The organism is Lysobacter capsici (genome assembly GCF_018732085.1).
In the GTDB taxonomy this organism is placed as follows: Bacteria; Pseudomonadota; Gammaproteobacteria; order Xanthomonadales; family Xanthomonadaceae; genus Lysobacter; species Lysobacter capsici_A.
Genome location: NZ_CP076103.1, coordinates 3,616,743 through 3,846,459, shown reverse-complemented (window position 1 = coordinate 3,846,459; position 229,717 = coordinate 3,616,743). Strand labels below are relative to the sequence as shown.

Here is a 229,717-nt window from a genome sequence, read left to right as displayed (position 1 = left end):
GCGCGATCACCTGGCTTGCGATGATCGCGCGCAACAAGGCGATCGATCGTCTGCGCGCCGCGCCGTCCTCGCTCAAGCGCGCGCCGATCGAGTTGATCGACGAAGTCGCCGACACCGCGCCGAGTCCGTCGGCGCAGGTCGAAAGCGCCGACGAAAACGAACGCCTGCGGCTGTGCATGGAGGAACTCGATGCGCGCCGGCGACAGCTGATCCGCACGGCGTTCTTCGACGGCGCCACCTACGAGGAACTGGCGCAGCGCAGCGGCTCGCCGCTGGGCAGCATCAAGAGCTGGATCCGGCGCGGCCTGATCCAACTTCGCGCCTGTCTGGAACGGTGAGGCGCAGCCATGACCATTCGTGAACACGATATCGATGGCGAGCCGCCGAGCGCGGATGTGCATGCCGGTGAGTACGTGCTGGGCGTATTGAATTTGCGCGAACGCCGGCTGGCGGAGGTGCGGATCGAGACCGAGCCTGCGTTCGCCCGGTTGGTCGCCGATTGGGAGCGCCGCCTCGCCGCGCTGCTCGCCGAGATCGACCCGGTCGCGGTGCCCGCGCATCTGTGGCCGCGCTTGCGTACGCGCCTGGGCTGGTCGCCGGTCCAGGGCGCCGCGCCGCGCGGGCTGTTCAACAGCGTCGGCTTCTGGCGCGCGACCGCCGCGCTCGCCGCCGCATTGGCGGTGGTCGCGCTGTTCGTCGGCCGCGGGCCGGCGCCGGTCCAGCCGCCGGTGATCGTGCAGCAACCGCCGGTGCAGCCGCCCGACGAAGCCGGGCTGACCCGTCCGGTCACCCTGCTGGCGCGCGACGACGGCAGCACCGGCTGGCTCGCCACGGTCGACCGCGGCCACGGCAAGGTGCTGATGGTGCCGGTGCCCGGTCCGGCCGACGCCCAGGGCCGGATCGCCGAGCTGTGGATCATCCCGAGCGGCGAAGCGCCGCGTTCGCTGGGCATGGTTTCCACCCAGGTCGCCCATTCGGTCGCGGTTCCGTCTGAGTTGATCGCCAAGCTGGTGGCCGGCGCGACCCTGGCCATCACCCTGGAACCGTCGGCCGGCGTGCCGCATGCCGCGCCGACCGGTCCGATCGTCGCCAAGGGCGGAATCTCGCTGTAATGGCCGCGATCGCGCGGCGCCGGGCCTGACGCCCGGCGCCGCCCACGGCAGACGCAGGCGGGGCTGCCGTTGCGGGTTCTGGCGATCGAGTGAAAAAGTTGTGACACAACCGTTGACAGCCGCGCCGCCGCAACGCAACATACGCCTCCTCGCAGCGGCGACGGTTCATCGAAACCGCAGCGATTGGCCCAGGTGGCGGAATTGGTAGACGCACTAGTTTCAGGTACTAGCGGGTAAAACCGTGGAGGTTCGAGTCCTCTCCTGGGCACCACTACATCGGTCATCGCCACGGCGATGATCCAACGAGAAACCCCGCTCACGCGGGGTTTTTTGTTGCCCGCGATTCCTGCGTCCGCATCGCGCCCGCCCACACAGTGCGCCCATCCGGGCGCCGCCGCCTGCCCGACTTTCAGCTGAAGACCGCGCCGCGCGAGCGCCGCTGATCGCGCCGTCGCGGGCAATAATTGACCGAATCACGCCTCAACAGCGGCTCCGGCGATCACCGACGATCGTGCCTCGGGGTCGGCGGCGTACCGCGAGCGTGCTGCGCCATGACCGACATTCTGCTGATCGAAGACGACGAACGCCTCGGCGCGCTGGTCGCGCATTACCTGGGCAAGCACGGTTACTGCGTCGCGGTCGAGGCCGACGGCGCGCGCGCGGTGCAGGCGATCCTCGATCGCGGGCCGGCGCTGGTGCTGCTGGACATTTCCCTGCCCGGGCAGGACGGCTTCGAGATCTGCCGCGCGGTGCGCGCGCGTTACGCCGGGGTCATCTGCATGTTGACCGCGCGCACCGACGATATCGATCAAGTGCTGGGCCTGGAACTGGGCGCCGACGATTACATCGGCAAGCCGATCGAGCCGCGGGTGCTGCTGGCGCGCTTGCGCGCGCACCTGCGCCGCGACAGCGCCGCGCGCCAGGGCGGCAACCTGCTGTGCTTCGGCCAGCTGCGCATCGATCGCGGCACCCGCGAGGCGACCTTGCACGCGCGGCGCATCGAACTGACCACCGCCGAGTTCGACCTGCTGGTGCTGCTGGCCGATCGCGCCGGCCACATCCTCAGCCGCGACGACCTGCTGCAGTCGCTGCGCGGGATCAATTTCGACGGCCTGGACCGTTCGATCGACGCGCGCATCTCGCGGCTGCGGCGCAAGCTCGGCGATCTGGCCGAAGAGCCCGAACGGATCAAGACCGTGCGCGGCAAGGGGTATCTGTTCAACCGGGCGGCCTGGGAGTGAGCGCCTGGCGCGGCTTTGCCTGGGGCGATCGCGCCCGGCGCTGGCTCGGCCCGGCATCGCCGCTGCGCCGCATGTTCGCCGCCGACGGCGCGGGCTCGGCCGGCAAGTCCCGGCACGGCCATTTCGGCCTGTTCGTGCGCTACTACCTGATCGTGCTGCTGATCTACGCCGCGGTCATCATCGGCGGCGTCTCGGCCTGGATCTACGTCACCGACGAAAACAGCCGCGACTACTCGCAAGCGCAGATGCGCGGCACCCACTACCTGATCGAACAGCGCTATCTGCACACCGACCCGGCGCAGTGGCCGGCGCTGACCGACGAGTTGCGCGCGCATTTCGCCTATCCGCTGAACCTGGTCCCGCTCGCCTCGTTGCGCGAGGGCTTGACCACCGCCGAATGGCAGCGCCTGCAACACGGCGCGCTGGTCATGGAGAGCGAAAACGAGGCCTACACCTACCAGCGGCTGCCGGGCACCGACCGGGTCGTGGCCTTGGGCGATTTCGACGACGTGATCGTGCAGGGCGTGCCCTGGCGCGACCTGGATTTCGTCGATTCGCTGGTGATGCTGGCGATGTATTTCCTCGCCATCGCCTTGCCCTTGTACTTCCTGGTCTACCGATTCTGGCGCGACCTGCGCAAGCTGCGCGCGACCGCCGAAGCGCTGAGCGCCGGCGACCTGGAGGCGCGCGCGCCCGAAGTGGTCACGCGCCTGGTCAATCCGCTCGGCCACGCGCTCAACCGGATGGCCGAGCAGGTGCAGCAGGTGCTGGAAAGCCAGCGCATCCTCGCCCAGGCGGTCGCGCACGAGATCCGCACGCCGCTCACGCGCATGCGTTTCGCCCTGGAAATGCTCGAGTCGGCCGACGACGAGCGCGAGCGCGCGACTCTGCAGCACGGGCTGGAGGCGGACATCCAGCGCCTGGAGCATCTGGCCGCGAACAGCGTCACCTATGCGCGGATCGGCCGCATGGTCGGGATCGAACGCGGCGAGATCGACCTGCGCGCGCTGTTCGCCGACCTGGCCGACATCTTCGCGCCGCCGGCGACGCTGCATCTGCGTTTCGACCGCGGCGCCGTCGACAGCGTCATGGCCAATCGCGACGCGCTGGAGCTGGCTTTGCGCAATCTGATCGCCAATGCGCTGCGGCATGCGCGTTCGGCGATCGAGGTCAGCGTCGTCCGGGAAGGCGACTGCACCGTGTTCCGCGTCGAAGACGACGGCGAGGGCGTGCATGAGGACTTGAGCCAGCAGGTGTTCCTGCCATTCACCCAATTGCGCAAGAACCCCGACGGTTTCGGCCTGGGCCTGGCGTTGGTGCGGGTGGTCGCGGAGAAACACGGCGGCCGCGCGACGGTAGTGCCTTCATCGCTGGGCGGCGCGTGTTTCCGGATCGAACTTCCGACCCATCCGCTGCATCCCGCGGCTTCGTGCTGAACCGCGCGGTCCGGCGCCGGCGCGGCCGCGCGCCGCGCAAGCCGGTTACACAGTGTTACGCACGGTCTAGAACCGTTGCGCAGGCGATCAACTACTGCAACTGAAGTCGCGTTGTCGCTGCCGCAGCATGGTGCCGTCCTCAATGACGGAAGCTGTCCATGCCGCACCCCGCCCGCCGCGCGATCCATCCTTGTTCATCGCGCCCGCGGGGCAGGGCATGAGCGGCCTGGCCGGGCTGTGGCGCGCTCACGACGATTGGAACGCCGAACGCCTGGAGCATTGCGCGCGCTCGATGATCCACGCGCTGCGCCATCGCGGCCCGCACGACTACGCCGTGTGGAGCGACGCCGCCGCGTCGATCGGCCTGAGCCATTGCCGTCACGCGAACGGCGCCGCCGCGCAGCCGGCCGCATCGGCCGACGGCCGCTATCTGCTGAGCTGCGACGGCAGCCTGTACAACCGCGAATCGCTGTATCACGAACTGGCCGCGCTCGACGAAGTCGCCGACGGCGCCTGCGATACCGCGCTGCTGCTGGCGGCGATCTCGCGCTGGGGCCTGCAACGCACGCTCAGCCGCTGCAACGGTGCCTTCGCTCTGTCGCTGTGGGACCGGCGCGAGCGCAAGCTGTGGCTGGCGCGCGATCGGGTCGGCGAACGGCCCATGTATTACGGTTGGGTCGGCGGCGATTTCGTGTATGCCTCCGAACTCAAGGCGCTGCACCGGCACCCGCGCTTCGATGCGGCGATCGACCGCGACGCGCTGACCCTGCTGTTGCGTTACGACTACATCCCCGCGCCGCACAGCATCCATCGCGGCGTGTTCAAGCTCGCGCCGGGAACGCTGCTGTGCCTGAGCCCGGCGGCGATGCGCGCCGGCGCGGCCGCGCACGATCCCGAGCGCGACACTTCGACCTATTGGTGCGCGCGCCAACGCATGACCGACGCGATCGGCCAGCGTGGTCCGATCGCGCTCGACGAAGCCGTGGATCAGCTCGAAATCCTGCTGCAGCAAGCGGTCGCCACGCGCATGCGCGCACCCGCGCCGGTCGGCGCGTTCCTGTCCGGCGGCACCGATTCCTCGTTGGTGACGGCGATGCTGCAGGCGCAATCGCCGGTGCCGGTCGACAGCTACACGATCGGCTTCGACGACGGCCGTCACGACGAAAGCGATTGGGCGCGCGCGGTGGCCCGGCATCTGGGCACTCGCCACACCGAGCACCGCGTCGACGGACGCGAGGCGCTGAGCATGATCGAGCGCCTGCCGCAGGTGTGGTGCGAGCCGTTCGCCGATTCCTCGCAGGTGCCCACGCTGATCGCCAGCGGCATCGTCGCCAAACGCTCGCCCATTGCCCTGACCGGCGACGGCGGCGACGAACTGTTCTTCGGCCACTGCGCCTACAGCCGCGCATTGCGCAACGCGCGCTGGAACGCGCGGGTGCCGGCATCGCTGCGTCGCTTCGCGCGCTCGCGCAACCGCGACGATGCCGAGCGCGCGCGCCTGGGCGGCCTGCGCGCGGTCTGGGCCGAACTGGACGCGGACGACGTCGAAGGCAGTTATCTGCAACGCGTCTCGCGCTGGCGCGACCCGGCCGCGGTCGTGCTCGGCGCGCGCGAGCCGCTCAGCGTGTTCCAGGACCGGCAACGGCATCTGCCGCTCGGCGACGCCGCCGACCGCGTGCAGTCCCTGGATTTCCGCATGGACCTGGCGCACGGCATCCTGACCAAGATCGATCGCGCCGGCATGGCCTGCGGGCTGGAAACGCGTTCGCCGCTGCTGGATCGGTCGGTGATCGAATTCGCCTGGTCGCTGCCGACTCAGCTCAAGCACCATCGCGGCGAACACAAGCGGGTGCTCAAGAAGCTGCTCGAACGCTATCTGCCGGCCGAGCTGATCTACCGGCCGAAGCACGGCTTCGGCGCGCCGGTCGCCGGCTGGCTGCGCGGGCCGCTACGCGAGTGGGCCGAAGCCTTGCTCGATGAATCGCGGCTGCGCCGCGAGGGCCTGTTCGATGCCGTGGCCATCCGTGCGCTGTGGAACGAATTTCTGGGCGGCCAGCGCAAATGGCATACGCATTTGTGGAACGTGCTGATGTTCCAGGCCTGGCTGGAGCGACGCCAGTCGGCGCTGACCGTGGTGCCGTTGCCGCTTGGGCCGCTCATACCGCTCGCAGGGCGTACTGAGGTATCGGCGGCGGCTCGTATCGACTTGCCCGAGATCGACGCCGCCTGAGCGGATGCGCGGGCCGGGGCGGTGGCCGACGCCCGGCCGGTTGCCGAAGCATTGCTTGGACCGCCGCGTGCCTGGCTCGTGCAGTTGGATGCATGCGGCGTAGCTGAATCCACGGTGCGCCCGCATCCGCTCCGTCTTGCCTCGTCGCCAGACCGATCGCGCATGGCCGGCTGCATACGACGCCTGTCGTGTCGTGCCGGTGTTGTGAGCGCCAATTTGGGTGCGGATCGAATCCGGCTTCAATGAATCCGCGCGCGACCAGTCGCTCCTGGATGGCTGCATGCCGTTCGCCGGCACGAAACGATTTACATATTTATTGCGCTCGAATGCGTTGAAGCTGTCGCATCGCGATGGTGCCTATTGCGCCTGATTACGTTTTGAAGGTCGGTCGGATGAGGCGGTATTTTTATAATTACGTATTTATTGTGCAATTTATGTGCGCTAAATGCGAGTTATTAGCCGTCGCTTGGCGCCGATATTTATTCGCGATCCATTTTGACGTTGTGAAGCGGGCTGGCGTGGTGCTAGCCTGATTTTAATTGGGGTATTCGGTGCGCGCCCGTGCCGCACTCGAAACAGTGGCCTGTAGCCGGTTCATGCGGTTCGAATGCATATGGGAGCAGTTCCATTTGTTTCGGCATCGCCACGCATCACGGCCGCCCAGGCAAGCGCTGCATTCAATAAGGAGATGGAATGAGCGGGATCAGTATCGATGGCGCGCGCGCGGCCGTGCTCGCGCTCGGCAACGTCGCAGTGCTCGTTTGCGGCCTGACCGCAGGTCAAGCATTCGCCCAGAACACCTGGGAGGTCAACGACAGCCAGGCCGGCAAGTACCTGGAGGAAATCCGTGATGGTCTCGGCACCAAGGGCTCGACCGACAAGGAAAATGTCAACGGCAAGTTGAACAACATGATGAAGATCGGCAGCGCCAAGAAAAGTGGCGACGCCGCTCCGGAGCCGACCGAGGTCCTGCAGAAGGACAAGCCCAGTATGGTTAAAAAGGAAGTGGCGGATCGCTGTCCCGCGAGTTCGACTACATCCGACAAGTCGCTTCAGGACTTGCACACCATCTGCGAGGAACTGGTCAAGACCGAGACCGCGCAATACAACTATTCGCTGGCGATGTACGAGATCTTCAAGAAGCGCAAGGAGCGGCTTGACGAGATCGAATCCAATCGCGGCAACCTGAGCGCGTCCGACCAGGGCAAATTGCAAGACAACACCAATGCCTTGCTGGCGCTGATGGCGCGCATGGAATTGGACATGAACCAGTACCGGTTCTACATGGAGGCTTACGCCGCGCGCACCACCTATCTGAAAACGGTACGCGATTTCGTCAGCAATCAAGTCGTCAATGGGAAAGGCAAGGACAATAGCGCGCTGGGTTCGATAGGTCGCGAGGCGATCGGCGCGGGCGTGCTGAAAACCGCATTGGATGAGATGAAGAGCGATCGTATCAAGTCCCCCTGGAAGTCCCGGGACTGATCATGGATATCTTGCATGTCGCGGGAGCAATCCCAGGTGCGCTGGCGGCCACCGGTTTCGAACAGATCGGCGAGTGGGCGTTTTTCAAGCTGATCTTCGAGTTCATCGACAACGAAATCGCGGTGCTTCAGGACAATATGCTGACGCGCATGGCGTTCTGGATCGGCTCGGTCGGAGCCACGTTGATGACGTTCTGGATCATCTTCAACGGCTTCCGCATTCTGACCGGCCAGTCGCGCGACTCGATGATGGGACTGGTGGTCACCACGCTGCGTTCGACCCTGATCATCGTGGCCGCGTCGACGCTGACGCTCGGCAACGCCAATATCTACAGTCTGTTGACCAGCGGACTTCAGGAAGAGGTTTCCTACTTCGTCACCGGCAAGCGCTCGTCGCCGGCGGATTCAATCGACAGCAATCTCGCCAAGATGCAGATCACCATGGCGGCCATCGAGACTTTGCCCGCGCTGGAAAACCAGAGCATCAAGAATGACATCGACAAGGCGGTGCTGATGACCGGCATCGGCGTGGCCGGTCCGGCGGTGATCGGCGGCGCCTTGCTGCTGATGTACAAGGTCGCGCTGGCCTTGTTCGTCGGCTTGGGGCCTTTGTTTATTCTCAGTCTGCTGTTCGAGCAGACCAAGAGCCTGTTCAGCCGATGGCTGTTCTACGGCATAGGCACGATGTTCTCGATGGCGGTGCTCAGTTTCATGGTGACGATCGCGATGAAGATCGTCGGCGCGGTAGCGCTGCAAACCGCGATGAAATACACCACGGCGCTGGCGCTCAACGGGATGGGCGTACCCGTGGACATGCCCAGCGTGAGCTCCCTGGCCATGCAGCAAGGCGGCCTCGGATTGGTGCTCACCGTACTTCTGGTCACCATTCCGCCGATGGCCGCCTCGTTCTTCCAGGGAGCGTTGGGTCAGTTTGGTGCCACTTCGGTGTTTGGCTCGGTGGGAGCGCGTGGGCAGGGTGGTGGCGGGGAACAATCAGGTGGGCGGACTAGCGAGGCGCATGGTAGTACTGCACCGCCTCGCAATGAGGGGAGTAGAGGTGGTCTTTCCGATACAGCTGAAGGAGCAAGACGCCCGGCGCAGTTGGGTGGTAATTATGGCTACGCCACAGCCCAGAACGCGCAGCCTCCGGCCAACGACAGGGTGAAGAAGGCGCTGGCAGTGGACGGAGAACAACCTGTTCAAGGTCCATCGAATCGGCCTCAACGACCAGATTCAAATCTGTCGTGAGAGAGCAGAGCGAGTATGGGAGATTTGCAAAGATGAGATCCTTGCTTTTGATTGGGTTGCTTGTAATTTACGCTCCAGCACTGGCTCAGTGCCCTGCGGGCATACCCGCGGGAAATAATCCTCTGTGTATTCCGCCCGACAACCCGAACTCTCCCTATTATCAGCCAGATTCTGGCTTACCCAACACGCCCAGTGTCCCAGCTCCAAAATGGGCAGATCGATGGGGGGCCATTGCAATGGATACCGCACGAGATAGCGTGGGTATTGGTGTCGCGGAAATGATGTCTAGCGAACGTAAGGCCAAAACGACGGCCTTGCAGGACTGTCGAAGAAAAGGTGGCACGCAATGCAAAGTCGCTTTGTCTTTCTACAACCAATGTGGAGTGCTGGTCTGGGCGGAGTCTGGCTATAACACTATGCGCGCTGGGACCGTCGAACAGGCAACCAAGTTAGGCATGGAAAAATGCAATAACGACGGTCTAAAAGACTGCAAGGTCTATTACTCAAGCTGCAGCTATCCCGTACGTGTCCGGTGAGATAGGTGTACCAGTTGCTGGCTATAGCAGCGATGTTGAGCTTGAGCGAGCTGGCGGCAGCGCAAGAATGTCCGGCGGGAATTCCTGCTGGAAACAATCCGCTTTGCATCCCGCCCGACAATCCAAGCTCTCCTTATTACCAGTCGGGTCTAAGCGCCCCGACTGCGCCTAGCGCACCGATTGTTCGCTGGGCAGATCGTTGGGGCGCTATCGCTATCGACAATCGCGACGGTGGTGCTGGGCTTGGTGTGGCTCAGATGAGTAGCTCAGAGCGCAAGGCTAAGCGTGTGGCTATGGATGAGTGCCTGGCTAAAGGAGGGCAGCGCTGTAAAGTCATTTTGACCTATCGCAATCAGTGCGGTGTCGTCGTGGCTGGTGACGCTGGCTGGAACTCAATGAGCGCCGAGTCCATCGACAAGGCTTCGGAGTTAGGAATTGAGAGGTGCGAGAAAGATGGCCTAAAAGGCTGTCGAGTCTATTATTCGAATTGCAGTTTTGCCGAGCGGGTTAGGTGATCGGCTTTGGGTATTGCGTTGTCGGATACGGCTGAGCACGCGACTGAGAATGGTAAAGGAATTTGTAGCAGCGCAAGAAGCTAAGGTTGCAAGGCGCGCTTCTTCGATCGCAAAATTTTTCAGGCAGTGACTAATTGGCGTGATATGCGGCGCGAAAAATGCGAGCTGGACATTTGATGAAACTCCTATTTTTGGCGATGTTTATGATAGCTAGTTCACCAGCAATGGCTCAATGCCCTGCCGGAATCCCAGTGGCGAATAATCCCTTGTGTATTCCATCCGACAATCCGAACTCGCCTTACTATCGAGACCCGGGGGGCGCGGCTGATTCAATAGCCGTTGAGCGTTGGGAGAATCGTTGGGGCGCATTCGCTATTGATCTAAAGGCGGGCCTGGGTGCTTCCAAGAGCATGCGTAGTAAGCGTGCTGCTCAAACCGCGGCAATGTCGGAATGCCGGAGAAAGGGTGGCACATCCTGCAAAGTGGAGCTCACCTACTTCAACCAATGTGGGGTGATTGTTGCTGGGGCAAAGACCTTTAGCACTTCAGCCGCTCCAAAAGTTGCGCGTGCGACTGAGATCGGTATGGATACATGTCGGAGGTCTGGGGACCAAGGTTGTTATGTATATTTTTCGGATTGCAGCCCTGCTGAGCTTGTAAGGTAATGAGAGGCTTTTTTTTAGTCAGCCTAATGCTGGCTGGGGTGCCGGTATTTGCGCAGTGCCCCGCGGGAATTCCTGCGGGCAACAACCCCTTGTGTATTCCACCCGGCAATCCAAACTCTCCTTACTATCAGTCAGGTGGTTCCACTGAAACCGTACCTGTTGGTCGATGGGAAAAACGTTGGGGCGCATTCGTCATTGATGACAAGGTCGGGCTGGGTGTCTCTAGAGACATGCCTAGCAAAAAAATAGCTCAGAGTGCGGCAATGCAGGATTGTCAAAGGAAGGGCGGCACGCAATGCAAAGTGCAACTGGTTTATTCAAACCAATGCGGTGTAATTATTGAAGGCGATAGGGGTTACAACACGGCAAGGGCCCCTACGGTGGAGAAGGCAACTGAAGCGGGTATGGAGGTCTGTAATCGTTCAGATAGGAATTGCCAGATTTATTTTTCCGACTGCACTCATGCGGTGCTGGTGAAGTAGGTGATATTAAGGCTGGTTAATTCGTTGCTGCTTTTTTGTTGCGCTGGGGCTGGGGTTACTGGCTTCGCGGTCGCTCAGGGCTGTCCGGCGGGAATTCCTGCGGGAAACAATCCGCTTTGCATCCCGCCCGACAATCCAAGCTCTCCTTATTATCAGTCGGATTCCAGCGCTTCGACTTCGTCTAGTACGCCAATTGTTCGTTGGGCAGATCGTTGGGGCGCAATTGCTGTAGACAATGCGAAAGACAGCGCTGGCATCGGTGTCGCCGTGGAGATGGCAAGTCAGCGTAAAGCGAAAGCGGCTGCCATGAACGACTGTCGTTCTAAAGGTGGGGCACAGCGCGAGGTTGTTTTTGTTTATTGCAACCAATGCGGCGTTCTTGTTGCAGGAAATGCGGGATATACGTCGATGAGGGCTGCGACGGCTGAGCGAGCCGCTGATCTGGGCTTAAAACAGGGTATTAGTGACGGGCTGGAGAACTGCAAGGTTTACTACTCCGGTTGTAGTTATCCGGTGCGGGTCAGGTGAGATAGATGTGCCGGCGTTCGGCTATCGCAGCGATATTGGGCTCGAGTGGATTGGTGGCGCTTCCAAGATAATTCTTGCTCGTTATCCGTGTTCAAAATCAGGTGCGGTATTCACAAGGAGAGTTGCATGAAACGTTCAATCGTGGCGTTCGGTCTGGTGGCGTTGTTCGCGGTCGCGCCGGCGATGGCGCAGGGCAAGCGCGGTGTGTACGAGGAAGTGCCGTACAACAACAATCCGGACAAGTTCTGCACGATCGGGTATCCGGCGCATAACTGGATGGCGATCAACGGCAAGATGGGGTTGTGGACGGTCATCAACCCGTATTACTCGGTCAATTACCAGTACATCAACACCTTCATGTACGTCTGCATGGCCGGCGGCCGGCCGATGGTGCCGAGCCATGGCGCGGGCAAGAAGGGCGGCGGTTCGTCGGACCCGGCAGCCACCTTCTGATGGCCACGCGATTCCACGGATGGGAGCGCGTCGATTGGGTCGGCACGCTGCAGCGGATTCGCTGGACGGGGGCGATGGCGTTCTGCGCGATGATGTCGGCGTTCGTGCTGGCGGTGTATTGGCTGAAGACCGGTATCGGTGCATTGCTGATGCTGGCGCAGGCCGCCGCGGCGTTAGCGGCGTTGCTGAGGCTGCGCGAAGCGGTGCTCGAAACCGGGCTGGTGTTCAAGGCGTGGCGCTACGTCAAGGCTTCCTGGAGCGGCGTACGGCGCGACGACATCCGGCAGCTGCGCGGTTACATATTGGCCTCGCTCGTGCCCGCGGTCGGCGCTTGGCCGGTGGTGTTCAGCATGGCCTGCCTGCCGTTCGTGATGCATTTGCCGGGCCTGGTGCCCGGCGGCGAAGTCTTGTTCGCGATCACGACCTTGCTGTTCGTGATGCACTTCGCCACCGGAGAGGTGAGCTATCGCCGCTTGGCCGGCGCGGTGGTCGACAGCCTCGATTCGCGTCATGTCTGCGCGGTGAAAGTCTGAGGCGGCGATACGGCGCCGTTGCGGCTATGGCGACATCGACGCGCTGACGATGCGCTCGTTTGCCACCGGTTTCCACAATCGACATAACGCCGGGCGCCATGCGTCCGGCGTTGTCGTGTCCGGGGTTCAGCGATACGCAAGGCCGACAGATCGCGCAGCGGTTCGAACGTGGTGCGTCGGCGGTGGGCAGGGCAGGTCGTGTTTCGCCGACTGAGTCCTGAGGTCGCTGCCTCCGCAACCCGTCATCGATTCGAAGCCACGTCCATACCCCGCAGTGACGTCCATCGCGATATCCGCCGCCATTGCGCGCAAACACGGCATTCGACAGGTCCGCGACAGGCCCGGCCGATACAACACGGCCACGGGCGCCGCCCGTTCGAATCACGACGAAGCGGGGATAGGAATGAACAGCAATCGTATGCATGGGCGTGCCGGTCGCGTCGTCTCGCGGCCGGGTCGCGTCCTCGGGGTGTCGCTGGTGGCCGGCGCCTGCGCGCTGGCGATGGGCGCGGCGTTGGCCGGACAGACTCTGGCGGTGGGCAAAGCCGTCGGCGCGGGCAAGATCGCGCTGGCCGCGGATGCGAAGCGCGCCGCGATCGATATCCGGGTGCGCGACAGCGTCACCGGTCGCGCGATTCAGGCCGATCTGAATGTCGCGCCGCTCGGCGATTCGGCCGCGCGCCAACGCCTGTCGCTGGCCGCGCAAGGCGGGCGGGTGAGCGGACTGACGAAGGGCGATTACCAACTGATCGCCAATGCGCCGGGTTATCAGGCCTTGAGCACGCGGGTGAGTTCCGACGGCGCGATCGGCCTGCCGACAACCTTGTGGCTGACGCCGCAGCGCGAATCCGAAGCGCTCGATCTGCTGGCCTTGAAAGCGGCCGAATGCGCCGACTGCTCGGTGTACAGCGGCTACGTCTACGACAGCCGCGACGGCAAGCCGCTGGTCGGCGTCGCGGTGCGCAGCGGCGACGGCGATCGCACCGTGACCAACGGCGAGGGCTATTTCGAACTGCGCAGCAAGCACCCGCGCGCCGCCGCGGATCAGGACGCGCTGCCGTCGACCACCACGCTCGAGATCAGTAGCGCCGGCTATCGCACGCATCGCCTGGTCGGCGTGTCGCGGGTCAACGACAGCGCCGACTTCCTGATCGATCTACAGCCCGGCAGCGGCCGGGTCGACGACAATCGCACTCACGTGCAGGTGTTGTCGAAGCAGCGCGCGCTCAAGGAGCGCGAGGACAACGCCGCGCGCCTGGACGCCGCCAACGCGTATCAGGCGCAAGCGCCCGGCGCGATGCCGAGCGCGGCGCAGGTCGGGGCGACCGCGGTCGCGGTGCCGTCGAGCATCCGCGTCGGCACCGGTTGCTCGGGGCGTTCGTGCTCCGGCGTGTCGGTGTACAGCCTGGAGGACTACGTCGCCAAGGGGCTGGACGAAGAGTGGATCGCGTCGTGGCACGCCAATTCGCTCGCGGCCGGCGCGGTCGCCTATCGCACTTATGGCGCGTACTACGTCGCCCATCCGATCAGCAGCCGCTACGACATCTGCAACACGACCTCGTGTCAGGTGTTCAATGCCGACTCGGTATCGGCGACGGTCGCGGCGGCCAAGGCGACCAAGGGCGTGGTCCTGAGCCGCGACGGCAAGAGCGCGGCCTTCAGCGAATACTCGTCGGAAAACAACGCCTGGGACGATCCCGGCGACAACCTGTCGTGCAGCAACAACGACCTGAGCTGCGGCAACGGCAACAACGGTTCGCCGCGCAACAACTGGCCGTGCCTGGGCGATTCGGTCGGCAGGGGCAAGGGCTGTTTCGGCCACGGCCGCGGCATGAGCCAGTGGGGCACGCAGCGCTGGGCCGCCAACAACGGCCGCGATTGGAAGTGGATCACCGATCACTACTTCAACAACAACAACAGCCCCGGCGGCATGCGCAACGCGTATCGCTCGAGCTCCAGCGGCAATCCCGATCCCGGCAGCATCAGCGGCACGGTCAACACCAACGGCACGCCGCTCAACGCGCGCTCCGGGCCGGGCACGAGCCATTCGGTGGTCGATACGCTGGCCGACAACACCAACGTGACGATCCAATGCCAGACCAGCGGCAGCTCGGTGACCGGCACCTACGGCACCAGCAGCGTGTGGAACCGCATCGGCAGCGGCCGCTTCATTCCCGACGCCTACACCTACACCGGATCGGACGGACGCGTCGCGCCGGATTGCTGAGTCGAGGTGGACGGGCGCGGCGGCGAGCGGTTAGCGGCGTCGCGCCCGTTTTTATTCGCCATGGTTCGTTCGCGCGGGTGATCTTTCGCCGTGGTCGTCATTGCCATCGCGCGGTCGCAAGCGTCACGCGGCCGTGACCGTCGTCGAGCTTCCAGCTGATGGATCGCATGACCCGAGCCTCGCGTTTCTGGCGAAATCTGTTCACATTCGCACCCTTCGCATCGCCATATCCGGAACGAAATCGCATGTTGTCCGACCCGGTCGCTGACTTACCATGGACTGCGTATCGACCTTTCAAGGCGCAGCTCATGGATCGTTTCTACAACCATCCCGGCGATGTGGTCCGGCAGGTGCTCGCCAGCACCGCGACCGGCGCGGCGGTGGACGTCGCCGATCCCGCGTCGGGCATGCGCATTCTCGCGCGCAGCGATCTGGATCGTGCGCAGGTCGCGGTGTTGTCGGGCGGCGGCGCGGGGCATGAGCCTTCGCATGCGGGGTTTATCGGTCGCGGCATGCTCAGCGCGGCGATCTCAGGCGAAATCTTCGCCTCGCCCAGTGTCGCCGCGGTGCTCGCCGCGATTCGCCACTGCACCGGCAGCGGCGGCAGTTTGTTGATCGTGAAGAACTACACCGGCGATCGCCTCAACTTCGGGCTCGCCGCCGAGCAGGCGCGCAGCGAAGGGCTGGACGTGCGCATGTGCATCGTCGCCGACGACATCGCGCTGCCCGATACCGCCCGGCCGCGCGGGATCGCGGGCACGGTGCTGGTGCATAAGTACGCCGGGTATCTCGCCTCGCAAGGGCTGGCCTTGAACGAGGTCGCGACGCGTACGCAGGTCCTTGCGGATCGTTTGTTGTCGTTGGGGTTGTCGCTGTCGAGTTGCACCCTGCCGGGCCACATGCCCGAGCCGCGCGGCGCCGAACTCGGGCTGGGCATTCACAACGAGCGCGGCGCGCGCGCGATCCGTCCGCGCGATGCGAACAGCGCGGTGGACATGGTGCTGACACTGCTGCTGGAACAGGCCGATCTGCGTTACGGCCCGGGTACGCCGTTGATCGTCATGCTCAACGATCTGGGCGGATGCTCGACCCAGGAACTGGCGCTGCTCGCCGATGAAGTGCTCAATCGTATCGGCCTGCCGCGCGTCGCCTTGATGGTGCGTCCGGCGCCTTTGATGACCTCGCTCGACATGCACGGTTTCTCGGTGACCTTGCTGCCGGCCGAAGCCGAATACCTCGATGCGTTGCGCGCGCCGGTCGAACCGCTGGCCTGGCCGGGGACCTATGTTCCGCGCGAACCGCGCGTGTTCGAAGTCGCGCTCGACGCCGCCGATCGCATCGCGCCCGGCACCCAGGACGATGCGGTCGCGGCGAAGATCGAGCGGGTGGTGTGGACCTTGCTCGATGCGGAAAAAACCTTGGACGAATTCGACGCGCGCATCGGCGACGGCGACGCCGGCAGCACCTTCGCGACCGGCGCGCGCGCAGTGCAGGCGCGATTGCAGCAAAATTCCCTGAGCACGGGTGAGGCCGCGCGGCTGTGCGACGAACTCGGGCGCCTGCTCGCGCATGCGATGGGCGGGTCCAGCGGCGTGCTGTTGTCGATCCTGTTCACCGCCACCGGGACCGCGCTCGCCGCCGGCCGCGACTGGCCGGCCGCCTTGGACGAAGGCATCGCGCGCATGCGGCATTACGGTGGCGCGGGGCCGGGCGATCGCACCATGCTCGATGCGCTGATCCCGGCGGTGCAGTCCTTGCCGCAGGGCTTCGTCGAAGCCGCGCGCGCGGCGCGCGAAGGCGCCGATCTCACCGCGACGATGGCCCGCGCCGGCGCGGGTCGCGCGTCCTACGTGCCCGAGCACGCGCTCACCGGCGCGATCGATCCGGGCGCCGAAGCGGTGGCGCGGGCGTTCGAGGCGTTGGCGGCGGTGAGCGATTGATGGTGATCGGGTGTCCGTCATGACGAAAACCCCGCCGGGGCGGGGCCTGTTATCCGACACTTTTGGCGCTGATCAGTTGACTTCTTTGCAGCTCGCAGCTTGGCACTGCATGATGATCGAGCGTCCAGTGGACAGGCGGCTTGTGCGATAAACACTCTCGCTGAAGAGTGACACGCCGCCAGCGTCGCAGCCGCGTTCTGCTATGTAGCGGCGGCTACTCATCTTCGGCTTGTTCCTGTTGCAGTTCTTCAGCGTAGTCCCGGCAGCCCTCGATAAAGGAATTCGAATTTCCCCCACAGTCGTCCGGATCATCGATGCCTTTTCGTTGCGCCCATTCGCGACCGGCATCATGCCCGGAGCCTCGGGATGATCCCCAGCCACTGAAGTACTGCGAGACCTGAGAGGGCGGGGGTGCCGCATAAGCAGGGCGTGTTGCGGCCGTGGATGGCTGCACGGAGTATTCGGTGACGAACACGCAACCGGCGCGCGGATAAGAGACATAGTGGCGCAAGCCGTCGGCCCCGTCGCATCGGTATATTTCGTGCGGGGGCGAGCCTATGGCCATGTTCGATGAAGACCGATAGCGCGGTTGTTCGATCTGCGCTGGAGCGACATATCGGTAGGCGGACGCGGGCGGCTGAATCTGCGTCGGTGCGGAGTAATACCGCGGCGCGCTGCGGACAGTGGGAGCGCTCGGAACGCGATAATAGCCGCGACCCGAGGGATAGGCGTCCTGTGTGCCCGACTTGCCGGTATAGGGGTTGTAGTTGCCCTTGGTCGAATAGTTATCGAACGAGCTGTTGTTGGGTGAGCTTCGGTAATGAGGCGCTACATAGGTGCCATTCTTGGTGAGGTGGCCTCGAACATACACTGGCCCGCCGGCATTGGCCGTTGCGCACAGCGTGGCGATAACCCCAGCGACGACGGCCTTGTTCATGACGCTTCCCCCATCCGCGGCTAGCCGGTGCAAGAACTGGGGAATGCATCTTCCGCCACCGTGGGCGCTCGCCGCGTGCGCGACCCGATAGCTATAACGTCGTTGCCGGGTGCAAGCGGCAATGATTGGGTCGGGACGGATTCGGCCGGATTCGCGCAGACACAAAAAAAAGGCCGGGAGCCCGTGATTCCACGGATTCCCAGCCTGTTTCGTTACTTGAAGCGATGGTGGAGCGGAGGGGGATCGAACCCCTGACCTTCGCGATGCGAACGCGACGCTCTCCCAGCTGAGCTACCGCCCCACATACTTCAAGGGGACGAAGTTTAGCGGGATGAAACCGCTTGCGCTAGCCCCGGCCGCTCGATGCGTTCGCCGGCGCGGCCAGCAACGGTGCGAGATCGGGTTCCAGCGCGACGCGGCGCCAGCCGGACAGGGCGTCGGGCCAGTCGCCGTGATCGAGCAGGGCTTCGAGCCAACGCCGCGAGGCGAGCACGCCGTCGGGCAGGCCGAGCGCGGCGCTGCGGCCGGCGACGGCATCCTGCAACAGGCGCAGGCGCTGTTTGTCGCGGGTTTCGGCGACGCCGGCGTCCGGGGTCTGGTCTTCGTCGGGCTGAACCGCGGCCAGCGCGGCCCAGATCGTCTCGCCGAGCTTGCGCGGCGCCTTGGGATGGGCGTCGAGCTGGCGCTGCAATGCGTCCAGGTCGGCCGGCGCCTGCCGCGCGATCGCTACCGCCAGTTCGTTGTCGAGAATCCAACTGCGCGGCTTGTCGCTGTCGCGCGCGTACACGTCGCGCCAGCGCAGCAGCCGCACCAGCCGGCGCTGCGCGGCCTGATCGAGGAACTGGGCGCTGCGCATCGACAGGTGCGGCCAGCGCTCGGGGCCTTCGTTCTCGGCGTTGATCACGGTGCGCGCGGCGTCTTCGGCCAGCCACTCGCGGCGGCCGAGCTGGCCGAGCATGCCGTCGAGCGCGTCGTGCATCGCGAACAGGTGCAGCACGTCGTCGGCGGCGTATTCCAGTTGCGACGGCGACAGCGGCCGGCGCATCCAGTCCGAGCGGGTTTCGCCCTTGGCCAGGGCCACGCCGGTCAATTGTTCGACCAGTTTCTGATAGCCCAGGCCGCTGCCGATGCCGGCCAGGGCCGCGGCCTGCTGGGTGTCGAACAAGGGCTTGGGCACCACGCCGCAGGCGTGCTTGAACGCGACCAGGTCCTCGCTCGGGCTGTGCACGATCTTGAGGATCCCGGTGTCGGCCAGGATCGGCGCCAGCGCGGCGGCGATGCCCGGACGCAGCGGGTCGACCAACAGAATGGTCGGTTCGGCCTCGCCCTCGCGTTCGATCGCGATCTGCACCAGGGCCAGTTGCGGCCAGTAGGTGCGTTCGCGGATGAATTCGGTATCCAGCCCGATGCGCGCGGGCTTGACCTCGAAATGCGCTTGCAGCGCGGCGGGCGTGGTGATCCAGTCGGGCATGGTCCGGTTCTTTCGGGTCGCGGCCGTAAGCTTGGGCCGGGCGGGCGACAATAGCTTAAAGGGCCGGGATTGGGGGGCGGGAATCGGGAATGGGGAATCGGGAATCGTAAAAGCGGCCCACGTCGCGGCGTCCGGCACGCGGCCTTGGCTTATTCCGATTCCCGATTCCCCATTCCCGATTCCCGGCCCGTAAGCGATATGCTGCATCGATCGCTCAGTTCATCCGGGAGAGGTTGCAGTTTGCGCGCACTGATGTGGACCAGCATCGTGGCCCTGGGGCTGTTGAGCGGTTGCGGCGACCGCGCCGGCAAGGCGGCCTCGACCGAGGCGGCCGCGCGCAAACCGATCGTGACCGTCAGCGCCGATCAGGCGGTGTCGCCGGTGCCGCCGTGGCGCGCGCCGGCGATCGCGGTGAGCCCGGACAACGCCGAGGACCTGCGCAAGCGCGCCGAAGCCGCGTTGAGCGCGGGCAAGCTGTACGCCGATGCCGATTCGGCGATCCCGCTGTTCGTGGCCTTGCGCGGGTTCGCGCCCAACGACCGTCGCATCGCCGCCGGCCTGGATCGGGCCATCGCGCTGCTGCTGATCGAGGGCGACGCCGCGCTGAAGAAGATCGACGACGAGCCGCTGTCGCTGCGCGACGCGCATCAGGTGGCGGCGGTGGCGCGCGCGGTCGCGCCGGAGCATCGCAAGGTCGAGGCCTATCTGGAACGCGTGGATCGCGCCGATCAGGCGCAGGAGGCCGATCGGCTGGGTGAGGAAGACCTCAACGCCGGACGGATCGGCGAGGGCGCCCAGGCCGGCCAGAACGGCGCGCTGGCGCGGTTCCGCGAGGCTTTGGAACTGCGGCCGGGCGACGTGCGCGCGCTGCAGGGCATCGCCGCGGCCGAGAGCGCGCTGATCCGCCGCGCCGAGGTCGCCGCCGACCGCGACGATTACGCCGGCGCCGAGCGCTGGCTGGCCAAGGCCGCGCTGGTGCGGCCCAAGCTGTCGACCGTATCGGATGCGCAAGGGCGCATCGCCGAGCAGCGTCGGGCGCGGATCGGCAGCCTGCGCGACCAGGGCATCGCCGCGCTGCCCAAGCTGCGCGGCATCGACGAAGCCCGCGGCCTGCTGGCGACCTTGCTGCGGATCGCGCCGGCCGGCGACCCGGCCGCGGCCGAACTGCGCGAGCGGATCGAACTGGCGACCCACTACGGCCTGTTCCGCCCCGGCCAAGTGTTCACCGATGCGATGAACTTCGGCGGCCGCGGCCCGGCGATGGTGGTGATTCCGCACGGCGCATTCCGGATGGGCGCGCCGGTCGGCGAGGCCGACTCCAGCGATGCCGAGCGGCCGCTGCGCAACATCCGCTTCGAGCGCGGCCTGGCGGTGTCGCGTTACGAAATCACCGTCGGCGAGTTCCGCCGCTTCATGAATTCCAGCAAGCACCGCGCGCGCGCCACCCGCCGCGGCTATTCGACCGCTTACGACGAACGCAGCGGCAATCTGGTCCGGCGCGGCGGCGTCGACTGGCAGTCCGATTACGCCGGCCAGCCGGCGGCCGACAATCTGCCGGTGGTCCACGTCAGCGCCAAGGACGCGGCGGCCTACGTGGAGTGGCTGTCGGCGATCACCGGCCAGCGCTACCGCCTGCCGAGCGAGGCCGAGTACGAATACGCGCTGCGCGCGGGCAAGCAAGGTCGCTATCCGTGGGGCGACGGCGCGCCGACCAACAAGATCGGCAATCTGACCGGCAGCCTCGACGTTTCGCCCAGCGGCCGGCATTGGCGCAACGCGTTCCAGGGCTACGGCGACGGCGCCTGGGGGCCGATGCCGGTCGGCAGCTATCTGCCTAATGCATTCGGTCTTCACGACATGGGCGGCAATGTCAGCGAATGGGTAGCCGATTGCTGGCACGACAACTACCGCCGCGCGCCGCGCGATGGCGCGGCCTGGTTCAATCCGGGCTGCCGCACGCGCGTGTTTCGCGGCGGTTCGTGGTCGAGCTCGCCCGCGCAGACACGCGCGGCGTGGCGTCAGGGCACCAGCGCCGACACCACCAACGGGCGTCTGGGTTTTCGCGTGGTGCGGGATATTTGAGATCGGCGGCCGGCGGTCCATGATGGGCCGCCCGCGGCGGGTCGGCGGCAAGGCGGGACAGGTTGGCGAAGCGAGGGCGGTGCGGTTCGCGCAGGCGGACGCGGCGCCCGATGGCAGGGCGATTGACGTCCGCGAGCAGGATTCGGGAGTGTGCAGATGAGTGTCTACGGCAACCAAGTGCAGGGCGGGCGGCGCGGCTTCGGCATCGGCGGCGGATTTCGCTGGCTGATCCTGCTGGCGTTCGGCATCTACGCGCTGGTGTCGTGGTTCGGCGGCGCCAAGACCGACCCCTACACCGGCGAGAAGGCGCATTACGGCGCCAGCGCCGACGAAGAGGTGCAACTGGGCGCGCAGGCGTTCCAGCAGGTGCTCAGCGACGCCAACGCGCAGCGCGCGCTGCTGCCGTCGAATTCGCCGCAGAGCCAGGACGTCAGCGAGATCGCCCAGCGCCTGATCGACAAGGTGCCGCAGGTGACCCAGACCTTGGCGCAACAGAATCAGCAGGCCGCGCCGGAGGACTACAAGAACTTCCAGTGGAGCGTGGCGGTGATCAATTCGCAGGAGGCCAATGCCTTCTGTCTGCCCGGCGGCAAGATGGCGGTGTACACCGGCCTGCTGCCGGTGACCCAGAACGACGATGCGCTGGCGGTGGTGATGGGGCACGAGATCGCCCATGCGCTGCTGCGCCACGGTTCGCAGCGCATGGCCCAGCAGAAGCTGGTGCAGATGGGCCAGATGGCCGCCGGCGTGGCGATGGGCGGGATGGACCCGCAACAGCAGCAGATGATCATGGGCGCGCTCGGCGCCGGCGCGCAGTACGGGCTGGTGCTGCCGTACGGGCGCAACCACGAGACCCAGGCCGACAAGGTCGGTCTGATGCTGGCCGCGGCGGCCTGCTACGACCCGCGTCAGGCGATACCGCTGTGGGAGCGCATGTCGCAGCTCGGCGGCGGCCAGCGCCCGCCCGAGTTCGCCTCGACCCATCCCGATCCGGCCAACCGCATCCAGACCCTGCAGGCGCTGATGCCGGCGGCGATGCAGTTCTACCAGGCCAATTGCGCGAACAAGCCGCTGGCTAGCCGCTGATCGCGCAGCTACGTTCCAGACTGTAGGAGCGGCGCGAGCCGCGACTGCGAATCCGCAGAGATGTCGTCGGCATGAAGGCGAGCAAGCCATCGACGCGCTACACACACAGCCGCGTTTCAACACGCGTGACCGCGTTTGCGACTGTAGGAGCGGCGTGAGCCGCGACCGCGCCCCACGCTTACGGCGTAATTGCGGATTCGCGGTCGCGGCTCGCGCCGCTCCTACAGTCGGGAACGAACCTGCGACGCGAATACGAAAAACCCGCCGGAAGGCGGGTTTGTTCGTTGCCGGAGCCGTAATCTTTTCCCGAATCCCGAATCCCGAATCCCGAATCCCGAATCCCGAATCCCGAATCCCGAATCAAAAACTCATGAACAACCCACCATTCACCGGAACATTCGCCCCGGTGATGAACCCCGCGTCGTCGGCGGTCAAAAACTCCACCGTGCGCGCGATCTCGCTGGGCTGGCCGAGCCGGCCGACCGGCACCGAATCGATGATCTTGCTGCGGATATCCTCGGGCACCGCCATCACCAGCGCGGTCTCGCAGTAACCGGGCGACACCGAATTGACGGTGACGCCCTTGCGCGCGACTTCGCGCGCCAGCGCCATGGTGAAGCCGTGCATGCCGGCCTTGGCCGCGGAGTAATTGGTCTGGCCGAACTGGCCGGTCTGGCCGTTGACCGAGCTGATGTTGACGATGCGGCCGAAGCCGCGCTCGGCCATGCCGTCGACCGCGTGCCGGCACAGGTTGAACACGCCGTCGAGGTTGACGCTGAGCACCTCGTCCCAGGCGCGCTTTTCCATCTTGCGCAGGCTGCCGTCGCGGGTGATGCCGGCGGCGTTGACCAGGATGTCGATCGCACCGTCGGCGCCGACGATGCGTTCGATCGCCGCGCCGCAATCGTCGAAGTCGGCGACGTTGGCCGCTTCGAAGCGGATATCGAAATCGCCGGTGAGTTGCGCGAATTCGGCGATGCGTTCGGCGCGCGTGCCCAGGTCCAGCGCGATCACGCGGCGGCCGGCGCGGGCCAGGGATTTGCAGATCTCGGTGCCGAGACCGCCGATGCCGCCGCTGACCACGGCGATGCGTTTGCTCATGGAATCGTGCCCCTGCCTGGATCGCGCGGATGCGATCGTGCTGATTGGATCGGAATGGGTTCGTGGCGCGCGAAGCGGCGCGGTCGATGCACGCGCCGCGAACCGTCCCCGCGGTTCGTCGACCGGATGTCGCCCGTTGCGCGCCGTTTCAGGCGCGCAAGAAAAAAGCGCGGGTCAACCGCGCTTGTCGGGCTCGCGCTTGTCCGGTTCGCGCTTGTCGCTCTTGGGCTTGGGCGTGGTTGGCTGGCCCACGCTGCCGGACAGGTTCTGCTGGAATTCCTTCCACAGGGTCATGTTGCGCTCGGTGAGCTGATTCATCATCGCCCACGGGGTCTGTCCGAGCATGCCGCCCATCTGGTTGCGGAACTGCTGTTGCTGGTCGAGAAAGACCTGCATCGAGCGTTCCAGGTAGTTGCCCATGAAGCCCTGCAGCGAGTCGCCGTAGAAACGGATGATCTGGCTGAGCAACTGGGTCGAGAGCACCGGTTCGCCGTCCTGTTCGTGCTCGGCGATGATCTGCAGAAGCACCTGACGGGTGAGGTCGTCGCCGGAGCGCGCATCGCGAACTTCGAACTCCTCGCCGTCGACGATGAGCTGGCGTACGTCCTCGATGGTGATGTAGCTGGAGATCTCGGTGTCGTAGAGACGACGGTTCGGGTACTTCTTGATGATGCGGGTCGAGGCCATGGAGCTTTGGCTCTAAAACGTGGTGCCTTGCAGCATGGCGCAGGCCGTGAGGCCTTGCAACTGGGGCGTGTCGCCGGACGCGGGCGCCGTGCCGCGCATGTCCGGCGGCAGCGCACGAAGCGATCCGGCGCGAGCGCCGGCGATCGCGCGATATCGCGAAAAACCAGCGGAAAAGCGCGGGCGACCCAAGCGCGCGGCGCGAGCGGAGCGCGCCGCGGAAGCGGCGGCGAGGGCGTGGTCGGAGCGTGAACCGGTCAGTGTCGGATGCGGCCGCGCGGGTGATGGCGGACGCCGATGCGCGAACGCCGGAGACCTGAACAGGGCCTCCGGCGCGACGCGTGCCGGGTTTACCAGCCCATGTACTGGCCGCCGTTGGCGGACAGGTTGGCGCCGGTGATCCAGCCGGCTTCGTCGGGCACGAAGAAGCTCACCGCGTAGGCGATTTCCTCCGGCGTGCCCAGGCGCCCGGTCGGGATCTGGGCGACGATCTTGTTGCGCACGTCCTCGGGCACGGCCATGACCATGTCGGTGGCGATATAGCCCGGCGACACGGTGTTGACGGTGATCCCGAACTTGGCGTTTTCCTGCGCCAGCGAAATGGTGAAGCCGTGCATGCCGGCCTTGGCCGCGGCGTAATTGGCCTGGCCGTACTGGCCTTTCTGACCGTTGATCGAGCTGATCTGCACGATCCGGCCCCACTTGCGCTCGCGCATGCCCTCGATCACCGGACGGGTGACGTTGAAGCAGGAATTGAGGTTGGTGCCGATGACGTCGCTCCACTGATCGGAGGTCATGCGGTGGAAAGTGGAGTCGCGGGTGATGCCGGCGTTGTTGACCAGGATGTCGACCGGGCCGAGCTGGCGTTCGATGTCGCGGATCAGTGTTTCCGCGTGTTCGGCCGAGGACACGTCGCCGTGGGCGATGGTCACGTCGATGCCCTGTTCCTTCAACTGCGCCTGCCAGGCGCGCCCCTTGGCTTCGTCCCGATAGTTGGTCGCGACCTTGTGCCCCATCTGGGCCAGGCGCTTGACGATCGAGGTGCCGATGCCACCGGTACCGCCGGTGACGAGTGCAACGCGTGACTGCATGCTGAGCTCTCCTTGACCGCGGGGGGCGGTCTCGGCCCGATTCTAGACAGCATTTGCGCCAGGATCGTTGTGCATCGCGGCGAGACCGGAAACGTGGTTCGGAATCTGTGCCGGATTGAACGAAACACGTGCGGCATCCAATGCTTCGGTGACACTCGCCACCGCATCGAGCGCCTGCGTCGACTGGCCCAGCGCCCGCCAGGCGGCGCGCAGCGCGGGCAGCGGGTCGGCCGGGTCGAGCGGCCGCGCGGCATCGGACTTGGACAGCTTGCGGCCGTGCGCGTCGAGCAGCAGCGGCAGATGCGCGTAGGCCGGCGTCGGCAGGCCGAGCGCGCGTTGCAGCAGGATCTGGCGGCCGGTCGAATCGAGCAGGTCGGCGCCGCGGACCACGTCGGTGATGCCCTGATCGGCGTCGTCGACCACCACCGCGAGTTGGTAGGCCCAGTAACCGTCGGCGCGGCGCAGCACGAAATCGCCGACTTCGCGGGCGAGGTCCTGCGCTCGCGGGCCCTGGATCGCATCATTGAAGGCGACGATGTCGCCGTCGTTCACGCGCAGCCGGATCGCGGCCTGCGGCGCGGCGGATTTGTGCTCGGCCGCTGAGGTCACGCAACGGCGATGGATGCCGCCGACCGCGGCCAGGTCGCTGCGGCTGCAACGGCAGACGAAGGCGCGGCCTTGGTCGATCAGACGGTCGAGGGCGTGCTGGTACAGCGCGTGACGTTGGCTTTGCCGGACCACGGTTTCGTCGCTGTCCAGGCCGAACGCGGCCAGCGCGCGCAACTGCCGTTCAGCCGCGCCCGGAACTTCGCGCGGCGGGTCGAGGTCTTCGATACGCACCAGCCAGTCGCCGCCGTGGTGACGCGCCAGCAGCCAACTGCCGAACGCGGCCAGCAGCGAGCCGGCATGCAGATCGCCGGTCGGCGAGGGCGCGAAACGGCCGCGGTAGCGGCGGGTGGCGGCGGCAGCATGTCCGGACAATGAACGAAGGCTCGGGCGGCGGTGTGGGTGGTGGCGATTCTCGTTGAATTAACGGCCGCTTCGCCACATTTACAGCTGACGACGCGGCGAATACGCCGCCACTGGACACGAAAACCGGACACGGAGGTTCGCCTGAAGCCGCGCGCGGTGCGCGGTACGACAAGCAAGCCACGACCATGTTCAAACGCATAGCGCTTTTCCTCGCCACCAATCTGGCCGTGCTGATCCTGCTCGGCATCGTGATGTCGGTGCTGCAGAACGTTTTCGGCATCCGCCTGGGCAACAACGGCGCGATCCTGGTGATGGCCGCGGTGTTCGGTTTCGGCGGCTCGCTGATTTCGCTGCTGAGCTCCAAGTGGATCGCCAAGCGCACCACCGGCGCCTACGTCATCACCCAGCCGCGCAACGCCGACGAGCAATGGCTGCTGGCGACCGTGCGCGCGCAGGCGCAGGCCGCCGGCATCGGCATGCCCGAGGTCGCGATCTACGATGCGCCGGAAATCAACGCCTTCGCCACCGGCGCCAATCGCAACAATTCGCTGGTCGCGGTGTCGACCGGGCTGCTGCGCGCGATGACCCGGGACGAGGCCGAGGCGGTGCTCGCCCACGAGGTCAGCCACGTCGCCAACGGCGACATGGTGACCATGGCGCTGATCCAGGGCGTGCTCAACACCTTCGTGCTGGTCGCCGCGCGCGTGGTCGGCGGCTGGATCGACGCGATGATGAGCGGCGGCCGCGAATCGCGCGGCCCGGGCTTGTTCTACTTCGTGACCGTGTTCGTGCTCGACATCGTGTTCGGCCTGCTCGCGAGCATGATCGCGATGGCGTTCTCGCGTTATCGCGAATTCCGCGCCGATGCGGGCGGCGCGCGTCTGGCCGGCCGGCCGAAGATGATCGCGGCGCTGAAACGTCTGTCCCAGACCTATGGCGAAAGCACGCTGCCCAAGCAGGTGCAGGCGTTCGGCATCAGCGGCGCGGTCGGCCATGGTCTGTCGCGTCTGATGCGCAGCCATCCGCCGTTGGAGGAGCGTATCGCGGCGCTGCAGAATGCGGTCGATGAGCCGGTGCGTGGTTCGGGGCGCGTGGTTACGCGCTGAGACAGGAGCAAGAGCAAATCCCCCCTGGCCCCCTTTTTCAAAGGGGGGAACAGCAAGAGCAGGGGTTTAACGAAGAGCCGGGGTGCAACGAAAAAGCCGCCAGATGGCGGCTTTTTCGTTGGCGAGTGCGAATTCCGAAGCAAAACGCATGAGCTCCTGATTGGCCGGGCTGTCTCGTTTCAAACTGTAGGAGCGGCGCGAGCCGCGACCGCGAATTCGCAATTACGTCGTCGGCGTGGATTCGCGGTCGCGGCTCGCGCCGCTCCTACAGTCGCAAACGCGGCCTACGAAGCGAATACAAAAAACCCGCCGGTCGGCGGGTTTTTTGTTGCCGAGGTTTTAGCCTTTCCCGATTCCCGATTCCCGATTCCCGATTCCCGATTCCCGGCTTTACCCCGAATCCCCAATCCCGAATCACGAATCACAAATCCCCAATCTCCAATCCCGAATCCCCGCCTCACTGGAAGTCGTAATCCATCTCCGGCCCCGCCGCGGCCAGGAAGTGGCCCTGGGCGTAGTCGATGCCGGCGGCGAACAGCAGGCTCATGCTGGCCGCGTCCTGGACGAATTCGGCCACGGTCTGGCGGCCCAGTTCGCGGGCTTTTTCGGCGATCTCGCGCACGCGCTGCTGGTGGTCGGGGTTGGAGGTGAGGTCTTCCATGTAGCTGCGGTCGATCTTGAGGAAGGCCGCATCGAAGTGGGTCAGCAACTGGAACGAGTTGAGGCCGGCGCCGAACTGCTCCAGGCCCACGCGCACGCCGTAGTGGTAGACGCGCGACTGGAACTCCTGCGCCGCGCGCAGGTTGGTGAACACCTTGGATTCGGACAACTGCAGCACCAGCAGCTTACCGTCGGCGCCGTGCTTGGCCAGTTGCTCGACGATGTGCTGTTGCAGGCTTTCGTCCTGCAGCGAGGCCTGGGTGATCTTGACCAGCAAGGTGGTCTGGCGGCCCTGGCGCATGCGCTCGCCGATCACCTGGATCGCCTTGCCCACGACCCAGCGGTCGATTTCCCACAGCAGGCCGTGTTCTTCGGCGATCTGCAGGAACGACAGCGGCTGCACCAGCTCGCTGCTGTCGTCCGGGCCCAGGCTCTGCATGCGCAGGTAGGCCTCGTACATCTCGATCGGTTCGCCGTGCAGGTTGATCAGCGGCTGGTAGTTCATGACGAAGCGGTCGGCATCGAGCGCGTCGCGGATGCGCGCGACCCAGGCGGCGATGCGCTCTTCCTCGGCGCGATCGACCGCGCCGGGATCGAACAGTTCGGTGCGGTTGCCGCCGATGTCGCTGGCCGACTGCAGGCACTGGCTGGCCTTGCCGAGCACGGCGGTGACGCTGGCGATCTTCTCGCCGATCTGCACGCCGCCGACGCTGGCGGTGGCGCTGAGCGAGAGGTGGTCGGTTTCCAGCACCCGCCCGGCGAAGGCTTCGCGCAGCTTGTCGGCCAGCTCGGAGGTGTGGGAGTGATCGCTGTGTAGGGTCAGCACCGCGAACTGGTGCTCGCCGAAGCGCGCGGCCACGTCGTCCGGGCCGATCGCCTCGCGCAGGCGCTCGCCGCAGGCCTTGATCAGCTGGTCGGCTTGGTCCAGGCCGATTTCCTGCAGCAACTGGTTGTAATGATCGGGCTCGATCAGCAGCAGGCCGTGATGGGCCGAGTTCTGCGCCGCGTCGGCGACCGCGTCCTCGAGCGAGCGCAGGAAGGTCGCGCGGTTGAACAGGCCGGTGACCTGATCGCGCTGGCGCATCGCTTCGACTTCGCGCGCCAGTTCCGGATCGATCTCCTGGCGGCGCAGCACCACCTGCAGGCATTGCTCGCCTTCATAGGTGGCCGCGGTGAATTCCATGACAGCCGGGAAGGCGTTGCCGTCGAGCGCGCGGGCCTGGGTCTCGTAGCTCGGCGGCGGCGCGTCGCCCTTGCTGAGCTGCTTGAGCAATTGCTTGAAGCCGTCGACCTGGCCGGGCGCGACCAGATCGAGCAGGGACATGCCCTCGATGTCCTCGAACGATTCGAAGCCGAAGATCTCCAGGTACGCGGCATTGGCGCGGATGTGCATGCCTTCGTGGATGTAGGCGATCGGATCGCGCGAGGAATCGATCAGCGCGTCGCAGCGGCGCTCGGTCTCGCGCACCTGGGCTTCCAGGCGGCGCAGCGAGCGGCGCGCTTCCAGGTCGGCCCATTCGGCGCGGACCACGTTCTGCAGATGCACGATGTTGGAGCGCAGGACCACGCCGCGCGCGCCGATCTCCATCACCGCGAGCAGGGCGGCTTCGTCGACGGTCTCCATCAGCACCAGCACCGGCAGGTCCTTGCCGCTGGCGTCGACGCTCTGCATCAGCTTGTGCATCGAGACGTTGCGCGAATTGCGCGCGGCCAGCACCAGATCCGGCGGATGCTGCAGGATCAGTGCGGTCAGTTCCTGTTCGTTTTCCGGCCGCGTGGGCCGTACCGCGATGCCGCTGTTGCGCAGCGCGCTGACGATGGCTTCGGCCGCCTCGACGCTGTCGTCGACGATCAGCAAGCGCAACACCATGTCTTTGCCGAATTGCATTGACCACCTCCGTGGGCCGGTTTTATGACACGAAGCGCCGGCCTCGTCCATGTAAGGACGAAAATGTGTGACCCGTTGTTGGGTTCGATCACGCGGCCGATGCGCTTTGCCGGCGCATGTGCTTGCGCCCGCGTGCGGTCATCGGACCACGCCCCCGATCAAACCCCAGACAGATTACAACCTTACAACGGACGCTTGCCCGGGTCGCCTGCCACTTCTCGCACCAGCTTGGGCACGAGGTAGCCGGAGATGCGCGCGGCGAGCCGGCGATGCAGCGCGCGCGCGGCGTCGTCGCCGATTTCGAAATGGGCCGAGCCGTGCACGCGATCGAGCTGATGCAGGTAGTAGGGCAGCACGCCGGCGGCGTAGCTGCGCTCGCTCAGCGCGGCCAATGCCTCGACGCTGTCGTTGACCCCACGCAGCAGTACCGCCTGATTGAGCAAGGTGGCGCCGCTTGCGCGCAGGCGCTGCATCGCGGCGTCGACGTCGGCGTCGAATTCGTTGGCGTGATTGGCATGCAGCACGATCGCCACCGGCCACGGCAGGGCGCGCAGCCATTGGGTCAGGGCGGCGTCGACCCGCTCGGGCAGTACCACCGGCAGGCGGGTGTGGATGCGCAGGCGCTTGAGGTGCCCGACCTGGGCCAGGGCGTGGCTGAGTTCGGCCAGCTTGGGGGTGGCGAGCGACCACGGATCGCCGCCCGACAGGATCACCTCGTCGATATCCGGATCGGCGGCGATCGCCGCCACCGCCTCGCGCCAGCCGGCCGCCGCGGCGGTTTCCTCGGCATAGGGAAAGTGGCGGCGGAAGCAGTAGCGGCAATGGACCGCGCAACTGCCGGTCGCGATCAGCAGGGCGCGGCCGCGGTACTTGCGGATCACCCCGGCGCCGGCCTTGGCCGCGCCGTCGCCGACCGCGTCCAGGCTGAAGCCCGGCATCGGCCGCATCTCGTCGTCCAGCGGCAGGACCTGGCGCAGCAACGGGTCGGTCGGATCGCCATGGCGCATGCGCGCGACGAAGCCGCGCGGCACCCGCAGCGGGAACTGGGCCGCGGCCGCGTCGCTGATCGCCAGGCCGGCCTCGCCCAGGCCGAGCAGGGCCAGCAGCTCGCGCGGGTCGCGGATGGCGTCGCGCCACAACGCCTGCCAGCGCGCGGGTGCGGCGGCCGTGGGGGCCGGGTGTAAGGCGAGTGGTGCAGCAGGTATCATGCAGGGCTAGCCTTCAGGGTTCCGAATGCCGTCATGGGTTCCGGCGCCCGGGTCCCGACCACGCGGAGTGCCGCTGCGGACGGGGCCGGCGCAGCCCGACATTCTAGCCTTCCGTCGCCGATCCGGCGGTCCGGGCGAGCCCGACCCCGGCGCTCCACCGACCCCGTCGCGCAGCCGCAGGCCGGTCCGGGCGGCGCCGCCACGACGGCCAGCGGCAGCCTGCGGACCCCACGGTCGCGGACCACCGGCACCCTCATCGCCTCAATACTTTCATTTCGCAGGAGTTTCAGCATGGCCAGCCTAGGCATGAACGACGTCAAGACCGGACAGAAGATCCTGGTCAACAACGACCCGTGCATCATCACCGAGACTGAGTACGTCAAGCCGGGCAAGGGCCAGGCGTTCACCCGCATCAAGTACCGCAGCATCAAGTCCGGCCGCGTGGTCGAAATGACCATGAAGGCCACCGACAACGTCGAGCAGGCCGACGTGGTCGACACCGACATGCAGTACCTGTACTCCGACGGCGAGTACTGGCATTTCATGAACCAGGAATCGTTCGAGCAGGTGCAGTCCGACAAGGCCGGCATGGGCGGCGCGGAGAAGTGGCTCAAGGGCGAGGAAGAGTGCGTGGTGACGCTGTGGAACGGCGTGCCGATCGCAGTCCAGCCGCCGAACTTCGTCGAGCTCAAGATCACCGAGACCGACCCGGGCGTGCGCGGCGATACCTCCGGCGGCGGCGGCAAGCCGGCGACCCTGGAAACCGGCGCGGTCGTGCGCGTGCCGCTGTTCGTCGGCCAGGACGAGACCATCAAGGTCGACACCCGTTCGGGCGAGTACGTCAGCCGCGTGAAGTGACGCATCGGCCCGTGGCCGCTTTGGCGGCCACGGCTTTGCCGATGCGTCATCCCCGCGAAAGCGAGGGGTGAGCGCAAGCGCTTGCGAGCCACCGGCTCGCGCTTGCGCGAACGCCCGGGCGACCAGCCCGGGCCGGGCGAGCGCGACATCCGCAGACCCGACGCAATGCCTTCGCTTCGAACCACCGGCTTTACCCGCGCCGCCGCGAATCACACTCCCGGCGTCGCCCAGCAGTAACCGGCGCATGCCAGCTTGATCGCCGGTCCGCCCGCGCCACGCGCCGGGCTTCCTTACACCCGCATCGAGACGCGCATGATGACCGAGAACGCCCCTGTTCCCTGCGACCTGTTGATCGAGGCAGGCTGGGTGGTACCGGTCGAACCGCATGCGGTCGTGCTCGAAGACCACGCCGTCGCGGTCAAGGCCGGCGTCATCGTCGACCTCCTGCCGATCGCCGACGCCCGCGCGCGCTACGCCGCCGCGGAAACCGTCAGCCGTCCCGAGTCGGCGCTGATCCCGGGCCTGGTCAACGCCCACACCCACAACCCGATGACCCTGCTGCGCGGGATCGCCGACGACCTGCCGCTGATGGAATGGCTGCAAGGCCACATCTGGCCGGTCGAGGCGGCGGTGATCGGGCCGCAGTTCGTCGAGGACGGCATCACCCTGGCGATCGCCGAGATGCTGCGCGGCGGCACCACCTGCGCCAACGAGAACTACTTCTTCCCCGACGTGCAGGCCGCGGTGTACAAGCGCCACGGCTTCCGCGCCCGGGTCGGCCTGCCGGTGATCGATTTCCCGACCGCCTGGGCCAAGACCTCCGACGAATACTTCGACCGCGCCGGCGAGGTCCACGACCTGTGGCGCGACGACGCGCTGGTCGCGACCGCGTTCGCGCCGCATGCGCCCTACACGGTCAGCGACGCCAACTTCGAACGCGTGCGCATGCTGGCCGATCAGCTCGACCTGCCGGTGCACCTGCACACCCACGAGACCGCGCAGGAAATCGCCGACTCGATCAAGCAGCACGGCCAGCGCCCGCTGGCGCGGCTGGACCGCCTGGGCCTGGTCACCGACCGCCTGATCGCGGTCCACATGACCCAGCTCACCGACGCCGAGATCGAGTTGTGCGCGCAGCGCGGCGTGAGCGTGGTGCATTGCCCCGAATCCAACCTCAAGCTGGCCTCGGGCTTCTGCCCGGCCTGCAAGCTGCACCACGCCGGGGTCAACCTGGCGATCGGCACCGACGGCTGCGCCAGCAACAACGACCTGGACATGTTCGGCGAAACCCGCACCGCGGCGATCCTGGCCAAGGCGGTCGCCGACGACGCCTCGGCGCTGGACGCGTTCGCCTCGCTGCGCGCGGCGACCCTGGGCGGGGCCAAGGCATTGGGCTTCGACGCCAAGGTCGGCTCGATCGAGATCGGCAAGCAGGCCGACCTGGTCTGCGTCGACCTGGGCCAGATCGAGACCCAGCCGGTGCATCACGTGGTCTCGCAGCTGATCTACGCGACCGGCCGGCATCAGGTCGGCGACGTGTGGATCGCCGGCCGCGCCAAGCTGCGCGAGCGCCGGCTGATCGACATGGACACCGCGGCGCTGATCGCCAACGCGCGTCAGTGGCGCGAGCGCATCGCCGCGATCAAGCGTTGAGCGCGGGCCGCGAAACACGGCACAAAACACAGGCCGCGCCGCTGCGTCATCGCGTCGCGTTAACACCGCCGCCGACGCGCTTGCCGCACACTATCGACCCCACCTCGACGCCTTGCGCGACCCCTGCGCAGGCGCTCGACGGACACCACGAGCAGGACTCATGAGCGCAGCCAGCAACGCATCGACTTCCTCCGGCGATTCGTCCGGCACCGGCGCGAGCCACGACAATTTCAGCCAGGCCGAACTCGACAAGTTCGGCGCCCTGGCCAACCGCTGGTGGGACCCGCAAGGTCCGCAGAAGCCGCTGCACGCGCTCAATCCGGTGCGCCTGGACTATGTCGCCCAGCGCGCGGCGTTGCGCGGCGCGCAGGTGCTCGACGTGGGCTGCGGCGGCGGACTGCTCAGTGAGGCGCTGGCCGGCGCCGGCGCGCAGGTCAGCGCGATCGACCTGGCGCCCGAGTTGATCAAGGTCGCCAAGCTGCATCGGCTGGAGACCGGCGTGGCGGTGGATTACCGGCTGCAGTCGGTCGAATCGCTGGCGCAAGAGCGGCCGGAAAGTTTCGATGCGATCACGTGCATGGAAATGCTCGAACACGTGCCCGATCCGACCGCGATCGTGCGCGCTTGCGCGAAGCTGCTCAAGCCCGGCGGCCGCCTGTTCGTGTCGACCCTCAACCGCACCCCGGCCGCGTTCGCGCTGGCCATCGTCGGCGCCGAGTACCTGACCCGGCTGGTGCCCAAGGGCACCCATCAATACCGCGACTTCATCAAGCCCTCCGAACTGGCCGCGTGGTTTCGCGAGACCGGCCTGCAGCTGGAAGACGTCAGCGGCCTGATGTACGAGCCGTGGCGCAACACCGCGCGGATCACCTCGCGCACCGAAATCAACTACCTGGCCTGCGCGTTCAAGCCGGAACTCAGCGCATGAGCGCGGCGATAGCGGCCGAAGCGGCGCAGGCGTTTCCCAAGGCGGTGCTGTTCGACCTGGACGGCACCTTGCTCGACAGCGCGCCGGACATGCTCGCGGTCGCCAACCTCATGCGCGCGCAGCACGGGCTCGGCCCGATGCCGCTCGACGACTTGCGCGCGCACGTGTCGAAGGGCTCGCGGGCGATGATCGGCGCGGCCTTCCCGCACGTCGAGGCGAGCGAGCGCGACGGCTGGGTGCAAGAGTTCCTCGACCTGTACGAACGCGAGCTCGGCCTGCACGGCGCCCCGTTCGACGGGGTCGAACCGATGCTGGCGGCGCTGGAAGCCGCGGGCCGGCCGTGGGGCATCGTCACCAACAAACCCGAATACCTGGCGCGCAAGCTGATGCCGCTGCTGGGCTGGGAAACCCGGTGCGCGGTGCTGATCGGCGGCGACACCCTGGCGGTGCGCAAGCCCGATCCGCTGCCGCTGACCGTCGCCGCGCAGCAGATCGGCGTCGATCCGGCCGATTGCGTGTACGTCGGCGACGACGAACGCGACATCCTCGCCGCGCGCGCCGCCGGCATGGCCTCGGTGGTCGCGCTGTGGGGGTATCGGCTGGCCGAGGACGACCCGATCGCGTGGCAGGGCGATGTCCTGATCGACGCGCCGTCGGAGCTGATCGAGGCAGGCGCATGGCCGGCGACGCGATGAGCGCGACCGCGGCGCCCGCCGGGGACGAGCAGGCGCTGCACGATTTCGCGGGCAAATGGCGCGCGCGCTGGCCGGAATGGTCGGTGGCCGAAGTGTTCGTGCCGCGCGCCCAGCGCGCCACCGCGGTGGCCTGGGCGGCGCTGCAACAGGAGCTCACCGATGCCGCCTGGGGCGGCAGCGACGCCTTGCCCGGCGAAGCCAAGCTGGGCTGGTGGATGGAGGAACTGCAAGGCTGGCGCCAGGGCCGCCGGCGTCACCCGCTGGGGCTGGCGCTGCAACGCCAGGCCGCGCCCTGGCAGGCCTTGGCCGCGGCGCTGCCGGCGCTGCGCGACAGCCGCGAGCGTCCCGGCGATCGCGGCGAAGCCTTCGATCATCTGTTGCCGGTGGCCGAGGCGATCGGCGCGATCGACGCGGCGCTGTTCGAACCGGTGCCCGGGCAGTTGGCCGAAGCCGCGGTCCCGGCGATCCAGTCGTCGTTGCTCGAAGCCCGGCTGGTGCTGCAGGGCGACGCGGCGGTGCCGCTGAGCGTGGTCGCGCGCGCGATGGCGCGGCCGGGCGAGGGCGCGGCGGCCGAATGGAGCCGCGAACTGCTGGCGCAATGGCCCGACCGCGGCGGCGCGACCGTGCCGCGCCGGCTGTGGACGGCGCTGGCGCACACCCGCCTGCAGCGCGGCGACGCGGCGCGGCCGCTGTCGCCGTGGACCGCGCTGCTGGCGGCCTGGCGCGGCGCCCGCAACTGACCGTTGCAGGGCCGGGCAGGGGGCCGCCGGCCCCCGGCCGCTAGAATGGCCTTCGTTGCGTTCCCCCCACGCGCCCCCATCTTCGTCGCCGTGACTACATCTCATCTGCCCCACCGCTCGACCCTTCCCGACGTCGCCTTCGACGCCGCCGCCGCCGCGCGTCCGCTCGACTGGGTCGGCATGGCGAACATCGCCCTGCCACTGCGCATCGCCACGGCCGACGGCGGCGCGATCCAGGTCGCCGCCTCGGTCGACGTATCGGTCGACCTGCGCGACGCCAACGCGCGCGGCATCCATATGTCGCGCATGTACCTGCAACTGCAGACCGCGTTCGCCAGCGAAAGCCTGACCCCGGCCGGCCTGCGCCGCGTGCTGCAGGGCCTGGTCGACGGCCAGGGCGGCATTTCCAGCGCCGCGCGGGTGGTCCTGCGTTACGAACAATTGCTGCTGCGTCCGGCCCTGGCCAGCCAGAACGCCGGCTGGAAGCGCTACCCGGTCGAGATCGACGCGCGCCTGATCGACGGCCACCTGCAACTGGGCCTGCGCTTCGCGGTCGAGTACTCCAGCACCTGCCCGGCGTCGGCGGCGCTGTCGCGCCAGCTCAATGCCGAACGCTTCGCCGCCGATTTCGCCGCGGTGCATCCGCTGTCGACCGCGGTGGTCAGCGACTGGCTCGCCTCCGAGCGCGGCCTGGCCGCGACCCCGCACGCACAGCGCAGCCGCGCCGACGTGCGCGTCGACCTGCGTCCGGCCTTCGACGAACTGCCGCTGACCGCGTTGATCGACGCGATCGAGCAGGCGCTCGGCACGCCGGTGCAGACCGCGGTCAAGCGCGAGGACGAGCAGGCCTTCGCCCGTCTCAACGCCGAGAACCTGATGTTCTGCGAAGACGCCGCGCGCCGCGTCGCCGCAGCATTGGCGCGCGATCCGCGGATCGAACGCTTCGATGCGCAGGTCTCGCACTTCGAAAGCCTGCACGCGCACGATGCGGTGGCCCGGGTCACCGGCGAGGGCGCGCGCGACTGATCCGCGCGTCCGGCGTTTCGCGCCGAAGGCTCGGCTTGGGGCCGGGCCGGTACGTCCGGCAACGAACAGTCGATCTTGCGTCGGCTTTGCTCTACGTGTCGGTTGGTACGGCGCAGCGTCTGTGCCTGGCCGAACCGCGCGCATCGGTGACGTGAATCGATAGCCGACGATGCCGCGCGAACGCGGCACAGCACGCAACCCGGCGCGAAGGCACCGGCCCATCACCCAAAGCGTGACGGCCCCCTCCATCGGAATGCGCGGCCCTTGGGCTATGCTCAGGTCAGCAGACTAGTGACCGGAAGGGGCATGGGGAAACCCTGGCGTCGTGGCTGGCAGAGCCTATTGGTTCTGCTGGGAATGTGGGTGGTGGCGGCGATCGCGTCGGCGCAGGCCGTAAGCCTGTCTTCGGTGGCTCAATCCGCATCGCAAGCCGCATCTTCCTCCTCCGGCCACCTTCCGTACGATCCCTCCGGTTACCGTCCCCCGTCGCTGAGCCTGGCGCGGCTGGGGCAGGACCCGGTGCCCGCGCGCGTGCTCGCGGGCGAATTCGACAGCCGCTTCGAAGCGGTGTCGGGGCACGAAATCTGGGCGCCCAAGCGCCAGCCGGTGTGGTGGCGGGTCACCCTCAACGAGGACGTGGCCGCGGTCGATTCGCCGCAGCTGACCATCAACCGCCCGTACCGGCGCGAGATCGAGTTGTGGCGTCCCGGCGACGACGTGCCGCTGCGCCGCTCGATCTACGGCCCCGACACCGACCTCAACCATTCCACCCGCATGATCGTGTTCCCGTTGCCGCACGGGCTGCACAAGGGCGATTCGCTGTACCTGCGCGTGCTCGCCACCGACGTGCTGCCCTCGGACGTGGTGATCCAGCCGCTGGCCAAGGTCCAGCGCGAGGACATGCTGCATGTCGGCCTGCGCAGCGTGGTGCTGACCGCGATGGGCGTGGTCGCGGTGCTCGCGTTCGGTTTCTGGGCCGGCCTGCGCGAACGCGGCTATGCCTACCTGGGCCTGACCTTGGTATTGCAGATCCTCACCCTGACCGCCGACGGCGGCGAGATGCGGGTGATCCCCTGGCTCAACCAGATCGCGCCCGACAGCCGCACCAACATCGTGCTCAACACCGCCGCGGTGCTCGCGAGCATCCGCTTCCTGGTGTTCTTCCTCGGCCTGCGCACCACCCAGCCGAAGGTCGCGCAGATCCTCGACTGGCTCAGCGTCTCGCTCGGCGGCCTGCTGCTGGTGTCGCTGTTCCGCACCTGGAAGTACAGCGCGCTGTACGGCAACCTCAACCTGCTGCTGGTGATCGCGCTGGTGCTGTACTGCGCCGCGGTCGCGGTGTGGCGGCGTCAGCGCGAAGCCTATTTCCTGCTGCTGGCGTGGTTGCCGCTGATGTCGCTGCTGGTCGCCCTGGTCGGCGCGCACCATCAGTGGTGGCCGGAGTACCACTGGCTCGAATACGCGTTCCCGGTCGGCCTGGCGTTCGGCGGCCTGGGGCTGCTGCTCGGCCTGACCTCGAAACTGCAACAGCTGCGCCGCGACCGCGACACCGCCAATCGCCTGGCCACCTACGACAGCCTGACCGGCGCGATGACCCGCGCGGCGATTTCGCAGAGCCTGCGCCAGGCGGTCGAGAGCGCGCAGCGCTCGCGCCGGCCGTTGTCGGTGGTGTTCTTCGACATCGATCACTTCAAGCGCATCAACGACGAACACGGCCACCGCGTCGGCGACGAAACCCTGCGCATCGTCTCGCTGCGCACGCGCAACCGCCTGCGCGCCTACGACCTGTTCGGCCGCTACGGCGGCGACGAGGTGCTGGTGGTGCTGGCCGATACGTTCCTGCGCGATGCGGTGCGGGTCGCCGAGCACCTGCGCGAATCGGTCAGCGGCAGCCCCTTGTCGATCGATGGCCGCCTGCTGCCGGTCAGCCTGAGCCTGGGCGTGGCCGAGCTGTTGCCCGGCGAAACGCCCGAGCAGTTGCTCGAACGCGCCGACGCGGCCTTGTACGCGAGCAAGTCGGCCGGTCGCGACCGGGTCACCGGACACAGCCCGGAAGCCGAGCGCGAGGTGGTGACGTGACCCCCGACGGCGCCGGATCGGTCGCGGTCGCCGCGGCGCAACTGCGTACCGGCGACCTGCTGCTGATCCGCCGGCGCGGCGCTCTGGCGGCATTGACCGCCTGGTTCGGTGACAGCGATTACGACCACGTCGCCCTGATCGGCCGCGCCGGCTGCGTGCTCGAATTCGCCGCCGACGGCGTGACCGAGCCGGGCTTGAACGATTACCTGCGCGCCTCCGACCTGCTCGTGGTCGACGCGCGCCGGCCGTTGGCCGGGCAGGGCGAGGTGTTGCAGGACAACGATCGCATCGCGGTGCTCGCGCATGCGCTGTCGCTGCGCCGGCCTCACTTCGCCGGCGATCCCTTGCGCGCGCTCGGCGTGCTCGCGGCGCTGCGCGAGCGCGAACTGCCGCCGCAGCCGCCGTTGCGGCGAGTGCTGCACGAAGCCTTGCTTCGCGTCGCGAGCAGCGGCGCGGAGGCGATGACCGCGAGCGAATTCGTCTACCGCTGTTTCGCCGAAAGTCCGGTGCAGCCGCGCGGGCGGCTCGCGCCGCAGTTGCTGCCGTCGTCGCCGCGCGCACTGGTGTTTCCGGCGATCGATTGGGCGGCGTTGTGGTCGCAGATCGCGCCGTGGTTGCCCGAAGAACGGCGCGATGTGCCGGATTTCGAAGGCGATGTGCCGATCGATGAGGCGGCGTTCGAACAAGCCTTGATCGCGGCGCGTTCGCGCCTGGGCCTGTTGTCCCGCGGCGCGGGGTTGCTGGCCGCGGCGCCGCGCGCGGCGAGTCCGAAATGGCTGCGATTGCGCGAACTGGAATTGTCGCCTTCGCAGCAGCCGTTGGGGCGGTTGTTTCAGGCGGCGGAGCCTGCCGGCTGAGGTTGGACGCGCGGTGGCGGGTCGTCTGGCTTCGGCGACAGGCGATCGCGCGTGCGGAAAGTCGCTTCGGGTGTCGGGGCTGAAGCCCCTCCCACAAAAGACCTCGCGGCTTGCGATTCAGTTCGAACGGCGTAGGCCTGCAACCATGCAGCGCACCCACAACGATGCAGCGCGGCTGCGAAGTCTTTTGTGGGAGAGGCTTCAGCCCCGACACGCCGCCTCACGCGGCAACGCGGATACCGATTCCCCGTGCGATCGCAACGGCATGGCGCCCCCGCAACGATGCAGCGCGACTGCGAAGTCTTTTGTGGGAGGGGCTTCAGCCCCGACTCGCCGCCTCAAGCGGCAACGCGGTTACCGATTCCCCGCGCGATCGCAACGGCATGGCGCACCCACAACGATGCAGCGCGACTGCGAAGTCTTTTGTGGGAGGGGGGCTTCAGCCCCGACTCGCCGCCTCAAGCGGCAACGCGGTTACCGATTACCCGCGCGATCGCAACGGCATGGCGCCCCCGCAACGATGCAGCGCGGCTGCGAAGTCTTTTGTGGGAGGGGCTTCAGCCCCGACCCGCCGCCTCACGCGGCAACGCGGTTACCGATTCCCGGCGCGATCGCAACGGCATGGCGCCCCCGCAACGATGCAGCGCGGCTGCGAAGTCTTTTGTGGGAGGGGCTTCAGCCCCGACTCTCCGCCTCAAGCGGCAACGCGGTTACCGATTTTCCGCGCGATCGCAACGACGCCAATCCGCTGACAACCCGACTCAAGGCTCGCTCTTGCCCGCCTGCGCCGCCTGCGCACGCTCCAGCACCAGCAGCGGATCGATCCGCACGTCGAACCAGTTCATCCCCCAATGCAGATGCGGCCCGGTCGCGCGGCCGGTGGCGCCGACCGCGCCGATCACTTGGCCCTGCGTGACCCGGTCGCCGACCTTCACGTCGATCCGCGACATGTGCAGGAAATTCGAACTCACGCCGTGGCCGTGATCGAGCAACACCGTGCCGCCGGTCAGGTACAGATCCGGGCCGACGAAGGTGATCACGCCCGCGGCCGGGGCCTTGATCGCGGTGCCGGTGGGCGCGGCAATGTCCATGCCCGAATGGCCGGAGCCTTTCTGGCCGTTGTAGACGCGCTGGTTGCCGAAGCGGCCGCTGATGCGGCCCTGCACCGGCCAGATGAAGGGCTGGGCGAAATCGGCGCGGTCGTCGTCGCGCGCGCGCGCGGCCACTACCTGCGCCTGCTCGCGTTCGATCCGCGCGGCGATCTCCGGCGGCGGATTGACCGTTTTGGGCGGCACGCCGTTGATGTATTCGGTCGGGAAATCGCGCTTGGTCACCGCGATGGTCGCGGTCTGCACGCGGCCCGGGGCGATCTCGACCTGCACGCTCAACGGCCCGGTCGCATCGCGGCCCACGCCGAACACCACGGTGCCGTAGGCAGTGGTGCGCAAGCGGCGCTCGCCGTAACGCACCACGCTGCCCGGCGGCACCTTGCCGATCACCAACCCACCTTGCGATACCGACGAAGGAAAAACGATTCTCGCATCGGCCGGGGTAGAACCCGCGACCGCAGACGTCTGCTGCGCAAACACGATCTGCACCGGCGACAACAGCATCGTCGCGGCAAGCGCCGCGAGCGCGGCGAAACCCAACCTCATCGTGCGAACGCCAATCGCTGTCCGTTAGGCGCGCCGACCAGGGACGTGCCGTCCCACGCGAGCACACCGTTGACCCAGGTCGACGCGATGCGGCTGTGGAAGGTGCGGCCCTCGAACGGCGACCAGCCGCACTTCGACAGCACGTCCTCGCGCTGCACCGTGTACGGGGTGTCGTCGATCAGCACCAGGTCGGCGGCATAGCCCTCGCGCAGGAAGCCGCGGTTTTCCACGTCGAACAGCTTGGCCGGCGCGTGGGCGAACTTGTCGACCACCTGGGCGGTGGTCAGGCGGCCTTCGTGGACCAGTTCCAGCGCGGCATTGAGCGCGAACTGCACCAGCGGCAGGCCGCTGGGCGCCGAGGTGTAGGGCCGGGCCTTTTCTTCCAGCGTGTGCGGCGCGTGGTCGGTGGCCAGCACGTCGATCACGTCTTCGGCGACCGCGCGGATCAGCGCCTCGCGGTCGGCCGGGTCCTTGATCGCCGGGTTGCACTTGATCAGGTGGCCGAGCTTTTCGTAGTCGTCGCGATCGAAGCGCAGGAAGTGGATGCAGGTCTCGGCGGTGATGCGCTTGCCTTCGATCGGGCCGGCCTGGAACAGCGCCAGTTCGTCGGCGGTGCTGATGTGCAGCACGTGCAGGCGGGTGTTGTGCCTGCGCGCCAGCGAGATCGCCAGTTCGGTCGATTTCTTGCACGCCTCGCGCGAGCGGATGTCGGGATGGAATTGGGCCGGGATGTCGTCGCCGTACTTCGCCTTGTACCGCGCCAGCTCGGCGTCGATCATCGGCGTGTCTTCGCAATGGGTGATGATCGGCGTGGGCACGTCGCGGAAGATCGCATCCAGGGTGACCGGATCGTCGACCAGCATGTTGCCGGTCGAGGCGCCCATGAACACTTTCACACCCGGCGCGGTGCGCGGGTCCAGCGACTGGATCGCGGCGAGGTTGTCATTGCTGGCGCCCAGATAGAAGCCGAAGTTGCCCCAGGCGCGTCCGGCCGCGCGGCGGTATTTGTCTTCCAGCGCGGCCGCGTCGAGCGTCGGCGGGCTGGTGTTGGGCATGTCCATGAACGTGGTCAGGCCGCCGGCCACCGCCGCGGCCGACTCGGTGGCCATGTCGGCCTTGTACTCCAGGCCCGGTTCGCGGAAATGCACCTGGTCGTCGATCATCCCCGGCAGCAGCCGGCGGCCGTGCGCGTCGATCACGGTTTCGCCGCCGCGCGCGGACAGGCCAGCGCCGATCTGGCCGATGCGGCCGTCCTCGATGCGCAGGTCGCCGTCGTATTCGCGCCCTTCGTTGACCAGGCGGGCGTTGACGATCAGTGTCGATGACATGAGTGGTTTCCAGGCTCGGAGGAGGGCGGGTCGGAGGATGGATCGAGCGGCGGCACCGGGTCGAAGCCGCCTGGATGCAGAGGATGGCAGCGGCCCAGTCGCTTGAGCGTGAGCCAGCTGCCTTTGAGCGCGCCAAAGCGCCCGATCGCCTCCATCGAATAAGCCGAACAGCTCGGATGGAAGCGGCAACGTTGGCCGAGCAGCGGGCTGATCCAGCGTTTGTAGCCGCGAAGCAGGGCGATGAGCAGGCGGTCGATCACGTTTCCTTAATGCCGGCATCGGTAGTGACGGATGCGGGGACTCGATGTCGCAAGCCCCGTTGCAGCCGCTATTTTACGCCGCGATCGGCCGGTTGTCGGTGTGGTTGCCGCAGGTGTCGCAGCAGGGTATAACAGCGCGCTTTCCCCAAACAAGGCAAGTGCAAGACGAAGGTCCGCAGCGGCTTGGAAGCCAAGCTGCCGTGCTGCGCGGACCGGGCGAAAACCGGCGATCGGCCGGATTTCACTTGCGGTCATCGAACGCATGTGCATTTGATGGCCGGGTGGGTCATGCTTGACCCGCGATGCTTCCGGATCGCATCCGGAGGCGCCCTCAGGGAATAGAAGGACAAGCCGCTCGTGGCAGTGAAAAAACCTGCGAAGAAGGCCGCCAAGGCCGCCAAGAAGACCGCCAAGCCGGCTGCGAAGAAGGCGGCCACGCCTGCGGCCAAGCCCGCGCCGAAGAAGGCTGTCTCCAAGAAGCCGGTGGCGAAGAAGGCGGCGGCCAAGCCGGCCCCCGCCAGCAAGTCCACGGCGGGCAAGGCGGCCAAACCGGCGCCGGCGGCAAAGAAAGTCACCCCGGCGCCCGCCAAGGCGGCCGCGGTGAAGAAGCCGGCGGCGGCGCCTGCGGCGAAGAAGCCAGCGGCGCCCGCGGCGAAGAAGCCAGTCCCCGCGCCGGCCAAGCCGGCGGCAGCGAACAAACCCACGGCGAGCAAGGCCAGCGGAACAAAGAAGCCCGAGCTTAAAAAAGTTGAAGTGAAAAAGCCCGAAGCTGTGAAGCCCGCAGCCAAGCCTGCCGACAAACAGCCCGTCCCGCCCAAGCCCGCCAAGGCTTCCGCGGGACCGGCCGACAGCATCATCTCCGACCAAAGCAAGAACACAGTGACCCAACCAGTATCCAGCAAGACACCCGCGGCCAAGCCCGCGACAACGACCCCCGCCCCGGCCACGCGCCCGGCCGGCAAGGTCGCCGTGGCCATTACGGCCAAGACCCAGCAGACGCCCGCGCCCAAGACCAAGGTCAAGGTCGTGGCCTACAAGAACGATCCCGCAACCGGTCGTCCGATCGTGCCGGACGGTTACAAGCCGACCTCGGACGAGGAGTACATGAGCCCGTTGCAGCTCGAGTACTTCCGTCAACGCCTGCTGCAATGGCGTACCGACCTGGTCGAGGAATCCAAGCAGACCATCGAGAACCTCAAGGACGAAGTGCGCGACGTCGGCGACGAAGCCGAACGCGCGACGCGTGAGACGGAGAACTCGCTCGAACTGCGTACCCGCGACCGCTATCGCAAGCTGATCAGCAAGATCGACAGCACGCTCAAGCGGGTGGATTCGGGCGATTACGGCTTCTGCGTCGACACCGGCGAAGAAATCGGCCTGGAACGCCTGGAAGCGCGTCTGACCGCCGAACGCACCATCGACGCGCAGGAGCGTTGGGAGCATTTGCAGAAGCAGATGGGCGATTGATCCCTCGCTTCGGTCCGCAATTCGGATCGATGCCTATGAGAGCCCCGCGCAAGCGGGGCTTTTTTGTTTCCGGGATGAACGAAAGGCGAATCCCCTCGGCCCCTTTTGAAGACCTGGAAGACAAGCAAGCCCGTGTTCGAAGTCAAACCAAGGCAGTGACAAGGCCGTATCCGACCCAAGCCGGCGCCAACCGATCCAGACATCGCCGACCAAAAGCCCCGGTTGAACCGACCGAAGCTTCCCCGGTTTTGCAAAAAAGGAGGGTAGGGGATTTGCTTCTTCCCGCCCGCCCTATAGCGTAGGCCGCACCCACGCCACGCGAACCCACCATGGAAGGCTTCCTGCTGCTGCTCATCCCGATACTGACGATCTGCCTCAATCTCGGCCTGTGGCGGCTGTCGCGCGGCTACACCCGTTTCGCCGGCGCGGCGATGTTCGTGCTGCTGAGCGGGCTGATCGCCTCGCCGCTGATCGGCGTGCTGTGCTGGCAGGCGAGTCAGCTCGAACGCAGCTTCGGCAACACCCAGGGCGACGCCCTGGTGTCGGTCGCCGCGGGCGCGTTCAACGTCGCGCTGGCACTGATCGGAGCGGTCGCCGCGGCCGTGCGCAAGCCGGCGGTCGCGCCGAAGCAAGCGCCGGAGAGTGAACGGGTCAGGTTGCGCAGCGATTGAGCCGTGGCTCGCCGCTGGGGCGACGCAAGTCGCGTGAGTTGAAGATGGCGGACAAGTTAAAGATTGCGCTTGGTTCGGCGCAGAGCGATCGCTCGACCGCCCAGATCGAGCCCGCGCACCGCTACTGCAAATCGCGCAGATCCAGCCGCCGCAGCTTCGGCGCCAGCTTCGCGGTCGCGCCGACCACGGCCAGGGTCATGCAGCCGCCGAAGATCACCGACGGCACCAGTCCCATCAGCCTGGCCGCCAGGCCCGATTCGAACGCGCCCAACTCGTTCGACGAGCCGATGAAGATGCCGTTGATCGACGACACCCGTCCGCGCATCTCGTCGGGCGTGGACAGTTGCAGGATGGTCGAGCGCAGCACCACCGACACGCCGTCGCACATGCCCGACAGCATCAGCATCGCCGCCGACAGCCAGAAATCGCGAGACAGCGCGAACCCGATGATGCACGCGCCGAACCCGGCCACCGCGTACAGCAGCAGGCGGCCGGCGTTCTTCTGCGGCGGCCGCCTCGCCAGCCAAAGGCCCATCAGCACCGCGCCCGCGGCCGGCGCCGCGCGCAGCACGCCGAGCGCTTCGGGCCCGTAATGCAGGACGTCGTGGATGAACGCCGGCAGCAGCGCCACCGCGCCGCCGAACAGCACCGAGAACATGTCCAGCGCCTGCGCGCCGAGCACGACCTGGTTGTTGAACACGAAGCGCAGGCCTTCGCCGATGCTCTTGAACACCGGCGCGCGCTCGGCCTGCGGCGCCGGTTCGCTGACCCGCAGGGTGATGATCGCGATCGCCGCGGCCAGGGCGAAACCCGCCGCGACCAGATAGGCCGAAGTCTTGCCGCCCCAGGCGATCAGCGCGCCGCCCATCGCCGGCCCGAGCACCAGCCCGGTCTGCATGACCACGCTGCTGACCCCGGCGCCGCGCGCGAAATGCTCGCGCTTGAGCACCCGCGCGAACAGCGACATGTACACCGGCGACAGGAACGCGCGGACCACGCCGTTGACCGCGATGGCCACGTAGATGGTCAAGGTGTCGAAGCCGAAGCCGCCGGTGGGCAACACGCCGCTGGCGACGCCGGCCAGCATCAGCGTGGTCACCAGCAAGCCGTTGCAGGCGAACATGCCGAGCTTGCGCCGCGGCAGGTGATCGACCGCGTAGCCGGCGAACAGGGCGAAACAGAAATACGGGATGACCTCGGTCAGGCCGATCAGGCCCAGCGCGAACGGGTCGCGGGTCAGTTCGTAGATGTGCCAGCCGACCGTGACCGCGACGATCTGGTACGACAGCATCGCCAGCAGCCGGTACACCAGCAGCCCGGCGAAACCGGGATTGCGCAGCAGGCGCAGGGCGCTGATCGGTGGTGGGTTGGCGGCAGACGCGCCGTCGGTGCCGGTCTCGCTGGCGTCGCCGGCGCTCACAGCCGGCGCTGCGCTTGCTCGCGGATGAAGGCCAGCAGCGAGGCCAGGCCGTTGCTGCGGGTCGGCGACAGGTGCTTGGCCAGGCCGATGTCGGCGATGTAGTCGGCCGGGCTGGCGACGATCTCGGTCGCGCTGCGGCCCGAATACACCCGCAGCGCGAGATAGATCAGGCCCGAGACGATGGCCGAATCGCTGATCGCGTGGAAGGTCAGCCGCTCGGCGTCGCCTTCGACCACGATCCACACCATCGACTGGCAGCCGAGCAGGCGATGCTCCTCGGTCTTCCACTCGACGGGCAGGTCGGGCAGCTTGCGGCCGAGGTCGATCAGGTATTGATAGCGCTCGGACCAGTCGCCGAAGAACGCGAATTCCTCGCGGATCGCGGCCTGGGCTTCGACGGCGGTGGCTTCGATCGGGAACGGCGAGGTGATCGTGGCCTCGCTCATCGCGAACGCTTCCAGCGCACGCCGGCCGGCGTGTCTTCCAGCAGGATGCCTTCGTCGGCGAGTTGCTGACGGATCGCATCGGCGCGGGCGAAGTCGCGGTCCTTCTTGGCTTGATTGCGTTCGTCGACCAGGGCCTGGATTCGGGCGTCGTCGTTGTCGCCGCTCGCTCCGGCGAACCAGGCCGCGGGGTCTTGCTGCAACAGGCCCAGCGCGAGACCGGCGCCGAGCAGCTCGCCCTTGAGGCGGGCCTGCTCGATCGGGTCGGTCGCCTTGCGCGCTTCGCCCGCGATGCGCGCGAGTTCGGCCAGCGCCTGCGGCGTGTTGAGATCGTCTTCCAGGGCGGCCTGGACCGGTTGCGGTATCGACAAGGGCAGTTCCAGCGTGCCGGCTTCGCGATCGAACACCGCGTAGGCGATGTCGCCCAGGTCGCGCAGGGTGCCGTACAGACGATCCAGCGTGCGTGCGCTCTGCTCGATCAACCCATCCGACCACTCCAGCGGCTGCCGGTAATGCGCCGACAGCAGCGCGTAACGCAGCGCCTCGGGCGGATGCTTGGCGACCAGGTCGTGGACCTTCTGGATATTGCCGATCGACTTCGACATCTTGCCGCCATCGAAATTGAGCATGCCGTTGTGCAGCCACCAGCGCGCGAACACCTTGCCGCCGTGCGCGCATTCGCTCTGCGCGATCTCGTTCTCGTGGTGCGGGAACTGCAGGTCGACGCCGCCGGCATGGATGTCGATCGTCTCGCCCAGGTGCGCGGCGGCCATCGCCGAGCATTCGATGTGCCAGCCCGGGCGGCCGCGGCCCCACGGCGACTCCCAGCCGGGGAGGTCGCCGGTGGAGGGCTTCCACAGGACGAAGTCGCCCGGATCGCGCTTGTACGGCGCGACCTCGACCCGCGCGCCGGCGCGCATGTCGTCGATGTCGCGGCGCGAGAGCTTGCCGTAGTCGGCATAGCTGCCGATCGAAAACAGGACGTGGTTGGCGGCTTCGTAGGCGTGACCGCTGTCGATCAAACGCTCGATCATCGCCACGATCTGGCCGATGTGGCCCGTCGCGGTCGGTTCCAGATCGGGCGCGCGCACGCCCAGCGCCGCCATGTCCTCGCGGTAGGCGGCGGCGAAGCGGTCGGTGATCGCCGCGATCGGCACGCCTTGTTCGGCGGCCGCGGCATTGATCTTGTCGTCCACGTCGGTGATGTTGCGCGCGTAGGCCAGGGCGCCATAACGTCGCCGCAGCAGGTCGGCGAGCACGCCGAACACCACCGGGCCGCGCGCGTTGCCGATATGCACGTAGTTGTAGACCGTGGGGCCGCAGACATACATCGTCGGGCGTGCCGGATCCAGCGGAACGAAGGCTTCGACCTGTCGCGACAGGCTGTTGTAGAGATGCAGGCTCATGGATAGGCGGCTTGGGGTCGGGTTCATTCTAGCGGGCCGCGCGGGCCCGCGTCCGCGATCGCGCGGTCGCGATGGCCGATCCGCGCAACACGGCGGCCGATTCGCCACGGCCGGCAACGCCCGACGTCCGATCGGGGCCGTGGCCGCGCCCGGGCGAAGCCGCGCAAGCGCGCGCGAAAGCCGAGCGCGCGGTCGCAATCACGCATGATCGGGGCGCTTGCAAGGCCTGGACGGACGGGGCCTAAAGGCGGGATTCAGGCCATTAGCGGACACTGCTCTTACACTTTATTCACGAATCCACTGCGCGAGCCCGATGAACCGAACCGTCCTGCAGGTCTCGATCCTGGTGCTGATCAGCGCCGCGGCCTCGCTGTGGACGGCTCCCGCGGCGGCGCAGCAGCACACCACCGTACTGCAGGCCGAGAACGTGCGGTTCGACTATGCCCAGGTGCTGCGGGTGACCCCGATCTACCAGACCCTGCGCGCGACCACGGTCGAGCAGCAGTGCGAACCCGAGCCGGCCGACAAGTCCGACTCGCGGCTGTCGCGGGTGGTCGGGGCGGTGCGCGAGGCGCTGGGCCGCGAGCGCGACCCCAAGCCCAGCACCGGCGAAAACTGCAAGCCGGTGCCGGTGGAACGCGAATTCCGCCGCCCGATCGCCTACGACGTGGACTACGTCTACAAGGGCAGCCGGTTCCGCTCGCGCCTGCCCGAGGACCCGGGCAACAAGCTCAAGGTCCGGGTCGCGGTGACCCCGGTGATCACCCCGATCAGCACCTCGCGTTGAGCGCCCGGCCGCATCCGGCGCCCGGCCCAGGTCGCGTTTCCCGATTTTGCGGCTTGCGCCGTGCCCCCGCCCATGCGAGCATTCGCGGCCTCATGAATCCGAACTACGCCGACGCCGACGTGTTGACCTCTGCCTACATGGCGGCGGGAATGACCTCGCGTGCTCGTCGACCGTTGCCCTGCCAATCCGCTGGGTGACGGCCCGCGCCGTCGTTCGTGTAACAAGCCGCACACACGAAAAGCCCAGCCTAGCGCTGGGCTTTTTTGTTTTTCGCCACGGGAATCGGGAATGGGGAATAGGGAATCGTCAAAGCCGTAGCGACGCTTCCCGGTTTCTCTCGCGACTTCCACGCCAACGCCGTCACCCGCTGTTCCCATTCCCGATTCCCCATTCCCGACTCCCGAAAAATGACCAAACACTTCCTCAACACCCAAGACTGGTCGCGCGCCGACCTCGACGCGCTGCTGGCGCAGGCCGCCGTGTTCAAGCGCAGCAAGCTCGGCGATGAGCTCAAGGGCAAGTCGATCGCGCTGGTGTTCTTCAACCCGTCGATGCGCACGCGCACCAGCTTCGAACTGGGCGCGTTCCAGCTCGGCGGGCATGCGGTGGTGTTGCAGCCGGGCAAGGACGCGTGGCCGATCGAGTTCGACCTGGGCACGGTGATGGACGGCGATACCGAGGAACACATCGCCGAAGTGGCCAAGGTGCTCGGCCGCTACGTCGACCTGATCGGCGTGCGCGCGTTCCCGAAGTTCGTCGACTGGGCCAACGACCGCCAGGACAAGGTCCTGGCCAGCTTCGCCAAGTACTCGCCGGTGCCGGTCATCAACATGGAGACCATCACCCATCCGTGCCAGGAACTGGCGCATGCGCTGGCTCTGCAGGAGCACTTCGGCACCTCCGACCTGCGCGGCAAGAAGTACGTGCTGACCTGGACCTACCACCCCAAGCCGCTCAACACCGCGGTGGCCAATTCGGCGCTGACCATCGCCACGCGTCTGGGCATGGACGTGACCCTGCTGTGCCCGACGCCCGAGTACATCCTCGACGAGCGCTACATGGGCTGGGCCGAGCAGAACGTCGCCGAAAGCGGCGGCTCGCTGCGCATCAGCCACGACATCGAAAGCGCCTACACCGGTGCCGACGTGGTCTACGCCAAGAGCTGGGGCGCGTTGCCGTACTTCGGCAACTGGGGCCCGGAAAAGCCGATCCGCGACCAGTACAAGCACTTCATCGTCGACGAAGCCAAGATGGCGCTGACCAACAACGGCGTCTTCAGCCACTGCCTGCCGCTGCGCCGCAACGTCAAGGCCACCGACGGCGTGATGGACTCGCCGCAGTGCATCGCGATCGACGAGGCCGAGAACCGCCTGCATGTGCAGAAGGCGATCATGGCCGCCTTGATAGGCGGCCGGGAATCGGGAATTGGGAGTCGGGAATCGTAAGAGCGCATCTCCTCGTTCGAACCATCATCAAGACATCACTTTCAATACGAGACGTCCCCACATGTCGCAGCAAACTGCTTCTTCGATTCCCGACTCCCGACTCCCGAATCCCGGCTCCAAAGCCATCGTCCTCGCCTTCTCCGGCGGCCTCGATACCAGCTTCTGCGTGCCTTACCTGCAAGAGCGCGGCTGGGCCGTGCATACCGTGTTCGCCGACACCGGCGGCGTCGACGCGGAAGAACGCGACTTCATCGAACAGCGCGCGGCCGAACTCGGCGTCGCCAGCCACGTCACCGTCGACGGCGGTCCGGCGATCTGGTCGGGCTTCGTCAAGCCCTTCGTCTGGGCCGGCGAGGGCTATCAGGGCCAGTACCCACTGTTGGTGTCGGACCGCTACCTGATTGTCGAGGCCGCGCTCAAGCGCGCCGACGAACTGGGCTGCAAGGTCATCGCGCACGGCTGCACCGGCATGGGCAACGATCAGGTGCGTTTCGACCTGGCGGTCAAGGCGCTGGGCGACTACGACATCGTCGCGCCGATCCGCGAAATCCAGAAGGAACACACCGAGGTCCGCGCCTACGAGCAGAAGTACCTGGAAGAACGCGGCTTCGGCGTGCGCGCCAAGCAAAAGGCCTACACGATCAACGAGAACCTGCTCGGGCTGACCATGTCCGGCGGCGAGATCGATCGTTGGCAGGCGCCGGGCGAGGGCGCGGTGGGCTGGTGCAAGCCGCGCTCGCAGTGGCCGAGCGAAGCGCTCAAGGTCACGATCACCTTCGAAAACGGCGAAGCGGTCGCGCTCGACGGCGAAAAGATCGAAGGCCACACGATGCTGGCCAAGCTCAACGGCCTGTTCGCGCAGTACGGCGTGGGACGCGGTCTCTATACCGGCGACACCACCATCGGCCTGAAGGGCCGCATCATCTATGAAGCGCCGGGCCTGTTCGCGCTGCTGACCGCGCACCGCGCGCTGGAAGAAGCGGTGCTCAGCAAGCACCAGAACCGCTTCAAGCCCGAGGTTGCGCGCAAGTGGGTCGAGCTGGTGTACGAAGGCTTCTTCCACGATCCGCTCAAGACCGACCTGGAAGCCTTCCTGGCCAGCTCGCAGTCCACGGTCAACGGCGAAGTCGTGCTGGAAACCAACGGCGGCGTGGTCAACGCGGTGGCGATCAGCTCGCCGCACATCCTCAACGCCAAGGGCGCGACCTACGCGCAGGCGGCGGACTGGGGCGTGGAAGAAGCCGAGGGTTTCATCAAATTGTTCGGGATGAGCAGCACGTTGTGGGCGGAGATCAACCGCAAGAATTGACCGAGCTTCGAGCCCCTCTCCCGCACAGCGGGAGAGGGGTTGGGGTGAGGGAGCGAGCGCCGAAGGCAGCAAGCTGCTTTTGCTTTTTTGCGTGTGATTAAAACACCCGCAAAAGCTCCCTCACCCTAGCCCTCTCCCGCTTCGCGGGAGAGGGGACTCGACGCTCCATCGCACCGCAGTACCTCACCGCAACCATCACCGCCCGACACGACGAGCCCCCCACTCATGCTCCCCGACGTCCTCAACCACCTGCAGGCCCTGGTGTCCTACGACACCCGCAACCCGCCGCGCGAAATCGGCACCGGCGGCATCTTCGATTACCTGCGCAGCCAGCTCGACGGCTTCCGCATCGAAGTGACCGACCACGGCGCCGGCGCGGTGTCGATGCTCGCCGTGCGCGGCAACCCGCGCCGCTTGTTCAACGTGCATCTGGACACCGTGCCGTCCTCGGAAGCCTGGAGCGCCGATCCGCACAAGCTGCGGGTCACCGACGACCGCGCGATCGGCCTGGGTTCGTGCGACATCAAGGGCGCGGCCGCGTGTCTGCTGGCCGCGGCCGCGCAAACCACCGGCGATGCCGCGTTCTTGTTCAGCACCGACGAAGAAGCCAACGATGCGCGCTGCATCGCCGGTTTCCTCGCCACCGATCATGGGTTCGCCGAAGCCATCGTCGCCGAACCCACGATGTGCGAAGCCGTCCTCGCGCACCGCGGCATCAGCTCGGTGCAGATGCGTTTTCGTGGCGTCGCCGGTCATGCCTCCGGCGCCAATGCGATGCAGTCCAGCGCCTTGCATCAGGCGATCCGCTGGGGCGGCAAGGCGCTCGATCATGTCGAATCCCAGGCGCATCAGCGTTTCGGCGGGCTCACCGGCCTGCGTTTCAACATCGGCAAGGTCGAAGGCGGGATCAAGGCCAACATGATCGCCTCCAGCGCCGATCTGCGTTTCGGCTTCCGTCCGCTGCCTTCGCAGTCGATCGAGAGCCTGCACGAAATCTTCGCCAACCTGGTCGATCCGAGCGTGATCGAGCGCTACGAAGAAACCTTCAACGGCCCGTCGCTGCCGGCCGGCGATGTCGCCCGCGCCGAGGAGCGTCGCCTGGAGGCGCGCGATCTGGCCGACGCGCTGAACCTGCCGATCGGCAACGCGGTCGACTTCTGGACCGAGGCCTCGCTGTTCTCGGCCGGCGGCCTGACTTCGATCGTGTACGGCCCCGGCGACATCGCGCAAGCGCACACCGCCGACGAATGGGTCGCACTGGAACAATTGCAGCGCTACGCCGACAGCGTCGCGCGCATCATGGGGAGCAACGGGTAATGAGCGTGTCGATGGACAATCACCTGCAGACGCGACAGACCATCGTGCGGCTGCTGTCGAGCATGGCCAGCGCCAAGGAGATTTCGCAGTACCTCAAGCGCTTTTCCCAGCTCGATTCCAAGCGCTTCGCGGTGGTCAAGGTCGGCGGCGCGGTGTTGCGCGACGATCTGGCCGCGCTGACCTCGTCGCTGGCGTTCCTGCAGGACGTGGGCCTGACCCCGATCGTGATCCACGGCGCCGGCCCGCAGCTCGACGAGGAATTGTCGGCCGCCGGTATCGTCAAGCAGACCGTCAACGGCCTGCGCGTGACCTCGCCCGAAGCGCTGGCGATCGTGCGCCGGGTGTTCCAGGCGCAGAACCTCAAGCTGGTCGAAGCGCTGCAATCGGGCGATGGTCGTGCCACCTCGATCATCTCGGGTGTGTTCGAGGCGGACTACCTGGACCGCGACACCTATGGGTTGGTCGGCGAAGTGAAGAAGGTCAACCTCGCGCCGATCGAAGCCAGCCTGCAGGCCGGCTCGATCCCGGTGATCGCCAGCCTGGGCGAAACCGCGGGCGGGCAGATCCTCAACGTCAACGCCGACTTCGCCGCCAACGAACTGGTGCAGGTGCTGCAGCCGTACAAGATCGTGTTCCTGACCGGCACCGGCGGCCTGCTCGACGACAACGGCCGGGTGATCGACTCGATCAACCTGTCGACCGAGTACGAGCATCTGATCGAGCAGCCGTGGATCAACGGCGGCATGCGGGTCAAGATCGAGCAGATCAAGGACTTGCTCGACAAGTTGCCGCTGACCTCGTCGGTGTCGATCACCAAGCCGGCCGAGCTGGCCAAGGAACTGTTCACCCACAAGGGCTCGGGCACGCTGGTGCGGCGCGGCGAGCGCGTGCAGCAGGCGCAACGTTGGGATCAGCTGGATCTGGCGCGGCTGCGTTCGCTGATCGAATCGGCGTTCGGCCGCAAGCTGGTCGACGACTACTTCGAACGCACGGTGCTCAAGCAGGCCTATGTCAGCGAGAACTATCGCGCCGCGGTGATCCTGATCGAAGCCGAGGGCCGCACCTACCTCGACAAGTTCGCGGTGCTCGACGATGCGCAGGGCGAAGGCCTCGGGCGCGCGGTGTGGCAGGTGATGCGCGAGCAGAACCCGAGCGTGTTCTGGCGTTCGCGTCACGGCAATTCGGTCAACCCGTTCTACTATTCTGAATCCGACGGCTGCCTCAAGCAGGAGAAGTGGAAGGTGTTCTGGTACGGCATGGACGGCTTCGACGAGATCGCCGCCTGCGTCGATTACTCCAGCCGCCGCGCACCGACCCTGGAGGACTGAGATGAGCGAGCAGGGCAGCAGCGCCTGGAACGCGCAGCCGCGGTTGCGCGGCGAACACGTCGCGATGGAACCGTTGACGCGCGCACACGCCGACGGCCTGCGTGCCGCGGTGGCCGATGGCGCACTCGCGCGGCTGTGGTACACCAACGCGCCCGACGCCGACGGCGTGGACGCGTATGTCGAATCGGCGCTGACGATGCAGGCCAAGGGCGTCGCCTGGGCGTTCGCGGTGCTCGATGCGAACGGCGAGGTGGTCGGCAGCACCCGCTACTACGACATGGACGCGAGCGTTCCGCGGGTCCAGATCGGCTATACCTTCTATGCGTCGCGGGTGCAGCGCACCGGGCTCAACACTCAGGCCAAGTTGCTGTTGCTGACCCATGCCTTCGAGCAACTGGGCTGCATCAGCGTCGGCTTCGAAACCAGCTGGTTCAACCTGGCTTCGCGCGCGGCGATCGCGCGCCTGGGCGCCAAGCAGGACGGCATCATCCGCAACCACCGCCGCCACGCCGACGGCAGCGCGCGCGACACCGTCGCGTTTTCGATCATCGATGGCGAATGGCCGGCGGTGAAGCTTAATCTTCAGTACAAGCTGCAACACCATGGAGCCGGACAAGATGGCTAAGAGCATAGGCATCGTGGGCGCGCGCGGACACGTCGGCGCCGACCTGATCCGCCTGATCGCCGCGCATCCGCAGTTCGAGCTGGCGTTCGTGTCCTCGCGCGAACTGGCCGGGCAGAAGCTGGCCGATCACATCCCGCAGTACGCGGCCAAGAATCCCGAGCTGCTTTACGGTTCGCCGAGCCACGAGGAATTGCCGGGCCTGGGCGCCGACGCGGTGGTGCTGGCGCTGCCCAACGGCAAGGCCGCCGATTGCGTGGCCGCGTTCGATGCGGCCGGCGCCGAGCCGGTCATCATCGACCTGTCGGCGGATTACCGCTTCGACGACCACTGGTACTACGGCCTGCCGGAACTGACCCGCGCGGGTTATCACGGCCAGCGCCGGATCAGCAATCCGGGCTGCTACGCCAGCGCGATGCAGCTGGCGATCGCGCCGCTGCTCAACGTGCTCGAAGGCCCGGTGCAATGCTTCGGCGTGTCGGGTTATTCGGGCGCGGGCACCAGCCCGTCGGACAAGAACGATCCCGAAAAACTGCGCGACAACCTGATGCCGTACGCGCTGACCGGGCATATGCACGAGCGCGAAGTCACCCGCCATCTGGGCCATCCGGTCGAGTTCATGCCGCACGTGGCCGCGCATTTCCGCGGGCTGACGATCACCTCCAACCTTCACCTTTCGCGGCGTTTCGACCGCGAGGAACTGGTCGAGCACTATCACCGCCATTACGACGGCGAACCGATGGTGCGGGTGCTGGACGAAGCGCCGTGGGTCAGCAAGATCGCCGGCAAGCATCATGTCGACATCGGCGGCTTCACGATGTCGGAAGACGGGCGCCGGGTGGTGGTGGTGTCGACGCTGGACAATCTGCTCAAGGGCGCGGCGACGCAGGCGTTGCAGAATTTGAACCTCGCCTTCGGGTTTGAAGAGCTGGCAGGTATTGAGATCGAGGCTGCCTAAGCCGTTTTTGCTCTCGTTTTTTTGCTGTTGCCCCTCGCTGTTGCCCTTTGCTGTTGCCCCCTTTGACAAAGGGGGCGAACGGCCGCGAAGCGGACATGGGGGATTTGCTTTTGCTTTTGCTTTTGCTGTTGCCTTTGCTGTTGCCGTGAAGAGCAAAAGCAAATCCCCCCTAACCCCCCTTTTTCAAAGGGGGGAACTGCGGTGCGGCGATCGGGTAGGGCATCGCTGGTCTGAAGTTTTGGAGTCGTCATGCGTCTATCGCGTTATCTGTTGCCCACGTTGAAGGAAAACCCCGCCGACGCGCAGATCGCCTCGCATCGCCTGATGCTGCGCGCCGGACTGATCCGCCAGGAAGCCGCCGGCATCTACTCGTGGCTGCCGGCCGGCCTGCGCGTGCTGCGCAAGATCGAAGCGATCGTGCGCGACGAGATGAACCGCGCCGGCGCGCTCGAACTGCTGATGCCGACCCTGCAACTGGCCGACCTGTGGCGCGAAAGCGGCCGCTACGACGCCTACGGCCCGGAAATGCTGCGGATCAAGGACCGGCACGAGCGCGAGCTGCTGTACGGGCCGACCAACGAGGACATGATCACCGCGATCTTCCGCAACAACGTCAAGTCGTATCGCGCGCTGCCGATGAACCTGTACCACGTGCAGTGGAAGTTCCGCGACGAGCAGCGCCCGCGCTTCGGCGTGATGCGCGGGCGCGAGTTCCTGATGAAGGACGCGTACTCCTTCGACCTGGACGAGGCCGCCGCGCGTCGCTCCTACCAGCGCATGTTCGTGGCCTACCTGCGCACCTTCGCGCGCATGGGCATCCGCGCGATCCCGATGCGCGCCGAAACCGGCCCGATCGGCGGCGACCTGTCGCACGAGTTCCTGGTGCTGGCCCAGACCGGCGAATCGGCGGTGTACTGCGACCGCGCCGTGCTCGACCTGCCGATTCCCGCCGCCGACACCGATTACGACGGCGACCTGAGCGGCATCGTCCAGCAATGGACCACGCCGTATGCCGCCACCGAAGACGTCCACGACATCGCGCGTTTCGAACGCGAAGTGCCGACCGAACAACGCGTGCAGACCCGCGGCATCGAAGTCGGCCAGGTGTTCTACTTCGGCACCAAGTACTCCGCGCCGATGAAGGCGCTGGTGACCACGCCCGAGGGCGAGGAGCGGCCGATCCACGGCGGCTCCTACGGCATCGGCGTGTCGCGCTTGCTTGGTGCGATCATCGAGGCGAGCCATGATGAGGCCGGCATCGTCTGGCCCGATACGGTCGCGCCGTTCAACGTCGGCATCGTCAATCTCGATCCAACCGACGCGGCGATCGATCCAATCTGCACCGATCTGCAAACCAAGCTGCAAGCGCACGGCCTGGATGCACTCCACGACGACACCGACGAACGCGCCGGCGTGAAGTTCGCCCGCATGGACCTGATCGGCCTGCCGTGGCAGATCGTGGTCGGCAAGCGCGGCCTGAGCCGCGGCGTGGTCGAACTCAAGCGCCGCGCCGGCGGCGAACGCCTGGAACTGTCGCCGGCCGATGCGATCGCGTATATCGCCGCACACGTTTCTCCCTTGTCCTGATTTCCTATCGAGTCTTCCCCATGTCCGATCTGCTTTGGCAAAAACCCGGCGTCAAGGTCGACGCGCGCATCCAGAATTTCCTCGCCGGCGAGGACGTGATTCTCGACCGCGAGTTCTTCGTGTTCGACATCCAGGCCAGCCGCGCGCATGCGCAGGGCCTGCAGCAGATCGGCATCCTGACCAGCGAAGAGCTCGACGGCCTGTCGCGCGAACTGGACGTGTTGGCCGACGATTTCAGCGCAGGCCGCTTCGTGCTCGATGAGCGCTTCGAAGACGGCCATTCGGCGATCGAAGGCCGATTGATCGAACGCCTGGGCGACGCCGGCCGCAAGATCCACACCGGCCGCAGCCGCAACGATCAGATCCTGGTCGCCACGCGTCTGTGGCTGAAAGATCGCCTGGGCAAGCTGCACGCGCTGTGCCGCGAAACCGCGCAAGTCGCCCTCGCACGCGCCGACGCCGAACGCGCGCTGCCGATGCCGGGTTACACCCACCTGCAGCGCGCGGTCGTGTCCAGCGCCGGCATGTGGTGGGCGGCCTGGGCCGAGGGCTTCATCGACAACGCGGTGCGCGCGCGTCAAACGCTGGACTGGGTCGACGCCAATCCGCTCGGCAGCGCCGCCGGTTACGGCGTCAACCTGCCGTTGGCGCGCGATCACACCACCGCCGCGCTCGGCTTCGGCCGCATGCAGGTGTCGGCGGCCTATGCGCAGTTGTCGCGCGGCAAGTTCGAACTCGGCGCGATCGATGCGCTGTCGACCGCGGTGCTCGACCTGCGCCGGCTGGCCTGGGACCTGAGCCTGTTCACCAGCGCCGAGTTCGGCTTCGTCGCCTTGCCGGCCGAGTACACCACCGGCAGCTCGATCATGCCGAACAAGCGCAATCCCGACGTGATCGAGCTGATGCGCGCCAGTTACGCCAGCATTGCCGCCGGCCGCAGCGAGATCGAGCACCTGCTGTCGTTGCCGTCGGGTTATCACCGCGACCTGCAATTCTCCAAGGGTGCGATCTTCCACGCTTTCGGCCGCGGGCTGGGCGCGCTGGAACTGCTGCCGGACCTGCTGCGCAACCTGGAATGGAAACCGGAGAAACTGCGCGCCGCGCTCGATCCGTCGATGTACTCGACCGATCTCGCCGTCGACCTCGCGCGTCAGGGCCTGCCGTTCCGCGAGGCCTACAAGCAGGCCGCCGATCCGGCGCGCTGGGCGCAAGGCGATCCCGAAGCCAGCCTGGCCGCGCGCGTGTCGCCCGGAGCGGCCGCCGATTTGCGCCTGGATGAGTTGCAACGACGCTGGCAGGACCTGACATGACAGGCGCCGAGATGCATGGCGCGGCAGACGATTTTCCGGCGCAACCGTTGCCCGCGTGGCGCCGCGCCGTGCTCAAGGTCGGCAGCAGTCTGCTCGCGGGGTTCGCCGACCAGAGCGGCGGCGGCCTCGATCCGCGGTATGCCGCCGGGCTGGCGCGCTTCATCGCCGACGCGCGCGCGCAGCAGCGCGAAGTGGTGCTGGTGTCGTCCGGCGCGGTCGCCGCCGGACGCAGCCGCATCGAGGCCGGCGGCAACGGCATCGTGCTGCGGCAGGCGCTGGCCTCGCTCGGTCAGGCGTCGCTGATCGCGTTCTGGCAGGGCCTGTCGCCGGTGCCGGTCGCGCAGGTGCTGCTGACCCACGACGATCTGCGCAACCGCCGCCGTTATCTCAATGCGCGCGCCTCGCTGCGCGAGCTGTTGCGGCTGGGCGCGCTGCCGGTCATCAACGAAAACGACACCGTCGCGGTCGATGAGCTCAAGCTCGGCGACAACGACAACCTCGCCGCAGCGGTGGCGTCGCTGGTCGACGCCGATCTGCTGCTGATCGCGACCGACATTGGCGGCCTTTACAGCGGCCATCCGCAGCGCGATCCCACTGCGCGGCCGATCTCGCAGGTCGCCGCGGTCACGCCCGAGTTGCTGCTCGCCGCCAGCGGCGGCGCCGGCGCGCTCGGCACCGGCGGCATGCGCACCAAACTCGAAGCCGCGGCGAAAGCCGCGACCGCCGGCGTCGCCACCGCCTTGTTCTGCGGCCGCGATGCGCAGGTGGTGGCCGCGCTCAGCGAAGGCCGCCTGCACGGAACATTGGTCGCCGCGCGTACCGATCGCCTGCGCGCGCGCAAGCAATGGCTGCGGCATGCGCCGGCCAACGGCTGCCTGCGCATCGACGCCGGCGCGATCGCCGCGCTGCACGAGCGCGGCGCCTCGCTGCTGCCGGGCGGCGTGGTCGCGGTCGAAGGCGAGTTCCGCCGCGGCGACGTGGTTGAACTGCGCGCGGCGGGCGAGGGCAGCGCGGTACTGGCGCGCGGCCTGGTGCAATACAACTCGGTCGAGGTCGGCCGGCTCAAGGGCCGCCACAGTCGCGATATCGAAGCGCTGATCGGATTCCGCTACGGCGAATCGCTGGTGCATCGCGACGATCTGGTGCTGCTCGAACGCGCAGACACGACGGCGGCTTCGCCCGGACCGACCCAACCCTTCGACGACGACGCATCCGATGCGCCGGTCGCACCGTCACCGGAGCTGTCGCAATGAGCGGCTATGTACGAGCTTTGGCGGAACAGGCGCGCGCGGCCTCGGCGGTGCTGGCGTCGGTGGACGGCGCCATGCGCCGCCGCCTGATCGAAGCGATGGCCGCGCAACTCGACGGATCGAGCGAGCGCGTGCTCGCGGCCAACGCCGAGGACCTGCGCCGCGGCATCGAGGCGAAGCTCAGCGATGCGATGCTGGACCGGCTCAAGCTCGACCCGGCGCGACTGGGCGCGATCGCCAACGCCTTGCGCGAAGTCGCCGCGCAGCCCGATCCGCTGGGCGAAGTGACGCGTCGCGAGCAACGCCCGAACGGTTTGCTGATCGAACGCCAGCGCGTGCCGCTGGGGTTGATCGCGATGATCTACGAAGCCCGCCCTAACGTCACCGCCGACGCCGCGGCGCTGTGCCTGAAGGCCGGCAACGCGGTGTTGCTGCGCGGCGGCTCGGAGGCGCGTGCGAGCAACGCCGCGATCGCCGCCTGCCTGCATGCGGCGCTGCGCGAACACGGCCTGCCCGAGGCGGCGGTGTCGCTGATCGAAGACACCGCGCGCGAACATGTGCTGGAACTGTTGCAGTTGTCCGACCTGATCGACCTGGCGATCCCGCGCGGCGGCGAAAGCCTGATCCGCTTCGTCGCCGAGCACGCACGCGTGCCGGTGATCAAGCACTACAAGGGCGTGTGTCATCTGTACGTCGACCGCGCCGCCGATCTCGATCTGGCGGTGAATCTGTTGATCGACGGCAAGACCTCGCGTCCCGGCGTGTGCAATGCGCTGGAAACCGTGCTGGTGCATCGCGACATCGCGCCCGCTTTCGTCCCGCGTGCTCTGGCGGCCCTGGCCGATCGCGGCGCGCAAGTGCGCGGCTGCGAACGCATCCGCGCTCTGGCCCACGAGGCCGGCATCGACGTCGCCGCCGCCGATGAAAGCGACTACGCCGCCGAATACCTCGACCTCATCATCGCCGCTCGTGTAGTCGACGACCTCGATGCCGCGCTGGCGCATATCGCCCGTTACGGCTCCGACCACACCGAAGTCATCGCGACCGCCGACACCGCGACCGCCGAGGCCTTCGTCCGCCGCACCCGCAGCTCGGCGGTAATGGTCAACGCCTCCTCGCGCTTCAACGACGGCGGCCAGCTTGGCCTGGGCGCCGAGATCGGCATCTCGACCACGCGCCTGCACGCCTACGGGCCGATGGGCGTGGAATCGTTGACCATCGAGCGCTTCGTGGTGCGCGGGGAAGGGCAGGTGCGGCATGCGGAGTCGCTGACCAACCGGAGTTGAGAACGACGAGCGGGTCTGATCCAGCCTGAGCGGTTTCTCCCCGCGACGTTCGCCTTGTAACCTGCGGCATCGCCCCCTGGTGCTATTGCGGCGAAGACAGGGATACCGCGACTCCGTGTCGAGCCGCGATGGCCTCGGGTTCCGCTTTCGCCTCCAGCTTGCGTCGTATGCGAGGTCACGCGGTCGCGGCTTGCGCCGCTCCTACAGGGAGCTTGCCGCGAATGTGCGTATCTCCCTGTAGGAGCGGCGCAAGCCGCGACCGCACTCCCTCCCGTTCGCGCCGTATGCCGCAGGCAAGCGCTTACCAACGGCTATACCTGTCGAACAACACGCGACCGACCGACAGCCGTCGGCCGTATTTCCAACAAGCAGGCACCGCCTGCGACACGTCATGCATCGAAACGCTCCGTCGAATCCACCGTTCGTCGGCGTCAGCGACTTCACCCCAGGACGGCTGTCCTCATGGCGATCGTTCGCGCGTTACGTCATTAAAGGCGCTATCGGAGCCCCGCCGGGGTGCGGCATCCGCGCCTGCACGGTGAGAATCCCCGGTCGGCTTTATCACTCGTTGGGGGCACGACATGCAGCCAGCCTTTCGATCTCGTGAAGCAAAAACACGGCGCTCCGACACGGGCATCCGCCGAGGCGGCATGGCCTGCCTCGCAATAGCGCTGTTGGCGCTGGCCGGATGCGCCACGGCGCCGAAGGTCGACCAGATCCCGCAGTTCCGCCAAGGCGTGGTGGTCGCCGATCAACAAACCACGCAAGCGTTCGTGGAGATCAATTCGTTCCTGCGCGAACGGCAGATCGACCGGGTGGTGCTGCAGCCGTCGATCAACGAAACCCAGTTCATCACCGTGCTGGCGCCGGAAGACGTCGAGAAATGGCATCGCGCCTTCGGGCTCATGGACACGTACGCACAGTCGCTTCAGGCCCTGCTGGACCCGAAGATCCGGGCGGGCGTGGAAGACGAACTCGTCGGCCTCGGGGAAGCGATCGGCACCGTGAGCGACGAGCAACTGCCCAGCGGCGTCGCGGCGGGCTTCTCGACGCTCGGCGGCCTGCTGGTGCAGATCAAGACCGAGCGCGACGCGATGGCGGCCATCCGCAAGGCCGATCCCGGCGTCCAGGCCGTGTTCAAGACCATGATGGCCGCCATCGGCGAAAACAAGGACGACGCCATTCGCGGCACGGTGCGAAGCTCCTGGCAGGTGGTCCTGGCCGGCAAGTCGGTGGCGTTCCTGCGCGCCAAGAGCGAGGCCGACAAACGCGCGATCAGCCTGAGTTACGTCGCCACGCTCGATCAGCGCGATGCGCGCGATCTGTCGCTGGTGTCGCTGCGTCGATCCCTCGGCCTGCTGGCCGACGCGCACGCGGAGCTGGCGGCCGGGCGCGCCAACGGGGCGCGCGATCTGCTGGGCATCTTGCAGGCGGAGCACGCACGCTGGGCCGATCGGCAAAAACAGATCGAACAAGCCCGCAGCGAAGAAGCGGCCAAGCATGACGGAGCATCGCAATGAACAACCCCGCAACGACCGCGCCCCAGATCAACACCGGCGTAAAGGGCCTGCACAAGGCGCTGATCGCGCAACAAGAAGCGCTGATGGATCGTCTGGGTACGGTGCAGTCGGCGGACGAAGCCGATGCCCTGGTTCGCGAAATGCACGAGATCAACTTCCGCGTGATGATCTGCGGCAGCCTGCTGTTCAAGCAAACCAGCGCCCAGATCGACACCGAAGTGGGCAGCGTGATCGCGGCGACCAGCGACCTCGAATCGGCCATCGCGACCGCGAACAAGATCACCGCGGTGATCAAAGCGGTCAGCAAGTTCCTGGGGCTGGTCGACAAGGTGCTGGACAAGATCAAGCTGGTTTGACTTCTGTGCGTCTCCCCCTGTAGGCGCGCCGTAAGTCGCGGCCGCGAACCCTCCAGATCGCACGCATGTGCGTCTCGCCCTGTAGGAGCGCCGCAAGTCGCGACCGCGAACCTTCCAGATCGCGCCGAGCGCCACGTTTGCGACACCGCCCACCCACGAACATCGACTAAGACTTGTCTGATTTACAGTCGCTGGCAGCCTGCGCAAAGTCGCAATCAAGGAGCGTCGAAACTCCCGCACACATAACGGTTCCCACCTTCGTTAATGGTGGGTTTTTCATGTCTGATGGTTAGGCATGGCGACGCGTTCACCTGCGTCGGGAGGGCGGCTAATACAACACCCGCAAGGGGAATACGCCCGCCGGTTATGTGCGGTTTCGAACCTCCCGACACCCGCCGGTCGCATATCGCGCCGCGCGGGTTCCCCATCGCAGGAAAGGAGTGCCGCGTATGCCCCGAAAACCCGACCCCACACCCCCGCAAGACGGGGTGGTGATGCCCGCCGACGCCTTCAAGGCGCTGTCGGCCTTCCACCAGGAACTGCACGGCATCGTGCGCACCTTGCAGCCCGACGTGCTGGCCGCCATCGGCTATCCCGCCAGTTCCAACCACCAGCTGCTCCGCGACATCTTCCAGGCCCTGGCCCAACGTCTGGCGCCGGTCGTGGACGCCTGCGTGCGGACACCCGGCGGCGGCGACTCGCACGGGCCGTCGCCTGGGCCGCGCCTGCACTGACGCGCATCGCCCCGGCTCACCCGCCGGGCAGGGCGGGGCGACGGCGGCCCGCCGAGCCCCACCCGTGAGCCGTTGGGCCTCGGCGGCGTCCCGCGCAGCCCCGATCGCAAAGCAAAAAGCCTTGCGCGCAAAGCCAAATGCCCGGGACGCAACCCGTTGCGCTCGGTCCTCCGCCCGATCGACCCCGACCGCAAGCCGCAACGCCCCAGCCGCCGCCTCGCCCATCCCGACCGCCGAGCCCAACCCCTTGCGCGCGCTCCGCCGACCCTTGCGCGCAACGGTCCAAAGCTTGTGATCGCAAGCCAATTTGCTCTGCGCGCAAGCCGTAAGGGCGGCGCGCAAGGCGCGATGGCTTGCGCTTGCACCGGTGAGCCTTGCGGCCCGAGCGCAGAGGCTTGCGATCGCAACACGATGCGCCTTGCGCGCAAGCGCGAAGCGTCGCGGCCGGGTAGGGCGATGTTGCGGTCGAAGGTTCAGGCATCGTGCGCAAAGCGCAGAGCCTCGCGATAGGGCTTCCCGGCTTTGCGCGTCGGGCTTCACGCGTCGCGCGCAACGCTTTGATCCTTGCGAGCCGACCGTCCCGGCCGGCGTCGACCCACTCCTTAGCCAAGGATGACCATAACCCAGAACCCGGTCGGCTCCATCTTCCAGCGAGGCGCTGGTTAACTGCGATCACGCACTAAACGCGTCGGACGCTCACCTGACTGACCGGGCGGCACCGACCTTCGACCTGCGCAGCCAACGCACCAGGCTGATCGAAGCGCAGCTTCGGGCACCCGATAACTTTCTGCGGTACCACGCACGCGATACGCTTTGGCTCTGGCAGAGCCCGTGCCGCCAAGTAAACGTCGGCCTGCCCGTAAAGGCACGAGATGGCCGACGACCGATGCTAGGGCCGGGCATGCGGGCGCAGGAAGGAGCGGCGTGGCAGCCAAATGCGATCGGTGGTTCTGGCAAGGCGCCTTGCGATCATCTTCGTTGTTCATGTGCGCAACGCCGCGATGGCGCCAAGCGGAAGGTGTGGGAATGGCGAAGTACATTTTTCTGACCTAAGCAAGGAGCCCACTGATGAACGACACAGCGCTCGGCGCGCGTTTCGCCGGCACCGATCCCCAGGCCAAGACCCGACAGGCCGCCGAGGCGGCGGTGCAGGCGCTCGACTCCCTGCATGCCGTGTCGCCCGGCGCCGCCGACTTGATCGGGCAGGCGGCCGCCGGTTACCTCGATGGCGTCGGCAAACTCGCTCTGCTCAGTCAGGCGATCTTGCTGAAGCAAATGACCGGCGGCGCGCCGCCCGATACGAGCAAGCAGCAGGCGATAGAAGACGCAATCGGCGTGCTCGCCACCGACCACCTCATGGGCATAGCCGCCGCCATCGCCGCGGCGGCGGGTGCAATCGCCGCCGGAACAAGCAGTTTCCCCGTCGATCAGATCGACCACAACATCGCCAAGTACGCCGAGTTCTTGCGCAAGGGCGGGGGCTGAGCGTCTGCGCTTGAGTGCGGTCTGCGAGCGCGAGTCGATACGTGGCGGGATGCTGAGATAGGCCCGGCGTGGAGCCGCAGTCGTCGGCTACACCATGGAGAGCGCGGGGGTTTAGGTGACCCAAAAACCCGATATAACCGTCCTTCGGAAGGGCCGGCATGGTGGAGCGTTGAGAATTGTCGTCGCCGTTGTTCTTCCGATAGTGACGACGGCCGCTTTCGATCAGTACCGGGCGTCGTGAGGGTAACCGGAACTCTTCCCCGGTTAAGAAATGCCTTCCTCATGCTACGAAGCTCGACCTGACTCTGTGCTCCGCACTGGCTTCGGGAGAAAACTAGATTGGCTCGCAGCGCCAACGTTCCTCTCGCCCTTTAGGCCTCGCAAATAGCAGGCCCAAGTTCACCAAGGTGTCTCCCAGTCAAAGCTCTTGATTCGGCGGCCGTCGAATGCAATTAAACTCCCGAACCAACGGCGCGTGCACTCTTTATATCCGCCTGTGGGCCAAGCGCTACGTTCCGCCGAGACGAACCAAAGGCAGCCAAGTTGATGTTCGACAAGCAAGCGCTCAAGCGTATCCCTGCGGATCGTGACTGAGTGGCCGCTCTCCTGTCCTTTATGGTGAACAATAACGGCCCTACCGACATGATCCACAGTTGTGTTAGGGGAGAGTGAAGTTGGCGGCGCCAAGCTCAATAAGCCAAGGAGACCCTGGCTTGGCAATCGTAGATTCACTCCGTCTGGGCGCGACGCATCCAAGTGACTCTCCCAAGAGTATTCCACCACTGGCTCAAGCGCGGATACGTCACCTGGCAGTCTCTTGCCAGGTGACCATTCAAGGCTGGGCCAAGTTGCTCGCCAACCGTACTCGCCGAGGTAAGGTCCGTCAGTCAGCTCGGACGGCTCCCAATGATGCGCGTTGCGATCCCTGGCCACCACCAAGGCGTCATATGTGGGCCGAAGTTCCTTCTGCGCCACGATAAGACAGTGAACGAACTGAAATCCCTCTCGCCGGAGTCCAATCTCCCGCCGTACGAAGTCCCGATCAGAGAATCGTTCCACCGCCCTTTGAAAGGAATGAAGAGTGACCCACTCCTCATTTCCGGGGGCTGTGCGAAAGATGGCATTCCTGGCGGAGTGCCAAGGATCGTTTTGTATCGCCCAAGTGGTGAGCTGATCGTCTGAGATCGAACGCATGTTGAAGTCGAGCTTCCACCACTTGCTTTCCGGCAAGGCTTGTATATCGGCATCTGCAGCTAGCGTGGGATCCAGGTCTCGCTGGAACGCCGTATCGGTCGGGTAGGAGTAACGTTTGGGTTGCTCGCCAGAATTGCCTTTGAGCCAATGCGTGTCACTCAGCCAAGCCAGAAGCTCGTATAGCGCGATCCACTGGTACTTCTTACCAACGCGCTCGATGCGCGCCCGTTGCCGGCCATGATCAGACGGTGTGCGGTCATCGCCGAATCGCTCCTTAGTCCAGCCTAAGCTATAGGCTCGCGCAGTCACCCATCGCTGTGCCCATCTAGGATCGAAGGTTGCTGGTTCACGATTGCCACGATTGCCAAGGAGGAAGTGGGATGCATCCTTTACATAGCGATTTCGTTCCTCATGAGTGAGCAGAGCGAGGAACGCATCCTCACACTCTTGCAATGTCTCTGTTGCCGCCTCTAAGCGCGTCTTCGTAATCTTGAAACCACCCTCGACGCTACCGAACCTGAAGCTCCAGACATCCTTGGTGGCCTTCTGAAGCGCCTCGAAAGCCAACTCGCGTTCGAGGTTAATGGTGGCCACCTCGACGACGAACAGATCGAATCGGTTGAGCTTCGAGAGCGGAGCTGGCTCATCAAGCTTGGTCGCTGAGAAATCGTTAACAGCAGACACAATTTCGTAGCGCCCAAAGTCGCCATGCTCTCCGCAGCTCCAAAGAATGCTGTGGTCGCCGAGCTTCTCTTTCCGCTTCTCCAGAACAGCTTGGCTTGGAGCGCGAAACGCCTTGGTTGGGAATGGGGGGCGAGCTTTCGCCATGTTCACTGCGGTAGGCAGTCGACCGCGAGCCTGCGCCACTTCAAGAACCCCAAGCGCGTAGTCGCGTGCGAGCAGGTGCTGCGGGGGCGCTCGATTGTTGAAGACCAGATCAAATGTCGTCACCGCCATCGTCTCGAGGATGGGGTCATCTCCGAGCTGGCAGGCCGCACCGTAGGACGCTGCTAGCAGGCGCTCCAGCACGTAGAGGTCGTCCACCTCCACCATCATCGTGAGCAAGTCGTGGTGTATCGATGGCACTTCCCGAAGGAGTCGGCACAAACCTCTCGTCGCGGTATCCCGGAGGTAGCGGCTAGTAGATGAGCAGAGCCAAGTCAGCGTGATTGCGACTAGCCGCAGCATCTTGGGTTCTGCGTGATCCAGCTTTCCACCGTTGGCCCACTTCAGAAGACGGTGGACAGGGTGTTCGTCGTCTTCTGCCGCGAAGGCGATCACCCGTGACCATTGCTGGTCGCGCCGATTGAGGCCCCAGCGCCACAGGTTTCGGTGCAACATGTTCGCATTCCACGGGTGCTCCGGGACTGCGGCAACTTCCAGCAGTAACCCGAGAGAATCACTGTCTAGTTTGTCGATCGAATTGAGGAGCGTAAGCGAACGATCTGTGAAGGTTAAGTGGCCCGCTTGCGATGTGATCGCTCGCCATCGGACGCTTTGTGTGAAGCCCTCTTGAATACCCCACTCGCGCCACCAACGGTCCGCTCCACCCGGCAGCGCGTCAACCAACTCCATGTCGAAAGTCTCGGGGATTTGGATCGATAGAGCTTCGAAGAGCCCTGACCACTCGTAACGCTTCGGGCTGGACATAAGCCATTCGAGTGGCCCACTCGCGGTAAAAAGGCTCGTGGCGTCTGTCGCGCCAGAGAGGGACGCTTGAACAAAAAGGTGATCCTGGAACCGCTGGAACGCGATTCTGGCCACATCATCCGGAGCCACAAAGGAACTGTTCTCCTGGGCATTTGGGTCAGGATCGAGTCGCACAATTCCGTTACGCACGAGGACCTCAAGCCACGTCATTCCTGCTGGTGGAGTCCGCGGCGCAAAGGTCTGGGTGACGATTAGATCGGCTTGGCTTCGCGGAACGTAGTCGAGCTTTGTGCGCGCCATCTCTTGAGCGAGCCTCTGCAGAGCGCGCCGCAGCTCGATCGAGAGATTGGCAGGCTCAGCAGATACCGGTAGCAGGTTGCCGCCGATGCTATCGAGATAAAATCCCAGAATGTTCAATGCTCCCCGCAAGCCCCGAGGGAACACAAAGACCCGCTTCAGGAGAAGGGCATCCGAAGCCGCTTTGAGAAAGAGGGGATGCGAGAATTCCGGAGCGAGCAGAGGGCCAGCAGGCCGAACTATTCCTCGACGATCCAGGTATTGAATCGCCGCAGCTTCCTGCTCCTCAAACTTAGTGAAGCCGTGAAGCTCGACCTTTGGATAGACATCCAAGATCGGCTTGGGGATCGCAAACGGTACGTACTCAGTCCGGCAGGCAACAATAACCGCGACGTTCGGGTACGGCGCAATGCTTTCGATGAAGCCTGCCAGATGACTCCGCCAGAGATTGGCCCCAGCGCCCTCGTTGACGGCATCGACGAGGATCAGCGTCCTAGAGCCGGTCGCTTCGCCAGCCGCATCTAATGCACCAAAGAGTTCATCCCGCGGCCATCCAGACAAGCCGAGCGACCGTTCACATTGGTCCCACGGGTTGCCTTGAGCGAATTGCTGGCCCAGGAAGAGTAGGGCAGGCCTCCCCTCCGCTACCGAACGGTTGGCTTCGGCAGCGAGCATATGGGACTTCCCCGTGCCAGCCTCCCCGGTGACGAGCAACATCCGGCTAGAATCCCCGCGGAAGGCAACGGACGCCAGAAGGCGGGCAAGGTCACTGAGCGCCTCCTGAGCCTTGCGAATGCTGTACTTAAAATGCGCCTGATGATCCGAATTGGACCGTAACTTTGCCTCGCTCTCCTGAGCGACGCGTTCCTGTTTGCGAAGCTCCTCGTCCAAGCCGTCTAGAAGCTGTTCGGCTGCTCGTGCGTCTGAGAGCCACTGCTCGACATCCCACTCCGTGGTCGTAGGCGCTCCGACAGCATCGGCTATCGCATGCACACGCTTCAGTGCGTGGTCAGCGCGCTCCGCGGCCTCCCGTACGTCATCGGACAGGGTCGCTGAGGTCCCCCCAACACGATGCTTCCAGGTAGCCTCGACAGTCCGAAGCAACCGGGCACGAAGGGTTGCCGTCCTCGCCAGACCATCGAAGGCTAGTGAGGCAGCGACGTCGACGTGGTGGTCAGGCGTGTATCGCTCGCCGAGATCGGCGCTTGCTATCCGAACTTGGTCGGCAAACCAGGGGAGGCCGAGCACGTCGGTCCCGAACCAATACCTCGCCAAGCCGGCAGCGCTTGGCTGTCCCAACCAGTCAATCAAGTCGGAGGCAGTGATCGGCTCGAACGAGACCTTGCGCCCCAGAGCTAGCGCGTCCGCCTCCCAGCGCTTCACGTGTTCATCCCACGTGGCCCACCCAGTCCGGCCCCGTCCCTTTACCCCGCCTTTGTCTGTCAGATCGCACGCAATTGCGATTTGGTAGACGTTGACCTCCGGGCGGTGTTTTAGCGTTGTCGCTATGCTTTCGTCGATCTGCGCCCAGTCGATGTCCCGAACGCGAAGGAAGTACTTGGCTTGGATACCGATGGACGAGCCGTCGTTCTTGAGCCACAGAGCCTCGACACCAGCGTCGCCACCTGCACCCTCGATCCGCCTAAACTCCTTGGCGTCCAGCGGTGGGCGGCGACGCGCCAGTTGGACAACAAGTTCTTCAAAACCGTTATTCTGAGACCCTCGATGCGGCCGAACAGAGATGAAATCTACCATTCCTCACCCTGGCGCGATTGTCCGTAGTAGGGGTTGATGCAAGATTAAATTGCTCGATCTCGAGGCCGATTCTGACACGCGTCGTCGGCAGTTCGCGCTGCGTCGAAAGTACTCACGGAGTCGAACGTGCCCTGGCTGGGAAACTCGGTCAGAGCATCTTCCGACGGTCAGGTTTGGGTTGGTAGCGGACATCAACATCAACTCAGTCTCCTCACCGGGTCCCATAGTCGCTATCGGCAATGAGCGAGCACCGCCAACCAAACCGAGAAGGCAATGTCCGACGTGTTCAACATCGACACTACGGCTTAGTCCGCTCAGGATCACGTTCCACGCCCGGCCGCCCCTTTCCGACCACCTCGACGCCCAGCACCCGCTTGAAATCGTGGGGCGACAGACTGTCGCCGGAGGGCAGCATCGCGCAGCTGCCGCAGGGCCCTTGCTCGCTGCCGATGCAGGTTCCTGAGCATTCGTAGATCGTCGAGCCGGTGGGCTCTTGCTTGCTCAGCTTGCAGGGATTGGACCCGCTGGGTGCGCATGCGCCGCTGCACCCGCAAGCCAGTGTCTGGATGGAGTTGTCGCGCGCGACGATCGTGAGCGCCGCCAGTTTTCCCGACGCGTCCGGCTTCTCTTTGAACTTGACGCCCTTGGGAATTCGAACGGCCTTCACGACCTGCGGCGTCTTGTCCGACACGGCGGCGGTTGGGCGCTCGGGTTTTGATGAAACCCCGGGGCTGGCCGCGGTCGACGCGCGTGTATCGCAGCCGAGCAACGCGATCGCCACCACCATCAACATCCATACTCGGTTCATGACCGTCCCTTGCCTGGGAAGATATTCTTTCCTACGAAGATTGGGCTGGGTAACGGACACGGGAGCGTCTTGAATCAGGCGCATGCCCGCTGCCGCCTGATAGTGCGGCAATGGGCGTCGGCACGCCTCGCGGTTGCTCATGTCCGGCGGGTCCACGCGTTGGTCCGTCGTGCCTGGCCCGATGTCGCGCCGCATCCGAACGGTTTCGCTCCGGCCATCCCCGGCTTCGTCGCATCGGTCCACTCCGGAGACTTCGGCCGGCGCGTTCGTAGCCCGGCCATGCGACCATTTCGCCCGTTCGCTCATCCATAGCGTTACGGCCGCCCTTCGCGGCCAGGGGAGAAAGGGATGCTTCGCGCTGTCGCGGTGTGTTGTGTGGTGCTGTCGTTGCTGTCCGGCCCGGCGTTCGCCGCCCCGGACTATCCATTTCCCACCGCTGCGGTCGAGAACCGCGCCGAGCTTGGCCGGGCGATGCCCAGGCTCGCCGAGCAGGTGCTCGCCGATTACGCCGATACGGACCGGGTGCGTTACCTGGGCAATGCCGCGCGCTTGCAGATCGTCGCGGGGCAGTACGCGCGGGCATTGGCGTCGATCGAGGAACTGCGCCGGTTGTCGCCGCTCGGCGGGCCGCCGCAGCAGCGCGCGATGATGGCGCAGTACGAGATCTATGCGGCCAGCAAGCAGTTGCAGGCGCGCGCGCGGGTCGATTTCGATACGGCGTTCCGGCGCAGTTTCCAGGCGGCGTTCGGCTCGATGGACGATCGCGCCGCGGCCATCGCGATACGCGGGTTCGGCGGCGATCAGTTCGATCTGGCATCCGAGCAGCAGGCGGTGGACGCCGCGCTGTCGGCGCAGAAGGACAAGCCGCGTATCGATCAGGCGGCGGCGTTGGCGCTGGTTCGCCTGTACATGATCGCCACGGTCTACGGCGACTTCAAGGCGCAGGCGGCGCAGTTGCTGGCGGCCGACGATGCGCGGCGTTACCTGATCCAGGGCGATGTGGCGGTACGCACGCCCGACGGTGCGACCGTGTGCGCGCTGATCGTACGCCAGCGCGCGGCGCCGGCCAGGCTCACCACCTTGCTCAACTTCACCATCTACGCCAACCCGGCGACGATGCTCAACGAAGCGCGGCGCAGTGCGTCGAACGGCTACGCGGGCGTGACCGGGCTCAGTCGCGGCAAGGGCTGCAGTCCGGATACGCCGGTGCCGTACGAGCACGACGGCGCGGATGCGGCGGCGTTGATCGACTGGATCGCGGCGCAGGACTGGAGCGACGGGCGGGTCGGCATGTACGGCGGCAGTTACGAGGGTTTCACGCAATGGGCCACGGCCAAACACCGGCCGAAAGCGCTCAAGGCGATGATGCCGTCGGTGACCGGCGCGCCCGGGATCGACGTGCCGATGGAAGGCGGCATCTTCTACGGCTTCCAGCATTACTGGCCGTTCTATGTCGCCAACAACAAGACGCTGGACAACGCACCGTTTCAGGACAACGCGCGTTGGCGGCGGATGTTCCGGCAGTGGTATGTCGAGGGCGGCGCGTATCGCGAACGCGACAAGCTCGATGGAACCCCCAATGTGTTGTATCGGCGCTGGCTCGATCATCCCGACTACGACGCGTATTGGCAGGGCATGATTCCGTATCGCGAGGAGTACGGCGCGATCGATATTCCGGTGTTGACCACCACCGGGTATTTCGACGGCGCGCAGATCGGCGCGCTGCATCATCTGCGCGAGCACTATCGCTATCGGCCCAAGGCCGAGCATTACCTGGTGATCGGGCCTTACGATCATTTCAGCGGCCAGCGCGGCACGGTGGTGGCCGGCAACACGGTGCGCGGGTATACGGTCGATCCGGTCGCGCAGATCGACATGGGCCAGTTGCGCTACCAGTGGTTCGATTATGTGTTCAAGGGCGCGCCCAAGCCGGCGTTGCTGAAGGATCGGATCAACTACGAGGTGATGGGCGCCAATGTCTGGAAGCACGCGCCGTCATTGACGGCGATGGGGCCGCGGCGGCTGCGCCTGCATTTCGGCGCGGCGCGCGAGGACGGCACCTGGGTGCTGAGCGAGAAGGCGTCCAGGAACGTGGCGCCGATCGTGCAGACCTTGAATCTGGCCGAACGCGGCGATGTCGATCGGATCAGCCCGGGCGGCAATGCGGTCGACAAGGCCATCGACACCGTCGGTAGCGTGGTGCTGGTCAGCGAGCCGTTCGCGCAGGCGGTGGAGTACAGCGGCTTGTTCGGCGGGCATCTGGAACTCAAGACCAACAAGCGCGATCTCGACCTGCATGTCGATCTGTACGAGCTCACCGCCAAAGGCGAGTACGTCGAGTTGGCGCGGTATCAGTCGCGCCTGAGTTATCAGGGGCATCCCGAGTATCGCCGGTTGCTCACGCCGGACCGGCGCGAGCGTTTCGATTTCAGCGCGGGCCGGCTGGGCAGCCGACAGTTCCAGCCCGGCAGTCGAGTGGTGGCGCTGCTGTGGCCGGGCAAGTCACCGCAGGATCAGATCAATTACGGCAGCGGCAAGGATGTCAGCGACGAGACGCTGGCGGATGCGGGGGAGCCGTTGCGGATCGAGTGGTTGGGTGGCAGTTGGTTGGAGGTGCCGTTGGCGAAGTAGCGTTCGGATCGCTCAGCCGGCGGTCTTCGGGGCCTCGCGTGAACGTCTCATTCTCTGCGGCATGCAGGGCGCAAAGTCGTGCATGTCGACTCTATCGACGGCAATGACGCCCAACAGGAGAGTGAGCAATGACTACGAATCTATTCGCCGAGTCCGGTTCCCCGGGCTCGGTGCAACAAAGCCAGAGCCTGGACGGCGACGGCGTGTCCGTTTCCGTGCTGGATTTTATTCCCGTGGCGCTTCATGCCGGTATTCGCGCGGCCACCAATACCACTGCGTTGCGCGACTACATCGAGGACGCCATCGCTTCGCGCGCCGACGATGTGCTGATGGAACTGGTGTTCCCGCCGGGCAGCTATTACCTCGGCTCCAATCCGATCCGCGTCAACCGCAGCAACATCGGCATTATCGGCCATTCCGCCGGCCTGTCCTCGGATTCGGCCACCGCGAACCACATCGAAATCGGCGACGGCGTCACCGCCCGGGCGAACATCAACGTGCGCGGACTGACCTTCGAGAAAACGGTGGTTTCCACGGGCGGCTATGCGGTCAGCATGGATCTTGTGACCAACGCCAGGGTCGAACGCTGCGTCTTCTACGGCAACAACAAGCTCTATGGCGGCGTGAAGTGCCATCGCACCATTCGCGTCAAGATCATCAACAACGACGGCGAAAACTTCGCGCCGAACGGCAAGGGCGTGCTTTGGACCGGTACTGCGTCCAGTCACAGCATCGACCTGCATGTCCGCGACAACGAGTTCTATACCATCGCGTCCGGCATTGGTCTGGATGTGCAGGATTATTGCGAAGGCTTGTATTGCCGGCAGAACACGTTCTTCGCCTGCGGGGCGGCTGGCGTTTCCATCGCCGGCGCGACCGAGGCGTCGACCCTGCTGTCGTACAAGATCGATCTCAATGACCTGGATTCGTGCGGGTTCGGCATCTACATCAACTATGCCGACAATATTTCCATCGGCGTCAACTGGTTCTCGGCCAATACCTCGGCGAGCATCCGCCTCGACAGCGGCGCTGCTGGCGTGGTGGTGACTGGCAACCAGATTTATGGCAACGGCCACGTCGGCATCCAGTGCGAGGCGGACGACGTCAACATCGTCGGTAACCTGATCACGGCATGCACGGATGGCGTGGTGCTCGGCGCTGCTTGCGTGGGCGCCACGCTCAGCGGCAACAGCATCAACGGCAATGCCGGTTATGGCGTCAACCTGCTGTCCAATCCGAACAGTGTCACCGCAGTGGGCAATACCGTCCGGGCCAACACCCTGGCCAACATCAGCAGCGGCGGTACCAACTTGAACGTTGCGAGCAATCTGACCACGTGAGAGCGGGGTGGGGGCGAGCCGGTCGCCCCCTTCTTTTGACGCGTGCGGTAACGCGGCGAGTTGGAGATTCGGGCTTCTTCGGTTGGTGTGGTGGTTGGATTTATGGTCAGTCCCGTGGCTTGAACTCCACCGGCACGATCACCACCGCGGCGATCGCCTTGCCGTTGCGCACCGCCGGCGCGAAACGCCAGGTGCGCACGGTGTTGACCGCGGCGCGGTCTAGGTCGCGGTAGCCGCTGCGCTTGACGATGGCGACGTTGAGCGCGCGGCCGTCGGCCGATACCTGCACTTTCAACTTCACCAGGCCGCCTTCGCGATGACGCTGCGCTTCCAGCGGGTACGGCGGTTTCGGGCTGAATCCCGGCAGCGGGCGCGGTTTGGCGTTGGCGGCGAGGGGCTTGGCGTTCGCGCGGGGTTTGCTGCGCCCGCGGTCGGCGTCGGCGTCGGCGCGCTCGGCTTCGGCTTTTTCCACCGCCGCAGCGATCGCCCTGGCGAGTTTGATCGGTTCGTCGGACAGGCGCGTCACCATCGCCTGGGTCTGCTCGGCGAGTTGCTCGGCGCTCAACGCGGGCCGGTCGATGCCGGGCGTGCCCTCGACATCCTGCATCGGCGCGCTGCTTTCCATCTGCCGGTAGGCCTGCGAGACCAGCAGCAACACGCCGACCACCAGCGCGATCGTCGCCAGCGCCAGCACCACCATCCAGCCGTTGCCGGGCGCGGCCTGACGGGTGAAGCGCGGCATCGGCGCGGTCGGCGGGAACGGCTGCGCGGGCAGGGTGGGCGTGACCGCGGTGACCGAAAGCGGCACGGCGTGGTTCGGGTCCATGTGCAGCACGCTGACGCGGCCGGCGTTGAGCGCCTGCGCCACCTGCGCATCGGCGCCGAGCCCGCGTGCGACTTCCTCCAGACCCACTTCGCGCTGTTGCCCGCGCCGCTCGCTGCTCTTGGCGGCGAAGCGCCAGCGGTTGTACTCGGCCCAGATCAGCAGCAGCGCGACCACCACGCCGGCGGTGGCGGGCAGGGCGAGCATCAGGAACGGGTCGACTTCGTGCTTGCGCAGGTACAACTCCGAGGCGACGCTGCGGATGCCGAGCAACCACATCACCAGGGTCACCACCGGCGTCCACAGATACAGGTACGCCAGCCAGAACGCGCCGGTGATCACGCCCCACATCGTGCGCGGCAGCGCGCGCTGCGCGCCGGGTTTCTGGATCAGGCGCGAGTCGTGCTTGTGCGCGTTCGGATGGATCTTGACCGGCCGGCCGGAGCCGCCTGCGCTGGCGGCATTGCGAATATCCGTATTCATCTGATCCGTACTCATCGGATGCCCCGATCCGGGCTGACCCAGGTCGCGCGGGTGCCGCGGCGCTTGAGCAGCGCCTTGGGCACGGCGGTGACCGTGGTCGCGAAGCTCAACAGCCAGTACGCCATCGGGTACCAGATCATCCAGTAGTAGTTGCGGCCCACCCCGGTTTCGTAGCGGCGGTCGATGATGATGCTGGCGGCGAACTGCAGCAGGCAGATCAGCGCCAGGATCACGCCGTGCCACGACGGCAACAGCGTGGTCACGCGCAACTGCACCGGCAGTTCGACGAACAGGCCGATCGCCCACAAGGCGATGATCAAGGCCATGGTGTAGGCCCAGATGACGCTCAGCACGTACTCGGCCAGCACCACCCACATGCGGCGCTTGCGCCACGAGAACAGGTCGCGAGTGTGGCGCATCAACACCTCGACGCCGCCCTGGGCCCAGCGCAGGCGCTGTTTCCACAGGCCCTTGAGGGTTTCGGGCATGAGGATGAAACACATCGCGTTGGGTTCGTAGCGGATGTCCCAGTGGTCCATCTGCAGGCGCCAGCTGATGTCGATGTCCTCCGTGACCATGCTGTCGGACCAGTAGCCGATCCGGTGCAGGGCGCTGCGCCGGAACGCGCAGATCACTCCGGACACGGTGAAGATGCGGCCGTACACGCGCTGCGCGCGCTTGATCATGCCGATGATCGAGGAGAACTCGCCGACCTGCAGGCGGCCGAGCAAGGTCGAACGGTTGCGGATGCGCGGGTTGCCGGTGACCGCGCCGACCCGCGCGCCCTGGCACAGGTGCCAGACCATCCAGTGGGTCGCGTATTCGTCGAGCAGCGCGTCGCCGTCGATGCAGACCAAGTACTCCGAACGCGCGGCGAGCGCGCCCATGCGCATCGCATTGGCCTTGCCGAGATTGCGGTCCAGATGCACCACGCGCAGTTGCGGGTGCTGCGCGGCGAGGCGGTTGAGCTTGTCGCCGGTGTCGTCGCGGCTGCCGTCGTTGATCGCGATCACTTCGAACTGCGGATAGCGCTGGGCCAGCGCGGCGGCGATGGTTTCGTGGACGTGATCGCCTTCGTTGTGGCACGGGATCAGGATCGACACGAACGGCGCGTCGTCCATCGCCGGCGGCGTGGTCCGCGGCAGCGAACCGCGTTCGCGGCGGAAGTAGTAGTACAGCCCGCCGGAAATCCAGAAGAACGACATCACGATCGGGTAGAAGAACGCGAACTGGAACAGCAAGGCGAGCAGCGGGCTGGCGGCTTGATTCATGACGGTCTCGGGACGATCGATCCGATGCGCTGGGCGGCGGGGGCGCCGCTCAGCGCTCGATGTAGGGGAAGCCGCGCGCGGACATGATTTCGCGCGCGTCGCGGGTCGAGGGCTGATCGTCGATGAAGTTGTCCGGGTACCAGGCCAGGTGGCGCGCACCGTCGGCCTGCAGGCGATGGGCCATGGCTTTCAGACGCGCGGCCGGGATTGGTTTGTCGCGCTGGCGCCAGTCGACCGTCTGCAGTTCGAAGATCGTGCGCGCCAGGCCGCGCGGCGACTGTTTGACCTGCGCGACCAGATGATCCATCCACGCCTGCGGATCGCGGCTGTTCTCCATCCACGGCATCGCCATCACCGCGGTGTAGTCGTAGGCGCGGTTGAACGCGGCCAGGTCCTGGGCGAACCAGGCCTCGCTCTTGGGATCGAGCACGGGCGCGGCGAACAGGTTGCGCACGGTGATCAGTTTCGGCCGCCACTTGCCGGCGGCGCGCGCGAGTTCCTGGGTGAAGTCGATCAGCGCGGCGGTGCGCGCGGCCGGATCGGCCGGCGCCTGGCCGCGCAGTTCGTCCTCGCGCAGCAAGGCGTCGTCGTGGAACAGCAGGCCTTCGGTGTAGCCGCTGATCGCGAGGTCTTCGTAGATGTCGGCGACGATGCGGCGGGTGTCGGGCTCGAATGGATTGAGGCGGAAGGTTTCCTTCGGATTGCTGGCCTTGATCGCCAGGCGATCGCGCAGGGCCGCGTCGGGCAATTCGTAACCAAGCACCGGCAACCACGCGAACACCTTGACGTGAGCGCGGGTCTTGAGCTGCCAGGCGACGCGGTTGTACAGGTCGGCGCGCATCGGCATGTGCCGGTTCGGGAAGTACAGCGCGTCGGCCGAGCCGTTGCCGTCGGGATCGGCGAAGGCCTGCAGGAAGATGTGGCTCGGGCCGATCTGCTTGACCCGCTCGATCAGCTTGTCGAGATTGCGCGCCTGCTGGGCCGGGTCGGCGTCGTACACGTAGTCCAGGTCGATCTGCAGCGCGCGCACGCCGTCGAGTTCTTCGTCGTGGCGCAGCTCATAGGCCAGGTCGTTGACGGTCGGGTTGTCGAACATCAGCAAACGCGCCAGCCCGTGCAGGTCGGCGCCGATCTTCTGGTGGCGGCCTTCCAGGTCGAAGGTCACGGTCATGCCGAGCTGGTCGGCGATCGCGTTGGTCTGGCTGTTGTAGGCCGCATACGGCCACACCACCGACTGCGGCGCGATGCCGAGTTCGCGCTTGATCTTGGCGGCGCTGTCGGTGAGGTCCTTGCGCACCCGCGCCAGGTACTGCGCTTCGGTTTCGTAACGCTGCGTCTTGCTGTCCCATTCGCGGGTGATCGCCGCGGGCATGGTGTTGCCCTGCGGGTTGGAGGTCACGCCGCGGTGCAGGTTGTCGCTGTGCGAGGCGATCTCGATCAGGCCCGAGGCCTGCATCTCGCGCAATTGGTCCCAGGTGACGAAATCGTCGTGGGTGAACATGCGCGGGCCGTAGTCGACCTGCTGCCCGCGCGGCAGATCGACCCAGCCGGTCACCACCGCCATCAGTGCCGGATAGCGGTAGGCGCGCAGCAGCGGGAAGACGTGGGTGTAGATGCTGCGCAGGCCGTCGTCGAAGGTCAGCAGCACGGCCTTGGGCGGCAGCGGCTTGCCGCCGCGCGAGGCGGCGATGACGTCGCTGAGCGGCACCGGGCGATAGCCGTGGCCGGACAGCCAGTCCAGGTGCGCGGCGAAGTTCTGGGTGCTGACCGCGTAGGCGTCGGGGTCGCCCTTGCGCGCGACGTCGTCGCGGATGTCGTGGTAGCTCAGCACGAGCAGTTCGCCGTTGCCCACCTCGACCCGGGTCATATCCGGCGCTTGCGCGGTCGTGCTGGCATCCGCGGCCCAGGCCGAACCCACGCTCGCCATCGCCAGCATCAACACAAAAATCATCCAGCGCCGCATCGCGCCGCCCGTCAAACCGCTCATTGCTCACCCCAACGGAAAGTCATATCGAAGCCCAGCCGGTCTTCGCGCACGCCGTCGTAGACGGGGCGCGACCAGTTGATGCCGTAGTCGAGCGTGCGGCCGGTGGCGAAACGCCACTCGTGTTCGTAACGCACTTGCGGCACCCAGTAGCTGCCGTAGCCCTGCTGCCAGTACGGCCCGGCCTGCACGGTCAGGCGCTGGCGGAAGTGGCGCTCGTAACGTCGCCAGGCCAAGTGATCGATGCGCAGGCCCAGGTTCACCGACGCGTCGCGGCTGGGATTGAAGTAGGGCACCTCGCTGTCGCGGCGGCTGGCGCGGCTGGTCGCCAGATCGGCCAGGCCGTCGATCAGCAGATGCGGCTGGGTGTACAGACGCTGCGCGCCGCTCAAGCCGAACGCGGTGCGGGTGTTGTCGTCGCTGTAGCGCAGTTGCTGCGCGCTCGCGCTCAGCGAGGTGCGTTCGCTCGGCGTGTAGCGCAGGCCCAGGCTCAGCGCGTCGGCGTCGATGCCGGCGCGGCGCGCCTGCAACGAAGCCTCCGGCGTGCCGCGATACCACGACGCGGTGCCGCGCCACAGATCGTTGAAGCGCCAGCCGGCATCGAGGTAGTAACCGGTGCGGTCGCTGCGGTCGAGCCAGCGATCGTTGGCGCGGTCGACGCCGAAGCCGACGGTCAGGCGATCGTAGGCGTACAGGCCGCCGACGCCGCTGCGGCGGTCGTGGACGCGGTCGGTGCCAAGCGCGCCGTTGGGATAGTCGGCCCAGGCGTCGCGCGCATGCGCGGTCAGGCGCCAGCGGTCGTGGATCAGCGGGCTCATGATTTCGAAACGGTGTTCTGCGTCGCGCGAGCCCAGCGGCGAGGCGGTCGCGCCGCCGCCGCGCGCGTCGCTGCGGCCGCCGGCGGTGCCGATCAGCCATTGCCAGCCCATGCGCTGGTCCCAGGATTCGGCCATCTGCTTGACCTGCACGTCGCGCGCGCGATTGGCCAGCAATTCGTCGTGGATCGGCCGGGCGAGGTCGACCCGGTCGTGTTCCAGGTACGCGCCGATCTGGCCGACGCGCGCGCCGACGTTGGTCGGCTCCATGGTGCTGGCCATCTGGAAACGTTCGAGCGCGCGATCGATCCAGCCGCGCTTTTGATAGGTCACGCCCAGGTCGCTCTGCAGGCCGGCGTTGCTCGGTCCGATCGCGGCCATTTCCTCAAGACGCCGCTGCGCGCCGACCGTGTCTTCGCCGTACAGGCGGATCATGGTCTGGTGGCTGTCGGCGTCGTAGTGGCGCCAGTTCTCGTGGCTTTCCTTGGCGCCCTTGACCCGCACGAACGCCGGCTCGGCGGCCTTGATCTTGTCCAGTTGCGCGTAGGCGTCGTCGAAGCGCTCGCTTTCGGAGTAGGCGTAGGCCAATTGCAGCTGCGAGTCGTTGTCGTCGGGCCATTCGCGCACGACGTGCTCGAGCACGCTCGCGGCTTCCTCGGGATGCTTGTCGGCGAGCAGCGAGGCGCCGACCTTGGCCAATGCGTACATCGGCAGTGGAATGTTTTCGGCCTGCAGCGCGCGATAGCGCTGTACGACCTCGGCGTGGCGCTCGAGATGGTTGAGCATCACCAGTTCGTCGAAACGCGTGCGCAGGTCGGCCTGTTGCTGCGCCGGGGTCTGGGGGGCGCGGTGCTGTTCGAGGATGCAGCGGGCGTCGCGCATCTCGGTCAGGCGCTGGGCTTCGTTCTCCGGAAACAGGGTACCCCACAGCACTCGGCGGGCCAGGCGGTCCGAGCTCAGGCGCTGGCGTTCGGCCTCGCTGAACAAGTTCGGCCGGGCCTGCGCGAGGTCCCAGGCGCGCTCGGCGCCGCCCAGGTCGGCCAGGGTCAGGACTTGCAGCCGGTACAGTTGCTCGTCGTCCGGACGCTGCGTTTGTGCACTTTCGATGCGCGCCAGCGCAGCCAACCACTGCCGATCCGAACGCAGGCGCTCGATCTCGGGCAGGGGGTCTGGGGTGGATTCGTGACGCGTAACGGCAAAAGCTGACGTGACAGGACAGGTTGCGGCTGCGGTCGCCAAAGCGATGGAGAGGGCAAGACGATGCTGTATCGGCATGGGCGACCGAGTTCCGTATGGCGGGGGAGGTTTCAGAGGGTGAAGCAGTGCCAAATGAAATGTGATTCACATCACATTGCTGGGTATTGACGCAAAAGCTGTGCCAAAGCCCTGTGAATACGACCCTGATCGCGTGTCACAAGTGCTTGTCTGAATTGGTTTTTTTGCGGAGTGAAGCGGTCGCCGGATGCTGCGTCGCGGTTTGACAAGCCTGATTTAGATCGATTCAAATCGAGATCAAGGGGCGGTGGTAACGTTTTCAGTACCACGGCGAATCACGGGCGGGATCGCCCGCGCGAACGGGAGCGGGCATGTCGGCAAACAGTAGCAATCGCCGTGGCGGCGGCGCGGGCAACGGCGCCTGGACCTCGGCCCTGGTCGGTCTGATCGGTGTGTGCATGGCCCAGGGCGCAGTCGCCAAGCCGGCGCGGACCTTCTGGACCTCGTTCGAAGCGGCCGATCCGCCGCTCGCGCTCGGTCCGGCCGACAGCCCGCGCCTGAGCGCCGACGGCGGCCCGCCCGCGGCCGCGGCCCTGACCGCCAAGCCCGAGGTCGGCTTCAACGGGCTGCGTTCGCTGCGTTATGAAGGGATCGGCGGCGGCGAGCAGCTGGCGCAGGTGTTCAATGTCGATATCGCGGTCGGCAAGGACAGCGAGTTGTCCTACAAGGTGTTCCCGCTGTCGGCGGCGAACCAGCCGAGCCGGCCCGGACAGCCCGCGGTGTCGGCGCTCGACAATCTGCGCAACGCCTCGACCTATGTCGCGATCGATCTGCTGTTCGACGACGGCAGCCGCCTGTCGCAGCGCGCGCCGCTGGACCGTCACGGCTTCGCCTTGACCGCGCGCGGCCAGGGCCAGGCGCGGCTGCTGTATCCGGATCAATGGAACGCGGTCGCCAGCCGCATCGGCGAAGTCGCGGCGGGGCGGCGCATCCGCCAGATCCTGGTCGTGCACGACGGCGATCGCGGCCTGGCCTATCGCGGTTATCTCGACGATCTGCGCATCGGCCCGGCCGCCACCACGCCGGTGTCGGACGCGCAGGCCGCGCAGCATCCCAGCGACTACGTCGACACCCGCCGCGGCAGCAATTCCAACAGCCGCTATTCGCGCGGCAATACCTTTCCCGCGGTCGCGCTGCCGCACGGGTTCAATTTCTGGACGCCGACCACCAACGCCGGTTCGAACTGGATCTACCAGTACCAGGAGCGCAACGGCGAGGACAACCGGCCGCGCATCGAAGCCTTCGCGCTGTCGCACGAACCCAGCCCGTGGATGGGCGACCGCCAGAGTTTCCACATCCTGCCGGCGCTCGGCGGCGGCGCGGTCGAACTCGATCGCGGCAAGCGCGCGTTGAGCTTCGGCCACGATCAGGAAACCGCGCGCCCGGATTACTACAAGGTGCGTTTCGACAACGGCCTGATCGCCGAACTGACCCCGACCGACCACGCCGCGGTGATGCGCTTCACCTATCCCGACGCGCAGGCGCGATTGCTGTTCGACCAGCGCGACGAACACGGCGACATCGTCGCGCACGTAGACGGCCGCGGCCTGAGCGGCTGGACCGAAAGCAAGAGCAAGCTGTCGACCGGCGCGAGCCGGCTGTATCTGTATGCGCGTTTCGATCAGCCCGCGCGCACGAGCAAGCGCGAAGCGCCCAGCGCCGGCCGCGATCGCGTCTCGGCCTGGTTCGACTTCGATCTGACGCAGGCGCGCGAACGCCAAGTCACCCTGCGCATCGCGACCTCGCTGATCTCGGTCGGGCAGGCGCAGCGCAATCTGGAGCTGGAAATCGCCCAGGACGACAGTTTCGATACCGTGCGCGAACGCGCGCGCGCGGCCTGGGACGCGAAGCTGGGTATCGTGCGCATCGACGGCGCGCCGGAACACGAACGCGCGACCTTGTATTCCAACCTGTATCGCTTGTTCCTGTACCCAAACAGCGGCTACGAGAACACCGGCAGCGCGCAAAGCCCGCGTTATCGGTACGCCAGCCCGTTCTCGCCCGCGGCCGGCGCGAGCAACGACGAACGCACGGGCGCCGCGGTCGTCGACGGCAAGGTCTACGTCAACAACGGCTTCTGGGACACTTACCGCACCGCGTGGCCGGCCTACGTGCTGCTCACGCCGAGCGCGGCCGGCGAGATGATCGACGGCTTCGTCCAGCAGTACCGCGACGGCGGCTGGATCGCGCGCTGGTCCTCGCCGGGCTATGCCGACCTGATGGTGGGCACCAGCTCCGATGTCGCCTTCGCCGACGCCTGGCTCAAGGGCGTGCGCAATTTCGATGTGCGCTCGTTCTATCAGTCGGCGATCCGCAACGCGTCCAGCGTCAGCACCGTGCCGGGCGCCGGACGCAAGGGCATCGAACGGGCGATCTTCAGCGGTTATGCCGACAGCACGGTCGACGAAGGCCTGTCGTGGTCGATGGACGGCTACATCAACGACTTCGCGATCGGCCGGCTGGCCTCGGCCCTGTCGCGCGAACCGGCCGGCGACGATCCCTACCGCGAGCATTACGCCGACGACGCGGTGTACTACCGCAACCGCGCGCTGGGCTACGTCAACCTGTTCAATCCAAGCGTGGGCTTCTTCGTCGGCCGCCATCGCGACGGCCGCTGGCGCTACACCGCCAGCGAATTCGACCCGACCCGCTGGGGCGGCGACTACACCGAAACCAATGCCTGGAACATGGCCTTCCACGCGCCGCAGGACGGCGCCGGCCTGGCCGCGCTGTACGGCGGCCGCACCGCGCTGGGCAACAAGCTCGATCAGTTCTTCGCCACGCCGGGCACGTTCGAGGTCGGCAGTTACGGCGGGGTGATCCACGAAATGATCGAAGCGCGCGACGTGCGCATGGGCCAGTACGGCCACAGCAATCAACCTTCGCACCATATTGCGTACATGTACGCCGCAGCCGGGCAGCCGTGGCGGATCCAGGAAAAGGTGCGCGACATTCTCGATCGCCTGTACGTCGGCGGCGAGATCGGCCAGGGCTATCCGGGCGACGAGGACAACGGCGAGATGTCGGCGTGGTGGTTGTTCAGCGCGGCGGGGTTCTATCCCTTGCGTATGGGCTCGCCCGAGTACGTGATCGGCGCGCCGCGCTTCGAGCACATGAGCATCCGTCTGGAAAACGGCAAGGAACTGAGGATCAACGCGCCCAAGGTGAGTGAGCGCAATCGCTATGTGCAGTCGCTCAAGGTCAACGGCCAGCCCTGGGATCGGCTGAGCCTGCCGCACGAGTTGTTGGCGCAGGGCGCGGTGCTGGATTTCCGCATGGGCCCGTCGCCGTCGAACTGGGCCAGCACGCCGCAGGCGCTGCCCGAATCGCTGAGTGCCGACGGCGAAACGCCGGCGCCGCTGCGCGATCTGAGCCGGCGCGACAACGCGACGGTGGCTGGACTCAACGCCAAGCAGGCGGCGGGTTTGTTCGACAACGATGCCACCACCTCGGTGCGTCTCAACGCGCCGATGCCGCTGCTGAGCTGGGGCTTCAAGACCGCGGCCACGGTGCGCCTGTATACGTTGACTTCGTCGAACAAGCACGGCGACCCGCAGGCCTGGGCCTTGCAGGGTTCCAATGACGGCGCGCAATGGATGACGCTGGATGAGCGTCGCGACGAGACGTTCGCCTGGCGCCGGCAGACGCGCGCGTTCGCGATCCACGAACCGCGGGCCTATACGCGTTATCGATTGCGCCTGGTCAATGACGGCGACGGGCAGGGTGGGATCGAGTTGGCCGAGGTGGAGTTGTTGGGTGAGGCGAATTGATCCGGGCGTCTGCCTGGTCGCGACGCAGTCTCGTACTCGCCCTGTAGGAGCGGCGCGAGCCGCGACCGCGACAACGCAGCTGCGGCGAGGGTTTCGTCGCAGTCGCGATCCCGCGGTCGCGACTTGCGGCGCTCCTACAGAAGCACATCGCGGCTTCGGGCTCGCCCTGTAGGAGCGGCGCGAGCCGCGACCGCGGCAACGCAGCTACGGCGAGGGTTTCGTCGCAGTCGCGATCCCGCGGTCGCGACTTGCGGCGCTCCTACAGAAGCGCATCGCGGCTTCGGGCTCGCCCTGTAGGAGCGGCGCGAGCCGCGACCGCGGCAACGCAGCTACGGCGAGGGTTTCGTCGCTGTCGCGATTCCGCGGTCGCGACTTGCGGCGCTCCTACAGAAGCGCACCGCGGCTTCGGGCTCGCCCTGTAGGAGCGGCGCGAGCCGCGACCGCGGCAATACAACTACGGCGAGGGTTTCGTCGCAGTCGCGATCCCTCGGTCGCGACTTGCGGCGCTCCTACAGAAGCACATCGCGGCTTCGGTCTCGCGTGTTGGGGCGTCGCGGATCGATGGGGCTGCAACGCAACGCAGCGCCGTCCGTCGGCCAACCAAGCAAGATGAATCGCGATCTGCATGTGCGCTCACTTCGGCTGTGACGCGCCGAGCGCTTTTACGAAAACCTCATGCCGATGTCGCAAATCGCGCCGGCCGCTCGCGCGAATCGTTCCCGTTGTGTCCCGGTATCGCCCCTGGATCGTCCTCGGAACCGGCTTCCGCGCGCGTTAGCTTCGGCGATGCAGTCGACCCATCCACGCAGAACGATTCTGCAAAGAGGCTCACCATGGAACTGGAAAGCAAAGGATCTGGTGGTGCGGCGTTGAGGCGCTACGCCGCGGCGCTGGTATCGGGCTTGTTGCTCGCCGCGCCGGTGGCGCAGGCGCAGAACTACGAGGGCTACTACGGCAACACCGAGTGGCGCGATATCGGCGAGGACGTGAAGACCGTGAAGTACTGCCCCGGCAACGGCTCGATCGCCGTGGGCACGCGCCGCAACAGCGACGCCGACCAGGTGCTGGTCACGCGCGTGACCGACACCGGCGTCACCGACAATGCGGGGCTCAACACCTGGCAGCGGGGTTACTACGTCGGCGGCGGCAAACACTCCGCCGGCTACGGCATCATCGAACTCACCGGCGGCGCGGGTTTCGCGGTCACCGGCAACCTGCGCACCGACGAGGGCAGTTATGCCTTCGTCATGCGCCTGGATTGCAAGGGCAATCCGGTGTGGACCACCTTGCTCGACAATCGCGACCCGGCCAGCCGCGCCACCGGCTACGACCTGATCCAGAGCGGATCGGTGATGCCGAGCAAGGCCGCCGCGGGCGGCGATATCGTCATGGTCGGCGAGGAAATTCAGAACGGCCGCACCGTCGGCCGCATCGCGCGGGTCGACCTGACCGGCAACGTGGTCTGGGACCATCAGTACGACGGTCACGAATGGCCGAGCCTGCAGTTCCGCGCGGTCACCGAAAACCTCGCCAACACCGGCGCCTGGACCGACCTGGTGATCGCCGGCACGGCCACCTCGGCCAACGGCGTGCGCAACGCGCTGATGTTCCGCGCCACCGGCGCCGGCGCGCCGGTGTGCAGCACGACCCTGGGCGACGACAAGGACCATCGCGACTTCTACGGGCTGACGCCGTTGCTCGGACGCAACTTCCTGGGCGAGACCGTACTGGTCGGCGCGGCGACGGGTTTCAGCGAAGGCGCGCCGTCGCAGCCGTACCTGGTGCGTTACTCGCGCGCGAGTTGCAGCCCGAAGGTGCAGTCGGTCTGGAACGATCGCGAGAAGCTCAGCTTCACCGCCTACGACGTGGTCGAGGCGGCGACGTTGGACGGCCTCAACGGTGCGCTCGCGGTCGCCGGCACGATCGGCGCCAGCCAGGGCTTCGTGCTCGCCGCCGATCCGGCGACGCTGCGCGAATACGGCGCGCTGACCCAGCGCCGCTACGGCGACAACTTCCGCGAAAGCCTGTACGCGATCGACCGCAAGGCCGACCGCTTCGTCATGGCCGGCACCACCGGCGCCGATTGGGCCGGCAACGGCGATCCGCAGGATCTGTATCTGGTGCAGGTCGATGCGGCGCTGCATACCCAGTGCGCGGACCTGTGGTATCCGCAGGCGGTCAACGTCGATCTGCCGCCCAAGGACCTGGCGCCGCAGTACCAGCGGGTGGACAAGTTCTTCGCCACCCAGACGCCGCCGGACAAGGCCAGCGAATGGGGCTATGCCTGCGAACTCGATCCGCCCGAAGGCTGTCCGGGCGTGATCAACAACGGCACGGTCATGCTCGGCGTACACCAGACCGGGTACTTGAACATCGAGTGTCCGGCGATTCCGATCTCCAGCGGTCTGTCCGGCACCACCCTGGTCGGCTTGCGTTTCATGCCCACCAACGGTGAAGCCTCCGCGCCCGGCGCGCCGTGCGAGGGCTGGGGCGTCGCCAATGCCGACCCGGCCGGGCCGGCCAGTGGCCATACCTCGCGCTGCAACGGCACGGTCAACATGGTGCTGAACTCGTTCACCACGCCGGTGACTGCGCCGTTCGACACGGCAACCTCGGTGGTTACCGTCGCCAACACGTTCCGGGTCACTCATCGGTTCACGCCCGCGCCGCAGACGCCGTATCTGTACCGCGTGGAGGTGTCGATCCAGAACGTCAGCAGCAAGGCGATCAAGGACCTTCGCTACACCCGCGGCATCGACTACGACGTGCCGCCGCGGACGTTCTCCGAGTACATCACCCTGGCCGGCGCCTCACCGTTGCTGTTCGCATGGAACACCAACGGCTTCACCTCGCTCGACCCGCTGGCGCTGCATCCCAGCAGCGGCGCGGTGACCGACAGCGGCCCGGGCGATCTGGGTTCGCACATGGACTTCCGGCTCGGTTCGCTGGCGCCGAGTGCGACACGCTCGTTCGTGACGTATTACGGCGCGGCGCCGACCGAACGCGATGCGTTGAACGCGTTGAGCCTGGTGAACGCGGGGCTGTATTCGCTCGGCGAGGCCAACTGGGACGGAATCAGTCCGTGGAATGCGCCGTTGCCGGGCTTCGACGGCCGCGACTTCGGCCGGCCGGGCACCTTCATGTACGGTTTGCAGACGCGTTAATCGTCGATCGTCATCGATGAGGACATCGGACCGCGCAGGCCATCGGCCTGCGCGGTTCGTTCATCGGTTGCATATCGCCGCAATCGCAGGTGGATCGCGCCGGCAAGCGCCACCGCCACGATCAGCGCGGCCAGCCACTTCGCGGCATGCATCTGGCCTTCGCGTTCGATCAGCCATCCGGCGAGCACCGTCGCCAACGGCATCGCGCCCATCGTCGCCGCCGAAAACCAGGTCATCTCGCGGCCCATGCGGCTCGCGTCGGCGTTGCGTTGCAGCCACGACAGCGACTGGATGCCATAGAAGTTGGACGCGCCCGCCAGCAGGCAGAACGCGAGCAGGGTCGCCGCGAGATCGGCGTTCCAGGCCAGCAGGCCGTAGGCGAGCGCGGCCAGTCCCCAGCAGGCGAGGATCTTGCGCAGCACGCCGCGCATCGCGGTGTCCGCGCCCGAAGCCAGGCCGGCGGCGATCGCGATGCCGACGAACTGGCCGGCGTAGATCAGGAAATAGCGCGGGTCCTGGCGTTCGACCAGCAGCACCGGCAGCAGGATCTGCACCGGTCCGAACACCAGCACGGTGCTGATCAACAGGTACAGGTAATAGCTGCGGGGGATTTGCGTCGATGCGACAAGATCGCGATCGGTCGCGACCGTTTCGGTTGGCGTCTCGCGGCGACGCACCGGCCCGCGCCGCCGCACCGCGGCGATCAGCAGCAACGACACCGCCACGCTGGCGGTATCGATCGCGAACGCCAGCGCCAGCCCGTGATCGCCGCTGGACGCCAGGATCAGGCTGCCCGCAAGCATCGGCAAGGCCATCGTCGCCAGACTGGAGGCGACCGCGAACACCGCATTGCCCGCGGCCAACAAGCCCTTGCGGATGTACAGGCCGAACGCGGCGCGTCCGGCCGGGTAGGCCACGGCCCACACCAGGCCGCTGATCAGCGCGAGCAGGTAGATCAACTCGATGCTGATCCAGCCGAACCAGGTGGTGATCGCGAGCGCGGCATTGATCGCGACGTACAGCGCGCGACACCACCACAGCACCCGCGCCGGATCGGCGCGGTCGAGCGCGCCGCGAAAGAAGAACAGCAGCAACAAGCTGGGCAGCGCCTCGATCGCGGCGGTCAGACCGAGGTCGAGCGCGCTGCCGGTCAGGCGCATGACCAGAAACGGCAGCGCGATCAGGGTGAAGCTCGCGCCGAAGGTGGTGATCAGATTGTCGAGCAGCAGCCAGCCGAAGCGCCGGTCACGCCTTCCGATCCGGCCGATCCGCAACAATGTGTGCAGGCGACCGGATACGGCCATGCGTGGCGCGCTCAGCACGGTGGCCGACACCGGCATGCGTGAATCTTCGATACGACCCGGAGAATCAGGACCGCGCGACCGCCGCGGCGCCCTGCGCGCGCCGCAGGAAGAACAATTCGTCCTGGCGTTCGACCGCCAGGCCGTAGGCGCTGGCGATCGCGCGCAACTTGCCCGCGTCCAGGCGCCACACCGGCTCGACGTCGTCCACGCCGATGTCGAGTGTCCACTGCATGCCCAGCCAATGGGTCAGCACGAAGCCGTCGGGTTTGAGCAGCCGCACCAGGGTTTCGAAATAGCGCTCCACATGGCGCTGGCAGCAGCCGAAACTGGCCAGATTGTTGTCGAGGATGGCGTCGAAACTCGCCGGTTCGAACTGTTCGGCGAAGGCCTGGCTGTGCTTGTTCAGCAGATGGACGCGGTAGTCCTGCAGGTGCAGCGCATTGCCGTGTTGCCATTCGTTGCGCGCCACCGTGACCGACTCGATCCGCCGCGCGCTGCCGGCGAGCAGGCGCGCGACCGAGGAATTGCCGGTGCCCACGTGCAGGATGTCGCGGCCGCGCAGATCGGCCGAGGCCAGCCAGCGGTTGATCGTGGCCTGATCCTCGGTCGGCTCGCACTCGGAGTAGTCCAGCACCGGCCAGCTCGCATGCTGGTCGGCGGCCTCGTGGGTGTCGACCCGCGGTTCGTGGCCGCAATCGATGCGCGCCGCGCCGATATCGAAACGCGGCCGGAACGAGAGCGAGGCGGAATGGGCTGCGGCGGCGCTGGCCGCGGCAGCGGTCGCGGAATCGTTCATGGGGGAGGGCATCCAGGGCGGGGCGCGGGGGAGAATCGAACACGATCGTGCGTGTTCGATTCTTCAACGATCCTCGCGCAGGTGTCGAGCGATGCGACGCATGACGATCGCGGAACTGCCCGGCATCGTCACAGAATAAATCCCTCGCGGCTTTCATTCTTTCTTGCGAAAACGCGGCTATGCATCGCGTTTCGTCATTCGACGGTTTCGCAAGCAACCTTTCGCAAACAAAACGTTCCACCCGTTCTCTCCCCCAATGAAGCACCTGGCGTGCGGGCCCGCGTGATGCGCGGCGACCCGTATCGACGCGTCCGGTCTGCCAATCAGACCCAGCGATCCGCGGCAACGCATCGGCTTGCGCCGGGCTTGCGCGTGTCGCGCTGCCGGATGCGCGTCCCTCATGCTGAGCCAGTTCGTCCTGACCCTGGTCGTGGGTTTTTCGACCCTCGTATTGCTGTGCTGCCTGCTGTTCCTCGCTGGCTGGGCCTTCTATCGGATGCTGCGGCGGCCTTCGTCGCCGACCCTCGCCGACTATCCCTTCGTCTCGATCCTGGTGCCGTTCTACAACGAGCCTGAAGCCTCGTTCCGCACCACGCTGGAAGCGATCGAATGCAGCGACTATCCCGGCCGGATCGAAGTGCTGCTGGTCGATGACGGGTCGACCAACACCACCGCGGCGAGCGTGGTCGAATGGTTGGCGCAGCCGCGGCGCAAGCACTACCGCCTGCTGTCGATCGAACGCAACGGCGGCGCCAAGGGCCTGGCCCTGGATGCGGCGCTGCCGTGGCTGGCGGCCGATTCTGACGTGGTCACGGTGATCGACAGCGACACGGTGATCGCGCCGTGTGCGCTGCGACGCGCGGTCGAGGCGCTGTACTCCTCGCCGCGCCACGCCGCCGCCTGCGGTCTGATCGTGCCGGCCGGTCGCCACGATTCGTGGCTGCACCGGCTGCAGTTCTACGAGCATGTCGGCGCGCTGGCGGCGATCCGTTACGTGCAGAGCAAGATCGGCGTGGTCAACGTGGTGGCCGGCGCATTCTCGTTGCACCGCACCTCGGTGATCCGCGAGCTCGGCGGCTGGGGCGAATGGCTGGTCGAGGACATCGCCTGGACCTGGCGCGCGCTCGCGCACGGCTATTCGATCGCCTACGCGCCCGATGCGGTCGCCTACACGATTTGCCCGACCACCTTGACCGGCCTGTTCCGCCAGCGCCGCCGCTGGGCGCGCGGACGCCTGGAATCGTTCCGCGTCGCCTGGCGCATCTCCTGGCCGCGCACGATGAAGATGTTGCCGTGGTGGCTGTTGTGGGCGCAGTCGGCGTTGGTGCCGACCTTGCTGCTGCTGATCGCCGGTGCGCTGCTGTATCGCAGCCACGCCCTGCTCGGCGTGGCCGCGCTCAACTGGCTGTTGATGGCGACGCTCAACTTCATTGCCGTGCTGCATGCGCGCATCCGGTTGCAGCTCGGTCCGCTGGATCTGGTGCTGGTCTCGATCTGCAACACCGTGATCGATGTGCTGCTGCTGCCGGCGAACGTGATCGGCCTGATCGACGAATTGCGTGGGCATCGCAAGACCTGGATGACGCGCTGAGGACGGACATGGACTGGCACCGATTCCTGCAAACCCGGCCGCAGGCGTACCTCGGGCGCGGCGAAACCGGCCGGCGCGCGCTGGCGCTGACCTTCGACGACGGCCCTGGCCAGGCGACGCCGGCACTGCTCGAACTGCTGCGCGCGTTGGAGGTCAGCGCCAGTTTTTTCTGCACCGGGCAGGCGGCGCGCGCGCATCCGCAGCTGATCGCGCGCATGCAGCGCGAAGGCCACGAGATCGGCAATCACTCGCTCACCCATGCCGATGCGCGCGGCTTCGCCGCGCAGGACTGGCTCGCGCGCGAGGTGCGGCCGGCGGCCGCCGCGTTGCGCGAAGCGGGGCTGGCGCAGGCGCCTGACTTGTTTCGTCCCGCGTACGGCGAGATCGACGAAGCCCAGTTCCAGGCGCTGGCGGGCGAGGGTTACGCCGTGGTCGGCTGGTCGGTCGATCCGCGCGACTGGCTGGAGCCGCAAGCGCCTGGCTATGTGTCGTGCGTGGTCGAGTCGGTGCTGGCGCGCATCCATCCGGGCGCGATCGTGTTGCTGCACGACGGCGACGACGAGCAGGGCACGGCGCGCGACGGCATCGTCGAGATCGTGCGCCGGCTGGTGCCGGCGCTGCGCGGGCAGGGTTACGAGTTCGTCACCGCGGGGCGGTTTCTTCGCGCCGACTAAGGTTCGAACGGTGGCAACGGGTCGATCACAATTGCTCGTAGTAGCGGTGGTAGCAGATCCACGCGGAGACGGCCGCCGCCGCAAACGGCAGGCTCAGCGCCTTGAATTCCCACGGCCGGCGCAACGCGTGGTCGGTCCAGTACAAAAGCACGCAGTGCAGGCCGTACAGCACGACCACGACGACACTCACCGCGGGCACGTAGTGGCCGACGATATGGGGCATATACAAGTCGTAGGTCGACGACAGGAACAGGCTTTCCAGCGCGCACAAACAGGCCATCGCCAGATTCAGCCGGAACATCAGCCGTGAGCTTGCCGGGTCGTGCCACATTGCGTTCATCGCGACCGCCTTGCTGTGACGATGCACCGAAAGGGTTTTGCGGGATCAGTCCTTGCGCACGCAGGCCTTGCAGGCTTGCGCATAGACCCGGGTCAACTCGCGTTTGAGTTGCGCCTGCGCTCGCGCGACTTCGGCGGCCCGCAGTTGTTGCGCGCTCAAGGGCGCGTGCGGGGCTTCGGGTCGAGGCCGCTGCGGCCCGGTCCGGGACGGATCGTGCCTGGGCAATTCCTGGAAAGAGGCCGGTCGCCGTGTCATGCGCCTGTCCATCTGGGAGGTCAGGCGAATCTAGCACTGCCCACGGATCGGTCCCAAATCGATGACGGGCGCTTGGTTGGCTGCGACTTTGCCTTAATCGGTCGGTTCGTCCGCGCGTCGGCGGAGGAATAGCGAGAAATGGGCGGCGGATCGGCCGGCTTGCGGCAGCGTGGCCCGAACAACAAAAAAGCCGGCGCAAGGCCGGCTTTTTGCTTTCAACGATTGGTCGGGGAGACAGGATTCGAACCTGCGACCTCTACGTCCCGAACGTAGCGCTCTACCAGACTGAGCTACACCCCGACTTCGTGAGCCGCAAATTCTAGCGGCGACCCCCGGGCCGGCGCAAGGGGTGTCGCAAAGAAATTTGCGATATCCCGGTCCCGGGCCGTCGCTGCGGCGTTTCGGGGCGGGTGGCGGCTGGAAGGGGAGAGCCACGGACAGCGGGCGGGCGCTAGACTATTACCAATGCTAAAGCGCCGCTTTACCTGTCTTGAGCATTGCTAACGCCGCCCCGGCCGCATTCGCCGTACGTAACTGGAGTTCTGCTTGATCAAGCCTCGCATCCCCGTCGGGGTCATGGAGCTGCTGCCCCGTGACCAGATCGCGTTCCAGCGCATGCTCGATACGATCCGCCGCAATTTCGAGCGTTTCGGCTTCCTGCCGGTGGAGACCCCGGTCATGGAGCTGACCGAGATGCTGCTGACCAAGAGCGGCGGCGAGACCGAGCGCCAGGTTTACTTTGTCGAATCCACCGGCACGCTGGAGAACAAGGCAGAGTCGGGCGACAGCAAATTGCCCTCGCTGGCGCTACGTTTCGACCTCACCGTGCCGTTGTCGCGCTATGTTGCCCAGTACGAGCACCAGCTCGTATTTCCCTTTCGCCGGTATCAGATGCAGCGCGTCTACCGGGGCGAAAAGAAACAAGAGGGCCGCTATCGCGAGTTTTATCAGTGCGATATCGACGTGGTCGGCAAGGATTCGCTCAGCGTGCGTTACGACGCCGAGTTGCCGGCGACGATCTACGCGGTGTTCTCCGAACTCGATATCGGTGCGTTCACCATCCAGCTCAACAACCGCAAGCTGCTGCGCGGCTTCTTCGAGGCCCAGGGCGTGGCTGACGGTGAGTTGCAGGCTTTGGTATTGCGCGAGGTCGACAAGCTCGACAAGCGCGGCGCCGACTACGTGCGCGAGACCCTGACCGGACCGGACTTCGGTCTGGCAGCCAATGCGGTCGCGACCATACTGGAATTCGTCGGCGTGCGTTCGACCTCGCACGCCGACGCACTGGCGCGGCTGGATGCGCTGGGCGAGGGCAACGACTCGCTGCGCGAAGGCGTGGCCGAGTTGCGCGAAGTATTGGAACTGATCCGCGCGCTGGGCGTGCCGGAGCAGAACTACGCGCTGAACTTCTCGATCGCGCGCGGCCTGGACTACTACACCGGCACGGTCTACGAGACCATTCTTAACGATTACCCGGGCCTGGGTTCGATCTGCTCGGGCGGCCGCTACGAAAACCTGGCCAGCAACTACACCAAGTCCAAGCTGCCGGGCGTCGGCATCTCGATCGGCCTGACCCGCTTGTTCTTTCAGCTGCAGAAGGCCGGCATCGTCAGCACCGCCGAAAGCACCGTGCAGGTGCTGATCACCCAGATGGAAGACGCGCACCTGCCGCAGTGCTTGGCCCTGGCCAATGAACTGCGCCACGGCGGCCTCAACACCGAAGTGGTGATGGAGGCGTCCAAGCTGAAGCAGCAGTTCAAGTACGCCGACCGCGCCGGCATCCGTTTCGTCGTCGTGCTTGGCGAGAACGAGATCGCCAAGGGCACGGCCACGGTCAAGGACCTGCGCCGCGAAGACCAGTTCGAAGTGCCGCGCGGCGAGTTGGCGCGGACGCTGCGGATCGAGCTGGAACAGTCGCGGGTGATGCCGCGAGCCGCGGCGGAGTGAGCATGCCGCGTGCGAACGGCATCGGCGGCGCGGATCGTTCGATCCCGATGCCGGCCGTTCGCGCGCATGGATCGCGGAGCCGGGCGCGGGAGTTCGCGTCCGCAGTCCGCTACACGGTTCGTCGCGCGCCGGAGCGGAATCCGGCGTCGTGGCGAACCGCTTTCACCCCGCGGCGCGCATCCGCCGTCGCGGTTCTCAATGTGTCATTGACGCACCGACTCCCGAGTACGCTCGGCCGGGCCTGACCGTTTCGCGGTGAAGCCCGCCGTTCAGATGATCGCCAGGGTGCGAGGCGAGGTTACAACTTGAACAAGATCCAACTCGATGGCCGTTCGCTCACGCGGTCGCAGCTCGTTGCCGTGGCTTACGGCGCACAGGTCGAACTGGCCGCGGCGCAACTGCCGGCGGTGGCCCGCGCGGCCGACTTCCTGGCCGAACAGGTCCGCCGCGAAGAACCGATCTACGGCGTGTCCACCGGTTTTGGCAGCAACGCCGACCGTCTGCTCGGAGCGCATCATCTGCGCGACCAGTTGCCCGGCGCGACGCCGGCGACGCAAACCCTGCACGAGGAATTGCAGCGCAACCTGATCGTCACCCACGCGGTCTGCGTCGGCGATCCGTTCGCGCCGGAGATCGTGCGCGCGATGCTGTGCATCCGCATCAACACCCTGATGCGCGGGCACTCGGGCATCCGCGTGCAGACCCTGCAAGCGCTGGCGCAGATGCTCAACGCCGGGATCGTGCCGGTGGTGCCGCAACTGGGTTCGGTCGGCGCCAGCGGCGACCTGGCGCCGTTGTCGCATCTGGCGATCGTGCTGCTCGGCGGCGGCGAAGCCTTCTTCGAAGGCGAGCGCATGCCGGGCGCGCAAGCGCTCGAGCGCGCCGGCCTGGCGCCGGTCAAGCTGTCGTACAAGGAAGGCCTGGCGCTAAATAACGGCACCGCGCAGATGCTGGCCTGCGGCGTGCTCGCACTGGCCAAGCTCGAAGATCTCGCCGATACCGCCGATCTGGCCGCGGCGATGACCATCGACGCCTTCGCCGGCCGCCTGGGCGCGTTCGCGCAGGAAGTGCATGCGCTGCGTCCGCATCCGGGGCAAGTCGAAGTGGCCGCGAACCTGCGCCGCCTGCTCGATGGCTCGACCCTGGCCGACATTCCGTATCACCTCGTGCCGCGGTTCCGCCCGTGGCTGCCGCAAAGCTGGGATACGCCGGCCGCGCAGCAGCTCAGCTTCGACATCGGCTGGGACTGGGTGCCGTTCACCCAGCGCCACGGCCGCGAGAAGTTCTACCAGCGCTTTCGCCCGTTCCGCGGCGGCAAGAAGCATCAGCCGCAGGACAGCTACTCGCTGCGCTGCATTCCGCAGGTGCATGGCGCGGTACGCGACGCGATCGCGCAGGCCGCGCGGGTGTTCGAGGTCGAACTCAATTCGCTGACCGACAACCCGATCGTGTTCCCGGATGCGCAGGCCGAGCACGTCGAGCAGCAGGTGATTTCGGCCGGCCATTTCCACGGCATGCCGCTGGCGCTGGCGATGAGCTACGTCAAGGCGGCGATCCCGGTGCTGGCGAGCATTTCCGAACGTCGCCTCAACAAGCTGGTCGATCCGGCCACCAACGACGGCCTGCCGGGGTTCCTGATCGGCAACGAGGATGCGACCGAGTCGGGTCACATGATCGTGCAGTACACCGCCGCGGCGATCGTCAACGATCTGGCCAGCCGTGCGCACCCGGCCTCGGTGTATTCGATTCCGACCAGCGCGAATGCCGAGGATCACGTGTCGATGGGCGCCAACGAGGCGCGTCACGTGCTGGCGATGGCCGACGATCTGGGCAAGGTGCTCGCGCTGGAGCTGTACACCGCCGCCCAGGCGCTGGACCTGCGTCGCGACATGATCAACGCCGCGCGCGATCTGGCCGATCGCGCCGATGCGAACGTGCTGGCCGGCAAGGTGTTCGGCGGCCCGGTCGCGGAGGCGGCCGACCGTGCCGGTTTCATCGCCGAGGTCGAAGGCCTGCGCGCCGAGTTGTCGGCGGCGCAGGAGTTCCGTCCGGGCCGCGCGGTCGCGATCGCGCACGCCAAGCTGCGTGAATCGATCCCGTTCCTGGATCGCGATCGCGCGCTCGACGGCGAAGTGGCGACGGCGGTGATGCTGGTGCGCGACGGCGTCGTGCTGTCGGCGGTGCGGGCCGGCTTGCAGGACTGACACCGACGCGAGTGCGACATCGAGTGCGACACACCTGTGCGCGCACGGCTCAAGCCGCCGCGCAGACCAAAGCCCCTCTCCCGCATGCGGGAGAGGGGTTGGGGTGAGGGCCGCCAAGCCCCGCCCGTGCCGATGGCGACGGTTTCCAATACGCTTGCGCTGTGTGCTTCCAGCCAACGACCGCCATGAACCTGATTGCCCATTCCGATCGCGCTTTCACTGTGCAGGCCATGCTGTCGCCGGCCGAATGCGAGGCCTTGGTGGCCCTGGCCGAACACCATGGCTTCGAATCCGCCGGCGTGCGCACCGCTGCCGGCGCGCAGAAGGCCATGCCGCATGTGCGCAACAACGAGCGGGTGGTGTTCGAATCGGTCGAGTGGGTCGATCGGTTGTGGCAGCGCCTGGCCCAGGTCGAGCTGCCGGAACTGGACGGCCAGGTCGCGGTCGGCCTGCCGCGCCTGCTGCGTTTCTACAAGTACTGGCCGGGCCAGCGTTTTCGCATGCACAAGGACGGCCCCTGGCTCGAAGACGGCCTTAGCAGCAAGCTGACCTTGCTTGTGTATCTCAACGACGGCTTCGTCGGCGGCGACACCGATTTCCGCCAGTTTCGGGTGACGCCGAAGACCGGCGATGCCTTGCTGTTCGTGCATGACACCTGGCACGAGGGTTCGGCGGTGGAGGAGGGGGTCAAGTACGCGTTGCGTTCGGATGTGATGTACGCGCCGCGGGCGTGATCCTCATCAACGCGACGGCTTAGTCCCGAGGTCTTTTGTGGGAGGGGCTTCAGCCCCGATGCTCTCTTCTCAGGTCGCGGTGACTGCTTGAACTTGCCGCAAGGACTCAGCGACCTGAGCGAAAAGCATCGGGGCTGAAGCCCCTCCCACAAAAGACCTCGGGCTTCGAAAGGGACTGGAAGGATCAAGGGAGCACAAAGCCGGAAGCTCAGAAACTCCTGCTAGGCGACCGCTCCGGTCGCCTGCGCCCCCCACACCCGCACGCAATCGCGCCCCTCGGCCTTGGCCAGATACAGCGCCTGGTCGGCGAACTGCAACGCCGCTTCCACACCCATGTCCGAATCGGGCGTGATTTCGTAGACGCCGATGCTCGCGGTGACCGGGATGTCGTGGCTGCGGCTGGGGCAGGGCTGCGAACTCAGCCGCGCGCGCAGTTCCTCGGCGACGCGCGCGCCGCTGCCCAGGTCGTGGTCGGGCAGCACGGCGACGAATTCCTCGCCGCCGAAACGCGCCAGCAACGCGTGCTGCGGAATCAGGCATTGCGCGATCAGCCCCGCCGCCCAGCGCAGGCATTCGTCGCCGACCAGGTGGCCGTGGTGATCGTTGATCTGCTTGAAGTGATCCAGGTCGATCATCATCAGCACCAACGGCCGGCTCTGCCGGCGCGAGCGATGCAGCAGCGCCTCGAACGCTTCGCGGAAATGGCTGCGGTTGTGCAGGCCGGTCAGGCCGTCGCGCTGCGCGGTCTCGCGCAGGCGCGCATGCACGTCCTCGAGTTGCGCCAGCGCGCTGCGCAGTTCGGTGGTGCGTTGCTCGACCTTGTGTTCGAGCTGATCCTTGGCCTCGCGCACCACCCGCTCGTTCTCGTTGCGCAGCGCCGCGTAGCGATAGCCCAGTGCGACCGAAAGCAGCAGCATTTCCAGGGCCGAACCGATCTGCACGCCGTATTCGGTGATGAAGATCTTCGGCAGCAGGTCGAACGCGATCGCCGCGAACATGCCGGTGCCCAGCAGGAACGCCGACCACGCGAGCAGGAACAGCCGCGCCGGTTTGTAGCCGCGGCGCAGCACGACGATGGTTTCCACCGCGATCCAGGCGATGCTCACGAACACCGCCGCCGAGGCGATCGGGGTGGCGATGCGGTACGGCACCTGGGTCGCGACGATGCCGAGCACGACGAAGAAGCCGATCATCGCCAGGCCGATCCGGTCGCCGAATCGCCATCGTTGCTGCAGGCCCAGGAAATTGCGCGCGAACTGCTGCATGCCGACCTGGGCCAGGCAGATCGACAGCGGCACCGAGTGGTCGGCCATCCACGGCGAGCGCGGCCACAGATATTCGAAGCCCAGGCCGTTGAGCGTCAGCAGCACCAGGCCGAACGCGCAGATATGGAACAGGTACCAGAAATAACTGGCATCGCGCAGAGTCAGCCACAGCACCAGGTTGTAGAAGAACAGCGCGAGCAGGATGCCGTAGTACAGGCCGATGCCGAGTTGGGCGTCGCGCGCCAGTTCGGTGAACGCGGTCGGGGTGTACAGGGTCAGCGGTACCTGCATCGAGCTTTCGCTGCGCACGCGCACGTAGATGTCGACCGGCTCGCCCTGCGGCAGGTCGATCCAGAAATTCGGGTGGCGGTAGCGGATCGCGCGCGCACTGAACGGCTGGCTGTCGCCGCCGACCTGATGGCTCGGCGCGCCGCCGTTGCGCGGCTGGGTGTAGACATCGAGCCGGTCGCTGAGCGCGAAGCCCTGCACCAGCAGCCAGCGCGGCACCTCGGCGCTGTGGTTGACGGTGGTGATGTGGAACCAGAACGCGCCGGGCTGGAAGCCGAACGAGCTGTTGCCGTTGGGCACCGGCTTGAATCCGCCCTGCGCCTGCAGCCGGCGGGCGGCGTCCAGGTCGAGCCGGCCGTCGCGGTCGTGGTAGTAGGCGGTGAACGGCGCCAGCGCGACCTCGCGGCTGGCGCCGTCCAGTTCCAGCGTGCTCTGCGCCGCGGCCGGCCAGGCGATTGCGCCCAGCGCCGCCAGCAGGATCAGCAGCAGCCACCGCCACCGGGCGCGCACGGTGGGGCGTGGCCGCGAGGAGGTGGCATCGGTCGGGCGCGCAGCGCGGCAAGGGTTCGTATTCATCTTCCGTGGCGATAGCGGACGCAGGCCATTGCGTCGCGGCGGGAGGGGGAGGGCGCTGGGGCGGGGCGTATGGCGAGAGGCATGCCTGACTTCTTAACGCAAATCCCGTCCCGGTGAGGCCGGCTTGACGACCGTTCGGCGGATCGTTAATGTATTAACGCGTTAGTACATTAACGCGTTCATTCAGCTTTCGCCCACCCGCACAGGTCCGGCCGACGCCCGGCCGACAACGATCACCACGTACAAAGGCACAGGTTTTCCACGATGAAGCGCCGCTCCACCGACACCGACCACAGCGAAGACGCGCTCGCCGACCTGGCCACCGCGCTCGCCGGCCTGCGCACGGCCGAGCAGGTCCGCGCCTTCCTCGAAGACCTGTGCACGCCGGCCGAGCTGGAAGCCATGAGCGACCGTTGGCGGGTCGTGCCCTTGCTCAGCGAGGGCGTGCCGTATCGCGAGATCCACGACCGCACCCAGGTCAGCGTGACCACGATCGGGCGGGTCGCGCGGGTGTTCGAACGCGGCGCCGGCGGCTACGCGGCGGCGCTGCACCGGCGCGCGGCGCGACATCGCTGATTCCGACAGCGTCGCTCCCTCCATCGCCGACCCCGATTCTCTCCGCGGATGCCGCGACCGGCCCACCGCACCGCCATCGCCCCGCACCGACTTCCTTTCGAGACTTTTCCATGAGCCCTCCCGCCAGCGCCGCCGCGCGTGACCGCTTGCGCATCGCGATCCAGAAATCCGGCCGTCTGGCCGAGCCGGCGCGCGCGCTGCTGGCCGCCTGCGGCCTGAGCTGGCGCGAAAGCCGCGACCGCCTGTTCTGCTACGGCGAAACCCTGCCGGTCGACCTGCTGCTGGTGCGCGACGACGACATCCCCGGTCTGATCGCCGACGGCGTCTGCGACCTGGGCGTGGTCGGCCGCAACGTATTGCTGGAGCAGGACGGCGATCGCCGCAGCCGCGGCCACGCCTCGGCGTTCCGCGAATGGCGTTCGCTCGGCTTCGGCGGTTGCCGGCTGGCGCTGGCGGTGCCCGACGCCTGGCAATGGGATGGCCCGCAGCAACTGGCCGGCAAGCGCATCGCCACCAGCTACCCGGCATTGCTGTCGCAATGGCTGGCTGAGCAGGGCGTGGATGCGCAGGTGGTGCTGCTGTCGGGTTCGGTCGAGATCGCGCCGCGGCTGGGCCAGGCCGAGGCGATCTGCGACCTGGTGTCGAGTGGCGCGACCCTGGTCGCCAATCAGCTCAAGCCGGTGCAGACCCTGATCGAAAGCGAAGCGGTGCTGGCCGGGCCGGTCGACAAGTTCGACGATGTGCGCGGCGAACTGGCCGACCTGCTGCTGCGCCGCCTCGACGGCGCGATGCGGGTGCGCAACAGCAAGCTGCTGATGTTCCAGGCCCCTCGCGCCTTGCTGGCCGAATTGCTGCCGATGCTGCCCGATGCCGAAGCGCCGACGGTGATGCGCTTGGACAACGGCGACGACATCGCCCTGCAGGCGCTGTGCCACGGCGCGGTGACCTGGCAGCGGCTGGAAGAACTCAAGCGCGCCGGCGCGCGCGGGCTGATGGTGCTGCCGGTGGAGGGCATGCTGGCATGAGCGGGTTGATGCAGCGCTACGACTGGAGCGCGCTGGACGAAGGCGAGCGCGAACGCATCCTGCGCCGGCCCGCGCAGGAGACCCGCGCGTCCACCGCCGACGCGGTCGCCGACATCCTCGCCACCGTGCGCCGCGACGGCGATGCCGCCTTGCGCGTCTACGCCGAACGTTTCGACGGCCGCGTGCCTGAGGCGTTCGCGGTCGGCATCGAAGAATTCGATGCGGCGCAGCGCGACCTCGCGCCCGCGTTGCGCGCGGCGATCGATGAAGCCGCCGAACGCATCGCCGCGTTTCATCGCGCCGGCATGACCCCGGCGTATGCGCTCGACACCGCCGACGGCGTGCGCTGCGAACGTATCCTGCGGCCGATCCAGCGGGTCGGCCTGTACGTGCCGGCCGGCTCGGCGCCGTTGCCGTCGACCGCGTTGATGCTCGGCGTGCCGGCGCAACTGGCCGGTTGTCGCGAAGTCATTCTGTGTACGCCGCCGCGCCGCGACGGCAGCGCCGATCCGGCGGTGCTGTATGCCGCGCGCCGCTGCGGCATCGAGCGCGTGTTCAAGCTCGGCGGCGCCCAGGCGATCGCGGCGATGGCCTTCGGCACCGAAAGCATCGGCAAGTGCGACAAATTGTTCGGGCCGGGCAACGCCTACGTCACCGAGGCCAAGCGCCAGGTCGCGCTGATCGAAGGCGGCGCGGCGATCGACATGCCGGCCGGGCCGTCGGAAGTGCTGGTGATCGCCGACCGCGGCGCGCGCGCCGATTTCGTCGCCGCCGATCTGTTGTCGCAGGCCGAGCACGGCGCGGATTCGCAGGTGATCCTGCTCAGCGACGACGACGCGCTGCTCGATGCGGTCGATCGCGAACTCGAACGCCAACTGACCGATCTGTCGCGCGCGCCGACCGCGCGCAGCGCCTTGCAGTCGTCGCGTTCGATCCGGGTCGATTCGATCGACCAAGCCCTGCAAGTCAGCAATCGCTACGCGCCCGAGCACCTGATTCTGGCCTTGCGCGATGCGCGCGCGGCCTTGCCGGCGGTGGACGCGGCCGGTTCGGTGTTCCTCGGCGACTGGGCGCCCGAAGCGCTGGGCGACTATTGCAGCGGCACCAATCATGTCCTGCCCACCAGCGGCGCGGCGCGCTATGCCGGCGGGCTCAACGTGGCGAGTTTCCAGATCGCGATCACCGTGCAGGAAGTGACGCCGCAGGGCTTGCAGGCGATCGGCCCGTGCGCAGTCGAACTGGCGAGCGCCGAAGGCCTGGACGCGCATCGCCAGGCGGTGCAGATCCGCCAGCGCGCGCTGGCCTCGCGCGCGTCCGTTCACGACGCGCAGTCGCACTGCGTGTGATCGTCGCGCCCCACCATTACGACCGCAACCCGAGCATCGTGCAGCAACCCGCAGGCAGGACGAGCAAGACCATGATCGACGACAACCCCATGCAACTGCTGCGCGAAGACTTGCGCGATTTCGCCGGTTACAGCTCGGCGCGCAGCGAAAAACGCGCCGGGCGGGTCTGGCTCAACGCCAACGAGGCCGCCTGGCCCAGCGTCGCCGACGGCGAGGGCGCGGTGCGCCGCTATCCCGATCCGCAGCCGCAGCGTCTGCGCGAAACCTTGGCCGAACTGTACGGTTGCGCGCCCGAGCAACTGCTGGCCGGACGCGGCAGCGACGAAGCGATCGATCTGCTGGTGCGCGCGTTCTGCCGCCCCGGCGGCGACGCGATCGTGATCACCCCGCCGACCTTCGGCATGTACGCGGTCAATGCGCGCCTGCACGGCACCCGCACGGTCGAGGTTGCCTTGCGCGATACGCCGGCCGGTTTCGTCTGCGATTTCGCCGCGGTCGCGCAGGCCGCCGAGGACGAAGGCGCCAAGCTGGTGTTCCTGTGTTCGCCGGGCAATCCCTCCGGCACGCTGTTGCCCTTGTCCGAGATCGACGCGCTGGCCGAACGCCTGCGCGGCCGCGCCCTGGTCGTGGTCGACGAAGCCTATATCGAGTACGCCGACGGCGAGTCGGCGACGGGCCTGCTCGCGCGCCGGCGCAATGTCGCGGTGCTGCGTACCTTGTCGAAAGCACATGCCTTGGCGGCGGCGCGGATCGGCAGCGTGATCGCCGACGCCGGCCTGATCGCGGTGCTGCAACGCTGCCAGGCGCCGTATCCGCTGCCGACCCCGTGCGTGCAACTGGCCTTGCGCGCCTTGGCCGACGTCCCGCGCAACACCACCAAGGCGCGGGTCACCACGGCGCGCAGCGAGCGCGAAAAACTGTTCGAAGCGCTGCGCGTGCTGCCGGGCCTGCGTCAGGTCTATCCGTCGCAGGCCAACTTCGTCCTGGCGCGTTTCGACGATGCGCAGGCCGCGTTCGACGGTCTGCTCGACGCCGGCGTGGTGGTGCGCGATTTCCGCGCCGCGCCGCGGTTGGGCGATGCGTTGCGCATCAGCCTGGGGACGCCGGAGCAGAACGCCGCGGTGGTCGAAGTATTGACCCGCCTGGCGCGCTTGCGCGGAGTCGCGGCATGAGCGCGCTCACGCCGATTCTGTTCGTCGATCGCGACGGCACCTTGATCGAGGAGCCGGCCGATTTCCAGATCGACAGCTTCGCCAAGCTGCGCTTCGTCCAAGGGGTGATCCCGGCGATGCTGAAGCTGCGCGATGCGGGCTATCAGTTCGTGATGGTCACCAACCAGGACGGCCTGGGCACCGACGCCTATCCGCGCTGGAGTTTCGACGGCCCGCACCAGTTGATGATGCAGGTGTTCGAAAGCCAGGGCATCGTGTTTCGCGAGGTGTTGATCGACACCAGTTTCCCGGCCGAAAACCTGCCTACGCGCAAGCCCGGCATCGGCCTGGCGCTGCCGTTGTTGAAGGATCGCAGTATCGATTGGGAACGCTCGGCGATGGTCGGCGATCGCGACACCGACAACGGCTTCGCCGCCAACCTGGGTATTCGCGCGTTCCAGTTGCGCACGCCGCAGTTCGGCGGCGAGTGGGATTGGGTCGGGATCGCGCATGCGTTGGCCGATCGGCCGCGCACTGCGCGCGTGCTGCGCAATACGCGCGAGACCCGGATCGAGGTCGTGGTCGATCTGGATCGTGCCAGCGAACCGCAGGTCCACACCGGCCTGGGCTTCTTCGATCACATGCTCGAACAGATCGGCAAGCACGGCGGTTTCGCCTTGCAGCTGCGCTGCGAAGGCGATCTGCATATCGACGAGCACCACACCATCGAGGACAGCGCGTTGGCGCTGGGGCAGGCCTTGCGCGAGGCGTTGGGCGACAAGCGCGGGATCGGGCGGTATGGGTTCGATCCGCGTGCGGTTTTTGATGATGGGGCGATAGAGGCGCGAGCCAAGAGCGAATCCCCCCTGGCCCCCCCTTTGCAAAGCGGGGAATCCGATCGGGTGGGTTCGTCTGCGCAGGACTCGTCTGCGGCAAATTCGATCGCGACAGATTCGATCTCGGCGGCGGCCGCGTCGGCGCACGAATTCGTGCTGCCGATGGACGAAACCCTCGCGCGCGCGGCGCTGGATTTCTCCGGGCGTCCTTATTTCGTGTTCAACGGCAGTTTCGCGCGCGAACGGGTCGGCGACTTCCCGACCGAGCTGGTGCCGCATTTCTTCCGCTCGCTGTGCGAAACCGCGGGCCTGAACCTGAACCTGAACGTGGAAGGTGATAACGATCACCACAAGATTGAGGCGTGCTTCAAATCGGTGGCGCGCGCGTTGCGTCAGGCCATCGCCCGTCAAGGCCGGGAACTGCCGAGTACCAAAGGAGTTTTGTGATGACGGTTGTAGCTGTCATCGATTCGGGTGGGGGGAACATCGGCTCGGTGCGTTATGCATTGGAGCGGCTGGGTGCGCGCTCGATTCTGAGCGTGGACCCCGCAACGATCGCCTCCGCCGATCGCGTGATCCTGCCGGGCGTGGGCGCCGCCGCCCCCGCGATGGCGCGATTGCACGCGCTGGGACTGGTCGATCCGATCCGCCGCTTGCAGCAGCCATTGCTCGGGATCTGCCTGGGCATGCAGTTGCTGTACGAATCCTCGGAAGAAGGCGAGGTCGAATGCCTCGGACTTCTGCCGGGCCGGATCACCCGACTGCAACCAGGTCCAGGAGTACGTGTGCCTCATATGGGATGGAATCTCCTTCAGAAGCATGAATCGCAGCCCGGCAGCGAGCCACTGCTGGCCGGCATCGGCGAGCGCGACCACGCCTACTTCGTCCACAGCTACGCCGCTCCGTTGACCGAACACACCCTGGCCAGCGCCGCGCATGGCACGCGCTTCACGGCCGTGGCCGGACGCGGACGCTGTTTCGGCGCCCAGTTCCACCCCGAGCGCTCGGCCGCCGTCGGCTCGCGCCTGCTCGCCAACTTCCTGGCGCTGGAGGCGTGAACATGGGCAACAGCACGCTGTACCCCGCGATCGACGTTCGCGACGGCCGGGTGGTGCGCCTGCACCAGGGCGACTACACCCAGGAAACCCGCTACGAGACCGAGCCCCTGGCGCTGGCCACGCGTTACGCCGAGGCCGGGGCCAAGTGGCTGCACCTGATCGACCTGGACGCCGCGCGCTACGGCGGCTACACCCTGGCGCCGCTGCTGCGCGCGATCACCACCTCCAGCTGGATGCGCGTGCAGACCGGCGGCGGGGTGCGCAGCGAGGCCGATGTCGAAGCGATCCTCGATGCCGGCGCCGACCGGGTCGTGGTCGGGTCGCTCGCGGTCAAGGACCCGGACCTGGTGATCGGCTGGCTCAAGCGCTTCGGCTCCGAACGCATCACCATCGCCCTGGACGTGCGCCAGACCGCCGACGGCGCCTGGGAACTGCCGGTCGCCGGCTGGACCGAGGACAGCGGCGTGCGCCTGGAAACCCTGCTCGAACGCTACGCCCAGGCCGGCCTGCGCCACCTGCTGTGTACCGACGTATCGCGCGACGGCACCATGACCGGGCCGAACCTCGATCTGTACCGGCACATCCATTCGATCGCTCCGGACGTGCAGTTGCAGGCGTCGGGCGGCATCCGCGACATCGCCGACATCGTCGCCGCCGACGGCGTGGGCTGCAGCGGCGCGGTGCTCGGCAAGGCGCTGATCGAAGGCCGTTTCCAATTGACCGATGCACTCAAACAGGTACGTCGATGTTGAATGCCGCAACCACCGATGATCATGGCGGCTCGTACCTGAGCCGCCGGATCGTGCCCTGCCTGGACGTGCGCGACGGCCGGGTGGTCAAGGGCGTGCGTTTTCGCGATCACGTCGACATGGGCGACATCGTCGAGCTGGCCTTGCGCTACCGCGACGACGGCGCCGACGAACTGGTGTTCTACGACATCACCGCCAGCCCGCAGGGCCGCAGCGTCGACCGCGGCTGGGTCGAGCGGGTCTCGCGCGCGATCGACATTCCGTTCTGCGTGGCCGGCGGCATCCGCTCGGTCGACGACGCGCGCGGCGTGCTCAACGCCGGCGCCGACAAGATTTCGATCAACACCCCGGCGCTGGAACGGCCCGAGCTGATCGGCGAAATCGCCGCCGAGTTCGGCGTGCAGTGCGTGGTGGTCGGCATCGACAGCCTGCGCGACCCCGACGGCGAATGGCGCGTGCGCCAGTACACCGGCGATCCTTCGCGCACGCAGGCCCTGGCCAAGCGCACTCTGGATTGGGTGATCGAGGCGCAACGGCTCGGCGCGGGCGAAATCGTGCTCAACTGCATGGGCAGCGACGGCGTGCGCAGCGGTTACGACATCGAGCAACTGCGCGCGGTGCGCGCGATCTGCGAGGTGCCGCTGGTGGCGTCCGGCGGCGCCGGCGCGATCGAGCATTTCGGCGCGGTGTTCCGCGAGGCCGATGTCGACGCGGCCTTGGCGGCGAGCGTGTTCCACTCCGGCAGCATCCGCATTCCGGTCCTCAAGGCAGCCTTGCGAGAACACGGTGTCACCGTCCGCGAACTCCACTGATCCGGCCGTCGCGACGGCGATCCCGGCGAGCGCGTCGTTGACGCCGCAGCAGATCGACGCCCTGGACTGGGACAAGCAGGACGGGCTGATCCCGGCCGTGGTCCAGGACGCGGCGTCGTTGCGCGTGCTAATGCTCGGCTACATGGACCGCGCCGCGCTGCGGGCCACTTTGGACAGCGGCCACGTCACCTTCTACAGCCGCAGCAAGCAGCGGCTGTGGACCAAGGGCGAAACCTCGGGGAATTTCTTGGACCTGGTATCGATCGAAACCGACTGCGACCGCGACACCCTGCTGGTGAGCGCGCAGCCGCACGGCCCGACCTGTCACCTCGGCCGCGACAGCTGCTTTCCCAATGCGCCCGACGTGTCTGACGCCTCTGCGGTGGCTGGCGTGTCTGGAGTGTCTGGAGTGCCGGGTGCATCCGATGATGCACTGGCATTCCTGGGCGAACTCGACGCACTCATCGCCACGCGCGAACGCGAGCGGCCGCAGGGCAGCTACACCACGGCGCTGTTCGACAAGGGCCTGCGCTCGATCGCGCAGAAAGTCGGCGAAGAAGGCGTGGAAACCGCGCTGGCCGCGGTCGCCCAGGACGATGCGGCCCTGTGCGGCGAAGCCGCCGACCTGCTGTTCCACCTGCAAGTCCTGCTGCGCGCGCGCGGCCTGTCGCTGGGCGATGCGGTCGCGGTGTTGCGCGAACGTCACGGCAAGCCGCATCGGGGATCGCAGCCGGCGGGTTGATCGCTGCGTCGGCGCCACGCCGTCGCCAGCTCCATGGGCAAACTGTAGGAGCGGCGCGAGCCGCGACCGCGAAACCGCGGCCACGACGCAACTCCCTTCCGGGTGAGCCATGGTTTCGCCGTAGCTGTCACGGCGCGGTCGCGACTTGCGGCGCTCCTACAGTCGGAAGTGCCAGATCGCAACGACGGGTAGGTCGCCCCCTGTAGGAGCGGCGCAAGCCGCGACCGCGAAACCACGACTACAGCGCAACTCCCATCCGCGCGGAACAAGGTTTCGCCGTAACCGTCATGGCGCGGTCGCGACTCGCGTCGCTCCTACAGTCTGAAACGCCAGATCGCGATGGCAATGGGTCGCCCCCTGTAGGAGCGGCGCAAGCCGCGACCGCGAAACCACAGCCACGACGCAACCCCATCCACGCCCTAGCCCACCACCGCCCGCGACCACCATCGCCAGGCCCACCAAGCGCCACCTCTGCCACACGCGATATGCACAGCCACCGCATAATGGCCCCCGACCCACGGAGCCCCACATGCGCCCATTCGCATCCGCCGCCTTGCTGCTGACCCTGATCGCCCCGGCCGTCGCGGCCCAGGCCGCCGCGCCGCCGTGCGAGGGCAGGGTGTTCGAGGACCGCAACGGCAACGGCCGCTACGATGCCGGCGAGCCGGGCCTGGCGAACCAGCGCGTGTCCGACGGCGAACGCATCGTCACGACCGACGCGCAGGGCCGCTACCAACTGCCCGCGGCCGACAAATCCAGCCAGTTCCTGATCAAGCCGGCCGGGTACACGACGCCGTCGCGGACCGACAGCGGCCTGCCGGATTACTGGCTCAACGTGCGCACCGCCGAGGGCCTAGCGCGCGATACCGCGAAGCTGAAATACGGCGGGATGCCCGAAGGTTCGCAGGCCTGTCGCGACTACCCGCTGGCGATCGAGCGCAAACCCCGTAATGCCGACCTCGACGTGCTGGTATTCGCCGATCCGCAGACCAAGAGCGCGGTGGATGTCGAATACTACCGCCGCGACATCGTCGATCCCCTGCGCGCGGCAAGCCGCGGCAAACACATCGCCGACCTCGGCCTGAGCCTGGGCGACATCACCCATGACGATCTGTCGCTGTATCCGAAGCTCAACGAAGTGACCGCGCGCCTGGGCGTGCCGTGGCTGCACGCGCCGGGCAATCACGACCTGGATTTCGACGCCACGGTCGACCAGGACTCGCTGCTGAGCTTCCGCCACGTCTACGGCCCCGACACCTTCGCCTGGGAAGAGCCGCAGGCGAATTTCGTGGTGTTCGACGATGTGGTCTACCAGCCCGGCAGCAAGCCCGATTACATCGGCGGTCTGCGCGCCGATCAGTTCGCATTTCTCGAGCGCTACCTGGCCGGCGCCGACAAGCGGCGGCTGCTGGTGCTGGCGATGCACATCCCGCTGTTCGATGCCGCGCCGGGGCGCGAAACCTTCCGCCACGCCGATCGCGATCGTCTGTTCGCGCTGCTGCGCGAATTCCCGCACGTGCTGGTGCTCAGCGGCCACAGCCATGCGCAGCGCCACGTCTATCACGACGCCGCCGTCGGCTGGCACGGCGCTACGCCGCTGCATGAGTACAACGTCGGCGCGGCCTGCGGCGCGTTCTGGTCCGGGGTCAAGGACGCGCAGGGCCTGCCCGACAGCACCATGAGCGACGGCACGCCGAACGGCTACGCGCGCCTGTTGGTGCGGGCGAATGCCGAGTACGCATTGAGCTGGCATCCGGCGCCGGGCGCGGGCAAGGCGCTGGCGTCCAACGCGATCGCCAACCAGTACCTGCGCCTGTACGCGCCGAAGACCTTGCGCCGCGGTTCGTATCCGATCCGCGGCATCTACGCCAACGTCTACATGGGCGAGGACGGCAGCCGGGTCGAGTACCGTCTCGACGACGGCGAGTGGAAACCGATGAAGCGCGTCGAACAGCCCGACCCGGCGCTGCTGGCCGAGAACGCGCGCGACGATGAAGCTGAGCGGCTGCGCGGCTACGATCGCGCCGCGATCGCCACGCCGACCCCGCATCTGTGGAACGCACCGCTGCCGACCGATGCCGCCGCCGGCGAGCATGCGATCGAGGTGCGGGTGTTCGATCGCTGGCAGGGCGAGCAGCGCCTGCGCACGTCGTACCGTCTGCTGGAGGCCGCGCCGTGAGCGCGGCGCGCAAGCGGGCGGTGAGTGCGGCACCCGACGGCAACCCAGGCGCAACGCACAAGAGCCGCGCGAGTGCGGCGTCCAAGAGTAAGGAGACTGCGGTGAGTGCGGCCGCGGACGAGCTGCCGGTGATCGTGTTCGAAGACGCCGCCGCGTTCGAACACTGGATACTCGCGCATCCCGAGGCCAAGGGCGTGTGGGCGAAGATCGCCAAGAAAGGCCAGGCCGTCGCGAGCATGAGCAACGATCAGGCGATCGAGGTGGCCTTGTGCATGGGCTGGATCGACGGCCAGCGCCGGGGTTTCGACGACTGCTTTTTCCTGCAGCGCTACACCCCGCGCCGGAAGAAGGGGTTGTGGTCGAAGATCAACATCGGCAAGGTCGAACGCCTGACCGCCGAAGGCCGCATGCACGAAGGCGGCCTGCGCGAAGTCGCCACGGCTAAGGCCGACGGCCGCTGGGACGCAGCTTACGACCCGGCTTCGACCGCCGAAGTACCCGACGACCTCGCCGCGGCTTTGACCGCGCAGCCCAAGGCGCGCGCGTTCTTCGAACAGATCGACCGCACCAACCGCTACGCCGTGCTGTGGCGGGTAATGACCGCGAAAACGGCCAAGACGCGTGCGAGCCGGATCGAGAAGGTGGTGGCGATGCTGGCGCGCGGGGAAAAGATTCACGGTTGATCGGCTGGTAGAGCGATAGCTTCGCGCTTGTTCCGGAACCACCGCGCGATCCGGTGGCCCTCACCCGCGCCTTCGGCGCGACCTCTCCCGCGAGCGGGAGAGGTGTTCGAATGTTCCCGAGCATCGAGGTTTGTTGCGGGAGGGGCTTCAGCCCCGACGCTTTCGCCTCGGATTGCGATTGAGCTTGGGTGTTCATGCGCGTGCTTGCGCGGCGGGCTGAGAGAAAAGCATCGGGGCTGAAGCTCCTCCCGCACAGGCCTGGATGACAAAGCCAATCCAAACACCTCTCCCGCTCGCGGGAGAGGTCGCGCCGAAGGCGCGGGTGAGGGCGGCCGATCGCGACTCTTGGCCACGACCATACGGACTCCCGCCGCCAGGAATTGACGCAGGCTTTACGCCGCCCGCTGCCGCGCGAATAGCGCCTTTACGCCCCCGATTCCTACAGTGGCTTCCAGGCGCACCGCTCCGAGTGCGCAGTGAGTCCCGACGTGTCGATCCTGATTGTGCGCGGCCCCAATGTCCAAGCCGGTACCGATGCCGCTGTCGATTCGATGGTGCCCCCGCTGTCCGGCGAAGTGCGCGCCGCGCTGGTCGAGCGCGCCGCCAGCGCCGGCAAGGCGATCTGCATGCGCAGCTGCCGCAACGAAAACGAACTGGTCGAATGCCTGCGCGGCATGCGCGCGGCCAACACCGAACTGCTGTTGCTCGATCCGGGCGATTGCCTGCCGGTAAGCGACAACCTGCGCGGCGCCCTGGCGCAGTTGCCGGTGCCGTACATCGAGGTCCACGACGACGACATGAGCGCGCCGGAACCGTCGATCGCGCCGCACTGCGGCCAGCGCCTGCGCCGCGTGCATGGGTATTGCGCGCAAAGCTACACCCTGGCCCTGGCGATCGCGCTGGAACACCTGGGCTGCGCCGACAGCGGCAACGACGTCCACGTCGGCACCTGAGCCGCGGCCGCAGCATGAGCGCGCATTACTTTTATTTTGCCGACTACGAAATCCTGGTCGGCGGCCGATTCATCGTGTGGGGACAGACCACGCTCGACTACGCGCCGGCTCAGGCCGGCGCGTTCGATCCGGCCGAACTGTTGAACCTGATCCGCCAGCGCGCCGCGAACGAGCACGGGGTGGAGCGTGACGAGGTGCGGGTGCGGAATTTGAGTCGGTTGTAGCCTTGGGTGTCGCTCGCGCGATGCGTGTGGGTCGATTTGCCTGTGTAATGGTTCGCAGTAGCTGAAAGTGCGCGGTCGCGGCTCGCGCCGCTCCTACAGGTAGCCCATGTAGGAGCGGCGCGAGCCGCGACCGCGAAATCTCAAATGCCGGCGGCCGTGTCGATCAGGCGATTCGCATCGGTCGTAAACGCTCGAACCACAAGGTCCGGATCGTCATCGATCGAACCGCGCCAACCAAACCGCGTGACTCGAACCGCGCAGCTCAAGCCTCGCGACTCAAACCACGCGATCTGGCTCAAATCACGCGACCTCAAACCGTAACCTGATCGAACCCCGTAACCCGCACATGCCCATGCGTGGCCTCGCCCTCGCGCGGCTGCGGATAATCGTCGAGACGATCCACCAGCACCGTGCCGACACCGGCGTCGCGCGCGGCATCGAGCTCCTCGACCACGTCCGACAGGAACACGATCTCATCGGCCGGCAGGCCGATCGCTTCGACGATGCGCGCATAGCTCGCCGCCTCGCGCTTGCCGCCGACCTCGGTATCGAACCAGCCGGAGAACAGCTCGGTCAGATCGCCGGCGTCGCTGTGGCCGAACAGCAGTCGCTGCGCGGGCACGCTGCCGGAGGAATACACGTACAGGCGCAAACCCGCGTCCTTCCACTGGCGCAGCGCGGGCGCCGCGTCGGGGTACATGTGCGAGGTGAAATCCGCGCTCTTGTAGCCGTCGGCCCAGATCATGCCCTGCAGCGCCTTGAGCGCGGTGTGCTTGCGGTCTTCATCGATCCAGCCCTGCAGCACCTCGACGATGACCGAGTCCTGGCAGGCGCCGCCGTTCTCCAGCGCGACCGTGTCCAGCCACTTGCGCACCGCCGGCTCGCGTCCGCGCGCGGCGACGAAACCGGGCAGGGCGCGGCGCGCGTACGGGAACAGCACGTCCTTGACGAAGGAGATCGAGCTGGTGGTGCCTTCGATGTCGGTGAGGATGGCGCGGATGGGCATGGGGTCGGGGGACGAGTCGAGGCGGGATGCCGATTGTCGCCTCTGCGGCGGCGCTCAGGCAAAAAAGCGCGGTGGATGATGGCGGGCAGGCTTCACATCGCGGCGCCGGTGGCGTTCTTGTCCTGCAGCGGGCCATTCCGGTCCGATCGGACCATTCGCATGACCCTCGAAGCGCTCGTTTTCATCGCCGACACCCCGGAAAACCGCTCCATCAACGAAAACGACGCGGTCGAGCTGATCGGCAAGTTCGGCATCGCGCCGGGCAAGGTCCTGATCAAGATCTCGCCCGACGACATCAGCCCCGAGCTGAAGCTGCACCTTCGCATGAACCGGGACGTGGCCGCCTGGCAACTCGACGACGTGACGAAGCTGCGCCGCTACGACCCGCTGGTGCTAGCCGACGTGATCGAGCTCAAGCGCCTGGGCGGCTGAGCCCGAACCGGTATTCGGCGCGAGCCAGGCGGCTCAGCCCGCCTGGCCTTTCTCGTAGCGCGGAAACTGCTGGGCGATGTCGGTGCCGGTGAAATGGCCGACCCAGCCGTCGGGCTCGGTGAAGAAACGGATCGCCACGAAGCTCGGTTCCGGGCCCATGTCGAACCAGTGCAGGGTGCTGTCGGGCACCGAGATCAGGTCGCCTTGCTCGCATTTGATCTCGTACACGTTCGGCTCGACGTGCAGGGTGAACAGGCCCGAGCCGGCGACGAAGAACCGCACTTCGTCTTCCTTGTGGTAGTGCTCGTCGAGGAACTTGCCGCGCATGGTGTCGCGCTGCGGGTTGTCCGGGGCGATGCTGACCACGTCGACGGTCTTGAAGCCGCGCTCGGCGATCAGCCGGTCGATGTCGGCGCGGTAGGCGGCCATGATCGTTTCGGGACTGTCGCCGGGCTTGACCGGCTGCGCGGCCTGCCACTGTTCGAAGCCCACGCCGATCCTGGCCAGCTCGCGCGCGATCTGCGCCTGGTCGGTGGTGCTCAGCCGGGGCGTGTCGGTCTGGTCTTCGGCGAAAATGCGCAGGCGGCTCATCGCTGCAGTCTCCGGAGTTCGAGTTCGCATCCGAGCAGGAATTCGAACGCCTCCAGATGGCGTCGCGCTTCGGCCATGTCGCGGCCCCAGGCGTATAAGCCGTGACCGTCGATCAGATAGCCCCACATCGGCTGCTGGTCGAGGGTCGCGTCGACCTGGGCGGCCAGGGTCGGCATGTCCTGGGTGTTGGGGTAGACCGGCAACTCCAGCGCCATTTCGTGGGTGGTGTTGCCGCTGAAGGCTTTCAACAGCTCGTAGCCTTCCAGATGCACGTGGCCCTGGCCGGCGTACAGGCGCGAGGCGACGGTCTGGGTCTGCGAATGGGTGTGCAGGACGCAGCCGATCTGCGGGTAGCGCTTGTACAGCTGGGTGTGCAACAGGGTCTCGGCCGAGGGCCGGTGGCTCGTCGCGACCGGCGTGCCGTCGAGGTCGACGACCATGATGTCGGCTTCGGTCAGGCGGCCCTTGTCGCGGCCGGACACGGTGATCGCGACGTGGCCGGCGTCGATGCGGGTCGAGAAATTGCTGCTCGTGGCCGGGGTCCAGCCGCGTTGCGCGAGTTCGCGCACGTTGACGATGATTTCCCCGGCGCAGTGCGACAGGCGTTGCGGGTCATAGGGCAGGGCGCTGTTCATGGGGCGAGTTTAGCGCCCCGGTGTGTCGCTTGCCTCGTTTTTGCGGCAACGCAGCGTTGCTTTGGGGGCCGGGAATCGGGAATCGGGAGTCGGGAATCGTAAGAGCAAGGCCAGCAGCGCAGCGGCGGGTCTAGCGATTCTCCCAGCCCCCATCCGATTCCCTATTCCCGATTCCCTATTCCCGGCTCTTACGCAGCTTGCTGTGCCGCACGCTGTAAGCGAAATAGATCGCGAAGCCGATCGCCGTCCACACGCCCATCAGCATCCAGTTGTGCGCGGTCATGGTCGACAGCAGGATCAGGCAGCTGACGATGCCGGCCAGGCAGACCGGCCAGGCGAAGGCGATCCGGAACGGGCGCGGCAGGTCGGGCTGGGTGCGGCGCAGGATCAGCACGCCGGCGCAGACCGCGGCGAACGCGATCAGGGTGCCCATCGAGGTCATGTCGCCGAGGATGTCGAGCGGGAACAGCGCCGCCAGCAGGGCGATGCCCACGCCGGTGATCACGGTATTGATGTGCGGGGTGCGGTACTTGGGGTGGATCTTGGTGAACACCGGCGGCAGCAGGCCGTCGCGCGCCATGATCATGAAGATGCGCGGCTGGCCGATGATCATCACCAGCACCACCGACGACAGCCCGACCAGGGCGCCGATCTCGACCACCAGGCGCAGCCAGCCCAGCGCCGGATGCGCGGCGATCGCGGTCACCACCGGCTCGTCGGTGCCCAGGGTGGTGTACGGCGCCAACCCGGTCATGACCGCGGCCATGCCGATGTAAAGCACGGTGCAGATCGCCAGCGAGGCGAGCATGCCGATCGGCATGTCCTTCTGCGGCTTGTGCGATTCCTGCGCCGCCACCGACACCGCCTCGAAGCCGATGTAGGCGAAGAACACCATCGACGCGCCGCGCAGCACGCCTTCCCAGCCGTACTTGCCCGGGCCCTGCGACTCGGGGATGAAGGGCGTCCACAGCTCGGGATTGACGTACTTCCAGCCGACCGCGATCACCAGCACGATCAGGCCCGATTTCAGGATCACCATCGCCATGTTCATGGCCGAGGACTTGCGGATGCCGACATAACACAGCCAGGTCAGCAGCAGCACGATCGCGGCCGCCGGCAGGTTGGCGATCGCGCCGGTCGGGCGCAGCTTGGCGTCCAGCGGCGCTTGCACCAGCGCCGCCGGCAGGGTTATGTCGAAATGTTGCAGCAGACTGAGGAAATACCCGGTCCAGCTGACCGCCACGGCGGATGCGGACACGCCGTATTCCAATATCAGCATCCAGCCGATGAACCAGGCCGCCAGCTCGCCCAGGGTCGCGTAGGTGTAGGTGTAGGCGCTGCCCGAGACCGGCACCATCGCCGCGAACTCGGCGTAGGCCAGCGCGCAGAAGGTGCAACAGATCGCGGCGAGAATGAACGACAGCATGATCGCCGGGCCGGCATGCTCGGCCGCGGCCTTGCCGGTGATGACGAAGATGCCGCCGCCGATCACCGCGCCGATGCCCAGCGCGGTCAGGCCCCACGGGCCGAGCGTGCGGTGCAGGCTCAGTCCCTCGGCCTCGGTGTGCGCGGCGTGCGGGTGTTTGGTCGCCCAGAGTTGTCCCAGCATGTGTTTCTTCCTGGTGCTGCTTGCGGCCCGCGTTGCGTATCTTCCAGCTCGTCATTCCCGCGAACGCGGGAATCTAGAGACTTCAATGCTCTGCCTGGATGAAGCCCTGGGTCCCCGCCTTCGCGGGGACGACGAACTCGGGCCGGCACGCTCGAAGTCGGATCGGATCGCAGTGGAGCGTTAGTACGGTGAAAAGGAAAAAGGCCGGCGGAAACTCCGCCGGCCTTGATGACTGCGTGCCGATCAAGCCGCCGCGTCGGCGGCCTTGCGCAGCTTGCTGTTGCGGTAGCCGTAGACCAGGTAGATCACCACGCCGATCACGGTCCAGCCCACCATCAGGCGCCAATGCTCGGCGAAGGCCTGCCAGAACAGGAACAGGCACGCGGCGGCGCCGAGCGGGCAGACGAACCACACGAACGGCACGCGGAACGGACGCTGCAGGTCCGGGCGGGTATAGCGCAGCACCAGCACGCCGATGCAGACCGTGGCGAAGGCGAGCAGGGTACCCATCGACACCAGTTCGCCGAGCACGCTGATCGGGAACAGCCCGGCCAGGGCGCAGGCGAAGATGCCGACGATGATCGTGCCGATGTACGGAGTCTGGAACTTCGGATGGACCTTGGAGAAGATCTTCGGGATCAGCCCGTCCTGCGACATCGTGAAGAAGATGCGCGGCTGGCCCATCAGCATGACCAGGATCACCGACGACAGGCCGGCCAGCGCGCCGATCACCACGATGAAGCGCAGCCAGTTCAGTTCGGTGTAGTTGCTCAGCGCGGTCGCGACCGGCTCGGGCGTGTTGAGGGTGCGGAAGTCGGCGATGCCGGTCAGGGTCAGCGAGACCAGGATGTACAGCACCGTGCAGATCGCCAGCGAGCCCAGGATGCCGATCGGCATGTCGCGCTGCGGGTTCTTGGCCTCGCCGGCGGCGGTGGAGACCGCGTCGAAACCGATGTAGGAGAAGAACACGATCGCCGCCGCGCGGGTGATGCCTTCCCAGCCGAACTTGCCCGGGCCTTCGTTCTCGGGGATGAAGGGCTGCCAGTTGTCGGGATTGATGTACTTCAGCGCGAACGCCAGGAACAGCAGGATCACGATCAGCTTGATGGTGACGATGATCGAGTTGACGAACGCCGACTGGGTCACGCCGACGTAGCACAGGCCGCTGAGCGCGGCGACGATGCACACCGCCGGCAGGTTGATGAGGGTGCCGGTGGCCTGGATGTGGCCGTTGACGAATTCATACGGCGCCGAGGCCAATGCCTTGGGCAAGGCCAGGTCGGTGCCTGTCCAGCCGCTCAATAAATGCAACAGCTCGCTGAAATACCCCGACCACCCGACCGATACGGTCGATGCGGCGAACAGGTATTCGAGCACCAGGTTCCAACCGATGAACCAGGCCACGCCCTCGCCGAGGGTCGCGTAGGAATAGGAGTAGGCGCTGCCCGAAACCGGCAGCATCGCCGCGAACTCGGCGTAGCACAGGCCGGCCAGGGCGCAGGCGAAGCCGGCGAGCATGAAGCTGATGACCACCGCCGGGCCGGCGTGCTGGGCCGCGGCCTGGCCGGTGAGGACGAAGATGCCGGCGCCGATCACGCCGCCGATGCCGAGCATCACCAAGTGTTTGGAGGTCAGCGCGCGCTTGAGTGAACCTTCGCCTTCGAGACTGCCGTGGATTTCCCCGGCGTCTACGTGCGGCGCGGCGTGCACCGGCTTGGTGATGAACAGGCCTCTCGACATCGAACTCCCCTCTCTCTCGTAAGAAGTGATCTGCGTGCCCGCCGTTCTGATGACGACGATGACCGACCCCGGAGCGGGGCGGCGGGCCACCTTAACCCAGGGTGGAAATCACCGGCAAGCTCACATCGTCATGGTTCTTGCCGCCATAATCGCGCCCCACACCGCCAGCCACACTGCAGTTTGCGCATGCCAGCGAAACATTCCGACGCCATCGGCGAACTTCGTTCCAATCTCATCGAATATGCGCGACGTTGGCCGGCGGAGGCGGAACATACGCTGCCGTTCCTGCAGTTGCTCGATGAAGCCGTGCGAGCTGGCGAGGGTTCGCCCGGTTCCGCCGACGGCGCGGATGACGCGGCGCAGCATGACGCGCCGCCGCCCGCCGACCCGTTTATGCGCGAACGCCTGGCCGGCCATTTCACCGGCGGCGCCTGGCTGATCGACCGCGCCGGCCGGCGGGTGCTGTTGACCCACCACCGCAAACTCGGCCGCTGGCTGCAACTGGGCGGCCACGCCGACGGCGACCGCGACCTGGCCCAGGTGGCGCTGCGCGAAGCCGAGGAAGAATCCGGCCTGACCGGCCTGTCGGTCGATCCGCAGCTGTTCGACCTGGACCGTCATTGGATCCCCGAACGCCGCGACGTGCCCGGTCACTGGCATTACGACCTGCGCTACGTGGTGCGCGCGGGCGACAACGAGGACTACGTGGTCAGCGAGGAATCGCTGGACCTGGCCTGGCGCGAGATTTCCGAATTGCTCGACGATCCGGGCAGCGACGCGTCGATGCGGCGGATGGCCGCGAAGTGGCTGGCGCGCGGCGAGTCGGGCGGTTGAGCCGGCGAGCGGGACGGTCTTGCTGTTTGGCTTTTTTGCCTCGACTCTGAAGTCGCGCAGCCCATCCAGGGGGGCGACGTTTCGTAACGGGAATCGTTGGTGTGCGGCGGGTCGGGCGGACGAGTCGGCGAGTGGGTACGGCCTTGCCGTCTAGCTTTGGTTCGACACCGAAGCCGCGCAGTCCATCCAGCGCTGCGAGACCACTAACTCGCGAGAACAACAACGCACCCGGAGGGCGGCGCACATGGCCTGCGCCGTAGCCGTAATTCGCGGTCGCGGCTTGCGCCGCTCCTACAGGTAGCCCATGCGGCTTTTGCTTGAGTCTGAAGTCGCGCGGTTCATCCAGCGCTGCGAGGCAACTCACTCGCGAGAACAACAGCACACCCTGAGGGCGGCGCACAGGGATGTGCGCCGTGCGCCACCGGGACAGGATGTCCCGTGTGGCGCATGCCCGCGTAAGCACCGCACGCGCGGGCTCTTGATTCAAGAAAAAGCGTTTTTCTTTGGTTACCTTTCTTTTGTCGCTTTTGACAAAAGAAAGTGACCCGCCGCTTTAGTGGCGGAAGCTTTTGATCCTGCTTGCAGCTTTGAAAGCTTCAAAGCTATAGAGCTTCTGAAGCCGAAGGCAAGATCAACGGCTTTCGTTCGCAAGCGGCCGAGTTACTTTCTTTTGTCAAAAGCGACAAAAGTCCGTCTGGATTCCCTTCGGTCAAAAGGTAACCAAAGAAAAACGCTTTTTTGTGGATCAAGTGCCCGCAAGTGCGGAGCCGACGCAGGCACGCGCCACACGGGACATCCTGTCCCGGTGGCGCGCGGCGCACATCCATGTGCGCCGCCCTCCGGGTGTGCTGTTACTAAACGCGAGTTACAAGCCTCGCAGCGCTGGATGAACTGCGAAGCTTCACGCTCAAGCCAAAGCCACATGGCCTACCTGTAGGAGCGGCGCAAGCCGCGACCGCGAAAACACGCCCGCGGCGCAGGTCTCGACGTTGCCGAAATGTCGCGGTCGCGACTCGCGTCGCTCCTACAGGAGCTGCGACGTCGCCACGCCGTCCCGTGCTTCGACAATGGCGTGCGACGCGCATCCCTGGGCGTTCGGCTTCGATCGACGATCGCCTGAACTCAAGCCCCGATCGCAGGATCGCTGAAACTCGCCGAACCGTTCTCCGCATGCCCGGCAAAGCGACGCAGGTAACCGGTGTCGGTGTCGCAGGTGACACTGAGGTCGTACCAATGCTGGCTCGCCGCGAGCGGCCAGTGATCGCTGAGCCGCGCGCCGGGCGCCAACGCGTACTGACGCGCGGCCGCGGTGCTGTAGCGGTTGGGCTTCAGGGTCAGGCGGCACGCGGCCTTGCCGGTGTTGACGAACTCCAGGACCAAACGTTCGCTCGCGGCATCGTGCCTCACCGACACTTCCGGATTGGCGCCGCTCGCGCTCAACGCCTTGTTGAGGTCGCCGCGGAACGCGCGCAGGAACCCGTTCGGACCGAACGCGGACAGGTCGTAGACGCCGCCGCTGTATTGCCGGGCGCTCCAGTAATCCGACAGTTCGGTGCCGGCGTCGAGCGTGTAGTACCACGGCCCGTCGGTGCGATTGCCGGCGTAGACGTTGTAGCAGGCGCCGGCGATGCCGTCGTTGCCGAAGTCCAGCCAGTAGCGGCCGCTGGAGGCTTCGATGCGGCCGTCCACGCGCAACTCGTACGGCAGCGCGCGCGCCGGGCGCTGGCCGCGCTCCTGGCGCGGCATGCGCGGCTGCGCGGGCGCGGTGGGTTTGGCGAGTTTGCAGCTGGCGTCGGCGTTGGCCATGCTCGATGCCGTGCCCGGCAGCGCCGGCCAGGCCGCATTGGGATTGGCGAAATCGAACGCCGTGCTCAGATCGCCGGCCACGGTGCGACGCCAGGCGCTGATGTTGGGCTCGGCGATGCCGAAGCGCGCTTCCAGGAAACGCAGCACCGAGGTGTGATCGAACACCTGCGAATTGACCCAGCCGCCCTTGCTCCACGGCGAGATCACGAACATCGGCACGCGCACGCCCAGGCCGACCGGAATGCCGTTGTAGTTCTCGGTCGCGGTGTCGACCGTGCTCTTGCCCAGGTTGGCGTTGATCGCCGGCAGCGGCGCGGGCAGGTGATCGAAGAACCCGCCGTTTTCGTCGTAGTTGATGATGAACACGGTCTTCGACCAGACCTCGGGATTGGCCACCAGCGCTTCGAGCAGGCGCGCGGTCAGCGATTCGCCGTAGGCCGGCGTCGCCGCCGGGTGTTCGCTCATGATGTAGGGCGGCACGATCCACGACACCGCCGGCAGCTTGTTCTCGCGCACGTCCTTGGCGAAATCGGCGATCAAGTATTCGCCGCGTGATTTGGTGGCGTTTTCCGCGGTCGAACCCGGCGACCAAGCGCGCCCGCGCTTGTACAACTCCGAATTCGTGTCGAGCTTGCGGAAGTTGGCGAAGTAGGCCAGCGAATTGTCGCCGTAGTTGTCGTGCTCCTGGTACACCCGCCAGGCGATGCCCTTGTTCTGCAGGCGTTCGGCGTAGGTGGTCCACTTGTGGCTGGCGAAGGTCGGCTTGTCGCGCGCCATGTCGGCGGTCCAGTTGCCGTCGTCGGCGTTGTTGACCGCCTGCGCGCCGAAATCGCCCACGGTCATGCCGCTGGTGCCGGCGAACAGGTGCATGCGGTTGGGATTGGTCGGGCCGTGATGCGAGCAGTAGTACGCATCGCACACGGTGAACGCGTCGGCCAAGGCGTAATAGAACGGCATGTCCTCGCGGGTGAAGTGGCCCATGCACATCGGGCCCTTGACCGAGATCCAGGCGTTGTAGTCCTTCCAGCGCGAATACGCGCCTTTCCAGCTGTGATCGATGTCGGCCAGGCAGTGCGCGGCGGTGCTCGTGGTGTCGAGGCGGAACGGCAGCACCACGTTGTTCGGGGTGGTCGCCGACTTGGGTTGTTCCCACACCGTCTTGCCGCCCGGCAGCGGGATCGGCCGCGGGTCGTCGAAACCGCGCACGCCGCGCAGCGCGCCCAGGTAATGATCGAAGGAGCGGTTTTCCTGCATCAGGATCACCACGTGCTGCACGTCCTGGATGGTGCCGGTCACGCGCGCGGCCGGCGTGGCCAGGGCGGCGCGGATCGAGGGCGGAAGCAGGCTCAGCGCGGCGGCGCCGCCGGCGAGCTTGAGGAAATCGCGACGGGTGGATTCGACCAAGGCACTGACTCCTGCAAAAGGCGGACTGCACGGCCGCGCTCGGCGGCGGCCGCAAACGGCAACGATGACGGTAGCCGATTGCAGCGGCGTTGCAGTCGGATTGGAACGGCAAGCGCTCGCGCAAAGCTGCGACCATCGGCACAGTTGGCGCAGGCTGGACGGCGCGCGTCGGGTCCCGATACTGTGATGCGCGGCGACCGCCGACACAGGAGCAAACCCCATGGCGATCGATTGGGCCGACCCGCAGCGCCCGGGATTCGTGCTGTTCTACGAAGATTACCGGCCGAGCAGCCGCGGCTCGGGCCAGTCGGAGGACGAGTCGTATCATCTCCTGGACGAGATCGAGACGATGATGAGCGAGGTGCTGGTGCATCCGAACAATTTCATCGGCTTGATCGACGCGGACGGGGAGACGCTGCAGTTCTACGTCAACGACGATTTGAGCGTGCTGATCGATTTCATCGTCAAGGACAGGCAGGGCTCGTTGCAGGTCGATGCGACCTTGGAACAGTGCCTGGCGCTGATAACGGGCACAGGTCCATCGCTGAAAGCCTTGACGATACCGGGCGCGGTGTTCACCGCCTGGTAGCGTTAGATTGAGGTCTTTTGTGGGAGGGGCTTCAGCCCCGACGCCTTTGGCTCAGCTTGCGACGAACCCTGCGGGCGACCGGATCGGAAAGCGTCGGGGCTGAAGCCCCTCCCACAAAAGACCTCGTGGCGTCGGTCGTTTGGTGCTCAATCGCGAAATCATTGAGGCTTTGCGATAGCGAGCATCAAACCATCGGTTGATAGCGCGAAATCGAGGTCTTTTGTGCGAGGGGCTTTAGCCCCGACGCCTTTGGCTCAGATTGAGACGAACCTTGCGAGCGACCGGATCGGAAAGCGTCGGGGCTCAAGCCCCTCCCACAAAAGACATCGGGGCTCAGGCGCTTCCCACAAAAGACTTCTGAGCTGAAACTCCTTCACACAAAAGATTGCGTGGCTTCAGTCGTTTGACGCTAAATCGCAAAGTCGTCGAGCCTTTGCGATTGCAGGCATGACGCCGTCGAACTCAACCGTTCAACCACAAGGTCATCAACCGCCGCGGATGCGCCACATAGCCCGCGCGCTCATAGATCCCGCGCGCAGCATGCGCATTGTCGTCGTTGACTTCCAGCCGCAGCGCATCCAGGCCTTCGGCGCGGCACAGCGCTTCGACTTCGGCCAAGGCGCGCTTGGCCAGGCCGCCGCCGCGATGCGCCGGCAGCACGAACAACTCATCGAGCAGGCCGAAGCGGCCGCCGAATTCTAGGCTGAAACAAAAGCCCAGCACGAAATAACCGGCGATCTCGCCCTCGCGCAGGATCAGTCGCAGGCGTCCCGCATTCGGATCGCCGACCAATGCCGACAAGGCGCGGCGCAGGGCCGGTTCGTTCCAGGGCAGATGTTCGACTTCGTAGAACGCCTGCAATATCGGGATCAGGCGCGGCAGATCGGCCTCGGACGCGGCGGCGAAGACGTAGCCGCCGGTGTCGGTAACAGGGGAATCGGTAGGGTTCATCGCAGGTCGGTCTCCTGGCCGTAGCGGTCCAGCCACGCGGCCGTGGCCGGGTCGCGTTGATGGCGCGCGCGCAGGCGCGCCCATTTTTCGCGTTCGTGCCGCAGGCGTTGTTCGGCCTGTTGCTCCAGGACGTGCATGGCGTCCTGGGTGGAGGGTTCGCCGCCGGAAAAACCACGCCAGCCTTCGTGCTCGGTCGCGAATGCACGCACGTCCGCCGGCAGTGCGCACCAACCCGGGCGGTGCACCTGCGGCAACGGCGACGGCATGCGGCAGGCCGCGGCCTGGCCGGATGCGTCGCGGTTATCGGGCGCGGAAGGCTGGCACCCGATCGACAGCGTCAGCGCCAGCGCACAAGCGCAAGCGCCGACGCTCCGTCGCCCATCAGTCCGCACGGCCGGCGAACTCGCCGGTCGCGGTGTTGACCAGCACGCGTTCGCCGTTGCTTATGTACTCGGGCACCATGATCTCCAGGCCGGTCGACAGCTTGGCCGGCTTGGGCCGCTTGGTCGCGGTGCCGCCCTTGAGCTCGGGCGGGGTTTCGATCACTTCGATCGCCACGCTGGCCGGCAACTGCAGGGCCACCGGCTGTTCGTCGATGATCTGCACATAGCAGCCGCTGAGGTCGTCGATGATGTAGCCCGCGTCGTCGCCGACCACGTCGGCGTCGAGCGTGTACGGCGTGTAGTCCTCGTCGTCGAGGAACACGAACGCATCGCCGTCCTTGTACGAATAGGTCACCTGGCGGCGGCTGAGTTCGACTTCCTTCAACTCGTCGTCGCCGCCGACGCTGAGGTCGTACTTGGTCCCGCCGGGCACCGAGTACATGGTGAAACGGAACTTGACGTTGCCGCCGCGGCCTTGCGGCGAGCTGCGTTCGATGTCGCGCACCTGGTACACGGTGTTGTTGTGCTCGATTACGTTACCTTTTTTTACGTCGTAGGCTTTCATGGGCTCTGGCCGGGAATGGGAAATCGGGAATGGGGAATCGGTAAATCAGTACGCGGCGAATCTGGGAGTGGAGACGAGACCGCTTTGGCGATTCCCGATTCCCCATTCCCGATTCCCGCCGTTACTTGGGCGCCAACCGGGTAGCGCCGTCCAGGCGGATCGTCTCGCCGTTGAGATAGCGATTGCCCAGGATGTAGGCGACCAGGTCGGCGAATTCTTCCGGCTGGCCCAGGCGCGAGGGGAACGGGATCGAGGCGCTGAGCGATTGCTGCACCGACTCGGGCATGCCGTCGACCATCGGCGTCCAGAAGATGCCCGGCGCGACCGTCATCACCCGGATGCCGAAGCGCGACAGTTCGCGCGCCATCGGCAGGGTCATCGCGACCACGCCGCCTTTGGACGCGGAGTACGCGGCCTGGCCGATCTGGCCCTCAAAGGCGGCGACCGAGGCGGTGTTGACGATGACGCCGCGCTCGCCGTCGTCGCCGGCCTGGTTGTGCTGCATCAGGTTGGCCGCGGCCTTGGCGACGTTGAAACTGCCGATCAGGTTGACCATGACCGTGGTCTGGAACTGCGCCAGCGGCATCGGCGATTCCTTGCCGAGCACGCGGCCGGCGCCGAGGATGCCGGCGCAGTTGATCGCCGCGTTGAGCCCGCCGAGGAAGTCCTGCGCGGCGGCGAGGTTGGCGACCACGCCGGCCTCGTCGGTGACGTCGGTCTTGAAATAGCGCGCCTTGTCGGCGCCGAGCGCGGCCACGGCCTGCGCACCCTTGTCGTCGTTGACGTCGAACAGCGCGACCTTGCCGCCGCGGGCGACGAGGTGCTGGGCCACGGCCAGGCCGAGGCCGGAGACGCCGCCGGTGATCACGGCGCGGGCGTTGTCGAGTTGCATGGGCGGTCCTGAAGGCGGAAAAGTCGCCATTCTAAAGGACCGGGCGGATCGCCGCCGGGCCGGGCGTGGTCGCCGCCGGCGGGCGCCCGGGCCGGTTTGCCGGTGCGTGTCGGTTGCGGTCGCCCCGGCCGCCGCGGCGGCCGGGGCAGGTCGGCTCAACGCGCCGTGGCGCGTTCGAACTGCGGATCGGAAAACAATTGCTGCAACAACTTCTGCACCGTGGCGGTGTAGTTGTCGAACGCGGCCGGAATGGCGATCGGCCCCATGAACGAGGAAGGCCAGTGGTGATCGGCGGTCAGGGTACGGTCGTAGACCTGCGCACCGTCGCGCTTTATCACGAAGCGTGCCTGCACGGTCGCCTGGCCGTCCCCGGCCGCGGCGCCGCCGCTGTTGAGCCGGTTCTGCAGCAACTCGCCGCTGATCTCGCTGGCGGCGTTGTCATCCAGGCGTCCGGCGGTCCTGAGTTCAGTGCTCAAGGCATCGCGCAGGTAGGTCGAGAACTTGCCATCTTCGCCGCCGCTGAGCGTCGAACCGCGCACGTTCAGCGGCTTGCTGTCGAGTTTGGGATCGGCGGAAAACCTGCCGACCCGCAGCGGCGCCGCATCGAGCTGACGGCTCAGTATTTCGGCATTGGCCAAGCCGGGCTGGTACTTGCTCGCGACCATGCTCACGCAGGCGCTTTGCAGCGCCAGCGTGGCGACCAGGGCCGACCGGACCAGCGCGTTCACCGGTTTATTCCGCGTCGAACGCATGCTTTTCCGACAGTTGCTTGAGGCCGTTCCAGACGATCTGGTCCATCACCTGATGCGCCGCTGCCTGCGGTGCCAGCGGGGTCAGGCCTGCCGGACCGGCCTTGTTGCCGACCGTCGTGTGGATGGCGTGCTTCACCGTGGTCTCAGTGGTCTTGCCATTGGCCGTGTAGCTGATGGTGGCGTTGTAGCCGTCGGTGACCAGCGACCCCGCCAGGCCGAAGGTCAAGCCGGTGCCGAAGCCCTTGGCCGCGGCGTTTTCCGTGATCGCCACGTTGTCGATCATCACCCGCAACTGACCGGCACCGGGCGTCGCGTCACCGCTGACCTGACTGAACAGCCCGGATTCGGTGGCCGCTGCCAGCGCGCGCGGCCGCAATTCGGCGGTTGCGCGGGCGTTGGCGTTGCCCTTGGTCCGGAACTCGGCCAGTACCTGCACCGGCTTGGGCGTCGCCGGCGCGGCGATGTCCTTCTTGGCGACCGTCGGCAGCGCCGGATCGACATACATCTTCATGCTCAGGCAGCCGGTCAGCGACATGCCGAGAGTGAGCGCCGCCAGCGCCGCGCGCATGGCGCGCGGTCGGATCGCGATAGACATTGGTTTGTATCCCCTGTTGATTGATTGCTTGATTTCCCCGGAACCGCCGTGAGCGGTCCGACGGGCTTTATAGCGTGACGCCGTTCCTTTTCCAATAAGCGACACGCCACAAATAAGCCCGCGCTTCGTACGCTCGCGGCGAAGCTCAGCGCAAGGCACCAATGCGGTGTTCAGACCGATGGGGTTGTGTGGCGGCGATAGCGGCCGCAGGCCTACAACGTGCGCAGATACCAGGTATTGCAGCCGCGCAATCCGCCGTAACCCATCGGCGCTTCCAGCAACTGGAAGCTGTTGCTTTCGAGCAGGCGCTGGGCATCGCTCATGCGGTCGAGGGTTTCGGCATAGCACTGGGCGAAGCCGAAGCCGCGCGCGGTCAGCAGGCAGCGTTCCAGCAGGGCCTGGCCTAACCCCAGCCCGCGCGAGGCCGGCGGCAGGTAGAACTTGCGCAGTTCGCACACCCGGTCTTCGCCGCCGAGCAGCGGCGCGACCCCGGCGCCGCCGGCAAGGCGGCCTTCGCGTTCGACCACGTAGTACGCGCTGCGCGGCAGGCTGTAGGCGCGCTGCATGGCGTCGACTTCGCTGTCGCTGACCGAGCCCGCGCCGAACTCGGCCATCACCTGGCGGATCAACGTGGCGACGGCGGCATCGTCGCGTGCTTGGATCGGACGCAGTACGACGCCGGGCGGCAGGGTCATGGCGGTTTCCTTATCGCGGTTGCCGCATCCTCGCTCAAGCCGACGCGCTTGCGAAGGGCGCCGCTGCGTCACTGCGCCGCAATCGAGGCCCGGACTTCGACGGCATTCGCATTCTGCGCATCGATGCGCCGCACTGGCCGGGCCTGCGTGGTTTTGACGTTCCGACCCGCAAGACGGTTATCGGCGGGGGCCGGCAACCGCCGCAACCGCGGGCGATGTCCGGCCACGCGCCGGCGCCGCGCATCAACCGCAGGACTACAGGGGGATGCTGGAATGATCAGGACATTCACACACGCTGCCCGGCCGTTGTCGGCCGCGCTGTTGTTGCTGGTGGCAGACGGCGCATCGGCTTACAAACTCTCCACCCATTCCAGCGCGGAAGAGCGGCGCCTAAGCGGAATCGCCACGGGCACCTGGGCGATGGTGGAGCGCGAGGCGGCTCGATTTTCGATCAGCACCTTCACCGAGCCGGTGCATGAAGAGATCACCAACCGCAGCTATGGCTGCAATATCGCCTGCGACGGCGGCGAGGCGCTCAATGCGCCCGCGGCGGTGTTGGCGGGCGTGCGATGGAACGACGATCCTCCCTTCGCGATGACCGTCAACCAGGCGCGCGGTATTCGCTGCAACACTCGCGATACGATCCGTTTCGAAACCCAGCCGGTGTGTTGGGTCGGGTTGTTTCTCGACGCCAACAAGGGCGCGAAGGCGGGCAAACGTTACGGTCCCGGCGATGCGATGCTGTACCGCACCCATTTCGGCGACCTGCAGTTCCTGCATGCGATGGCCGCGGGCAACGGCGAGCCGGCTTCCGTCACCAAGGAACGGATCATGGGGTGGTCCGAATTCGCATGGCGCGCGTCGCTGGGCGAGTACACCCTGGATACGCGCTTGAAGGAGATCCCGATACCGGTCATCCAGTCGTCGTTCGGCCGCAGCGAATGGCGGATTCTGGACTTGTACACCCAGGGCGCCGGCGGCGGTCTGCGCCGGGTGTATGAGGACGTGGCCTTCGGCTCGCTGTTGCATACCTTGCAGGACAGCTATGCGGCCGGGCACGCGCAACGCGAAGAAGCCAGTGGGGTCAGGAAATGTCCGCTGGCGAGCGGCGCGGTTCCGGCGCCGGGGGCCATCGCCGAGTTTCATGCCTACAACCAGCAGGATCACGGCCTGCATGCGGATGCCGATACCGGCGTGGCGTTCGCCCGATACCTGAACAATCCCGGAAATTCAGTCGATATCGGACGCGCGTTGGTCGATGCACGCCAGCGCAAACTGCCGTGGAGCGAGATGCAGCCGTTCTTCGATTGCGTGTTCACCCTGCAACGGCCCGATGCGCCGGCCGGTCCGGGCGATCACTTCGGCGGCGGCGCTTCTTCCAGTTGACGACGGGTTGGACGCGGCCGCAGTAGCGCGCCGCATCGCCGGTCAATCAATGCCGCGAGGCGACGATCTGCGCCGGGCTCACGCCCAGCACCCGGCGCATGCAGCGGGCCATGTGGCTCGCGTGCGAGAACCCGGCGTCCAGCGCGATCTCGCCCATGCGCCGTTCGCCGCGCAGCAACAGGCCGCGCGCGCGTTCGACCCGCCGCTCGAGCACGTAGCGATGCACCGGCAGGCCGGTGGCGTGCTTGAACAGCGGCTTGAAGTGCGACAGGCTGAAACCGGCCACCCGCGCGAGTTCGGCCAGCGACAGCGGCTGATCCAGATGCGCTTCGATGTAGTCGAGCACGTGGCGCAATCGCCACGTCGGCAGCGCGCGCGCCGGGCGTTCAGATGCGGGTGCGGCGCGGGTCTGCAAGGCGAGTAGGCGCGCGGCCAGCGCGCCGGCCAGGCTGTCGGTGAACAGGCGTCCGCTGGGATAGGCGTCGCGATCCTCGGCCTGCATCATCCAGCCGATGCGTTCGATCTGCGCGTCGCGCACATGGATCGACGGCGCCAGTCCGTCGTTGCGCGCGCTCGCGCCCATCGCCTCAATGGTCGAGTCCAGCAGCGACGGCGCCAGCCGCAGCAACAGCGAGGTCGCGGGCCGGGACACGATCCAGCGGGTCGACGAACCGGCCGGCACCACGCAGAACCGTCCGTGCAGGCGCAAACCCTGATGCTCGCGCCCATCGCGGCGATACGACACCGGCACCGGCTCGCCCAGATGCAGGCACAGCACGTGGCGGCTGTCGAGCGGCGAATCGAAATACCCGTTCGGCACCGGCGAGGTAAGCACGTCGAGCAGGGGCGCGCGGTCGGCGCCGACGATCGGCGGCGGTGGCGCGGTCGCGGGGCGGGGGTAGCAGGCGGGCCGGTCGCTCATCGCATGATGCTTGGCCTGCGCCGCGCCGGCGGCAAGTGACGAAAATCATACGCGCGTGTCCGGCGCCGGCCGTGGGTGCGCGCCGGTTTGCGGCCGCTTCGCCAGGATGCCTCCCGGGTCGTCATTCTCCGGGAGATTGGACATGCAACGCAGACACTTCATGGTCGCCGCGTCGTCGTTGTTGGCCGCGGGCGCGGTCGGTGCGCTGGGCGGCTGCACGGCGCCGCGCGATTCGCGCCGCGGCCTGGCCGCGACCGGCCCGGTGCGGCCGCTCGACGCCGCGGCGTACCGCGCCACGCGGCGTTTCGCGCCGTTGCCGTTCGGCCGCATCGCCTACATCGAACGCGGCGAGGGCGCGGCCGCCGTGTTCCTGCACGGCGCGCCGCTCAACGGCTATCAATGGCGCGGCGCGATCGATCGGCTGGCCGCGCATCGCCGCTGCATCGCGCCGGATTTCATGGGCCTGGGCTACTCGGAGATTCCCGCCGGACAATCGCTGGCCGCCGACGCCCAGGTCGCGATGCTCGCCGCGCTGCTGGACTCGCTGGCGATCGACGCGGCCGACCTCGTCGCCAGCGACAGCGGCGGGGCGGTCGCGCAGTTGTTCGCGGTGCGCTACCCGCAGCGGGTCCGCTCGATGCTGCTGAGCAATTGCGATGTCGAACCCGACAGCCCGCCGCCCAAGGTGATGCCGGCCATCGAGATGGCGCGCGCCGGCACCCTCGCCGACGCCACCGCGCAATGGCTTACCGACAAGGCCCTGGCGCGTTCGACCTTCGGCGCGGCGGTGTTCCGCGACCCGGCCGGGTTCGCCGACGAAACCATCGAGTACTACGTCAGCCCGCTGGTGGCCTCGCCGCTGCGGCGCGCGCAGTACCACGCCTTCCACATCGCGCTCGCGCCGAACCCGCTGGCCGGCATCGAGGCCTCGCTGCGACGCTGCCGCGCGCCGGTGCGGATCGTATGGGGCGCGAGCGACGACATCTTCGCCCAGTCCGACGCGGACTATCTCGACCGGCTGTTGCCGAACTCGCGCGGGATACGCCGCGTACCCGGGGCGAAGCTGTTCTTCCAGGAAGAGTTTCCCGAGGTGATCGCGCAGGAAGCCTTGCGGCTGTGGCGAGGCTGAGCCGGGCGCCAGGCGGCGGCGGGCGATCGAAAAGCGGGCGATTCGAAAGGGGACCGGTGGCCGCCCGGCAGCGGATAGCGCGTTGGTAGGGCGTTGGCGATGTGGCAGACAGGCACTAATAGTGCGTAGCAGTTGGCAGTTTCAACATCTGCAATTGCTCATTCAAGGTGCATAAGTGTGCCCTGTCCAATACTCGCCCCCTCTTCTATTCCCCCAGGAGCCGCCCCGCCATGATGAGCAGCGAAGACGAAGCCACCCGCCATGCGGCCGACAAGTACCAACTGCTGCTCGACCGTTACGCCTCGCGCCCGTTCTACATCCACGACAAGGCCAATGCCGACAAGATCAACGCCGCGCTGCCCGAGCCTGCGTTCAAGCACGGCACCAACTACACCGTCGGCGAGAAACAGCACAGCCTGTACCGCGTGCTGAGCAACGAGAGCGAGGAAAACGCGGGCGCGCGCGGCGCGCTGCTGGAAGAAATGCGCGGTTCGCTGAAACTGACCCGCGAAGGCATCAAGGGCGAGCTGTCCGGCCGCTACACGCCCCCGCACGACCGCGAGGCCGACGCCGCCACGCTGCTGGGCAGCAGCATGCTGTCCGGCCGGCCCGAAGCGCGCGCGGAAGGCAGCGCCTACACCCGCCTGCAGGCCTTGTCGGCCAACAACCTCAAGGCGATCGACGAGCAGATCGCCGAGTACAAGAAACTGCCGCAGATGCAGACCAAGGAATGCACCGACACCGTCAACGCCTTCATGGGCGACGTGTTCGGCCGCTACCAGGCGGGCATCGCCACCCACGCCACCAACAACCCGGTGCGCGACAACATCTCGTGCACCTCCGATCGCAACGCGCTGGAGCAGTTCGCCAGCGCGGTCAGCGGCGACAAGAGCGCCAGCGAGAAGCTCAGCCACACTTCGGCCACCAACACCCAGCACCTGCAGACCCACGACCTGGTGTTCTTCAACGTCTATCCCAAGACCAACGCCGCGATGCAGGAACAGCAGCAGCAATCCACCCGCTACCTGCGCGAGAAACCCGAAGTGCAAGGCTCGCCGTACTCGCCCAACGGCCAGTCCTTCACCTTGCCGATGAGCAAACTGGCCGGCGCTGAAAGCGAGCGACTGCAGGTGATGACCCTGCGCGACCCGGTCTATCCCTCCGGCGGCACCACCGAAGCCGACGCCAAGCGGCGCATGGAGCAGGGCGGCATCGCCACCGTCGGCGGCGGCGCGCAGGCGCCCGGCTTGGCCGAGCGCCGCATCGGTACGGTGGTCGACCGCTACGAAACAAACCGCAATCTGTTCGTTGGGCCGGACATCGAAAAGGCCCTGTACAAGAACGTCGAGCTGGGCATCTACAAGACCTTGCACGGTCTGCAAGATGCGGCCAAGGACAACCCTTCCGACGAGCGTTGCAAGGATTTCTTCCTCAAGCTCAAGACCGCCAACGAGGCCACCGGACCGGCCAAGGACAAGCAGGTCATGGACGTGATCAAGCTGTATCAGTATCCGCAGCTGATGGTCGCCGGCTCCGTGCCGGTGAAGGGCGCGGAGGTCTATCGCCCCAGTCGCGAATTGATCGAGCAATCGCAGCGCGGCGCGCTCAGCGTGGCGAGCAGCTCCAGTTCGCCCGCGGTGGCCACGGTGCACGACGCCAAGGGCCGCGCGGCCGTGCAGGCCGCGTTCGACGTCAAGCCGGGCAAGGAAATGATCGCCAAGAACCCCGGCAACGTCGCCACCTTGGTGAACTACGTCGATCACCTCGCCGGCGAACACGGCCCGGTCAAGAGCGCCAAGCTGGAAAACAAGAACCTGTTCAAGGTCACCTTCGACGACAAGCACACCCTCAGCATCAAGCCGACCGACATGAACGGCATCAAGCTCAAGATGGCGGCGATCACCCAGGCCGGCACATCCCAGCCGCAACAAGCCGAATCGAGTACCGCGCCCACGCAGCAGACGGCCTCGGCGTCGAGCACCGGCAACAAGTCCGGCAACGACGAGCACAAGGTCGCAGTGATACGTCACTGATCCAGGCTCACCGTCGGCGGCGCGGCGACTTCGCACTGGCCGTCGCGCCGCCGATCACAATGGATTGCGCCTGTCCACGGCGCAGGCCGTCGCGGTATCGTGCCGTCGCCAGCGCCACAGCCGTGGCCTCAGGGGAACGTCATGCACCGCATCACTGAGGCATTGCTGCTGTCGATCGCCATCGCCGCGCCCGCGTCGGCGACGGCGACGACGTCGGCCAGCGCCACCGCCCGATCGGTTTCGAGCGCGATCGTTTCGGGCACCAAGTACGGTGCGAACGAAGACAGCAAGGCCGGCAACGCGCAGATCCAATGCGTCCAGCGCATCCCCAACGACGCCCTGGCCGATGCCGTGCAGGGCGTCATCGGCTCGGCCTTGAGCCCGGCCGAACTGACCTATCTGGAAACCTTTTACGCCAGCGCGCTGGGCACCCGCTTCGTGAAGGCGATGGCCGACAATATCGATCCGATCAAGCCATTCACCGACGCGCAGTGGAAGCAGATCAAGGCCGTCGAGGATTCGCCGCAGCAGGCCAAGCTGCGCAAGGTCACCGCGGTGGAAAATCCCAAGGCCGCCGCGGCCATCGGCGGCGCGCTCAAGTCGTTGCTCGACAAGTGCTTCAATAAAACCTGACGACGCGCCCCGGCGCGCTGTCCAGATGAGGCGCGGCGCGACGCAACGCCGGCTGGACGAATGGACGCGAGAGCGCGCCGGCTCAAATCTCGAACCGATACGACAGCTTGACCAGCAACTGCTCGCTGTCGCGCAGTTCGAACGCGTCGCGGAACTGGCGGCGCGTGTCGAAGCCGCTGCCGTCTTCCAGCAGCGAGCCGCCGCGCACGTAGGCCACGTACAGGTACGACAGCGGCGCCAGTTCGTAGCGGTAGCGGATCTGAAACCCGAGATTGCGCAGGGCGAAATCGGCGAGCGGCGTATTCACCGCGATAGGTTCCCCGTCCGGCGCCACCCGCCAGGCCTTGCGCGCCTGCGCCTCCAGGCCGATCGCTTCCAGCCGCACCCGCAGTTCCTGCCGATCGTTGATCAACCACGCCGCGCCGGCATTGAGCATGAGCTGGTTGGAGCGGTAGGTGCCCAGCAATCCGGCCTCGCGCCGCCACAAGGTCCAGTCCGGGTGGTGCTCCACCCGCACCCCGCTGAACAGACTCAGCCGGTCGTTGATGTGATAACTCGGCTCGACATACACGCTGCGCAGGCCGCGATTCCAGCCGCTCAGGCCGTCGGCGTCGTACTGCATCTCCACATTGAACGCCCACGGGCTGTCGCCCTGGCGCGGACGGAAGCGTTCGAACACCCCGAACAGGCGCCGCGGCATGTCGACCACGCCCTTGCCGCGGGTGATCAGATCGTCGTGGCCCGGGCTGAGCGTGCCCACTTCGATGAACTGATTGCCGCCGTCGCGACGCTCGCTGCGCCGATTGACGGCGAGCGCGTCGGCGATGTGCACGCCGTTGTCGTTGACCCGATGCGATACCGAGTAATGCCAATCGTGCGCGGTGAACGGCGAATCCGGCGGCAGCGCGGTCACCCGCCGGCCGAGGTCGTAGCGCAGATAGTTGTAGTTGTTGCGTTCCAGATAGCCGAAGTCGTTGAGTTGCAGCTCGCCGCCCAGGTGCAGCGCATACAGCTGGTGGCGCCAGCCGTTGCCGCGGTCGTAGTCCACCCGCACTTGCGCGCCGCTGTCGCGCAGCCGGCGCCCGCGCTCGTCGACGCTGGAACCCACCACGGTGCTGCGCACGGCCCAGCGCTCGTTCGGGGTCCAGCGGTGATCGAATTCGTAGACGGTCGCCTCGCGATCGAGGAACGGCCGCTTCACCTGAGTGACCATCGCGCCGACGCCGTGACGCAGGAAGTCGCGGCTCGCGCGCACGGCGTAGAAGTCGCGCCCGACCGCGTCGGCCTCGCTCGCGGCGAACACGCCGTAGTTGACGCCGCCCGCGCTGCCGTTGAGCTTGACCGCCGCGGTGACATCGCCCGAGCCGATCGCATCGTCGCTCAGGCCGCCGACGCGGCGGGTGTAGATCAGCCGGTTGTTGGGATTGAGCGAGCCGAACGGAACCTCGAAGAAGCCTTGGTTCTCGGTGAAGAACGGGCGCTTGTCGTCGAAGAAGGTCTCGACCGCGCCGAAGTTGACCACCAGCCGGTCGCTTTCGACCTGGCCGAAGTCGGGATTGAGCGTGGCGCTGAGCTGGAAGCGGCCGTTGGGCTTCCAGAACAGGTCGGCGCCGGCGTCGAAATCCGAATCGCGTCCGACGAAATCGCGCACGCCGTTGACGTAGGGCGTGATGGTCAGCAGCGACTGCCCGTATTCGGGCACTTCGATCTTGTTCAACACCGACAGGAACCGGGTTTCGGTCAGGCTGACCGCGGGCCACGAGGCGCGCTCGCCGGTGGCGCCGATCACCCGGTCCAGGGCGATGCCGAGCAGGCGCTTGCCGTCGCGGCCGTCGCGCATCGGCGCGATATGCCAGGGGATCAGCATTTCCGCCGACCAGCCGGTTTCGTCCTCGCTGACCGCGTGATGCCAGTCGCCGTCCCAATCGTCGTTGAACTGGTTCTCGTTGCTGACGGTGGTGTCGACGATGCCGTCGGCGAGGGTCAAGGTGAAGTTGTAGCCGCCGCGGCCGTCGCCGTCGAAGTCGACGTACAGATTGACCCGGTCGACCGCGGCCTCGCTGTTGTCGCGCTGTGTGCGCTGGCGCGTGCGCGGCACCGAGGCGTCCTGCAGATTGCGGAAACCCACCGCCAGGCCCTGCGGCGTCGCCAGCACCCAGGCCTGGGTCGGTTGCGGCGCGGGCAGCCGCGACAGCGGTTGGGTCAGGCGGAAATCGGTGATGCTGCGCGCCTCCCGCCATTCGTCCGGATCGAGCCGGCCGTCGACGAGGATGGCGCAGCAGGCGGGTATCGGTGCAGCCATCAAGGTGGTGAAGATCAGCAGGGCGCGCATAGGGATCGGCATCGGAGACAGAAGGGGTGATGCGCGCGGTCGCAGGGACGCGTGCGGCGGGCGAACGGGCGACGGGGAGCGTGCGAACGAAGCGTGTGAGCGAGGATCGGCGAGCGGGAATCAGCGCGCGGCGGTCGGCGTCGACCGCGACGGCACCTCCGGTTCGACCAGCGGCAGGCTCAGCGACGAGGCGTCGAGCCGCACCGACACCCGCGTGCCCGGCGGATAACGCAAGGTGTAGCCGGGGTCGCTGGACAACAGCACCAGGCCGATGCGATGGCCGGCCTTGAAGCGGTAGTCGCCCGGTTGCAGCGTCCAGCGCAAGCGGTAGGACTCGCCGGCGCGAATCGCTTCGCTGCGCTCGCGGCCATGGCGATTGCGTACATCGATCCAGCCGCGCGTCACCACCTGGTACGGCGTCGACGCGGTCGTATACGCATAGATCGGCCGACAGCCCGAGTTGTTCGGCAGACTGTCGCCGAAGCACCAGGTCTGCGCGGTCGCGGCGAAACCGGTGACGCGCGTGTCCTCGCCGTAGTCCACCAGCAGCGCGGTGAGATAGGGCGAGGGGCCGTCGAGCGCGGCCTGCACGCTGACCTGCGCGGTGCCGGACAACTGGGCGTCGTCGGCGAGCGGTTCGCTCAGGAACAGCAATCGATTGGGATCGTCGCGATCGGGATGCGCGATCAGTTCGGCGGCGTTGCGCGAAGGCGCATCGACGAACGCGCCTTCTTCGGCGTGCGCGCCGCTGCGATGGTCGGGCGCGCGCCGCAGCGCATGCGCCGAACCCGCGTCCGCCTGCGCATGCAACTGCCAGGTGATCGCGCGCGCGCCCGGACGCGGCCACTGCGGGTAGGGCTGCCACTGGCCCGGCGCGGTTTCGAGCTGGACCTGTGGCCACGCATCGGTGCCGCTGTCGACGCCGTACAGTGCATGGTCCAGCCACGCCTGCACCGCATCCAGCCACGCTTGCCGGCGCACGTTGAGGATGTCGGCGTGACCGGCCTGATACAGCCACAACCGGCGATCGACCCGATGCCGCCCCAAGGCGTCCCACAACTGCGCGAACTGGCTGGTGCGCGCGTTCCAGTCGGACAGCCCGGCGATCTGGAACACGCTGATGCCGTGGCGCCTGAGCCGGTCGATATGTCGGGTGAAATCGCGCTGCGCCCAGAACCCGTTGTAGTCGCCGCTGACGCGATCCATGCGCTGCTCGATCGACGCGATCGCGGCCGCGCACTGCGCCGGCCGCGCGCGGGTCAGCACCACCTTCGCGTGCAGGTCGGCGTCCTCGCCGGGAAACCCATCGGGTTCGACCACGCCGCCGTTGGCGCGGTAATAGTCGTACCAGTTGGAGGTCACCACGTTGGCGACGACCGTCTTGAGCCCGACGACCCCGGTCTGCGCCACGCCCAGCGCCAGCGTGGCGTTGTAGGCGTTGCCGACCATCGCCACCGCGCCGGTCGACCATTCCGCCCGCGCTACGCGACCGTTGCCGTAGGTGGCGCGGGCGCGGCCGGTCAGCCAGTCGACCACCGCCTTCATCGCCTCGATCTCATCGGGCCCGGTCAGCGAAGGACAGCCTTCGGAATCGCCGGTGCCCAGGCTGCTCGCGGCGACCACGGCATAGCCGCGGGCGACGAAATAATTGTCGTAGTTGGAACGGGCGTAATCGACCGCGGGCTTGGCGTGGGTGGGCGGAGTCCACGGCGACAGCCGCGGCTCATCGACGATTTCGGTGGGGTGGTGCGGCGCTTCGATCAGGCCGCCGAAATACGGGCTGGCTTCCAGGATCACCGCCACTTTGTGAGCGCCATCGGACTGGCGCGGCCGGGTCACGAACACCGCGACCCGGTCGCGACGGCCGTCGCCGTCGCTGTCCACCGAAGTTTCCACATGCACCACTTCGCGGATCGCGTCGGCATAGGAATACTGCGGCTGGGTGCGGCCGTCGCGGACCACCGCCAGGGTGTCGGCGCGGGCCGGCACGACCGCGGCGGTGAGCGAGATGAGCAAGGCGAGCGAGGGCAGCAACCGCATGATCAAGTCCTTTTGATGGAGAAGCGCGGCGACGATTTAGGCAACCTTGACCAGCATCTTTCCGAGATTGCGGCCGCTGAGTACACCGAGGAACGCATCGACGATGCCATCGAAACCTTCGACCACGGTTTCCACCGGCAGCAGCCGGCCCGAGCGCAAGTGCGGCACGACGAAGTCCTGCAACTCCTCTTGCAGATGGCCGTAGTTGCGCACCAGGAAGCCCTGCAGGCGCAGGCTTCGCTCCACCACTTCGAACAGATTGCGCGGCGCCGGCGGCGGCTGCGTGCTGTATTGCGCGATCGCGCCCGACCAGGCGATGCGGCCGTGCGGACGCATCTGGCCGATCGCCGCTTCCAGATGATCGCCGCCGACGTTGTCCAGATACACGTCGATGCCGTCGGGCGCGGCCTGGGCCAGTTGCTCGGCGATGGGGCCGTCGCGGTAGTTGAAGGCCGCATCGAAGCCGAGCACGTCGCGCAACTGCGCGACCTTCGCCGCCGACCCCGCGCTGCCGATCACCCGGCCGGCGCCGAGCAGATGCGCCAACTGGCCGGCCATGCTGCCCACGCCGCCGGCCGCGGCCGAGATGTAGAGCGTTTCGCCCGCGCGCAACTCGGCGATGCGGGTCAAGCCGACATACGCGGTCAGACCGGTACCGCCGAGCACGCTCAACCAATGGCTCAGCGGCACGCCGTCGAGCGCCGGCAGAATCCGCACCTCGTCGTAGCCGACCCGCGCATGCGTGCGCCAGCCCTGGCGATGAAACACCAGATCGCCGACCGCCAATCGCGGTTCGCGCGAGGCGATCACCCGGCCTACCGAGCGGCCTTCGAGCGGCGTGTGCAGCGGCCACACCGCATCCATGCACTCGCGCATGTACGGATCGACCGAGAGGTACAGGTTCTCGACCAGCGCGGTACCCGCGCCGGGCTCGGGCAACGGCTGCTCGACCCAGGCGAAGTCGTCCGCGACCGGTTCGCCTTGCGGCCGGCGGACTTGATGCACCGCGCGCGATCCGGACTGACTGACGTGGGAAGGGCTCATGCAAAGGCTCCTGGCGAAAAGGTCATGGCTGGCTCGCGGCCAGGATCGTGCGTTGATGCGGGCGGAATCCGATCGCGATCCATACGCTGGCCAGCGCGAACGCCGCCATCGCCGCGCCGACGCAGAAGAACGCGCTGTCCAGCGACACCCGCGCGGCTTGGCCGAGCCACGGCATCAGCGCGATGGTGCCGATGCCGATCGCCAGCAGCCGCAGCGAGGCCATCTTCGCCTTGTCGCCGGGGTTCGCGTGTTGCTGCAGCGTGGTCAGCAGCCAGGTCAGGCTGTTGAGGTTGGCGAAACCGCCGACGAAGAACGCGAGAAAGTGCGCGAACGGATCGCGGCTGAGCGCCAGCAGCAACGCCGTGCCGGCCTGGACCAGCAGCCACAGCGGCAGCAGCGATTGCCGCACGGTGTGGCGGGTCAGGGTGGAGGCCACCAGCATGCCGATGCCGAAGGTCGCTTCCAGCGCGGCGATGTACCAGCTTTGCCCGCCGTAGGAGCGATGGACCAGCGGCACCACCAGGGTGCTCAGGCCATTGGCGAAGAAGAAATCCGCCGCGCACAGCGCGACCATGCCCAGCACCACGGTTTCGTTGCGGTACTGGGCGAGCATCTGCCGCCAGTCGCGCAGCGCATTGGGCAACAGCGAGCGCAGCCGGCTGCCGGCCAACAGCGCGCGGTTGGCGTCGGAGGCGTCCAGGCGGATCGATGCCATCACCGCCGCCGCCGCGCAGGCCATCGCCACGTCGACCAACAGCGCCCGCGCCGGCGGCGCGACGCTCAGGATCACCCCGAGCAGGGCCATGCCGGTCAGTGCGCCGGCCTGGATGGCCGCGCCGAGCAGGCCGTTGACCCGCACCCGCAAGGTGTCGTCGATATGGCGCGCGGAAAACTTGAACAACGCCGCGCGCTGCATGTTGTCGAACACCGCCAGCGCCAGCGCGGCCGCGCCAATGATCGGCACCGAAGCCGGCGTGCCGGCGATGTCGGCCAGCACGATCGCCAGCACCGTCGCGGCGCGGGCCAGACCGCAACCGACATAGACCCGCCGGGAATCGAGCGCGTCGACCAGCGGCCCGCAAAACGGCAGCACGCAGACCGCGCCGATGCCTTGCAAGGTCAGCACGATCGCGAACGCCTGCGCGCTGCCGGTCAGCGCGAACAGCATCTGCCCCAGCGCGAGCACGTACACGCCCATGCCGATGCTCGACAGCAGGATCGATACCAGCAGCGCGCGGGCCGGACGGTTGCGCCAGAGCATCAGCCCAGCCTGCGGTCGATGACGGTCTTGACCTTGCCGCTGACTGCGTCGCGGCGCAGCGCGCCTTCGGGATGGCATTCGACCACCAGCCCGAACACGCTGTCGCCGAAACCGAGCAGGGTGCGCAGCTGATGGAACTGCGCGATCAGGTGCGCGCGGATCTGATCCGGGTCGAGCGTGCGCGCCGATTCGATCCGTGCGATCAAGGCCTCGCGCCCGTCGCGCTTGTCGATCTCGACCTGCAACTGCGACACCTCGAAGGTCTCCAGCGCGTCGTGCAGTTCGCGGTGGCGCACGGTCGAGCCGAGGAACTTGATGATGCCGTCCGACCGCCCGAGGTACTCCATCACCCGACCCGACAGGCCGCAGGCGCAGTCGCGATGGAACACCCGGCCGATGTCGCCGATCCGGTAGCGCACCAGCGGCGCTTCGAACTTCTGCAGGCTGGTGATCAGCAAGTGACCGACCTCGCCGTCGGGCACGGCCTGGCCGTCGTCGTCGACCACTTCCAGCAGGTTGTAGTCGTCGCAGATGTGATGCAGCGTGCCGCGCATGTGCGGGCACTGGAAGCCGAGCTGGGCGCCGTCGTTGGCGGCGAGCACGCTCGCGACCACGTCCGTATCCAGATGCTCGCGCAGCCAGGCCTTGTCGGACTCGGCCATCGGCGTGCCGCCGTACAGCACCTTCTCGATGCGCAGCGCCGGGTCCTGCGCCTTGGCCTTGCGCAGCAGCGGCATCAGCAGGGTCGGCAGGCCGATCACGGTATTGGCGCCGAACCGGTGATGCAGCATCAACAAGTCGTCGACGGTGCAGGCCTGGGTGGTGGTGTAGCACTCCACCGCCATCTGCGAGAACTCGCAGCTGCTGGTGATCGAACCGCCGTACAGACTGCCGGCGAACAGCGTATTGATCACCCGGTCGCCCTTGCGCAGGCCCAGCACGGACCACAGCGGAATCGCCTCGCGCACCATGTTGGCCCAGTCGCCGCGCGAGTACACGATGTAGCGCGGATCGCCCGAGGTGGCGCCGCTGCGCAACACCTCGCCGCTCGGCGGCGCGTCGCTGTACAGGTTGCGGTTGAGCGGCAGCGTGTTGGCGTCGAGTTGCCGCTTCTCCAGGATCGGCAGTTGCGCCAGCTCGGCCACGCCGTGGATCTGCGGCAGATCGCGATAGTACGGCGTGCGCCGGGCCTGGCCGATCAGATAGCGCAGCTTGGCATCGAGACGCCCGCTGCCGTGCGCGTCGTCGGCTTCGCGCGCATCGGCCAGGCGGGTGCCGGCCAGGTGTTCGCGACGCACCAGCAGGCGCGTCCACGAGGCGCGCGCGTCCAGCGCCGCGACGCCACGCAGGAAGCTCGTCGCGTCCTGGCGCACCGGGACGCCCAGCCGGATCGTCAGGTTGTCCTCGTCTTGCGGATCGTCGCCGTAGAGGTCGGGTTCGTTCCAGACCGCCGCGCCCGATGCCGAGACCGGCACGAGATCGGGCACATGAATCGTCCGATGCTCGGACTGCGCGCGCTCGTCGAGCACCGATGCCTCCGGCAACGGAAACCCGTAGCCGCGCAGGATCGTGGTCAGGCCCTGCCAGAACGTATCGCGGCGCGAGCGGATCAGCACGTGGTTGCCCGCGGCCCAGGCGAACAGCAGCCCGCGCAAGGTGTTGGCGACGCGGTGGTCGTCGAGCACGATCGTGCCCACCGGCGACAACTGATCGACGTCGTTGCTGTCGATCAACGGCTGCCACGGGTACTGGCTCAGACCGCCGAACCACTGGTCGAGCGCCTCGGTCAGTTCGGCGCTCGCGAACAGGCCGCCGACCGAGCTCAGGTCATGCACGCGCAGCAACCGCGCGAGCGCCGAGTCCGGGTCGGTGAGCGCGCGTTCGGCGCGCTGGACCGCGAGCAGCAAGTCGGTGGGGTAATGGCGTGGCGATGGGGAAGGGCGGGTCACTGCGGCGCTCCGGCCTGGATCGAAATGGATTGGGCGCATTCGTGCAGGAAATGCCCCAGCGCTTGCGAATCGTGATGCGAGGCTTCGACGAACACCGGCGCCAGCCATTCCTGATAGGTGATGTGATCGGGCAACGGTTGCTCAGGCGCCAGTTGATGCAGGCGATCGACGCACGCGTGTTCGCGCAGCGGCGCCGGCACGTCGATGCGATGCCCGGCCTCGCGCGGCAGATGGTGGCCGGGAAACACCAGCCAGCCGTGGTATCGGCCCGAGCGCGGCAATGCCGGCGGGCGTTCCAGGCCCAGGCGGATGGCGATTTCGTGCGAGGGCAGGTGCAGGCCGCTATGGCGCTGGTGCGCATCGACCACGCCGGCGCCGCCCATGCGATTGGCGACTTCCAGGAATACCAGCTCGCCGTCGGCGGTCTCGAACATCTCCAGATGCAGGCAGCCTTCACGGATGTCCAACTGCGTGATCACCTGCTGGGCGAACTCGCGATAACGCGGATCGTCCGGCAACTGATACGAACCCAGCGGCACACCGTAGGCGAAGTCGACCGGCTTGTTGACGTAGCGGCTCACGACCAGATCGACCAGCACGCCGTCGCGGATCAGGCCATCGGCATGCAACAGCTCGCCTTCGATGTACTCCTCGAGTTGGTAGTCCTCGCGCTGCGCCAGCTCACGCCAGGCGACGATCGCGTCGGCCGCGCTGGCATGCACGCTGACGCCTTCGCTCGATGCGCCTTGCCGCGGCTTGACCACGGTCTTGCCCGACCAGGGCAGTTCGGCGGCATCGCCGGGCGCGGAAACGAAACGCGGATAGCGCAGTCCCGAGTCGGCCAGGGCCTGCTTCATCCGCACCTTGTCGCGCACCCGCTCGATCTGCGCCAGCGAGGCGCCGCTGAGCCCGAGGTGTTCGCGCACGTGCCAGGATTCGATCATGCCGAATTCCGACAGCGACAACAGCCGCTCGAAACCGTCCTCGCGCGAGGTGCGGGCCAGGATGCCGGCGACCAAGTCCTCGCCGGGATCCAGCACCAGGCGCGTGCAGCGCAAATCGGCGGGCAGGTCGGCCATGCGCGCCGGCTGGCCGATGTAGGTGACCTCGTGCCGTTGATGATCGATGCCCAAGTGGTAATGGATTTTCCGATACGGCACCTGGTGAATGATCAGGATCTTCATTGCCGGCACTCCAGCGCGGTGATGCCCCAGCTGAACCCCATGGCGCTGGTGGCGAGCAGGACCCGGTCGCCGCGCACCAGGCGGCGCGCGTCGACCAGATCGCGCAGCGCGATCAAGGTATCGGCCGAGCCCATGTGCGCGAGGCGGTGGTAGTTGAAGACGCTCTTCTCGCGCGGCAGCCCGATCGCCGCCAGCAGGCGTTCGTGCATGCTCTTGTCGCCGTGGTTGATCAGCAGATAGGCGAAGTCGTCGATCGTCAGGTCCAGCGCTTTCAGCGTGTCGTCGAGCAAGCCGACGAAGTTGTCGACATACGCCGCCGCCAGTCCCTCGCGATGCTCGCCGCGACGGATCACGATGCGTCCGTCGCGGCGTTCGCCGAAGTAATAGTCCGACCAGCTCGGATCGGTGCGCATCGCCGAATGCAGCAGGGCGAAGCTGCAGCGCTCGCCGCCGCCCAGCAGCATGGCGCCGCCGGCGTCGCCGAAATTGAACAGCGCCTTGGCCTGCGGATCGGCGTAGTCGACCATGCGGCTCAGGCGGTCGCCGAGCAGCACCAGCGCATAGCCGCCGTGTTCGCGCCCGCTGCCATCGCGCGCCGTTTCGTTTCGCGCCATCCGATCCAGCGCGATCTGCGCCGCGGCCATGCCGGCGTTGCAGAAGTTGGCGACCTCGAAGCAATGCGCCCGCTCGATGCCCAGTTCGTGCGCGACCTTGGCCGCCGGCGACCAGAACGGCGTCTCCCATTCGCCGGCGCCGGCGTAGATCACCTGGGTGATCGCCGCAGGGTCCACGCCGCTGCGCCGCATCACCGCGCGCGCCGCGTCCAGCGCCAGTTCCCAGGAGCGTTCGTCGTCGCCGAGCACGGGAAAACTGTCGCAATGGGTGATCTGCAGAATGTCGTCCACCGGCACGCCGCAGGCGGCGTGCATGCTCGACACCTCGGCGCGTGCGCTGGGATAACTCAGGTCGAAGTCGACGATTCCGTTCATCGGACGGGCCATGGCCTCAGTGCAGTTCGATGCTGATTCGATGCACGGTGCGGTCCACGCCCGGCTCGACGTCGGTCACCGCGTGCAGCGTGGTCTGGGTCTTCCAGGCGACCAGATCGTTGTTGCTCCACTCGTGGGTATAGACCCGCTGCGGCGCCTGGATGAGTTCGTCGATCAAGGCGAAGAACGCCGCGTTGTCGTTGGCGTCCAGGCCGATCACCGAGTCCAGGTACTCCGGCGCGCCGTACAGGTATTTGCGGCCGGTGTCGGGATCGACCTTGACCAGATCGTGTTCGACCTTCGGATGCTTGGTCTCGATCCAGGCCTTGAACTCGGCGACCGACAGGCCGACATGCTCGGCCTGGATGCGCAACCGCTTGGATACCGTATGCAGCGCCCTGCGTCCCTCGATCCGCTTCTTCCATTCCTCGGGCAGGCGATCGTAGACATCGGCCGCATTGGCGAACAGGGTGTGGCCGCTGTCGCTGGGCACCTTGATCCCGTGCAGCAGGGTGTACGGCGCCGGATTGGCCACGAACGAGGAATCCTGATGCCAGAAATTGCCGACCCGGGCGATGCCGATCGGCTTGTTGTCGCGCACCTCGTTGGAGGAAATCATGATCTCCTCGAACTCGGGATGCCGGTATTTGTCCAGCACGAACGGAATCGGCCGGCCCAGCCGCGCGGCCAGTTCGAGCTGCTGCTGCGGCGTCAGCGCGATGCTGCGCACCACCACCAGTTCGCGCTGGTGCAGTTGCTCGACGAACTGGTTCCACAGCTCGGGTTGCTGAAAGTCTTCATAGGTCACACCGGTGAATTCGGCACCGATGAAGGGGGTGATCTGAGTCAAAGCCACGGTCGTTCTCCTTGCGATCGGTGGGTCATTCCTGCTCGAGGCACAGCTGCAGCGTGCTCACGAAGGCTTCGATCTGTTCCGGGGTGCGGAACGGGGCGATGGTGACGCGGAAGCGTTCGGTGCCCTTGGGCACGGACGGGTAGGTCACCGGTGCGACATAGATGCCGAATTCGTCGAGCAGGCGTCGCGACACCCGATGCACGCGCTCGCCGCCGGGCACGATCACCGGGACGATGTGGGTGCCGCCGTCGAGGAAGCGCAGCCCGGCCTTGCGCAGCGCGTTCTTCAGCCGGATCACGTTGTCCATCACCCCGCGACGCAGGTCGTCGCCGCGCTGCACGATGTCCAGTCCGGTGAGGGTGGCGTCGAGCACGGCCTGCGGCATGGTCGAACTGAAGATGAAGCCCGGCGCATGCGAGCGCACGTAGTCGATCGCGCTGTCGGGGCCGGCGACATAGCCGCCCAGCGTGCCCAGCGCCTTGCTGAACACCCCTTGGACGAAGGTCGCGCGGTGATCGTTGAGCTCCTCGGCCAGGCCGGCGCCGGTCGGCCCCATCAGGCCGATCGCATGGGTTTCATCGAGGAAGGTCAGCGCCCCGTGCTTTTCGGCCAGGTCGAAGAACGCACTCAGCGGCGCGACATCGCCGTCCATCGAGTACACCGACTCGAACACGATCAGCTTCGGCCGCTCGCGCTCGTAACCGGCGAGCATGCGGTCGAGCGCCTCAAAGTCGTTGTGCGGAAATACATGCTTGGTGCAGCCGGTCCGGGCGATGCCCTCGATCAGCGAACGATGGTTGTTGCGGTCCGAGAACACCACCATGTCGGGGATGGCCGCGATCAGCGTGCTCAAGGTTTCGAAGTTGGCGGCGTAACCGCTGGAGAACACCAGCGCGCGGTCCTTGCCATGCCATGCAGCGATGCGTTTTTCCAGCTCGGCGTGCGAGACGCTGGTGCCGCCGATGTTGCGCGAGCCGCCGCTGCTGGTGCCGTGCAGCTGGGTCGACTCGATCTGGGCCTTGATCAGGTCGGGATGTTGACCGAGCCCGAAGTAATCGTTGCCGCTCCACACCTGCACGACCCGGCAGCCGTGAGCGGTATGGCCGGGGTGCTCGCTGATGTGCGAGAACTCGTAGAACGTGCGATACAGGCCGTTTTCACGCAGTTCGTCGAGCTTCTTCTGCAACGGCGCGAACAGCGCCGCCGCGACGTCGAGCGTCTTCAACGGAGTTTCAAATACGGCTTCCATGGCGTGCGATCTCCCGGTCGAGCGGCCACTGCGGTGCCGCCGACTTCATGAGTACGAAGTGGGTCTGTGGGGATGGGGCGGGGGAGCGCGCTCCAAGCCTTGCGACTCAGGCGCGGTGCTGCGCATTGGTTGCGGTCAACACCGACGGCGATGCGACGCGATCGGTTCGATGGATTTCGGTCTTGCGGACATAACGTTCCTTGTCATTGTTCGGCCGTGCCGAGTCGGTCCTTTGCTCTTGCGAATACTGCCAGTTGCGCAGCGGCGTGAAAGTTACTTCGCGCTATTTTCATATGCCACCGAATAATTCGGGAACTGTGACGGCATATCGATCATTCGTCGTAGACAAAAAATAGTTGTGCATCGGTTGTGCTTACGAACGGTATCGCGCTCACTCAATCGCAAGCGATTGCATAAATAAGCGTCTTTTCTCCGGAGATTTGCGCGAAAGCGTCCATGGTCTTGATGCGAGTGAGAGATCGGTCGGCAGGTTGCATGGGTGAAACACGATGGTGTCGGTGCGACGAATGCGTGCGCGATACGCGAGGTGGATGCGCATGCGTATGCGGCAAAACATCGAACGACATCGAATGAAAAATGCACAGGTCGTTGCGTGTTCGCGACGATCGCTGTCGCCGTCGTTGCGAATGAGTGCAAGGCGATGGCTGATCGCTGCGGAATTGGATGATGGCGCATCCGCATCTCATCGCATGAGTCGGCCGAATCCGTGTTGCCAGACAACATCGAAACTGCCATGACATCGATGACCAACTGCGCGCGCTCGTTTCGACGGCGCGGCTCGTTTGCCGACGCGGATTGATGTCTCGGTTTCGGCATAAAGCCGTCATCCATCCGCAACACCACCGACGCAAATCCGACGCGACGCGCGACGCTTTGCCGACCGACCGACCTGGGCCGGCGACGGTCCGGCGCGCAGTCGTCCGCCCGCGCCGACGAACCGCCCGGCCACCGCACGGATCGAAACCTGCGCTACGTCACGGTTGTCTCGGCCCTGGCCCCTGGCCGCGCCCAATCGCGTTAGCAATGGCAACGTTGGATGGCGAAACAGGGGGAGTGGACATGAAGACAGCATTAGCCGCGGTGGGAATGCTCGTGTGCGTCGTGGCCGCCGCCGCGCCACTGGAGGTCAACAAGCCCGCCGATCAAGGCGCCGAGCTGCAGCGCAAGCTGCTCGCCACGCCGAACCCGGCGCCCAAGCGCTTTCCGAGCTTCGATCCGCACTACCCGCCGCCGCCGGGCACGCCCGATGTCTTCCAGCTCAGCCAGGACTTCCCCACGACCTTCAAGCAAGAAACCTTCCCGTGGACGGCGATCGACTTCAAGGCCTTCCCGACCGAGTACATGGGCGCGGTGCTGAGCTACTGCCTGGAAGGCAACGTCGACGTCGATTTCAAAGTGCAGGACAACAAAGTCCGCAAGTGGTACCACGCCCCGTGGCTGCACGACGACGGCGACCAGTTCGGCGCCGGCCGCGAGTACCACCACGGCCTGACCCGCGAACGCAAGGCACGCCCGTTCGAACTGCACCGCAGCCAGAGCGCGCCCGGCCAGAACTGGGCGGTCGGCTTCTACAACGACCGCGGCGGCACCGCCCTGGGCAAGGTCTGGCGCACCGCCAGCGGCTACCCCGACCCGTATGCCTCGACCTTCCCCGAGAACACTGTCGCCTGCAAATTGCTGTTCACCGACGCCAGCGTCGAACAGATCCCGTACCTCGTCGGCAGCAAGACCTGGACCGCCAACATCTACCCCGACACCGCGTACAACAAGCCGCGCGTCGACAAACCCATGCGCCTGCTGCAACTGGACGTGGCGGTCAAAGACCCGCGCGTGGCCGACACCACCGGCTGGATCTACGGCACCTTCGTCTACGACGGCGGCAGCGCCGGCAAGACCGTGTGGGACCGCATGGTGCCGGTCGGCCTGAGCTGGGGCGATGATCAACACGACCGCACCGACGCCAACCGCGACGGCGTGTTCGTCAACACCTCGCTGACCCAGGCCCGCATCACCTCCTCGCTGGTCGAACAGACCGGCTGGGACTACGGCAACCGCGCCTACGTCCGCCACCACGGCCTCGGCGGCCGCGTCAACGGCCCGATCGACAGCCCGGTGTCCTCGTGCATCTCCTGCCACGGCCGCGCCGGCACCCATGCCGACACCACCATCGGCCCCAAGAGCGGCCAACCGATGGCGATGGCGTACTTCGCCGCGAGCAAACCCAGCGACTACCCGCTGAGCCAGTTCGACGAATTCTTCAAACCCATCCCCGGCGGCGCCCACATCGAAGTGCAGAACAACGAGCGCTTCGTGACCACCGACTACTCGCTACAACTCACCGGCGGCATCCGCAACTTCTACCAGAACCTGCGCAGCCAGCCGGTCATGAAGACCTTGCATGCACGCGGCGTCTCGGCGATGGCGGCCAAGGAATTGCAGGCGGTGGAGCCGTTGCCGAAGGTGGCGCGCGATGCGGATTGAGGCTCGGGGCGCGCAGACGCGGCGTTGTGGTCCACAATGGGCGCTCTGAGTCCTCTCGCCGTCAACTGCACAAGGTGATCCATGGCTATCGTTGATCTGACTGGGGAAGAGATGGCGCTGATTCGCGAGGCGTTGCACTACTCAAAGCGCGCCAAGCGCGACGGCCCCGCACCGAAAAGCCTGACCGACCAATCCATTCGCACGATCGACAGTGCGCTGGCCAAATTGGCGGACGCGAAAGAGCAACAGCCGTAACCCGACGCATGAAAAAAGCCCCGCTCAGCGGGGCTTTTTTTTGGGCTCGCCGATCCCAGGTGAGGCTTACGATGCGGCCGGCGCCGAAGGCGCCACCTCCGGCCGGGCCCGATTGAACCGCGCCGACAAGGTCCGGCGCAGCCCCTCCAGCCCTTCGCCTTTGCCGGAAATCTTCAAGAACGCATAGCCCTCCAGCGCATTGCTCATCAGGTCGCTGCCCAACGCCATGTGCGTGTCGTTGGCGCGCTCGAACAGGCGCGTCAAGCGCACCAGCCGCGGCCGCAGCGCATCGAACGCGGCCAGATCGCGGCGCATCGCCTCCAGGTCGAAATTGCGCGGCAGGATGTTCGGGTTCTGCTCCATCACGTCCACCGCCTGCCGGCAGAACGACTCCGACTTCTCGCCCATCTTGGTCAACTGCCGGCGCTGGTCCACGTTCAGGCCGATCAACGGCGCCAACTGCGCTTCCAACTGCGTGAGCGCCGCATCCACGGCATCCAGCGCCTCGGCCGACAGATTCAAATCGATCAGGTTCTGACTCATCTTCGTTCCTTGTAAGTCCATGTCAGTACGTCGGCCGACACGGCCGACGCGCGCAGCCTAGACCGTCGCCCGCGCGCCGAAACCCGGCCCGCGCCCGCGTGCGCGCCCGCATTCACGCCCCCGAAAGCTTGCGCACACCGCATGCACCCTTGCGTGCGCAGCCCCGATGCCGGCGCGCAAGCCTCCAAGCATCGCGCGCAAGCCTTCGGGCTCGGTCGCAAGGCTCCGGGGCTTGCGATCGCAGACCTCCACGCTCGGACCGCAAGGCTCGCGATCCCAAACGCAAGGCGCGACGCTCCGCGCGCAAGCCTTCATGCTTGCGCGCAAGGCTCAGACCCTTGCGATGGCAAGCCTTTGCGCCCCATTCGCAAGGCTCGGAACCTTGCGGCCGGCTCTCAAAGCCTTGCGGCCCCAGTCGCGAACCTTGCGCCCGCGGCCGCCGACGCGCCGCCTGCGGTCCCAACCCGCAACCGCCGCCTATCGCGTGCCATGGATGCAGCAATCAGGCACACGCGCGCGCCGCAACGGCCCGAACCCGAAACTTTTTCGGCCGATGCCCGGCCGGGACGCCCGACAGCCGCTCCTCCACATCCCAAACCCCGCCATTTGCGCAGCGCGACCGCCGCCGCCAGCGACGACGGTCGAGCCTGCGGTCACCGTCAGGCCGGCCGCACCGATTCCAGGCTGCGGTCGACCTGATCCGCCCAGGTCCGGAACACCGACGCCAGCGCGCGATGTCGCGACTGCTCGTGCGGACGCGTGGCGGGGCAGGGGGACGTAGCCGGGTCGAGCGTGCGGGCCGCGCTCAGCAATTGATCCTGAAACTCCCGCAATTCGAAAAACGCATTCAGCGGCAGCGACACACTGAAACTGTCCAGATCGCCGGCGGACGAAGCCTTCGGGGGCATAGGGCACTCCTTGTTCCTAGGACACAACACCAGGGCCCGCGCTGCGCTCAGTCGCAGGCGGGAAGTCGGGAGGCTCGAAACCGCTTACAGCCGGCGGGCGTATTCCCCTTACGGGTGTTGTATTAGCCGCCCTCCCGACGCAGAACATGCGCCGGCTTGCACCCCGAAACGCGGGCGCAAAAAAGCCACCGGTTTATCGGAGGTGGCTACCGCTGTAAGTGGAGTTTCGAGGCTCCAAGAGCGAGCATCCCTTTGCCCGTGGCGGTTGTCAAGGGGCGCGGGTCGTGGTTTTCTTAATGCCTGCTGCTAATGGGCCTTGAAGTGCCTATTAGTGGATTTGGGGCGATAAGTAATTTTCTATCGGGATTGAATTGTTATGAGTGATGCCGGAGTAATGCGCGATCAATGACGACGCGCGCAAGTGCTCGTGCTGGCCATGAAAATTTGTGTGGGTGAAAACTATGACGCTTGAACTAAAGATATCTATCTTGTCGGCCGTGGCAGCTCTCGCCTCGGCATACTGGGCTTGGAGTAGTGCGCGTAGTGCCAAGCGAACTCTTGCGCTGTCAGAGGAAGAGGCGGCTTCAAAAAGGGAGTTGCTGCGAGCGTATTTGATAAACGCTTTTAGATGGGAGCATTGTGGGGCAGAGTTCATATCATTTTCGTGTTCGTATACTAATGCCTCAAGCAATCCTACTGCTGTAGAGCGCTTCGAACTAATAGTGCATGGATTTGACATGTCTGGACAGGGTGCTCAAGTGCGTCTCCAGCCTGAGCAGGAAATGCCTCCTGAATCTGAGTTGTTGTTGTTGGGAGTTCCATTGAATCTGCAAGCGCGTACAACTTCTTCTGGCTGGATCACTTTTCGATTGCCAAAGTCCTGGATCGAGAAATTGTTGATAGACCGGTACGAGGTTGTGGCGACTACGTGGTCAGGGCATAAAGTTTCAATCGAGAGTCATATCGTCATGAAACAGCAGGAGGGTAAATGAGTTCGCCAACAATTCAAATCCTACAGGTGGGAGCTATTGCTAACCCTCTTGTTAATGATGGTAGGTTCTTGCCGTTCTTAACGATCGATTGCTCTGGATGTCCGGATTTGGAGAGGTTGATCGAGGTTCATGGCACCGCCTCAGTGCCGGGTGATGTTGTTTGCACTTGGACATGGAATTTGATTGGTAGATCTTGTGTCTACTTGAAGTTAGCTTTTTCAAGACCGGTTGAGGTTTGCGTGTATTTGGCTTTTCCTGTTGAGAAGAATGGTTATGTTGTGGATTGGATTTTGAGCGTTAGGGGCGCCTATCTACAGTCTTCCAAGTGCGGCCTGACAGCGTCAGAGGGCTTTGGTAAGCCTGCTGTTGTTGTTGAAGTTCCAAGCTCCGCTACTTTCCCGGTTTGGCCTCGCCTGTACAACCGCGTTCTGACGAAGAGGTTCAAAAGGAATGGGTTAAAAGGCAGGCAGATTGAGCAGGCAATACTTGAATACAAGGGAAGGCAGAGAGAGCTTTGGTTTCGTCGGCCGCGTGTTGATGGAGATGCGCCTTAGCGGGCTTACGCGTCGCGTATGCGAAACTGGAGTCAGAGTATTGTTTTCTAAGCAAATCCCGCCCTAGAGGTATCAGTGGGAGCAACTGCAGTTCGACAAACCGCGCCAAGCCTCAGCAAAGAGCGGCCGATATTCCAACCAGTGCAGGATGCAACCCCATGCGAATCCACTATCTCGAAATCGTGACCGCCGAAGTCGACGCCGTATGCGTCGCCTACGCATCGACCCATGGCGTGCAGTTCGGCGAATCCGACGCGAGCCTCGGCAACGCGCGCACCGCGCCGTTGGCGGGTGGCGGCTTGGTCGGAGTGCGCGCGCCGCTGCGCACGACCGAGGCGCCGGTCGTTCGGCCCTATTGGTTGGTGAAGGACATCGAGGCCGCGGTCGCCGCAGTGGTGGAGGCGGGCGGTCAGATCGCGGTTGAGCCCATGCTGATCCCCGGACACGGAACCTTCGCCATTTACCTGCAGGGCGGCAACGATCACGGCTTGTGGCAGCTTTAGTCGGGTGTGGGCCTGTGAGCTGCCACCCGATCTTGCCCCTGTCGCACTCGCCGTGCGCTTTGCCTTCGCTCAATAACCAGGCACAACGCGCCCATGACTGAGAATGCTCAACGTTGGAGCGATGTCTGCTCGATCCCGCTCACGCTAGAGGCCATCCGCGCGCTTCACGTGCCGTCCTCGCAGTATCGAATCAGTCCTAAAAGCTACGAGGCCCACATCGTCGTTCCCGGCGTAAGCATGGCAGGCAGGCTCTACGTACTGTCGGGCGCCTGCGTCAAAACGGTGGGTGCCTGGAACGCAAGCCTTGAGGCCGGCATGTTTGCGGACTTTCCCAAGGGCGACTACCAGATCGAAGTCGGCGGGGAGCAAGGGGTCCGACTGGTCTATGTCTGGCCGATCCCTGGGCAATAGCGCGTACGGAACGACGCCTGATCCCGCACCTGGACGGCGGAGTCAAAACCAGCAGGCCATTGCGATCCGCGAGAGGCGAACGCTTGAACAGCAAGGCGAAGATTGAGCGCGGCGTGGGGCAGGGCATTCCGACTCGGGCCGAGCGAGCCGCCGTGTCGTCGCGATCTACGGCTCAATCCGGACGCACTTGCCGAAGATCGCCGAAGCCGCAATCCAGCCGTTGATGAAGCCGCGGTTGTTGCCGATCTGGAATTGCCCGGCGTCGATCGCCTTCACCAGATGCAGGTAATCGTTGCTGTCCACACGGCACAGGACGATGTCGCCGACGCGGAGTGTGGCGGTATCGACCGGGGCCACGGTGCACAGTTGCCCGGATTCGATCTTGCCGGTCATCGAGCCGCCGGTGGGACGAAACGCCACGGTCTCGCCGGCCTGCAATCGGGCGATGTAGGTCCTGGCCCAGCCCACGATCAATCTCCTGTGGCTCGGCGCCTGGGTCAGGCGCGACGTGCCGGCGCATTGAATCAGAAAATCCGCTTGCAAGTTCGCTGCCGCGGTCACGCGCCCTGCGCGCCGTCTGTCTTTGTCGTTTGCGTGAATGTCCGGCTCGTGGACGCCGACTGGCGCCGCGCAAGACGGTCCGTTACTTTCCCGGTATCGGCTCGATGGAGCGAAACCTCAGGATGCGTGGCGATATGGACGTCCCGGAGCATTTGTGGCGGCATCCCACGGCCGCGGCGCTTGAACGGATTGCCGTTCGGTTCGGATTCGTCACCCATCCCTCGCTGCAGGACCCCGAGGCCGAGTGGGCAGACCCCGAGCGTATCGATGAGTTCCTGGCGGTCTATGAGGCGGGCGAGTTGGACGAGGATGAGCGCTTCGTGCTCATGGCGGTCGTGCTCAATTCGTTCGAGTTCGCCGATCGTCGCTTGGCGCAATGGCCGCAATGGCCGCGGACGTTGCAGCTGCTGGAACGCGATATCGCGACTCACCTCCACTCGGTGCTGTATTTCGCCGGCCCTGGCGACTGCGAACGAGACTGGCGCATCGGGCCGGAGCTTTGGGCCATCGCCCGGCGAAATTCAACGGCGTTCGGGTATGCATTGCCGTTGGACGATGAATCAGCCTGTCTATCGCCTGACCGTTCTTGAATCGACTCATGGGAGGAGCAATGTCAAAACCCACGCATGGCCATTGCCTGAGCGCCGCCGTTTCGGCGCTGCTGCTGTTGGTCATCGCCGATGTATCGGCGCGCCCCGGCATGGACCAAGGCCGGTCTTCATCGGTATCAGTGTCGGCATCGGCATCGGCCGAGAACAAGCAGCCCATTTACCCCGACGCGACACGCAAGGCGCCAGCGCCGTCGGCGTCTTCGCCGCGGATGACCGCGAAGGTGCAGGCCTTGCGCGACGAGTTCAAGCGCCAGGATGCGCTCGGTCGGGCCGATGTCTATCCGCAGCTGCGCGCGTCGGCCGATGCCATCCTGGCCGATCGGTCGATCAGCGCCTACGAGCGCGCCGTCGCCAACATGGTCGGCGGCTTCGCGGCCGATCGCGTGGACGACCCCGTCGTCATTGACTATCTCACCCGCGCCGTCGAGGCCGATGCGCTCGACAACGACGATCATTTCCAGTCGATGCTGATGCTGGCGCAGGCCTTGTCGAAGACCGACCCGGCGAAGGCCTTGGCCCTGCTGGAGCGGTTCGAGTCGCAGACGCGCACCCACGATCCCACGGTGTGGCTGATCAAGGGCAATGTGCTCAACGCGATGGGACGCTATCGGCAGTCCATCGTGGCGATCCAGCAGGCCATCGCGCGGTTCGGCGCGGCGGACGGCGACAAGAAGCGCGGCGGCGAGCTCCTGCTGGCCTCGGTGTACATCAGCGCCGGCCAGATGGGCGAGGCGGACACGCTGATCGATGCGATGCTCGCCGAGCGCGGCAGCGACAGCGAAGGCATGGCCTTGCTGGTGATGGCCTATCTGTCGAACGGCAAGGACCCGGCGAAGGCGGTCGCGCTGGGCGACAAGGTGCTGGCGAAGAATCCCGGTAACGCGCCTTTGCGGCTGACCTTGGCGCAGATTTATGTGCGTGGACGACTGGTCGATCAAGCGATCGCGCTGATGGACGAATTGAATGCGGCCGGTCGGCTCGACGACGGCGGCCGGCAGGCCTTGCTGGGCATGGCGTCGGACGCGTTCGAAGGACCGTCCGCGCCGGCGGCGAAATTCGCCGACGCCTTGCTTGCGACGAATCCCGGCGATGCGGCGCTCAAGGCCCGGATCACCGAATTGCGCAAAGCGAGCCGGCCGTGATCGTGGCTTGATGCACGCCAGGCCATCCACTTACAGGGCATCCGCGTGAAACGACTCGTAGGGGCGCTGTCGCTGTTGTTCGCCGCCGGTGCCGCCACGGCCGGGCCGACGCGCTGCTCCAGCGACGGCTACGGCAGGACCGATTGCCGCAACAGCGACGGCACGACCACGCGTGCCCGGTCCGACGGGTACGGCAACACCACCTATCGCCGCAGCGATGGCACGAGCACGCGCGCAAGCGCTGACGGCTATGGCAACACCTATCTGCGTCACAGCGACGGCTCGGTCACGCGCGGACGCTCCGACAGCTACGGCAACACCACCTATCGCCACAGCGACGGCACGACCACGCGCGCGACCACCGATCGCTACGGCAACACGACCTACCGTCACAGCGACGGCTCCACCCGCCGGTGCAGCACGGATGCCTACGGCAATACCCATTGCCGTTGAAGGATCGAAACGGACCGATGCGGTGAACGGTTCAGCGCCGCCGCGCGCGCGGCACCTGCGCGCGGCGTGATCCGATTCGCACGTCGCGGCCTCGCCCTTGGCGCGACGCGCAGTAGACTGCCACCATGGATTCCCTGATCGTCGCCGCGGGGCGCGCACTGGCCGTCGGCGACGCGCTCGGCGCCCTGGACCGGATCGCGTTGCGCGACGACCCGCCGGCGCTCGCCCTGCGCGGGATCGCGATGGCGCAGCTGGGCGACTATCCGCGCGCCCGCGAGTTGCTGCGTCGCGCCGCACGCGGCTTCGGTGCGCGCGAAGCGCTGGCGCGCGCGCGTTGCGTGGTCGCCGAGGCGGAGGTCGCGCTGGCCATGCGCGATCTGGGCGGCTCGCCGAAGCTGCTCGCCGACGCTGCGGCCGCGCTGGAGACACGCAACGATCGCGCCAATGCCATGCAGGCGCGCCTGATCGCGGTGCGGCGGCAGCTTCTGCTCGGTCGTCTCGACGAGGCCGCGGCATCATTGGCCGGGCTCGACGCATCGGGCCTGCCGCCATCGTTGGCGGCGGTGGCCGAACTGGCGACCGCCGAACTGGCCTTGCGCTCGCTGCGCACGGCGGTGGCGCGGGCGGCGTTGGCGCGCGCCTTCGAGGCGGCGCGGCGCGCGCGCGTGCCGGCCTTGATCGCCGAAGTCGCCGAGGCGCAGGCCGCGCTCGAGCGCTGCGCCGCGCGCACCATCCACGCCGGGCATGAGCAGCCGCTGCGGCTGGATCAGGTCGAAGCCTTGCTGGCCTCGGATGCGCTGGTGGTCGATGCCTGCCGGCGCGGCCTGCGCGTCGGCGATCATTGGCAGTCGCTTGCGCGGCGGCCGGTGTTGTTCGCGTTGTTGTGCGCGTTGGCCGAAGGCTGGCCCGGCGATGTCGAGCGCAATGCGTTGATCGCGCGCGTGTTCCGCACCCGGCATCCCGACGAAACCCATCGCGCGCGCCTGCGCGTGGAGATCGGCCGGCTGCGTGCGTCGGTCGCTCCGATGGCGGCCATCGAGGCCACCGCACGCGGTTTCGAACTCGTCGCGCGCGAAGGCCGGACCGTGGCCGTGCTGATGCCGCCGATCGACGGCGATCAGGCGTCGCTGCTGGCCTTGCTCGGCGACGGCGCGGCCTGGTCGACCTCGGCATTGGCGCTGGCCCTGGGCGACAGCCAGCGCACGGTCCAGCGCGCGCTGGTCGAACTGGAGGCGGCCGCGCAGGTGCGCTCGATCGGCCATGCGCGCGCACAGCGCTGGCTGGCGCCGCCGCTGGTGGGATTCACGACGATCTTGTTACTCCCGGCCGCGCTGCCGCCTGAGTAGATTGATCTCACGGCGCCGCCCTGAGCGCCCCAGGAGAGGAACCATGAGCAGCAACGACAACGCAACCCGGCAAATCCCGACCCGCGCGGCCGAAATCGTGCGCGAATACGGCCCGTTCGACGGCGCCGAGCGGATTCACGGCGTCACCCACGACGGCCAGCGCGTGTGGGCCGCGACCGAGGCGAACGTGCTGGCGTTCGACCCCGACAGCGGTGAGGTCGTGCGCACGCTCGATTGCGCCGCGCATGCGGGCACCGCGTTCGACGGCACCCATCTGTATCAGATCGCCGAAGCGCGCATCGACAAGATCGATCCGGCCACCGGCGCGGTGGTGGCGTCGATTCCCGCGCCGGGCAACGGCGGCGATTCCGGCCTGACCTGGGCCGAGGGCAGCCTGTGGGTGGGGCAGTACCGCGATCGCAAGATCCATCGGATCGATCCGGCCACCGGCGCGGTCCTGCGCACGATCGAATCCAACCGTTTCGTCACCGGCGTGACCTGGGTCGACGGCGAGCTGTGGCACGCGACCTGGGACGGCGACGACAACGAACTGCGCCGCATCGATCCGGACAACGGCGAGGTGCTCGAACGCCTGGAATTGCCGCACGGCATCGGCGTGAGCGGGCTCGAATCCGACGGCGCGGATCTGTTCTATTGCGGCGGCGGGTCCAGCGGCAAGGTCCGCGCGGTGCGCCGGCCGAAATCGGCGACGCGATAAGGCTTCGGGCGATGCGCCGCGTGCGACGCGGCCGCCCATCGCGGCGAATGCGCTGACGCGCGATTCGTCATCGATCCAGCCGCCTGCCGGCGGCTTCCCCATCCGCCATGCCCATCCGGTCGACCGACCGGAGACGGCGATGCCTTGCCCGCGATCGGGCGGGCGTCCCACCACGAAGGCCCATCGGGCCCAGGAGCACCGCATGAACACCGTAATCGCCGGATCGAACGCGACCGATCATCCGATCGTATCCACGCAGCAATGGCTCGCCGCACGCAAGACGCTGTTGGCGCGCGAAAAGGAACTCACCCGCCTGCAGGACGAGATCGCGCGCGAGCGCCGCGCGCTGCCGTGGGTGCGGGTCGAAAAGGAGTACGTCTTCGAGACCCTCGATGGGCCGCGCGGCCTCGCCGACCTGTTCGACGGGCGCAGCCAGTTGCTGGTGCAGCACTTCATGTTCGCGCCGGGCTGGGAGCAGGGGTGCAAGAGCTGCTCCTACATGGCCGATCACCACGACGGCGCCAATGTGCATCTGGCGCAGCGCGACGTCACCTTGCTCGCGGTCTCGCGCGCGCCGCTGGCCGACATCGAACGCTTCCGCCGACGCATGGGCTGGCGGTTCGGCTGGGTGTCTTCGCACGGCAGCGACTTCAATCGCGATTTCGGCGTGAGCTTCAGCCACGACGAGTTGTCCAGCGGCAAGGTCGACTACAACTACGTTCGCCAGCCGTTTCCGCACGAGGAAGCGCCCGGCATCAGCGTGTTCCATCGCGACGCGACCGGCGCGGTCTTCCACACCTACTCGCGTTATGGCCGCGGGGTGGAAGTGATGATGCACACCTACGCGTTGCTGGAGCTCACGCCCAAGGGGCGCGACGAGGACGGGCTGGAGTATCCGATGGCCTGGGTGCGCCATCACGATCGCTACGCGCCGGCTGCGAGCGCGAGCACGGCGCCGGCGACGGGCGCGTGTTGCTCGAAGGTTTGAACCTGCAGCGCCTGGGCGAGGACGGATCATGGACATGGCATGGGCCTGGTTGGCGATCGCCGGACTCGGCGCTGCGCATGGAGCGAGCCCGGCGAACGGCTGGATGTTCGCCGCCGCCTGCGGCGTGCATGCGCGCGACGACGCCCAGGCGCGGCGCGCGCTGCTGCCGATCGCGATCGGGCACGCGGCCTCGGTCGCGATCGTGGTCTGCGCGCTCGCGCAGGGCTTGTGGATGGATCGCGCGTGGGTCCAGCGCGTGGCCGGAGCCTTGCTCATCGGCGTGGCACTGCATCGCGGGTGGCGCGGCGCCGCGGCGAATACGGCCGGCGCGGGCCTTGCCGAGCGATTTCGCATCCGCACGCCCACCGGCCACGTGGGCATCGCGCTGTGGTCGTGCCTGATGGCCACCGCGCACGGCGCCGGCTTGATGCTGGTGCCGGCGCTGGTGCCGATCTGCATGAGCGGCACGCCGGCGCGCGAAATTACCGCCTCCGGTTCGGCCGTGCTCGGGTTGGCCGCGGTCGGCCTGCATCTGGCGGCGATGCTGGTCACGACCGGCGCCATCGCGACCGGCGTGTGCCGCGGCATCGCGCTGCGTCCTGAGTGGATGCGCGGACGCAGGCCCGTTCGCGCATGGACGGCCGTGCTGGCCGTCACGGGTGTGGTGTTGATGTTGCGGGCGGGCTAAGCGGGCCGCGCGAGGCGGATCACTCGCTGTTTGCTTTCTTCGCGGCTTTCTTCGCGGCTTTCTTCACGACCTTCTTCACGACTTTCTTCGCAGCCGCGCCGGGGCGGGGCTTGGCGCGCGCGGCGGTATTGAGCGCCGCCGCGGCGCGGATCAACGCTTTCAAGGCCTTCTCGTCGAGCTTGTCGCCTTCGTGGATATCGATGGCGCGCCGGGTATTGCCGTCGAGACTGGAGTTGAACAGGCCGGCGGGATCGTCCAGCGAGGCGCCCTTGGCGAAGGTCATCTTCACCGCGGCCTTGTAGGTCTCGCCGGTGCATACGATGCCGTCGTGCGACCACACCGGTACCCCGCGCCATTTCACTTCCTCGACCACGTCGGGGTCGGCCTGCTTGATCAGCATGCGGATGCGCGCGAGGGTCTGGCCGCGCCAATCGCCCAGTTGCTGGATTTTCGCGTCTATCTGTTCGGACGCGGAGGTTTGCGCGCTGGCGTCCGCGGCCGGGTCGAGCGGGGTGGCTTTCTTCATGGCGATGGCTTCGTCAGGAGGGGGGCGGCGCGATGCAGGGGGCCGGCGCGGGCTCATGCTACGCATGCGCTTGGCCGGCGCCGCTCACATTTTCTCACCGGGCAGGCGGCGGGCCTGCTTCACCCAGGCGATGAACCGGGCTTCGTCGATCGGCTCGTTTTCGCGCACGTTGAGGTAGCGCGTGTCCTGGCTCTTGGATTCGCCGGGCGGGACCGGATCGAGCGATGCACCGCGGAAAAAGGCCACTTTCACGTAGTGGTTGAAGGTATGCAGGCCGAGGAACCAGCCTTCGCCTTCGATGCCGTACAGCGGCGAGTTCCACTTGACCGCCTTGTGGACCTCAGGAACGGCTCGCTCGATCAGCGCATCGATCTGGCGGCCGATGTCGCTTTTCCAACCCGGCATCGCGGCGATGTAGGCCTGCACGGGCGCGTCGCCGTAGCCTTTCGCGATCTGCGGATTGCCGCCGGAGAGCAGGCGCGGCGTGGCCGCGTTGTCGGGTTGAGCTGTGGCGGTGGCCTTGCGCGGCCCGGCCGTCTTGGCGACGGCTTTCTTCGCGACCTTCTTCACGACTTTCTTGGCGGCTTTTTTTGCGGCGGGCTTGCTTGCGGTCTTCGTCGACGGCTTCGATGTCTTGCCGGGCATGGTGCGTGCTCCAACGGACAGGTCCCTGTGCGATCGATGATACCGATTTGGACGATTGGCTTCGATAGTTCGAAACGCGGCGTCGGCGATCGTCGCCGCGTGTCTGCGTCGGGCGCGCGATGCGGGTGCGGGCGGCGCGGTGGGCGGTGTTGCGATGTCGCGGCTTGCGCCGCTCCTGCAGAGGCCATCGCGGCGTCGTCGCTGTCGTCTTGGTGAGTGCTTCGACAGCCCGCGCCGCAATCGCGATACTTGTGGCCCGGCTCAGGCAGAGGCAGGGATGACGGCGGCGATATCGGTCCCGCAGATGCCGCTCAAGGAAATGGACCAAGCGCGATCATGAGTGTGTACTGGAAAGACATCGAGACCGATGCGGGCCGCTGGTTCGGCCTGGCGCTGGAATGCCGCGAGGACGATGGCGGTCATCGCAAGCCGGCCTTGCGTCTGGAGAGCGGCCACAACGCGCGCATCCGCCTGGTGCAGGAGCGGGCGGATGGCGGCGAGCCGGCGACGCGTTTTTGGGCCACGGTGCTCAGCGACTGTTACGGGGTTCATCTGTTGCGCAGCGATGCGCCGGTCGAGTCGCCGGTGCCTGGCTCGGCGCTGGATTCGGCCGTGGTCGAACGGCATGCCGCATTGCCGCAGCCGCAGCGGCTGGCGAGTTGGAGCCGCGTGTTCGCCCAGGCGCTGAGCGAAGGGCCCGCGTCGTTCCTGCATGCGGGCCTGTGGATGTTGATCGGCGTGCGTCCGCTTGCGGATGCCTGGAAGTTCGAGGCCGGAAAGCTGCGTTTGAATCATTGGCACTGGCCGGTCAGCGGCGTGCGCGACGCGTTGCGTGCCGATCCGGTGTTCTTCATCGACTGGGGCGGCCAGCATCCCATCGACCAAGTGTTGAACCTGCGTGCGCCGTCGCCGCCCGAAGACGGCCGGGTCAAATGGTGGCGCAAGAAGGCGCGCGAAGGCGCGCTGCCGCCGATACTGCTGTGGCGGCTGGATTGCCTGCAGGCGTATGTGATCATCGATGGTCATGATCGTCTGCAGGCGGCGTTGCTGGAAGATCGTCCGCCCGATTTCCTGGTCGCGTGTTCGGCCTACGAACAACCCGTCGCGCGCGATCCGGTCTCGCAGCAGGCGATGATGGCTTCGCTGGAACGGCATGCCAGCGAAGTGGCCCTCAAGGTGCCCGGCCGCACGGCTATCGCGACCGATTCGCTCAACACCACGCTGATCTCCGCCTTCGACGACCGTCCCATCGTGGTGCCGCAGACTTATGCCTGGGCCAGCCGACGGCCGGAATCGGAGTGGTTAGCCGAGGTCGAAGCCCGGCTCGCGGAACTGGGGCGCAGCGAGTTGTTTTGGGAATTCGACGAGCGGCGCTGAGCGATGGCCGCCGGCGTACGAGCCGGCTGAGCGAAGCACACGGCCGACGGTGCGCTTTTCAATGCGCACCGTCGGGTTCGGACCAAGGCGCGATCTGCTTGCAAGCCCGGATACCCGGACAGCCTCGACGCTCAACGTGCTGTCGCCGCACTCGCCGACCGCTTCGCATCACGCCTCGCGCATCAAAACACGATCCACGGCCTCGTCGCGCTGCCTGGCGTGGCGGTGCCCGGTACGCAGTAGCGGGTGATATTGGCCAACGGGATCGCGGTAAGAAAGGCCGCTTCCACGCCCGGATCGACCGGACCGCCGGAAATGCCAAACAGGGTCGAGGTGGCCAGGCTGGCGCCGTCGAAGAACACGTTGGCCTTGACCGCCGATGCCAGTTGCGTCGCGTTGTTGACCGCCACCGCCGCGCCCAGGCCCGCGGTCTGGACGTTGAGATTGAACTGCATCTGATAGACATAGCCCGATGCATAGCCGCCGACGTCGATGCTGGTATCGGTCGACACTTGGATGGTGTTGTGGCTCTTCTCGGCCTTGATGTTGCGCAGCACGTCGAGGAGGCTGACGTTCGGCTCGCGCAGCAGCACCTGCAGGCTGGTCGTGTCGACCGGGTACCCCAGGTCGGGCACCGGTCCGCGCGGCGGAATGCAGCGATTGATGACTTCGCGCCCGATCGCCAGGGGCCTGAGCTGCCGGGGCTGGAATCCGCCGGCGCCGCGGATGCTGTTGGCGGCGGTGGGCGGATCGGCCGGGTTGAGCGGATCGGGTGGCCGCGAATCGCCGCGGTACAAAGTGATGGGCATGCTGGAGCTCCTGATGGATGCGATGCCCCGCGACGTGCGGGGCGTGGGTGCGGATGCGCAACGCGCGGCGTTGCGAGCGGCTTGGATGGATCGTGCGTGGCCACGCGTCGCCGATCGCGTCGATCGCACGCGTATTCGTGTCCTGCACGAGGGTTCAAACGTCGCGGTCGCCGCGGCGTGAAGTCAGGCGCATCCAAGCGCGGCGCGTCATGGGGGGATGGCGGTCGACATACGCGGCGGTTACGCGCGCCGCTTACAACGGCAGCGCGTAACTGCGCTTGACGATCTGGCTGGGCAGGTCGGTCTTGACGTTCTGGATGCCGTTGGCGCGGGTCAGGTGCTGGGTCTGGAAGCGGCGGTAGTCGTCGAGGTCGGCGACCACCAGGCGCAGCATGGCGTCGCATTCGCCGAGCATGATGTAGCACTCCATCACCTGCGGCAGCTGCTTCATCGCTTCGATGAAACGGTCGATGGTGTCGGCGTCCTGGGCGGTGAGCCACACGCGGGTGAACAAGGTCTGGTGGAAGCCGACCTGGGCCGGGTCGACCACCGCGACGTAGCGTTCGATCACGCCGGCTTCTTCCAGCAACCGCACCCGACGCAGGCAGGGCGACGGCGACAGGCCGACGGCCTGCGCCAGCTCGGTGTTGTGCATGCGGCCGTTGTCTTGCAGGGCGCGCAGGATGCGCCGGTCGAGTTCGTCCAGTTTGATTGGCATGATCGAATCGCCGATTGCTTGGTTATTGGCAGTTTATGCCAATCCGCAGGAATTAACGGCAATAAACGAAACCCGATTGCGCGGGCCGCGCTCTATCATGCCGCTCATGGACCTGACTGCGACGCTGCTGTTTTCGGCCACCGTGCTCCCGCTGATCTGCACGCCGGGGCCGGACATGTTGTTCATCGCCTCGCAGGCGCTGAGCGGCAAGGCATCGGCCGGGCTGCGCGCCACCGCCGGGGTCTGCGCCGGTTATGGCGTGCATTCGCTGCTGGCGGCGATGGGGCTGGCGGCGATCATCGCCGCGTCGCCGCTGTTGTTCGAATTGCTGCGCTGGATCGGCGTGGCCTACCTGGCCTGGCTCGCCTTCAAGTTGATCCGCTCGGCGTTTAAGGCCGGCGGTCTGCAGGTGCGGGCGCGCGCCGGCGACGCTCAGTTCAAGCGCGGGTTTCTGACCGCGGTGCTCAATCCGAAAGGCATGATGATCTACTTCGCGATCCTGCCGCAGTTCATGCGCGCGGACCAATCGGCGGCATGGCCGGCGCTGGTGCTGTCGGCGATCTTCATCGGTCTGTGCGCGCTGGTGTATGCGTTGTTGAGCGTCGCGCTGGCCTCGACCGGGCGCTGCGGCGCGTTGAGCGATCGCCGCCGGCGCTGGGTGGAAGGCGTCTGCGGCGGTCTGGTCGCGGTGGCCGCGGGCCGGTTGGCGACGAGTTGATGGGCGAATGCGCGAGCGAGGTGCGGCGCTTGCGCGAGCGAACCGTCGCCGCGTTGCGATGCGATGTCCGCGCGGCCATGCGGGCGACGATCCGACCGTCTTGCCGGCGTTCGATGCATCGTGACTGATCTGATGGGCCGGCGCTGAGTCCGGTCAGGGCTTCTTGCGCAACCAGCGGCCGAGCGTGTAAGCGGCTTTGCCGAGCGCGCCGGCGGTCGGTTGCAGCTGGCGATACTGCGTGCGCAGTTCGCTGCGCTGGTTCTGGTCGAGTGCGGCCTCGGGCAGGTTCAGCAAGTCGCGCAGGGTTTCGCTCTGGCGCGATACTTGTCCGGTCTTGGCGTAGGCGCGCGCCAGGCCGATGCGCGCCTTGACCAGTTGCGCGGCGATGTCCTGGTCGGTCTCGTTGCCGCAGGCCTGCAGCAGCGCTTCGCCGCAGGCCACCGCTTCGTCGTAGCGGCCGGCGCTGCGCAGCCGGGCGCTGCGGTTGACCGCCGATTTCGCCGCCTGCAGGCGGATCGCGACTTCCGGTGCGTGCAGGCAGGTATCGATGACGCGCTGATACAACGCCAGGGCGCCGTCGGGATCGGCGTCGGCGATGGTGATCGCCTTGCAGTAGCGCGCGCTGGCCACGCGCTGGCGCAGGTAGGCCACGTCGGAGTCGCGCCAGCGCTGGATGATGCGGTCGTAGGTCTGGACTTCTTCTTCGTGGCGGCCCAGCTTGTCGAGTTGCACGGCGCGGTTGGACATCGCCAGCGCCACGTCCTTCTCGGTCGAGGTCGACAGCTCGTCGCCGTAGCGGGCGATGATTTCGTCGTTGACCGCCAGGGCGGCCTCGCGCTGGGCCAGGCAGCCCAGGCTGTAGCCCTTGCGGACCATCGCGTCCAGGCACTGGCGGCGCAGTTCGGGGTGCAGCGAGGCCAGGTGTGCGTCCAGCACCTGGTCGTAACAGGCGATCGCATCGCGATGCTGGCCGGCGACGGACAGCACGCGGCCGCGCTCGATGGTGGCGCTGATCGCGTCGCGCTGCTGCAACGACAGATCTTCGTATTGATCGCCGTAGTTCACCGCCACGCCCTTGCGCTGCAATCGGTTGAGGCAGGTCAGGCGGCTGGCGGCGGCGCGCGCCAGGAGGTCGCGCATGCGCGCGCTGGCGGCATGGGCAAAGCGCGCGATCAGCGCGTCGTAGACGACCAGGGCCTCGGCGTCGCGCTGCAGCAGCATCATCAAGGCATAGGCGTGATTGAGGTAGGCGCCGGCGGTGATGCTTTCGATCGCGGCGGCGGTGTCGGCCGCGAAGGCGCGCTGATAGGCCGCGTAGGCATCGACGGCGCGCTGGTACTGGCCGCGCTCGCGCCAATGCACGGCGAGATCGTACTGCGCGTTGGCGGCGACGACGCGCACGTCGACCGAGGGATCGTCGGCGAAACGTTGCACCAGTGCGTCGACCGCGTCGGCGTAGCGCAGCTGGGCGTCGGTCGCGGCGGGTTCGGCGAGCGGGCCGGATTCGTCGTCCTCGTCGTTCCGCGGCGGTTGCGCGGCGGGCGCTTCGTCGAGCCAGAGCGAGGCGCGCAGGGCCATGGCCCTGGCGAGCGCGAGGCGAGTCGGCAACTCGGGCGCGCCGATCGGTTCGGGCAGGGCGTCGAGCGCGGCCAGCGCGGCGGTTCGATCGCCGGCGGCGCGCAGGATGCGCGCGCGTTCGCTGCCACCCAGAATGAGCTGCAGGCGCACCGCCGGGTCGGTGGATGCGGCGTGGCGTTCGCTCAGCGCGGCCAGCGCGACCAGCGCTTCGTCGTCGCGGCCGAGTGCGTGCAACGCGGCGGCCTGGCGCCGATGCGCGCGCGCCAGATGCGGTTGCAGCAAAGGCGACGGCGCATCGGCGAAACGCTCCAGCAGCAGGCGGCAGTCGGCCAGTTCGCGCGCGGGTTCGTCGAGGGTGTCGAGGCGATCGAGCATCGCGAGCAGCACTTCGCGCTGGATGCGCTCGTCGGTGTGACCGGCGTAGCGGGTCCATTGCTGTTGCGTCAGTTGCTCGGCGCGCGCCAGCTGCGCCGGTCCGGCGTCGCGTTCGCGCAGCAGTTGCGCCTGCAAACGCAGTGCGTGGTTGACGCAGCGAAGTTCGATGGTGTCGGTGCTGTCGGCGTGTCCGACCAGCAGCGCGTCGCAGGCGGCGAATACGCGCGCGTCGGCCTCGTCGTCCGCCGTGTCCTGGAGGCTGTCGCGTTGCAGGCCGTGTATCTGGTCCATGCGCGCCAGCGCGAGCGTCTGGCGCAGGCCGGGATGGCGCGCGGCGGCATGCCGCTCGATCAGCACGCGCAGCGCGTCGCGCGAGGGTTGGTGGCGACCGAGCGCTTCGAGCAGCCGCGCCTTGGCGTGCAGCGCGTCGGCGGCCTGTTCCTGCAATTCGGGTTCGACCGCGTCGCGCAGGTCTTCGTGCAGGTCGGTGTAGTGGCTCAGCGCCTGCTCGTCGTAGTTGAGCTGGGCCAGCAGTCCGGCCTGGCAGGCGCGTATGCGCGCCACGATCACGCGCGTGGCCAGCCGCTCGTCGTGGCCGAAACGCTGGATCAAGCCATCGCAGTGACGGACCATGTCGACGCGCGCGAAGGTGGCGCCGACATGCGCGCGCAGCCTGGCTTCTTCCAGGCCGGCGCGGGCCAGCCATTCGCGCAACCCAGGCGCCTGCGCGCCCTCGAAACGCTGCTGCAGGCCCTGCAGCGTTTGCAGCGCGGCGTCGTGCCGGTCCATCGCCGACAAGGCGATCGCCTTGTCGTACAGCGCGCGCGCGATCCAGGTCGGGATCGGGCTGGCCGCGAACGCGGGTTCGACGCCTTGCGCCGCATCGGCCTGGAAGTGCGCGCACAAGGCATCGGCGACGACGACCACATCGGCCGGGCGGCCGAGTTCGATCAGCGCATCGATCTGGCGGAACCACGCGGCGGCCAGGTGCTCGTGCCAATCCGCCGCGGCGCTGTCGAGCGCGGGCGGCAGTTGCAGCATGCGCGCGACCAGCGATTCGGCTTGGGCCAGGGATGCTTGTGCCGCGTTAAGCGGTGGGGGCGGGGCAGTGGAGGTCATGAGTTGAAACGGTCGGGGACCGAAAGGGCGACGCAGTCATGACAGTACGTCGGTTTGGGTTGGTCGGCCACTGTCGTTGACGGCTATGCGTGGGTTTGCGCGCGCTTCTAGGGGCTAGCGTATGCGCTACGGGCGCTCGTTGGTGCTGCGTTCGATCAGTGCGTGCTGCGGGGATGCGGTGGGTGGAGATCGCGATGTGCTCGGAGTTTGGTTGCGATCGCATGATGCATCGCGTGCGTGGCTTTTTGAGGCAAAGGCAACAGCTTTCGTCCGCAAGCGGACGAGTTACTTTCTTTTGTCAAAAGCGACAAAAGAAAGGTAACCAAAGAAAAACGCTTTTCTTTGAATCAAGTGCCCGCAAGTGCGGTGCTTGCGCAGGCATGCGCCACACGAGACATCCTGTCTCGGTGGCGCACGGCGCACATCCATGTGCGCCGCCCTCCGGGTGTGCTTTTGTTCTCGCGAGTTAGTGGCGTCGCAGCGTTGGATGAACTGCAAGACTTCAGGCGCAAGCCGCTTGGCCTACCTGTAGGAGCGGCGCAAGCCGCGACCGCGGGAACGCAGCTACGACGAAAGTTGCGAGGTCAGCGCGACGGCGCAGTCGCGGCTCGCGCCGCTCCTACAGGGGGCGGCCCAAGCGGCGACGGAGGTTGATATCCACAGGCGGACGGAAACGGGCTTGGCTCAAGTGACTGCGTGGTCTGAAAGCGATCGCGTATTCACGCGTACCGACGGCATCGTCCGCGGTGGCGTGATCGCCGAGCAAACGACTCAGAGCAGCTTCTGCGCCCGGCAGTAATCGCGCAGGTCGTCCGGCGCCAGCCCCGGCGCGAACAGGAAACCCTGGCCGATCAGCACGCCCAGTTCGCGCAGGAACGCGCGCTGGCGTTCGGTTTCCACGCCCTCGGCGACCATGCCCAGGCCCAGGCTGCGGGCGATGCCGGTAACCGCCTGGCAGACGGCGACGTCGGATTGATTGTCGGGCACGCCTTGCACGAACAACTGGCTGAGCTTGAGGCCGTGGATCGGCAGGCGGCGCAGGTAGTTCAGGGCGCTGTAGCCTTCGCCGAAATCGTCGATCGACAGGCTGACCCCGAGTTCGCGCAGGCGGGTGAAGGTGCGTACGGTGTCGGGTGCGTCCTCGATCAATACCCGCTCGGTGAATTCCAGTTCCAGCGCGCTGCCGGGCAGGCCGTATTCGGCCAGGGCGGCGCCGACGTTGTTGGCCAGATCGTCGCCGAGGAACTGGCGGTAGGACACGTTGACCGCGACGCGCTCGATGTGCAGGCCCTCGTCGCGCCAGGCGCGCAGTTGCCGGCAGGCTTCGTGCAGGACCCAGCCGCCGATGCCGACGATGTCGCCGGTGGTTTCGGCATGGTCGATGAAACGGTCCGGGCGCATTTCGCCGAGCGAGCGGTTGCGCCAGCGGATCAGCGCTTCGATCGCCACCACCCGGCCGTCGCTCAGATCGACCTGCGGCTGATAGACCAGATGGAATTCGTCGTTGTGGACCGCGCGACGCAGATGGGTTTCCAGTTGCAGGCGGTGCAACTGCTGTTCGGCCAGTTCCGGGGTGAACGCCTGCCAGCTGTTGCGGCCGCGGCGCTTGCTGTCGTACATGGCCACGTCGGCGCTCTGGATCAACTGCTGCGCGGTGCGGCCGTCGAGCGGCGCTTGGGCGATGCCGATGCTGGCGGTGATGCTGAACTCCTCGCCGTCGACGCGGAAGCTGTCGCCGAAGATGTCCAGAATCGCATCGGCGAGGCGCTCGCCGCGCAGCGGATCGTCGTCGAGCGAACACACCAGCAGGAATTCGTCGCCGCCGAAGCGCGCGATCAGCGCCTGATCGCCCGCGGCGAGGCGGATGCGGCGCGCGGCCGAGGCCAGCAGGCGGTCGCCGGCGGCGTGGCCGAGCACGTCGTTGACCACCTTGAAGCGGTCCAGGTCGATGTACAGCACCGCCAGCGGCGAATGCGGGTAGATGTCCAGGCGGCGTTCGAGTTCGGCCTGGACCGCGTCGCGGTTGAGCAGGCCGGTGAGCGGATCGCTGCGCGCCTGGATGCGCAGCTGTTCTTCTTCGTGCTTGCGTTCGGTAATGTCCTGCAAGGTGCCGGTGAGCACTTGCCGGACCGGATCGGCGGCGCTGGCGTCGCCGATCGCGCGCACCCAGAAACCGCTGCCGTCGGCGCGCATGCCCTGCAGTTCCAGGTCGATGCCGCGGCCGCCGGCGAGGGTGCGTTCGAGCGCGTTGCGCAGGCGGTGGCGATCGAGCGGCATCAGGCATTCGAGCAGATCGTCGATCTGCGCCGGCGCGGTTTCGCGGCCGATGATGCGCACCGCTTCGAAGGTGAGGTACAGGCGATCGCGGCCGGCGTCCCATTCCCAGCCGCCGATGTGGGCCAGGGCCTGGGCGCGGTCGAACAGGGCGCTGTCGCGCTTGAGCGCGGTGACGTTGGAGAACAGCGCGAACACCTGGTGCGGGCGGTCGCCGCCGGGCGGGAACTGCGGCACCGCGGTGACCGCGAGCCAGATCAGTTCGCGGCGTTCGCGGTGATACAGCCCCAGCACGGTGCTGTCGACCACGCGGCCGGTGGCCAGCGCGATCTGCGAGGGGTATTGGTCGGCGGCCAGTTCGTGACCGCGTTCGTCGACCAGCAGCCAGTCGCCCGAGCTGAGTTCGTCGGCGATGCTCATGCCGCTGTGCAGCGACAGCAGGCGCATCGCCGCGCTGTTGGCGTAGATGATCCGCAGCGAGTGATCCTGCACGATCACGCCGCGGTCGATCGACTCGACCAGTTCGCGAAAACGCATCTCGGTGTCGGCGCGGCTGCTGAGGTCGCGCGCGACCGCGATGATCCGGCGCTGGCCGTCGTGCTCGAAGCCGGCCGAATGCACTTCGACCGGGAAGCGGGTGCCGTCGCCGCGCTTGTTGGTGACCTCGATGATGTAGCTCTCGCCGCGGTTCAAGGTTTCCCACACCGGCGCGAGGTGTTCGCGCGGCAGTTCGGGATTGAGCACGTGGATCGGCTGGCCGACGATTTCCTCGCGCACGCGCCGGTGCGCGCGGGTGCCTTCGCGGTTGATCTCGATCACGGTGCCGACTTCGTCGAGCACGGTGACCAGATCGGGAATCGCGTCGAAGGCGGCGCGATGCAGCGAGTCGTCGTTGCGGCGCAGCGCGTCGATCGCATCGAGCACGGTCGCGCGCAGGCTGTCGCTCAGGCCGGGTTCGTCGAGTGCGCGCCGCAGCGCCGCGATCGTTGCGTCCGTCGTGTCCGCCGCCGCCGCGGGGGCGGGCGGGGTCGGGCGATCGGCGGGCGCGTCGGCGTTCACGCGGCCGCCAGCGCCTTGCCGACCTTGCTGCCGGTCTCGCGTCCGAGCAGCCCGGCCAGCCAGCGGCCGGTGTCGGCCAGCGCGTTCAAGTCCACCCCGGTCTCGATGCCCAGGCCGTGCAGCATGTAGACCACATCCTCGCTGGCGACGTTGCCGCTGGCGCCCTTGGCGTAGGGGCAGCCGCCGGTGCCGGACACGGCCGAGTCGACCACCGCCACGCCTTCTTCCAGGCAGGCGAGGATGTTCGACAGCGCCTGGCCGTAGGTGTCGTGGAAATGCACCGCCAGCGCCGCCACCGGCACCTCGGAGGCGACCGCCTTGAACATCGCGCGCGCCTTGCCCGGGGTGCCCACGCCGATGGTGTCGCCGAGCGAAACCTCGTAGCAGCCCATCGCGTGCAGGGCCTTGGCCACCCGCACCACGTCGCTGACCGGCACTTCGCCTTGGTACGGGCAACCCAGCACGGTGGACACATAACCGCGCACCGCCACGCCGTCGGCCTGGGCCCGCGCCATCACCGGCGCGAACCGCGCCAGCGACTCGTCGATGCTGGCGTTGATGTTGGTGCGGTTGAACGCCTCGGACGCGGCGGTGAACACCGCGATCTCCTCCACCCCGACCGCGCGCGCGCGCTCGTAACCTTGTTCGTTGGGCACCAGCACCGGGTAATGCACGCCGGGCCGGCGCGCGATGCCGGCGAACACCTGCGCCGCGTCGGCGAGCTGCGGCACCCACTTGGGGCTTACGAAACTGGTCGCTTCGATGCTGCGCAGCCCGGTCGCCGACAGGCGGTCGATCAGCGCGATCTTGTCGGCGGTGGCGATCTGCGATTTCTCGTTCTGCAGTCCGTCGCGCGGACCGACTTCGACGATGCGTACGCTTGCGGGTTGGGTCATCTGGAATCCTTGCTGGCGGGGGCGGCGCGCTGCAGCACGATCGCCTCCTTTTGCGTGTCGTACAACACGGCGCTGTGTTGTTGAAGCGTCGTGCGCAGGTCCTGCGCCGATCCTTCGATCAACGGGAATTTCTCGTCGAGTTTACGCCCGGTCAGCGTGCCGGCCGCCATCGCGTCCAGCGCGCGTTGCGAGTCCGGCAGCCAGGCCCGGGCGCGGCCCTCGTCGATACGGTACAGGATCAGGAACACCGAACCGGCCGGCGTGCCCTTGATCAGCGCATCGCCCGGCGCGCCGATCGCGCGCTGGGCGACGGACGGCGGCACGACGATGTAGCGGTCGCGGTCCAGGACGAAGCCGGTCAGGTCCAGCGCCATGGTCTGCTCGCCCATGTTCGGCCAGTCTTCGGTGTGGCAGCGCGCGTCGATGTGGACGGTCTTGGCCACGCCGTCGGCCTTGAGATGCCAGGTGCCGGGCAGGTCGGGGTCGCAGCTCAGTTCCTCGACCGGCGCGCGTTCGAAGGCGACGCAGCCGCTCAGCGCGACCAGCGCGATGGCGAGCGCGGCGCGCAGCAGGCGGGCGCATGACCAAGGCCGGCGTGCGGGTCCGGGCAGGCTGTGGTCTCCCAGGCGGAGTCCGGGCGCCGGGGAGCAAGGATCGGCGAGGCGGGGAGCGGCGACAGGCAGGCACGGGTCCGACAGGGTCATGGCAGCCTCTCAGCGCGCAGCAGGGGATATACGCTTGAAACGGTAAAGGGTACTGCGACCGGGCGCCTCGAACAGTTGCGGATGATCGCGCAATTGCCGGGCAATCGCGCGGCGGTCGCCGGTCAGGAAGTCCGGCGCGTCCGCTTCGGCGGCCCCGTTGCGGGCGTTGCGCTCGGTCACCACTTGCCTGAGCTGATCGGGATTGCCCACCTCGACGGTCAGGAACCTGGGTTCGGCCCGATAACGCAGCAGGCTCACGGTGTGCGGGAATTTCGCATTGAGCCTGTCGTCGGCCACGTCCCGCGCACCCTGTTTACCGGCCAGCAGCACCGCAACGTCGGCGAAGGACAGGCCCAGATAGCGATGGCCGTCGACCTTGAACACCTGCAACTGGACTTGGCGCAGGTCGAATCGGGGCGGCAGATGGGCGCGGCATTGCGCATCGATGCGCAGGCGGCGTTCGTCGTCCGGGCTGAAATCGCCGTCCTCGGCGTCCGCCGTGGACGCGCCGAGAATGGCCTCGCCCTCGATCAGGCCCCAGTCGCCGACCAGGGCGCGATCGCAGGGCAGGGCGGCCGACGGCGGATTTTCGGCGATCAGGCAGCCGCCGAGCGAGGCGGACAGGACGACGGCCGCGGTCAGTGCGCGCAAGCGGGCGATCGGGTGGAAGTGAGCAGGCATGGCGAGTCTCGGTAAAGAGATGGCGGCTCGCGACGGGCGTTCAAGCCGCATCGCGGTCGTAAACGGGTGCGTGGCGTTGCGCGGATCGCTGCGATTCGCGCAAGCCGGCTCTATGGGCGGTGCGGCAGGTACGCGGCGGATTCGCTACCGGTTCGCGGGCGGCGATGGTTTCGACGCCGGCTTGCGCGGTGGCGCAGGCGGCGCAGGCGGCGTCTTGCCGTCGCGGCGCAGGATGACGCCCGGTGTGGCGAAGAACAGGTCCCTGCGCGAAGCCAGCAAGGCATCGACCTGCGGGCTGCCGCCTTTCACCGACGCGGCGATCTGCGGCTCGTCGTCGTTCGCTTTCGCTTCGCGCAGCAAGGCGTCGAGTTGTCCGACCGAGGCGATCTTGCCGTCCTCGACCGCGAACTCGGTGTTTTCGATGCTGCCGGGTAGCGTTCCCTCGGCGATCAGCCGCGCCACGCGCAAGGTGTCGATGCTGTGGATGGCGATCCGATTCGGGGTGACGGCATAACGCAGGACCAGGTAACCGCCTCGCTGCGGTTTACCGTCGTCCTGCGAGTCGTTTTCCTGCATGCGCCGGCACGTCGCCGGTTGCGTCGCGAGCGTGGCGTCGGTCGCGACGATGTAGCCGCCGGTGGCATCGGGCAGGTACGAAAAGCGGTAGCCGATCAGGTCGGAAGGGCACTGGCCGGTGTCGCGCCGGATCAATCCGCAGTCCTTGGGCAGGATGCTGATCCGGTCGGTGTCTTCATGCCCGCGTCGGGGTTCGCGTGCGTCGTGCTGCGTCCATTCGCCGCTGAGCCATTGGCCGACCAGGCGAGGATCGCAGGCGACCTGGGTGCCGCTGGGCGGCGATTCGAACGTGGTGGTGCTGCATCCGCTCAGCCAGGCCAGCACGAGGCCGGCGGCAAACAGCTTTCGTACTTGCGACGACAGCGCGCATGAACGCATGGGACGTCCCTCCATGGAACACACAGACCAGGGGCCGCCATGGATCGGCGGCCGAGGAATCCGGCGCTCCCAGCCGGGATTGAAGCGTTTGCGCGGGCATTATTCGGCCCGGATGGGGGGTGCGGTCAAGCGGGTGGGCTCGCCGTTCTTTCGCAGCGGCTGTCATTTCCAGGTCGCGATTCCCGTGAAGGCGGAAATCCAGAGGCTTCAGCGCCATCTTTTTGACCGTCATTCCCGCGAAGGCGGGCAACGCTTTACTTCGGCGGAGCCGAACATCCAGAGACTTCAGCGTGATCTTTCAGATCGTCATTCCCGCGAACGCGGGAATCCAGAGACTTCAGCGTGATCTTTCAGATGGTCATTCCCGCGAATGTGGGAATCCAGCGACTTTGTCCTGCAAGACTTCATGTGTTGGCGCACGAAAGGCACTGGATGTTCGGCTGCGCCGAAGTAAAGCAGAGCCCGCGTTCGCGGGAATGACGTTAGGAAAGGACGCGCAAACCGTGCAGGTTCAATCAAAGCGTTCGTCGTACAGCCAACGAGCAACCGCCCGCGCAAACCACCGCAGCGGTTCGCGCGTGCGGTCGCGAACTCAAACAATCTCCAACGTCACCAACACCGCATCAGCCTCGACAAAATCCCCAGCCGCGGCGCGCACTTCCGCGATCGTGCCGGCGCGCGGCGCCTTCAGGCTCAGCTCCATCTTCATCGCCTCGATCACCATCACTTCCTGGCCGGCTTCGACGCTGTCGCCGGGCGCGGCCTTGACCACGACCACGCGGCCGGGCATCGGTGCGTTGACGTGGTTGCCCGAACCGGCGGCGGTGCTTTGCTGGTGGTGGTACATCGGCACCGCGTCCAGGCGCAGGCGGCGTTCGCCGTCGTGCATGACCACGCGGGTGCCGTCGCCGAGCGCGCTCAGCCGGCGCGCGCGGCCGTCGATGCGCAGGCTCAGTTCGCTGCCGTGCAGGCGCGCGCCGTTGACCACGTAAGCGGCTTCGGACTGCGCCGGGATTTCGATGCGGTACTCGCCGCCGCTGCCCTGCGCCTGCAGTTCCAGGCGTTCGTCACGACGCACGAAAGCCAGGCTGCGGCGGCCGCCGTGGCCCAGGCGCCAACCGTCGGCGATCGCCCACGGCGAACTCGGATCGTTCGATGCCGTTGCCGCCTCGCGGCTGCGTTGTTCCTGGCTCAGCAGTTCGGCCACGGTCGCGCCGATCAGCAGGTCGCGATCGCCGTCGTCGCCCTTCGCCGCCGGCATGAACTCGTCAAGATGGCGATCCAGATAGCCGGTGTCGATCGTGCCGCCGACCACCGCCGGATGACGGGCGAGGCGTTCGAGGAATTCGATGTTGGATTTCGGCCCGACGATCTCGCATTGCGCCAGCGCCGCGCGCAGGCGCGCCAGCGCGCGCGGGCGATCGAGGTCGAACACGATCAGCTTGGCGATCATCGGGTCGTAGAAGATCGTCACCGTGTCGCCTTCGATCACGCCCGAATCCAGGCGCACGTGCGCGTCGGCCCGCGGCAGGCGCAGGCGTTCGAGCTTGCCCGAGCCGGGCAGGAACCCGGCTTCCGGGTCTTCGGCGTACAGCCGCACTTCGATTGCGTGGCCGCGCTGGACGATCGCCTCCTGCGGCTGCGGCAAAGGCTCGCCGGCGGCGACGCGCAGCTGCCATTCGACCAGGTCCAGGCCGGTGACCAGTTCGGTGACCGGATGCTCGACCTGCAGGCGCGTGTTGATCTCCATGAAATAGAAACCGCCGTCCTGGCCGACGATGAACTCGACCGTGCCGGCGTTGACGTAGTCGATCGCATGACCGGCCATCACCGCCGCCGCGCCCATCTGCGCGCGCTGCTGCGGGCTCAGGAACGGCGAGGGCGATTCTTCCAGCACCTTCTGGTAGCGGCGCTGGGCCGAGCATTCGCGTTCGTTGAGGTGGATCACCTGACCGTTGGCGTCGCCGAAGATCTGGATTTCGATGTGGCGCGGTTGTTCGACGTAGCGCTCCAGTAGCACGCGGTCGCGACCGAAGGCGTTGCGCGCTTCGCGCTGGCAGCTTTCCAGGTTGGCGAGGAATTCGCCGCTGTCGCGCACGATCCGCATGCCCTTGCCGCCGCCGCCGTGCGCGGCCTTGATCATCAGCGGATAACCGATGCGATCGGCTTCGCGGTGCAGGTGGGCCGGGTCCTGGTCTTCGCCGGTGTAACCGGGCACCACCGGCACGCCGGCGGCCTGCATCAGCTCCTTGGCCCCGGCCTTGCTGCCCATCTTGCGCATCGACGCGGCTTTCGGGCCGATGAAGGCGATGCCCGCGGCTTCGACCGCGTCGGCGAAATCGGCGTTCTCGCTGAGGAAGCCGTAACCGGGATGGATCGCCTGCGCGCCGCTGCGCCGCGCCACTTCGATGATCGCGTCGCCGCGCAGGTAGCTGTCGGCCGGACGCGGCCCGCCGATCGGGTAGGCCTCGTCGGCCTGGCGCACGTGCTGGGCATCGGCGTCGGCTTCGGAGTAGACCGCGACAGTGCGGATGCCGAGCTTGCGGCAGGTGCGGATGACGCGACAGGCGATCTCGCCGCGGTTGGCGATCAGGATCTTTTCGAACATGTCAGGTCGGGTCGCAAGTCGGTCGCGCTGGGGCGCGGTGGAAGGAGGTGCGGACCGCGGAACGGCGCGCGCGATAAGCGGATTCTCGCCGAAATCAGCGAGGTTTGTAGCGCGCGGCGGTCGCGGAACCGGTTTGCGGCACGCAGCGGAGCATCGATCGTGCTTTTTTCGTGCGCGCCGTTGCCGCCGCCGCGGGCGATGTCACGCGGCCGGGCCGCGGTACACCGCTTCGACGTTGTTGCCGTCGGGATCGAGCACGAACGCGCCGAAGTAACCGGGCGCGTAGTGTTCGCGCGGACCCGGCGCGCCGTTGTCGCGCCCGCCCGCGGCCAAGGCGGCGGCGTGGAAGGCTTCGACCTGCTCGGCGCTTTGCGCGCGCAAGGCGACATGCAGGCCGCGCGAGGCGTTCTCGCCGGTGCCGATCCAGAACGCGGGTTGCCCCACCGGGCCGAAGGCGTGGCCTTCGTAGCCGCCGGTCTGTTCCTTGGTGATCGACATCACCAGGCCGTAGCCGAGCGGGGCGAGGGCGCGCAGATAGAAATCGTGGCTGCGTTGCAGGTCGGAAACGGCGAAACCCAGATGGTCGAACATGGCGTATACCTTGCGAAAGCGACGGGGGCGCGGCGTGGCCCGCGCGAACGGGCGTGGCCGAGGACGATGATGGACGACGGAGTTGAGGTCACAGGCACCAGTTCGCTTTGCGCTTGTCGAGGAACGCCGACAGACCTTCCTGGCCTTCGGCCGACACGCGCAAGCCGGCGATCAGCGCGGCGTTGTCGGCGTCCAGGCGCGCGCCGTCGCGTTCGCCGGCGACCCGGCGCACCAGCGCCTTGGCCTGCGCGGCCGCAAGCGGGCCGGCCTTGAGCAGCAGGCCGATCTGTCGGTCGATGCTGGCGTCGAGCTGATCGGCGGCGACGACCTCGTGCAGCAGGCCGATGCGCAGCGCGGTGGCGGCGTCGAAGATTTCCGCGGTGGCGAACCAGCGCCGCGACTGCCGCGCGCCGATCGCCTCGATCACATACGGCGAGATCACCGCCGGCAACAGGCCGAGCTTGCTTTCGGTCAGGCCGAACTTGGCTTCCGGCGCGGCGATGGCGATGTCGCAGCAGGCGACCAGGCCGACCCCGCCGCCGAACGCCGCGCCCTGGACCCGGGCCAGGGTCGGCTTGGGCAGTTCGTTGAGGGTGCGCATCAGCCGGGCCAGCGCCAGCGCGTCCTCGCGGTTGACGTCCTCGCCGGCCTGGGCCATGCCGCGCATCCAGTTAAGATCGGCGCCGGCCGAGAACGAGGCGCCTTCGCCCTCGATCACCACCACCCGCACGCTGTCGTCGGCGGCGACCGCGTCCAGGGCGCCGGTCAGCGCGGCGATCAGCATGGCGTCGAAGGCGTTGTGCAATTCGGGGCGGTTCAGGCGCAGTCGGGCGACAGGCCCTTCGCGCAGGCTCAGCAGCGGGTGGCTCATCAGGGCGGGGGAGTTTGTGGGAGTTGGCGAATCATAGCGTTGCGCTCGCCGCATCCGCCCCTGTACGGCGGTCGGTGCTAGAATGAGAACAATTCCCATTTGGGACGCCACCCTTCGTGGAAGCCGCCTCTTGAAGCTGTCCGAACTGCCGCGCCGCACCGCCGCCATGGTCGAGACCGTCGATGACCACACGTCCAACGACACCATCGCAAGACGCCTGCGCGAATTGGGTTTCGTCGCCGGCGAGCGGGTCGAGGTGATGGCCGCCGGTCCGATCTCCGCCGAGCCGTTGCTGGTGCAGATCGGCTACACCCGCTTCGCCCTGCGCCGCAGCGAAGCCGCGCGCGTTCAAGTACGACTGATCGAGGAGTCCGCATGAGCGCCGCCGCCCCCGCTGTCGCCAGCCCGTCGAACACCGCCGCGCAGCCCATGCGCGTGGCCCTGGTCGGCAATCCGAACTGCGGCAAGACCGCCTTGTTCAATCTGCTGACCGGCAGCCGGCAGAAGGTCGCCAACTACGCCGGCGTCACCGTCGAGCGCAAGGAAGGCCGGCTGCACGCGCCGTCGGGACGCAGCTACGCGGTGCTGGACTTGCCCGGCGCCTACAGCCTGAGCGCGGCGAGCCTAGACGAAGCGGTGACCCGCGACGTGCTGCGCGGCTTCTATCCGGGCGAACGCGCGCCCGATGTGCTGCTGTGCGTGGTCGATGCGACCAACCTGCGCCTGCATCTGCGCTTCGCTCTGGAATTGCGCGAACTCGGCCGGCCGATGGTGATCGCGGTCAACATGATGGACGCGGCCAAGCGTCGCGGCATCGACATCGACCTGGTCGCGCTGGAGCGCGAACTCGGCGTGCCGGTGGTGGCGACCGTCGCGGTCAAGCGCAACGGCGCGCAGGCGCTGGTCGCGATGCTCGACCGCATCGCGATCGCGCCGCGCGAACCGCACGAACCGACGGTGCAACTGCGCGAAGGCGCCGACCTGCACGCCGAAACCCGGCGCCTGCTCGAACTCACCGTCACCATGCCCACGCGCACGGCCAAGATCGACGACGCGCTCGATCGCTGGCTGCTGCATCCGGTGCTGGGCCTGATGTCGCTGGCGCTGGTGATGTTCCTGATCTTCCAGGCGGTCTATGCCTGGGCGACGCCGCTGATGGACGGGATCGAGGCGATCACCGCGTGGTTCGGCGGCTGGGTCGGCGCCAACATGCCCGACGGGCCGCTGCGCAGCCTGCTGGTCGACGGCATCATCGCCGGCCTCGGCGGGGTGGTGGTGTTCCTGCCGCAGATCCTGATCCTGTTCGCCTTCATCCTGGCGCTGGAGGAATCGGGTTATCTGCCGCGTGCGGCGTTCCTGCTCGACCGGATGATGGCCGGCGCCGGCCTGTCCGGCCGCTCGTTCATTCCGCTGCTGTCGAGTTTCGCCTGCGCGATTCCCGGGATCATGGCCACCCGTTCGATCCAGGACCCGCGCGATCGCCTGGCCACGATCATGGTCGCGCCGCTGATGACCTGTTCGGCGCGCCTGCCGGTGTATGCGCTGCTGATCGGCGCGTTCATTCCGCAGCAAAAGGTATGGAGCCTGTTGAACCTGCAGGGGCTGGTGCTGTTCGCGCTGTACATGGCCGGCATCCTCAGCGCGCTGATGGTGTCGTGGGTGATGAAGAAGTGGCGACGCGACAAGAGCGAGCACGCCTTGCTGCTGGAGCTGCCTTCGTACCGCATTCCGCATCCGCGCGATCTGCTGATCGGCCTGTGGGAACGCGCGTGGATCTTCCTGCGCCGGGTCGGCGGCATCATCCTCGCGTTGACCGTGCTGCTGTGGTTCCTGCTGTCGTTCCCGGGCGCGCCTGAAGGCGCGAGCCTGCCGGCGATCGACTACAGTTTCGCCGGCCGCATCGGCCATGCGATGACCACGGTGTTCGCGCCGATCGGTTTCAACTGGCAGATCTGCATCGCGCTGATCCCCGGACTGGCCGCGCGCGAAGTCGCGGTGGCCTCGCTGGCGACGGTGTATGCGCTGTCGGCGGCCGACGACGATGCCGCCGCGCAGGCGCTGACCCCGATCATCACCGACGGCTGGTCGCTGGCGACCGCGCTGTCGCTGCTGGTGTGGTTCATCTATGCGCCGCAATGCATCTCGACCCTGGCCACGATCCGCCGCGAAACCAATTCGTGGAAGCAGGTCGGGATCAGCGCCGGTTATCTGTTCGCGCTGGCTTACCTGGCCTCGCTGCTGACCTATCAAGTCGCCGTCGCGTTGGGCGCGGGCTGATCGCCATGGACGCCGGCCTGATCGCGCAGTACGTGGTGATCGCGATCGCGGTGCTGGTCAGCGCGGTCGTGGTTGCGCGCAAGCAGTTTCCCAGTGGCGTACGCCGGCTGCGCATCGCTTGCGCCTTGCCGCTGGTGCGCGACGGCCGGCCGCGGTGGATGCGCGAACTGGGCAAGCGCATCGCGCCGGCGCCGCGCGCGGGCGGGCCGAATTGTGGCGGTTGCGACAACTGTGGACCGTCGGATTGAGACCGAATCTGGTTACGACAAGGCACTGAGTTCGCCGCGAGTTCGCCGCGCACATCGCGCATTGCACGGTAGGAGCGGCGCGAGCCGCGGCCGTCATGGGTGAGCTTGCGTCGTAGGTGCGATGTCGCGGTCGCGGCTTGCGCCGCTCCTACAGGTAGGCCATGAAGGTGCCGGCGCCGGGCTCGCAAGATCGTCGCGTATGTCGCGTATCGCACTGTAGGAGCGGCGCAAGCCGCGACCGTCATGTCTGGGTTTGCGTCGTATGCGCGATGTCGCGATCGCGGCTCACGCCGCTCCTACAGGTAGGCCATGAAGGCGCCGGTGCCGGGCTCGCAAGATCGTCGCGTACGTCGCGTATCGCATTGTAGGAGCGGCGTGAGCCGCGACCGTCATGGGTGAGCTTGCGTCGTAGGTGCGATGTCGCGATCGCGGCTCACGCCGCTCCTACAGGTAGGCCATGAAAGTGCTGACCGGTGTGGTGGTCAGACCACAAGTTCGCCGCGCAGGGCGCGTACTGCACTGTAGGAGCGTCGCAAGCCGCGACCGTCATGCAAGGGTTCGCGTCGCAGGCACGATGTCCTAGGCGCGGCTAGCGCGTACTTCAACCGCCCCGGCTTTGCATGTAATTCAACGCTTCCTCGAGATACCCCCGCGCTTCGTGCATATGCTGCGCCGGACACGGCTCGCTGAAGCGGCTGCGGCCCTGGTCGAGCAGCAGGTAGGCGCTGATCTGACTGTCGCCCCACAGATAATCGAAGATCAGCACGAAATCGTCGGCGGCCGCATCGTTGAACGCGGCCGCGCCGCGCAGCGGCGTGAGCAGGCGCAGCATCTCGATGTAGTTCTCCGAAGCCTGCAGCATCGCGATGCGTAAGGTGCGGCGCAGTTCGTCGTACTCGACCGGCGGGGTGCCGGTCCACGGGTCTTCGCGCCAGGCCTTGATCACGTCGGCCACGGTGGCCGCGTCGAGGTCGGCCAGCATGTCCGCGCTGACCCGGCCGTCGCCGGCCATCGACCGGTCATCGAACCACACCTGCCAATCGTCGAACGACGCCGGACGCGCCGGCGTGGAATTCATGAAGGCTTCGTACTGCTCATGACTGAGCGTGAATCGCGCGTACAGCGAAGCGGGTTCCGACATCGAGGGTGTCCTTTCCTGGGGTGCGGCGTGGCGGGGCTTCAGCGACGCAGCCGTCCTTTGTTCGCAGCCTTGTAGCCGACCGCTTCGAATGCTTCGACCGAGAGGGTGAAGGTGCGTTCGTCGCCGGGGAACAAGGCCCCGACGCCGACCACCTGGCGGGTGATTTCCTCGCCGCGTTCGTTCTTGATCGACAGCACCATCGAATATTCCCAGGCGCCATCGCTGGGCGGATGGCGAATCGTGCCCTCCACGTGCAGCGGCGAGAATCTCGCCGCTGCGCGCGCGTTCGCATCGGAATCGAAACGCAGATGGTGCCGGCAGGCCGGACAGACGCTCGCTGTTTCCAGGATCGTCGCCTTGCAATGCGGACAAATGCGCGTCGCCCCGGGCATGCCCTGGCGAACGGCGCTCATGAGTCGGCGCTGGTCTCCGTCTTGGCGGCGTTCTTGTCGCCCTTGTCGGCGGACTTGTCGGACTTGCCGCCGTCGTTGCGCGCGACCGCCTTGCCGCTGTCTTCCCAACCGAACTCGACCTGGCCGCGCACCCGCGCGCCGGCCGCGACGGTGACCACGCCGGCCTTGACGTCGCCGATCATCACCCCGCTTTCGAGCAGTTCGACCCGCTGCGCCGCTTCGATGTTGCCCTCCAGCTCGCCCGCGATCACGACCTTGCGCGCGCGCACGCCGCCGTTGAGCTTGGCGCCTAGTTCGACGGTGAGATCGCCGTCGACCTGCACGTCGCCCTTGAAACGGCCGGCGATGCGGATGTGGCCGGAGCCGTGGATCTTGCCTTCGATGGTCAGGTCGGAGGCGATCAGCGACTCCTTGATCACCGGCTGCTCGGCCTGGCGCGGTGCGGGCGCAGGCGAGGGCGTCGGTGCGGGCGCGGCGGCGGCCGGCGCCGGCGCGGCGGGCTGGCCGAACGAGAATTCGTTGAGCGTGTCGGGTTCGCGCTTGAGCGCGGTTTCAGGCTGCGGCGGCGGAACCGGATTGTCGCGCTTGGGTGGAGCGGGCTGGTTGAAGATGGCCATGACGCGGTGTTCCTCGGGTCGGGGGATCAGGTGATGACACGCGTGAACTTTGGAGCCTAACACGCTGATACGAAGCGCCCACTGTGATGAATCTCACCATTCTGAGTTGCGGAAAAAGGCGACTCCGATTCAGTTTTCGCAGGCAACGGCGCGAATGCGAAAGCACCCGCAATGACGCGTGTTCAGCCAATTGCAACGGCTTGCCCCATGGCGAAAATAATTCAGAAATTTTTCAGGACGATGAACGGGCTGGCTGATCGAACCGGCTTCGCGGAGCGAGCTGGGTTGCGATGCACGGCGCGCGATGCGGCGCTAACCGTTCGCCATCTTGTACAACCCCACCGCGATCGCCATGCCCGACGCACCGACGAGGTACCAGTACCAGCCGGCCTGGGTGCGCGCCTGCGGCACGCTGATGCCGCGGTACCACGCATAAGCCACCGAATGGATGATGTGCAGCGCGCCGGTGCCGATCAGCGCGTACGGGATGGTCAGGCGCCACGAGCCGGTTGTCAGCAGCAGCACGGTGCCCAGCGCCGCGCACATTGCGTAAGTGGCGTATTGGGCGAGACTGCCGTGGGTCGGGCTGCGTTCGGAGCCGGCCATCAGCGCGATCACCAGGCCGAGCCCGCTGGCGACGAAAGGATCGATGGGGGCGAGCACGGCGGCGCCGATCAAGGCCACCGTCGAGAACACGGTGCGACGATCCAGGCGCTCGACCAGGACGGTGGGCCACCAGCGCAGGCTCGCCGCCTGCGCGCAGGCCCAGCCGGCCCAGATCGCGAAGGCGACGCTGAGATCGCGCACGGGCGAAGGCGCCAGATCTGCGATCAGCAGATTCATCAGGCCGATCAGGGCGAGGTAATACACGACGATCCGCATCGATGCGATCGCCACGCGTGGCGGCGACAGCCGGAGCGGATCGGTCGCGCGCTGCCAGAAGCTCACGCTTTCGCCATTGAGTTGCAGCGCCGCCTGCTGCGCATCGATCCCTTGCAGCGCCTTGAGCGCGCCGATCAGCCGCATCGGCAGCAACGGCACCAGGGCGATGAACACACGCCGCGGCCAGTGTCGCGGCCGCGCCAGTTCGCGGGTCAGCAGCCGGTCGACCGGCTTGACCCGGTGCGATTGCAATGCCTCAAGGGTGTACTGGAAGCGCTGGTTGGACTCGGCGCGCCCGCGCGCCTGCGCCGCGTGCTCGTGCAGCCAGGCGTCGTGCTCGCCGACCACGTCGAGCGAGAAGAATTCGAAGATCACCGCGGTGGCTTCGACCGGCAGCGGCCGTTCGATCTGCGCCAGCACCTGCGAGACCGGCGCGCGCAGGGCGAGCTTGAGGTCCAGCGAGTACAGCGGTTCGGATTCGCGCAGCCAGCGCGCCAGGCCGGCGCTGGGTTGATAGGCGGCGCGTTGCAGCAGTTCGCTCATGAACGCGTTGAAGTCGAATTCGCGCAGCGACGGTGCGAGCTCGTCGGGCTCGTCGAGCGTATCGTCGGGCTTGCGGTCGGCCTCGCGATCGGGCTCGTCGTCGGTGCGTGTTTCGCGCGATCGATCGCCATGCGCCTGCGCTTGCGCGGCGACGCCGGCATCGGCTGCGGTATCGCCATGTTCGCTTGCCTGGCTCGCGGGCGCGGGATCGTCGGATTCGACCTGCGCGTCTTGCATCGCCTGCCAGCGCAGATGCTGCGCATAGCCCAGGCAAGCCTGGTACGCCTCGTGCAGGGCCTGGAAACCGGCCGGATCGTCGTCGGGACGCACCTGCCTGAGCCGGCGCGCATAGGCGCGCTTGATCTCGCGTTCGTCCGCGCCCGGCTCGATGCCCAGATGCTCGAACGGATTCATGGCGAACGCATCGCGCTGAACACGCGCACGATGGCGATGGCGAACATCGCCGCGATCCAGAACCAGAACCAGCGCACTTCACGGCTGCGATAACGCCGATGCGCGGCCGGGCTGCGGTGTTCGCCGCGCAGTTCGGCGACGACCACGCCGTGATGCAGCGACTGGTTGCGCAGCACGGCGACGTCTTCGTGCCGGCGCGGGAATCCGGGGTGGATGGCGTCGAGGTCGAAAAACCGCAGCAGGGTTTCCAGCGCCGCCAGCGGCAGCGGTGGTTCGTCCAGCAGGTGCTCGACCAACGCGTTCGCTACGGCCTGCTTGTGTTCGACCGAGTACAAGTCCGGATGCGCATGCAGCCAGCGTTCGATCTCCTGCACCGGGCGGCGGCGAGCGATGCCGATCAATTCCTCGAGCAGTTCGCCGGATTCGAATCGGTCTTGCCAGGCGATGGCGCGCGCTTCGTTGGCGGCGGGAGTGTCGAGTTGCGGCCAGGCGTCGGGGCCGGGCGCGGGCGAGGTGCGCCGGTACTGCCACGGCGCCGGCGACATCGGTTCGGCGAGGTCGGGATCGATCGGCAACGGCGTCGCGGGCGCGGTCACTTCGATCGTGGCGCGGGTGGTTTCGTGCGCGGATTCGGTTTGCACGACCCGGTCGAGCATGCGCCGGAATTCGTCTTCGTCCAGGCGGAAGCTCAATGCGCCTTCGTCGTCTGCATCGTCGTCGGCCGGGTCCGGCGTCCGCCGCGCCCAGGCCAGGCACTGCGAATAGGCGTCGTGCAGCGCCTGGAAGCCCTGCGGGTCTTCGTCGGGACGCACGCGCTTGAGTTCGCGCGCGTAGGCGAGCTTGATCTCGCGTTCGTCCGCGTCCAGGGCAAGGCCGAGGCGTTCGAACGGACTCATCCGCCGTAGGCCGTCCGCATCGTCATGGCGATCGACAGCACCAGCATCGCCAGGAAAAAACCGATGGCTCCCCAGGGAATCGATGTGGGGTGGTCGCCGCGTTCGCCCGGGCGCGGATCGCGCTGGAACTTGATCTCGCGAAAATCGCCGCCGCGCGCCTTGGCTCGCGCGCGCAGTTCGTCGATCCGCATCTGGGTCGACGGGACGCCTTCGCCCACGGTGTCCAGGCCGAAGAATCGCAGCACCATGTCGAGTTGCGCGATGTACAACGACGGCGCATAACTCAGATGGGCGACCAACTCGCGCGCCACGGCTTGCTGCTGGGTCAGTGAGTATAACTCCGGGTGATGGTCCAGCCAGCGTTGCAGCGCTTCGGGGGGCTTGGTTTGAGCGGCGTGGCTGAGCTCGTCGAGAAACCCGGCCAGATCGAATGCGGGCTCGGCTTGCACGGCCGTCGCCGTCGCCAGTGCGTACAGGTCGGCCAATAGCGGATTGGGATGCGTGGCGGCGTGCGCGCCCGCGCCCGCTGCCGGTCGTGTGAACGGATCGGGCGCCGGCGGGATTGCAACAGGGCGCGGCGAGGGATCGGGCGGCGCGACGATGCGCGGCTGGTGATCGAAGTCGGGCGCCTGCACGCGCGGCTCGGGCGCGATCGGCTCGAACTCGAACGCTTCGGCCGCGGTCCAGGCATCGCCGCCTTGTGCGTCGGCGTCATCGCCGTCGTCGTCGCGGTCTTGTTGATCGTGAGTATCGAGGCCGACCTCGGCCGTCGCGAGCGCACGCTGCCGCGCGCGCGCAAGGCAACGCTGGTAGGCGTCGTTCAATTGCTGGAAACCCGTCGGGTCGTCGTCGGGGCGGGTGATCCGCAGCAATTTGGCGTAGGCGCGCTTGATCTGCGCTTCGTCCGCATCCGCCGACACCCCCAGTCGGACGAACGGGTTCATGTGTAGCCCTGGGATTCGACCGCGTCGAGGAAGCGCACGAATTCGCCGCGGTGCTCGCTGATCACCGTGTTGTCCTGCAGGTCGAGCACGCCGCGGAACTGCACCAGCGCGGCCTGCAACTGCTCGCGCGCCCACAGCAGTTCCTCATACAGGCGCTCGGCGCGCGCGATCAGGGCGATGTTTTCCTGCTGGTCGCGCGGATGCACCTTGAGCGCGGCCAGCGCGGCCAGGCGTTCGCGGATTTCCTCCTGGCTGAGCACGCCGGGGTTCTTTTCCACCAGCACTTCGTGGCGCAGCCCGGTCGAGGCCAGGGTCGCCTCGACCTGCAACAGGCCGTTGATGTCGTAGGTGAAGCGCACGTCGATCGCGTTCTCGTCGCGGCGTCGCGACGGCAGGTCGATCGAGATCGCACCCAGGCGCACGTTGTTTTCGACCCGCGGACTTTCGCCCTGGTAGATCTGGATCTCGACCTGGCGCTGGCCGTCGTGGGTCGGGTAATAGCGCTCGACCCGGCTCACCGGCACGGTGCTGTTGCGGTGGATGATCGGCGAGAACACGCCGGAGGTGTAACCGCCCTGCGATTCGCGGGTGGTGTTGACGCCGAGCGTGTGCGGGCACACGTCGGTGAGGATGATTTCTTCCAGCGACTGGTCGCGCGCCTTCATCCCGGCGGCGACGCAGGCGCCCAGGCCGATGGCTTCGTCGGGATTGACGTGGCGCAGCGGCAGCCGGCCGAACATGCGCGAAACCAGGCGCGCGCTGAGCTGCATGCGCGAGGCGCCGCCGACCAGGACGATTTCGTCGAGTTGCCCCGGGCTGAGCTTGGCGTCGCGCATCGCGCGTTCCAGCGGCGCGCGCAGGCGCTGCACCAGCGGTTCGCTGACCCGGGCGAAGCCGGCTTCGTCGATCCGCCATTGGCGCGGCTCGCCGGCCAGCGGCAGCTCCAGGGTGGCTTCGTTGCCGCGCGCCAGATCGTGCTTGAGCGTTTCGATGCGGCGTTCCAGCGTCGCCAGTTCGCTCAATGCGAGCTGGCTCGCCGACAGGCCGCTGTCGGTGAGAAACGCGTTGAGCAGGGCCTGGGTGAAATCCTCGCCGCCGAGGAAGTTATCGCCGGCGCTGGCATGCACTTCCATCACGCCTTCGAACAATTCCAGGATCGATACGTCGAAGGTGCCGCCACCCAGGTCGAATACCAGATAGCGGCCGCCGCCCTCGCGCTGCTGCAGGCCGTAGGCCAGCGCCGCCGCGGTGGGTTCGTTGATCAGCCGTTCGACCTTGATCCCGGCCAGTTCGCCGGCGATGCGGGTGGCCTTGCGCTGGCTGTCGGAGAAATACGCCGGCACGCTGATGACGGCTTCGGCGACCTTCTCGCCGAGTTCGGCCTCGGCGTCGGCGATCAGCGACTTGAGGATTAGCGCCGACAGTTCCTCCGGCCGGAACCGGTGCGTGCCCAGCGCGGTGACCCGGTCGGTGCCCATCCAGCGCTTGAACGCGGCGACGCTGCGTTGCGGGTGCGAGACCAGCCGTTCGCGCGCGGCGCGGCCGACGATGACCTCCTCGTTGTCGCCGACGCTGACCACCGACGGGGTCAACAACGAACCCAGCGCATTGGGGATCAGGCGTGGGCCGTCAGGCCCGTATACGCCGATCAGCGAATGGGTCGTACCCAGGTCTATCCCGACGATCATGCCAAGCGGTCTCTTGCAGCCGGTTACAGGCGGAACATTACATGCGGAACACGCCGAAGCGCGTGCGATCCTCGATCGGCGCGTTGAGGCTGGCCGACAAGGCCAGGCCGAGCACGCGGCGGGTGTCGGCCGGATCGATGATGCCGTCGTCCCACAGCCGCGCGCTGGCGTAGTAGGGGTTGCCCTGGCTCTCGTACTGGTCGCGGATCGGCGACTTGAAGGTTTCCTCTTCCTCCGGCGTCCACACCTTGCCGGCGGCTTCGATGCCGTCGCGACGCACGGTGGCGAGCACGGAGGCGGCCTGTTCGCCGCCCATCACGCTGATGCGCGCGTTCGGCCACATCCACAGGAAGCGAGCGCCGTAAGCGCGGCCGCACATGGCGTAGTTGCCGGCGCCGAAGCTGCCGCCGATCACCACGGTGAACTTGGGCACGTGCGAGCAGGCCACCGCGGTGACCATCTTGGCCCCGTCCTTGGCGATGCCGGCGTTCTCGTACTTCTTGCCGACCATGAAGCCGGTGATGTTCTGCAGGAACACCAGCGGGATGCCGCGCTGGTTGCACAGCTCGATGAAGTGCGCGCCCTTGAGCGCGCTTTCGGCGAACAGGATGCCGTTGTTGGCGACGATGCCGACCGGATAGCCGTGGACGTGGGCGAAACCGGTGATCAGGGTCTTGGCGTAGCGCGCCTTGAATTCCTGCAGGTCGCTGCCGTCGACGATGCGCGCGATCACTTCGCGGATGTCGAACGGGCGGCGCGTGTCTTTCGGCACGATGCCGTACAGCTCGTTGGCGGCGTACAGCGGTTCGCGCGAGGGTTGCACCGCGACCGGCAGCACCTTGCGCCGGTTGAGGTTGGCGACGATCTCGCGCGCGATCTGCAGCGCGTGGCGATCGTCTTGCGCGAAATGATCGGCCACGCCGGACACGGTGGTATGCACTTCGGCGCCGCCGAGCGCTTCGGCGTCGACCACTTCGCCGGTCGCGGCCTTCACCAGCGGCGGGCCGCCGAGGAAGATCGTGCCTTGTTCCTTGACGATGATCGATTCGTCGCACATCGCCGGCACGTAGGCGCCGCCGGCGGTGCAACTGCCCATGACCACGGCGATCTGCGGGATGTTTTCCGCGCTCAGCCGGGCCTGGTTGTAGAAGATCCGGCCGAAGTGTTCCTTGTCCGGGAAGACTTCGTCCTGCAGCGGCAGGAACGCGCCGCCGGAGTCGACCAGGTAGATGCACGGCAGGCGGTTCTCGCGGGCGATCTCCTGCGCGCGCAGATGTTTTTTCACCGTCATCGGGAAGTAGGTGCCGCCCTTGACGGTGGCGTCGTTGGCGACGATCACCACTTCCTGGCCCTGGACCCGGCCGATGCCGGCGACCATGCCGGCGGCCGGCGCGGCGCCGTCGTACATGCCTTCGGCGGCGAGCGGGGCGATTTCCAGGAACGGCGAGCCCGGATCGAGCAGGGCGGCGATGCGGTCGCGCGCCAGCAGCTTGCCGCGTTCGGTGTGCTTGGCACGGGCCTTGTCGCCGCCGCCGTGCGCGGCGCGCGCCAGCCGCGCATCGAGTTCCTCGACCAGAGCCTGGTGATAGGCCACGTTGTCGCGGAAATCCTGCGAGCGCGGGTCGAGTTGGGAAGTGATCGCGGGCATTGCGTGACAGCCGGATGCTTGGACGCGGCATCAAAGCATAAAGCGCCGTCGCGGGCCAATCACTTTCGCCTGAAGGTTCGCAACGCACGCGGGCGTATGCGCACGGAAGGTGTGTCTGGTGGGGATGAGGTGCGGTGGGTTGGCGTGGGGGTGAGGTTCTGTCTTTCGCGAGTGAATGGTGGGTGCTTGCTTGGTGGGCGTTTCCAGGGCCCTCACCCCGGCCCTCTCCCGCACGCGGGAGAGGGAGGGTATTCGCGATTTGCTTGTGATCGTGCGCGAGTCTGGTATCGGAGCTGCTCAGGCAGCGATGACGTTCCCTCTCCCGCTTGCGGGAGAGGGCCAGGGTGAGGGCCTGCAAGCGTCAGCGTCGCCGCACGTTGGTGCAAAGCCACCAAAAGAAAAGGGGCTGTCCTAGATAAGGGTTATAGCCCAACCCAGTCCCGCAGCGTGTTGAGCTGCTGACGGGGCGTCCCATAGTTGAAACGGAACTCGCACTCTTTCAGGAACAAGAAGAAATTCTTGCGCGGAATGCCGTTGTACTTGCGCAAGATCCGCTTGGACTGATTCCAAAAGTTCTCGATGCCATTGATGTGGTTCCCACGACGGGTCACGAACTCATGCCGGTGATTCACCCGTCGATGCTTGAAGCCCGACACATCCAGGATGTTGTAGCTGGCCAGGTGATCGGTATAGACAACCGAATGGGCCAAAACCCGGGTTTTTAAGGCCGTCAGCAAGGTCTGGCTGCGGGTGTCGGCAATCGGCAAGGCATACACCTTGCCGTCGCGCTTGAGGATGCCGAACACGCAGACCTTGCCCGCGGCGCCTCGTCCTCGCTTGCCTTTACGCGCTCCGCCGAAGTAACTCTCGTCGCACTCGAAGACCGCCATTTCCGGCTCGACTTCGGCCATCTGAGCGGCAATGCATTGGCGCAGCTTGTGGAAGTACAGCGCCGCGGAGTTGCGATGAATTCCCACCAGATCGGCCGCGGTACGGGCGGTCGCTTGGGCCACGAACAGCTCGACCAGCCTGAGTTGGTCTTTTTTGCTTATCCGACAGCGACTTATCGCCATTTCTCATCCTAGATCGAATTCTTATCTAGGACAGCCCCAAAGAAAAACCCGCTTGCGCGGGGCCCGTATCTGCAACAAATCCGTGCCCACAAAAAGAAAGACCCGCTTGCGCGGGCCTTTCAGTGAACGAAACGCAAGCCGATTAGTGCTTGGCTTCTTCCTTCTTGGCTTCAGCGGCAGCGGCGTCGGCCTTGTCGGCGACCTTGGCGGCAGCGTCGGCGGTCGCGTTGGCGGCCTTGGCAGCAGCGTCGGCGGCGCCGGCAGCGGCGGAGTCGGCAGCGTTGCCGGCAGCGGCAGCGGCCGAATCGGCAGCGTTGCCCGCGGCAGCGGCGGCGTTGTCGGCGGCGGCGCCTGCATTGGCGGCGGCGTCGGAGGCAGCAGCGGCGGCGGCGTTGGCGCCTTCGGCGACGGCGGTGCCGGCGGCGTCAGCAGCCTTGGCGGCCGAATCGCCCGCCTGCTCGGCGGCGGCCGAGGCTTCGGCAGCAGCGTCCTTGGCTTCTTCGGACTTCTGGGCGCAAGCCGACAGTGCCAGGACGGCGGCGGCGAGCAGGACGTAGAGATGGGTCTTCATGAGATGTCTCCTGAGGAGTTGTCTGAGATAAAACGTCTAGTGGAACTTGTCAGGCAACGCCAGTGCTCGCAGCGGTCCGGCAAGCCGGCTTCGATCGTTCACTGACCTTACGGAAAAAGCCGCCGGATAACCGGCGGCTTTCCCGTTCGACGCGAGGTTTTCGCGTCGGAACTAGCAGTATCGCTTGCGCGATATTACTTCTTCGCTTCTTCCTTGGCAGCTTCCGCCGGAGCGGCAGCGTCCTTGGCAGCGTCGGCAGCGTTCTTCGCGGCGTCGGCAGCGTTGCCGGCAGCGTCGGCAGCGGCGTCGGCAGCAGCCGGGGTCGCAGCGTTGGCAGCGGCGTCGGCCGAGGTGGCGGCGGCGTCGGCAGCGGTGGCAGCGGCGTCAGCCGAAGCAGCAGCGGCGTCGGCGGTGGCGGCGTCGCCAGCGGCAGCGGCGGTGTCAGCAGCGGCCTGAGCTTCGGTCGAAGCGGCAGCGGCGTCGGCGGAAGCTTCTTCGGCCTGCTTCTGGTTCGAGCAAGCGGCCAGGGCCAGGCCCAGAGCCAGGGCGATCAGCGCCTTGTTGAAATTCATGATGTCGGATTCCTCGTCGTTTAGTTAGGCAACGCGCAGTTGCGCGCCGATAACATGATGACAAGCCGGTGACGTGTGTCAAGCGGCATGCCGGTTTTTTTTGTGCAACGCGTTTTTAACTTCTTGCTTACAGCAGTTCGATCGCGATCGCGGTCGCTTCGCCGCCGCCGATGCACAGCGACGCGACGCCGCGCTTGCCGCCGCGGATGCGCAGGGCGTTGATCAGGGTGACCACCAGGCGGGCGCCGCTGGCGCCGATCGGGTGGCCCAGCGCGACCGCGCCGCCGTGGACGTTGAGCTTGTCGTGGCTGATGCCCAGGTCCTTCATCGGCGCCATGGCGACCACCGAGAACGCCTCGTTGATCTCGAACAGGTCGACGTCGGCGACCGTCCAGCCGGCCTTTTCGAGCACGTTTGAAATCGCTTTCACCGGTGCGGTGGTGAACCATTCCGGCGCCTGCGCGTGGCCGGCGTGGGCGACGATCCGGGCCAGCGGCTTGAGCCCGCGCGCGGCGGCCTCGTCGGCCGACATCAGCACCGTGGCGGCGGCGCCGTCGGAAATCTTGGACGACGCGGCGGCGGTCAGCACGCCGTCCTTGCCGAACGCCGGACGCAGGGTCGGGATCTTGGCCACGTCGATCTTGCCCGGCTCTTCGTCGGCGTCGACGACCACGTCGCCCTTGCGGCCCTTGACCGTCACCGGAACGATTTCGTCCTTGAAATGGCCGCCATTCTGCGCGGCCTGGGCGCGCTTGACGCTCTCTTCGGAGTAGGCGTCGATCGCGGCGCGGTCGAAATCGTACTTGGCGCAGGCGGCGTCGCCGAACACGCCCATGGCCTTGCCGTCGTAGGGATTGGTCAGACCGTCCCAGGCCATGTGGTCGAGCATTTCGGCGCTGCCGTAGCGGATGCCGGTGCGCGAGTTGTTGAGCACGTGCGGGGCATTGGTCATCGATTCCATGCCGCCGGCGACGACGAGCTTGGCCGAGCCGGCCTTGATCAGGTCGTGGCCCAGCATGATCGCCTTCATGCCCGAACCGCAGACCTTGTTGATGGTGGTGCAGCCGGCCGAAACCGGCAGGTTCGCGCCGAGCGCGGCCTGGCGCGCCGGGGCCTGGCCGAGGCCGGCCGGGAGCACGCAGCCCATGATGACTTCGTCGATCTGGTCGGCGGCCACGCCGGCCTGCTCGAGCGCGCCGGTGATCGCGGCGCTGCCCAGGGTCGGGGTCGGGACGCCGGTGAATTGGCCGAGGAAGGAACCGATGGCGGTGCGCTTGGCACCGACGATGACGACATCGCTCATGGCGGAACTCCGAAACTGTGGCGTGAGGGCCGGCCCGCGAGGGTGGTGGCCGGAACCCATCGATTATGCGGCGCCATGCTGCGGTGCCGCAAACATCCGCTGCGGGATGGATTTGGATTAGCGGAAAGTTAACGAATCGGGGTTTTGGCCGGCCGTTAACCGGCGCGCAGCTGAATGGGGGAATTTCCCGGTGGCCTTGCGAAATCGATTACAGGGGGCGGCGCCCGGCGGCGAGGGTCGGATTTTGCGCGGATACTGCCGGCGGGCCATCGGCGCATCCGCCGTCCAATCGCGTCCGAATGCCGGTTCGGCCGACCCGCTTGCGCCGCCATGCCGTGTTCGAACCTCGGCGCCTGCCGCGGCAACCCGGCCACGCGAGCCGCCCCGCGCCGACGCCCGCATCCGAATTCTCCCGGTTCTGCGTAATAAACCAACGAATCGATTGTCGGTTCGCGATGCTTGGATTAAAACGAATGCGAGGTGCGATCGATCCGCTGGGGAGCGGACGAGACGCGTCACCAGCGGGGTGAGCCATGAACGGTTACGGATCGGCAGTGCGGCGTAGTTCGCGGTTGACGCTGTGCGTACTCAGCGTCGCCATCCTCAGCGCCTGCGGGGGAGGCGGCGGTGGAGGCGGCAACGTCAAACCCACGCCGCCGCCGACCACGACGCCACCACCGCCGTCGACCCCGCCGCCGCCGATCGGCGCGCACCTGGACCTCACCAACGCGCGCTCGGCGCAGGCCTTGGGACTCAACGGGCAGGGCGTGCGCATCGGCGTGGTCGACAGCGGTGTGCGTCGCGACCATCCCGCGCTCAGCGGCCGGGTGGGACCGCATCTGCTCTACACCGATCCGCGCAGCAACAACCATCGCATCGACGACGTGCTCGGCCACGGCACCTACGTCTCGCAGATCATCGCCGGCGCGCCGGTCGGGGCCTGGCCGGGCGGCATCGCCCAGGGCGCGAGCATCGTCTCCGCGCGCATCCTCAACGACGTCAATCCGCCCGACGACGGCTCCGGCCAGGGCAACCAGGCCACCAACAACGGCGGCCTGGACATCGTCAGCCGCGACCTCATGAACGCCGGCGTGCGGATCATGAACAACTCCTGGGGCGGCCTGTACTGGACCGGCGACAACGTCACCCGCAGTTTCATCGACGCCTACCAGCCCTTCATCGACAACGGCGGGCTGGTGGTGTTCGCCACCGGCAACGAAGCCAAGCCGCAGCCGTCCGACAACGCCTCGCTGCCGAGCCAGGGCGCCGGCGCGAACGTGCTCGAACGCGGCTGGATCGCGGTGTCGGCGCTGGACACCAACACCCCGACCCAACTGGCGAGTTATTCCAACGCCTGCGGCATCGCCATGAACTACTGCCTGGTCGCGCCGGGCAACGTGCAGGCGACCGGGGTCAACGACGCAGTCGGCAGCCCGAGCTACTGGATCATCCGCGGCACCTCGTTCGCCGCGCCGCAGGTGTCGGGCGCGGCCGCGCTGGTGTGGCAGGCGTTTCCGTATTTCAACAACGATCTGGTGCGGCAGGCGCTGCTCGGTAACGCGAAAGACCTGGGCGCGCCCGGGGTCGACCCGGTGTTCGGCCAGGGCCTGCTCGATGTCGGCGCGGCCGTGCGCGGCCTGCGGCGGCTGGATTGGGGCGACGTGCGGGTGAATTTCACCGGCGCATCGACCTGGTCGAACCCGATCAGCGGCGCGGGCGGATTGATCAAGGACGGCAGCGGCACCTTGCGCCTGGACGCGACCAGTGCGAACACCTACGCCGGCGCGACCGATGTCGTCGCCGGCAGCCTGCGCCTGAACGACGGCGGCAGCCTGGCCTCGGCGGTGACCATCCGCAACGGCGCGACCTTCGCCGGCGGCAACGGCGCGCGGATCGGCAATCGCCTCGACAACCAAGGCGCGCTGCGCCTGGATGGCGCGGGCCTGCGCATCGACGGCAACTACGCACAATCCGCCGCCGGCCAATTGCAGTTCTTCATCGGCTCCAAACTCGATGTGGGCGGCAGCGCCAGCCTCGCCGGCGATGCGCGCGTGCTCGGGCAATTGCCGGGCTATGTGCGCTCCAGTCGCGAAGTGTTCCTCAACGCCGGCAGCGTCAACGGCCAGTTCGGCTCGCTGTCGACCGCGCCGGGCGTGTTCCTGACCGCCACGCTCGGTTACAGCACGACCCAGGCCTGGCTCGACATCTCCGCCCTGAGCATCAGCGCGACCGCGCAGGCGATGGGCGTGCAGGGCGCCGCCGCTTCGGCCGCCGTGCGGGTGGACGATGCTCTGCGCGGACTCGACCAAGGCGCGGCGGTCGGCGGCGCCCCGGGTGCGTTCGGCGCCGCGGCCGGCGCCCTGCAGCAGTCGGCGACCGAGCAGATCGCCAAGCAATCGTTGGCCAGCCTATCCGGCGAATTGCACAGCGCCGACGTCGCCTTCGCGATGATGGCGATCGAAGGCAATCGGCATGCGCTGGAATCGCGTCTGGATGCGCAATCCCTGCAACCCCGCGATGGCGCCTGGGCCGACCGCATCGACGCCCAGCGCGCGGCGTCGGGTCGGTTCGACCTCGATGCCAAGGGCTGGATCGTCGGTCACGACCAACGTTGGAACGACCTGCGTTTCGGCGCCGCGCTCAGCCAGACCGACGGCTACGCCTACACCCGCCTGCGCGGCGACCGCGAACGCAATCGCCAGATCGAAGGCCAGTTCTATGCCAGTTGGGACCGCGCCGGCAGTTACCTGCTGGGGCGCGCCGCATTCGGCCGCATGGACCGCGACATGCGCCGCGACGTCGTGCTCGGCGACAGTCAGTTCGGTACCGGTTCGAACTACGCCGATCGGTATTTCAATGTCGGCGTGCAGGCCGGCCATCGCTTCGAACTGCGCAACGGTTTGCTGACGCCGTATGTCGGCGTGCAGAGCCTGCGTTTTGAGCGCGGTGGGTTTGCCGAGGACGGCGCGGCCGGGTTCGGCCTGAGCGCGGACGATTCCAGCCTGAGCGCGACGCAACTGCTGGCTGGCGCGCGGGCGCAGCGCGAATGGCGGCTCGGTTCGGCGTCGCTGACCTTGAGCGGTCGCGCCGAATGGCAACGCACGCTGGCCCAGTCCGGCCGCTACATCGATGCGCGTTTCACCGGGCTGGACGTATGGGCGCCGATCGCGAGTGACCCGTTCGCTCGCGAGGCCGGGGTGCTGGGCCTGGGGCTCAGCGCGCGGTTTGCGCGGGGCGGGGTGCTGAGCCTGGATCTGGATAACCGTTACGAGTTCGGGCAGCAGTATCCGCGTGCGTTGGCGAATTGGTCGTTTTCGTTCTGAGTTGGATGGGAGCGAGGCGGGTTCGTTGAAGCGCGCCGGGTGATGTTTCCTGCCGCTTTGGACGATTGGGGCTGGCTTGCGTATTGATACGCAGCGGCTGTTTGGAAAAGCGAATCTCCCCCAACCCCTCTTTTACAAAGAGGGGAGCGCATTCGTAGCGATCGTGTCGCATCCGGCGATCGTGCCGTATACGCAGTGAAACCCCGCTCGCGCGAAACCCCGCTCGCGCGTAAGCGCGCCCACGAACCACCCCGATCGCCAAGATCGGCTCCCCTCTTTGTAAAAGAGGGGTTGGGGGAGATTCGCTTTTCAACCGCCGACGACCCCCAAGCAAAGCCAAGCGACCCACGTCCAGCACCCAAATCCCGAATCCCGAAAAACCAAAAACGCCGCCGCGAAGCCGCGACGGCGTTTCCAGACAACCCAACCCGACGACCCCTCAGCTCTTGCCGTCAAACAACTCCCGCCCGATCAACATCCGCCGGATCTCGTTCGTCCCCGCGCCGATCGCATACAGCTTCGCGTCGCGCAGAATCCGCCCGGTCGGGTACTCGTTGATGTAGCCGTTGCCGCCCAAAGTCTGGATCGCTTCCAGCGCCACCTGCACCGCGGCATCGGACGCGTGCAGCAGGCACGAGGCCGAGTCGATCCGGCTCTTGTGCCCGGCATCGAAATCGCGACCGACCTGATACGCGAACGCGCGGCTGGACTGCAGCGCCGTGTACATGTCGGCGATCTTGCCCTGCATCAGGCTGAAGGTGCCGATCGCGACATCGAACTGCTTGCGCTCGCGCACATAGGGCAGGGCGATGTCCAGCGCCGACTGCATCAGGCCGATCGGGCCGCCGGTCAGCACCAGGCGCTCGGTGTTCAAGCCGCTCATCAGCACCTTGACCCCGTGATGCACCTGGCCGAGCACGTTCTCGGCCGGGATCTCGCAGTCCTCGAACACCAACTCGCAGGTGTTGGAGCCGCGCATGCCGAGCTTGTCGAGTTTCTGCGCCGTGCTGAACCCCTTCATGCCCTTTTCGACGATGAACGCGGTCATGCACTTGCTGCCGGCGTCCTTGCCCGCGGTGCGCATGTACACGATCAGCACGTCGGCCTCCGGGCCGTTGGTGATCCACATCTTGTTGCCGTTGGCGACCCACACGTCGCCGCGCAGTTCGGCGCGGCAGCTCATCGAGCCGACCACGTCCGAGCCCGCGCCCGGTTCGCTCATCGCCAGCGCGCCCTTCCACTCGCCGCTGCACAGCTTGGGCAGGTACTTGGTGCGTTGGGCCTCGTTGGCGTTGGCGTACAGGTTGGACACGCACAGGTTGGAATGCGCGCCGTAGGACAGGCCGACCGAACCCGAGGCGCGCGAGATTTCCTCCATCGCGACCAGATGCGCCAGATAACCCATCTCGCTGCCGCCGTATTCGCCCGGCACGGTCATGCCGAGCAGGCCCATCTCGCCCAGCTTGAGCCACAGGTCCTGCGGAAACGCGTTGTCGTGATCGATCTGCTCCGCGCGCGGAGCGATCTCGGCGTCGGCGAAACGCCGCACCGCATCGCGCAGCGCGTCGATCTCTTCACCCAGGGGAAAACTGCGCATATCAGCCCTCGTAACGAATCAGCGGCCGCCCGTTGAGCGGTTGGATGTTGCGGTTGTTGCGGCGGTAGTGGCTCAAGAACGCGTCGATCTGCTTCTTCGACATGGTCACCGGTGCCGGCATCACGTACCACTCGACATTTTCGGTCAAAGGCGGGGTCGTAAGCGAGCCCAGGTAGTGGTAATAGCCGCGCGACTTGGGCAGCAGGCCTTCGATGTCGATCTCGTGCTGGGCCGGCTTGGCCTGTTTCTTCTTCGGCTTGAGGTCGTTGAGCACCTCTTGCGCGACCGGGTTGGCCGCGCCGATGTCGTACATCACCCCGACCACCGCCAGGCGTCCGTCCTGGGCCTTGAACACGAAATGGCCTTCGAGCGGGAAATGCTTGCCGTCCAGGGTGTGCTCGCTGGCGGCGTGGAAGTGGAACTGGGCCAGGGTGAAATGGCGGCCGCGGATCGTCGCTTGCGTGGCGTGGGTGTCGACCTGCACCGCGTGGCCGTTGTCCTCGACCGAATCCACCGCGCCGCGGGTGTGCTCGAACTGCAGCGCGCGCGGCTCGTTGTCGGCGGCGTCGACGGCGCTGGCGGTGACGATGTCGATCGGCGACTGCGACTTGTCGTGCGCGGCCTGCCACTGCTCCTGATGCTCGTAGTCGAGCGCGTCGTGGTGGGGCGGCGCGGCCGGTTTGGCGGGCTCGGCGGCATAGGCGGCGAAGGCCAGATTCAGTGCCACGAAGGTGGCAAGAGCGTGTTTGCGCATGTCGAATGTCCTATAGCGTGTGCACAACATTGGGAGGTGTATCGCACTACCGCGCGCGGGTCGCGCCGCGCCCGCGCATTCATTTCAACGCGGGCCGGCGCGAAAACCCTACGCCGGATACGACGACGGGGCCGTTGGCCCCGTCGAAGTTTTACTCAGTGACCGCCGCGGATTCGTCCGCGGAAGCTCGGGGCCGAACGGCCCATCGGCAGCTTGAGCTTGCCGATCGCGGTGATGCGCTCTTCGGCCAGGCGGTCGGCGGCGGTGTAGGTCGGGATGCTGTCGCGCTCGGCGATCTCGAAGATGCGGCCGAGGTTGTGGTAGATCGTGCGCATCATGCGCATGGCGCGCTCGCGGTTGTAGCCGTCGAGTTCCAGCGCCACGTTCATCACGCCGCCGGCATTCACCGCGTAGTCCGGCGCGTACAGGATGCCGCGCTTGGCCACTTCGTCGCCGATGGCGTTGTTGGCCAACTGGTTGTTGGCCGCGCCGCAGATGATCTTGGCCTTCAGGCGCGGCAAGGTCTGCTCGTTGACGGTGCCGCCCAGCGCGCACGGCGAGTACACGTCGGCGTTGACGTCGTAGATCTCGTCCAGGCCCACGGCTTCGGCGCCGTACTCGGACACGGCCTTGTCGACCAGGCCCTTGTTGATGTCGGTGACGAAGATCTTCGCGCCGCGCTCCTTGAGCAGCTTCACGAATTCCATGCCGACGTGGCCCAGGCCCTGCACGGCGTAGCTGTACTTGCCGACTTCCTCATCGCCGAAACGCTTGTTCAGCGCGGCCATCAGGCCCTGCAGGGTGCCGTAGGCGGTGAACGGCGAGGGATCGCCCGAACCGCCGTGGACCTGATGCACGCCGGTGACGTACTCGGTCTCGCGGTACACGTATTCCATGTCGTTGACGTCGATGCCGACGTCCTCGGCGGTGATGTAGCGGCCGCCCAGCGAATCGACGAACTTGCCGAACGCGCGGAACAGCGCCTCGGACTTGTCGGCCGACGGATCGCCGATGATCACCGCCTTGCCGCCGCCGATGTTCAGGCCGGCGACCGCGTTCTTGTAGGTCATGCCGCGGCTCAGGCGCAGCACGTCGTTGAGCGCGTCCTGCTCGGTCTTGTACGGCCACATGCGCAGGCCGCCCAGCGCCGGGCCGAGCACGGTGTTGTGGATCGCGATGATGGCCTTCAGGCCGGCGTCCTTGTTATGGCAGAAGACGACCTGCTCATGGCCGAAGGTGTCGAGGGTTTCGAAAATCATCGGGTGCTCCGGACCGGGCGGGATTGCGCGGGATTTTCCGCCTGCGCGTCACGCCTGGGTGTGGTTAAGTCGTTGAAAAGAAATGAATTCGCCTGTGCGGCGGCGCCGTGCTGCCCGTCGCAGGGGCGCTAGTCTAAAGCAATCGGGCAATACGGCTAGGTATGCGTGCCGCGGCGGCCGCAGGCGGCGTCGGCGGCTTTGCCGGGATGGGCGGTTGCCACGATCCAAACGGGGTTGGTGGGGACGCCCCGACAAGCGCTCTTACCCAAACGCCTCAACAAACGCGCCCGCAGCGCAAACGATCGTCCCAACAAAAACACCCGCAGCGCAAACGATCGCCCACTTTGAAAAACGGGGCGCGGCGCCTGCGCGACTTCGAAGTCCAACGACACCGACTGCGCCGGGGGATTTGCTTTGCGCGCCGAAGCGTCAAGAGCAAATCCCCCCTGGCCCCCCTTTTTCAAAGGGGGGAACGGCCGCTTTCATGAGCGGTGCGCAGTCCTGTGAATGTAGAGCCCAGACAAAAGCTGCCAGGTGTTACGCAATCGACATTGGCCGCGACATTCCTTCGACCGCGACCTCAACCCAGCCCACTGCGCCCAACCTCAGCGCCGGCGCCAATGCCCCTCATTGAACCGCCACGCCGGCCCATACGCATTCCAGCGCGGCGCGACATACACGTACCCGCGGCGCGCCGGTATGTAATTGCCGCCGATCCAGTAATAACGCCGGCCGTCCCAGCGCCAATGCCCCGGCGTCCACACATAGCCCGGTCGCACCCGCACCCGCTCGTAGCGCGGCGGAGGCGGCGCCACCCGCACATCCACGCCCACATATGTACGCGCCTGCGCTTCGGGCGCATGCACACCTGCCAGCGACGCCACACCGATCATCGCCGCCAACACCAAAGGACGCATTGCCATGACCCTTCTCCTCGACTCGGCGGCCACCCGCCTGTGTCGATGGCAACGTCGTGGCCGCGGCGTTGTTGACGCCGCCGCCGAGCGCGTTCATGGCAACGCCAGATTGCTGAAGGCCGGCTGCATGGTTTACGGCGGCCACACGCGACCATGCGCGCCATGTGCAGTAGCGATCTGTGCGAAACCTCTCAGCCGTCCTGTGCGAAACCTCCCGGCCGTCATTCCCGCGAACGCGGGAATCCAGTGACTTCAAACGTCCTGACCAGAAAACCTCGGGCTGTGCACGTTCTGGAGAGTCACGGCCCGAACCGACCGATTCCGTTCTTGCTGCGGCGTCGAAGTCACTGGATTCCCGCGTTCGCGGGAATGACGGCCTGAGAGATGCGGGCCTGTCATGGCCTCCAAGCCGAGAACCGACTTAAGCGCTCAAGCCGCGCACGGCGAATGCAGCGACCAGAACCTCCTCACCGCCAACCCCCGCCACGCTTCCACCCATCCCGCCACCCCGAACCCCATTGACGCCGCTACCCTGACTGCCGTAACGCAGCCGCCCATCCTGCACCGCACGGCCACCCGCCAAACCGTGCCTGCTTCACGGAGCTACAATACGCACAGCCCGTACTGCGTATCGAGACCGCCATGAGCACGACTGCAGCCAACCTTCCCGCCGCCCAGGCCGACGCCACCCCGCTGCGCTTCGTCACCGCCGCCAGCCTGTTCGACGGCCACGACGCCGCGATCAACATCATGCGTCGCCTGATCCAGGGGCAGGGCGCCGAAGTCGTCCACCTCGGCCACAACCGTTCGGTCGAAGACGTCGTGCGCGCCGCGCTGCAGGAAGACGCCGACGGCATCGCGCTGTCCAGCTACCAGGGCGGCCACGTCGAATACTTCAAGTACATGGTCGACATGCTGCGCGAGCGCGGCGCCGGCCACATCCGCGTGTTCGGCGGCGGCGGCGGCACCATCACGCCCGAGGAAATCCGCGAGCTGCAGGCCTACGGCGTCGAGCGCATCTACCATCCCAACGACGGCATGCACATGGGCCTGGTGGCGATGATCGAAGACGTCGTGCGCCGCGCCAGCGAAGGCCGCCAGGCCGACACCACGCCCGACAAGCCGGCCGCGATCGACGACGAAATCACCATCGGCAAGATGCTCTCGGCGATCGAAGAAGGCCTGCTCGACGAAAGCCAACTCGCGCACCTGCGCAAGCAGTGGCAGCTCGCCGGCGGCAAGACCCCGGTGGTCGGCATCACCGGCACCGGCGGCGCCGGCAAGTCCTCGGTCACCGACGAACTGCTCAACCGCTTCCTCGCCAATTTCCCCGACATGCGCATGGCGGTGATCTCGGTCGACCCGACCCGCCGCCGCACCGGCGGCGCGCTGCTCGGCGACCGCATCCGCATGAACTCGCTGCGCAGCCCGCGCGTGTACATGCGCTCGATGGCCACCCGCCGCCAGCACTCGGCGACCAACACCGTGCTCAAGGACTGCATCGGCTTCCTGCGCGGCCTGGGCTACGACCTGGTCATCGTCGAAACCGCCGGCATCGGCCAGAGCGATTCGGAAATCGTCGACCTCGTCGACTTCCCCATGTACGTCATGACCAGCGACTTCGGCGCGCCGAGCCAGCTGGAAAAGATCGACATGCTCGACTACGCCGAACTGGTCGTGCTCAACAAGTTCGACAAGCGCGGCGCCGAAGACGCCCTGCGCGACGTGCGCAAGCAGTGGAAACGCAACCGCGTCGCCTTCGCCACGCCCGACGAAGACGTGCCGGTCTACCCGACCATCGCCAGCCAGTTCAACGACCCCGGCATCAGCTGGATGTTCGTCAACCTGTGCCGCCTGCTGCGCGAGAAACTCTCGCTGCCGGCCGAAAAGTGGACGCCCGACGTCGACACCTCGTTGAAGGAGCCGCGCGCGACCGTGCTGATTCCCGGCGCGCGGGTACGTTACCTCGCCGAGATCGCGGAGCAGGGCCGGTCGATCAATCGCCAGATCGAAAGCCAGTCGGACGTCGCCGATCGCGCGCAGTCGTATTGGCAGTCGTTGAAAGACCTTGGTGATCAGGTTCCCAATGCTTTGGACCTGTATCACTCCGATGCACTTCTCACTGCCGCTTACGTTGATACCGATGAGGAGGAATACGATCGGCTTATCAGTGAGGCAAGCCCCAATACGTTGGAGGCGATGCGCGAATTTCAGCGCAAGATGCACAAGGTGCAGAAGCTCTTTAAAGAAAATCGGGGCTTCGCTGTAGATCGTTCGTTGCTGACCCTGCGCCAACGCTACAACGACGCCGTCCAGACCCTGACGTCCGAAGCCCTCAAGCTCCTGCGCGACTGGCCCGCGCGCCTGAAGTCCATCACCGACGACATCACCGAATACGAAGTCCGCGGCAAAGCCATCCGCGTCGAAAACTACCGCGACTCCCTGAGCCACCAGAAAATCCCGAAGATCGCCGCGCCCACCTACAAGAGCTGGGGCGAGCTGCTGACCTTCCTGCAAAAAGAAAACCTGCCGGGCTACTACCCCTACACCGGCGGCGTCTACCCGTACCGCCGCACCGGCGAAGACCCCATCCGCATGTTCGCCGGCGAAGGCACGCCCGAGCGCACCAACCGCCGCTTCCATTACCTGTCGGTCGGCCAACCCGCCGCGCGCCTGTCGACCGCGTTCGACAGCGTCACCCTGTACGGCGAAGACCCCGCCGTGCGCCCGGACATCTTCGGCAAGATCGGCAACTCCGGCGTCAACATCGCGTCCCTGGACGACATGAAGAAGCTGTACTCCGGCTTCGACCTGTGCGCGCCGACCACCTCGGTGTCGATGACCATCAACGGCCCCGCGCCGATGCTGCTGGCGATGTTCATGAACACCGCCATCGACCAGCAGGTCGAGAAATACCTGCGCGAAGACGGCGCCCGCTGGGACGCCGCGCACGACAAGATCGAAGCCATCTTCAAGGACCGCAAGCGCCCGCAATACAGCGGCCTGCTGCCGGAAACCAACGACGGCCTCGGCCTGGGCCTGCTCGGCATCACCGGCGACCAGGTCGTCGACGCCGAAACCTATCAGCGCATCAAGGACAAGACCCTCGCCACCGTGCGCGGCACCGTCCAGGCCGACATCCTCAAGGAAGACCAGGCCCAGAACACCTGCATCTTCAGCACCGAGTTCGCCCTGCGCATGATGGGCGACATCCAGCAGTACTTCGTCGACAAGAACGTCCGCAACTTCTACTCGGTGTCGATCAGCGGTTATCACATCGCCGAAGCCGGCGCGAACCCGATCAGCCAGCTGGCTTTCACGCTGAGCAACGGCTTCACCATCGTCGAGTACTACCTCGCCCGCGGGATGAAGATCGACGACTTCGCGCCCAACCTGTCGTTCTTCTTCAGCAACGGCATGGACCCGGAGTACACCGTCATCGGCCGCGTCGCCCGCCGCATCTGGGCCCGCGCCATGCGCGAGCGCTACGGCGCCGACCCGCGCAGCCAGATGATGAAGTACCACATCCAGACCAGCGGCCGGTCCCTGCACGCGCAGGAAATCCAGTTCAACGACATCCGCACCACCTTGCAGGCCCTGTACGCGCTGTTCGACAACTGCAACAGCCTGCACACCAACGCCTACGACGAAGCCATCACCACCCCGACCGAGGAAAGCGTGCGCCGCGCGGTCGCGATCCAGATGATCATCAACAAGGAACTGGGCCTCAACTTCAACGAAAACCCCTGGCAGGGCAGCTTCGCCGTCGACTACCTCACCGACATCGTCGAAGAGGCCGTGTACAAGGAATTCGAAGCCATCAGCGAACGCGGCGGCGTGCTGGGCGCCATGGACACCATGTACCAGCGCGGCAAGATCCAGGAAGAAAGCCTCTACTACGAACACAAGAAACACGACGGCAGCCTGCCGCTGGTCGGCGTCAACACCTTCCTGCCGAAGGACCACGGCGGCGACATCGTCACCGAGATCGAATTGATCCGCTCGACCCCGGAAGAGAAGGGCCAGCAGATCGACAACGTGCTGTCGTACCAGCAAGGCCGCAACGACTACGCCAGCGAAGGCCTGCGCAGCCTGCAGGCCGCCGCGCGCGATCGCAAGAACGTGTTCGCGTCCTTGATGGAAGCGGTGAAGACCCACAGCCTCGGCCAGATCAGCCATGCGCTGTACGACGTGGGTGGCGAATACCGTCGCAACATGTAACCCCATCACCATCCAAAAAAGCCCGCCCCCGCGGGCCTTTTTTATTGCAACCACGACACAGCCCGGCACCCGACTGTAGGAGCGGCGCAAGCCGCGACCACGCCCCCGCAACCGCCGGCGCAACCTTCGAAAAGCAACCGCCACAACAACCCATCTACGGATGGAAGCCCCAACTCGCCTGAAAAACACTCGCCCCACCCCAGACGACCCGCCTGGCGCTGCCCGATAATCCCCCCATGACCATCATCCTCACCGACTTCGCCCGCGCCCGCCTGTTCCCGCGCGAACCGCGCCGCAACACCCTCCAGGACATCACGCCCGAGCAATTCGAGCGCCACCTCAACGACGTCCCGCCGCTGACCGTCCTCGACGGCTACGCCCCGTTCTGCAAACTGCACGTCCACCGCAACTGGACCCGCACCCGCTGCCTGACCGCGCCGATCACCGACGCCAACCGCCACCTGCTGCGCACCGACTACGAAGCCCGCACCAAGGACGAACTGCCCGTGCTGGTGCGCTGGTTCGAAGGCCTCGACCCGCCCGTGGCCGACTACCTCATCGTCATCCTCTACAGCCGCGAACAACTGGCGAAAGAGGGCACCGACACCACCGCCGACTGGGGCGTGGTCGGCTGCATGTACACCGCCGAGCCGGTCGAGACACCGATGGCGCCGATTACGATGATGCGCAATGCGCTTGGGGTGGAAGAGGGCGGGTCGGGGGTGGGGTTGGATCGGGCGGCTTATCTGCGCAGTGTCGAGTTTTGGCGGACGCATGCGAACTGGCGGGGCTAGGGCGGTATTTCCTGTGACAAACGAATCCTCCATGAGACGATTTTGATGACGCATAGATTCTGGCCGCGACCGTGACCATACGGCGTATCCTTAGTCGGAGGAATTTCTGTTAATTTCAGGTCAATCAGCAAATGACTGTCCAGGATCGTTTTAAGCAATCGATCGTCACTACGTTGGCGAAACGGGCAGCTAATTGCTGCTCAAACCCTGAGTGTCGTGCTGTCACAAGTGGTCCGACAGTTGACGCGCACGATTCAGTGAATGTCGGTGAGGCCGCTCATATTTACGGAGCAAATCCTGGTTCGGCACGTTACGACCCGGAGATGGAGTCCGTTGATCGCAGTAGTATCACCAATGCCATTTGGCTCTGTGCGAACTGCCACAAAATCGTGGATGACGATCCAAATAGGTATCCGGCGGGTCTGCTGTATGAGTGGCAGCGCGAACATGAAGGCTGGATCGCGCGACAAATTGGAAAGGTATCTGCACAAGTTCGCCAGCGATATGAGAAGCGGCATCTAGAAGACCTTGGTAAATTGAGCTATCTCGCGGAACGTTTGATTCTCGAGAAAGGCGAGTACTGGGAGTACCTGCTGACCGCTGAGGTTCTGCGTCAGGAAATCGCCCCCATAGTGCGAAGGTGGAGTGCGCTCAAGAATGGTCTCTATGTCGGGCCGTATGTGCGCATAAAGAGAGAAGACTTTCTTGCGTGGATATCTGGTAAGTCAGATGAAATACTTCGCATTGTTAATGCGCTTAGTGCTCTGACTAATGTGGAGTTTTCACGCTCCTGGGGTAAGCCCGGCATCGCCGGAAATGACATTGATATCGTCTCCACATGCCGTCTATATGGAGAGGTCTGCAGTAGTGCGCTTGCTTGGGAGGAGTCTGTACGATTTACACATGTAGATGAAGAGTTCGTTGAAATCCGTGATCTATACGCGGGTGTGGCAGGCGATGTCTTTGAGCAAGTGGAAAAGATCCCTAAATTCATAACCGACGTGTTCGATGGTGAGCCTGTAGCTGGCACCTACAATTTAACTCTCGACATAGGGCTGCCTGAGGGATGGAGTGACGCTGTTGAGGCTGCGATGCTTCGGGCTGGTCGCGCGCTAGGGGGAAGGGTGTGAGATCCGCGGCAGCTGTTGTTGCGGCTCTGCGGTAGTTTGACCTCGACGATAAATGTCCGGTTGCTTCGAGCAGTAATTCAGTTTCGAAGGCCTCGGCCCGCCCGTAAGCGACTTTTTGGCGGGCGCATACCAATTGGCGGGGATGGCCGAAACGCGTTCATTAGCGACAAGCAATCTATTCACCAATGGCCTCGCTTCGGCGGGACTATTGCTTTATGGGTAAGTTGATGGCTAAAGGCACACTTTCACAAGCGCTCGCTGCCCATGCGCAACTGGCAGTTGCGCTAATGCGCGATTGCGACGACTAGCAGACAGTTTCTTTGCAGATTTCCAGCCGAATAGTCTTGCAAGCCCGTCCGTAATCGATGATGTTTCGACTGTCCCGGCATCAGCGCTCAGGAAGAGGTCGCCATGAAGCATCCAGTTCCGCGCGTCAATGGATACAGGTTCTGGACGGTCTTGGCATTGTCCCTGGTGTCCGCCTGTTCGGCCGCGTCGGTGGACGAAACCAACCATCGGGATAAAAAACCAAAGGACGCATCGCCGACCGTAATAAACATCGACCCCGGTGTGACCCGCCTCGCCAAAGAGTTCGAACCCCGAATCTTGGCCGTGATGCAATCGATCGCTCGCGACAACCGCATCAGTCGCAATGCAGTCGAGACGATTCTAGGCGCTAAATTCAATCCAGAAGCGACACCGCCCGGACGTTCGAATGTCTGGGAACTCAGCGGTCCGTTATCGCCCGGCCATGGATTCCGCATTGCGTTGAAGACCCGCAAATCCGACGTTTTATTGTCGGTCTACGTGCCTGCGGCCAGCCCGTCCGGCTGTTACCTGGACCTCGCACGACTGCGTCCGGCACTGGTCGAACAATCGCATCTGGTGGCGCATGAGCGGCCCATCCAGGGACTCAGGCCGCACGTGATGTTCACCGAAGGTCAGTCGATCACCCCGAGCACAGTAGTGATACGGCTGTTCGATCAGGACGTTGCGGCCCCGGACGGCAAATCGCGACGGTGCATCCACATGCTCGATGTGTCCGCTCCGGGAGCGGGACATGGCTGACCCCATCGACCCGAGGATCGAGTCGTTACTGGTGGATTTGAAACGGCGCGAGCAGACCTCGGACGCCGAGGTGTCGGCACTGCGCCAAGCGATAGGCGAATCACCTTACCTCGCACAGCTGATCGAAACGACACTGGACCGCGGCGTCCTGCAACGATTCACCACCCAATCCATTCCCGGCACCGGCGGGCATTTCACCGATGTCGGCGGCTCCCTGTCCGTAAGCAGGCAAACCTTACAAGGCGCCGCGAAGAGCGAAGAGGGCATAGACCCATTGGTCGGCGCTTTGGCGCATGAAGCCGCCCACGCCGCCAATCAACAGGATCGTCTATTTCGGGCGAAGCAGTTCGAACGGGACTTGGGTACGCGTTTTGCAACAGACAGCGATGTGCATGATCCCACCGACATCGCCCTTACCTTGCAACAGCGCCAGCGTTGGGACGAGTCGTACGCCGAACTGCATTCGGTCAATGCCATCGTTTCCAGAATCCGGCATCTCGACCCACAAGCGAGCACGAAGGAAATCCTGGAGCGGACCGCGCCATCGAGCCTGTGCGTGGTTCGCGATGCCGCCACCGAAACATTCAATTGGGCGCCCGGCATTCAAACCAAGCCCGACGGCCGCATCGCCTACTCACCGGAAAACATCGAAGCCGTAGCGCGCTGCCATTTCGATGCGCCGGCGAGCGAGGCCAAGCTTGGGCCGCATGGCGATCTGGACTACCGCAACTACTACGCCGCCCACACGATGGGCCGCATCGCCGACCAAAAGATCGAAGCGGACAACGCCATCGCCAACCCGCTCGCTGGCCCCGACCCGCCGCTGCACCTCAACCTCGGTCGCCTGGGCTGGGATTTGGCGAAGCTCGAACGCGACGGCGTCAGCTTCGCCAATCACAAGGTCGACCTGAACTTCTACGACACCACCACCGGCACGCCGGTCATGCGCAACCTGCGCGATACCACCGCGGACGCCAGGACAGTCGCGCCCCCGGACCTCGCCGCGCCGGCAACCCCCGCCGAAGCTGCGCAACCTACAAGGCCCGACCCGCGCACGCCCTCGCATCCCGACCACGCGCTCTACCTGCAAGCGCACAAAGGCGTCGCCGAACTCGATGCATCTCTCGGCCGCGCGCCCGACGCGGACAGCGAACGCCTCACCGCCAGCCTGACCGTCCTGGCGAAAGCGCAGGGCCTGTCACGGATCGACCATGTTGTGCTGGGGAATGGTGGCGCGGGACTTAAACCCGGCGAAAACATCTTCATCGTCGAAGGGCGCCTGGACGACCCGGCGAATCGGCGGGCGCATATGCCGACTGAGCAAGCGGCCAAGACGCCGGTTGAGGCTTCGTTTGATCGGTTGGTGGGGGTGAATCAGGTGTTAGAGGTTGAGCGCAGCCAGCAGCAGGGAAGGGAGCTTCAGGTGCCGGCGCAAGAAGGCATGCGCCGTTGACGAGTCAAATGGGGCTCCATCTCATCGTTCTTTAGGGAAGAGCGCTCTGACCCCTGTTTCGGAAAGAGGGCCTCATCACCGGCGACAACCGCCAACGACTGCGCCGCAGGCCGGGGCAGAGCACCCGGCCGCGCTTGTCCTACCTCAGCCCGCCCTCGTATAACTCCGTAGGGGCCATCTGGGCCGATCGGGGGCGCAATGAAGCGACATATCGTCTGGATGATGGCCTTGCTCGGCGCCAACGCATGCGCGCTGCACCGGCCGCCGAACACCGCACTGGCCGACTTCCTGCCAGGAGATTGGAGCCTCGCCGCCGTTCCGGACGGCTTCCGCACCACCTCGGTGACGAATACGACGTTCTATCCCGATGGGACCTGGGAGCAGGACTACTACAGCCAGACGATGCACTGCGGGGCCGACCGCCTGGACACCGAGGTTTATTACAAAGCCCATCCCGAAGCCAAGCAACAAGCCGACGAAGAACGGCGGCAACAGCGATTGCGCCAACGCTGGGTCGTGCAGGGGCGATCGGTGTACCTGTACGAGCGCCGCGACATGGCCGAGCGCCTGATCGCCACCTACAAAATTCGCAACTACGGCTTAGGTAACACGGCCCTGTGCAAAGAGGAGTGCGACGAAAGCCCATCGCGCCAGCGAGCCTTCCTCCGAGTCGCCCGGCACGAACAAGTGCCGACGACGCTATGGGTCCGCAAAGCGCTGCCTCAGGACGAAGCCGAATCGAGCAAGCGTCTGTAGCCACTCCTGTCCGCATCATCGTCAATTCGACTTAAAAGCGGGCGCAAAGTGCCGTTTTGTTATTGAGAAAATTGCAGTCTGCCGCCTGTTTCTGAATCCTGAGTGGAGTAGTGACGAACTCTACTTGCTCGTGAATGACTGAAAGGCATTGGCGTTTGCGTGCACAATGGTGAGCGCATTTTATATGGGCCGGAGAATGCGCTTTGAGTGATTTCTTTTATTCAGAGGAGAAGGGTCATGCTCGAAATTCCTGCCTGTATGGAAGGGATCAATTGCGGGGATCTTGGTACATGGCTTTCTTCTATAGCTAGTTTTGCTGCGGTTGTGGCGGCGCTCTACTTGGCAAGGCGTTCTGAAAAACCTCGTGCCAAAGGGGATTTAAATATTGTCATTTTTACTCCTGATTTGGATCGAGCGTTTCTCTGTTATCGAGTTAGTAATCTTGGTACTCATAGTCTTCGCATCAATAGTGCTTTTCTTGAAATTCATCCAATAGTAAGGCGATTCGTCAAATGGCCCTCTGCTGTCGCTAATAACTGGCAGCACCCAACTAATTCTCGGCTTCCGACCGATCTTCAGCGAGGCGAAACTTTCAGTTATGCAGCCCCAGAGGGTAATGTTTTCGGCCAGTTCTTGAGTGAATTTCCAGGCCCTCCTTGGCTCGTCGCTAGATTGGTACGGGCAGGTGTAACAACTCCTTGGGGATCCATCTATGTGAAGATAAGCAGGGATGTGCGTAAGTCACTCCGCGACGAGATCATAGTGATAAGGCGCAAGATCCAAGAAGATAGGAGCTAAGCGCTAGGGTAGAGCAGGACGGGTTGAAGGAGTTGGGTCGGGAGGTATATTTATAGGCGATCTAGTTTCGGAGGGATATACTAATTGGTGATGCTAGGTTGAGCCATTACATCATTAAGTAGCAGGGCCGGGGCTTGCTCTCCTTCTTTTTGTTAAAGGTAGGGTTTCTAATCTTCGGCCGATGGCTCCGGCGTCAGAAGCTGAATCATGTCATCCCCCTTAAAAGTGATATGTTCTACGTCAATGCTAAGTGATAGATGTTGAGTGATTGGCTCGGCAAGGGTGTCTGCAAATATAGTGGCTGTAACCGTAACCTCGCAGCTTCTTCTTGCGCCGATGACTAACTGAGATTCGGGGCTTAACTCTCGTTGCGGTTGAAGTGCTCGCACCTCTATGTGCGACGACCATTCTGATGAGTCTTCTGCCAATTCATCAAGTGAGTTTGGTGGCGAATCAAACGAAAATGCCGATTTAGTCCGTGCTGGGGGGGTGGATGGTAGCTTGCTTCTCTCGATGAGGGTTATTGGAGAGCCGTTCGAGACCAGCTTTAGATCTATGTATATGTCGCGAGCGCCAATGCGCCCTTTGTTCTTCAGCCAGAATCGAATGGGACGAAAATATGATCTAAGCGCAATGTGGGCTGTTCTTTGACGGTAGTAGTCTTTATTTGTATCAGCGGTGCGAAATGCGTTAATTAATAATTTGTTTTGGTGCTTTCCTGATTTAGGGTCCTTTTCGATTTCTTCGGCTACTGGTGACGGCATGTAGTCCGGAACTAAAGAGTAGTCCTCAATGTCAATAAATGTCGAATTGATGACGGCCGTGTCACCCAAGTTCACGCCGCTATCAGCGTCCGCGAAATTTAGCGAAATGTCTGTAAGTGGCTGATTATCGTTTTGTACGCTGGCATTATCCGCGGTCGTTGCTAATATTGATCTGAGTTGTATTTCGATTTGTTTGGCAAGTTTGTCTTTGAACTCGATTGGGCTTGCGTACTGTTCAATGAGGGCGTTTGGAAAGGTCTTCTTTTTGAATTCACGAAGTCTTGATAATTGTTCTATGTCTATTCTTTCCGGATCTTGTTTTCCCTGGGAGAAGTACAGCATGACCAGTTTTCCAGCGCTTGCGACTCTTTCGATTTCTTCGATTGTGCCGCTTTCTGCAATTCCAGTATGGCTTCCCACTCGGGTCCAAAAAATTCCTATCAGAAGATCGCAACGGTCTACGATCTGTTTGTTAATTACTTCTTGTGGGCGCTTGCCGTACTCTGGTGCTGAGTGTGTTTCCCATCGGAGTGGCAAGAGCACTATTTGCCGCTCCGCTGCATTTAGATCATTCCACTCTTGTATGGCTCGAACTGCTAGTTCACGTTCTTCAGATACGTCGGAAGGGGATGCGATAAGAATTCGAAAGGCTTGAGCAGGGAAAGACATCTGTACCTCCTTGTCGAAAGTGATTGATGGTAGTATCCAGAATAAATTATTGATTTGTCAGTTCATAATTAAATTCAATGTGAAATCTCCTAAAAACGAGGTCTTGCTCAGCCTAATTTCGATTCAGCGAAAGAGAGATGGGGGGCTAGATGCTGGATTCGAAGCGTCTAACGAATACGGTCAAAGACACTCCACAAACATGACAGTAGTCGCGCAGCTGAAGAAGATCGATGCGCTGGCTTCCGCCCTCGATCTTACTTACGTAGGACTGCGGCTTACCCAATGCCTCGGCGCAAGATGCTTGAGTGAGGCCGGCGGCGGTTCGCATGTCGCGAATGAGCCGGGAGAGAACTTCGTTCTCTTTGGTGTATAGCGTGTTGCTTGGCATATGCGCGGATTCCAAAGGTCCGCACGAATGCTGTATCCTCTTTCAGGATATTCAAAAATAGAATAAAATACTCCCGTCATGGATCAACGACTCTAGGGAGACACGCATGCGAAACGGACACCGCATCCCCAACGCCACACCTCACATCTACCTCCTCCCCGCCACCGCCCACCAAGCCCTAACCCAAACCCGCGACCACCTACGCCTGCTCGCCCAGCTCACCGAGCCCCAGGGCGAAGCCGGCCCCGACGTGGTCTACCTCTCTGCCCAGGCGCTGGCCCATTGTTTCGACCGCTTGGCCGATGACCTGGACCGGGTCGCCGAGGCCGTCGATCCGATCGCGCCGTAGCGGGGCGGTGTTCCTCCTTCTTATCTGATCGGTCGCAACGCAGCGCCGGGCATGCGAATGCCGGCCACGCCATGGCGCGGTCGGGTCGTCCGTGCAGCAAACGCGGGCAGGGCGCTGCGATGCATCATGAATGTGCCGCGTGCCGATGCGCGATACACACGCAAGCCATCTGTGCCTCTTCGCACACGTTTTAACCCAAGAAAAATCCGACACCCCAATGCGGATCTCGCCGACTGCTCATCGCGCCGGCGCTTCGCCACGATGCCCGTCGCCGTCGTTTCGACGTGCGTCCGCATCGACAAGGAGATTCGTCATGAGCGTGAACCTGATTCAATTGGAAGTGTCCGACGAGCAAGTCGCCACCGCGGTGGCGGCGCTGGATCAACTGGAAACGGCGCTGGCGGGGTTGGTCTCGCTGTCGCCCGACGACCGCCGCCGGCTGACCAAGATGGGGCCGAAGTCCGAGGTGTTCTGCCGTCAGGCCCTGAGCGTGCTGGAGCAGAATCGCCAGATCGTGCCGCCCAGCCTGGACCTCCCCGGCGCGCAGTTGGACCTGCGCACGCTGGACCGCCTGCGTCCGCTGCTCGACCGCCTGCAGCGCCTGGCCGAGCGCGGCGAGGACACCGAGACCGCGCTCGGTGCGGACCTGATGGCGTTCGCGCTGGAGGGCTACGGCCTGCTCAAGGTGTCCGGCAAGAACCAGGGCCTGGACGGCCTGCGCAAGGAGATGGGCGCGCGTTGGGCCAAGGGCCGCCGCGAGGCCGCCGCGCCGTCGGCGTGAGCCGCCGCCTGTCGCGACCTCCCCACACCGCTGTCCCCGCAAGCCGCCTTCGGGCGGCTTTTTTGTCCGCGCGTGGTGCGATGCGTCGTTCGCTTGAAGGGGGCGGTGCCGCTGCAAGACGGTATCGCTTCGACGCTGTCCCGCCTGGGCCTTCGCGAACACCGCGCGGCGCCTTCCGAATCCCGATTTGCTCTTCCCGAAGCCCGCGGAGGGGTTCGCGAATACGATCGAGCTGCACCCGAATCCCGCGACGGCCTTCGTGAAGCCGAATTTGCCTTACGCGAGCACCGATTTCGCTTAAGCGAGCAGCAATTTCGCCTTAGCGAAGGCCCGGCCCGGCTTCGCGAGTCCAAAATTGGTATTCGCGAGCAGCGATTTCGTCTTCGCGAATCCCGAATCCGTACTCGCGAATCCCGGCGCGGGCTTCGCGAAGGCCGATTCGGGCTTCCGGAACCTCTCCGAGCCCTTCCGGAACACCGCCGAGTCATTCCGGAACAGCTCGAGGGGCTTTCGATGGTGAAAATTTGTCCAACGCAGGCGCTTTGGACCGTGCGCGTACAAGCCCGCGTTCGTCGCTCGACTCGCCCAGCCCGGGCCGTGACCTGCAGGCGGCCGATAGCCACCCAGCCCGTCCCCGCCTTGGCGCATTTCACGTTTTCAAAAAGACGTGGCACCGCGCGGCACACCCGCTATGCCTGCTTCCAGGCAGGCCGTTTCCGCGGTGCTAGCGTCGGCCCTGCGCGCAACCCGCGCGCATTCACAGGACAAAGGACCATGTCGAAGAAAGATATCCACGTCGTACCCCATCCCGAAGGCTGGGCCGTCAAGCGCGAAGGCGCCGACCGCGCGAGCTCCGTCCACGACCGCAAAGCCGACGCCCTGGACGCCGGCCGCGACCTCGCCCGCAAGGACGAAGTGGAACTCGTCATCCACGGCCAGGACGGCAAGATCCAGGACAGCGACAGCTATGGGAATGATCCGCATCCGCCGAGGGATGAGAAGCACTAGTTGTCTAGATGCGAGGGCGCTACGGCGCCCTCGTTTTATTGCACGCCATGAAGGGAGTCGTCAGGAACCATGATCGAACTTTGGCTCAAACACTATGGCCCACAATGGCTGTTCCCGCTGGCCGCGATTGTATTGGTGCCGTTCGTGGCGAAGGGGATATTCGGTTTTCAGCGATCCAGAAGCCAAGATCGCAAAGACTTCCTGGACCTGTGGCCTAAGCGAGATCAGACCGATGATCTTTGGCTGCAAGTTGCTGTGCGCCACGCGTATGGGACGTACTTGCCCGCGGCTGTTCTTCGGTATTTGATAAGTCAGCCGCAAGGAGCGCGGGCGCTGCTTGAGGTCTCAGAAATATGGCCGCTGATCGACTGGAATGATGAGTCCGGACAGTTGTACTGGCGCGATCCTCGGTATTTTTCGCCGGCTGCAAGGCGCTGGGATTACCGGTTTAGCCTCATCGGCTATTTCATATCAGCCGCGGTCTTAATGATCGGCCTATGGCTCGTGCTGGCTGGCTACGCAAAAGGAGGCTGGGTCGAGTGGACTTATCTTTGGGCTGGTTCAGTTGCTACGTTTTATCTGCTCGCCAAACAAGAACGTCTGAAGACTGCTGAAGATTCGCTTCCACGTTGGCTCGGGAAGATGGTTTGGGAGGGTGGAAACTACAACCATGCCAAGAACGTTGGTCGGATGGTGCCACGTAAGCCTAGACGGTCTAAGCGGTCTGCTGACTAAGGGGGGCTGAAGTTTTCGAGACGCAGTGAGAAACACGGGGCAGATTGCAATTTAGCCATTTAGGAAGTTGCACTCTGACCTTTGTTTCGGTGCGTGCCCTCAGGCATGGGCGAGGAGGCACTTAATCTTCCCTCACGAACGTGTAGCGGGATGCGAGCTGCCGGCAGCGCGGGCAATGCCACACCTCGATGGTGTCGTCTGGATAGTCCCGGCCGTGAGTGATGTAGGGAGCGGCTTTTGCGTAGGGAAACAGACGCTTGTGCTCGGCGATGTATGCGTCGTCATATCGGACGGTGCCGTGAAGCACTTCGATCCGGTCCTGTACCAAGTCCTGCCGGTGCAGATAACAGAAGCGCAGCAGCACCTCCAACTGCGGCAACGCGGAGGCGAACTCCGGATGCTTGTCGATGAAGCGATCCCATTCGCGCTCTTGCCAGTACAGCAGGCGCGGCACCGCGCCTTGGCGAACGAATTTGACGAAACGCTCCGTGCCTAGAAAGTTTTCGAATGTGCTGCGGAACGGCTCGGTGTCCATGACTGTGTTGTGTAGAAGGGCAGGCGAAGCATAGCAATGCGAGGCCGGCCGATCACATACGCGTCGGATGCACGGGGTGCCGTCTAGGGGGCCTTCGGGGCGCCCACCTTGTAGATCCACACCGTGCCGACGCATCCAAGATTCGGCGCGTAGGTCATGATGTCCATTCGAATGTGGTTGTTCCGGAACTGATAGGCGACGCTGGCGAGGACGGTATCGCTGCCGGCGGATTCGCCCACTTTCCTCGCTCCGGTCAGTGCAAGCGCCCGTTCGATGCGAACGCACGGCTGTGCCTTCAAGTCGAAGGCGACTTCATCCCAATCGGGCGCATGCGTCCGTGTACCGGTCAAGGCCCGTGTGATGACGGTCCCGTCCTCCAGCGTTATCGGTTGACCGGCATTCGTAAGCGCCGATAGGCCCGTCGCGGCATCCACGCCGTAGTGACGTTGCAGATCGCGGACGACTTGATTGACACCTGCATGCCCTAGTTGGATGGGCAGCTGTAGTAACTGCTCCGTAGCGCTCCCTTGCTGGAACGCGATCAAACCCAGCGCTGTGACGATGATTGCAGTGAAATTCTTTAAGTTCATGTCATTGGTGCGTTCTAGCCGGTGGTGTCGCAGTGCGCGATCCACGAGGCAATCGAGTCGGATGCGAGGGACACAATCTGGACCGCTATCGCATCAGCCCGCCTCGACCTGGATCGTCAAGATCCAACCCCAAACCCTGTTGCTGTATCGATGCGCGTTCTTGAGCGATGTTTTGATTCGCGGCAAGCAGTTTCTGATCCGACAGTTCAATGGGCGTGTGGATCGCTTTCTCGACCGACACCACGGCGAACTTTCCGGCCGGATCGCCCAGTCGGCCTTCGACCGCGAACAGGTTTAGACCATCTTTACTCGTGAATACGTGGTCGACTCGGTTCAAGGCATTGCTTGAATACGTATAGTCGTGCGCTCCGGGATGTCGGTCTCGGCCGTCCTTGCATTCGGCAAGAAGGCAATGGCTCAGGCGCTCAAGTGTTCCGCCGTCGAGGCTCCTCCCGGTTCCTTTCAGGGCGGTGCGCGTGCCGCTGCGGATCTGGTCCAGCATCAGCTGATCGGGTTCATTGAGGCCGCTGGGCGCCGACACGGAATTCTGGGCCTGGGCTTGAGGCGGCTTCGCCATTTCTGGACGCTGGTCGATCAGGCGCTGGTAATCGCGCAGATAGGCGTCCCGATGGGTGATGGCGCCGTCTTGATTCAAATCCGCGGGTGGGTTGCCGAGTGTGTACGCGGAGGCGGGGACCTTGGCCGCGATCCGGTCGACGACGGTTTTGTCGTCCAATTCGCCGTTGCGCCAGGACTTGTACAGCGTGCCCAGTTCCAGCCCGTTGAGGTAGCCGATTGAGCCGAAAGGGAGCTCCTTGGCGAAGGCGGGATCTTTCTCCAAGTCCTTGAAGATCGGGAAGGCAGTGAAGATCGCTTGTGCTTCCAGACCAGCGCGGTACTGCACGTAGTCGTCGGCGGGGCCGCCTTTGAACAGGATGTTGCCGGTGTTGAAGCGGTCGTGGCCTATCTCGTGAGCCAATGTGCCGAACAGGTGGCGTTGCGGATACTCGGCAGCATCGGGTGCTTGCAGTTGCGTCCATTGGGCCTGATCGACCGAGATGGTGGGCGGGGTGGTCGGGGTGTAGTAGGGAAGTCCATTGTCTGGATTGGGAGCGAAGCGCCCACCCTTATCGAAAAATGCGGAGAACGCTTGTGTGGCATGTGGCGACGCCAGCACCCACCGTTGAACGTGTTCGGGCATGGACTCGAATTGAGCGATCTTCCTGAGATGGGCGTTGTCGCGGTCGAGCGTTGCATTCACGGCCGTTCCTTCGGCGATGGGTAGATATGCAGTGCGGTCACGCAGCGGTAGGTTTCAGGCGTCGTATTGATACGTAACGCCATTCCATTGCCGGTGGCGTCGTACTGTTTTCCGCGATCGACGCCATGAGCATCCTGGAACACCGGGTTCAACACGGCGCCAGTCAGCGCGACGGCCCAGTCGGGCGACACGCACTTTTTTTGGTCGATGCCGATATCGATGTCCCCTGATAGCTTTCGCACGTAAGCGAAGCTGAGCACGTGACCGTCGGCGAGCCGCACAGGGCCTTGTCCGGATAACTGTGATGCGCGCAGGGGTTTCATCTCGAACACTTTGTCTAGCGCGGCAAGGACTTTTTCGGTTCCGCTGGTGCCTTTAAGCGGCCAGCGCAATAGATTTTCAACGGTTACCGAATCCCGCTGAGGTGAAGGTAGCGCTGCCGCGGCTTCTTGCGGAGACTGCTTGCTCGGCCCGGTTGTTCCGCAGGCTTGCAACATCAAGGAGAGCGCCAATAGCGGAGCCATCTTTTGCAGGTGGGACATGCTTGGCGTCCTTATGCTAAGTGGCTGGCAGATGTCCGAAGAGTTCCCGATTTACGCATTAACCGCAAGGGCAACCAAGAGTTGCGCCCACACTACCCGCGACGGCACATTTGATGCAGTCAATTGAGATTCAAATCGCTTGGGCGAGGTTGAGGGAAACAGACTTGGGTTGCCCATGCGGTTGAGACTTTCATTGAAATCCAATTACGCAAGTTGAGCCAGTGAGCGCATGAGGCCGGCAGGGCCGGCCTCGTGGCCCGGCTGGTGCGTCAGTACACCGTCACCCGAAACTCGTCCGAGCAAACAAGCTGTCCGCCGGAATTGCGGATTCGGTAGGTCACATCGCGATACCCCGTCTGCGAGCCGCGGGTGACGAGCCAGGTGACGTACAGCGTCGTGCCGCTGCCGATGAACCCTTTCACGCGGCTGGGCGGCTGGTAGGCGAAGCCGGGCACGCCTTGGATCGACAGATTGCCCAGGCTTGCGTTGCCGCCGCCGGCGCTGATTTCGAGGAAGTAGGTGGCGTACGCGAGACCGGACACGGTCGTGTACGCGGTGCTCGTGTTCATGAGCGGGGTGCTTTGGTCGGGCAAGATCGGGCATGCGGCTTTGGAGGCGAAGCTCAGCAGCAGCAAAGACGCGCCGGCAACGGCGTTGAGTCCCAATGGCTTCATGGCGTATGAGTCCTGTGTGTGCATGGCGCGCGCGCGCGATGACGCCGAGGTTCGCGCGGGCGAAATCGGGCGGCCATCGAGGCGTTGGCGGATTGGTCGAGGAGCGCCTGGACTTTCCAGGCGCTCCGGGATTGGGCGTGGTCGCGAGTCGGCGCCCGCGGGCGTCAGCCGCCGACGGTGATGCGGAACTGATCGATGCAGATCACTTGGCCCGCCGTATTGAGGATGCGGTAGTCGACGTCGCGGTAGCCGCCGACCGGCGCCGATGGGGCGACGAAGTAGCTGATGTACAGATCGGCGCCGTTACCGACGAATCCTTTGCGGCCGTTGCTGGGGTAGGTGAAGCCGGGCAGGGCCTGGATCGACAGGTTGATGAGGCCGGCGTTGCCGCCGCCCATGGACGCTTCGACGAAGTAGGTGGCGTACGAGAGCCCGCTGACTGGGCTGTACGCGGTATTCGAGGTGGCGCGGTTGTTGGTGACATCGGGCATGTACGGGCAAGCGGCTTGCGAGGCGAAGCTCAGAAAGAGAAGCACGCAGCCGGTGATGGCTTTGAATCCTGGTGAGCGCATGAGAGTGTCCTTTCAAGGGGCGGGGCTGGCGCAGGCAGTGCAGGGCCAGACGGAGGTGGATCGGGCGATCGGGTCGAGTGCGACCGGACCAATGAGCAGTTCGTAATCCCGTGGGCGAATCCGACATCCATGCGATGCGCGACGATCGTCGCAGGCAAGGCTCCGCTTTCACTGGTGGCTGTGGGCGTCGTTGGTCGCGTGCCCTCATCCGCCCCTTCGGGGCACCTTCTCCCGCGCGCGGGAGAAGGGCAGCGCCGATGCGCGCTGTTTTCGGGGGCAAAAAAAAAAGCGCCCCGGAATCCCGGGGCGCTCGACTCGCACTTCGTTCGCGATGGATTACGGGCTGGTGCGCAACGTCAACGAATACGCGCTGAGAATCGCCTTGATCGGCGTGAAGTAGCTGTTGCCGCCGCCGTTGTTGCCCTGGCTGCCCGAGCAGCTGCCGCTGCCGCCCGACAGCACGCCCTGCGCCTGGCCGGCGCCGGTGATGAACGAACCGCCGGAGTCGCCGCCTTCGGCGCAGGCGCTGGTACGGGTCAGGCCGGTGACGGTGCCGTCGGGGTTGCCGTTGTCGTCGACGTAGGACACGGTCATGTTCTTGCTGCGGATGGCGCCGCAATGCCAGCCGCTGGTGCGGCCGGAACGGCACAGCGCGGCGCCGACGGCGGCTTCGGTGCTGCCGCGCACGGTGACGTCGCCGCTGCCGTAGCCGTAGACGCTCGGCGACAGGGTGTGGGTGGTGTCGACCTTGACCCAGCCGCGATCGGGGCCGGTCTGGTTGCCGCTCGGCATCGACGAGGCGGAGAACGTGCCGACGCGAACGCCCGGGTTCCACTGGCCGGCTTCCTGGTAGACGATCTCGCCCACGTCGCCGCAATGGCCGGCGGTGGCGTAGCCCGGGGTGCTGCCCTTGGTCACGGTGAAGCCGACCGAGCAGGCATACAGATAACCGTCGCCGGGATCGCGCAGCATGCCGCGGCCGCCTTGCACCGCGATGCGGCGCTGCGGGGCCTGGTTCAAGGTTTCGAAACGCACCACGCTCGGGTCCAGGCCGCTGCGCGCGACGAAGTCGACGCCGGCGTCTTCCGCGCCCGGTGCGACGCCGACGATCACGCTGTTGCTCGGCAGATCCACCGTCCAGCTGTACACGCCCTTGGGGACTTTGGCGCTGCGCGTGAGCAGGCTGTCGAGCTGGCCTTTCGCGGCGTTGAGCGCGGTGAGGCTGTGACGCGCCTGACGGGTTTCGACGCCGGCCACGGCCTTGGCGTTCTTGATCGAGGTGCTCGCCGCGACAAAGCCGAACGAACCGTCGGCCTTGCGCTCGAGCCACGCGCCGGCGAAGTTGCGGCCCAGCTGCGCCTGTACGGTTTTTTCCTGTTGCACGGCCAGTTGTTCGGCCTTGAGGTATTGCGTGAGCTGCGTGCTGGACAGACCCAGGTCGCGCTGCATGGCCGTCTTCAACGCGGGGGCGAGATCGTCGGCGGCGAAGGCCACGCCGGATACGGCCATCGTGGCGGCGACAGCGAGGATCGACATACTGAACTTGCGCATATCCAAAAACTCCTTGAGCAAAGAGGGGGATGCAGCAGTCGCGGCAGGTCTGGGGCTGGGCTTGGTGGGTGCGTTCGAACAGTCGAACGCTCAGTCGTGCCGCACTGACTAGAACGAGCCCCGGTTTCTTCGTCCCTACGTCGAAAAGTGAGACGCGCTGGGTAGTTCGCGGCATCGATGAGGGAAAGTGAGGAAGGCGTCGTATTCGTTTGTCCGTATGCGCTGCGGCGCATGCGTCACGAAGAAGGCTTGCGCGGTGAAATGTTCGCTATGCGTGACGATCGCCGGGCCAGCATTAGACCTGCCGTTAACCGCGCCGCCCTCAGCGTGGCCTGGCGTCGGCACCAATTCGCAACCGACGTCCTGTGAGGACGACCGAGATGGGCAACGACACCACCGAACGACACGGCCAGGACCCGAAGCGGGCCGGGCAGAAAGGCAAGCGCGATGATTCGGCGGGGCCGCCGGACGGCCAAGGCCATCAACCCTTGCCGGGCGAGAATCCTCCCGCCGACGATGGGCGCGGCAAGCGCAAGCATGTGCAGAACGCGGACTTGCCCGAAGGCGAGGGGCATCAGCCGTTGCCGGGCGAGGATGCGCAGCCGGACGATGACGACGATCGGGCTGATCGCTGAATCACGCTCTCGGACGCTGTGCGCCGGCGCTGCGCCGAGCGGTGATCAGCGACTGTCGATACGGGACGATGGGCGCGGTGATCGGTGACGCGCTCAATACGTTGGCTGTGCGGCGTCGATCGACGCGACCAGTTCCGACAACCACTGCCCGTGGCGATGTGCGGCATCCGGCCGGGCCTCCATGGCGGCCCGGCTGTCGAGCTGCATGGGCAGGAAGCGATAACCGACTGCCTCGGCGACGGCGTGAAGCGTTTCGATCTCCATGTCCAGCTCGTACATGAAATCGAACTGGGTCGCCCAGAAGCCTTGTTCGGTGGTGGCCAGCGGCTCGACCTCGTCCGGAGCTTCGATGCTGAAGCAGATGTATTCGCGGCCGCTTGTCCGCACGCGGATCGCGATCACTTGATCGCCGATATCCCACAACGCAAGCACCGGCGGACCCGCGGGCGCCACAGCGCCGTGATAGAGGTAATACGGCGGTCCCGAGGTACAGCTGGCGAGCGCGGGATGGGGAAGTTGGCCGGACGCCATCTGCAGCAACGCAGGCGACACGCCGAGTTGGCTGAGTGCGGGTATCCGCTGGGACTCTTCGATGACGTTGGCAGGCATGCGGGCGATTATGCGGGGCGGGTGGCGGAACTGGCAGCGCGACGGGCGGCGTGCGAATGCCATTCGTGTCTCGGTCGGCGACGGACGCGTTCTTATCCATCCTCCTTCGATGTTTTCAGGCGGCGAACGTCGAATCCCGCGCCGGCCAGCGCTGCGTGTGCCGCCGTGGTCGCGCGGTGATTGTCGCAATGGACGATCAAGGTGACGTCCGGATGCTGCGGGAATCGCAGGGCGGTGCCGGGTAGCAGGTCCTTGAGCGCCTGATAGGTCGCTTCGTCGTGTCGCGAGACGAAGCCGCGCCGGACCCGATTGGGCTCCAGCTGAATCCAGCCGTCTTCGAGAAACCAGCGGAAGAACGGGTATCCATACAGATCGTCGGGCTCGCGGGCTTGCGATGGTCGGGAGAACATATCGTCGAAGCGGGCTGCGCAATCGTCCAGCGACAAACCCGTGACCACGGCGAGTTTCGTATCGTCCTGCGCGCGCAACATGGCCAGGTACGCGGTCATGTTCGCCGCTATCGGCTGCTCTGCCTGGTCGTCGAGATCGAAACAGGTGATGCACGGCTCGTCGCCGCTTCTGTAGTCCAGGCACAGATACCAGTGCCCGTCGCTGTCGAACGGCACGAGCCGACGCGGCTGTTCCGGAAGCCACCCATCGGCGGGATACCACGCCTGCGGCTCGTCGAGCAGCGTCCACCAATAGTTGTCGCCGAGGCTCTGCGCGCGCGGGCCGATTCCCCAGATCATCCGGTTGCCGCTGTCGGGCAGGGTGCGCCGCAGATAACCGCCGTTCTGTTCCCGCAGCACCGCGATCAGCGCCGCGGGCAGTACGATGCCGAGCCTGGTCTCCACATCCGCGATCGCATCATCGGTCAGTTCGGGTTGAAGCGCCGGCAGGAAGGCCGGAACGCTCCAGATGGAGGGGTTGGCGTCGGTGTTTTCGGTCACGAGTCCATTCCTCGCTGATGGAGTGTGTCGCGGTTGCCGAATTTCTCTCACAGTCGGCAGATCGGCGCCATAACGATCTCGTTTAAAGATGACGGTAGTGAGGGAGGTATCGAAAGCACCGGTATCTGGTCAGTTTTCGCCGTATCGCTCCTATTGTGGGAGCGTAGTGAGTAGTTTCACTGTGCGCTTACTTCGTCTTCACAGCCACCTTCATGCTGCATGCTCGAATGCAGGTGTTGGACTTCGTGTCGGGAGAACGGTGATGAAAAGACGTTCCGCAACCGTAGCGCTATCTCTGCTTGTGCTCGTCTCCGGCTCGGCCCTGGCCGCCGTCGTCCACGTCAGCGGACACGGGCAAAGCTACGACCCCGGTATCGCGCTGGAGGACGCACGCGCCGACGCTGCGGCTGAATGCGTCGGGCAAGGAGGGACGCCGATACAGGAGGTTTACAACCATGTCACCCGCGCCAATGTGTGGCTCGCGGATTCGCTCTGGACCTGCGAGGTGCCTTGACGCGGTGCGAGTCTGATTGCCGTGTCAGCGCTTCGTGGCCAGCACGCCATCGAGCGCCAGTTGCGCCTTGAACCCGGCCTTCTCCAAGCGTTTCGCGACTTCCCGCGGCACGTCGCGGCCGCTGGTGAGTTTGTTCGGGCTGCCGGTGTAGTGGAACAGCCGTCCGCCGCGGCGCAGCACGCGCGCCAAGTGATCGTAGAAGCTCTGCGAATACAGCTCGCCGGCGATGCCGAAGCGCGGCGGATCGTGCAACAGGGCATCGACGCAGGCGTCGCCGATCTGCGCGATCGCCTGCGATACGTCGGCATGGGTGAGTCGAAGGCGTCCGCCGCTGGCGGCCGCGTCGGGATCGGGCGACCACGGGTTGAGCGTGCGCAGCCACAGCACGTCTTGGTTTTTCTCGAACGAGTGGATGGCGCTCGCGCCGGCCTCCAGGCAGCACGCGGCGAAGTAGCCCAGGCCGCCGCAGGTATCGAGCACGACCTTGCCGCGCGGTTCGACCAGCGCGACCTTGGTGCGCGCGTCCTCGATCGGCGAGGCCTTCATCGTGGGCAGCATCTTGATGCCGTCGATCTCGAAGGTGGGCGCGCCCCACTGGGTCGGCACCAGCTTGATCAGCGAGCCGGAGAAACGCGAGACCGGCGCGAACTCCTCGCCGTCCCAGTGATAGATCGTGCGGTCCTTGAGCTTGACTGGATACGGATAGCGCTGCGCGCGCCAGGTCCAGGCATCGGCGTCCAGCAGCGCCTCGCCATCCGATCGCCCCAGGTCCAGCGAACCGGTCCAGGCGCCGGTGCCGGCATCGCGCGCGGCCTGCAGTTCCTCGGCGACGGGGCGGGTGAGCAGGGGGCCTGAGTAATGCGGCACGGCGGGGTCTCTTGGGCCGGAGGGGGCGAAAAGTATGCCGGACGCGGCGGGCAATGGCCTTGTGCGGCCCTGACTTTGCGGCTCCGGCCCTCTGGGCGGCCTAAACCAACGGCCCACGACACCCCCGCGCCCGCTGAGCTAGGCTCCCCCCTTTCCACCGGGAACCGCCCCATGAAGCCTTCACGTTTGAGTCTGAGCCTGGCGCTGGCCGCCACGCTCGCCGTTTCGTCCGTCCATGCCGCCGGCGGCGGGGCCAAGGGCAAGCCGCAGTTGGGCAGCTTCGGCGTCGACCTCAGCGCGCAGGACACGAGCGTCAAGCCCGGCGACGATTTCAATCGCTACGTCAGCGGCCACTGGCTCGACAGCTATCAGCTCAAGGACTACGAGACCTCCTACGGCTCGTTCAACATGCTGCGCGATCAGTCCGAGGCGCAGGTGCACGCGATCATCGAATCGCTGCAGCAGCGCAAGGACCTGGCGCCGGGCAGCGACGCGCAGAAGCTGCGCGACTACTACGCCAGCTACATGGACCGCGCCGCGCGCGACGCGGCCGGGATCGCGCCGCTCAAGCCGGTGCTGGACAAGATCGCCGCGATCGATTCCAAGGGCGCGCTGATCCAGGCCTTCGGCGCCAACGACCTCGACGGCACCATCACGCCGCTGCGGTTCGGCGTCGATCTGGACCGCAAGGACCCGGACAAGTACCTGGTCGGTCTGCGCGTCGGCGGGCTGGGCCTGCCGGACCGCGATTACTACCTCAACCAGGACGCGCGCTTCGTCGGCATCCGCACCGCGTATCTGGCGCATATCGAACGCATGCTCGGTTTCGCCGGCGTCAAGGACGCCAAGGCCCGCGCGCAGGCGGTGCTCGCGCTGGAAACCGAATTGGCCAAGCCGCAGTGGGAACGCGCGCAGCTGCGCGATCGCGACAAGACCTACAACGTCGCGACCTTCGCCGAGCTGGGCAAGCAGTACCCGGGCTACGACTGGGCCGCGCAGGCCAAGGCGCAGGGCTTGCCGGCGCTGGACCGGGTCAACGTGATCACCCCGAGCGCGGTGGAGCCGGTGGTGCAGGTGATCGAACGCACGCCGCTGCCGGTGTGGCGCGACTACCTGACCTTCCACGCCGTGCGCAACAACGCCTCGCTGCTCAGCCGCGAGATCGACGATGCGGCGTTCGCGTTCAACGGCACCGTGCTCAGCGGCCAGAAGGCGCAGCGCGACGACTGGAAGCGCGCGGTGGCCGCGGTGACCGGCAGCGACGGGTTGGGCGATGCGATGGGCAAGCTCTACGTCGAGAAGCATTTCTCGCCGCAGGCGAAGGCAGCGATGCAGGCGCTGGTCGAGAACCTGCGCAAGGCACTGCGCAGCAACATCGAGAAGATCGACTGGATGGGCGATGCGACCAAGGCCGAGGCCTATCGCAAGCTGTCGACTTTCCGTCCGAAGGTGGGTTATCCGGACAAGTGGCGCGATTACGGCAGCGTGAGCATCGTGCCGGGCGACCTGATGGCCAACGTGATGCAGATGCGCCGTTACGACCGCAACGACGAGGTGCGCCGCGTCGGTACGCGTCCGGACCGCGACGAGTGGTTCATGACCCCGCAGACGGTCAATGCGTACTACAACTCGACCTTCAACGAGATCGTGTTCCCGGCCGGTATCCTGCAGGCGCCGTTCTTCGATCTCAACGCCGATCCGGCGGTGAACTACGGCGGCATCGGCGCGGTGATCGGCCACGAAATGGGCCACGGTTTCGACGACCAGGGCAGCAAGTCGGATTCGGCCGGCATCCAGCGCAACTGGTGGACCGACGCGGACCGCGCCGGTTTCGAGCAACGCACCAAGGCGTTGGGCGCGCAGTACGACGCGTTCTGTCCGTTGCCGGGCCAGTGCGTCAACGGTGCGTTGACCATGGGCGAGAACATCGGCGACCTCGGCGGCATTTCGATGGCCTACACGGCCTATCAGCTCAGCCTGGGCGGCAAGCCGGCGCCGGTGATCGACGGGCTGACCGGCGATCAGCGCTTCTTCCTGTCGTGGGGCCAGATCTGGAAGGGCAAGTATCGCGACGAGGCGCTGCTCAATCTGATCAAGACCAACCCGCATTCGCCGTCGCAGTACCGCGCGAACGGGCCGCTGCGCAATTTCGATCCCTGGTACAAGGCGTTCGATGTGAAGCCGCAGGACAAGATGTTCGTCGCGCCGGAGCAGCGGGTGCGGATCTGGTGATTTTGTTGCGGCCTGCGGTTGTGGGCCGCGGGTGAAGGCGAGGGGGCGGGTTTGCCGGCCGGTTGGGTCGGTGGATTCGCCCTTTCGTTTTTTTCGGTTTGTGGGTTCGCGGGCGCAGGACGTTGCGGCGGATGTGTGGGGTCGCGGTCGCGGCTTGCGCCGCTCCTACAGGGGGCGGCCGCGGATTCGTTGACAATGGGTTCTATGGTGTATCTGGGACTGTTCGTCGCGGCCTTCGTCGCCGCCACCTTGTTGCCCGCGCAATCCGAAGCGCTGCTGGCGGGCTTGATCGTGGACGGCTATGCAGTGTGGGCGCTGCTGGTCGCCGCGAGCGTCGGCAATGTGCTGGGCTCGCTGCTCAACTGGTGGCTCGGCCGCGAACTCACGCGCTTCAGCGATCGACGCTGGTTTCCGGTCAAGCCCGCGGCGCTGGCGCGCGCCCGGGCCTGGTACGGCCGTTACGGAAAATGGAGCTTGTTGCTGAGCTGGCTGCCGGTGATCGGCGATCCGCTGACCTTGGCCGCTGGGGTGATGCGCGAACGCCTGTCCACGTTCCTGATTCTCGTGAGCCTCGCCAAGACCGCGCGTTACGCGGTCGTGGCGGCGATCGCCTTGCGCTACGTGTGAGCGCCGTCGCTCCGGCCCGGGCATCGGCTCAGGCCGGAGCGTGCGCTCAGACCAGGGCGTCGTAGATCCGCTTCGCCACGACCTTGTCGTCGAGGTAGCCGATGATGCCGTGCTGGTTGTCGGTCCAGTTGTCGAC

At 66.2% G+C, this 229,717-nt stretch carries 200 protein-coding genes and 3 tRNA genes (2 of these 203 only partly in view); 108 read left to right on the top strand and 95 right to left on the bottom strand.

The genetic code is table 11. The features are described from left to right. The 17 genes from KME82_RS15940 to KME82_RS15860 form a co-directional block, all read left to right on the top strand. Window positions 1–338 carry the 3' portion of a sigma-70 family RNA polymerase sigma factor gene (locus KME82_RS15940; RefSeq protein WP_215494927.1) on the top strand. The gene continues 247 nt to the left of window position 1, outside the view, so 338 of the gene's 585 nt are visible here — the last part of the coding sequence; the start codon falls outside the window, past its left edge; its stop codon occupies window positions 336–338. 9 nt (window positions 339–347) lie between these two features. Next, on the top strand, window positions 348–1,112 hold the full coding sequence (locus KME82_RS15935; protein ID WP_215494926.1) for an anti-sigma factor: 765 nt from the start codon (window positions 348–350) through the stop codon (window positions 1,110–1,112). 186 nt (window positions 1,113–1,298) lie between these two features. Further along, window positions 1,299–1,383 (top strand) — tRNA-Leu (locus tag KME82_RS15930). A gap of 280 nt (window positions 1,384–1,663) precedes the next feature. Further along, window positions 1,664–2,353 carry a winged helix-turn-helix domain-containing protein gene (locus KME82_RS15925; protein WP_215494925.1) on the top strand — a complete coding sequence of 230 codons (690 nt, stop codon included), beginning with the start codon at window positions 1,664–1,666 and terminating at the stop codon, window positions 2,351–2,353. Then, window positions 2,350–3,789 (top strand): ATP-binding protein, encoded by a 1,440-nt coding sequence (locus tag KME82_RS15920; RefSeq protein ID WP_215494924.1) that lies wholly within the window; start codon window positions 2,350–2,352, stop codon window positions 3,787–3,789. Before KME82_RS15925 ends, KME82_RS15920 begins: the two co-directional genes overlap by 4 nt. 217 nt (window positions 3,790–4,006) lie before the next feature. After that, window positions 4,007–6,019, top strand: a complete 2,013-nt coding sequence (asnB, locus tag KME82_RS15915; protein ID WP_215499099.1) for an asparagine synthase (glutamine-hydrolyzing) — start codon at window positions 4,007–4,009, stop codon at window positions 6,017–6,019. A 693-nt stretch (window positions 6,020–6,712) separates the two neighbouring features. After that, window positions 6,713–7,504 carry a hypothetical protein gene (locus tag KME82_RS15910; RefSeq protein WP_215494923.1) on the top strand — a complete coding sequence of 264 codons (792 nt, stop codon included), beginning with the start codon at window positions 6,713–6,715 and terminating at the stop codon, window positions 7,502–7,504. 2 nt (window positions 7,505–7,506) lie between these two features. Then, on the top strand, window positions 7,507–8,751 hold the full coding sequence (locus tag KME82_RS15905) for a type IV secretion system protein (protein ID WP_215494922.1): 1,245 nt from the start codon (window positions 7,507–7,509) through the stop codon (window positions 8,749–8,751). A gap of 32 nt (window positions 8,752–8,783) precedes the next feature. Beyond that, window positions 8,784–9,287, top strand: coding sequence for a DUF4189 domain-containing protein (locus KME82_RS27135; RefSeq protein ID WP_430538729.1), 504 nt, complete (start codon window positions 8,784–8,786; stop codon window positions 9,285–9,287). Window positions 9,288–9,292: 5 nt separating this feature from the next. Then, window positions 9,293–9,802, top strand: a complete 510-nt coding sequence (locus tag KME82_RS15895; RefSeq protein WP_215494921.1) for a DUF4189 domain-containing protein — start codon at window positions 9,293–9,295, stop codon at window positions 9,800–9,802. Between the two features lie 158 nt (window positions 9,803–9,960). Beyond that, window positions 9,961–10,467 (top strand): DUF4189 domain-containing protein, encoded by a 507-nt coding sequence (locus KME82_RS27130; RefSeq protein WP_430538728.1) that lies wholly within the window; start codon window positions 9,961–9,963, stop codon window positions 10,465–10,467. Further along, entirely contained in the window at window positions 10,467–10,949 is a 483-nt protein-coding gene (locus tag KME82_RS15885) for a DUF4189 domain-containing protein (RefSeq protein ID WP_215494919.1), read from the top strand. The genes KME82_RS27130 and KME82_RS15885 overlap by 1 nt, the downstream gene beginning before the upstream one ends. Further along, window positions 10,950–11,477, top strand: a complete 528-nt coding sequence (locus KME82_RS15880; RefSeq protein ID WP_215494918.1) for a DUF4189 domain-containing protein — start codon at window positions 10,950–10,952, stop codon at window positions 11,475–11,477. Window positions 11,478–11,603: 126 nt separating this feature from the next. Beyond that, window positions 11,604–11,930 (top strand): hypothetical protein, encoded by a 327-nt coding sequence (locus KME82_RS15875; RefSeq protein ID WP_191820747.1) that lies wholly within the window; start codon window positions 11,604–11,606, stop codon window positions 11,928–11,930. Beyond that, window positions 11,930–12,463, top strand: a complete 534-nt coding sequence (locus KME82_RS15870) for a hypothetical protein (protein ID WP_215494917.1) — start codon at window positions 11,930–11,932, stop codon at window positions 12,461–12,463. Before KME82_RS15875 ends, KME82_RS15870 begins: the two co-directional genes overlap by 1 nt. A gap of 403 nt (window positions 12,464–12,866) precedes the next feature. After that, window positions 12,867–14,690, top strand: coding sequence for a SpoIID/LytB domain-containing protein (locus KME82_RS15865; RefSeq protein WP_215494916.1), 1,824 nt, complete (start codon window positions 12,867–12,869; stop codon window positions 14,688–14,690). A 245-nt stretch (window positions 14,691–14,935) separates the two neighbouring features. Then, entirely contained in the window at window positions 14,936–16,630 is a 1,695-nt protein-coding gene (locus KME82_RS15860; RefSeq protein ID WP_252255360.1) for a dihydroxyacetone kinase subunit DhaK, read from the top strand. Window positions 16,631–16,844: 214 nt separating this feature from the next. On the opposite strand, the gene KME82_RS15855 is transcribed toward KME82_RS15860, so the two are convergent. From KME82_RS15855 to rnd, 3 genes are all read right to left on the bottom strand, one after another. Further along, complete coding sequence (locus KME82_RS15855) at window positions 16,845–17,567, bottom strand: hypothetical protein (protein ID WP_215494915.1); 723 nt, start codon at window positions 17,565–17,567, stop codon at window positions 16,845–16,847. A gap of 225 nt (window positions 17,568–17,792) precedes the next feature. Next, window positions 17,793–17,868: transfer RNA gene (locus KME82_RS15850), tRNA-Ala, on the bottom strand. A 45-nt stretch (window positions 17,869–17,913) separates the two neighbouring features. Continuing rightward, window positions 17,914–19,038: a ribonuclease D gene (gene rnd / locus KME82_RS15845; RefSeq protein ID WP_215494914.1), complete on the bottom strand. Its 1,125-nt coding sequence runs from the start codon at window positions 19,036–19,038 to the stop codon at window positions 17,914–17,916. A 240-nt stretch (window positions 19,039–19,278) separates the two neighbouring features. Between rnd and KME82_RS15840 the strand changes: the two genes are divergently transcribed. Beyond that, a complete protein-coding gene (locus KME82_RS15840; protein WP_036112314.1) occupies window positions 19,279–21,120 on the top strand; it encodes a formylglycine-generating enzyme family protein in 1,842 nt (613 codons plus the stop codon). Between the two features lie 156 nt (window positions 21,121–21,276). Beyond that, window positions 21,277–22,206, top strand: a complete 930-nt coding sequence (locus KME82_RS15835; protein WP_215494913.1) for a M48 family metallopeptidase — start codon at window positions 21,277–21,279, stop codon at window positions 22,204–22,206. A gap of 360 nt (window positions 22,207–22,566) precedes the next feature. Here KME82_RS15835 and phbB (KME82_RS15830) read toward each other — a convergent pair whose 3' ends face one another. The 4 genes from phbB (KME82_RS15830) to gluQRS form a co-directional block, all read right to left on the bottom strand. Continuing rightward, complete coding sequence (gene phbB / locus KME82_RS15830; RefSeq protein ID WP_215494912.1) at window positions 22,567–23,307, bottom strand: acetoacetyl-CoA reductase; 741 nt, start codon at window positions 23,305–23,307, stop codon at window positions 22,567–22,569. A gap of 174 nt (window positions 23,308–23,481) precedes the next feature. Beyond that, complete coding sequence (gene phaR / locus KME82_RS15825; protein WP_036112324.1) at window positions 23,482–23,994, bottom strand: polyhydroxyalkanoate synthesis repressor PhaR; 513 nt, start codon at window positions 23,992–23,994, stop codon at window positions 23,482–23,484. Between the two features lie 347 nt (window positions 23,995–24,341). Continuing rightward, entirely contained in the window at window positions 24,342–25,082 is a 741-nt protein-coding gene (gene phbB, locus KME82_RS15820) for an acetoacetyl-CoA reductase (protein WP_046657081.1), read from the bottom strand. 42 nt (window positions 25,083–25,124) lie between these two features. Beyond that, complete coding sequence (gene gluQRS, locus KME82_RS15815; protein WP_215494911.1) at window positions 25,125–26,063, bottom strand: tRNA glutamyl-Q(34) synthetase GluQRS; 939 nt, start codon at window positions 26,061–26,063, stop codon at window positions 25,125–25,127. A gap of 176 nt (window positions 26,064–26,239) precedes the next feature. Here gluQRS and htpX point away from each other — a divergent pair, with 176 nt between their 5' ends. Then, window positions 26,240–27,160: a protease HtpX gene (gene htpX, locus KME82_RS15810; protein WP_215494910.1), complete on the top strand. Its 921-nt coding sequence runs from the start codon at window positions 26,240–26,242 to the stop codon at window positions 27,158–27,160. A gap of 457 nt (window positions 27,161–27,617) precedes the next feature. Here htpX and KME82_RS15805 read toward each other — a convergent pair whose 3' ends face one another. Both KME82_RS15805 and epmB read right to left on the bottom strand, forming a co-directional pair. Then, complete coding sequence (locus tag KME82_RS15805) at window positions 27,618–29,708, bottom strand: EAL domain-containing response regulator (RefSeq protein WP_036102719.1); 2,091 nt, start codon at window positions 29,706–29,708, stop codon at window positions 27,618–27,620. Window positions 29,709–29,890: 182 nt separating this feature from the next. Next, the gene (gene epmB / locus KME82_RS15800) at window positions 29,891–30,916 is read right to left on the bottom strand and encodes an EF-P beta-lysylation protein EpmB (RefSeq protein WP_215494909.1); all 1,026 of its coding nucleotides are present in this window, start codon (window positions 30,914–30,916) and stop codon (window positions 29,891–29,893) included. Between the two features lie 291 nt (window positions 30,917–31,207). On the opposite strand from epmB, the gene efp reads away from it, so the two are divergent. The 8 genes from efp to KME82_RS15760 all read left to right on the top strand — a co-directional run bounded on the left by efp (window position 31,208) and on the right by KME82_RS15760 (window position 39,752). Then, on the top strand, window positions 31,208–31,774 hold the full coding sequence (efp, locus tag KME82_RS15795) for an elongation factor P (protein ID WP_056111797.1): 567 nt from the start codon (window positions 31,208–31,210) through the stop codon (window positions 31,772–31,774). Between the two features lie 315 nt (window positions 31,775–32,089). Continuing rightward, a complete protein-coding gene (locus tag KME82_RS15790; protein ID WP_215494908.1) occupies window positions 32,090–33,427 on the top strand; it encodes a TRZ/ATZ family hydrolase in 1,338 nt (445 codons plus the stop codon). Between the two features lie 160 nt (window positions 33,428–33,587). Next, a complete protein-coding gene (gene ubiG / locus KME82_RS15785) occupies window positions 33,588–34,355 on the top strand; it encodes a bifunctional 2-polyprenyl-6-hydroxyphenol methylase/3-demethylubiquinol 3-O-methyltransferase UbiG (RefSeq protein WP_215494907.1) in 768 nt (255 codons plus the stop codon). Then, a complete protein-coding gene (locus tag KME82_RS15780; RefSeq protein WP_215494906.1) occupies window positions 34,352–35,050 on the top strand; it encodes a phosphoglycolate phosphatase in 699 nt (232 codons plus the stop codon). Before ubiG ends, KME82_RS15780 begins: the two co-directional genes overlap by 4 nt. Beyond that, entirely contained in the window at window positions 35,032–35,790 is a 759-nt protein-coding gene (locus tag KME82_RS15775; protein ID WP_215494905.1) for a phytoene/squalene synthase family protein, read from the top strand. Before KME82_RS15780 ends, KME82_RS15775 begins: the two co-directional genes overlap by 19 nt. Before the next feature lie 90 nt (window positions 35,791–35,880). Then, window positions 35,881–36,816 carry a GTP cyclohydrolase FolE2 gene (gene folE2 / locus KME82_RS15770; protein WP_252255358.1) on the top strand — a complete coding sequence of 312 codons (936 nt, stop codon included), beginning with the start codon at window positions 35,881–35,883 and terminating at the stop codon, window positions 36,814–36,816. A 306-nt stretch (window positions 36,817–37,122) separates the two neighbouring features. Further along, entirely contained in the window at window positions 37,123–38,895 is a 1,773-nt protein-coding gene (locus tag KME82_RS15765; RefSeq protein ID WP_215494903.1) for a sensor domain-containing diguanylate cyclase, read from the top strand. Continuing rightward, on the top strand, window positions 38,892–39,752 hold the full coding sequence (locus KME82_RS15760) for a hypothetical protein (RefSeq protein WP_215494902.1): 861 nt from the start codon (window positions 38,892–38,894) through the stop codon (window positions 39,750–39,752). Before KME82_RS15765 ends, KME82_RS15760 begins: the two co-directional genes overlap by 4 nt. Window positions 39,753–40,513: 761 nt before the next feature. Here KME82_RS15760 and KME82_RS15755 read toward each other — a convergent pair. The 3 genes from KME82_RS15755 to yidD are packed head-to-tail and all read right to left on the bottom strand — an operon-like array spanning window position 40,514 to window position 42,995. Continuing rightward, on the bottom strand, window positions 40,514–41,407 hold the full coding sequence (locus KME82_RS15755; RefSeq protein WP_215494901.1) for a M23 family metallopeptidase: 894 nt from the start codon (window positions 41,405–41,407) through the stop codon (window positions 40,514–40,516). Further along, complete coding sequence (locus tag KME82_RS15750) at window positions 41,404–42,735, bottom strand: dihydroorotase (protein ID WP_215494900.1); 1,332 nt, start codon at window positions 42,733–42,735, stop codon at window positions 41,404–41,406. The genes KME82_RS15755 and KME82_RS15750 overlap by 4 nt, the downstream gene beginning before the upstream one ends. Then, complete coding sequence (yidD, locus tag KME82_RS15745) at window positions 42,720–42,995, bottom strand: membrane protein insertion efficiency factor YidD (protein ID WP_056111825.1); 276 nt, start codon at window positions 42,993–42,995, stop codon at window positions 42,720–42,722. Before yidD ends, KME82_RS15750 begins: the two co-directional genes overlap by 16 nt. 357 nt (window positions 42,996–43,352) lie before the next feature. Here yidD and dksA point away from each other — a divergent pair, with 357 nt between their 5' ends. Together dksA and KME82_RS15735 are read left to right on the top strand one after the other, a co-directional pair. Continuing rightward, a complete protein-coding gene (gene dksA, locus KME82_RS15740; protein WP_215494899.1) occupies window positions 43,353–44,462 on the top strand; it encodes an RNA polymerase-binding protein DksA in 1,110 nt (369 codons plus the stop codon). A gap of 329 nt (window positions 44,463–44,791) precedes the next feature. Beyond that, entirely contained in the window at window positions 44,792–45,133 is a 342-nt protein-coding gene (locus KME82_RS15735; protein WP_215494898.1) for a hypothetical protein, read from the top strand. 121 nt (window positions 45,134–45,254) lie between these two features. Here the strand turns inward: KME82_RS15735 and KME82_RS15730 are convergent, their stop codons facing one another. Genes KME82_RS15730 through cysS form a run of 3 tightly spaced genes read right to left on the bottom strand, consistent with a single transcriptional unit; the run spans window position 45,255 to window position 48,402 of the window. Beyond that, window positions 45,255–46,490, bottom strand: a complete 1,236-nt coding sequence (locus KME82_RS15730; protein ID WP_215499097.1) for an MFS transporter — start codon at window positions 46,488–46,490, stop codon at window positions 45,255–45,257. 59 nt (window positions 46,491–46,549) lie between these two features. Beyond that, on the bottom strand, window positions 46,550–46,999 hold the full coding sequence (locus KME82_RS15725) for a SufE family protein (RefSeq protein WP_215494897.1): 450 nt from the start codon (window positions 46,997–46,999) through the stop codon (window positions 46,550–46,552). Beyond that, window positions 46,996–48,402 (bottom strand): cysteine--tRNA ligase, encoded by a 1,407-nt coding sequence (gene cysS, locus KME82_RS15720; RefSeq protein ID WP_215494896.1) that lies wholly within the window; start codon window positions 48,400–48,402, stop codon window positions 46,996–46,998. The genes KME82_RS15725 and cysS overlap by 4 nt, the downstream gene beginning before the upstream one ends. A gap of 313 nt (window positions 48,403–48,715) precedes the next feature. Between cysS and KME82_RS15715 the strand changes: the two genes are divergently transcribed. From KME82_RS15715 to KME82_RS15645, 15 genes are all read left to right on the top strand, one after another. Then, window positions 48,716–49,189, top strand: coding sequence for a hypothetical protein (locus KME82_RS15715; protein WP_215494895.1), 474 nt, complete (start codon window positions 48,716–48,718; stop codon window positions 49,187–49,189). A 407-nt stretch (window positions 49,190–49,596) separates the two neighbouring features. Next, window positions 49,597–50,634 carry an N-acetylornithine carbamoyltransferase gene (locus KME82_RS15710; RefSeq protein WP_215494894.1) on the top strand — a complete coding sequence of 346 codons (1,038 nt, stop codon included), beginning with the start codon at window positions 49,597–49,599 and terminating at the stop codon, window positions 50,632–50,634. 61 nt (window positions 50,635–50,695) lie between these two features. Continuing rightward, entirely contained in the window at window positions 50,696–51,943 is a 1,248-nt protein-coding gene (locus KME82_RS15705; RefSeq protein WP_215494893.1) for an argininosuccinate synthase, read from the top strand. A 225-nt stretch (window positions 51,944–52,168) separates the two neighbouring features. After that, a complete protein-coding gene (locus KME82_RS15700) occupies window positions 52,169–53,260 on the top strand; it encodes an acetylornithine deacetylase (protein ID WP_215494892.1) in 1,092 nt (363 codons plus the stop codon). After that, window positions 53,260–54,588: an acetylglutamate kinase gene (locus KME82_RS15695; RefSeq protein ID WP_252255356.1), complete on the top strand. Its 1,329-nt coding sequence runs from the start codon at window positions 53,260–53,262 to the stop codon at window positions 54,586–54,588. Before KME82_RS15700 ends, KME82_RS15695 begins: the two co-directional genes overlap by 1 nt. A 1-nt stretch (window position 54,589) precedes the next feature. Beyond that, window positions 54,590–55,213 carry a GNAT family N-acetyltransferase gene (locus KME82_RS15690; protein ID WP_215494891.1) on the top strand — a complete coding sequence of 208 codons (624 nt, stop codon included), beginning with the start codon at window positions 54,590–54,592 and terminating at the stop codon, window positions 55,211–55,213. Next, entirely contained in the window at window positions 55,206–56,168 is a 963-nt protein-coding gene (gene argC / locus KME82_RS15685; RefSeq protein WP_252255354.1) for an N-acetyl-gamma-glutamyl-phosphate reductase, read from the top strand. The genes KME82_RS15690 and argC overlap by 8 nt, the downstream gene beginning before the upstream one ends. Window positions 56,169–56,417: 249 nt before the next feature. Beyond that, the gene (proS, locus tag KME82_RS15680; RefSeq protein ID WP_215494889.1) at window positions 56,418–57,755 is read left to right on the top strand and encodes a proline--tRNA ligase; all 1,338 of its coding nucleotides are present in this window, start codon (window positions 56,418–56,420) and stop codon (window positions 57,753–57,755) included. Window positions 57,756–57,775: 20 nt separating this feature from the next. Further along, window positions 57,776–59,065 carry an argininosuccinate lyase gene (gene argH / locus KME82_RS15675; protein ID WP_215494888.1) on the top strand — a complete coding sequence of 430 codons (1,290 nt, stop codon included), beginning with the start codon at window positions 57,776–57,778 and terminating at the stop codon, window positions 59,063–59,065. Further along, the gene (gene proB / locus KME82_RS15670) at window positions 59,062–60,318 is read left to right on the top strand and encodes a glutamate 5-kinase (protein WP_252255352.1); all 1,257 of its coding nucleotides are present in this window, start codon (window positions 59,062–59,064) and stop codon (window positions 60,316–60,318) included. The genes argH and proB overlap by 4 nt, the downstream gene beginning before the upstream one ends. Then, on the top strand, window positions 60,315–61,601 hold the full coding sequence (locus KME82_RS15665) for a glutamate-5-semialdehyde dehydrogenase (RefSeq protein WP_215494887.1): 1,287 nt from the start codon (window positions 60,315–60,317) through the stop codon (window positions 61,599–61,601). Before proB ends, KME82_RS15665 begins: the two co-directional genes overlap by 4 nt. Window positions 61,602–62,251: 650 nt before the next feature. Next, complete coding sequence (locus tag KME82_RS15660) at window positions 62,252–63,121, top strand: hypothetical protein (protein ID WP_215494886.1); 870 nt, start codon at window positions 62,252–62,254, stop codon at window positions 63,119–63,121. Then, complete coding sequence (locus KME82_RS15655; RefSeq protein ID WP_215494885.1) at window positions 63,118–63,477, top strand: hypothetical protein; 360 nt, start codon at window positions 63,118–63,120, stop codon at window positions 63,475–63,477. The genes KME82_RS15660 and KME82_RS15655 overlap by 4 nt, the downstream gene beginning before the upstream one ends. 449 nt (window positions 63,478–63,926) lie before the next feature. Next, window positions 63,927–64,211, top strand: a complete 285-nt coding sequence (locus KME82_RS15650; protein ID WP_215494884.1) for a hypothetical protein — start codon at window positions 63,927–63,929, stop codon at window positions 64,209–64,211. Between the two features lie 1,068 nt (window positions 64,212–65,279). Next, window positions 65,280–65,696 (top strand): hypothetical protein, encoded by a 417-nt coding sequence (locus tag KME82_RS15645; RefSeq protein ID WP_215494883.1) that lies wholly within the window; start codon window positions 65,280–65,282, stop codon window positions 65,694–65,696. 399 nt (window positions 65,697–66,095) lie between these two features. Here the strand turns inward: KME82_RS15645 and KME82_RS15640 are convergent, their stop codons facing one another. Together KME82_RS15640 and KME82_RS15635 are read right to left on the bottom strand one after the other, a co-directional pair. Then, the gene (locus tag KME82_RS15640) at window positions 66,096–70,592 is read right to left on the bottom strand and encodes a hypothetical protein (RefSeq protein WP_215494882.1); all 4,497 of its coding nucleotides are present in this window, start codon (window positions 70,590–70,592) and stop codon (window positions 66,096–66,098) included. Between the two features lie 298 nt (window positions 70,593–70,890). Further along, on the bottom strand, window positions 70,891–71,541 hold the full coding sequence (locus tag KME82_RS15635) for a hypothetical protein (RefSeq protein WP_215494881.1): 651 nt from the start codon (window positions 71,539–71,541) through the stop codon (window positions 70,891–70,893). A 207-nt stretch (window positions 71,542–71,748) separates the two neighbouring features. Between KME82_RS15635 and KME82_RS15630 the strand changes: the two genes are divergently transcribed. Both KME82_RS15630 and KME82_RS15625 read left to right on the top strand, forming a co-directional pair. Beyond that, window positions 71,749–74,031 carry a CocE/NonD family hydrolase gene (locus KME82_RS15630; protein ID WP_215494880.1) on the top strand — a complete coding sequence of 761 codons (2,283 nt, stop codon included), beginning with the start codon at window positions 71,749–71,751 and terminating at the stop codon, window positions 74,029–74,031. A 128-nt stretch (window positions 74,032–74,159) separates the two neighbouring features. Then, window positions 74,160–75,371, top strand: a complete 1,212-nt coding sequence (locus tag KME82_RS15625) for a right-handed parallel beta-helix repeat-containing protein (protein ID WP_215494879.1) — start codon at window positions 74,160–74,162, stop codon at window positions 75,369–75,371. A 106-nt stretch (window positions 75,372–75,477) separates the two neighbouring features. Here KME82_RS15625 and pgaD read toward each other — a convergent pair whose 3' ends face one another. Genes pgaD through pgaA form a run of 4 tightly spaced genes read right to left on the bottom strand, consistent with a single transcriptional unit; the run spans window position 75,478 to window position 82,022 of the window. Then, window positions 75,478–76,677 (bottom strand): poly-beta-1,6-N-acetyl-D-glucosamine biosynthesis protein PgaD, encoded by a 1,200-nt coding sequence (pgaD, locus tag KME82_RS15620; protein WP_215494878.1) that lies wholly within the window; start codon window positions 76,675–76,677, stop codon window positions 75,478–75,480. Between the two features lie 11 nt (window positions 76,678–76,688). Continuing rightward, window positions 76,689–77,948, bottom strand: a complete 1,260-nt coding sequence (pgaC, locus tag KME82_RS15615; RefSeq protein ID WP_215494877.1) for a poly-beta-1,6-N-acetyl-D-glucosamine synthase — start codon at window positions 77,946–77,948, stop codon at window positions 76,689–76,691. A gap of 49 nt (window positions 77,949–77,997) precedes the next feature. Further along, window positions 77,998–79,911 carry a poly-beta-1,6-N-acetyl-D-glucosamine N-deacetylase PgaB gene (gene pgaB / locus KME82_RS15610; protein WP_215499094.1) on the bottom strand — a complete coding sequence of 638 codons (1,914 nt, stop codon included), beginning with the start codon at window positions 79,909–79,911 and terminating at the stop codon, window positions 77,998–78,000. 20 nt (window positions 79,912–79,931) lie between these two features. Then, window positions 79,932–82,022 (bottom strand): poly-beta-1,6 N-acetyl-D-glucosamine export porin PgaA, encoded by a 2,091-nt coding sequence (pgaA, locus tag KME82_RS15605; protein ID WP_286673189.1) that lies wholly within the window; start codon window positions 82,020–82,022, stop codon window positions 79,932–79,934. A 311-nt stretch (window positions 82,023–82,333) separates the two neighbouring features. On the opposite strand from pgaA, the gene KME82_RS15600 reads away from it, so the two are divergent. Together KME82_RS15600 and KME82_RS15595 are read left to right on the top strand one after the other, a co-directional pair. Then, window positions 82,334–85,792: a GH92 family glycosyl hydrolase gene (locus tag KME82_RS15600; RefSeq protein WP_252255350.1), complete on the top strand. Its 3,459-nt coding sequence runs from the start codon at window positions 82,334–82,336 to the stop codon at window positions 85,790–85,792. Between the two features lie 833 nt (window positions 85,793–86,625). Continuing rightward, window positions 86,626–88,956, top strand: a complete 2,331-nt coding sequence (locus KME82_RS15595) for a hypothetical protein (RefSeq protein ID WP_215494875.1) — start codon at window positions 86,626–86,628, stop codon at window positions 88,954–88,956. Here KME82_RS15595 and KME82_RS15590 read toward each other — a convergent pair. Further along, on the bottom strand, window positions 88,953–90,296 hold the full coding sequence (locus KME82_RS15590; protein ID WP_215494874.1) for an MFS transporter: 1,344 nt from the start codon (window positions 90,294–90,296) through the stop codon (window positions 88,953–88,955). The genes KME82_RS15595 and KME82_RS15590 overlap by 4 nt on opposite strands. 28 nt (window positions 90,297–90,324) lie before the next feature. Next, a complete protein-coding gene (locus tag KME82_RS15585; RefSeq protein WP_215494873.1) occupies window positions 90,325–91,056 on the bottom strand; it encodes a methyltransferase domain-containing protein in 732 nt (243 codons plus the stop codon). Window positions 91,057–91,456: 400 nt separating this feature from the next. On the opposite strand from KME82_RS15585, the gene KME82_RS15580 reads away from it, so the two are divergent. Next, complete coding sequence (locus tag KME82_RS15580; RefSeq protein WP_215494872.1) at window positions 91,457–92,647, top strand: glycosyltransferase family 2 protein; 1,191 nt, start codon at window positions 91,457–91,459, stop codon at window positions 92,645–92,647. Window positions 92,648–92,655: 8 nt separating this feature from the next. After that, a complete protein-coding gene (locus KME82_RS15575) occupies window positions 92,656–93,321 on the top strand; it encodes a polysaccharide deacetylase family protein (protein ID WP_215494871.1) in 666 nt (221 codons plus the stop codon). A gap of 25 nt (window positions 93,322–93,346) precedes the next feature. On the opposite strand, the gene KME82_RS15570 is transcribed toward KME82_RS15575, so the two are convergent. Together KME82_RS15570 and KME82_RS15565 are read right to left on the bottom strand one after the other, a co-directional pair. Then, window positions 93,347–93,661: a hypothetical protein gene (locus tag KME82_RS15570; RefSeq protein WP_215494870.1), complete on the bottom strand. Its 315-nt coding sequence runs from the start codon at window positions 93,659–93,661 to the stop codon at window positions 93,347–93,349. A 478-nt stretch (window positions 93,662–94,139) separates the two neighbouring features. Continuing rightward, window positions 94,140–94,216, bottom strand: a tRNA-Pro gene (locus KME82_RS15565). Between the two features lie 246 nt (window positions 94,217–94,462). On the opposite strand from KME82_RS15565, the gene hisS reads away from it, so the two are divergent. The 3 genes from hisS (at window position 94,463) to KME82_RS15550 (ending at window position 98,801) form a co-directional block, all read left to right on the top strand. Next, window positions 94,463–95,863: a histidine--tRNA ligase gene (hisS, locus tag KME82_RS15560; protein WP_215494869.1), complete on the top strand. Its 1,401-nt coding sequence runs from the start codon at window positions 94,463–94,465 to the stop codon at window positions 95,861–95,863. Window positions 95,864–96,168: 305 nt separating this feature from the next. Next, on the top strand, window positions 96,169–98,067 hold the full coding sequence (locus tag KME82_RS15555) for an HAL/PAL/TAL family ammonia-lyase (RefSeq protein WP_215494868.1): 1,899 nt from the start codon (window positions 96,169–96,171) through the stop codon (window positions 98,065–98,067). A gap of 185 nt (window positions 98,068–98,252) precedes the next feature. Then, window positions 98,253–98,801, top strand: coding sequence for a prolyl hydroxylase family protein (locus tag KME82_RS15550; RefSeq protein WP_215494867.1), 549 nt, complete (start codon window positions 98,253–98,255; stop codon window positions 98,799–98,801). Between the two features lie 221 nt (window positions 98,802–99,022). On the opposite strand, the gene KME82_RS15545 is transcribed toward KME82_RS15550, so the two are convergent. Further along, window positions 99,023–100,864, bottom strand: a complete 1,842-nt coding sequence (locus tag KME82_RS15545) for a sensor domain-containing diguanylate cyclase (protein WP_215494866.1) — start codon at window positions 100,862–100,864, stop codon at window positions 99,023–99,025. Between the two features lie 330 nt (window positions 100,865–101,194). Here KME82_RS15545 and KME82_RS15540 point away from each other — a divergent pair, with 330 nt between their 5' ends. The 13 genes from KME82_RS15540 (at window position 101,195) to KME82_RS15480 (ending at window position 113,264) form a co-directional block, all read left to right on the top strand. Next, window positions 101,195–101,506, top strand: coding sequence for a YerC/YecD family TrpR-related protein (locus KME82_RS15540; protein ID WP_215494865.1), 312 nt, complete (start codon window positions 101,195–101,197; stop codon window positions 101,504–101,506). 110 nt (window positions 101,507–101,616) lie between these two features. Next, entirely contained in the window at window positions 101,617–102,531 is a 915-nt protein-coding gene (hisG, locus tag KME82_RS15535) for an ATP phosphoribosyltransferase (protein ID WP_215494864.1), read from the top strand. Between the two features lie 8 nt (window positions 102,532–102,539). After that, on the top strand, window positions 102,540–103,877 hold the full coding sequence (gene hisD, locus KME82_RS15530; protein ID WP_215499092.1) for a histidinol dehydrogenase: 1,338 nt from the start codon (window positions 102,540–102,542) through the stop codon (window positions 103,875–103,877). Window positions 103,878–103,948: 71 nt separating this feature from the next. Beyond that, entirely contained in the window at window positions 103,949–105,049 is a 1,101-nt protein-coding gene (hisC, locus tag KME82_RS15525) for a histidinol-phosphate transaminase (protein ID WP_215494863.1), read from the top strand. After that, entirely contained in the window at window positions 105,046–106,311 is a 1,266-nt protein-coding gene (gene hisB / locus KME82_RS15520) for a histidinol-phosphatase (protein ID WP_215494862.1), read from the top strand. The genes hisC and hisB overlap by 4 nt, the downstream gene beginning before the upstream one ends. Further along, window positions 106,311–106,922: an imidazole glycerol phosphate synthase subunit HisH gene (gene hisH, locus KME82_RS15515; RefSeq protein ID WP_215494861.1), complete on the top strand. Its 612-nt coding sequence runs from the start codon at window positions 106,311–106,313 to the stop codon at window positions 106,920–106,922. Before hisB ends, hisH begins: the two co-directional genes overlap by 1 nt. Before the next feature lie 2 nt (window positions 106,923–106,924). Beyond that, complete coding sequence (gene hisA / locus KME82_RS15510) at window positions 106,925–107,674, top strand: 1-(5-phosphoribosyl)-5-[(5-phosphoribosylamino)methylideneamino]imidazole-4-carboxamide isomerase (protein ID WP_046657022.1); 750 nt, start codon at window positions 106,925–106,927, stop codon at window positions 107,672–107,674. Continuing rightward, window positions 107,668–108,483 carry an imidazole glycerol phosphate synthase subunit HisF gene (gene hisF, locus KME82_RS15505; RefSeq protein ID WP_215494860.1) on the top strand — a complete coding sequence of 272 codons (816 nt, stop codon included), beginning with the start codon at window positions 107,668–107,670 and terminating at the stop codon, window positions 108,481–108,483. The genes hisA and hisF overlap by 7 nt, the downstream gene beginning before the upstream one ends. Beyond that, a complete protein-coding gene (hisIE, locus tag KME82_RS15500; protein WP_215494859.1) occupies window positions 108,374–109,225 on the top strand; it encodes a bifunctional phosphoribosyl-AMP cyclohydrolase/phosphoribosyl-ATP diphosphatase HisIE in 852 nt (283 codons plus the stop codon). The genes hisF and hisIE overlap by 110 nt, the downstream gene beginning before the upstream one ends. 529 nt (window positions 109,226–109,754) lie before the next feature. Next, window positions 109,755–111,404, top strand: coding sequence for a calcineurin-like phosphoesterase C-terminal domain-containing protein (locus KME82_RS15495; RefSeq protein WP_215494858.1), 1,650 nt, complete (start codon window positions 109,755–109,757; stop codon window positions 111,402–111,404). A 101-nt stretch (window positions 111,405–111,505) separates the two neighbouring features. Continuing rightward, window positions 111,506–112,087: a YdeI/OmpD-associated family protein gene (locus KME82_RS15490; protein WP_215494857.1), complete on the top strand. Its 582-nt coding sequence runs from the start codon at window positions 111,506–111,508 to the stop codon at window positions 112,085–112,087. A 488-nt stretch (window positions 112,088–112,575) separates the two neighbouring features. Further along, window positions 112,576–113,040 (top strand): type II 3-dehydroquinate dehydratase, encoded by a 465-nt coding sequence (locus KME82_RS15485; RefSeq protein WP_215494856.1) that lies wholly within the window; start codon window positions 112,576–112,578, stop codon window positions 113,038–113,040. A gap of 14 nt (window positions 113,041–113,054) precedes the next feature. Then, window positions 113,055–113,264, top strand: a complete 210-nt coding sequence (locus KME82_RS15480; RefSeq protein WP_096414913.1) for a hypothetical protein — start codon at window positions 113,055–113,057, stop codon at window positions 113,262–113,264. 310 nt (window positions 113,265–113,574) lie between these two features. On the opposite strand, the gene mtnC is transcribed toward KME82_RS15480, so the two are convergent. Then, on the bottom strand, window positions 113,575–114,270 hold the full coding sequence (mtnC, locus tag KME82_RS15475) for an acireductone synthase (protein WP_215494855.1): 696 nt from the start codon (window positions 114,268–114,270) through the stop codon (window positions 113,575–113,577). A 33-nt stretch (window positions 114,271–114,303) separates the two neighbouring features. Between mtnC and KME82_RS15470 the strand changes: the two genes are divergently transcribed. Continuing rightward, window positions 114,304–114,702 (top strand): hypothetical protein, encoded by a 399-nt coding sequence (locus tag KME82_RS15470; protein ID WP_215494854.1) that lies wholly within the window; start codon window positions 114,304–114,306, stop codon window positions 114,700–114,702. Window positions 114,703–114,735: 33 nt separating this feature from the next. On the opposite strand, the gene KME82_RS15465 is transcribed toward KME82_RS15470, so the two are convergent. The 5 genes from KME82_RS15465 to KME82_RS26625 all read right to left on the bottom strand — a co-directional run bounded on the left by KME82_RS15465 (window position 114,736) and on the right by KME82_RS26625 (window position 119,643). Beyond that, window positions 114,736–115,293, bottom strand: coding sequence for a 1,2-dihydroxy-3-keto-5-methylthiopentene dioxygenase (locus KME82_RS15465; RefSeq protein WP_215494853.1), 558 nt, complete (start codon window positions 115,291–115,293; stop codon window positions 114,736–114,738). Then, window positions 115,290–115,928 carry a methylthioribulose 1-phosphate dehydratase gene (locus KME82_RS15460; RefSeq protein ID WP_215494852.1) on the bottom strand — a complete coding sequence of 213 codons (639 nt, stop codon included), beginning with the start codon at window positions 115,926–115,928 and terminating at the stop codon, window positions 115,290–115,292. Before KME82_RS15460 ends, KME82_RS15465 begins: the two co-directional genes overlap by 4 nt. Window positions 115,929–116,103: 175 nt before the next feature. After that, window positions 116,104–117,537: an amino acid permease gene (locus tag KME82_RS15455; protein ID WP_215494851.1), complete on the bottom strand. Its 1,434-nt coding sequence runs from the start codon at window positions 117,535–117,537 to the stop codon at window positions 116,104–116,106. 243 nt (window positions 117,538–117,780) lie between these two features. Then, complete coding sequence (locus KME82_RS15450; protein ID WP_215494850.1) at window positions 117,781–119,277, bottom strand: amino acid permease; 1,497 nt, start codon at window positions 119,275–119,277, stop codon at window positions 117,781–117,783. A gap of 120 nt (window positions 119,278–119,397) precedes the next feature. Then, window positions 119,398–119,643: a hypothetical protein gene (locus KME82_RS26625; RefSeq protein ID WP_252255883.1), complete on the bottom strand. Its 246-nt coding sequence runs from the start codon at window positions 119,641–119,643 to the stop codon at window positions 119,398–119,400. Between KME82_RS26625 and KME82_RS15445 the strand changes: the two genes are divergently transcribed. Further along, complete coding sequence (locus KME82_RS15445; protein WP_252255821.1) at window positions 119,584–120,111, top strand: NUDIX hydrolase; 528 nt, start codon at window positions 119,584–119,586, stop codon at window positions 120,109–120,111. The two genes, KME82_RS26625 and KME82_RS15445, sit on opposite strands and share 60 nt — an antisense overlap. Window positions 120,112–121,233: 1,122 nt before the next feature. Here KME82_RS15445 and KME82_RS15440 read toward each other — a convergent pair. Then, window positions 121,234–123,321 (bottom strand): phosphocholine-specific phospholipase C, encoded by a 2,088-nt coding sequence (locus tag KME82_RS15440; RefSeq protein ID WP_252255347.1) that lies wholly within the window; start codon window positions 123,319–123,321, stop codon window positions 121,234–121,236. A 220-nt stretch (window positions 123,322–123,541) separates the two neighbouring features. Here KME82_RS15440 and KME82_RS15435 point away from each other — a divergent pair, with 220 nt between their 5' ends. Beyond that, the gene (locus KME82_RS15435; RefSeq protein WP_215494847.1) at window positions 123,542–123,910 is read left to right on the top strand and encodes a hypothetical protein; all 369 of its coding nucleotides are present in this window, start codon (window positions 123,542–123,544) and stop codon (window positions 123,908–123,910) included. Between the two features lie 462 nt (window positions 123,911–124,372). Here the strand turns inward: KME82_RS15435 and KME82_RS15430 are convergent, their stop codons facing one another. The 7 genes from KME82_RS15430 to KME82_RS15400 form a co-directional block, all read right to left on the bottom strand. Next, on the bottom strand, window positions 124,373–124,861 hold the full coding sequence (locus tag KME82_RS15430; protein WP_215494846.1) for a GNAT family N-acetyltransferase: 489 nt from the start codon (window positions 124,859–124,861) through the stop codon (window positions 124,373–124,375). After that, window positions 124,858–125,127 carry a hypothetical protein gene (locus KME82_RS15425; RefSeq protein ID WP_215494845.1) on the bottom strand — a complete coding sequence of 90 codons (270 nt, stop codon included), beginning with the start codon at window positions 125,125–125,127 and terminating at the stop codon, window positions 124,858–124,860. The genes KME82_RS15430 and KME82_RS15425 overlap by 4 nt, the downstream gene beginning before the upstream one ends. Before the next feature lie 115 nt (window positions 125,128–125,242). Beyond that, window positions 125,243–125,809, bottom strand: a complete 567-nt coding sequence (gene yeiP / locus KME82_RS15420) for an elongation factor P-like protein YeiP (protein WP_036108330.1) — start codon at window positions 125,807–125,809, stop codon at window positions 125,243–125,245. Window positions 125,810–125,930: 121 nt separating this feature from the next. Then, entirely contained in the window at window positions 125,931–126,701 is a 771-nt protein-coding gene (locus tag KME82_RS15415; RefSeq protein WP_215494844.1) for an SDR family NAD(P)-dependent oxidoreductase, read from the bottom strand. A 155-nt stretch (window positions 126,702–126,856) separates the two neighbouring features. Next, window positions 126,857–127,429, bottom strand: coding sequence for a hypothetical protein (locus KME82_RS15410; protein ID WP_215494843.1), 573 nt, complete (start codon window positions 127,427–127,429; stop codon window positions 126,857–126,859). 4 nt (window positions 127,430–127,433) lie between these two features. Continuing rightward, entirely contained in the window at window positions 127,434–128,048 is a 615-nt protein-coding gene (locus KME82_RS15405) for a hypothetical protein (protein ID WP_215494842.1), read from the bottom strand. Window positions 128,049–128,260: 212 nt separating this feature from the next. Beyond that, window positions 128,261–128,743: a GNAT family N-acetyltransferase gene (locus tag KME82_RS15400; protein WP_215494841.1), complete on the bottom strand. Its 483-nt coding sequence runs from the start codon at window positions 128,741–128,743 to the stop codon at window positions 128,261–128,263. On the opposite strand from KME82_RS15400, the gene KME82_RS15395 reads away from it, so the two are divergent. Next, window positions 128,705–130,129: a hypothetical protein gene (locus tag KME82_RS15395; protein ID WP_215494840.1), complete on the top strand. Its 1,425-nt coding sequence runs from the start codon at window positions 128,705–128,707 to the stop codon at window positions 130,127–130,129. The genes KME82_RS15400 and KME82_RS15395 overlap by 39 nt on opposite strands. A gap of 46 nt (window positions 130,130–130,175) precedes the next feature. On the opposite strand, the gene KME82_RS15390 is transcribed toward KME82_RS15395, so the two are convergent. After that, window positions 130,176–131,051 (bottom strand): AraC family transcriptional regulator, encoded by an 876-nt coding sequence (locus KME82_RS15390; RefSeq protein ID WP_215494839.1) that lies wholly within the window; start codon window positions 131,049–131,051, stop codon window positions 130,176–130,178. 142 nt (window positions 131,052–131,193) lie between these two features. Here KME82_RS15390 and KME82_RS15385 point away from each other — a divergent pair, with 142 nt between their 5' ends. The 3 genes from KME82_RS15385 (at window position 131,194) to KME82_RS15375 (ending at window position 134,846) form a co-directional block, all read left to right on the top strand. Continuing rightward, the gene (locus KME82_RS15385; protein ID WP_215494838.1) at window positions 131,194–132,180 is read left to right on the top strand and encodes an alpha/beta fold hydrolase; all 987 of its coding nucleotides are present in this window, start codon (window positions 131,194–131,196) and stop codon (window positions 132,178–132,180) included. A 230-nt stretch (window positions 132,181–132,410) separates the two neighbouring features. Further along, on the top strand, window positions 132,411–134,213 hold the full coding sequence (locus tag KME82_RS15380; protein WP_215494837.1) for a hypothetical protein: 1,803 nt from the start codon (window positions 132,411–132,413) through the stop codon (window positions 134,211–134,213). Between the two features lie 141 nt (window positions 134,214–134,354). Continuing rightward, window positions 134,355–134,846 (top strand): hypothetical protein, encoded by a 492-nt coding sequence (locus KME82_RS15375; protein ID WP_215494836.1) that lies wholly within the window; start codon window positions 134,355–134,357, stop codon window positions 134,844–134,846. Window positions 134,847–134,928: 82 nt separating this feature from the next. Here KME82_RS15375 and KME82_RS15370 read toward each other — a convergent pair whose 3' ends face one another. From KME82_RS15370 to hemA, 9 genes are all read right to left on the bottom strand, one after another. Then, entirely contained in the window at window positions 134,929–137,178 is a 2,250-nt protein-coding gene (locus KME82_RS15370; RefSeq protein WP_215494835.1) for a DUF5916 domain-containing protein, read from the bottom strand. A 120-nt stretch (window positions 137,179–137,298) separates the two neighbouring features. Further along, window positions 137,299–139,218, bottom strand: coding sequence for a CocE/NonD family hydrolase (locus KME82_RS15365; protein ID WP_215494834.1), 1,920 nt, complete (start codon window positions 139,216–139,218; stop codon window positions 137,299–137,301). A gap of 36 nt (window positions 139,219–139,254) precedes the next feature. Beyond that, window positions 139,255–140,262, bottom strand: a complete 1,008-nt coding sequence (locus KME82_RS15360; protein ID WP_215494833.1) for an NADP-dependent oxidoreductase — start codon at window positions 140,260–140,262, stop codon at window positions 139,255–139,257. A 22-nt stretch (window positions 140,263–140,284) separates the two neighbouring features. Beyond that, entirely contained in the window at window positions 140,285–141,523 is a 1,239-nt protein-coding gene (locus KME82_RS15355; RefSeq protein WP_215494832.1) for an MFS transporter, read from the bottom strand. Beyond that, entirely contained in the window at window positions 141,523–143,472 is a 1,950-nt protein-coding gene (locus KME82_RS15350; RefSeq protein WP_215494831.1) for a phenylacetate--CoA ligase family protein, read from the bottom strand. The genes KME82_RS15355 and KME82_RS15350 overlap by 1 nt, the downstream gene beginning before the upstream one ends. Further along, window positions 143,469–144,656, bottom strand: a complete 1,188-nt coding sequence (locus KME82_RS15345; protein WP_215494830.1) for an ATP-grasp domain-containing protein — start codon at window positions 144,654–144,656, stop codon at window positions 143,469–143,471. The genes KME82_RS15350 and KME82_RS15345 overlap by 4 nt, the downstream gene beginning before the upstream one ends. Continuing rightward, entirely contained in the window at window positions 144,653–145,645 is a 993-nt protein-coding gene (locus tag KME82_RS15340; RefSeq protein WP_215494829.1) for a 3-oxoacyl-ACP synthase III family protein, read from the bottom strand. The genes KME82_RS15345 and KME82_RS15340 overlap by 4 nt, the downstream gene beginning before the upstream one ends. Window positions 145,646–145,661: 16 nt before the next feature. Then, on the bottom strand, window positions 145,662–146,501 hold the full coding sequence (locus KME82_RS15335; RefSeq protein WP_215494828.1) for a TauD/TfdA dioxygenase family protein: 840 nt from the start codon (window positions 146,499–146,501) through the stop codon (window positions 145,662–145,664). A 25-nt stretch (window positions 146,502–146,526) separates the two neighbouring features. Next, entirely contained in the window at window positions 146,527–147,750 is a 1,224-nt protein-coding gene (gene hemA, locus KME82_RS15330) for a 5-aminolevulinate synthase (RefSeq protein WP_215494827.1), read from the bottom strand. A 1,080-nt stretch (window positions 147,751–148,830) separates the two neighbouring features. On the opposite strand from hemA, the gene KME82_RS15325 reads away from it, so the two are divergent. Together KME82_RS15325 and KME82_RS15320 are read left to right on the top strand one after the other, a co-directional pair. Further along, the gene (locus KME82_RS15325) at window positions 148,831–150,252 is read left to right on the top strand and encodes a hypothetical protein (protein WP_215494826.1); all 1,422 of its coding nucleotides are present in this window, start codon (window positions 148,831–148,833) and stop codon (window positions 150,250–150,252) included. An 81-nt stretch (window positions 150,253–150,333) separates the two neighbouring features. After that, window positions 150,334–150,507, top strand: coding sequence for a hypothetical protein (locus KME82_RS15320; protein WP_215494825.1), 174 nt, complete (start codon window positions 150,334–150,336; stop codon window positions 150,505–150,507). Between the two features lie 66 nt (window positions 150,508–150,573). Here the strand turns inward: KME82_RS15320 and KME82_RS15315 are convergent, their stop codons facing one another. Together KME82_RS15315 and KME82_RS15310 are read right to left on the bottom strand one after the other, a co-directional pair. Next, on the bottom strand, window positions 150,574–151,050 hold the full coding sequence (locus KME82_RS15315) for a hypothetical protein (protein WP_215494824.1): 477 nt from the start codon (window positions 151,048–151,050) through the stop codon (window positions 150,574–150,576). 659 nt (window positions 151,051–151,709) lie between these two features. Next, complete coding sequence (locus KME82_RS15310) at window positions 151,710–151,958, bottom strand: XAC0095 family protein (RefSeq protein ID WP_215494823.1); 249 nt, start codon at window positions 151,956–151,958, stop codon at window positions 151,710–151,712. Between the two features lie 1,704 nt (window positions 151,959–153,662). Here KME82_RS15310 and KME82_RS15305 point away from each other — a divergent pair. Continuing rightward, window positions 153,663–154,007, top strand: a complete 345-nt coding sequence (locus KME82_RS15305; RefSeq protein WP_215494822.1) for a VOC family protein — start codon at window positions 153,663–153,665, stop codon at window positions 154,005–154,007. Window positions 154,008–154,100: 93 nt separating this feature from the next. Next, entirely contained in the window at window positions 154,101–154,418 is a 318-nt protein-coding gene (locus tag KME82_RS15300; protein WP_215494821.1) for a hypothetical protein, read from the top strand. A 165-nt stretch (window positions 154,419–154,583) separates the two neighbouring features. Here the strand turns inward: KME82_RS15300 and KME82_RS15295 are convergent, their stop codons facing one another. After that, a complete protein-coding gene (locus KME82_RS15295; protein ID WP_215494820.1) occupies window positions 154,584–154,961 on the bottom strand; it encodes a S24 family peptidase in 378 nt (125 codons plus the stop codon). A gap of 152 nt (window positions 154,962–155,113) precedes the next feature. Between KME82_RS15295 and KME82_RS15290 the strand changes: the two genes are divergently transcribed. The 7 genes from KME82_RS15290 to KME82_RS15260 all read left to right on the top strand — a co-directional run bounded on the left by KME82_RS15290 (window position 155,114) and on the right by KME82_RS15260 (window position 160,925). Then, complete coding sequence (locus KME82_RS15290) at window positions 155,114–155,569, top strand: hypothetical protein (RefSeq protein ID WP_215494819.1); 456 nt, start codon at window positions 155,114–155,116, stop codon at window positions 155,567–155,569. Between the two features lie 20 nt (window positions 155,570–155,589). Beyond that, the gene (locus KME82_RS15285; protein WP_215494818.1) at window positions 155,590–156,732 is read left to right on the top strand and encodes a tetratricopeptide repeat protein; all 1,143 of its coding nucleotides are present in this window, start codon (window positions 155,590–155,592) and stop codon (window positions 156,730–156,732) included. A gap of 45 nt (window positions 156,733–156,777) precedes the next feature. After that, window positions 156,778–157,185, top strand: coding sequence for a hypothetical protein (locus KME82_RS15280; RefSeq protein WP_215494817.1), 408 nt, complete (start codon window positions 156,778–156,780; stop codon window positions 157,183–157,185). A 125-nt stretch (window positions 157,186–157,310) separates the two neighbouring features. Then, window positions 157,311–158,531, top strand: coding sequence for a helix-turn-helix domain-containing protein (locus tag KME82_RS15275; RefSeq protein ID WP_215494816.1), 1,221 nt, complete (start codon window positions 157,311–157,313; stop codon window positions 158,529–158,531). A 43-nt stretch (window positions 158,532–158,574) separates the two neighbouring features. After that, on the top strand, window positions 158,575–159,249 hold the full coding sequence (locus KME82_RS15270; RefSeq protein WP_252255345.1) for a PQQ-binding-like beta-propeller repeat protein: 675 nt from the start codon (window positions 158,575–158,577) through the stop codon (window positions 159,247–159,249). Between the two features lie 202 nt (window positions 159,250–159,451). Continuing rightward, a complete protein-coding gene (locus KME82_RS15265; protein WP_215494815.1) occupies window positions 159,452–160,237 on the top strand; it encodes a DUF899 domain-containing protein in 786 nt (261 codons plus the stop codon). Window positions 160,238–160,340: 103 nt separating this feature from the next. Beyond that, window positions 160,341–160,925, top strand: a complete 585-nt coding sequence (locus tag KME82_RS15260; RefSeq protein WP_215494814.1) for a hypothetical protein — start codon at window positions 160,341–160,343, stop codon at window positions 160,923–160,925. Between the two features lie 19 nt (window positions 160,926–160,944). Here KME82_RS15260 and KME82_RS15255 read toward each other — a convergent pair whose 3' ends face one another. Next, window positions 160,945–161,451, bottom strand: coding sequence for a DUF1801 domain-containing protein (locus tag KME82_RS15255; RefSeq protein WP_215494813.1), 507 nt, complete (start codon window positions 161,449–161,451; stop codon window positions 160,945–160,947). Between the two features lie 84 nt (window positions 161,452–161,535). Further along, window positions 161,536–162,336, bottom strand: a complete 801-nt coding sequence (locus KME82_RS26620; RefSeq protein ID WP_252255343.1) for a DUF1801 domain-containing protein — start codon at window positions 162,334–162,336, stop codon at window positions 161,536–161,538. A gap of 96 nt (window positions 162,337–162,432) precedes the next feature. Between KME82_RS26620 and KME82_RS15245 the strand changes: the two genes are divergently transcribed. After that, window positions 162,433–163,473: a hypothetical protein gene (locus tag KME82_RS15245; RefSeq protein ID WP_215494812.1), complete on the top strand. Its 1,041-nt coding sequence runs from the start codon at window positions 162,433–162,435 to the stop codon at window positions 163,471–163,473. A 182-nt stretch (window positions 163,474–163,655) separates the two neighbouring features. Here KME82_RS15245 and KME82_RS15240 read toward each other — a convergent pair whose 3' ends face one another. Then, window positions 163,656–164,282, bottom strand: coding sequence for a hypothetical protein (locus tag KME82_RS15240; protein ID WP_215494811.1), 627 nt, complete (start codon window positions 164,280–164,282; stop codon window positions 163,656–163,658). Here KME82_RS15240 and KME82_RS15235 point away from each other — a divergent pair. After that, complete coding sequence (locus tag KME82_RS15235; RefSeq protein ID WP_215494810.1) at window positions 164,281–164,463, top strand: hypothetical protein; 183 nt, start codon at window positions 164,281–164,283, stop codon at window positions 164,461–164,463. The genes KME82_RS15240 and KME82_RS15235 overlap by 2 nt on opposite strands. Before the next feature lie 72 nt (window positions 164,464–164,535). Here KME82_RS15235 and KME82_RS15230 read toward each other — a convergent pair whose 3' ends face one another. Continuing rightward, window positions 164,536–165,000, bottom strand: coding sequence for an Lrp/AsnC family transcriptional regulator (locus tag KME82_RS15230; RefSeq protein ID WP_215494809.1), 465 nt, complete (start codon window positions 164,998–165,000; stop codon window positions 164,536–164,538). On the opposite strand from KME82_RS15230, the gene KME82_RS15225 reads away from it, so the two are divergent. Next, entirely contained in the window at window positions 164,999–165,718 is a 720-nt protein-coding gene (locus tag KME82_RS15225; RefSeq protein ID WP_252255342.1) for a LysE family translocator, read from the top strand. The genes KME82_RS15230 and KME82_RS15225 overlap by 2 nt on opposite strands. Before the next feature lie 153 nt (window positions 165,719–165,871). On the opposite strand, the gene KME82_RS15220 is transcribed toward KME82_RS15225, so the two are convergent. The 6 genes from KME82_RS15220 to KME82_RS15195 all read right to left on the bottom strand — a co-directional run bounded on the left by KME82_RS15220 (window position 165,872) and on the right by KME82_RS15195 (window position 175,358). Next, on the bottom strand, window positions 165,872–168,790 hold the full coding sequence (locus KME82_RS15220; RefSeq protein WP_215494808.1) for a hypothetical protein: 2,919 nt from the start codon (window positions 168,788–168,790) through the stop codon (window positions 165,872–165,874). Window positions 168,791–169,561: 771 nt separating this feature from the next. Beyond that, window positions 169,562–172,123 carry a sensor domain-containing protein gene (locus tag KME82_RS15215; RefSeq protein ID WP_252255341.1) on the bottom strand — a complete coding sequence of 854 codons (2,562 nt, stop codon included), beginning with the start codon at window positions 172,121–172,123 and terminating at the stop codon, window positions 169,562–169,564. Then, window positions 172,120–173,019, bottom strand: a complete 900-nt coding sequence (locus tag KME82_RS15210) for a hydroxymethylglutaryl-CoA lyase (protein ID WP_215494807.1) — start codon at window positions 173,017–173,019, stop codon at window positions 172,120–172,122. The genes KME82_RS15215 and KME82_RS15210 overlap by 4 nt, the downstream gene beginning before the upstream one ends. After that, window positions 173,016–173,723 carry a hypothetical protein gene (locus tag KME82_RS15205; protein ID WP_215494806.1) on the bottom strand — a complete coding sequence of 236 codons (708 nt, stop codon included), beginning with the start codon at window positions 173,721–173,723 and terminating at the stop codon, window positions 173,016–173,018. The genes KME82_RS15210 and KME82_RS15205 overlap by 4 nt, the downstream gene beginning before the upstream one ends. A gap of 9 nt (window positions 173,724–173,732) precedes the next feature. Further along, on the bottom strand, window positions 173,733–174,455 hold the full coding sequence (locus KME82_RS15200; protein ID WP_215494805.1) for a hypothetical protein: 723 nt from the start codon (window positions 174,453–174,455) through the stop codon (window positions 173,733–173,735). A 93-nt stretch (window positions 174,456–174,548) separates the two neighbouring features. Next, a complete protein-coding gene (locus KME82_RS15195; RefSeq protein WP_215494804.1) occupies window positions 174,549–175,358 on the bottom strand; it encodes a hypothetical protein in 810 nt (269 codons plus the stop codon). 13 nt (window positions 175,359–175,371) lie between these two features. On the opposite strand from KME82_RS15195, the gene KME82_RS15190 reads away from it, so the two are divergent. Continuing rightward, complete coding sequence (locus KME82_RS15190) at window positions 175,372–175,704, top strand: hypothetical protein (RefSeq protein ID WP_215494803.1); 333 nt, start codon at window positions 175,372–175,374, stop codon at window positions 175,702–175,704. 246 nt (window positions 175,705–175,950) lie between these two features. Here the strand turns inward: KME82_RS15190 and KME82_RS15185 are convergent, their stop codons facing one another. The 3 genes from KME82_RS15185 to KME82_RS15175 form a co-directional block, all read right to left on the bottom strand. Further along, entirely contained in the window at window positions 175,951–177,966 is a 2,016-nt protein-coding gene (locus KME82_RS15185) for an acetyl/propionyl/methylcrotonyl-CoA carboxylase subunit alpha (RefSeq protein WP_215494802.1), read from the bottom strand. 201 nt (window positions 177,967–178,167) lie between these two features. Next, a complete protein-coding gene (locus KME82_RS15180) occupies window positions 178,168–178,557 on the bottom strand; it encodes a VOC family protein (RefSeq protein ID WP_215494801.1) in 390 nt (129 codons plus the stop codon). An 88-nt stretch (window positions 178,558–178,645) separates the two neighbouring features. Continuing rightward, window positions 178,646–179,428, bottom strand: coding sequence for an enoyl-CoA hydratase-related protein (locus tag KME82_RS15175; protein ID WP_215494800.1), 783 nt, complete (start codon window positions 179,426–179,428; stop codon window positions 178,646–178,648). Window positions 179,429–179,558: 130 nt separating this feature from the next. Between KME82_RS15175 and KME82_RS15170 the strand changes: the two genes are divergently transcribed. The 3 genes from KME82_RS15170 to KME82_RS15160 are packed head-to-tail and all read left to right on the top strand — an operon-like array spanning window position 179,559 to window position 181,953. Continuing rightward, window positions 179,559–179,807, top strand: coding sequence for a FeoA family protein (locus tag KME82_RS15170; protein WP_215494799.1), 249 nt, complete (start codon window positions 179,559–179,561; stop codon window positions 179,805–179,807). Next, window positions 179,804–181,705, top strand: coding sequence for a ferrous iron transporter B (gene feoB / locus KME82_RS15165; RefSeq protein ID WP_215494798.1), 1,902 nt, complete (start codon window positions 179,804–179,806; stop codon window positions 181,703–181,705). The genes KME82_RS15170 and feoB overlap by 4 nt, the downstream gene beginning before the upstream one ends. 5 nt (window positions 181,706–181,710) lie before the next feature. After that, complete coding sequence (locus KME82_RS15160; protein WP_215494797.1) at window positions 181,711–181,953, top strand: DUF6587 family protein; 243 nt, start codon at window positions 181,711–181,713, stop codon at window positions 181,951–181,953. 601 nt (window positions 181,954–182,554) lie between these two features. On the opposite strand, the gene KME82_RS15155 is transcribed toward KME82_RS15160, so the two are convergent. The 12 genes from KME82_RS15155 to KME82_RS15100 form a co-directional block, all read right to left on the bottom strand. Then, a complete protein-coding gene (locus tag KME82_RS15155) occupies window positions 182,555–183,094 on the bottom strand; it encodes a hypothetical protein (protein ID WP_215494796.1) in 540 nt (179 codons plus the stop codon). 38 nt (window positions 183,095–183,132) lie between these two features. Continuing rightward, window positions 183,133–183,507, bottom strand: coding sequence for a hypothetical protein (locus tag KME82_RS15150; protein WP_036108424.1), 375 nt, complete (start codon window positions 183,505–183,507; stop codon window positions 183,133–183,135). Then, window positions 183,504–184,124, bottom strand: a complete 621-nt coding sequence (locus KME82_RS15145; RefSeq protein WP_215494795.1) for a bactofilin family protein — start codon at window positions 184,122–184,124, stop codon at window positions 183,504–183,506. Before KME82_RS15145 ends, KME82_RS15150 begins: the two co-directional genes overlap by 4 nt. A gap of 312 nt (window positions 184,125–184,436) precedes the next feature. Next, window positions 184,437–185,963, bottom strand: coding sequence for a J domain-containing protein (locus KME82_RS15140; protein WP_215494794.1), 1,527 nt, complete (start codon window positions 185,961–185,963; stop codon window positions 184,437–184,439). Continuing rightward, window positions 185,960–186,859 (bottom strand): J domain-containing protein, encoded by a 900-nt coding sequence (locus KME82_RS15135; protein WP_215494793.1) that lies wholly within the window; start codon window positions 186,857–186,859, stop codon window positions 185,960–185,962. Before KME82_RS15135 ends, KME82_RS15140 begins: the two co-directional genes overlap by 4 nt. Then, complete coding sequence (locus KME82_RS15130) at window positions 186,856–187,803, bottom strand: J domain-containing protein (RefSeq protein WP_215494792.1); 948 nt, start codon at window positions 187,801–187,803, stop codon at window positions 186,856–186,858. The genes KME82_RS15135 and KME82_RS15130 overlap by 4 nt, the downstream gene beginning before the upstream one ends. Beyond that, window positions 187,800–189,491 carry a molecular chaperone HscC gene (locus KME82_RS15125; RefSeq protein WP_215494791.1) on the bottom strand — a complete coding sequence of 564 codons (1,692 nt, stop codon included), beginning with the start codon at window positions 189,489–189,491 and terminating at the stop codon, window positions 187,800–187,802. The genes KME82_RS15130 and KME82_RS15125 overlap by 4 nt, the downstream gene beginning before the upstream one ends. A 37-nt stretch (window positions 189,492–189,528) precedes the next feature. Then, on the bottom strand, window positions 189,529–191,139 hold the full coding sequence (locus KME82_RS15120) for a carboxyl transferase domain-containing protein (protein ID WP_215494790.1): 1,611 nt from the start codon (window positions 191,137–191,139) through the stop codon (window positions 189,529–189,531). Between the two features lie 422 nt (window positions 191,140–191,561). After that, window positions 191,562–192,212, bottom strand: a complete 651-nt coding sequence (locus KME82_RS15115) for an IS1595 family transposase (RefSeq protein ID WP_215494789.1) — start codon at window positions 192,210–192,212, stop codon at window positions 191,562–191,564. Window positions 192,213–192,354: 142 nt separating this feature from the next. After that, the gene (locus tag KME82_RS15110; RefSeq protein ID WP_215494788.1) at window positions 192,355–192,783 is read right to left on the bottom strand and encodes a hypothetical protein; all 429 of its coding nucleotides are present in this window, start codon (window positions 192,781–192,783) and stop codon (window positions 192,355–192,357) included. A gap of 194 nt (window positions 192,784–192,977) precedes the next feature. Next, window positions 192,978–193,355, bottom strand: coding sequence for a hypothetical protein (locus KME82_RS15105; protein ID WP_215494787.1), 378 nt, complete (start codon window positions 193,353–193,355; stop codon window positions 192,978–192,980). A gap of 127 nt (window positions 193,356–193,482) precedes the next feature. Continuing rightward, on the bottom strand, window positions 193,483–194,658 hold the full coding sequence (locus KME82_RS15100; protein WP_215494786.1) for a thiolase family protein: 1,176 nt from the start codon (window positions 194,656–194,658) through the stop codon (window positions 193,483–193,485). Between the two features lie 554 nt (window positions 194,659–195,212). Between KME82_RS15100 and KME82_RS15095 the strand changes: the two genes are divergently transcribed. Further along, a complete protein-coding gene (locus KME82_RS15095; protein ID WP_215494785.1) occupies window positions 195,213–197,981 on the top strand; it encodes a S8 family serine peptidase in 2,769 nt (922 codons plus the stop codon). Between the two features lie 439 nt (window positions 197,982–198,420). Here the strand turns inward: KME82_RS15095 and KME82_RS15090 are convergent, their stop codons facing one another. From KME82_RS15090 to KME82_RS15075, 4 genes are all read right to left on the bottom strand, one after another. Beyond that, window positions 198,421–199,578 (bottom strand): isovaleryl-CoA dehydrogenase, encoded by a 1,158-nt coding sequence (locus KME82_RS15090; RefSeq protein ID WP_215494784.1) that lies wholly within the window; start codon window positions 199,576–199,578, stop codon window positions 198,421–198,423. Window position 199,579: 1 nt separating this feature from the next. Then, entirely contained in the window at window positions 199,580–200,332 is a 753-nt protein-coding gene (locus tag KME82_RS15085; protein WP_215494783.1) for a carbonic anhydrase, read from the bottom strand. 155 nt (window positions 200,333–200,487) lie between these two features. Next, window positions 200,488–201,591, bottom strand: coding sequence for a Glu/Leu/Phe/Val dehydrogenase dimerization domain-containing protein (locus tag KME82_RS15080; protein ID WP_036110968.1), 1,104 nt, complete (start codon window positions 201,589–201,591; stop codon window positions 200,488–200,490). 605 nt (window positions 201,592–202,196) lie between these two features. Then, window positions 202,197–202,514 carry a YXWGXW repeat-containing protein gene (locus KME82_RS15075; RefSeq protein ID WP_215494782.1) on the bottom strand — a complete coding sequence of 106 codons (318 nt, stop codon included), beginning with the start codon at window positions 202,512–202,514 and terminating at the stop codon, window positions 202,197–202,199. A 636-nt stretch (window positions 202,515–203,150) separates the two neighbouring features. On the opposite strand from KME82_RS15075, the gene KME82_RS15070 reads away from it, so the two are divergent. From KME82_RS15070 to KME82_RS15040, 7 genes are all read left to right on the top strand, one after another. Further along, entirely contained in the window at window positions 203,151–206,729 is a 3,579-nt protein-coding gene (locus KME82_RS15070) for a methylmalonyl-CoA mutase family protein (protein WP_215494781.1), read from the top strand. A 236-nt stretch (window positions 206,730–206,965) separates the two neighbouring features. Next, complete coding sequence (locus tag KME82_RS15065) at window positions 206,966–207,523, top strand: DUF3228 family protein (protein WP_215494780.1); 558 nt, start codon at window positions 206,966–206,968, stop codon at window positions 207,521–207,523. Window positions 207,524–207,654: 131 nt separating this feature from the next. Beyond that, window positions 207,655–208,653 carry a hypothetical protein gene (locus tag KME82_RS15060; RefSeq protein ID WP_215494779.1) on the top strand — a complete coding sequence of 333 codons (999 nt, stop codon included), beginning with the start codon at window positions 207,655–207,657 and terminating at the stop codon, window positions 208,651–208,653. Window positions 208,654–209,064: 411 nt separating this feature from the next. Next, the gene (locus KME82_RS15055) at window positions 209,065–209,721 is read left to right on the top strand and encodes a hypothetical protein (RefSeq protein WP_215494778.1); all 657 of its coding nucleotides are present in this window, start codon (window positions 209,065–209,067) and stop codon (window positions 209,719–209,721) included. Next, window positions 209,714–211,174, top strand: a complete 1,461-nt coding sequence (locus KME82_RS15050; RefSeq protein ID WP_215494777.1) for an XVIPCD domain-containing protein — start codon at window positions 209,714–209,716, stop codon at window positions 211,172–211,174. Before KME82_RS15055 ends, KME82_RS15050 begins: the two co-directional genes overlap by 8 nt. A gap of 198 nt (window positions 211,175–211,372) precedes the next feature. Next, a complete protein-coding gene (locus KME82_RS15045) occupies window positions 211,373–211,930 on the top strand; it encodes a hypothetical protein (RefSeq protein WP_215494776.1) in 558 nt (185 codons plus the stop codon). Between the two features lie 237 nt (window positions 211,931–212,167). Further along, window positions 212,168–212,728 (top strand): hypothetical protein, encoded by a 561-nt coding sequence (locus KME82_RS15040; protein WP_215494775.1) that lies wholly within the window; start codon window positions 212,168–212,170, stop codon window positions 212,726–212,728. 167 nt (window positions 212,729–212,895) lie between these two features. On the opposite strand, the gene KME82_RS15035 is transcribed toward KME82_RS15040, so the two are convergent. Next, complete coding sequence (locus KME82_RS15035; RefSeq protein WP_215494774.1) at window positions 212,896–214,161, bottom strand: DUF4062 domain-containing protein; 1,266 nt, start codon at window positions 214,159–214,161, stop codon at window positions 212,896–212,898. Between the two features lie 145 nt (window positions 214,162–214,306). Next, window positions 214,307–214,549, bottom strand: coding sequence for a helix-turn-helix domain-containing protein (locus tag KME82_RS15030; RefSeq protein ID WP_215494773.1), 243 nt, complete (start codon window positions 214,547–214,549; stop codon window positions 214,307–214,309). 106 nt (window positions 214,550–214,655) lie between these two features. Here KME82_RS15030 and KME82_RS15025 point away from each other — a divergent pair, with 106 nt between their 5' ends. The 4 genes from KME82_RS15025 (at window position 214,656) to KME82_RS15010 (ending at window position 217,422) form a co-directional block, all read left to right on the top strand. Further along, window positions 214,656–214,898 carry an XAC0095 family protein gene (locus tag KME82_RS15025; protein WP_215494772.1) on the top strand — a complete coding sequence of 81 codons (243 nt, stop codon included), beginning with the start codon at window positions 214,656–214,658 and terminating at the stop codon, window positions 214,896–214,898. A 313-nt stretch (window positions 214,899–215,211) separates the two neighbouring features. Further along, the gene (locus KME82_RS15020; protein ID WP_215494771.1) at window positions 215,212–215,679 is read left to right on the top strand and encodes a hypothetical protein; all 468 of its coding nucleotides are present in this window, start codon (window positions 215,212–215,214) and stop codon (window positions 215,677–215,679) included. Between the two features lie 774 nt (window positions 215,680–216,453). Beyond that, window positions 216,454–216,687 carry a DUF2188 domain-containing protein gene (locus KME82_RS15015; protein ID WP_215494770.1) on the top strand — a complete coding sequence of 78 codons (234 nt, stop codon included), beginning with the start codon at window positions 216,454–216,456 and terminating at the stop codon, window positions 216,685–216,687. A gap of 69 nt (window positions 216,688–216,756) precedes the next feature. After that, complete coding sequence (locus KME82_RS15010) at window positions 216,757–217,422, top strand: hypothetical protein (RefSeq protein WP_215494769.1); 666 nt, start codon at window positions 216,757–216,759, stop codon at window positions 217,420–217,422. Between the two features lie 121 nt (window positions 217,423–217,543). Here KME82_RS15010 and KME82_RS15005 read toward each other — a convergent pair whose 3' ends face one another. From KME82_RS15005 to KME82_RS14975, 7 genes are all read right to left on the bottom strand, one after another. Beyond that, entirely contained in the window at window positions 217,544–217,957 is a 414-nt protein-coding gene (locus KME82_RS15005) for a hypothetical protein (protein WP_215494768.1), read from the bottom strand. Window positions 217,958–218,040: 83 nt separating this feature from the next. Then, entirely contained in the window at window positions 218,041–218,592 is a 552-nt protein-coding gene (locus KME82_RS15000; protein WP_215494767.1) for a hypothetical protein, read from the bottom strand. A gap of 40 nt (window positions 218,593–218,632) precedes the next feature. Beyond that, the gene (locus tag KME82_RS14995) at window positions 218,633–219,808 is read right to left on the bottom strand and encodes an XVIPCD domain-containing protein (protein WP_215494766.1); all 1,176 of its coding nucleotides are present in this window, start codon (window positions 219,806–219,808) and stop codon (window positions 218,633–218,635) included. Then, window positions 219,805–220,350, bottom strand: coding sequence for a hypothetical protein (locus KME82_RS14990; RefSeq protein WP_215494765.1), 546 nt, complete (start codon window positions 220,348–220,350; stop codon window positions 219,805–219,807). The genes KME82_RS14995 and KME82_RS14990 overlap by 4 nt, the downstream gene beginning before the upstream one ends. Before the next feature lie 269 nt (window positions 220,351–220,619). Then, complete coding sequence (locus KME82_RS14985; protein WP_215494764.1) at window positions 220,620–221,024, bottom strand: hypothetical protein; 405 nt, start codon at window positions 221,022–221,024, stop codon at window positions 220,620–220,622. A 164-nt stretch (window positions 221,025–221,188) separates the two neighbouring features. Then, window positions 221,189–221,596: a hypothetical protein gene (locus KME82_RS14980; RefSeq protein WP_215494763.1), complete on the bottom strand. Its 408-nt coding sequence runs from the start codon at window positions 221,594–221,596 to the stop codon at window positions 221,189–221,191. A 336-nt stretch (window positions 221,597–221,932) separates the two neighbouring features. Then, entirely contained in the window at window positions 221,933–223,147 is a 1,215-nt protein-coding gene (locus KME82_RS14975) for a S1 family peptidase (RefSeq protein ID WP_215494762.1), read from the bottom strand. Between the two features lie 380 nt (window positions 223,148–223,527). On the opposite strand from KME82_RS14975, the gene KME82_RS14970 reads away from it, so the two are divergent. After that, entirely contained in the window at window positions 223,528–223,782 is a 255-nt protein-coding gene (locus KME82_RS14970; RefSeq protein WP_215494761.1) for a hypothetical protein, read from the top strand. A 93-nt stretch (window positions 223,783–223,875) separates the two neighbouring features. Here KME82_RS14970 and KME82_RS14965 read toward each other — a convergent pair whose 3' ends face one another. Both KME82_RS14965 and KME82_RS14960 read right to left on the bottom strand, forming a co-directional pair. Beyond that, entirely contained in the window at window positions 223,876–224,391 is a 516-nt protein-coding gene (locus tag KME82_RS14965) for a hypothetical protein (protein WP_215494760.1), read from the bottom strand. A gap of 92 nt (window positions 224,392–224,483) precedes the next feature. Then, entirely contained in the window at window positions 224,484–225,341 is an 858-nt protein-coding gene (locus KME82_RS14960) for an SMI1/KNR4 family protein (RefSeq protein ID WP_215494759.1), read from the bottom strand. Between the two features lie 262 nt (window positions 225,342–225,603). On the opposite strand from KME82_RS14960, the gene KME82_RS14955 reads away from it, so the two are divergent. Then, window positions 225,604–225,855 carry a hypothetical protein gene (locus tag KME82_RS14955; protein WP_215494758.1) on the top strand — a complete coding sequence of 84 codons (252 nt, stop codon included), beginning with the start codon at window positions 225,604–225,606 and terminating at the stop codon, window positions 225,853–225,855. 24 nt (window positions 225,856–225,879) lie between these two features. Here the strand turns inward: KME82_RS14955 and KME82_RS14950 are convergent, their stop codons facing one another. Beyond that, window positions 225,880–226,776 carry a class I SAM-dependent methyltransferase gene (locus KME82_RS14950; protein ID WP_215494757.1) on the bottom strand — a complete coding sequence of 299 codons (897 nt, stop codon included), beginning with the start codon at window positions 226,774–226,776 and terminating at the stop codon, window positions 225,880–225,882. Window positions 226,777–226,893: 117 nt separating this feature from the next. On the opposite strand from KME82_RS14950, the gene KME82_RS14945 reads away from it, so the two are divergent. Continuing rightward, a complete protein-coding gene (locus KME82_RS14945; RefSeq protein ID WP_215494756.1) occupies window positions 226,894–228,954 on the top strand; it encodes a M13 family metallopeptidase in 2,061 nt (686 codons plus the stop codon). Between the two features lie 204 nt (window positions 228,955–229,158). Continuing rightward, window positions 229,159–229,581: a YqaA family protein gene (locus KME82_RS14940; RefSeq protein ID WP_215499087.1), complete on the top strand. Its 423-nt coding sequence runs from the start codon at window positions 229,159–229,161 to the stop codon at window positions 229,579–229,581. Between the two features lie 46 nt (window positions 229,582–229,627). On the opposite strand, the gene KME82_RS14935 is transcribed toward KME82_RS14940, so the two are convergent. Next, on the bottom strand, window positions 229,628–229,717 hold the 3' portion of the coding sequence (locus tag KME82_RS14935; RefSeq protein ID WP_215494755.1) for a hypothetical protein. It continues 801 nt past the right edge of the window; only the last 90 of its 891 coding nucleotides appear in the window; its start codon lies beyond the right edge, outside the window — the gene reads right to left on this strand; its stop codon occupies window positions 229,628–229,630.

What these genes read in the sequence shown, in the direction of transcription:
- KME82_RS15935 (WP_215494926.1), top strand. Translation starts at nt 348, where the DNA reads ATGACCATTCGTGAACACGATATCGATGGCGAGCCGCCGAGCGCGGAT.
- KME82_RS15925 (WP_215494925.1), top strand. Translation starts at nt 1,664, where the DNA reads ATGACCGACATTCTGCTGATCGAAGACGACGAACGCCTCGGCGCGCTG.
- asnB (WP_215499099.1), top strand. Translation starts at nt 4,007, where the DNA reads ATGAGCGGCCTGGCCGGGCTGTGGCGCGCTCACGACGATTGGAACGCC.
- KME82_RS15910 (WP_215494923.1), top strand. Translation starts at nt 6,713, where the DNA reads ATGAGCGGGATCAGTATCGATGGCGCGCGCGCGGCCGTGCTCGCGCTC.
- KME82_RS15905 (WP_215494922.1), top strand. Translation starts at nt 7,507, where the DNA reads ATGGATATCTTGCATGTCGCGGGAGCAATCCCAGGTGCGCTGGCGGCC.
- KME82_RS27135 (WP_430538729.1), top strand. Translation starts at nt 8,784, where the DNA reads ATGAGATCCTTGCTTTTGATTGGGTTGCTTGTAATTTACGCTCCAGCA.
- KME82_RS27130 (WP_430538728.1), top strand. Translation starts at nt 9,961, where the DNA reads ATGCGAGCTGGACATTTGATGAAACTCCTATTTTTGGCGATGTTTATG.
- KME82_RS15885 (WP_215494919.1), top strand. Translation starts at nt 10,467, where the DNA reads ATGAGAGGCTTTTTTTTAGTCAGCCTAATGCTGGCTGGGGTGCCGGTA.
- KME82_RS15875 (WP_191820747.1), top strand. Translation starts at nt 11,604, where the DNA reads ATGAAACGTTCAATCGTGGCGTTCGGTCTGGTGGCGTTGTTCGCGGTC.
- KME82_RS15870 (WP_215494917.1), top strand. Translation starts at nt 11,930, where the DNA reads ATGGCCACGCGATTCCACGGATGGGAGCGCGTCGATTGGGTCGGCACG.
- KME82_RS15865 (WP_215494916.1), top strand. Translation starts at nt 12,867, where the DNA reads ATGAACAGCAATCGTATGCATGGGCGTGCCGGTCGCGTCGTCTCGCGG.
- KME82_RS15860 (WP_252255360.1), top strand. Translation starts at nt 14,936, where the DNA reads ATGTTGTCCGACCCGGTCGCTGACTTACCATGGACTGCGTATCGACCT.
- KME82_RS15855 (WP_215494915.1), bottom strand. Translation starts at nt 17,567, where the DNA reads ATGAACAAGGCCGTCGTCGCTGGGGTTATCGCCACGCTGTGCGCAACG.
- rnd (WP_215494914.1), bottom strand. Translation starts at nt 19,038, where the DNA reads ATGCCCGACTGGATCACCACGCCCGCCGCGCTGCAAGCGCATTTCGAG.
- KME82_RS15835 (WP_215494913.1), top strand. Translation starts at nt 21,277, where the DNA reads ATGAGTGTCTACGGCAACCAAGTGCAGGGCGGGCGGCGCGGCTTCGGC.
- phbB (WP_215494912.1), bottom strand. Translation starts at nt 23,307, where the DNA reads ATGAGCAAACGCATCGCCGTGGTCAGCGGCGGCATCGGCGGTCTCGGC.
- phaR (WP_036112324.1), bottom strand. Translation starts at nt 23,994, where the DNA reads ATGGCCTCGACCCGCATCATCAAGAAGTACCCGAACCGTCGTCTCTAC.
- phbB (WP_046657081.1), bottom strand. Translation starts at nt 25,082, where the DNA reads ATGCAGTCACGCGTTGCACTCGTCACCGGCGGTACCGGTGGCATCGGC.
- htpX (WP_215494910.1), top strand. Translation starts at nt 26,240, where the DNA reads ATGTTCAAACGCATAGCGCTTTTCCTCGCCACCAATCTGGCCGTGCTG.
- KME82_RS15805 (WP_036102719.1), bottom strand. Translation starts at nt 29,708, where the DNA reads ATGCAATTCGGCAAAGACATGGTGTTGCGCTTGCTGATCGTCGACGAC.
- epmB (WP_215494909.1), bottom strand. Translation starts at nt 30,916, where the DNA reads ATGATACCTGCTGCACCACTCGCCTTACACCCGGCCCCCACGGCCGCC.
- efp (WP_056111797.1), top strand. Translation starts at nt 31,208, where the DNA reads ATGGCCAGCCTAGGCATGAACGACGTCAAGACCGGACAGAAGATCCTG.
- KME82_RS15790 (WP_215494908.1), top strand. Translation starts at nt 32,090, where the DNA reads ATGACCGAGAACGCCCCTGTTCCCTGCGACCTGTTGATCGAGGCAGGC.
- ubiG (WP_215494907.1), top strand. Translation starts at nt 33,588, where the DNA reads ATGAGCGCAGCCAGCAACGCATCGACTTCCTCCGGCGATTCGTCCGGC.
- KME82_RS15780 (WP_215494906.1), top strand. Translation starts at nt 34,352, where the DNA reads ATGAGCGCGGCGATAGCGGCCGAAGCGGCGCAGGCGTTTCCCAAGGCG.
- KME82_RS15775 (WP_215494905.1), top strand. Translation starts at nt 35,032, where the DNA reads ATGGCCGGCGACGCGATGAGCGCGACCGCGGCGCCCGCCGGGGACGAG.
- KME82_RS15765 (WP_215494903.1), top strand. Translation starts at nt 37,123, where the DNA reads ATGGGGAAACCCTGGCGTCGTGGCTGGCAGAGCCTATTGGTTCTGCTG.
- KME82_RS15755 (WP_215494901.1), bottom strand. Translation starts at nt 41,407, where the DNA reads ATGAGGTTGGGTTTCGCCGCGCTCGCGGCGCTTGCCGCGACGATGCTG.
- KME82_RS15750 (WP_215494900.1), bottom strand. Translation starts at nt 42,735, where the DNA reads ATGTCATCGACACTGATCGTCAACGCCCGCCTGGTCAACGAAGGGCGC.
- KME82_RS15735 (WP_215494898.1), top strand. Translation starts at nt 44,792, where the DNA reads ATGGAAGGCTTCCTGCTGCTGCTCATCCCGATACTGACGATCTGCCTC.
- KME82_RS15725 (WP_215494897.1), bottom strand. Translation starts at nt 46,999, where the DNA reads ATGAGCGAGGCCACGATCACCTCGCCGTTCCCGATCGAAGCCACCGCC.
- cysS (WP_215494896.1), bottom strand. Translation starts at nt 48,402, where the DNA reads ATGAGCCTGCATCTCTACAACAGCCTGTCGCGACAGGTCGAAGCCTTC.
- KME82_RS15715 (WP_215494895.1), top strand. Translation starts at nt 48,716, where the DNA reads ATGAACCGAACCGTCCTGCAGGTCTCGATCCTGGTGCTGATCAGCGCC.
- KME82_RS15710 (WP_215494894.1), top strand. Translation starts at nt 49,597, where the DNA reads ATGACCAAACACTTCCTCAACACCCAAGACTGGTCGCGCGCCGACCTC.
- KME82_RS15705 (WP_215494893.1), top strand. Translation starts at nt 50,696, where the DNA reads ATGTCGCAGCAAACTGCTTCTTCGATTCCCGACTCCCGACTCCCGAAT.
- KME82_RS15700 (WP_215494892.1), top strand. Translation starts at nt 52,169, where the DNA reads ATGCTCCCCGACGTCCTCAACCACCTGCAGGCCCTGGTGTCCTACGAC.
- KME82_RS15695 (WP_252255356.1), top strand. Translation starts at nt 53,260, where the DNA reads ATGAGCGTGTCGATGGACAATCACCTGCAGACGCGACAGACCATCGTG.
- KME82_RS15690 (WP_215494891.1), top strand. Translation starts at nt 54,590, where the DNA reads ATGAGCGAGCAGGGCAGCAGCGCCTGGAACGCGCAGCCGCGGTTGCGC.
- argC (WP_252255354.1), top strand. Translation starts at nt 55,206, where the DNA reads ATGGCTAAGAGCATAGGCATCGTGGGCGCGCGCGGACACGTCGGCGCC.
- proS (WP_215494889.1), top strand. Translation starts at nt 56,418, where the DNA reads ATGCGTCTATCGCGTTATCTGTTGCCCACGTTGAAGGAAAACCCCGCC.
- argH (WP_215494888.1), top strand. Translation starts at nt 57,776, where the DNA reads ATGTCCGATCTGCTTTGGCAAAAACCCGGCGTCAAGGTCGACGCGCGC.
- proB (WP_252255352.1), top strand. Translation starts at nt 59,062, where the DNA reads ATGACAGGCGCCGAGATGCATGGCGCGGCAGACGATTTTCCGGCGCAA.
- KME82_RS15665 (WP_215494887.1), top strand. Translation starts at nt 60,315, where the DNA reads ATGAGCGGCTATGTACGAGCTTTGGCGGAACAGGCGCGCGCGGCCTCG.
- KME82_RS15660 (WP_215494886.1), top strand. Translation starts at nt 62,252, where the DNA reads ATGGCCTGCCTCGCAATAGCGCTGTTGGCGCTGGCCGGATGCGCCACG.
- KME82_RS15655 (WP_215494885.1), top strand. Translation starts at nt 63,118, where the DNA reads ATGAACAACCCCGCAACGACCGCGCCCCAGATCAACACCGGCGTAAAG.
- KME82_RS15650 (WP_215494884.1), top strand. Translation starts at nt 63,927, where the DNA reads ATGCCCCGAAAACCCGACCCCACACCCCCGCAAGACGGGGTGGTGATG.
- KME82_RS15645 (WP_215494883.1), top strand. Translation starts at nt 65,280, where the DNA reads ATGAACGACACAGCGCTCGGCGCGCGTTTCGCCGGCACCGATCCCCAG.
- KME82_RS15640 (WP_215494882.1), bottom strand. Translation starts at nt 70,592, where the DNA reads ATGGTAGATTTCATCTCTGTTCGGCCGCATCGAGGGTCTCAGAATAAC.
- KME82_RS15635 (WP_215494881.1), bottom strand. Translation starts at nt 71,541, where the DNA reads ATGAGCAACCGCGAGGCGTGCCGACGCCCATTGCCGCACTATCAGGCG.
- KME82_RS15630 (WP_215494880.1), top strand. Translation starts at nt 71,749, where the DNA reads ATGCTTCGCGCTGTCGCGGTGTGTTGTGTGGTGCTGTCGTTGCTGTCC.
- KME82_RS15625 (WP_215494879.1), top strand. Translation starts at nt 74,160, where the DNA reads ATGACTACGAATCTATTCGCCGAGTCCGGTTCCCCGGGCTCGGTGCAA.
- pgaD (WP_215494878.1), bottom strand. Translation starts at nt 76,677, where the DNA reads ATGAATACGGATATTCGCAATGCCGCCAGCGCAGGCGGCTCCGGCCGG.
- pgaC (WP_215494877.1), bottom strand. Translation starts at nt 77,948, where the DNA reads ATGAATCAAGCCGCCAGCCCGCTGCTCGCCTTGCTGTTCCAGTTCGCG.
- pgaB (WP_215499094.1), bottom strand. Translation starts at nt 79,911, where the DNA reads ATGCGGCGCTGGATGATTTTTGTGTTGATGCTGGCGATGGCGAGCGTG.
- pgaA (WP_286673189.1), bottom strand. Translation starts at nt 82,022, where the DNA reads ATGCCGATACAGCATCGTCTTGCCCTCTCCATCGCTTTGGCGACCGCA.
- KME82_RS15600 (WP_252255350.1), top strand. Translation starts at nt 82,334, where the DNA reads ATGTCGGCAAACAGTAGCAATCGCCGTGGCGGCGGCGCGGGCAACGGC.
- KME82_RS15595 (WP_215494875.1), top strand. Translation starts at nt 86,626, where the DNA reads ATGGAACTGGAAAGCAAAGGATCTGGTGGTGCGGCGTTGAGGCGCTAC.
- KME82_RS15590 (WP_215494874.1), bottom strand. Translation starts at nt 90,296, where the DNA reads ATGCCGGTGTCGGCCACCGTGCTGAGCGCGCCACGCATGGCCGTATCC.
- KME82_RS15585 (WP_215494873.1), bottom strand. Translation starts at nt 91,056, where the DNA reads ATGAACGATTCCGCGACCGCTGCCGCGGCCAGCGCCGCCGCAGCCCAT.
- KME82_RS15580 (WP_215494872.1), top strand. Translation starts at nt 91,457, where the DNA reads ATGCTGAGCCAGTTCGTCCTGACCCTGGTCGTGGGTTTTTCGACCCTC.
- KME82_RS15575 (WP_215494871.1), top strand. Translation starts at nt 92,656, where the DNA reads ATGGACTGGCACCGATTCCTGCAAACCCGGCCGCAGGCGTACCTCGGG.
- KME82_RS15570 (WP_215494870.1), bottom strand. Translation starts at nt 93,661, where the DNA reads ATGAACGCAATGTGGCACGACCCGGCAAGCTCACGGCTGATGTTCCGG.
- KME82_RS15550 (WP_215494867.1), top strand. Translation starts at nt 98,253, where the DNA reads ATGAACCTGATTGCCCATTCCGATCGCGCTTTCACTGTGCAGGCCATG.
- KME82_RS15540 (WP_215494865.1), top strand. Translation starts at nt 101,195, where the DNA reads ATGAAGCGCCGCTCCACCGACACCGACCACAGCGAAGACGCGCTCGCC.
- hisG (WP_215494864.1), top strand. Translation starts at nt 101,617, where the DNA reads ATGAGCCCTCCCGCCAGCGCCGCCGCGCGTGACCGCTTGCGCATCGCG.
- hisD (WP_215499092.1), top strand. Translation starts at nt 102,540, where the DNA reads ATGCAGCGCTACGACTGGAGCGCGCTGGACGAAGGCGAGCGCGAACGC.
- hisC (WP_215494863.1), top strand. Translation starts at nt 103,949, where the DNA reads ATGATCGACGACAACCCCATGCAACTGCTGCGCGAAGACTTGCGCGAT.
- hisB (WP_215494862.1), top strand. Translation starts at nt 105,046, where the DNA reads ATGAGCGCGCTCACGCCGATTCTGTTCGTCGATCGCGACGGCACCTTG.
- hisH (WP_215494861.1), top strand. Translation starts at nt 106,311, where the DNA reads ATGACGGTTGTAGCTGTCATCGATTCGGGTGGGGGGAACATCGGCTCG.
- hisA (WP_046657022.1), top strand. Translation starts at nt 106,925, where the DNA reads ATGGGCAACAGCACGCTGTACCCCGCGATCGACGTTCGCGACGGCCGG.
- hisF (WP_215494860.1), top strand. Translation starts at nt 107,668, where the DNA reads ATGTTGAATGCCGCAACCACCGATGATCATGGCGGCTCGTACCTGAGC.
- hisIE (WP_215494859.1), top strand. Translation starts at nt 108,374, where the DNA reads ATGTCGACGCGGCCTTGGCGGCGAGCGTGTTCCACTCCGGCAGCATCC.
- KME82_RS15495 (WP_215494858.1), top strand. Translation starts at nt 109,755, where the DNA reads ATGCGCCCATTCGCATCCGCCGCCTTGCTGCTGACCCTGATCGCCCCG.
- KME82_RS15480 (WP_096414913.1), top strand. Translation starts at nt 113,055, where the DNA reads ATGAGCGCGCATTACTTTTATTTTGCCGACTACGAAATCCTGGTCGGC.
- mtnC (WP_215494855.1), bottom strand. Translation starts at nt 114,270, where the DNA reads ATGCCCATCCGCGCCATCCTCACCGACATCGAAGGCACCACCAGCTCG.
- KME82_RS15465 (WP_215494853.1), bottom strand. Translation starts at nt 115,293, where the DNA reads ATGAGCCGCCTGCGCATTTTCGCCGAAGACCAGACCGACACGCCCCGG.
- KME82_RS15460 (WP_215494852.1), bottom strand. Translation starts at nt 115,928, where the DNA reads ATGAACAGCGCCCTGCCCTATGACCCGCAACGCCTGTCGCACTGCGCC.
- KME82_RS15455 (WP_215494851.1), bottom strand. Translation starts at nt 117,537, where the DNA reads ATGCTGGGACAACTCTGGGCGACCAAACACCCGCACGCCGCGCACACC.
- KME82_RS15450 (WP_215494850.1), bottom strand. Translation starts at nt 119,277, where the DNA reads ATGTCGAGAGGCCTGTTCATCACCAAGCCGGTGCACGCCGCGCCGCAC.
- KME82_RS26625 (WP_252255883.1), bottom strand. Translation starts at nt 119,643, where the DNA reads ATGCTGCGCCGCGTCATCCGCGCCGTCGGCGGAACCGGGCGAACCCTC.
- KME82_RS15435 (WP_215494847.1), top strand. Translation starts at nt 123,542, where the DNA reads ATGGCGATCGATTGGGCCGACCCGCAGCGCCCGGGATTCGTGCTGTTC.
- KME82_RS15430 (WP_215494846.1), bottom strand. Translation starts at nt 124,861, where the DNA reads ATGAACCCTACCGATTCCCCTGTTACCGACACCGGCGGCTACGTCTTC.
- KME82_RS15425 (WP_215494845.1), bottom strand. Translation starts at nt 125,127, where the DNA reads ATGCCGTCGCCGTTGCCGCAGGTGCACCGCCCGGGTTGGTGCGCACTG.
- yeiP (WP_036108330.1), bottom strand. Translation starts at nt 125,809, where the DNA reads ATGAAAGCCTACGACGTAAAAAAAGGTAACGTAATCGAGCACAACAAC.
- KME82_RS15415 (WP_215494844.1), bottom strand. Translation starts at nt 126,701, where the DNA reads ATGCAACTCGACAACGCCCGCGCCGTGATCACCGGCGGCGTCTCCGGC.
- KME82_RS15405 (WP_215494842.1), bottom strand. Translation starts at nt 128,048, where the DNA reads ATGTCTATCGCGATCCGACCGCGCGCCATGCGCGCGGCGCTGGCGGCG.
- KME82_RS15400 (WP_215494841.1), bottom strand. Translation starts at nt 128,743, where the DNA reads ATGACCCTGCCGCCCGGCGTCGTACTGCGTCCGATCCAAGCACGCGAC.
- KME82_RS15390 (WP_215494839.1), bottom strand. Translation starts at nt 131,051, where the DNA reads ATGAGCGACCGGCCCGCCTGCTACCCCCGCCCCGCGACCGCGCCACCG.
- KME82_RS15385 (WP_215494838.1), top strand. Translation starts at nt 131,194, where the DNA reads ATGCAACGCAGACACTTCATGGTCGCCGCGTCGTCGTTGTTGGCCGCG.
- KME82_RS15380 (WP_215494837.1), top strand. Translation starts at nt 132,411, where the DNA reads ATGATGAGCAGCGAAGACGAAGCCACCCGCCATGCGGCCGACAAGTAC.
- KME82_RS15375 (WP_215494836.1), top strand. Translation starts at nt 134,355, where the DNA reads ATGCACCGCATCACTGAGGCATTGCTGCTGTCGATCGCCATCGCCGCG.
- KME82_RS15370 (WP_215494835.1), bottom strand. Translation starts at nt 137,178, where the DNA reads ATGCGCGCCCTGCTGATCTTCACCACCTTGATGGCTGCACCGATACCC.
- KME82_RS15365 (WP_215494834.1), bottom strand. Translation starts at nt 139,218, where the DNA reads ATGCGGTTGCTGCCCTCGCTCGCCTTGCTCATCTCGCTCACCGCCGCG.
- KME82_RS15360 (WP_215494833.1), bottom strand. Translation starts at nt 140,262, where the DNA reads ATGAGCCCTTCCCACGTCAGTCAGTCCGGATCGCGCGCGGTGCATCAA.
- KME82_RS15355 (WP_215494832.1), bottom strand. Translation starts at nt 141,523, where the DNA reads ATGCTCTGGCGCAACCGTCCGGCCCGCGCGCTGCTGGTATCGATCCTG.
- KME82_RS15345 (WP_215494830.1), bottom strand. Translation starts at nt 144,656, where the DNA reads ATGAAGATCCTGATCATTCACCAGGTGCCGTATCGGAAAATCCATTAC.
- KME82_RS15340 (WP_215494829.1), bottom strand. Translation starts at nt 145,645, where the DNA reads ATGAACGGAATCGTCGACTTCGACCTGAGTTATCCCAGCGCACGCGCC.
- hemA (WP_215494827.1), bottom strand. Translation starts at nt 147,750, where the DNA reads ATGGAAGCCGTATTTGAAACTCCGTTGAAGACGCTCGACGTCGCGGCG.
- KME82_RS15325 (WP_215494826.1), top strand. Translation starts at nt 148,831, where the DNA reads ATGAAGACAGCATTAGCCGCGGTGGGAATGCTCGTGTGCGTCGTGGCC.
- KME82_RS15320 (WP_215494825.1), top strand. Translation starts at nt 150,334, where the DNA reads ATGGCTATCGTTGATCTGACTGGGGAAGAGATGGCGCTGATTCGCGAG.
- KME82_RS15315 (WP_215494824.1), bottom strand. Translation starts at nt 151,050, where the DNA reads ATGAGTCAGAACCTGATCGATTTGAATCTGTCGGCCGAGGCGCTGGAT.
- KME82_RS15310 (WP_215494823.1), bottom strand. Translation starts at nt 151,958, where the DNA reads ATGCCCCCGAAGGCTTCGTCCGCCGGCGATCTGGACAGTTTCAGTGTG.
- KME82_RS15305 (WP_215494822.1), top strand. Translation starts at nt 153,663, where the DNA reads ATGCGAATCCACTATCTCGAAATCGTGACCGCCGAAGTCGACGCCGTA.
- KME82_RS15300 (WP_215494821.1), top strand. Translation starts at nt 154,101, where the DNA reads ATGACTGAGAATGCTCAACGTTGGAGCGATGTCTGCTCGATCCCGCTC.
- KME82_RS15290 (WP_215494819.1), top strand. Translation starts at nt 155,114, where the DNA reads ATGGACGTCCCGGAGCATTTGTGGCGGCATCCCACGGCCGCGGCGCTT.
- KME82_RS15285 (WP_215494818.1), top strand. Translation starts at nt 155,590, where the DNA reads ATGTCAAAACCCACGCATGGCCATTGCCTGAGCGCCGCCGTTTCGGCG.
- KME82_RS15275 (WP_215494816.1), top strand. Translation starts at nt 157,311, where the DNA reads ATGGATTCCCTGATCGTCGCCGCGGGGCGCGCACTGGCCGTCGGCGAC.
- KME82_RS15270 (WP_252255345.1), top strand. Translation starts at nt 158,575, where the DNA reads ATGAGCAGCAACGACAACGCAACCCGGCAAATCCCGACCCGCGCGGCC.
- KME82_RS15265 (WP_215494815.1), top strand. Translation starts at nt 159,452, where the DNA reads ATGAACACCGTAATCGCCGGATCGAACGCGACCGATCATCCGATCGTA.
- KME82_RS15260 (WP_215494814.1), top strand. Translation starts at nt 160,341, where the DNA reads ATGTTCGCCGCCGCCTGCGGCGTGCATGCGCGCGACGACGCCCAGGCG.
- KME82_RS15255 (WP_215494813.1), bottom strand. Translation starts at nt 161,451, where the DNA reads ATGAAGAAAGCCACCCCGCTCGACCCGGCCGCGGACGCCAGCGCGCAA.
- KME82_RS15245 (WP_215494812.1), top strand. Translation starts at nt 162,433, where the DNA reads ATGAGTGTGTACTGGAAAGACATCGAGACCGATGCGGGCCGCTGGTTC.
- KME82_RS15235 (WP_215494810.1), top strand. Translation starts at nt 164,281, where the DNA reads ATGCTGGAGCTCCTGATGGATGCGATGCCCCGCGACGTGCGGGGCGTG.
- KME82_RS15240 (WP_215494811.1), bottom strand. Translation starts at nt 164,282, where the DNA reads ATGCCCATCACTTTGTACCGCGGCGATTCGCGGCCACCCGATCCGCTC.
- KME82_RS15225 (WP_252255342.1), top strand. Translation starts at nt 164,999, where the DNA reads ATGATCGAATCGCCGATTGCTTGGTTATTGGCAGTTTATGCCAATCCG.
- KME82_RS15230 (WP_215494809.1), bottom strand. Translation starts at nt 165,000, where the DNA reads ATGCCAATCAAACTGGACGAACTCGACCGGCGCATCCTGCGCGCCCTG.
- KME82_RS15220 (WP_215494808.1), bottom strand. Translation starts at nt 168,790, where the DNA reads ATGACCTCCACTGCCCCGCCCCCACCGCTTAACGCGGCACAAGCATCC.
- KME82_RS15210 (WP_215494807.1), bottom strand. Translation starts at nt 173,019, where the DNA reads ATGACCCAACCCGCAAGCGTACGCATCGTCGAAGTCGGTCCGCGCGAC.
- KME82_RS15205 (WP_215494806.1), bottom strand. Translation starts at nt 173,723, where the DNA reads ATGACCCTGTCGGACCCGTGCCTGCCTGTCGCCGCTCCCCGCCTCGCC.
- KME82_RS15200 (WP_215494805.1), bottom strand. Translation starts at nt 174,455, where the DNA reads ATGCGGCTTGAACGCCCGTCGCGAGCCGCCATCTCTTTACCGAGACTC.
- KME82_RS15195 (WP_215494804.1), bottom strand. Translation starts at nt 175,358, where the DNA reads ATGCGTTCATGCGCGCTGTCGTCGCAAGTACGAAAGCTGTTTGCCGCC.
- KME82_RS15190 (WP_215494803.1), top strand. Translation starts at nt 175,372, where the DNA reads ATGGAACACACAGACCAGGGGCCGCCATGGATCGGCGGCCGAGGAATC.
- KME82_RS15185 (WP_215494802.1), bottom strand. Translation starts at nt 177,966, where the DNA reads ATGTTCGAAAAGATCCTGATCGCCAACCGCGGCGAGATCGCCTGTCGC.
- KME82_RS15180 (WP_215494801.1), bottom strand. Translation starts at nt 178,557, where the DNA reads ATGTTCGACCATCTGGGTTTCGCCGTTTCCGACCTGCAACGCAGCCAC.
- KME82_RS15175 (WP_215494800.1), bottom strand. Translation starts at nt 179,428, where the DNA reads ATGAGCCACCCGCTGCTGAGCCTGCGCGAAGGGCCTGTCGCCCGACTG.
- feoB (WP_215494798.1), top strand. Translation starts at nt 179,804, where the DNA reads ATGAGCGCCGCCGCCCCCGCTGTCGCCAGCCCGTCGAACACCGCCGCG.
- KME82_RS15160 (WP_215494797.1), top strand. Translation starts at nt 181,711, where the DNA reads ATGGACGCCGGCCTGATCGCGCAGTACGTGGTGATCGCGATCGCGGTG.
- KME82_RS15155 (WP_215494796.1), bottom strand. Translation starts at nt 183,094, where the DNA reads ATGTCGGAACCCGCTTCGCTGTACGCGCGATTCACGCTCAGTCATGAG.
- KME82_RS15150 (WP_036108424.1), bottom strand. Translation starts at nt 183,507, where the DNA reads ATGAGCGCCGTTCGCCAGGGCATGCCCGGGGCGACGCGCATTTGTCCG.
- KME82_RS15145 (WP_215494795.1), bottom strand. Translation starts at nt 184,124, where the DNA reads ATGGCCATCTTCAACCAGCCCGCTCCACCCAAGCGCGACAATCCGGTT.
- KME82_RS15140 (WP_215494794.1), bottom strand. Translation starts at nt 185,963, where the DNA reads ATGAATCCGTTCGAGCATCTGGGCATCGAGCCGGGCGCGGACGAACGC.
- KME82_RS15135 (WP_215494793.1), bottom strand. Translation starts at nt 186,859, where the DNA reads ATGAGTCCGTTCGAACGCCTCGGCCTTGCCCTGGACGCGGACGAACGC.
- KME82_RS15130 (WP_215494792.1), bottom strand. Translation starts at nt 187,803, where the DNA reads ATGAACCCGTTCGTCCGACTGGGGGTGTCGGCGGATGCGGACGAAGCG.
- KME82_RS15125 (WP_215494791.1), bottom strand. Translation starts at nt 189,491, where the DNA reads ATGATCGTCGGGATAGACCTGGGTACGACCCATTCGCTGATCGGCGTA.
- KME82_RS15120 (WP_215494790.1), bottom strand. Translation starts at nt 191,139, where the DNA reads ATGCCCGCGATCACTTCCCAACTCGACCCGCGCTCGCAGGATTTCCGC.
- KME82_RS15115 (WP_215494789.1), bottom strand. Translation starts at nt 192,212, where the DNA reads ATGGCGATAAGTCGCTGTCGGATAAGCAAAAAAGACCAACTCAGGCTG.
- KME82_RS15110 (WP_215494788.1), bottom strand. Translation starts at nt 192,783, where the DNA reads ATGAAGACCCATCTCTACGTCCTGCTCGCCGCCGCCGTCCTGGCACTG.
- KME82_RS15105 (WP_215494787.1), bottom strand. Translation starts at nt 193,355, where the DNA reads ATGAATTTCAACAAGGCGCTGATCGCCCTGGCTCTGGGCCTGGCCCTG.
- KME82_RS15100 (WP_215494786.1), bottom strand. Translation starts at nt 194,658, where the DNA reads ATGAGCGATGTCGTCATCGTCGGTGCCAAGCGCACCGCCATCGGTTCC.
- KME82_RS15090 (WP_215494784.1), bottom strand. Translation starts at nt 199,578, where the DNA reads ATGCGCAGTTTTCCCCTGGGTGAAGAGATCGACGCGCTGCGCGATGCG.
- KME82_RS15085 (WP_215494783.1), bottom strand. Translation starts at nt 200,332, where the DNA reads ATGCGCAAACACGCTCTTGCCACCTTCGTGGCACTGAATCTGGCCTTC.
- KME82_RS15080 (WP_036110968.1), bottom strand. Translation starts at nt 201,591, where the DNA reads ATGATTTTCGAAACCCTCGACACCTTCGGCCATGAGCAGGTCGTCTTC.
- KME82_RS15075 (WP_215494782.1), bottom strand. Translation starts at nt 202,514, where the DNA reads ATGGCAATGCGTCCTTTGGTGTTGGCGGCGATGATCGGTGTGGCGTCG.
- KME82_RS15070 (WP_215494781.1), top strand. Translation starts at nt 203,151, where the DNA reads ATGAGCACGACTGCAGCCAACCTTCCCGCCGCCCAGGCCGACGCCACC.
- KME82_RS15065 (WP_215494780.1), top strand. Translation starts at nt 206,966, where the DNA reads ATGACCATCATCCTCACCGACTTCGCCCGCGCCCGCCTGTTCCCGCGC.
- KME82_RS15060 (WP_215494779.1), top strand. Translation starts at nt 207,655, where the DNA reads ATGACTGTCCAGGATCGTTTTAAGCAATCGATCGTCACTACGTTGGCG.
- KME82_RS15055 (WP_215494778.1), top strand. Translation starts at nt 209,065, where the DNA reads ATGAAGCATCCAGTTCCGCGCGTCAATGGATACAGGTTCTGGACGGTC.
- KME82_RS15050 (WP_215494777.1), top strand. Translation starts at nt 209,714, where the DNA reads ATGGCTGACCCCATCGACCCGAGGATCGAGTCGTTACTGGTGGATTTG.
- KME82_RS15045 (WP_215494776.1), top strand. Translation starts at nt 211,373, where the DNA reads ATGAAGCGACATATCGTCTGGATGATGGCCTTGCTCGGCGCCAACGCA.
- KME82_RS15040 (WP_215494775.1), top strand. Translation starts at nt 212,168, where the DNA reads ATGCTCGAAATTCCTGCCTGTATGGAAGGGATCAATTGCGGGGATCTT.
- KME82_RS15035 (WP_215494774.1), bottom strand. Translation starts at nt 214,161, where the DNA reads ATGTCTTTCCCTGCTCAAGCCTTTCGAATTCTTATCGCATCCCCTTCC.
- KME82_RS15030 (WP_215494773.1), bottom strand. Translation starts at nt 214,549, where the DNA reads ATGCCAAGCAACACGCTATACACCAAAGAGAACGAAGTTCTCTCCCGG.
- KME82_RS15025 (WP_215494772.1), top strand. Translation starts at nt 214,656, where the DNA reads ATGCGAAACGGACACCGCATCCCCAACGCCACACCTCACATCTACCTC.
- KME82_RS15020 (WP_215494771.1), top strand. Translation starts at nt 215,212, where the DNA reads ATGAGCGTGAACCTGATTCAATTGGAAGTGTCCGACGAGCAAGTCGCC.
- KME82_RS15015 (WP_215494770.1), top strand. Translation starts at nt 216,454, where the DNA reads ATGTCGAAGAAAGATATCCACGTCGTACCCCATCCCGAAGGCTGGGCC.
- KME82_RS15010 (WP_215494769.1), top strand. Translation starts at nt 216,757, where the DNA reads ATGATCGAACTTTGGCTCAAACACTATGGCCCACAATGGCTGTTCCCG.
- KME82_RS15005 (WP_215494768.1), bottom strand. Translation starts at nt 217,957, where the DNA reads ATGGACACCGAGCCGTTCCGCAGCACATTCGAAAACTTTCTAGGCACG.
- KME82_RS14990 (WP_215494765.1), bottom strand. Translation starts at nt 220,350, where the DNA reads ATGTCCCACCTGCAAAAGATGGCTCCGCTATTGGCGCTCTCCTTGATG.
- KME82_RS14985 (WP_215494764.1), bottom strand. Translation starts at nt 221,024, where the DNA reads ATGAAGCCATTGGGACTCAACGCCGTTGCCGGCGCGTCTTTGCTGCTG.
- KME82_RS14980 (WP_215494763.1), bottom strand. Translation starts at nt 221,596, where the DNA reads ATGCGCTCACCAGGATTCAAAGCCATCACCGGCTGCGTGCTTCTCTTT.
- KME82_RS14975 (WP_215494762.1), bottom strand. Translation starts at nt 223,147, where the DNA reads ATGCGCAAGTTCAGTATGTCGATCCTCGCTGTCGCCGCCACGATGGCC.
- KME82_RS14970 (WP_215494761.1), top strand. Translation starts at nt 223,528, where the DNA reads ATGGGCAACGACACCACCGAACGACACGGCCAGGACCCGAAGCGGGCC.
- KME82_RS14965 (WP_215494760.1), bottom strand. Translation starts at nt 224,391, where the DNA reads ATGCCTGCCAACGTCATCGAAGAGTCCCAGCGGATACCCGCACTCAGC.
- KME82_RS14955 (WP_215494758.1), top strand. Translation starts at nt 225,604, where the DNA reads ATGAAAAGACGTTCCGCAACCGTAGCGCTATCTCTGCTTGTGCTCGTC.
- KME82_RS14945 (WP_215494756.1), top strand. Translation starts at nt 226,894, where the DNA reads ATGAAGCCTTCACGTTTGAGTCTGAGCCTGGCGCTGGCCGCCACGCTC.
- KME82_RS14940 (WP_215499087.1), top strand. Translation starts at nt 229,159, where the DNA reads ATGGTGTATCTGGGACTGTTCGTCGCGGCCTTCGTCGCCGCCACCTTG.